The 227,084-nt window shown below is 62.7% G+C and carries 208 protein-coding genes, 1 tRNA gene, 2 pseudogenes and 2 riboswitches (1 of these 213 running past the window's edge); of the genes and pseudogenes, 105 read left to right on the top strand and 106 right to left on the bottom strand.

Going from position 1 to position 227,084, the window contains the following annotated elements:
* Positions 1–178: 178 nt before the first annotated feature.
* Genes GTW25_RS11895 through GTW25_RS11905 form a run of 3 tightly spaced genes read right to left on the bottom strand, consistent with a single transcriptional unit; the run spans position 179 to position 2,011 of the window.
* On the bottom strand, positions 179–1,363 hold the full coding sequence (locus tag GTW25_RS11895; RefSeq protein WP_308206260.1) for a recombinase family protein: 1,185 nt from the start codon (positions 1,361–1,363) through the stop codon (positions 179–181).
* A 9-nt stretch (positions 1,364–1,372) separates the two neighbouring features.
* On the bottom strand, positions 1,373–1,804 hold the full coding sequence (locus GTW25_RS11900) for a recombinase family protein (RefSeq protein ID WP_252912346.1): 432 nt from the start codon (positions 1,802–1,804) through the stop codon (positions 1,373–1,375).
* A gap of 12 nt (positions 1,805–1,816) precedes the next feature.
* On the bottom strand, positions 1,817–2,011 hold the full coding sequence (locus GTW25_RS11905; RefSeq protein WP_252912347.1) for a hypothetical protein: 195 nt from the start codon (positions 2,009–2,011) through the stop codon (positions 1,817–1,819).
* 571 nt (positions 2,012–2,582) lie between these two features.
* Here GTW25_RS11905 and GTW25_RS11910 point away from each other — a divergent pair.
* Positions 2,583–3,326 carry a DNA methyltransferase gene (locus GTW25_RS11910; protein ID WP_252912348.1) on the top strand — a complete coding sequence of 248 codons (744 nt, stop codon included), beginning with the start codon at positions 2,583–2,585 and terminating at the stop codon, positions 3,324–3,326.
* 17 nt (positions 3,327–3,343) lie between these two features.
* Here the strand turns inward: GTW25_RS11910 and GTW25_RS11915 are convergent, their stop codons facing one another.
* On the bottom strand, positions 3,344–3,886 hold the full coding sequence (locus GTW25_RS11915) for a flavin reductase family protein (protein WP_252912349.1): 543 nt from the start codon (positions 3,884–3,886) through the stop codon (positions 3,344–3,346).
* 845 nt (positions 3,887–4,731) lie between these two features.
* On the opposite strand from GTW25_RS11915, the gene GTW25_RS11920 reads away from it, so the two are divergent.
* From GTW25_RS11920 to GTW25_RS11945, 7 genes and pseudogenes are all read left to right on the top strand, one after another.
* Positions 4,732–5,136: a hypothetical protein gene (locus GTW25_RS11920; RefSeq protein ID WP_252912350.1), complete on the top strand. Its 405-nt coding sequence runs from the start codon at positions 4,732–4,734 to the stop codon at positions 5,134–5,136.
* A 180-nt stretch (positions 5,137–5,316) separates the two neighbouring features.
* Complete coding sequence (locus GTW25_RS20700; protein WP_372493149.1) at positions 5,317–5,730, top strand: TatD family hydrolase; 414 nt, start codon at positions 5,317–5,319, stop codon at positions 5,728–5,730.
* A 234-nt stretch (positions 5,731–5,964) separates the two neighbouring features.
* Positions 5,965–7,254, top strand: a complete 1,290-nt coding sequence (locus GTW25_RS11925; protein ID WP_252912351.1) for a DNA -binding domain-containing protein — start codon at positions 5,965–5,967, stop codon at positions 7,252–7,254.
* 73 nt (positions 7,255–7,327) lie between these two features.
* Positions 7,328–7,474 (top strand): hypothetical protein, encoded by a 147-nt coding sequence (locus GTW25_RS11930; protein WP_252912352.1) that lies wholly within the window; start codon positions 7,328–7,330, stop codon positions 7,472–7,474.
* Positions 7,475–7,882: 408 nt separating this feature from the next.
* Positions 7,883–8,083: pseudogene (locus GTW25_RS11935) on the top strand (transposase); the annotation flags it as partial.
* 1,006 nt (positions 8,084–9,089) lie between these two features.
* On the top strand, positions 9,090–9,356 hold the full coding sequence (locus GTW25_RS11940; protein WP_252912353.1) for a hypothetical protein: 267 nt from the start codon (positions 9,090–9,092) through the stop codon (positions 9,354–9,356).
* Positions 9,357–9,592: 236 nt separating this feature from the next.
* The gene (locus GTW25_RS11945) at positions 9,593–10,090 is read left to right on the top strand and encodes a type VI immunity family protein (protein ID WP_252912354.1); all 498 of its coding nucleotides are present in this window, start codon (positions 9,593–9,595) and stop codon (positions 10,088–10,090) included.
* 743 nt (positions 10,091–10,833) lie between these two features.
* On the opposite strand, the gene GTW25_RS11950 is transcribed toward GTW25_RS11945, so the two are convergent.
* The 5 genes from GTW25_RS11950 to GTW25_RS11970 all read right to left on the bottom strand — a co-directional run bounded on the left by GTW25_RS11950 (position 10,834) and on the right by GTW25_RS11970 (position 15,526).
* Positions 10,834–11,631: a siderophore-interacting protein gene (locus GTW25_RS11950; RefSeq protein ID WP_252912355.1), complete on the bottom strand. Its 798-nt coding sequence runs from the start codon at positions 11,629–11,631 to the stop codon at positions 10,834–10,836.
* Positions 11,624–12,445 (bottom strand): ABC transporter ATP-binding protein, encoded by an 822-nt coding sequence (locus GTW25_RS11955; protein WP_252912356.1) that lies wholly within the window; start codon positions 12,443–12,445, stop codon positions 11,624–11,626. The genes GTW25_RS11950 and GTW25_RS11955 overlap by 8 nt, the downstream gene beginning before the upstream one ends.
* Positions 12,442–13,416: a FecCD family ABC transporter permease gene (locus GTW25_RS11960; protein ID WP_372493165.1), complete on the bottom strand. Its 975-nt coding sequence runs from the start codon at positions 13,414–13,416 to the stop codon at positions 12,442–12,444. Before GTW25_RS11960 ends, GTW25_RS11955 begins: the two co-directional genes overlap by 4 nt.
* A 62-nt stretch (positions 13,417–13,478) precedes the next feature.
* Positions 13,479–14,522 carry a FecCD family ABC transporter permease gene (locus tag GTW25_RS11965; protein WP_252912358.1) on the bottom strand — a complete coding sequence of 348 codons (1,044 nt, stop codon included), beginning with the start codon at positions 14,520–14,522 and terminating at the stop codon, positions 13,479–13,481.
* Positions 14,519–15,526, bottom strand: coding sequence for an iron-siderophore ABC transporter substrate-binding protein (locus tag GTW25_RS11970; RefSeq protein WP_252912359.1), 1,008 nt, complete (start codon positions 15,524–15,526; stop codon positions 14,519–14,521). The genes GTW25_RS11965 and GTW25_RS11970 overlap by 4 nt, the downstream gene beginning before the upstream one ends.
* Positions 15,527–15,804: 278 nt before the next feature.
* Between GTW25_RS11970 and GTW25_RS11975 the strand changes: the two genes are divergently transcribed.
* Positions 15,805–17,937 (top strand): TonB-dependent siderophore receptor, encoded by a 2,133-nt coding sequence (locus GTW25_RS11975; RefSeq protein ID WP_252912360.1) that lies wholly within the window; start codon positions 15,805–15,807, stop codon positions 17,935–17,937.
* A gap of 15 nt (positions 17,938–17,952) precedes the next feature.
* On the opposite strand, the gene GTW25_RS11980 is transcribed toward GTW25_RS11975, so the two are convergent.
* The 5 genes from GTW25_RS11980 to GTW25_RS12000 all read right to left on the bottom strand — a co-directional run bounded on the left by GTW25_RS11980 (position 17,953) and on the right by GTW25_RS12000 (position 23,509).
* Positions 17,953–18,846 (bottom strand): helix-turn-helix domain-containing protein, encoded by an 894-nt coding sequence (locus GTW25_RS11980; RefSeq protein ID WP_252912361.1) that lies wholly within the window; start codon positions 18,844–18,846, stop codon positions 17,953–17,955.
* Between the two features lie 263 nt (positions 18,847–19,109).
* The gene (locus tag GTW25_RS11985; RefSeq protein WP_252912362.1) at positions 19,110–20,585 is read right to left on the bottom strand and encodes a tripartite tricarboxylate transporter permease; all 1,476 of its coding nucleotides are present in this window, start codon (positions 20,583–20,585) and stop codon (positions 19,110–19,112) included.
* A gap of 76 nt (positions 20,586–20,661) precedes the next feature.
* A complete protein-coding gene (locus GTW25_RS11990; protein ID WP_252912363.1) occupies positions 20,662–21,159 on the bottom strand; it encodes a tripartite tricarboxylate transporter TctB family protein in 498 nt (165 codons plus the stop codon).
* A gap of 61 nt (positions 21,160–21,220) precedes the next feature.
* Positions 21,221–22,264: a Bug family tripartite tricarboxylate transporter substrate binding protein gene (locus GTW25_RS11995; RefSeq protein WP_252912364.1), complete on the bottom strand. Its 1,044-nt coding sequence runs from the start codon at positions 22,262–22,264 to the stop codon at positions 21,221–21,223.
* Between the two features lie 57 nt (positions 22,265–22,321).
* Entirely contained in the window at positions 22,322–23,509 is a 1,188-nt protein-coding gene (locus GTW25_RS12000) for a pyridoxal-phosphate-dependent aminotransferase family protein (RefSeq protein ID WP_252912365.1), read from the bottom strand.
* 120 nt (positions 23,510–23,629) lie between these two features.
* Between GTW25_RS12000 and GTW25_RS12005 the strand changes: the two genes are divergently transcribed.
* The 3 genes from GTW25_RS12005 to GTW25_RS12015 all read left to right on the top strand — a co-directional run bounded on the left by GTW25_RS12005 (position 23,630) and on the right by GTW25_RS12015 (position 28,104).
* The gene (locus GTW25_RS12005; protein ID WP_252912366.1) at positions 23,630–26,560 is read left to right on the top strand and encodes an FAD-binding and (Fe-S)-binding domain-containing protein; all 2,931 of its coding nucleotides are present in this window, start codon (positions 23,630–23,632) and stop codon (positions 26,558–26,560) included.
* Between the two features lie 2 nt (positions 26,561–26,562).
* Positions 26,563–27,249, top strand: coding sequence for a GntR family transcriptional regulator (locus GTW25_RS12010; RefSeq protein WP_252912367.1), 687 nt, complete (start codon positions 26,563–26,565; stop codon positions 27,247–27,249).
* A 111-nt stretch (positions 27,250–27,360) separates the two neighbouring features.
* Positions 27,361–28,104 carry a hypothetical protein gene (locus GTW25_RS12015; RefSeq protein WP_252912368.1) on the top strand — a complete coding sequence of 248 codons (744 nt, stop codon included), beginning with the start codon at positions 27,361–27,363 and terminating at the stop codon, positions 28,102–28,104.
* Positions 28,105–28,138: 34 nt separating this feature from the next.
* Here GTW25_RS12015 and bhcR read toward each other — a convergent pair whose 3' ends face one another.
* Positions 28,139–28,948, bottom strand: a complete 810-nt coding sequence (bhcR, locus tag GTW25_RS12020; protein WP_252912369.1) for an HTH-type transcriptional regulator BhcR — start codon at positions 28,946–28,948, stop codon at positions 28,139–28,141.
* 190 nt (positions 28,949–29,138) lie between these two features.
* Here bhcR and bhcA point away from each other — a divergent pair, with 190 nt between their 5' ends.
* The 4 genes from bhcA to bhcD are packed head-to-tail and all read left to right on the top strand — an operon-like array spanning position 29,139 to position 33,488.
* Positions 29,139–30,329 carry an L-aspartate--glyoxylate aminotransferase BhcA gene (gene bhcA, locus GTW25_RS12025; protein WP_252912370.1) on the top strand — a complete coding sequence of 397 codons (1,191 nt, stop codon included), beginning with the start codon at positions 29,139–29,141 and terminating at the stop codon, positions 30,327–30,329.
* A gap of 14 nt (positions 30,330–30,343) precedes the next feature.
* A complete protein-coding gene (bhcB, locus tag GTW25_RS12030; protein ID WP_252912371.1) occupies positions 30,344–31,291 on the top strand; it encodes a beta-hydroxyaspartate dehydratase BhcB in 948 nt (315 codons plus the stop codon).
* A gap of 10 nt (positions 31,292–31,301) precedes the next feature.
* A complete protein-coding gene (gene bhcC / locus GTW25_RS12035) occupies positions 31,302–32,465 on the top strand; it encodes a 3-hydroxy-D-aspartate aldolase BhcC (RefSeq protein WP_252912372.1) in 1,164 nt (387 codons plus the stop codon).
* Between the two features lie 57 nt (positions 32,466–32,522).
* On the top strand, positions 32,523–33,488 hold the full coding sequence (gene bhcD / locus GTW25_RS12040; RefSeq protein ID WP_252912373.1) for an iminosuccinate reductase BhcD: 966 nt from the start codon (positions 32,523–32,525) through the stop codon (positions 33,486–33,488).
* Position 33,489: 1 nt separating this feature from the next.
* Here bhcD and GTW25_RS12045 read toward each other — a convergent pair whose 3' ends face one another.
* The 3 genes from GTW25_RS12045 to GTW25_RS12055 all read right to left on the bottom strand — a co-directional run bounded on the left by GTW25_RS12045 (position 33,490) and on the right by GTW25_RS12055 (position 36,898).
* The gene (locus tag GTW25_RS12045; protein ID WP_252912374.1) at positions 33,490–34,587 is read right to left on the bottom strand and encodes a M24 family metallopeptidase; all 1,098 of its coding nucleotides are present in this window, start codon (positions 34,585–34,587) and stop codon (positions 33,490–33,492) included.
* Between the two features lie 68 nt (positions 34,588–34,655).
* Entirely contained in the window at positions 34,656–36,245 is a 1,590-nt protein-coding gene (locus GTW25_RS12050; RefSeq protein ID WP_252912375.1) for an ABC transporter substrate-binding protein, read from the bottom strand.
* Entirely contained in the window at positions 36,242–36,898 is a 657-nt protein-coding gene (locus tag GTW25_RS12055; protein ID WP_252912376.1) for a helix-turn-helix domain-containing protein, read from the bottom strand. Before GTW25_RS12055 ends, GTW25_RS12050 begins: the two co-directional genes overlap by 4 nt.
* 216 nt (positions 36,899–37,114) lie before the next feature.
* On the opposite strand from GTW25_RS12055, the gene GTW25_RS12060 reads away from it, so the two are divergent.
* From GTW25_RS12060 to GTW25_RS12080, 5 genes are read left to right on the top strand one after another with little or no spacing between them, the layout of a single operon-like run.
* Positions 37,115–38,119: an ABC transporter permease gene (locus GTW25_RS12060; RefSeq protein WP_308206257.1), complete on the top strand. Its 1,005-nt coding sequence runs from the start codon at positions 37,115–37,117 to the stop codon at positions 38,117–38,119.
* Positions 38,119–39,024, top strand: coding sequence for an ABC transporter permease (locus GTW25_RS12065; RefSeq protein WP_252912377.1), 906 nt, complete (start codon positions 38,119–38,121; stop codon positions 39,022–39,024). The genes GTW25_RS12060 and GTW25_RS12065 overlap by 1 nt, the downstream gene beginning before the upstream one ends.
* Positions 39,021–39,857 (top strand): ABC transporter ATP-binding protein, encoded by an 837-nt coding sequence (locus GTW25_RS12070; protein WP_252912378.1) that lies wholly within the window; start codon positions 39,021–39,023, stop codon positions 39,855–39,857. The genes GTW25_RS12065 and GTW25_RS12070 overlap by 4 nt, the downstream gene beginning before the upstream one ends.
* Complete coding sequence (locus GTW25_RS12075) at positions 39,854–40,603, top strand: ABC transporter ATP-binding protein (RefSeq protein WP_252912379.1); 750 nt, start codon at positions 39,854–39,856, stop codon at positions 40,601–40,603. The genes GTW25_RS12070 and GTW25_RS12075 overlap by 4 nt, the downstream gene beginning before the upstream one ends.
* Positions 40,604–40,616: 13 nt before the next feature.
* Positions 40,617–41,117, top strand: coding sequence for a GAF domain-containing protein (locus GTW25_RS12080; RefSeq protein WP_252912380.1), 501 nt, complete (start codon positions 40,617–40,619; stop codon positions 41,115–41,117).
* Between the two features lie 30 nt (positions 41,118–41,147).
* On the opposite strand, the gene GTW25_RS12085 is transcribed toward GTW25_RS12080, so the two are convergent.
* The 7 genes from GTW25_RS12085 to GTW25_RS12115 all read right to left on the bottom strand — a co-directional run bounded on the left by GTW25_RS12085 (position 41,148) and on the right by GTW25_RS12115 (position 48,299).
* Positions 41,148–42,527 (bottom strand): FGGY-family carbohydrate kinase, encoded by a 1,380-nt coding sequence (locus GTW25_RS12085; RefSeq protein WP_252912381.1) that lies wholly within the window; start codon positions 42,525–42,527, stop codon positions 41,148–41,150.
* Positions 42,524–42,844 carry an L-rhamnose mutarotase gene (locus GTW25_RS12090; RefSeq protein WP_252912382.1) on the bottom strand — a complete coding sequence of 107 codons (321 nt, stop codon included), beginning with the start codon at positions 42,842–42,844 and terminating at the stop codon, positions 42,524–42,526. The genes GTW25_RS12085 and GTW25_RS12090 overlap by 4 nt, the downstream gene beginning before the upstream one ends.
* Positions 42,841–43,863: an ABC transporter permease gene (locus GTW25_RS12095; RefSeq protein WP_252912383.1), complete on the bottom strand. Its 1,023-nt coding sequence runs from the start codon at positions 43,861–43,863 to the stop codon at positions 42,841–42,843. The genes GTW25_RS12090 and GTW25_RS12095 overlap by 4 nt, the downstream gene beginning before the upstream one ends.
* On the bottom strand, positions 43,860–44,840 hold the full coding sequence (locus GTW25_RS12100; protein WP_290128009.1) for an ABC transporter permease: 981 nt from the start codon (positions 44,838–44,840) through the stop codon (positions 43,860–43,862). The genes GTW25_RS12095 and GTW25_RS12100 overlap by 4 nt, the downstream gene beginning before the upstream one ends.
* On the bottom strand, positions 44,837–46,384 hold the full coding sequence (locus tag GTW25_RS12105; protein ID WP_252912384.1) for a sugar ABC transporter ATP-binding protein: 1,548 nt from the start codon (positions 46,382–46,384) through the stop codon (positions 44,837–44,839). Before GTW25_RS12105 ends, GTW25_RS12100 begins: the two co-directional genes overlap by 4 nt.
* Positions 46,385–46,449: 65 nt before the next feature.
* Positions 46,450–47,442, bottom strand: a complete 993-nt coding sequence (gene rhaS / locus GTW25_RS12110; RefSeq protein ID WP_252912385.1) for a rhamnose ABC transporter substrate-binding protein — start codon at positions 47,440–47,442, stop codon at positions 46,450–46,452.
* A 47-nt stretch (positions 47,443–47,489) separates the two neighbouring features.
* Positions 47,490–48,299, bottom strand: a complete 810-nt coding sequence (locus tag GTW25_RS12115) for a DeoR/GlpR family DNA-binding transcription regulator (RefSeq protein ID WP_252912386.1) — start codon at positions 48,297–48,299, stop codon at positions 47,490–47,492.
* A gap of 187 nt (positions 48,300–48,486) precedes the next feature.
* Between GTW25_RS12115 and GTW25_RS12120 the strand changes: the two genes are divergently transcribed.
* Entirely contained in the window at positions 48,487–50,589 is a 2,103-nt protein-coding gene (locus GTW25_RS12120; protein ID WP_252912388.1) for a bifunctional rhamnulose-1-phosphate aldolase/short-chain dehydrogenase, read from the top strand.
* Between the two features lie 17 nt (positions 50,590–50,606).
* Positions 50,607–51,914 carry an L-rhamnose catabolism isomerase gene (gene rhaI / locus GTW25_RS12125; RefSeq protein ID WP_252912389.1) on the top strand — a complete coding sequence of 436 codons (1,308 nt, stop codon included), beginning with the start codon at positions 50,607–50,609 and terminating at the stop codon, positions 51,912–51,914.
* Between the two features lie 52 nt (positions 51,915–51,966).
* On the opposite strand, the gene GTW25_RS12130 is transcribed toward rhaI, so the two are convergent.
* The 7 genes from GTW25_RS12130 to GTW25_RS12160 all read right to left on the bottom strand — a co-directional run bounded on the left by GTW25_RS12130 (position 51,967) and on the right by GTW25_RS12160 (position 57,546).
* Positions 51,967–52,725 carry an amino acid ABC transporter ATP-binding protein gene (locus GTW25_RS12130; RefSeq protein WP_290128010.1) on the bottom strand — a complete coding sequence of 253 codons (759 nt, stop codon included), beginning with the start codon at positions 52,723–52,725 and terminating at the stop codon, positions 51,967–51,969.
* On the bottom strand, positions 52,722–53,411 hold the full coding sequence (locus tag GTW25_RS12135; protein ID WP_252912390.1) for an amino acid ABC transporter permease: 690 nt from the start codon (positions 53,409–53,411) through the stop codon (positions 52,722–52,724). The genes GTW25_RS12130 and GTW25_RS12135 overlap by 4 nt, the downstream gene beginning before the upstream one ends.
* Complete coding sequence (locus tag GTW25_RS12140) at positions 53,408–54,097, bottom strand: amino acid ABC transporter permease (protein WP_290128011.1); 690 nt, start codon at positions 54,095–54,097, stop codon at positions 53,408–53,410. Before GTW25_RS12140 ends, GTW25_RS12135 begins: the two co-directional genes overlap by 4 nt.
* 59 nt (positions 54,098–54,156) lie before the next feature.
* On the bottom strand, positions 54,157–54,987 hold the full coding sequence (locus GTW25_RS12145; protein ID WP_252912392.1) for an ABC transporter substrate-binding protein: 831 nt from the start codon (positions 54,985–54,987) through the stop codon (positions 54,157–54,159).
* 63 nt (positions 54,988–55,050) lie between these two features.
* A complete protein-coding gene (locus GTW25_RS12150; protein WP_372493151.1) occupies positions 55,051–56,301 on the bottom strand; it encodes a pyridoxal phosphate-dependent aminotransferase in 1,251 nt (416 codons plus the stop codon).
* 43 nt (positions 56,302–56,344) lie between these two features.
* The gene (locus tag GTW25_RS12155) at positions 56,345–57,010 is read right to left on the bottom strand and encodes an RraA family protein (protein ID WP_252912395.1); all 666 of its coding nucleotides are present in this window, start codon (positions 57,008–57,010) and stop codon (positions 56,345–56,347) included.
* 11 nt (positions 57,011–57,021) lie between these two features.
* Positions 57,022–57,546, bottom strand: coding sequence for a TetR/AcrR family transcriptional regulator (locus GTW25_RS12160; protein ID WP_372493153.1), 525 nt, complete (start codon positions 57,544–57,546; stop codon positions 57,022–57,024).
* Between the two features lie 860 nt (positions 57,547–58,406).
* On the opposite strand from GTW25_RS12160, the gene GTW25_RS12165 reads away from it, so the two are divergent.
* Positions 58,407–59,567, top strand: a complete 1,161-nt coding sequence (locus GTW25_RS12165) for a winged helix-turn-helix domain-containing protein (protein ID WP_252912397.1) — start codon at positions 58,407–58,409, stop codon at positions 59,565–59,567.
* Between the two features lie 105 nt (positions 59,568–59,672).
* On the opposite strand, the gene GTW25_RS12170 is transcribed toward GTW25_RS12165, so the two are convergent.
* The 10 genes from GTW25_RS12170 to GTW25_RS12215 all read right to left on the bottom strand — a co-directional run bounded on the left by GTW25_RS12170 (position 59,673) and on the right by GTW25_RS12215 (position 72,347).
* Positions 59,673–61,037, bottom strand: a complete 1,365-nt coding sequence (locus GTW25_RS12170) for a M20/M25/M40 family metallo-hydrolase (RefSeq protein ID WP_252912398.1) — start codon at positions 61,035–61,037, stop codon at positions 59,673–59,675.
* A complete protein-coding gene (locus GTW25_RS12175; RefSeq protein ID WP_252912399.1) occupies positions 61,034–63,076 on the bottom strand; it encodes a hydantoinase/oxoprolinase family protein in 2,043 nt (680 codons plus the stop codon). Before GTW25_RS12175 ends, GTW25_RS12170 begins: the two co-directional genes overlap by 4 nt.
* Positions 63,063–64,898 carry a hydantoinase B/oxoprolinase family protein gene (locus GTW25_RS12180; RefSeq protein WP_252912400.1) on the bottom strand — a complete coding sequence of 612 codons (1,836 nt, stop codon included), beginning with the start codon at positions 64,896–64,898 and terminating at the stop codon, positions 63,063–63,065. The genes GTW25_RS12175 and GTW25_RS12180 overlap by 14 nt, the downstream gene beginning before the upstream one ends.
* Before the next feature lie 26 nt (positions 64,899–64,924).
* On the bottom strand, positions 64,925–65,923 hold the full coding sequence (locus tag GTW25_RS12185) for an NADPH:quinone reductase (RefSeq protein WP_252912401.1): 999 nt from the start codon (positions 65,921–65,923) through the stop codon (positions 64,925–64,927).
* Positions 65,923–66,915 carry an ABC transporter ATP-binding protein gene (locus tag GTW25_RS12190; RefSeq protein WP_252912402.1) on the bottom strand — a complete coding sequence of 331 codons (993 nt, stop codon included), beginning with the start codon at positions 66,913–66,915 and terminating at the stop codon, positions 65,923–65,925. The genes GTW25_RS12185 and GTW25_RS12190 overlap by 1 nt, the downstream gene beginning before the upstream one ends.
* Entirely contained in the window at positions 66,912–67,937 is a 1,026-nt protein-coding gene (locus GTW25_RS12195; RefSeq protein WP_252912403.1) for an ABC transporter ATP-binding protein, read from the bottom strand. The genes GTW25_RS12190 and GTW25_RS12195 overlap by 4 nt, the downstream gene beginning before the upstream one ends.
* Complete coding sequence (locus GTW25_RS12200; RefSeq protein ID WP_252912404.1) at positions 67,934–68,833, bottom strand: ABC transporter permease; 900 nt, start codon at positions 68,831–68,833, stop codon at positions 67,934–67,936. Before GTW25_RS12200 ends, GTW25_RS12195 begins: the two co-directional genes overlap by 4 nt.
* On the bottom strand, positions 68,826–69,803 hold the full coding sequence (locus tag GTW25_RS12205) for an ABC transporter permease (RefSeq protein WP_252912405.1): 978 nt from the start codon (positions 69,801–69,803) through the stop codon (positions 68,826–68,828). The genes GTW25_RS12200 and GTW25_RS12205 overlap by 8 nt, the downstream gene beginning before the upstream one ends.
* A gap of 90 nt (positions 69,804–69,893) precedes the next feature.
* Positions 69,894–71,549 (bottom strand): ABC transporter substrate-binding protein, encoded by a 1,656-nt coding sequence (locus GTW25_RS12210; protein ID WP_252912406.1) that lies wholly within the window; start codon positions 71,547–71,549, stop codon positions 69,894–69,896.
* A gap of 42 nt (positions 71,550–71,591) precedes the next feature.
* Complete coding sequence (locus tag GTW25_RS12215) at positions 71,592–72,347, bottom strand: aspartate/glutamate racemase family protein (protein WP_252912407.1); 756 nt, start codon at positions 72,345–72,347, stop codon at positions 71,592–71,594.
* A gap of 121 nt (positions 72,348–72,468) precedes the next feature.
* Between GTW25_RS12215 and GTW25_RS12220 the strand changes: the two genes are divergently transcribed.
* Positions 72,469–73,257, top strand: a complete 789-nt coding sequence (locus GTW25_RS12220; RefSeq protein ID WP_252912408.1) for an IclR family transcriptional regulator — start codon at positions 72,469–72,471, stop codon at positions 73,255–73,257.
* A gap of 132 nt (positions 73,258–73,389) precedes the next feature.
* Complete coding sequence (locus tag GTW25_RS12225) at positions 73,390–75,117, top strand: M28 family peptidase (RefSeq protein WP_252912409.1); 1,728 nt, start codon at positions 73,390–73,392, stop codon at positions 75,115–75,117.
* A 55-nt stretch (positions 75,118–75,172) separates the two neighbouring features.
* On the opposite strand, the gene GTW25_RS12230 is transcribed toward GTW25_RS12225, so the two are convergent.
* Complete coding sequence (locus GTW25_RS12230; protein ID WP_252912411.1) at positions 75,173–76,057, bottom strand: NmrA family NAD(P)-binding protein; 885 nt, start codon at positions 76,055–76,057, stop codon at positions 75,173–75,175.
* Positions 76,058–76,143: 86 nt separating this feature from the next.
* Here GTW25_RS12230 and GTW25_RS12235 point away from each other — a divergent pair, with 86 nt between their 5' ends.
* Complete coding sequence (locus tag GTW25_RS12235; RefSeq protein WP_252912412.1) at positions 76,144–77,100, top strand: LysR family transcriptional regulator; 957 nt, start codon at positions 76,144–76,146, stop codon at positions 77,098–77,100.
* 4 nt (positions 77,101–77,104) lie between these two features.
* Here GTW25_RS12235 and GTW25_RS12240 read toward each other — a convergent pair whose 3' ends face one another.
* Positions 77,105–78,004, bottom strand: coding sequence for a helix-turn-helix transcriptional regulator (locus tag GTW25_RS12240; RefSeq protein ID WP_252912558.1), 900 nt, complete (start codon positions 78,002–78,004; stop codon positions 77,105–77,107).
* 110 nt (positions 78,005–78,114) lie between these two features.
* Between GTW25_RS12240 and GTW25_RS12245 the strand changes: the two are divergent.
* A pseudogene (locus tag GTW25_RS12245) lies at positions 78,115–78,869 on the top strand (SDR family NAD(P)-dependent oxidoreductase).
* A 14-nt stretch (positions 78,870–78,883) separates the two neighbouring features.
* Positions 78,884–79,825, top strand: coding sequence for an alpha/beta hydrolase family protein (locus GTW25_RS12250; RefSeq protein WP_252912413.1), 942 nt, complete (start codon positions 78,884–78,886; stop codon positions 79,823–79,825).
* Between the two features lie 11 nt (positions 79,826–79,836).
* On the opposite strand, the gene GTW25_RS12255 is transcribed toward GTW25_RS12250, so the two are convergent.
* From GTW25_RS12255 to GTW25_RS12265, 3 genes are all read right to left on the bottom strand, one after another.
* Positions 79,837–80,148 (bottom strand): Atu4866 domain-containing protein, encoded by a 312-nt coding sequence (locus tag GTW25_RS12255; protein ID WP_252912414.1) that lies wholly within the window; start codon positions 80,146–80,148, stop codon positions 79,837–79,839.
* Positions 80,149–80,232: 84 nt separating this feature from the next.
* Positions 80,233–80,763, bottom strand: coding sequence for a nuclear transport factor 2 family protein (locus tag GTW25_RS12260; protein ID WP_252912415.1), 531 nt, complete (start codon positions 80,761–80,763; stop codon positions 80,233–80,235).
* A 74-nt stretch (positions 80,764–80,837) separates the two neighbouring features.
* On the bottom strand, positions 80,838–81,560 hold the full coding sequence (locus GTW25_RS12265) for an SDR family oxidoreductase (protein WP_252912416.1): 723 nt from the start codon (positions 81,558–81,560) through the stop codon (positions 80,838–80,840).
* 99 nt (positions 81,561–81,659) lie between these two features.
* On the opposite strand from GTW25_RS12265, the gene GTW25_RS12270 reads away from it, so the two are divergent.
* A complete protein-coding gene (locus GTW25_RS12270; RefSeq protein WP_252912559.1) occupies positions 81,660–82,553 on the top strand; it encodes a LysR family transcriptional regulator in 894 nt (297 codons plus the stop codon).
* A gap of 325 nt (positions 82,554–82,878) precedes the next feature.
* Here GTW25_RS12270 and GTW25_RS12275 read toward each other — a convergent pair whose 3' ends face one another.
* The 6 genes from GTW25_RS12275 to GTW25_RS12300 form a co-directional block, all read right to left on the bottom strand.
* Positions 82,879–83,844 carry an ABC transporter permease gene (locus GTW25_RS12275; RefSeq protein ID WP_372493154.1) on the bottom strand — a complete coding sequence of 322 codons (966 nt, stop codon included), beginning with the start codon at positions 83,842–83,844 and terminating at the stop codon, positions 82,879–82,881.
* Complete coding sequence (locus tag GTW25_RS12280; RefSeq protein WP_252912419.1) at positions 83,831–86,248, bottom strand: ATP-binding cassette domain-containing protein; 2,418 nt, start codon at positions 86,246–86,248, stop codon at positions 83,831–83,833. Before GTW25_RS12280 ends, GTW25_RS12275 begins: the two co-directional genes overlap by 14 nt.
* Before the next feature lie 117 nt (positions 86,249–86,365).
* Entirely contained in the window at positions 86,366–87,403 is a 1,038-nt protein-coding gene (locus GTW25_RS12285) for a substrate-binding domain-containing protein (protein ID WP_252912420.1), read from the bottom strand.
* A gap of 105 nt (positions 87,404–87,508) precedes the next feature.
* Positions 87,509–88,822 carry a four-carbon acid sugar kinase family protein gene (locus tag GTW25_RS12290; RefSeq protein WP_252912421.1) on the bottom strand — a complete coding sequence of 438 codons (1,314 nt, stop codon included), beginning with the start codon at positions 88,820–88,822 and terminating at the stop codon, positions 87,509–87,511.
* Entirely contained in the window at positions 88,819–90,720 is a 1,902-nt protein-coding gene (locus tag GTW25_RS12295) for a D-apionate lactonase family protein (protein ID WP_252912422.1), read from the bottom strand. Before GTW25_RS12295 ends, GTW25_RS12290 begins: the two co-directional genes overlap by 4 nt.
* Before the next feature lie 28 nt (positions 90,721–90,748).
* Complete coding sequence (locus tag GTW25_RS12300) at positions 90,749–91,576, bottom strand: phosphogluconate dehydrogenase C-terminal domain-containing protein (RefSeq protein ID WP_252912423.1); 828 nt, start codon at positions 91,574–91,576, stop codon at positions 90,749–90,751.
* 253 nt (positions 91,577–91,829) lie between these two features.
* Between GTW25_RS12300 and nanR the strand changes: the two genes are divergently transcribed.
* Both nanR and GTW25_RS12310 read left to right on the top strand, forming a co-directional pair.
* Complete coding sequence (gene nanR / locus GTW25_RS12305) at positions 91,830–92,594, top strand: transcriptional regulator NanR (RefSeq protein ID WP_252912425.1); 765 nt, start codon at positions 91,830–91,832, stop codon at positions 92,592–92,594.
* A gap of 60 nt (positions 92,595–92,654) precedes the next feature.
* On the top strand, positions 92,655–93,926 hold the full coding sequence (locus GTW25_RS12310; protein ID WP_252912426.1) for a ribulose-bisphosphate carboxylase large subunit family protein: 1,272 nt from the start codon (positions 92,655–92,657) through the stop codon (positions 93,924–93,926).
* Positions 93,927–93,965: 39 nt separating this feature from the next.
* Here GTW25_RS12310 and GTW25_RS12315 read toward each other — a convergent pair whose 3' ends face one another.
* From GTW25_RS12315 to GTW25_RS12325, 3 genes are read right to left on the bottom strand one after another with little or no spacing between them, the layout of a single operon-like run.
* A complete protein-coding gene (locus GTW25_RS12315; RefSeq protein WP_252912427.1) occupies positions 93,966–95,234 on the bottom strand; it encodes a TRAP transporter large permease in 1,269 nt (422 codons plus the stop codon).
* Between the two features lie 4 nt (positions 95,235–95,238).
* A complete protein-coding gene (locus GTW25_RS12320; RefSeq protein WP_252912428.1) occupies positions 95,239–95,760 on the bottom strand; it encodes a TRAP transporter small permease in 522 nt (173 codons plus the stop codon).
* 28 nt (positions 95,761–95,788) lie between these two features.
* The gene (locus tag GTW25_RS12325; protein ID WP_252912429.1) at positions 95,789–96,754 is read right to left on the bottom strand and encodes a TRAP transporter substrate-binding protein; all 966 of its coding nucleotides are present in this window, start codon (positions 96,752–96,754) and stop codon (positions 95,789–95,791) included.
* A gap of 222 nt (positions 96,755–96,976) precedes the next feature.
* Here GTW25_RS12325 and GTW25_RS12330 point away from each other — a divergent pair, with 222 nt between their 5' ends.
* The 3 genes from GTW25_RS12330 (at position 96,977) to thiD (ending at position 99,702) form a co-directional block, all read left to right on the top strand.
* On the top strand, positions 96,977–97,822 hold the full coding sequence (locus tag GTW25_RS12330; protein WP_252912430.1) for a phosphogluconate dehydrogenase C-terminal domain-containing protein: 846 nt from the start codon (positions 96,977–96,979) through the stop codon (positions 97,820–97,822).
* A 4-nt stretch (positions 97,823–97,826) separates the two neighbouring features.
* On the top strand, positions 97,827–98,681 hold the full coding sequence (locus tag GTW25_RS12335; RefSeq protein WP_252912431.1) for a sugar phosphate isomerase/epimerase family protein: 855 nt from the start codon (positions 97,827–97,829) through the stop codon (positions 98,679–98,681).
* Between the two features lie 69 nt (positions 98,682–98,750).
* A riboswitch (TPP riboswitch) is annotated at positions 98,751–98,867 on the top strand.
* A gap of 31 nt (positions 98,868–98,898) precedes the next feature.
* The gene (gene thiD / locus GTW25_RS12340; protein ID WP_252912432.1) at positions 98,899–99,702 is read left to right on the top strand and encodes a bifunctional hydroxymethylpyrimidine kinase/phosphomethylpyrimidine kinase; all 804 of its coding nucleotides are present in this window, start codon (positions 98,899–98,901) and stop codon (positions 99,700–99,702) included.
* Here thiD and GTW25_RS12345 read toward each other — a convergent pair.
* The 12 genes from GTW25_RS12345 to GTW25_RS12400 all read right to left on the bottom strand — a co-directional run bounded on the left by GTW25_RS12345 (position 99,693) and on the right by GTW25_RS12400 (position 112,333).
* Complete coding sequence (locus tag GTW25_RS12345) at positions 99,693–100,304, bottom strand: thiamine phosphate synthase (RefSeq protein ID WP_252912433.1); 612 nt, start codon at positions 100,302–100,304, stop codon at positions 99,693–99,695. The genes thiD and GTW25_RS12345 overlap by 10 nt on opposite strands.
* Complete coding sequence (locus GTW25_RS12350) at positions 100,301–101,074, bottom strand: thiazole synthase (RefSeq protein WP_252912434.1); 774 nt, start codon at positions 101,072–101,074, stop codon at positions 100,301–100,303. The genes GTW25_RS12345 and GTW25_RS12350 overlap by 4 nt, the downstream gene beginning before the upstream one ends.
* Positions 101,075–101,076: 2 nt before the next feature.
* The gene (gene thiS, locus GTW25_RS12355; RefSeq protein ID WP_252912435.1) at positions 101,077–101,277 is read right to left on the bottom strand and encodes a sulfur carrier protein ThiS; all 201 of its coding nucleotides are present in this window, start codon (positions 101,275–101,277) and stop codon (positions 101,077–101,079) included.
* A complete protein-coding gene (thiO, locus tag GTW25_RS12360) occupies positions 101,274–102,230 on the bottom strand; it encodes a glycine oxidase ThiO (RefSeq protein ID WP_252912436.1) in 957 nt (318 codons plus the stop codon). The genes thiS and thiO overlap by 4 nt, the downstream gene beginning before the upstream one ends.
* A gap of 2 nt (positions 102,231–102,232) precedes the next feature.
* The gene (gene thiC / locus GTW25_RS12365; RefSeq protein WP_252912437.1) at positions 102,233–104,047 is read right to left on the bottom strand and encodes a phosphomethylpyrimidine synthase ThiC; all 1,815 of its coding nucleotides are present in this window, start codon (positions 104,045–104,047) and stop codon (positions 102,233–102,235) included.
* 84 nt (positions 104,048–104,131) lie between these two features.
* Positions 104,132–104,250, bottom strand: a riboswitch (TPP riboswitch).
* A gap of 53 nt (positions 104,251–104,303) precedes the next feature.
* Positions 104,304–106,115, bottom strand: a complete 1,812-nt coding sequence (locus GTW25_RS12370) for an AMP-dependent synthetase/ligase (RefSeq protein ID WP_252912438.1) — start codon at positions 106,113–106,115, stop codon at positions 104,304–104,306.
* Positions 106,116–106,123: 8 nt separating this feature from the next.
* On the bottom strand, positions 106,124–106,933 hold the full coding sequence (locus GTW25_RS12375; RefSeq protein WP_252912439.1) for an ABC transporter ATP-binding protein: 810 nt from the start codon (positions 106,931–106,933) through the stop codon (positions 106,124–106,126).
* Between the two features lie 5 nt (positions 106,934–106,938).
* The gene (locus GTW25_RS12380) at positions 106,939–108,117 is read right to left on the bottom strand and encodes an ABC transporter substrate-binding protein (protein ID WP_252912440.1); all 1,179 of its coding nucleotides are present in this window, start codon (positions 108,115–108,117) and stop codon (positions 106,939–106,941) included.
* A 22-nt stretch (positions 108,118–108,139) separates the two neighbouring features.
* Positions 108,140–109,183 carry a branched-chain amino acid ABC transporter permease gene (locus GTW25_RS12385; RefSeq protein WP_252912441.1) on the bottom strand — a complete coding sequence of 348 codons (1,044 nt, stop codon included), beginning with the start codon at positions 109,181–109,183 and terminating at the stop codon, positions 108,140–108,142.
* A 1-nt stretch (position 109,184) separates the two neighbouring features.
* Complete coding sequence (locus GTW25_RS12390; RefSeq protein ID WP_252912442.1) at positions 109,185–110,066, bottom strand: branched-chain amino acid ABC transporter permease; 882 nt, start codon at positions 110,064–110,066, stop codon at positions 109,185–109,187.
* Positions 110,063–110,893, bottom strand: coding sequence for an ABC transporter ATP-binding protein (locus GTW25_RS12395; protein ID WP_252912560.1), 831 nt, complete (start codon positions 110,891–110,893; stop codon positions 110,063–110,065). Before GTW25_RS12395 ends, GTW25_RS12390 begins: the two co-directional genes overlap by 4 nt.
* Before the next feature lie 441 nt (positions 110,894–111,334).
* Positions 111,335–112,333 carry an NAD(P)H-binding protein gene (locus GTW25_RS12400; RefSeq protein ID WP_252912443.1) on the bottom strand — a complete coding sequence of 333 codons (999 nt, stop codon included), beginning with the start codon at positions 112,331–112,333 and terminating at the stop codon, positions 111,335–111,337.
* Positions 112,334–112,423: 90 nt separating this feature from the next.
* On the opposite strand from GTW25_RS12400, the gene GTW25_RS12405 reads away from it, so the two are divergent.
* Complete coding sequence (locus GTW25_RS12405) at positions 112,424–113,317, top strand: LysR family transcriptional regulator (protein ID WP_252912444.1); 894 nt, start codon at positions 112,424–112,426, stop codon at positions 113,315–113,317.
* 141 nt (positions 113,318–113,458) lie between these two features.
* Positions 113,459–113,692, top strand: coding sequence for a hypothetical protein (locus GTW25_RS12410; RefSeq protein ID WP_252912445.1), 234 nt, complete (start codon positions 113,459–113,461; stop codon positions 113,690–113,692).
* Between the two features lie 36 nt (positions 113,693–113,728).
* Here GTW25_RS12410 and GTW25_RS12415 read toward each other — a convergent pair whose 3' ends face one another.
* Complete coding sequence (locus GTW25_RS12415; RefSeq protein ID WP_252912446.1) at positions 113,729–114,376, bottom strand: hypothetical protein; 648 nt, start codon at positions 114,374–114,376, stop codon at positions 113,729–113,731.
* A gap of 234 nt (positions 114,377–114,610) precedes the next feature.
* On the opposite strand from GTW25_RS12415, the gene GTW25_RS12420 reads away from it, so the two are divergent.
* Both GTW25_RS12420 and GTW25_RS12425 read left to right on the top strand, forming a co-directional pair.
* A complete protein-coding gene (locus tag GTW25_RS12420) occupies positions 114,611–115,357 on the top strand; it encodes a HEAT repeat domain-containing protein (protein ID WP_252912447.1) in 747 nt (248 codons plus the stop codon).
* A gap of 27 nt (positions 115,358–115,384) precedes the next feature.
* The gene (locus GTW25_RS12425) at positions 115,385–115,804 is read left to right on the top strand and encodes a hypothetical protein (RefSeq protein ID WP_252912448.1); all 420 of its coding nucleotides are present in this window, start codon (positions 115,385–115,387) and stop codon (positions 115,802–115,804) included.
* Positions 115,805–115,855: 51 nt separating this feature from the next.
* Here GTW25_RS12425 and GTW25_RS12430 read toward each other — a convergent pair whose 3' ends face one another.
* Positions 115,856–116,719 carry a LysR family transcriptional regulator gene (locus tag GTW25_RS12430; protein WP_252912449.1) on the bottom strand — a complete coding sequence of 288 codons (864 nt, stop codon included), beginning with the start codon at positions 116,717–116,719 and terminating at the stop codon, positions 115,856–115,858.
* Positions 116,720–116,806: 87 nt separating this feature from the next.
* On the opposite strand from GTW25_RS12430, the gene GTW25_RS12435 reads away from it, so the two are divergent.
* Together GTW25_RS12435 and GTW25_RS12440 are read left to right on the top strand one after the other, a co-directional pair.
* Positions 116,807–117,592 carry an SDR family oxidoreductase gene (locus tag GTW25_RS12435; RefSeq protein WP_252912450.1) on the top strand — a complete coding sequence of 262 codons (786 nt, stop codon included), beginning with the start codon at positions 116,807–116,809 and terminating at the stop codon, positions 117,590–117,592.
* A 72-nt stretch (positions 117,593–117,664) separates the two neighbouring features.
* The gene (locus GTW25_RS12440) at positions 117,665–118,591 is read left to right on the top strand and encodes a dihydrodipicolinate synthase family protein (protein WP_252912451.1); all 927 of its coding nucleotides are present in this window, start codon (positions 117,665–117,667) and stop codon (positions 118,589–118,591) included.
* A 44-nt stretch (positions 118,592–118,635) separates the two neighbouring features.
* Here GTW25_RS12440 and GTW25_RS12445 read toward each other — a convergent pair whose 3' ends face one another.
* Together GTW25_RS12445 and GTW25_RS12450 are read right to left on the bottom strand one after the other, a co-directional pair.
* Positions 118,636–119,463 (bottom strand): amidohydrolase family protein, encoded by an 828-nt coding sequence (locus GTW25_RS12445; RefSeq protein WP_252912452.1) that lies wholly within the window; start codon positions 119,461–119,463, stop codon positions 118,636–118,638.
* Positions 119,464–119,516: 53 nt separating this feature from the next.
* The gene (locus GTW25_RS12450) at positions 119,517–121,229 is read right to left on the bottom strand and encodes an IlvD/Edd family dehydratase (protein ID WP_252912453.1); all 1,713 of its coding nucleotides are present in this window, start codon (positions 121,227–121,229) and stop codon (positions 119,517–119,519) included.
* A 189-nt stretch (positions 121,230–121,418) separates the two neighbouring features.
* Here GTW25_RS12450 and GTW25_RS12455 point away from each other — a divergent pair, with 189 nt between their 5' ends.
* Genes GTW25_RS12455 through GTW25_RS12480 form a run of 6 tightly spaced genes read left to right on the top strand, consistent with a single transcriptional unit; the run spans position 121,419 to position 127,342 of the window.
* Positions 121,419–122,696 (top strand): ABC transporter substrate-binding protein, encoded by a 1,278-nt coding sequence (locus GTW25_RS12455; RefSeq protein ID WP_252912454.1) that lies wholly within the window; start codon positions 121,419–121,421, stop codon positions 122,694–122,696.
* 29 nt (positions 122,697–122,725) lie between these two features.
* Positions 122,726–123,646 carry a carbohydrate ABC transporter permease gene (locus tag GTW25_RS12460; RefSeq protein ID WP_252912455.1) on the top strand — a complete coding sequence of 307 codons (921 nt, stop codon included), beginning with the start codon at positions 122,726–122,728 and terminating at the stop codon, positions 123,644–123,646.
* Between the two features lies 1 nt (position 123,647).
* On the top strand, positions 123,648–124,508 hold the full coding sequence (locus GTW25_RS12465; protein WP_252912456.1) for a carbohydrate ABC transporter permease: 861 nt from the start codon (positions 123,648–123,650) through the stop codon (positions 124,506–124,508).
* Between the two features lie 7 nt (positions 124,509–124,515).
* Positions 124,516–125,673, top strand: a complete 1,158-nt coding sequence (locus GTW25_RS12470; RefSeq protein ID WP_252912457.1) for an ABC transporter ATP-binding protein — start codon at positions 124,516–124,518, stop codon at positions 125,671–125,673.
* Positions 125,670–126,683, top strand: coding sequence for a Gfo/Idh/MocA family protein (locus tag GTW25_RS12475; RefSeq protein WP_308206258.1), 1,014 nt, complete (start codon positions 125,670–125,672; stop codon positions 126,681–126,683). Before GTW25_RS12470 ends, GTW25_RS12475 begins: the two co-directional genes overlap by 4 nt.
* A complete protein-coding gene (locus GTW25_RS12480) occupies positions 126,680–127,342 on the top strand; it encodes a GntR family transcriptional regulator (RefSeq protein WP_252912458.1) in 663 nt (220 codons plus the stop codon). The genes GTW25_RS12475 and GTW25_RS12480 overlap by 4 nt, the downstream gene beginning before the upstream one ends.
* On the opposite strand, the gene GTW25_RS12485 is transcribed toward GTW25_RS12480, so the two are convergent.
* Complete coding sequence (locus GTW25_RS12485) at positions 127,339–127,974, bottom strand: COG3650 family protein (protein ID WP_252912459.1); 636 nt, start codon at positions 127,972–127,974, stop codon at positions 127,339–127,341. The genes GTW25_RS12480 and GTW25_RS12485 overlap by 4 nt on opposite strands.
* Positions 127,975–128,011: 37 nt before the next feature.
* The gene (locus GTW25_RS12490; protein ID WP_252912460.1) at positions 128,012–128,311 is read right to left on the bottom strand and encodes a DUF6074 family protein; all 300 of its coding nucleotides are present in this window, start codon (positions 128,309–128,311) and stop codon (positions 128,012–128,014) included.
* 234 nt (positions 128,312–128,545) lie between these two features.
* Here GTW25_RS12490 and xylB point away from each other — a divergent pair, with 234 nt between their 5' ends.
* From xylB to GTW25_RS12505, 3 genes are all read left to right on the top strand, one after another.
* Positions 128,546–129,994 carry a xylulokinase gene (gene xylB / locus GTW25_RS12495; protein ID WP_252912461.1) on the top strand — a complete coding sequence of 483 codons (1,449 nt, stop codon included), beginning with the start codon at positions 128,546–128,548 and terminating at the stop codon, positions 129,992–129,994.
* A 3-nt stretch (positions 129,995–129,997) separates the two neighbouring features.
* Positions 129,998–131,308, top strand: a complete 1,311-nt coding sequence (gene xylA, locus GTW25_RS12500; RefSeq protein WP_252912462.1) for a xylose isomerase — start codon at positions 129,998–130,000, stop codon at positions 131,306–131,308.
* 144 nt (positions 131,309–131,452) lie between these two features.
* A complete protein-coding gene (locus GTW25_RS12505; protein WP_252912463.1) occupies positions 131,453–131,668 on the top strand; it encodes a hypothetical protein in 216 nt (71 codons plus the stop codon).
* A gap of 150 nt (positions 131,669–131,818) precedes the next feature.
* On the opposite strand, the gene GTW25_RS12510 is transcribed toward GTW25_RS12505, so the two are convergent.
* A complete protein-coding gene (locus tag GTW25_RS12510) occupies positions 131,819–132,610 on the bottom strand; it encodes an IclR family transcriptional regulator domain-containing protein (protein WP_252912464.1) in 792 nt (263 codons plus the stop codon).
* Positions 132,611–132,687: 77 nt separating this feature from the next.
* Here GTW25_RS12510 and GTW25_RS12515 point away from each other — a divergent pair, with 77 nt between their 5' ends.
* The 3 genes from GTW25_RS12515 to pcaF are packed head-to-tail and all read left to right on the top strand — an operon-like array spanning position 132,688 to position 135,282.
* The gene (locus GTW25_RS12515; RefSeq protein WP_252912465.1) at positions 132,688–133,407 is read left to right on the top strand and encodes a 3-oxoacid CoA-transferase subunit A; all 720 of its coding nucleotides are present in this window, start codon (positions 132,688–132,690) and stop codon (positions 133,405–133,407) included.
* Positions 133,404–134,072, top strand: a complete 669-nt coding sequence (locus GTW25_RS12520) for a 3-oxoacid CoA-transferase subunit B (protein WP_252912466.1) — start codon at positions 133,404–133,406, stop codon at positions 134,070–134,072. The genes GTW25_RS12515 and GTW25_RS12520 overlap by 4 nt, the downstream gene beginning before the upstream one ends.
* Position 134,073: 1 nt before the next feature.
* A complete protein-coding gene (gene pcaF, locus GTW25_RS12525; RefSeq protein WP_252912467.1) occupies positions 134,074–135,282 on the top strand; it encodes a 3-oxoadipyl-CoA thiolase in 1,209 nt (402 codons plus the stop codon).
* Between the two features lie 22 nt (positions 135,283–135,304).
* Here pcaF and GTW25_RS12530 read toward each other — a convergent pair whose 3' ends face one another.
* The 4 genes from GTW25_RS12530 to GTW25_RS12545 are packed head-to-tail and all read right to left on the bottom strand — an operon-like array spanning position 135,305 to position 140,363.
* Positions 135,305–136,966 carry an ABC transporter ATP-binding protein gene (locus GTW25_RS12530; protein ID WP_252912468.1) on the bottom strand — a complete coding sequence of 554 codons (1,662 nt, stop codon included), beginning with the start codon at positions 136,964–136,966 and terminating at the stop codon, positions 135,305–135,307.
* The gene (locus GTW25_RS12535) at positions 136,959–137,789 is read right to left on the bottom strand and encodes an ABC transporter permease (RefSeq protein WP_252912469.1); all 831 of its coding nucleotides are present in this window, start codon (positions 137,787–137,789) and stop codon (positions 136,959–136,961) included. Before GTW25_RS12535 ends, GTW25_RS12530 begins: the two co-directional genes overlap by 8 nt.
* A 4-nt stretch (positions 137,790–137,793) precedes the next feature.
* A complete protein-coding gene (locus tag GTW25_RS12540) occupies positions 137,794–138,756 on the bottom strand; it encodes an ABC transporter permease (RefSeq protein ID WP_252912470.1) in 963 nt (320 codons plus the stop codon).
* Between the two features lie 14 nt (positions 138,757–138,770).
* Positions 138,771–140,363: an ABC transporter substrate-binding protein gene (locus tag GTW25_RS12545; RefSeq protein WP_252912471.1), complete on the bottom strand. Its 1,593-nt coding sequence runs from the start codon at positions 140,361–140,363 to the stop codon at positions 138,771–138,773.
* A 202-nt stretch (positions 140,364–140,565) separates the two neighbouring features.
* On the opposite strand from GTW25_RS12545, the gene GTW25_RS12550 reads away from it, so the two are divergent.
* Complete coding sequence (locus tag GTW25_RS12550) at positions 140,566–140,757, top strand: hypothetical protein (RefSeq protein ID WP_252912472.1); 192 nt, start codon at positions 140,566–140,568, stop codon at positions 140,755–140,757.
* Here the strand turns inward: GTW25_RS12550 and GTW25_RS12555 are convergent.
* From GTW25_RS12555 to puuE, 3 genes are read right to left on the bottom strand one after another with little or no spacing between them, the layout of a single operon-like run.
* Positions 140,752–141,261, bottom strand: a complete 510-nt coding sequence (locus GTW25_RS12555; RefSeq protein ID WP_252912473.1) for an ureidoglycolate lyase — start codon at positions 141,259–141,261, stop codon at positions 140,752–140,754. The genes GTW25_RS12550 and GTW25_RS12555 overlap by 6 nt on opposite strands.
* The gene (locus GTW25_RS12560; protein WP_252912474.1) at positions 141,258–142,085 is read right to left on the bottom strand and encodes a bifunctional allantoicase/(S)-ureidoglycine aminohydrolase; all 828 of its coding nucleotides are present in this window, start codon (positions 142,083–142,085) and stop codon (positions 141,258–141,260) included. Before GTW25_RS12560 ends, GTW25_RS12555 begins: the two co-directional genes overlap by 4 nt.
* Positions 142,082–143,527, bottom strand: a complete 1,446-nt coding sequence (puuE, locus tag GTW25_RS12565) for an allantoinase PuuE (protein ID WP_252912475.1) — start codon at positions 143,525–143,527, stop codon at positions 142,082–142,084. Before puuE ends, GTW25_RS12560 begins: the two co-directional genes overlap by 4 nt.
* Before the next feature lie 153 nt (positions 143,528–143,680).
* Here puuE and uraH point away from each other — a divergent pair, with 153 nt between their 5' ends.
* The 4 genes from uraH to xdhC all read left to right on the top strand — a co-directional run bounded on the left by uraH (position 143,681) and on the right by xdhC (position 149,368).
* On the top strand, positions 143,681–144,043 hold the full coding sequence (uraH, locus tag GTW25_RS12570) for a hydroxyisourate hydrolase (RefSeq protein WP_252912476.1): 363 nt from the start codon (positions 143,681–143,683) through the stop codon (positions 144,041–144,043).
* A 182-nt stretch (positions 144,044–144,225) separates the two neighbouring features.
* Positions 144,226–145,689: a xanthine dehydrogenase small subunit gene (xdhA, locus tag GTW25_RS12575; protein WP_252912477.1), complete on the top strand. Its 1,464-nt coding sequence runs from the start codon at positions 144,226–144,228 to the stop codon at positions 145,687–145,689.
* Between the two features lie 208 nt (positions 145,690–145,897).
* Entirely contained in the window at positions 145,898–148,264 is a 2,367-nt protein-coding gene (xdhB, locus tag GTW25_RS12580; protein WP_252912478.1) for a xanthine dehydrogenase molybdopterin binding subunit, read from the top strand.
* A gap of 246 nt (positions 148,265–148,510) precedes the next feature.
* Positions 148,511–149,368 carry a xanthine dehydrogenase accessory protein XdhC gene (gene xdhC, locus GTW25_RS12585; RefSeq protein ID WP_252912479.1) on the top strand — a complete coding sequence of 286 codons (858 nt, stop codon included), beginning with the start codon at positions 148,511–148,513 and terminating at the stop codon, positions 149,366–149,368.
* Here the strand turns inward: xdhC and GTW25_RS12590 are convergent.
* Together GTW25_RS12590 and GTW25_RS12595 are read right to left on the bottom strand one after the other, a co-directional pair.
* Positions 149,361–150,002: a hypothetical protein gene (locus GTW25_RS12590; RefSeq protein WP_252912480.1), complete on the bottom strand. Its 642-nt coding sequence runs from the start codon at positions 150,000–150,002 to the stop codon at positions 149,361–149,363. The genes xdhC and GTW25_RS12590 overlap by 8 nt on opposite strands.
* Before the next feature lie 165 nt (positions 150,003–150,167).
* Positions 150,168–151,088 carry a LysR family transcriptional regulator gene (locus GTW25_RS12595; protein ID WP_252912481.1) on the bottom strand — a complete coding sequence of 307 codons (921 nt, stop codon included), beginning with the start codon at positions 151,086–151,088 and terminating at the stop codon, positions 150,168–150,170.
* Positions 151,089–151,225: 137 nt separating this feature from the next.
* On the opposite strand from GTW25_RS12595, the gene GTW25_RS12600 reads away from it, so the two are divergent.
* From GTW25_RS12600 to GTW25_RS12610, 3 genes are all read left to right on the top strand, one after another.
* Positions 151,226–152,437 carry a urate hydroxylase PuuD gene (locus GTW25_RS12600; protein WP_252912482.1) on the top strand — a complete coding sequence of 404 codons (1,212 nt, stop codon included), beginning with the start codon at positions 151,226–151,228 and terminating at the stop codon, positions 152,435–152,437.
* The gene (guaD, locus tag GTW25_RS12605) at positions 152,437–153,750 is read left to right on the top strand and encodes a guanine deaminase (RefSeq protein WP_252912483.1); all 1,314 of its coding nucleotides are present in this window, start codon (positions 152,437–152,439) and stop codon (positions 153,748–153,750) included. Before GTW25_RS12600 ends, guaD begins: the two co-directional genes overlap by 1 nt.
* Before the next feature lie 180 nt (positions 153,751–153,930).
* Positions 153,931–155,193: a glycerate kinase type-2 family protein gene (locus tag GTW25_RS12610; protein WP_252912484.1), complete on the top strand. Its 1,263-nt coding sequence runs from the start codon at positions 153,931–153,933 to the stop codon at positions 155,191–155,193.
* A gap of 179 nt (positions 155,194–155,372) precedes the next feature.
* On the opposite strand, the gene GTW25_RS12615 is transcribed toward GTW25_RS12610, so the two are convergent.
* Entirely contained in the window at positions 155,373–156,848 is a 1,476-nt protein-coding gene (locus tag GTW25_RS12615; protein WP_252912485.1) for a UdgX family uracil-DNA binding protein, read from the bottom strand.
* The gene (locus tag GTW25_RS12620) at positions 156,848–158,083 is read right to left on the bottom strand and encodes a putative DNA modification/repair radical SAM protein (RefSeq protein ID WP_252912486.1); all 1,236 of its coding nucleotides are present in this window, start codon (positions 158,081–158,083) and stop codon (positions 156,848–156,850) included. Before GTW25_RS12620 ends, GTW25_RS12615 begins: the two co-directional genes overlap by 1 nt.
* Before the next feature lie 100 nt (positions 158,084–158,183).
* Between GTW25_RS12620 and GTW25_RS12625 the strand changes: the two genes are divergently transcribed.
* Complete coding sequence (locus GTW25_RS12625) at positions 158,184–158,657, top strand: GNAT family N-acetyltransferase (RefSeq protein WP_252912487.1); 474 nt, start codon at positions 158,184–158,186, stop codon at positions 158,655–158,657.
* Positions 158,658–158,706: 49 nt separating this feature from the next.
* Here the strand turns inward: GTW25_RS12625 and GTW25_RS12630 are convergent, their stop codons facing one another.
* From GTW25_RS12630 to GTW25_RS12640, 3 genes are all read right to left on the bottom strand, one after another.
* Positions 158,707–159,681, bottom strand: coding sequence for a WD40 repeat domain-containing protein (locus GTW25_RS12630; RefSeq protein WP_252912488.1), 975 nt, complete (start codon positions 159,679–159,681; stop codon positions 158,707–158,709).
* Positions 159,682–159,865: 184 nt separating this feature from the next.
* Positions 159,866–160,903, bottom strand: a complete 1,038-nt coding sequence (locus GTW25_RS12635; RefSeq protein ID WP_252912489.1) for a CobW family GTP-binding protein — start codon at positions 160,901–160,903, stop codon at positions 159,866–159,868.
* A 73-nt stretch (positions 160,904–160,976) separates the two neighbouring features.
* Positions 160,977–161,732, bottom strand: coding sequence for a creatininase family protein (locus GTW25_RS12640; RefSeq protein WP_252912490.1), 756 nt, complete (start codon positions 161,730–161,732; stop codon positions 160,977–160,979).
* Positions 161,733–161,834: 102 nt separating this feature from the next.
* Between GTW25_RS12640 and GTW25_RS12645 the strand changes: the two genes are divergently transcribed.
* From GTW25_RS12645 to GTW25_RS12665, 5 genes are all read left to right on the top strand, one after another.
* A complete protein-coding gene (locus GTW25_RS12645) occupies positions 161,835–162,317 on the top strand; it encodes a MarR family winged helix-turn-helix transcriptional regulator (RefSeq protein WP_252912491.1) in 483 nt (160 codons plus the stop codon).
* Between the two features lie 181 nt (positions 162,318–162,498).
* Complete coding sequence (locus tag GTW25_RS12650) at positions 162,499–163,440, top strand: DMT family transporter (protein ID WP_372493159.1); 942 nt, start codon at positions 162,499–162,501, stop codon at positions 163,438–163,440.
* Positions 163,441–163,505: 65 nt separating this feature from the next.
* Positions 163,506–164,525: a LacI family DNA-binding transcriptional regulator gene (locus tag GTW25_RS12655; RefSeq protein ID WP_252912562.1), complete on the top strand. Its 1,020-nt coding sequence runs from the start codon at positions 163,506–163,508 to the stop codon at positions 164,523–164,525.
* A 38-nt stretch (positions 164,526–164,563) separates the two neighbouring features.
* Positions 164,564–165,538 (top strand): 2-hydroxyacid dehydrogenase, encoded by a 975-nt coding sequence (locus tag GTW25_RS12660; RefSeq protein WP_252912493.1) that lies wholly within the window; start codon positions 164,564–164,566, stop codon positions 165,536–165,538.
* Positions 165,539–165,629: 91 nt separating this feature from the next.
* A complete protein-coding gene (locus GTW25_RS12665) occupies positions 165,630–166,007 on the top strand; it encodes a hypothetical protein (protein WP_252912494.1) in 378 nt (125 codons plus the stop codon).
* 6 nt (positions 166,008–166,013) lie between these two features.
* On the opposite strand, the gene GTW25_RS12670 is transcribed toward GTW25_RS12665, so the two are convergent.
* Positions 166,014–166,784 (bottom strand): gamma-glutamyl-gamma-aminobutyrate hydrolase family protein, encoded by a 771-nt coding sequence (locus GTW25_RS12670; protein ID WP_252912495.1) that lies wholly within the window; start codon positions 166,782–166,784, stop codon positions 166,014–166,016.
* Positions 166,785–167,069: 285 nt separating this feature from the next.
* On the opposite strand from GTW25_RS12670, the gene GTW25_RS12675 reads away from it, so the two are divergent.
* On the top strand, positions 167,070–168,170 hold the full coding sequence (locus GTW25_RS12675) for a TRAP transporter substrate-binding protein (protein ID WP_252912496.1): 1,101 nt from the start codon (positions 167,070–167,072) through the stop codon (positions 168,168–168,170).
* A 63-nt stretch (positions 168,171–168,233) separates the two neighbouring features.
* Here the strand turns inward: GTW25_RS12675 and GTW25_RS12680 are convergent, their stop codons facing one another.
* The gene (locus GTW25_RS12680) at positions 168,234–169,277 is read right to left on the bottom strand and encodes a threonine aldolase family protein (RefSeq protein ID WP_252912497.1); all 1,044 of its coding nucleotides are present in this window, start codon (positions 169,275–169,277) and stop codon (positions 168,234–168,236) included.
* A gap of 452 nt (positions 169,278–169,729) precedes the next feature.
* Here GTW25_RS12680 and gltB point away from each other — a divergent pair, with 452 nt between their 5' ends.
* Entirely contained in the window at positions 169,730–174,439 is a 4,710-nt protein-coding gene (gene gltB, locus GTW25_RS12685) for a glutamate synthase large subunit (protein ID WP_308206259.1), read from the top strand.
* Between the two features lie 66 nt (positions 174,440–174,505).
* Complete coding sequence (locus tag GTW25_RS12690) at positions 174,506–175,963, top strand: glutamate synthase subunit beta (RefSeq protein WP_252912498.1); 1,458 nt, start codon at positions 174,506–174,508, stop codon at positions 175,961–175,963.
* On the opposite strand, the gene hisN is transcribed toward GTW25_RS12690, so the two are convergent.
* Positions 175,964–176,737, bottom strand: a complete 774-nt coding sequence (gene hisN, locus GTW25_RS12695; RefSeq protein WP_252912499.1) for a histidinol-phosphatase — start codon at positions 176,735–176,737, stop codon at positions 175,964–175,966.
* A 156-nt stretch (positions 176,738–176,893) separates the two neighbouring features.
* Positions 176,894–177,781 (bottom strand): N-formylglutamate amidohydrolase, encoded by an 888-nt coding sequence (locus GTW25_RS12700; RefSeq protein WP_252912500.1) that lies wholly within the window; start codon positions 177,779–177,781, stop codon positions 176,894–176,896.
* 196 nt (positions 177,782–177,977) lie between these two features.
* Here GTW25_RS12700 and cpdR point away from each other — a divergent pair, with 196 nt between their 5' ends.
* Positions 177,978–178,340 carry a cell cycle two-component system response regulator CpdR gene (gene cpdR, locus GTW25_RS12705; protein WP_252912501.1) on the top strand — a complete coding sequence of 121 codons (363 nt, stop codon included), beginning with the start codon at positions 177,978–177,980 and terminating at the stop codon, positions 178,338–178,340.
* 93 nt (positions 178,341–178,433) lie between these two features.
* Positions 178,434–178,508 (top strand) — tRNA-Val (locus tag GTW25_RS12710).
* A 293-nt stretch (positions 178,509–178,801) separates the two neighbouring features.
* Here GTW25_RS12710 and catB read toward each other — a convergent pair.
* Together catB and GTW25_RS12720 are read right to left on the bottom strand one after the other, a co-directional pair.
* The gene (gene catB, locus GTW25_RS12715; protein WP_252912502.1) at positions 178,802–179,437 is read right to left on the bottom strand and encodes a type B chloramphenicol O-acetyltransferase; all 636 of its coding nucleotides are present in this window, start codon (positions 179,435–179,437) and stop codon (positions 178,802–178,804) included.
* Between the two features lie 261 nt (positions 179,438–179,698).
* Entirely contained in the window at positions 179,699–181,009 is a 1,311-nt protein-coding gene (locus GTW25_RS12720; protein WP_252912503.1) for an MFS transporter, read from the bottom strand.
* Positions 181,010–181,202: 193 nt separating this feature from the next.
* Between GTW25_RS12720 and GTW25_RS12725 the strand changes: the two genes are divergently transcribed.
* The 6 genes from GTW25_RS12725 to GTW25_RS12750 all read left to right on the top strand — a co-directional run bounded on the left by GTW25_RS12725 (position 181,203) and on the right by GTW25_RS12750 (position 185,687).
* Positions 181,203–181,346 (top strand): DUF3096 domain-containing protein, encoded by a 144-nt coding sequence (locus tag GTW25_RS12725; RefSeq protein WP_252912504.1) that lies wholly within the window; start codon positions 181,203–181,205, stop codon positions 181,344–181,346.
* An 83-nt stretch (positions 181,347–181,429) separates the two neighbouring features.
* Entirely contained in the window at positions 181,430–181,657 is a 228-nt protein-coding gene (locus GTW25_RS12730) for an aa3-type cytochrome c oxidase subunit IV (RefSeq protein WP_252912505.1), read from the top strand.
* Positions 181,658–181,718: 61 nt separating this feature from the next.
* Positions 181,719–182,957 (top strand): Re/Si-specific NAD(P)(+) transhydrogenase subunit alpha, encoded by a 1,239-nt coding sequence (locus tag GTW25_RS12735; RefSeq protein ID WP_252912506.1) that lies wholly within the window; start codon positions 181,719–181,721, stop codon positions 182,955–182,957.
* On the top strand, positions 182,957–183,373 hold the full coding sequence (locus GTW25_RS12740; RefSeq protein WP_252912507.1) for a proton-translocating transhydrogenase family protein: 417 nt from the start codon (positions 182,957–182,959) through the stop codon (positions 183,371–183,373). Before GTW25_RS12735 ends, GTW25_RS12740 begins: the two co-directional genes overlap by 1 nt.
* Before the next feature lie 11 nt (positions 183,374–183,384).
* Positions 183,385–184,785, top strand: coding sequence for an NAD(P)(+) transhydrogenase (Re/Si-specific) subunit beta (locus GTW25_RS12745; RefSeq protein WP_252912508.1), 1,401 nt, complete (start codon positions 183,385–183,387; stop codon positions 184,783–184,785).
* Positions 184,785–185,687 carry a phosphotransferase family protein gene (locus GTW25_RS12750; protein ID WP_252912509.1) on the top strand — a complete coding sequence of 301 codons (903 nt, stop codon included), beginning with the start codon at positions 184,785–184,787 and terminating at the stop codon, positions 185,685–185,687. Before GTW25_RS12745 ends, GTW25_RS12750 begins: the two co-directional genes overlap by 1 nt.
* 33 nt (positions 185,688–185,720) lie before the next feature.
* Here GTW25_RS12750 and GTW25_RS12755 read toward each other — a convergent pair whose 3' ends face one another.
* The 3 genes from GTW25_RS12755 to rpsU form a co-directional block, all read right to left on the bottom strand.
* Positions 185,721–186,197, bottom strand: coding sequence for a DUF992 domain-containing protein (locus GTW25_RS12755; protein WP_252912510.1), 477 nt, complete (start codon positions 186,195–186,197; stop codon positions 185,721–185,723).
* A gap of 60 nt (positions 186,198–186,257) precedes the next feature.
* The gene (locus GTW25_RS12760) at positions 186,258–187,100 is read right to left on the bottom strand and encodes a tetratricopeptide repeat protein (RefSeq protein ID WP_252912511.1); all 843 of its coding nucleotides are present in this window, start codon (positions 187,098–187,100) and stop codon (positions 186,258–186,260) included.
* Between the two features lie 126 nt (positions 187,101–187,226).
* Positions 187,227–187,466 carry a 30S ribosomal protein S21 gene (rpsU, locus tag GTW25_RS12765; RefSeq protein WP_024587796.1) on the bottom strand — a complete coding sequence of 80 codons (240 nt, stop codon included), beginning with the start codon at positions 187,464–187,466 and terminating at the stop codon, positions 187,227–187,229.
* Positions 187,467–187,772: 306 nt separating this feature from the next.
* On the opposite strand from rpsU, the gene GTW25_RS12770 reads away from it, so the two are divergent.
* From GTW25_RS12770 to GTW25_RS12785, 4 genes are all read left to right on the top strand, one after another.
* Positions 187,773–189,026: a sarcosine oxidase subunit beta gene (locus GTW25_RS12770; RefSeq protein WP_252912512.1), complete on the top strand. Its 1,254-nt coding sequence runs from the start codon at positions 187,773–187,775 to the stop codon at positions 189,024–189,026.
* Positions 189,027–189,035: 9 nt separating this feature from the next.
* Positions 189,036–189,404, top strand: coding sequence for a sarcosine oxidase subunit delta (locus GTW25_RS12775; RefSeq protein WP_252912513.1), 369 nt, complete (start codon positions 189,036–189,038; stop codon positions 189,402–189,404).
* A gap of 199 nt (positions 189,405–189,603) precedes the next feature.
* Positions 189,604–192,579 carry a sarcosine oxidase subunit alpha gene (locus GTW25_RS12780; protein ID WP_252912514.1) on the top strand — a complete coding sequence of 992 codons (2,976 nt, stop codon included), beginning with the start codon at positions 189,604–189,606 and terminating at the stop codon, positions 192,577–192,579.
* A gap of 222 nt (positions 192,580–192,801) precedes the next feature.
* Entirely contained in the window at positions 192,802–193,359 is a 558-nt protein-coding gene (locus GTW25_RS12785; protein ID WP_252912515.1) for a sarcosine oxidase subunit gamma, read from the top strand.
* Here the strand turns inward: GTW25_RS12785 and GTW25_RS12790 are convergent, their stop codons facing one another.
* From GTW25_RS12790 to GTW25_RS12810, 5 genes are all read right to left on the bottom strand, one after another.
* Positions 193,360–196,002 (bottom strand): bifunctional diguanylate cyclase/phosphodiesterase, encoded by a 2,643-nt coding sequence (locus tag GTW25_RS12790; RefSeq protein ID WP_252912516.1) that lies wholly within the window; start codon positions 196,000–196,002, stop codon positions 193,360–193,362.
* A 147-nt stretch (positions 196,003–196,149) separates the two neighbouring features.
* Positions 196,150–196,926 (bottom strand): SDR family NAD(P)-dependent oxidoreductase, encoded by a 777-nt coding sequence (locus GTW25_RS12795; RefSeq protein WP_252912517.1) that lies wholly within the window; start codon positions 196,924–196,926, stop codon positions 196,150–196,152.
* A 27-nt stretch (positions 196,927–196,953) separates the two neighbouring features.
* A complete protein-coding gene (locus GTW25_RS12800; RefSeq protein ID WP_252912518.1) occupies positions 196,954–197,988 on the bottom strand; it encodes a phosphotransferase family protein in 1,035 nt (344 codons plus the stop codon).
* Positions 197,985–198,476, bottom strand: coding sequence for a MaoC family dehydratase (locus GTW25_RS12805; protein WP_290128020.1), 492 nt, complete (start codon positions 198,474–198,476; stop codon positions 197,985–197,987). Before GTW25_RS12805 ends, GTW25_RS12800 begins: the two co-directional genes overlap by 4 nt.
* A 10-nt stretch (positions 198,477–198,486) precedes the next feature.
* Positions 198,487–199,302: an SDR family oxidoreductase gene (locus GTW25_RS12810; protein ID WP_252912519.1), complete on the bottom strand. Its 816-nt coding sequence runs from the start codon at positions 199,300–199,302 to the stop codon at positions 198,487–198,489.
* Positions 199,303–199,451: 149 nt separating this feature from the next.
* Here GTW25_RS12810 and GTW25_RS12815 point away from each other — a divergent pair, with 149 nt between their 5' ends.
* The 11 genes from GTW25_RS12815 (at position 199,452) to GTW25_RS12865 (ending at position 210,918) form a co-directional block, all read left to right on the top strand.
* Positions 199,452–200,102 carry a TetR/AcrR family transcriptional regulator gene (locus GTW25_RS12815; protein ID WP_252912520.1) on the top strand — a complete coding sequence of 217 codons (651 nt, stop codon included), beginning with the start codon at positions 199,452–199,454 and terminating at the stop codon, positions 200,100–200,102.
* Positions 200,092–201,342: an acyl-CoA dehydrogenase family protein gene (locus tag GTW25_RS12820; protein WP_372493161.1), complete on the top strand. Its 1,251-nt coding sequence runs from the start codon at positions 200,092–200,094 to the stop codon at positions 201,340–201,342. Before GTW25_RS12815 ends, GTW25_RS12820 begins: the two co-directional genes overlap by 11 nt.
* 2 nt (positions 201,343–201,344) lie before the next feature.
* Positions 201,345–202,313 (top strand): NADPH:quinone oxidoreductase family protein, encoded by a 969-nt coding sequence (locus tag GTW25_RS12825; RefSeq protein WP_252912521.1) that lies wholly within the window; start codon positions 201,345–201,347, stop codon positions 202,311–202,313.
* An 11-nt stretch (positions 202,314–202,324) separates the two neighbouring features.
* Complete coding sequence (locus tag GTW25_RS12830) at positions 202,325–203,359, top strand: zinc-binding dehydrogenase (RefSeq protein WP_252912522.1); 1,035 nt, start codon at positions 202,325–202,327, stop codon at positions 203,357–203,359.
* 102 nt (positions 203,360–203,461) lie between these two features.
* Complete coding sequence (locus GTW25_RS12835) at positions 203,462–204,337, top strand: branched-chain amino acid ABC transporter permease (RefSeq protein ID WP_252912523.1); 876 nt, start codon at positions 203,462–203,464, stop codon at positions 204,335–204,337.
* Between the two features lie 6 nt (positions 204,338–204,343).
* Positions 204,344–205,444, top strand: coding sequence for a branched-chain amino acid ABC transporter permease (locus GTW25_RS12840; protein ID WP_252912524.1), 1,101 nt, complete (start codon positions 204,344–204,346; stop codon positions 205,442–205,444).
* Entirely contained in the window at positions 205,441–206,226 is a 786-nt protein-coding gene (locus tag GTW25_RS12845) for an ABC transporter ATP-binding protein (RefSeq protein ID WP_252912525.1), read from the top strand. The genes GTW25_RS12840 and GTW25_RS12845 overlap by 4 nt, the downstream gene beginning before the upstream one ends.
* Positions 206,223–207,035 (top strand): ABC transporter ATP-binding protein, encoded by an 813-nt coding sequence (locus GTW25_RS12850; protein ID WP_252912526.1) that lies wholly within the window; start codon positions 206,223–206,225, stop codon positions 207,033–207,035. Before GTW25_RS12845 ends, GTW25_RS12850 begins: the two co-directional genes overlap by 4 nt.
* Before the next feature lie 22 nt (positions 207,036–207,057).
* On the top strand, positions 207,058–208,947 hold the full coding sequence (locus tag GTW25_RS12855) for an AMP-dependent synthetase/ligase (protein ID WP_252912527.1): 1,890 nt from the start codon (positions 207,058–207,060) through the stop codon (positions 208,945–208,947).
* Positions 208,948–209,097: 150 nt separating this feature from the next.
* Complete coding sequence (locus tag GTW25_RS12860) at positions 209,098–210,324, top strand: ABC transporter substrate-binding protein (RefSeq protein WP_252912528.1); 1,227 nt, start codon at positions 209,098–209,100, stop codon at positions 210,322–210,324.
* A 321-nt stretch (positions 210,325–210,645) separates the two neighbouring features.
* Entirely contained in the window at positions 210,646–210,918 is a 273-nt protein-coding gene (locus GTW25_RS12865) for a hypothetical protein (RefSeq protein WP_252912529.1), read from the top strand.
* Between the two features lie 88 nt (positions 210,919–211,006).
* Here GTW25_RS12865 and GTW25_RS12870 read toward each other — a convergent pair whose 3' ends face one another.
* Together GTW25_RS12870 and GTW25_RS12875 are read right to left on the bottom strand one after the other, a co-directional pair.
* A complete protein-coding gene (locus GTW25_RS12870; protein WP_252912530.1) occupies positions 211,007–214,150 on the bottom strand; it encodes an efflux RND transporter permease subunit in 3,144 nt (1,047 codons plus the stop codon).
* 13 nt (positions 214,151–214,163) lie between these two features.
* The gene (locus GTW25_RS12875; RefSeq protein ID WP_252912531.1) at positions 214,164–215,309 is read right to left on the bottom strand and encodes an efflux RND transporter periplasmic adaptor subunit; all 1,146 of its coding nucleotides are present in this window, start codon (positions 215,307–215,309) and stop codon (positions 214,164–214,166) included.
* A 268-nt stretch (positions 215,310–215,577) separates the two neighbouring features.
* On the opposite strand from GTW25_RS12875, the gene GTW25_RS12880 reads away from it, so the two are divergent.
* The 7 genes from GTW25_RS12880 to lpdA all read left to right on the top strand — a co-directional run bounded on the left by GTW25_RS12880 (position 215,578) and on the right by lpdA (position 223,579).
* Entirely contained in the window at positions 215,578–216,948 is a 1,371-nt protein-coding gene (locus GTW25_RS12880) for a glutamine synthetase family protein (protein ID WP_252912532.1), read from the top strand.
* 57 nt (positions 216,949–217,005) lie between these two features.
* The gene (locus GTW25_RS12885; protein WP_252912533.1) at positions 217,006–218,163 is read left to right on the top strand and encodes an iron-containing alcohol dehydrogenase; all 1,158 of its coding nucleotides are present in this window, start codon (positions 217,006–217,008) and stop codon (positions 218,161–218,163) included.
* 72 nt (positions 218,164–218,235) lie between these two features.
* Entirely contained in the window at positions 218,236–219,468 is a 1,233-nt protein-coding gene (locus GTW25_RS12890) for a thiamine pyrophosphate-dependent enzyme (protein ID WP_252912534.1), read from the top strand.
* A 3-nt stretch (positions 219,469–219,471) separates the two neighbouring features.
* Entirely contained in the window at positions 219,472–220,485 is a 1,014-nt protein-coding gene (locus GTW25_RS12895; RefSeq protein WP_252912535.1) for an alpha-ketoacid dehydrogenase subunit beta, read from the top strand.
* 2 nt (positions 220,486–220,487) lie between these two features.
* Complete coding sequence (locus tag GTW25_RS12900; RefSeq protein WP_252912536.1) at positions 220,488–220,712, top strand: hypothetical protein; 225 nt, start codon at positions 220,488–220,490, stop codon at positions 220,710–220,712.
* Positions 220,705–222,003, top strand: coding sequence for a dihydrolipoamide acetyltransferase family protein (locus tag GTW25_RS12905; protein ID WP_252912537.1), 1,299 nt, complete (start codon positions 220,705–220,707; stop codon positions 222,001–222,003). Before GTW25_RS12900 ends, GTW25_RS12905 begins: the two co-directional genes overlap by 8 nt.
* A gap of 181 nt (positions 222,004–222,184) precedes the next feature.
* On the top strand, positions 222,185–223,579 hold the full coding sequence (gene lpdA / locus GTW25_RS12910) for a dihydrolipoyl dehydrogenase (protein WP_252912538.1): 1,395 nt from the start codon (positions 222,185–222,187) through the stop codon (positions 223,577–223,579).
* Here the strand turns inward: lpdA and GTW25_RS12915 are convergent.
* A complete protein-coding gene (locus GTW25_RS12915; protein ID WP_252912539.1) occupies positions 223,576–223,800 on the bottom strand; it encodes a DUF982 domain-containing protein in 225 nt (74 codons plus the stop codon). The two genes, lpdA and GTW25_RS12915, sit on opposite strands and share 4 nt — an antisense overlap.
* Before the next feature lie 128 nt (positions 223,801–223,928).
* Here GTW25_RS12915 and GTW25_RS12920 point away from each other — a divergent pair, with 128 nt between their 5' ends.
* The 5 genes in view from GTW25_RS12920 to GTW25_RS12940 are tightly spaced (each overlapping or abutting the next) and all read left to right on the top strand, a layout consistent with a single transcriptional unit that may run on beyond the window.
* Entirely contained in the window at positions 223,929–224,483 is a 555-nt protein-coding gene (locus GTW25_RS12920) for a biotin transporter BioY (protein WP_252912540.1), read from the top strand.
* Positions 224,480–225,154, top strand: a complete 675-nt coding sequence (locus GTW25_RS12925; protein WP_252912541.1) for an energy-coupling factor ABC transporter ATP-binding protein — start codon at positions 224,480–224,482, stop codon at positions 225,152–225,154. Before GTW25_RS12920 ends, GTW25_RS12925 begins: the two co-directional genes overlap by 4 nt.
* The gene (locus tag GTW25_RS12930; protein WP_252912542.1) at positions 225,151–225,777 is read left to right on the top strand and encodes an energy-coupling factor transporter transmembrane component T family protein; all 627 of its coding nucleotides are present in this window, start codon (positions 225,151–225,153) and stop codon (positions 225,775–225,777) included. Before GTW25_RS12925 ends, GTW25_RS12930 begins: the two co-directional genes overlap by 4 nt.
* Positions 225,774–226,937: an aminodeoxychorismate synthase component I gene (locus GTW25_RS12935; RefSeq protein WP_252912543.1), complete on the top strand. Its 1,164-nt coding sequence runs from the start codon at positions 225,774–225,776 to the stop codon at positions 226,935–226,937. Before GTW25_RS12930 ends, GTW25_RS12935 begins: the two co-directional genes overlap by 4 nt.
* Positions 226,886–227,084: the 5' end (the start) of an aminotransferase class IV family protein gene (locus tag GTW25_RS12940; protein ID WP_252912544.1), read on the top strand. 467 nt of this gene lie beyond the right edge of the window; only the first 199 of its 666 coding nucleotides appear in the window; it begins with the start codon at positions 226,886–226,888; the stop codon falls past the right edge of the window. Before GTW25_RS12935 ends, GTW25_RS12940 begins: the two co-directional genes overlap by 52 nt.

Consider the following 227,084-nt stretch of genomic DNA (forward strand, 5'->3'; position numbering starts at 1 on the left):
GGCCACGAAGCGTAGACGTTCTTCCATCACCGAACACTCCATCCACGGCATCAACACCTCCCGGCAAAGCCGAAAAGTGTTACCCATGTGTCCGGTACAAAACGTCACCTATGTCTCGGGTCGTTCTTTGCGATACCTCCAAAGCCCCGGCTGCGGAGGTTTTTGCTTTTCTGGAGCCTCATACATCGCGGTTGTCCGCCAGCATGCCGTCGATCACCGCCATTTCCGACAGGATCGCGGGGTTCTTCCTGCCCGCCACGAAGCGCAGGATGGCCGCAAGGTCGCCGCGCAGCACGATCGCGAGCTTGTCGTCCTCGGGCACCAGCACGATCCTGTCGACCAGCGAGCGGAAGGTATCGGCGGCCCTAGCCCGGGTCTCGTCGCTCTGGAGCTGCGCATAAAGCGCCGCGATCTTGCGGTGGTAAACCTCCGCCATGTTCGGATGGAGGAGGGGAGGCGGCTCGTCCGTGTTGGCAAGAAGATCCGTCAGTTCCGCCTTACGCGTTTCCAGCTTCCCGATCTTCTCTTTGAGCCTCAGCGGCGGCACGCCGGCCAGGATGGCGTCGATCGCCTTGTCCAGGTCGCGCTCGGTCCGCTCCAGCTCCTTGCGCCAGGCCTCGATGTCCGTGCCGCGCTCGATACGCGCCCGGTTCACCTCGCGGGTGAACTCGGCGCAGAATTCCCTGAACAACTCGGGCTCCATCAGATGGGTGTTGAGCCCTGACATGACGGAACGCTCCAGCGTATCGCGCCGGATGTTGACCCGGTTGTCGCAGGTGCCCTTGTTGCGGGCGGTGGAGCACCCCAGCAGATCCTTGGAAATCATCGAATAGCCGCCGCCATAGCAGCCGCATTTGATAAGCCCGGCGAAGAGATGCTTCGGCCGTCGCCGATCATTCATGTAGTTGGTTGTCGTCTCGACGGCAGGCTCATAGGCGAGCCGCTCCTGCCGTTCCTTCACAGCATCCCAGACTTGATGCTCGACGATGCGCAACTCGGCTACGTCCTGGATGACCCACTCGCTTTCGGGGTTCGGGCGAGAGACGCGCTTCCCGGTATCAGGGCCCTTGAGATAGCGCAGCCGGTTCCAGACCAGCTTACCGATATAGAGCTCGTTGTTGAGGATGCCGGTGCCGCGCTTCGGGTTGCCGTGGATGGTGGACGGTCCCCAGTCCTTACCCTGCGGTCCGGGCACGCCTTCGCGGTTCAGGGGCATGGCGATGGCGCGGGAGGATTTGCCGGCCAGATAGACCGCGAAGATGCGGCGGACGATATCGGCCTCGGCTTCGTTGATCTTGCGCTCGCCACGGACAGCTTCGCCTGCCTCATCGAACTGCCGGATGGCATCGTAGCCGAAGCACAGCCCACCGCCCTACTTGCCGTCCTCGACACGTCCGAGCAAACCGCGCCGTGTCTTGTCGGCGAGGTCCTTGAGGTAAAGCGCTCCCATCGTGCCCTTGAGGCCGATATGGAACTCGCTGACCTCGCCTTCCGAGAGCGTGAAGATGCCGATGCCGGCAAAGCGCATGCGCTTGTAGAGACCAGCGATGTCCTCCTGGTCGCGGGAGAGCCGGTCGAGGGATTCCGTCAGGATGAGATCGAACCGGCGCCGCAAACCGTCGGCGATCAGGTCCTGGATACCGGGCCGGATGAGCGAGGCGCCGGAGATGGCGCGGTCCGAATAGCTGTCGACGATGGTCCAGCCTTCGCGCTCGGCACGCGCGCGGCAGAGCCGGAGCTGATCCTCGATCGAGGCGTCACGCTGGCTGTCGGAAGAATAGCGGGCATATAGCGCGACCTTCATGGCAGAACCTCCTCAATCGGGGAGGTGGTCGCGACGCTCGCGCTCCCATTCGGCTTCGACGAATTCCCGGGCAGCCTGACGGGCAAGCAGGCGGACCAGATCAACGATGCGCGGATCGCGCTTCGACGGATCATAGGCAGGGGAGCGGTCGGATGGTTCGAGCACCACCTGTATCCCGTCCTCTGCTGTCCGCTTCGGCCGTGCCACCTTGCCATCCTCGTCTTCGGGCGGATCGTTCCGCCGGAAGACGAGGATGGCCGGAATCGGGATGATCGGAATGCGAAATCGCGGGCATGGCGGCGGCCTTCGGGATGAAACGGCGTCCTGTGCCGCAAGGCATCGCGGCGGATCGCAAATCTCGCGGCGGCAGGAGCGTGGTGCCTCGTAAAATTACCGGAAATCGCCAAACAGCGCAGCTCTCAAAATCGCCTGTTCGCCGGAAATCGAGGGGACCTGTGGTGCCTGGATGCAGGCAATCCGCCAATTCTGACGCCAAACTTCGCTGCGCGAAACGGCGCTGATCGGAGGCGCAGAGACGGTCGGCGCGGATCCTTCCTCTCCTGCCCGATACGATCCGCGTCCATCACGTCCTCGATATGGGCTGGTCTGACCGAGAAGCGCCTACGCTGCGCTTCGTCCGGTCGGCCCCGCGACGGCTATCGCCGTCTTCCTCTTCGTTGCGGTCCCTTCGGGATGCAGAGGCCGGTCGTCCCCGGTTTATCGACCGCCATCGAGGCCGCGACAGGCGCGGCCCGGTCCAGCAAGAAGGATCACTTCGATGACGAACCTTTCCTCTTCCACTTCCGCAACACGTTCCTCCAACGCCTGGCTCGCCCGCAAGCAGGGCTTCGAGCGCACCGCCGATCTCGGCTTCACGCCCCGCAACACCATCCACCAGGGCGACTGCACAAGGCTGATGACCGGTATGGAGGCGAACTCGGTCGACCTCATCCTCACCGATCCGCCCTACATCACCCGCTACCGAGGCCGCGATGGTTGCACCGTTGCCAATGACGACAACGCCCGCTGGCTGAAGCCCGCCTTCGCCGAAATGCACCGCCTCCTCAAGCCCGGTGGTTTTGCCGTTTCCTTCTACGGCTGGAACAAGGTCGATCTCTTCGTCGAGGCCTGGAAGGCAGCGGGGTTCCGGCTCGTCGGGCATCTGGTCTTCCGCAAGCGCTATGCCTCCTCGGCCCGGTTCCTGCGCTACGAGCACGAACAGGCCTATCTCCTAGCCAAGGGCAATGTCGAGCTTCCCGCCGATCCGATCCCGGACGTGATCGACTTCCCCTATACCGGCAACAAGCTGCATCCGACGCAGAAGCCGGTGGAGGCGCTGACGCCGCTGATCCGGACCTTCTCTCAGCCCGGAGATCTCATCCTCGATCCCTTTTGCGGTTCGGGCTCGACGCTGGCAGCAGCGAAGATGCTCGGCCGCAACTATGTCGGCATCGAACTCAGCGCCAAGCACCATGAGACGGCGATGGCTCGTCTCCGGAACACGAGGAGGAGGGCGGCCTGACGGCCGCCCTTCCTGTGCTACAGCATCTCCGGCCGGAATTGCGAACGTCGGCTGATGATCTTGCCGGACACCATGAACACGCCGTCGCCGGTGTAATGCAGCGTCTCGGGATGCTTTGGCGATGGCGCGACATGCGCCTTCACCACCTCGAAGATGAAGAAGTTGTAGCGCTCGACCAGAGCATCCTCGTGCAGACGGCATTCGAAGCTGATGAGCGGCGCATCGACCTCGGAGGCTTCCTCGACCGTCAGGCCGAACTCCTCGAACTTGTCGATCTCCGCTCCGCTCGTGTTGCCGATGCCGACCACCGTGTCGGTTAGCTTGGTCGTCGGCAGGTTGATGACGCATTCCCGGCTTTCGCGGATCATGTGGTGGCTGTGGTTGCCGGTCGAGATCATCAGCCCCACGAGCGATGGAGAGAACTCCAGCACCGTATGCCAGCCCAGTGTCATGATGTTGGTCTTATCCTGCCAGCGTGATGAGACCAGCACGATCGGGCCGGGCTCCAGATAGCGGCGGACCTGGTTGACCAGAAAATCGCTCTTGTTCGTCTTCGCCATCATGGACTCCAGTGCTCATTCGTTCCGTTCCGGCTCCGTAGAACGTATCTCGCTGGCCCGTTGATCATCGTGATCATCCATTTCCGGCGTCCGAGGTTCAACTGCCGCTGCCTCGTTACCGTGTCCCCACCGGCTATGACGAGCATGGCTGCCTGCCCGGACTCTCACAGGAATCAAGGACGCCAGATCCACGGTGCCCTCCAAGGGCTATCGGTTTGACCGAAGACTGACGCTGGCGGGTCGATGGTGCAGCTGTGGTGGACGCTCGATCGTTATCGAGATGTTCAAGCAGTGGAGGCAGCCGCGCGGACCGCCGGACGCAATGGCGACGAACCGGGAGACCTCTCCATGACCCGGCATGGCCTACTCCATTCTTCAGCCGCAGGCGCCCAGCCGCCGGCAACGGATCGACGCATGTCCATGGTGATCAAAGATGTCGAAGGGGTCACGTCCGGTTCCTCAACGAGCCGACAATATCGCGTGGCAGAAAGACGAAGCAGCCCGTGCGCATCCATCGCGGTGTCTTCCTGCGGCGGTCACGCTATCGCCGACACCAGACGAAAATCGAAATTCCTGTAGCTATCGACTGTAGCCCGCGGGTTCCTGTATGAGAGGCCTTCGTACGCCTCACGGCATCCGAAGCCTTTCACCTTTCTCGCCGTTCGAAGTGCTAGGGGCTGAGCTCGAAACCGGACATTCGTTCAGGTTGCACTTGCTGATCCAACGATGGAAATGGATAGTCCTCAACCATTTGCGAAGCTGAGCTTATCCCAACAGTCCTTGCGGCTGCAGCTGCCGTGAAAATCGGATCCGGACTATGGGTGTCTCCGCAGGTCGTTGCGACCTTGCTCGCGCTTGTCGGCGTGATCGTCGGCCTGGTCGCTCCCGACATCGTTATGGCAATTTATCTGGTGCGGCAGAAGCGCGCCCACGAGCTTGCTGACAGGAAAGAATCCGAGGGCAAGCAGCATCATGACTTGGTGCGCCTCTATTCGGATCCACTCAAGGACGCGGCGACGAGCCTGAGACATCGGCTCAAGGAGATCGTCGAGCAGAAGCAAGCCCCCTATTTGCTCGCCGACGCACCCGGCATTCCCTTCCTCGACTATAAGCGGATCAGCACCCTGTACCGGATCGCTGCCGTTCTGGGCTGGATCCGGGCGATCCGGCGCGAGCGCAGCTATCTCGATCCGCAACAGGCATCACCCTCATCTGGCCGAACAGCGCCAAGGCGAGCTGCTGCTGTTTGAGGCGCTTCTATCGGAGATACGCTATGTCGGTGAAATTGGTCTCGACGCTGGACCGCGTCACTTTCGCTCCATGCCGACGCAGGAGGCCGTGTTCCGGAAAATCCTGACCATGTGCGCCGCGAGTGGCGGCAAGATTCTATCAGTTCACAGGTGAGGACCGCCGGCCGTGTTCTCGATTACATGAACGACTGCTTGCCACATGATCGCGGGAGGGTGGTCCTTCACTGGTTCAGCGGCTCAATTGCCGAAGCTCGTCGTGCGGTGCAGGCGGGCTGTTATTTTTCGGTAAACCAGGCGATGCTGGAACGAACGCGCGGGCGCGAGATTGTCGCCCAACTACCTATAGATCGTATCCTGACTGAGACAGATGGACCATTTGTCGATGTAAGAGGGCGACCGATCACCCCAGGCGAAGTTTTTAGAACGATTGAAACTCTTGCGGCCGTTCGGGAACTAACGATCAATGATATGGCGGACAGGGTCGTTCGGAACTGGATCGATCTGGTCTCATACCTGTGCACAGATGGCCTTGGCGAGTGCGCCCACTGCGGATCCGTTCGGCCGCAGCATATGCCGTATTCGGACTTCTTCTAAATTCGAACGCAAAGCGCCCGCTGCAACAAAATGTGCCTTAATAGTGGATGATCAGGTTTCGGCCCCAAAAACCGGGTGTTGGTCCCAATGAGTCCTTGGGGGATCGGAACCCCGATCTGCATACACCCGCAGCGCGGTCTTTTAGGCAGATGGCGTGCGGTCCACGGCAGATGTTGAATGCTTGGTAACGCTATGGGAGATAACGGATGGAGGAATGCATTCCCTGGATAAGTAATGACCAAGACGGATATCTCCATCCTGAAATGCTGGCGATCGGCGGTCGCCGACAGTGCCATCGGAGACGCTTGCCTGACGAGCAAGATGCTTGAGGGGTTTCACGGCCTGTCGCACGCTGAAGCGGAGACGGGCGTTCTTGGGCAAGAGGCCGTCGACTTCCTATTTGACAAGGTGCCCGAGCACGTGCGGCGCATCGCGGTCAGCTACCGCCCTCTCCATGTGCGCCGGCAGAGCCGGCATGCAAGATCGCGTGGTGATGGCCTCCCGCTCGACGTCACTCCGGTCGTGACCGAAGCGCAGGTTGCACGCGAGGGCCACATCATTCCTAGCCAGAGCGTCATTGCGCGGGATATCCTCGATCCGCTTGCGCGTGGCGCGTTTTCGGTCGGACGCGTCGCGGATCTCGACAGCTTTCTGACAGCTCATCCCTTCGCGGTCAAAGAAGAAGATCCGGATCTCTGGCAGAACTATCAGGCCCACTGGCAACGGATGATGGCTGAAGTCGGCGGCAACTGGCCAGCTTCGGATCCAGAATACCAGATCGTCGGCCATGGGCTGATACGACCTGCGACCGAGGTGGCCGCAACAGTTAAGCAGATTCTCGACTTGAGCGACACCCTGATCCAGGAAGCGCCGGAGAGCCCGCTTCTCGCGAATTTCGCACGCAGGGCGCCCTGCGCGATCGAACCCGCACGCCAAGCCCCTTTACCGCTGGCAGAACGTCTCGGCCATTCCAACGACGAATTCCCCGTCGCCGACCATCAGCGCGAAGTCCTTGCACATCTCGCGGTGGCGCGGGATGGCGACATTCTGGCCGTGAACGGCCCTCCGGGCACCGGAAAGACGACGATGCTTCTGTCGGCAATCGCGGGCGAATGGGTGCCCTCGCGCGCCGCAGTGGTCATTCCGCTCGACGAATTCTTCTTCTGGCGTATTCGGAGCACGGCGCGTCTGAGGCGCCTGATTGACGGAAAGCACTCCGGTCCCCCGCCGCCGGAGCAGCGGCTTTCTCGTTTCCAGCTTTATCGCGCGACTCTCATGCTGCGTGCCTGGGACGGCGTTGCCTCCGGCGCCTCGCGGCAGGCCATCGCCAGTATTCTCCTGAACAGGGACGTCCAGACTCTCCGAGCAATTGACTGGAAAAACGCTCCTGAAAGGCGGCGCCTCGCCCGCATTCTCGGTGATGCCCGCAAACGCATCGAAGGCGGGTTACCTGCATTTGCTGGCGCCGCCGAAATCCCGCCGACGGATAGTCGGCAGGCTCGGCTGATCCCTTCCATTCACTAACACGACCTGCCTTGTCCTCCCGCCTCACCGCGGGCTTCGACCCGCGTTCTTACTCCCGTGAGCGCCATGCCGCATGGCTGAAACGCCGGAGCATCGCGCCATGATGCGCGTGCTCGACCTCTTCAGCGCCGCCGCTGGCGGCTGGTCGCTCAGGCTGCATCGCGCCGGCTTCGTCACCGTCGCCGCCTGCGAGATCGTCGAATGGCGGCGCATCCTCTAGTCGGAGAACTTTCCCCATGTCCGCCTCTACGAGGATATCCGCGACCTCACCGCAACTCGACTTGTTTCCGACCATGGAGGACGCGACCTGCATGTTGATCCATTGGATGCCGAGTTATTGCATCGTGCAGCACCGGAGGCGTCATTGGTAACGTTTCCGAATATGAATCATATCCTCAGAAACGTGCATTCCGAAAAGATGGCGACAATATAGTGACTTACGGCGATCCCGCCCTGGCATTGACCCCCGGTCTTACCGCCATCGTCAATTATGTTCGATCTGCCGATTAACGCATGTCCTACTGCCAGCAACCGATAACGGACTTAGTTTCCAAGCCGAGGCCTGGCCTGCCCCCTGGAAAGTGGTCCTCGCTGAAGTAGGCTATTTGCCTTTGGAGAGGACGTTGGAATGCCCCGGAAGAAGCACAAGCCTGACGAGATCGTCGCGAAGCTGCGGCAGGTCGATGTTTTGTTGTCGCAAGGCCGATCGGTTGGCGAAGCGGTTCGCGCGATCGGCGTGACGCCGCTCACCTATTATCGCTGGCGCAAGGAGTTTGGTGGCCTGAAGGGCGGTCAGGTGAAGCGGCTGAAAGAGCTCGACAACGGAAACGCCGCCTTCGCCCATCTGGCGGGCGGCGTATATGACGACGATCAGGATGGCTACGGTCGGATGGCGCGCCTGGCATCGTTCACGCGCGGTGATGACGTGCTTCTCATGTTTGCGAGCTTCGATTACGTGGATTACCCCCGACACGAAGGCATGCTGGCCCGTTTCTTCGGCTCGCTTTCACTGAATGACGCCGGCACTCCGCAGGAGGCGCTGCTTGAAGTTGCGGCCAGCGGTGGCGAGACATTCCTTGCACCGTCGGATTGGTCCGTGGATGAACTGGACATGTCGGACGAACCTGCGACCGCTTCGGATTACATGCTCACGAACGGTACGGATGAATATCCGAACGTCCTCGTGATGCTGCGCCCGATCGACCTTGAAGGGGGACGGGAGCTGGGGATGCAAATGATTTCCGAGTTCACCGCACAGATCGAGCAAAGCTCGCAGGCCGCATTTGCCGGGGGCCCGAAGATGGAGACCTATAATTCCGATACCGGCACGGCGACTGCGCATTCATATGCGCGAGGCTGGGATATGGAGGCCGGAGCACATCTGGTCAGCGAATTCTATATCCGGGAGAATGCCGGTCCTGATTCCGTGTCGATAATCGGGCTGAACTCGTTCGATGTGCGTCGCAACATTGATTCGTTCGACGAGAAGGCGCGGGACGTCATCTTCAAAAGCTGGGTAACAGGTGCGTCAGCCGATGCCGCGGCGCACATTTCGCTTCGGGAAGGTAGTGCACAGTTCCTCGAAGCACTCGATGTGCGTAAGCTTGGTCGATAACACCCGCTTGCCACGTTATCGAAATCGACGAGTCAACCGGCTTGCTTGAAATCCGTAGTGGCAAGGCGCACGCCGCCGCTGATCGGACCGCCCAGCCTTTTGCAACAGTTTCAGCCGAGGCCGGCGTGCCGGGGCATTGCGTGAATAGAGTTCGAGCAAAAGCAGACCATGCGCGCCCGACCCAGCGCCATTGATCAAGTTGCAGGATGGATAGATGTCGATGAAGAAAATTCCCGATGGCCTTTCCAACCTCTCCGAACTCGACGAACTGGCCTGCTCCTACGACGGCAAACGTGCTGATCTTCTCTTCGGGCACGGCATAAGCCTGATGTTCGAACATGGCCATACGACATCCGTGCGCCAGGGCGCGCTGGATGCGATGGCTGACTACTACGCGACGTTCCGCGATCACATCAATTTCTACTTCCCCTATGGCGCGCGACGACCGCAACCGGATCGGCGACGTAGACGTCGTTGCATATCTTGAAAACCACATGCGGACGCTTCCCGCCGACGATGGGGTAAAAATGGATATGAACGTCCAGTTCGCGGCCGAGATATTCGGCTTGCAGACGAAAGGATATCGCGGCGACGCCACACACACTGGTTCTGCACCTTCACCTGTAACCCTCCACATGCGCGCTGGTCGGGATGGGAATGCTTTCTGCCCGCCTCGTGGCCCGAGGAGATCGGCTACGAGACCTACATCGCCAAGGTCGTGAAATGGTGCGACATGACGCGACCCGCACACGGTACGGCAGGCCTGTCCGTCTCGTCGATACCGACGCGCTGCTGAAGACCGACGGGAGTTTGCCGTTCGGTGCCATCAGGCGCTATGCTGGTCTCGATTACCCTCACCACAGCCGCTGGCGTGCATTCGTGCGCCGTGCCGGAGGCGATCACATCCGCACGATCAACTGGCTCACGATCCTCGATGGACGGCGCGCCGAGATTCTGGGCGGCATCGACGCCATCAGGGCGGAACTTGGAGAAAACTGTCCCATTCATGCATTCGACGGAGGTATCGTGATCCAGGCGGGTGAAAGACCGGCAATCGCGGACGTCAATCGCAATGCCGTTCCGCCCGAATACAAGGCTGTCTCGCGCCTCACACGCGAGTTGCGCTATGAAAGGTTCACCGGAAATAACGGTCTCCTCAAGGTTACCTGGCCGCTTGACAGTGTGACCGAGACCTTGAAGTGGCTGGCGCGCTTCGATTGATGGGAGGCCGACATCCGTTTTCCCAACATAGGGCGGCGACCTTATGATCGGCCTATTGGGTGGGCTATCTTGTGAACGATTGGGCGGTTCGCTCGAAATTGGAGAGTAGCGCCACCTCCTCCTCGCCAGCCTCATAGCGAAACGGGTTGCGCGAATGCGCGGCGGCCGGTGTGCACGGCGCGAGCGACAACGAGGATAGCGAGGGTGATCAAAGGGAATGGGATGCAGACTGTCTGCTTTTGGCACCACTGATCGACAGCGGACCCTGGAACGAGCCGTGACGACACGACTATTAACGAACTCGACCGGCATCTCGTCGCGATAGGGCAAAGCCTTCATCAGGCGCGGGATGGCTCTGCAAGCTTTGTCGAGGGACCGATCGCGGAACTGCGCGATGATACGATTCCCTTGGATGTAACGTCAGCGGGCTGCTTGAACGATACGATCCGATCATCGGGTGATCGATTCCGACTACTTGTTCGTCGCTATGCGTGCGGGCGATGAAATCCCGATCGTTTGCCGCGGATCGTCAAAGACTGCAGTTTTTGACCACGCGGGGACACGATTTCCGTCCGGCCCCGACGCCACCTTGTACGGCAACCCAAACCGAAGGTCACTACTTCGCCCTTTCCGTTTCGACACTGGAAAGGACGCGACTTATGGCGCTGCGCCCGGCGCTATCGTGAAGTTTATAACAAACCGACGACGGTTCGGCATCTCAATCAATTGAGCGACAAATAGTTCTATCGGCTCCAGTACCATGCGACATACATGTCTTCGGGTCGATGTTCGCGCTTCTTCAGAGTAGCGCGCAGTTCGCGCACGTCGTTCTTTTCGCACGCGACCCAGATGAATGTGGTGTTGTCGGCCGCTGCAACGAGCTTTCGAGCTGCGTTGATCAGAACCCTTTTTTCACCCGCCTGATACTTTCGGCGGTGTAGCCACTCGACATTCAAAAGCCCTCTTGTCGGCAAAGGCTGCTCCTCGGTCTCGTCGAAGACCTCGATGACACCCGACATCCGCGTTCCGGCCGGAACCTCGGCAGCAATGCGGGCGATGGCGGGCAGGGCGGTTTCGTCGCCGACGAAGAAGATCGAGCGTGATTGAGGAAGGTGCCCGCTGCCGGGGCCAAGCAGCGCGACCTGTTCGCCCACGCCCACGTCGCGCGCGAAATCGGCTCCCGGCGTTGCGACGCCGCAGGCCGTGTGCTGGAGAAAGTCGATCCACAACTCGCCGCGCGCTTCGTCCACGGCGCGGATCGTATAGGCGCGCAGAAGGATTTCGTCCTCGCCCTTCGGCCATTTGAGGCTGCCATTTTCGCCAGCCTCGGGCCAGACGGGATAGCGTCCCCGTTGAGGCAGGAGAAGGCGTACATGCATCTCGCCGCCGATGAAGGGGGCGACATTGGCGCAGGCGAATTTCACCCGCAGCATCAGCGGCGTCACCAGTTCCTTTGAAACGACCGTGACGAGATGGACATTGGCGGGCAGGATCGGCGCCTGTCGTGCCGGCTTTTCGAGGACGGAGTGGCAGCTATTCATGAAGGGTGACTCTTTCGGCAGACATGCGGTGACGCCCGATCGGGATCATCATCGGGCGGTGCGAAACCGGGTCGAGGATGACGCGGCTGTCGATGCTGAAGACATGCTGCACGTTCTCGCGCGTCAGCACCTCTTGCGGCGACCCGAACGCGTGCACCCGTCCTTCGCTCATCGCGACCAGATGATCTGCGTAACGCGCGGCAAGGTTGAGGTCGTGAAGCACCATGACGACGGTCGTTCCGCGCACATGGTTGAGATCGGTCAGAAGGTCCAGCACCTCGACCTGATGGCAGATGTCGAGAAAGGTCGTCGGCTCATCCAGCAGGAGGATTTCGGTCTGTTGTGCGAGCGCCATGGCGATCCAGACGCGCTGGCGCTGGCCGCCGGACAGTTCGTCGACCGGGCGTTCCGACAGGTCCTCGATCCGTGTCGCGGCCAGAGCCTGATCGACGGCTTCGTCGTCGGCTCGCGTCCATCGGGAAAACAGGCCCTGATGCGGGTGGCGACCCCGGCTGACGAGGTCGGCGACGGTGATGCCTTCCGGCGCGCTCGACGATTGAGGCAGAAGGCCGAGCGTGCGGGCAAGGCGCTTGGACGGCATTTGATGGATCGATTTCCCGTCAAGCAGTACGCTGCCGCCGCGCGGCGAAATCAGTCGCGACATGGCGCGCAGCAATGTCGACTTGCCACAGGCATTCGCGCCGACGATGGCCGTGATCTTGCCGGGCGGTACCTGAAGATCGAGCGCGTGCAGGATGTCGGCGCCGTCGTAGCCGACCGAAAGACCGCTGGCGCTCAGCGAATGCGATATCACAACGAACCTCCGCTTCGGTTGGCCCGAACGATGAGGAAAAGCAGATAGGGAGCGCCGAGCACGCCGGTCACCACGCCGACCGGGAAGCGGGACGGCAGGAGAAACTGGCCGGCATAGTCGCCCGCCAGAACAAGGACCGCGCCGACCAGTCCGGCGGGAAGCAGCAGCGATCCGCTGTTGCCGACGATGCGCGCGGCGATCGGCCCTGACAGGAACGCGACGAAAGCGATCGGTCCGGTCACGGCGGTCGCGCACGCGATCAGCCCGACGGCCGCGACGATGATGATCATCCGGGTCCGTCCGACGCGCACGCCGAGCCCCGCCGCCATGTCGTCGCCGAGGCGCAGCGCTTCCAGATCGCGCGCGCGGCTGAACAGCAAGCCGCCGAAGATGCACAAGGCCAGAAGAAGCGGCAGCGCCTGTCCCAATTGCGCGCCGTTGACGCTACCGGTCAGCCACCGCATCGCCTCCTGCAAGGTCCATGCGGGTGCCTGCGACAAGACATAGGCGACAATGCTCTCAAGCATGGCCGAGACGGCGATGCCGACCAGAATGAGCCGTGTGCCCGCCACGCCGCCGCGCGAGGCAAGGCCGTAGATGAGGAGAGCGACCCCCAGTCCTGCCGCAACCGCGATAAGGGAAACCGCAGGCCCGCGCAGCGACAGGATGACGATCGCGAAGACGGCGGCGGCACTTGCGCCCGAACTTATGCCGATGATGTCGGGGCTGGCGAGCGGATTGCGCAGCATGACCTGAAAGGCGACGCCGCCAAGGCCGAAGCACAGCCCGGCCAGCACGGCGACCAGCGCACGCGGCAATCGCAACTGGCCCACGGTGAACGTGGCTCCGGCAACATCTTCACCGAGCAGCACGCGCACGACGTCGCCCAGCGGCGTGTAGGATTGGCCGAGCGCCAGTGTCAGCGCGAACAAAGCAAGCACGAGCGTCGCCATGACGGCGATGATGGTCACGCGCCGGTTGGCCCGGCGGCGACGCGCCGGCGCGACGGCATGGAAAATCGGTTCAACGGTCGTCACAGTTCTCGCACCCGCTGCCGCCTGACGATCCAGATGAAGAATGGCGCGCCTACGAATGCGGTGACGATGCCGACTTCCAGTTCGCCCGGCCGGGCGATGATGCGCCCGAAGACATCCGCCAAAAGGAGAAGGCAACCGCCCGCCAGTGTCGAGAAAGGCAGGAGCCAGCGATGGTCGACGCCGACGAAAAGACGACACAGATGCGGTACGACGAGACCGACGAAACCGATCGGCCCGCATACCGCAGTGATGCCGCCGCACAGGAAGACCGCGCCGAGCGAGGCGACGGCGCGGGCCAGCGCGACGCTTTCGCCAAGTCCGGCCGCGAGCTCGTCGCCGAGCGCCAGCGAATTCAGCTTGCGGGCCGAGACGAGCGACAGCGCGGCTCCGACCGCGAGGAAGGGCAGAACCGGCCAGATCTGGTCGAAGGTTGCGCCGCCGACCCCGCCGATCTGCCAGGAGCGGATGCCACCGGCGATATCGCTGCGCGGCAGGACGACCGCGACGACCATGGATGAAAATGCGACCGAAGTCGCCGCGCCGGCCAGCGCCAGCTTGAGCGGTGTCGCGCCGCCGCGTCCCATGGAGCCGATCGTGTAGACGAAGACTGCCGCGCAACCCGCTCCGAAAATCGCGGTCCAGATATAGGCTTGCGCCGAAACGATGCCGAACCATGCCACACCGACGACGACGGCGAGCGATGCACCCATGTTCACGCCGAAAATGCCGGGATCGGCGAGCGGATTGCGCGTGACGCCCTGCATCACCGCTCCTGAAAGACCGAGCGCAGCTCCGGCAAGAAGCGCGAGAAGCGTTCGCGGAATGCGCACCGCGACTGCAGCCTGCTCGACCCCGTCGAGCCGACCGCCAAGCGCGGCGAAAATGTCGGCCCAGGCGACGGACCGCGATCCGATGGAAACCGACAGCCCGCACAGGAGAACGAGCAATAACGTTACGGCCGCCAGCCACAAGCTTCGGCTGCGGGCTGTGCGCCGCGCCGAGAACCGCCACGGCGACGGGGACGTGGCCGAAGCGATCATTCGGCGTTCTGGGCGGATTTTCCGGCTGCTTCGCCGAGCCGGTCCGCATAGTCGCGCAAGACCCATGAGATCGACAGCGGCGTCGGATTCGCAGCGGTTCCGGCGGGGCCGCGATCGAGCATGACCAGCGCGCCGTTTGCGACGGCCGGCATTCGCGAGGTGAGGGGATTGGCTGCCAACTGCTTGAGAAGCTTGTCGTCGCCATAGGTCACGACGATATCGACATCGTCGAAGGCGTCGATCCGCTCGGCGCTGACGGAGCCGGAGAAACGGCCCGGCGTCGATGCGGCCAACACGCTCGACGGCGCGCTCAGGCCCAGATCGGCGAAAAAGCGCACGCGCGTATCGCTGGTCGTGTAGAAATTGATGGTGCTCAGATCCGTCTCGTTCAGATGCGTGATGAACATGGCAGACTTGCCCTTGAGCGCCGGCCTCTCGGCCACGACCTCTGCGATATCGGCCTCGATGCCGGCAATCAGGGTCTCGCCTTCGGCAGACATTCCAAGGCCGGCGCTGTTGAGCCGGATCATCTCCCGCCAGTCGGTCGACCACGGCGCATCCGGATAGGCGATCACCGGCGCGATCTGGCTCAGCGTATCGTATTCGGCCTGGGTCAGGCCGGAATAGGCGGCCAGGATCACGTCGGGGTTCGTGGCCGCGACTGCCTCAAGATCGATGCCGTCGCCTTCGTCGAAGAGAACCGGGCGTTCGGCCCCAAGTTCCTCCAGTTTTTCGGCGACCCACGGCAACAGCCCATCGCCGTCGTCGTCGCCGAAATTGGCGCGGGCGAAGCCGACCGGAACGATTCCGAGCGCCAAAGGAACTTCATGGTTCGCCCAGGCCACGGTGGCGACGCGTTCGGGTTTGCGCTCGATGACCGTGGTGCCCAGACCATGCTCGATCGTGATCGGGTACGAGATGACGTTCTGTAGCTGATCGGCGTTGGCGACCTGTACGCCCAGACAGGACAAAATGGACAGGGCGACGAAAAACGATCGCAGCATCGGGACGAACTCCACAGGTCGGCAATAAGTGGACTGTCACTGTCAGGTTAATCGCATGGCGTCAATTCCGCCAGGCCCGCCAGCCGGCGACGGATCGCTCTTTACCGGAGGATTCTACAAACCCGCAAAAACGTACAATACTTGATTGGAATGCTCAAGTTAAGGCATGGCATCGGCCGGGACGGCTCAGGCGCATGAAGTGAATGCCTTGGCGTCCGAGCCTGGTCCTGTTTACGCCATCGGCCGCTTAGCCGCCCTGAATCTGGAATTTAAGAACAATGACTTTCGCGCGCATGAACTTTGTCAGCCGGCCCTTCCTGCGGCACCGGGCGGTGGTTTTGTTGGGATGCACGGCATTTGCCGCGCTCGTGCCGACAGCCCTTCTCGCGCAGAGTGACGGCGCTGCGGGAGGTACGACCAACCTCGACGCGCTTGTCGTCCAGGGCGGCGACTTTCTGGACATCGACTACGACTCCCAGTCGATCGTCGCGCAGCGCACGACCGGCGGCAGCCGCATGGTGACGGACATTCTCGACACGCCCGCCTCCGTATCGGTCATCACCTCGAAGGAAATCCAGGAACGCGGCGCGCAGAATGTCGAGGAAGTGCTGCAATATACGCCCGGTGTCTTCACCGGCTTCTATGGCAGCGACGACCGGTTCGACTTCTTCAAGATTCGCGGTTTCGACGCGCATGCCTATCGCGACGGGTTGCCGATCGGACGCCCGTTCGGCGGTGTCCGCGAGGAAGCCTACGCCTTCGAGCGGGTCGAGGTGCTGAAAGGCGCGAATTCCACGGTGTTCGGGGTGTCCGACCCCGGCGGCTCGGTGAACTACGTGACCAAACGTCCGCGCAGCGAGCGGTTCGGCGAGGGCTATATCACCGGCGGCTCCTACAACCGCAAGGAAGTCGGGTTCGACTTCGGCGACAACATCACCGAGGACGACACGCTGTCCTTCCGGCTCACCGGCAAGTTCAAGGATGCCGACGCCGAATATGATTATTCGCGCGACGACGAGAAATTCATCATGGGCGGCCTGACTTGGCGGCCGACCGTCGACACCAATGTCACCGTCGTTTTCGATCACCTCAATCGCGATGGCGTTCCGGGCAGCGGTGGGCACCCAAGCGGCACCGACTTTCCCCGCAGCCGGTTCTTCGGCGAGCCGGATTACAATTACCGCGGCACGGATCGAAACACGTTGACGGTGATGGTCGACCATGATTTCGGCTCTGGCCTGACTTTCGGCTCCAACGCCCGCTACAGCAAGACCAATACCGATTTCGGCTATGCCTATATCGCGTCCACGCCGACGGATGGAACGACGATTGCCGACCGCTCCTTCTTCGGCAACGACACGTCGACGGAAAACTTCGTCATGGACGCGTATCTCCAGTACGATCGCAGCTTCGGCACTGTCGACAGCCGCACGCTGGTCGGCGCGCTCTACAATGATTTCGCGTCGGACAACGATACGTTCTTCGGACCGGCTCCCGGTATCGACTGGACCAATCCGGTCTATACCGGAGCGCCCTCATCGGTTCCCCTCCTCACCAGCACGCGCACCGATCAGAAGACCAGGGCGATCTATCTCCAGCAGGAACTGACCTTCGCCGAGAGGTTCATCGCGACGGTCGGCCTGCGAAACGACTGGATCGATACAGAGCGCACCAACAAGATCACATCCGCCGTGGATACGGGGGAGATCAGCGAGTTCACGAGCCGCGCCGGCCTCACCTACAAGGTCACGGACGAAATCTCGACCTATGCGAGCTACGCGGAATCGGTCGTGCCGGCATCCGGGCTCACGGTCGAGCCGGAGCGGGGCAAGCAGTACGAACTGGGCGTCAAATACCAGCCCCTCGCATTCCCCGCGCTGTTTACGGCGTCCATCTACGATCTGACGAAGCAGAACATCACGGTCACCGACCCGGTGACACAGCTTCCCTCGACGATCGGCGAAGTGCGCGTGCGCGGCCTCGATCTGGAGGCCAAGGCCGAGATCGATGCCAATTGGAGCCTGACGGCCGGCTATTCCTATCTGGATGCCGAGATCGTGGAGAACGGGACCGGCGGCAACGAGGGCAACCGGCCGCAATTCATCCCCGAGCACATGGCATCGCTTTGGGTCAACTATCTGCTGCCGGGCAATGGCATGCGAGGGGACATGAATTTCGGCGTGGGTGCGCGCTACACCGGCTCCTACTTCTTCAACGCCGCCAACACCATGTCGACCGGGAGCAGCATCGTCGTGGATGCGGCCCTTTCTTATGCGGTCAACGAAAACACCAGTCTCGCGGTCAATGTCAGCAACCTCTTCAACGAGAAGCATATCGACTATGGCGGCTTCGGTGCGGATTTCTACAATCCGGGACGCGCCGTTTCGGCGACCCTGCGCCACACCTGGTAGGCAAGCGAGAAGCCGTCAATTCGCCTGTTGCAATCGCCGCCAGGCGGCAGGCGTGTGCCCGACGATCTGGCGAAAAACCTTCGTCAGATGCGCCTGATCGGAAAATCCCAGATGCGCGGCGACATCGGCAACGGGAAGGCTGCTTTCCAAAAGCATCTTTTGAGCCAGATCGATACGGCGGCCAAGCTGCCATTGAAGCGGCGTCTTGCCGGTCGTCTGCTTGAAAGCATTGGAAAACCAGCTTTCAGAAAGCCCCACCGTCGCCGCCATCTCGGCAACCGACAGGCGGTATCCGCCAAGCCCGTCGATACGCGCGTTCAGCTTGTTCATCTGCGCCAGCGTGAGTCCGGCGTTGTCGGGTGATACCGTTTCCTTCGGGATGTCCAGCAAACCCGCAACAATGCTGCCGACGAGGCTTTCGGCATAAAGGCCGTGCCGCGACGGATGGTCGACTTCGCCGACGAGAAGCTGCGCCAGTGTTTCGACCGCATCGGCGTCCTGCATTTCCACAGGTTGGCGCAATGCCGCAAGCGCCGCCGACGCTCCAAGCGACGGTACCAGATACCGCAGCAAGCGATCTTTATGGATATGCAGATTGAGATGCGAGAATTTGTGAGTCGATCGGCTGTTCGTCCATAAAGGAACCCCTGCCGGCACATAGACTGCGCGGGTCATCGGGCGATATGAGGTTACGAAGTTGCCGTCCAGGTTGGACATTCGGATGTAGGGCGAGACGTCACTGAAGAAAATCATGATGCGCGGATCGTCGGCCAGATAGTAGCCTTTGGCGCCCTGCGCACTTTCGGCCTGCCAGAACGCGCCCACGATGCCGTCCAGCACCCGCCATCGGACCGGTGACACCACCTGGATTCCTTCGGTGTGCCAGGTCATCGAATGCCAGAAGCTCAATCAGGTACTCCGCCTGCCTTTGCGTTGGCAATTGGCACCCGCCACCGCACTTTGTCGGTCTGCACTACCCTACTTCAAACATGATTACAATTATCATGTTTTAAATTCGTAGATGCTTTGGTTTCGGTTGGCGAATGTGCGTCTGAAGGAATGGTCCTGCTGGCACAAAGGTTTTGAGCGCGAATGGCAAAAGCCAGAGATCAACGGGAATTTGCTGCTGGTAAAAACTTCCCCGGAGGCTTTCCGCCTCCGGGGAAGTCGCATCACGCCCGGACAGGCTCGGCGTTTTCGTCAGATGGAGGATCGTTCGGTGGGGTGGAGCGAAACTGTCCCCAGAACCCGTAGAGCAACGAGGCAAAGCTGATGATCAGAAGGGTGAGGGTGATCGGCCGCGACGCGAATGCCCACAGATCGTAATCGGTCAGGATAAGTCCCTGGCGAAGGCTGACCTCGACGATCGGTCCTAGAACCAGCCCGATGATGAAGGCCGCCACAGGAAAGCCGACCCGTTTCAGGAGCAACCCTACCGCGCCGAAGGCGAGCATCACGGCGACTTCCACCATGTTGTTGTTGAGTGCGAAAACCCCGCTGACACACAGAACGACGATGGCTGCACCGACGACGGGATAGGGCACGCGCAGTATGATCGCAAAGTAGCGCGCAGCTCTGAGGCCGAAAAACAGCATCACGACATTGGCGAGCATCATGCCGATGAAGACCGAGTAGACCAGGTCTGCATTGTTCTGCACCAGCATCGGGCCGGGTATGATCCCGTGGATCGTCAGGCCGCCGATCATGACGGCCGTCGTGGCGCTTCCCGGAATTCCGAGCGCGAGCAACGGGATCATCGATCCGCCGACGGCGGCACTGTTGGCGCATTCGGGAGCGGCGATGCCGTCGGGCGTACCGGTCCCGAATTTCTTCGGATTGCGCGACCATCGCACCGCTTCGGAATAGCTGATGAATGCGGCTGTCGTTGCGCCGACACCCGGCAGAACGCCGATTACCGTTCCGATAAAGGAAGATCGCAGGAGCGTTATCCGGGTCTGGATGAACTCGCGAATGCTCGGCAGATCGGTGGAAACGTTCGTGATGACCTCTTGCTTCTTCATTCCCTGTCCATAGCGATGCGCCACTTCGGACAATGCGAAGATGCCGATAATTGCGGGGACGAAGCCGATGCCGGTCAAAAGCAGCATGTTGCCGAACGTGTAGCGGGCAACCCCGGTCAGCGGATCCATCCCGACCGTTGCGACGGCAAGTCCAAGAAGACCTGCGATCAAGCCCTTGAGCACCGAGCCGCCGCCGATCGAAGCAATCGCTGTAATCCCGAGAACCGCCAGAGCAAAATATTCCGAGGGGCCGAAAGTGAGCGCGAGCTTTGCCAGCGGCGGGGTGAGGAACATGAGGGCCAGCGTTCCCACGATCCCCCCGATGGCGGACGCCGCCAGAGCAAAGCCGAGAGCCTTGCCGGCTTGGCCCTTTTGCGCCATTGGATACCCGTCGAGCGCCGTACATGCGGCTTCGGGAGAGCCGGGCGTGTTGAAGAGGATCGCGGAAATGGCGCCCCCAAAAGTCGCGCCGACATAAACGCCGCCCAGAAGAAGCATGCCTTCGATCGGATCGAATGCGAATGTGAACGGGATGAGCAACGCGACACCGACGATGCCCGTCAACCCCGGAACCGCGCCAAAGGCGATTCCCCACAAAAGGCTGAATAAAATCAGCACAAATGTCATTGGATTTCCGAACATATAACCGAGCGCGGAAAGATACGCGTCAAGCATTTGATGGTACTCCGTCGATCGATTGGGCTCAGAACAGCATTTCGCTGAAGCTGTAGAAAATCCCCGTGCCTCTCGGTAGCGACATGCCCAGGCCCCATGAAAAGGCCATTCCAACGGTGAGCGTGAAGATCGGTGAAAAGAGGAGTTTGAGCTTAATACTGCCTTGCGGCAGGATGAACGGAACGACCCAGAGGAAAATCATCGTCGAGATCGTAAAGCCGAGAATCTGGATCGTGAAATAATAGAATAGAACCATACCGCAGGTCAGGCCGAGCCGGATTGCGTAGCCAGGATCGATTCCGTCTCTTGCTTCCTCAGTGTATGACCGGCGCAACTCCACCAGCTTGAGGATGAGATGGGCGGCCGTAAGCAAGATGAGCGCACCGAAAATTATCTTGGGCCACAGATCGCTGTCGACCATTGCGTATCGTGTGGAAGCAGGGAACCGGTCGGCGATCGTCCAAAAAACGATCGATCCTATCAGCAATCCCGCAGTGACGACGATCTCACTGACTTTGTTGAGCATTGAGCTACCTCCGAAAAAGGTACGGCCACGGTCACCGGAGTGTCGTCGTGGCCGTTAAACTTCAGTTGGCGTAGCCCATCTGGCGCATCACCGATGTGTAAGTTTCCAATTCCTGTTCGATGAAGGCTTCGAACTCGTCAGGGCCCAGGATTTCAGAACGGTATTGAAGTGCGCTTTCCTCCTCGACACGGCGGTAGTTGTCAGTTTCGCTGGCTGCTCTGAGGAGTTCGAAAAGCTGCTGCACGACGGCGTCGTCGGTATCGCGTCGAACCGCGATGCCCCGCCAGCGTCCAAGCGTGACGTCGTAGCCCAGTTCCTGTGCCGTCGGTACATCCGGCAACACCGGCAACCGCTCATTCGAGAAAACGACCAGAGGGCGCAAATCTTCGGCTTCGATCAGCCCCCGCACGATGCCATACTCCTCGAACATCATGTCGATGTGCCCGCCGAGCGTATTCGAAACCATCTCGGCCGCGGCGAATGGGATCGAAGTGAGTTCAGCGCCCGACTCGGCGTTCCACACGCCGATAACGGCATCGTCGAATCCGGCCGCTCCGGTAACGGCGACCTTGATGTCTCCGGGAGCGGCACGGGCCGCTTCGATCACGTCTTCGATGGATTGATACGGACTGTCCGCCGCAACGAGCAACAATGCCTGATCGTACTGGATGCGGGCCACCGGCCGGAAATCAGACAAATCCAGTCGGCCGAGCGCCTGGTTGATCACGTCATCGGGGCTGTAGGAATAAAGGTTATATCCCGTGGCCGGACGCTGCATGAAGTTGACCGCTGCTGGCAGGCCTCCGCCGCCCTGAATCGAGATCGGGATCATCGATCTGCCGGTCGCGGCCTGAAATGACTCGCCGATCGCGCGGATGAACCGGTCGGCCCCGCCGCCCGGACCGAACGCGTGAATAACCTCCACCGTGCGTGTGGGATAGGTCTGTGCGGTGGCCGGCATGGTTGACGCGATGGCAACCCCGATACCAAGTCCGGCTGCGGCAAGAGTGCCTTGCAGACGCGCTGTTATGGATGCAGGCATTTCGATTTCCTCCCTTGGATAAATGTCGGCTGAAGTTGAGTTGAGTTGAGGCGGGGCGGTCATCATTCCTCAAGGATGACCGTTCCGGGGGTCCGACCGCGTGCGGTCGGACCTGCTTTATTATTCGGCCGCTTCGGCGAATATTGGTGTTTCAAGCTCCTCGAGCGCTGCTTCGACGCCGCCCTTGCGATGAGGAACACCCGCCTTGCGCAGACCAAGTTCCACGCCGGTCAGCGTGCCGGCGAGCGTCAGGTCGTTGAAGTCACCGAGATGACCGATGCGGAACACGCGGTCGGCGACCTTCGAAAGGCCGTTGCCGAGCGAGATATCGTAATGCTGGAGAGCGGTGGCCCGGAACCTGTCCGCGCTGTGGCCTTCGGGCATGAGCACGGCTGTCAGTACGCCGCTTTCCTGCCCCTGCTGACGGCACAGCACTTCCAGCCCCCATTCGCGCACGGCAGCGCGCGTGGCGGCACCGTGGCGTTGATGGCGTGCAAACACGTTATCGAGTCCCTCTTCGTGCAACAGACGCAGGGCTTCTATGAGGCCGAACAACATGTTGGTTGCGGGCGTATAGGGGAAATACCCGGTTTTGTTGATCTCCGTCATCTCACGCCAGTCCCAGTATGAGCGGGGCATGCCGCCGGTTCTGGAAATCTCCAAAGCTTTCGCGCTGATCGCGTTGAACGACAGGCCGGGTGGCAGCATCAGCCCTTTCTGGGAACCGGAGATGGCGACATCCACACCCCATTCGTCGAAGCGAAAATCGATCGACGCCAATCCGGAAATCGTATCCACCATGAGAAGCGCCGGGTGACCTGCGGCGTCGATCGCCCTGCGGACTTCCGCGATGGGTGAAACCGAGCCCGTCGACGTCTCGTTGTGGACGACACACACCGCTTTGATTTCATGAGCCTTGTCAGCGCGCAGATACGATTCGATCTGTTCGGGGTCCGCGCCGCCGCGCCAGTCGCCCTTGATGAATTCCGCGCGAATGCCGAGCTTGCTCGCCATCTTTTTCCATAGAGAGGCGAAGTGACCGGTTTCGTACATCAACACCCGATCGCCGGCCTGGAGCACGTTTACGAGCGCAGCTTCCCATGCGCCCGTTCCAGACGCCGGGTAGATGACCACGTCCTGCCTGGTCTTGAAAATCGACTTCATGCCTTCCAGCGCGGCATGGCCTATCCGTTCGAATTTTGGTCCGCGGTGATCGATCGTCTGCGCGGAGATCGCCCGCAAAACGCTGTCAGGAACCGGGCTCGGGCCCGGAATTTGCAGAAAATGGCGCCCTGCGCGGTGTGACATCTCTCGCTCCCTTGTAGATGGCCGAAGAATGCAATTCAAAGATTTGCATTTTTCATTTTGCATTATGTATTCATTTCGACTAGCGATGTGTCAACACCAAATTTCGCATGAGGAGAGAGCATGCTGGACGTGACACTCGAGCAGAGGCTGCGCAGGGATTTTTCTGGCGAGGTGATGTTTGATGCCTTCAGCCGCGGCCGCTATTCAACCGACGCCTCCTTTTATCAAATCATGCCGACCGGCGTGGCCATGCCCCGCAGCAAGGATGACGTGGAGGTCGCGCTGGACGCTGCAACGCGCGCGGGCGTGACGATAACGGGACGAGGTGGCGGGACGTCCCAATGCGGGCAGACCGTCAATGCCGGGCTGATCCTCGACAATTCGCGCCATTTTAACCGCGTGCTCGAACTGGATATCGACAACCGCCGAGCGGTCGTGGAGCCCGGGATCGTGCTCGACGATCTGAACAGGCTGCTCAAACAGCACGGGCTTTGGTTCCCGGTCGACGTTTCGACCGCGTCGCGCGCCACGATCGGCGGCATGAGCGCCAACAATTCGTGCGGTGGCCGGTCACTGCGCTATGGGACGATGCGCCATAACGTGATGTCGATCGAGGCGGTCATGGCGGATGGATCGACGCGCCATTTCGGTCCCGTAGACGCCGCTCGGGCTGGAAACGCCGATCCGCTTCTCGACGAAATGCTGGCGCTCGGTGGCCAGCATGCAGGACTGATCGACCAGCGCTTTCCAAAGCTGAACCGGAGGGTAGGCGGTTACAATATCGACGCTCTCGTGCCGAATGCGGAGCCGGTGAACCTTGCCCATTTGCTGGTTGGCTCGGAGGGAACGCTCGCTTATTTCACCAAGATCGAGCTGAAACTGTGGCCGCTGGTCGGTCGGCGCGTGCTTGGAGTGTGTCATTTTCCCACATTCTATCAGGCAATGGACGCGACCCAGCATCTGGTGAAACTCGATCCGCTTTCGGTCGAACTCGTCGATGCGACCATGATCGAGCTTTCGCGCCAGATCCCCATGTATCGGACGACGATCGAGCAATTCGTCGAAGGAACCCCCGAAGCTTTGCTGCTGGTCGAATTCGACGAAGGCTCTGATGCGGCAAATGCCGAAAAACTGCGCCTGCTGGAAGAGAAGATGGGCGATCTCGGCTTCTCGATGGACGGGCAGGCCAGCAGATGGGGTGGCGTCGTCACAGTGACGGATCAACAACTCCAGACGCAGATCGCGGAGGTGCGCAAGTCGGGCCTCAACATCATGATGTCGATGAAGCAGGAGGGCAAGCCGGTCTCATTCGTCGAGGATTGCGCCGTCGAGTTGCCTGATCTGGCGGAATATACGCGTGAACTCACCGACGTTTTCGAAAAGCACGGAACCAAAGGCACATGGTACGCCCATGCGTCGGTCGGCTGCCTTCATGTGCGGCCCGTGCTCAATCTCAAGCTGGATCAGGACGTGAAGCGCATGCGGGCGATCGCCGAGGAGGCGTTCGCATTGGTGGCAAAGTACAAAGGCTCGCATTCGGGCGAACATGGCGACGGCATCGTCCGCTCCGAGTTCCATGAGCGTATGTTCGGACCTGAGGTCACTGACCTGTTCCGCAAGGTCAAGCAGCGTTTCGATCCGATGACGCGCTTCAATCCGGGCAAAATCGTCGATGCGCCGAAAATGGACGATCGGTCGCTGTTCCGCTTTCAGCCCGATTACGCGGCCAAACCGCCCAAGACGCATTTCGACTGGTCGGCCTGGTCCGGCGCCGGCGGCGGCTTTCAGGGCGCCATAGAGATGTGCAACAACAATGGCGCCTGCCGCAAACTTGCCGGCGGAACCATGTGTCCATCCTATCGCGCCACGCGCAACGAACGCGATCTGACGCGCGGGCGGGCAAATACATTGCGCCTTGCGATTTCGGGGCAGTTGGGCGAAGGGGCGTTCACGTCCGACGCCATGGCTGAGACCATGAAGCTTTGCGTTTCCTGCAAAGGATGCAAGCGCGAATGTCCCACGGGCGTCGACATGGCCAAGATGAAGATCGAAGTTCTGGCAGCGCGGGCTGCCGAAAAGGGACTGACATTTCACGACAGGCTCGTGGCGCATCTGCCCGACTACGCGCCATTCGCTTCGAAAATCCCGTGGGCGATCAATCTGCGCAATCGTCTCCCCATGCCCCTGAAACGCCTGCTTGAGCGTCCCACTGGCTTTTCCGCGAACCGTGATCTTCCGCACTGGTCTTCCAAGCCCTTCCGCAATTGCGAAGTCGATACGCGGGAAGGCGAAGCCGACGTGGTTCTGTTTCCCGATACGTTCAATCGCTATTTCGAGCCTGAAAACATCCGCGCCACGATCCGCGTATTGGAGGCCGGCGGGCGCAAGGTGACCATAGCGAGCGCACCGAAAGGCCGGCCTCTCGACAGTGGCCGGACCTATCTTTCGGTCGGGTTGATGGACAAGGCTCGCGCGGAAGCCGAACGGCTGGTGGCGGCGCTGCTTCCTCATGTTTGCGCGGGACGCAAGATCGTGGGCATCGAGCCATCATGCCTTTTGACGCTCCGCGACGAAATTCCTTCCCTCATTCCCGGCGAGCATACGAAAGCCATCGCGGCTTCCGCACGAATGCTCGAAGAATTTATTGCCGAGGAAACCGAGGCCGGCAGATTCCGTCTGAACCTGAAGCCCGCAGGGGCGAAGATTCTTCTTCATGGTCATTGCCACCAGAAGGCTTTCGACGTCGTGCCTGCCATCCGGAAAACATTGGCACTTGTTCCCAAGACGGATATTGAATTGATCGAAACGAGTTGCTGTGGAATGGCCGGCTCGTTTGGGTACGGCGTCGAGACCGAAAGCGTATCCAGGCAGATGGGCGAGTTGAGCTTGTTTCCCGCAATTCGGGCGCGAGGCGACAAGACGATCATCGTCGCTGACGGCACCTCGTGCCGGCACCAGATCGCCGATGGCACGCAACGGAACGCAATTCATGTGGCGCGGCTTCTTGAACTGTGCCTCGATGAAACTGCTGCGGAGACATCGGCAAAATGAACATGACGACACCACTGGGCCATCAGACCCTGCGCAGGCGCAGCCTGCACGATGAACTGATCGAGCATATACGCCAGCTTATTATCGAAGGCGTGTTGGAGGCGGGCAAGAAAGTTCCCGAGAAGGAACTGTGCGAATCGTATGGAGTTTCGCGCACGCCGCTGCGTGAAGCGCTCAAGGTTCTGGCAACGGACGGTCTGGTCACGCTCGAGACGAACCGGGGTGCGTGGGTACGCGCAATCACCGAGAGCGATCTCGACGAAGTCTTTCCCGTGATGGGCGCACTCGAAGCGCTGGCCGGTGAGCTGGCCTGCCGTCATGTGACCACGGAAGAGGTCGCTCATATCCGTATGTTGCATGACCGGATGCTGCTCGAATACGAGCAGCGCAATCTAGCCGAGTATTTCGCCCTCAACCAGCAAATCCACGAGGCCATCCTCAAGGCCGCGCGCAACGAGACGCTCGGCACCCAGTATCGTTCACTCGCCGCGCGGGTGAGACGAGCCCGCTATATCGCCAATCTGACCGAGGAACGATGGGCGCAGGCGATCGACGAACATGAGGCGATGATCCGCGCGCTGGAGGACCGGGACGGGACCGAACTGGCGCAGATTCTCAAAAAGCACCTCGGCAATAAGCTGGAGACCGTGCGGGCCTGGCTGCGCGCGAACCAGACCGCCAAGGGCTGAAGTACTTTCACATATCGGACGAGCTGCACACCCTTAAACAGTGGCTTGCAGACCGCCACCGAGCCAGTCGTGCTCCGAAACCTTGGAACGTTCAGTAAGGAAAAGTCGCCGATGGACACGCTCTCAACGTTTACTGAAGCCCTGATCGACGCGACGCGTTCGGAAAACGCCTTTGTTCCTAAGGGGCGGCTACCCAAATCAGTCGACGAAGCCTACGCCGTGCAGGACGATGTTGCCCAGGCACTTCAACGCCGTCCCGGAGCGTGGAAAACCTCACGCCAGCCAAATGCCGATTCGCTGTACGCACCCATCCCGCAATCGCGTTGCTTCTCCTCCGGAGGCCAGGTTTCCTGCCCCGGTCGAATAGGTGTGGAACTTGAAATCGGCTGGAAGATACTCGACACCTTGCCCGCATTGTCGACCCCTGACTATCAGGAGGCACTTAGATTGCGTGTCGCTCCCTTTCCGGTGATCGAACTGGTTCATTCGCGGATCGAAGGTGCGCTCGCGTCGGATCCCTTCGTCAAACTCGCTGACGGCATGGCCGGCCATTCACTCGTCAGCGGCGAGCCGCAGGCAGCAATAAGACAGACGACATTCGGCGAAGTGGCAGGCCAACTTCTTATAGACGACGAACCGGTTATCGTCAGCGGATTGAAAGTTCCCGGCGGTGACGCATTGGCCACGTTGGCGGAGTTCCTGGCTGTTATCGGCAACAAAGGCATCTTTCCCATTCCGGGTCAGATCGTCATTACGGGCTCTTTGCATCCAATGGTCCACGCCGCACCGGGCGCGCGCATTGCAGGGCGGCTTGATGGTCTGGGGACTGTCGAAGTGAAGCTCGCAGCGCAATGAGAGGCGGGTCGTTGCCGTCGGTTCGAAGCCCGGTTTATCGGTGGCCCAGTCGCTTCGAAACGTCGCTTGCTGCCTGAACGATCCAGCGCCCGATTTCGTGGACTTTCATATCGGGCATGCGCATGGTCGGTCCCGATACCGAGATTCCCGCAACCGCTTCACCATAGCCATCGATGATAGGGGCCGCGACGCACCGCATTCCTATCGTGCGCTCCTCGTCATCAAGCGCATATCCGCGATGCCGGATCTGCCTCACCGCCTCGCGCAATTGCTCGGCACTGGCCACTGTATTGGCGGTAAACCGGCTGAACTGTGCCGTCCTGACGAAAGCCTCAAACCGCGCTTCGTCGAAAGCACTCAGCAGCGCCTTGCCGATGCCCGACGCGTGAAGCGGCGCGTGGGTGCCGGGCGGAAAGAAAGCGCGGATCGTCTCGTGTGTTTCGATCTGGCTGACGAATAAAACATTCCCGTCTCTCTCTATGCCCAGATTCGACGTCTCGCCGGTCCGTGACATCAGTTCGCGCATGACCGGTCGACTAAGCTCGACGATATTCGTGCGTTGCAGGAATGCGGAGCCGAGGCGAAAAGCCTCGGAGCCGACGAACCATTCCTGGCGCTCGGGATCGCTCTCGACATATCGCCGGTGCTCAAGTGTGGCGAGCACGCGATGCATGGTTGCGGGCGACTGGTCCAGATAGTCCGCAAGTTCGGTCAAGGTGATGCCTTCGTGGGCCGCAAGTGCTTCGAGGACATCCAGTGCGCGATCAAGTGCCTGGATGTTCGTTGCCTGCTGGCCCGTCATCGAACTTTTTGGCCGTCCGCGTCTGCGACCGGGCTGCTGCATGACGTCCTCGCTATGGGTTAAGGTGATAAAATATTTTCATGAAAACGGATTCCGCTCAATGAAAAATCATAGTGAATTGTTTTTGCTCATTTTTTGATGAAACGCAAATCTAATGAAAAACATTTCCAAAAAAATTTACTGAGATCGGGCAACGTGTTAGATCTTAGGCAGGTACCAAGAGGAGCCGAATGTGAGCGCTCAGAACCCGATCTTCATTCCAGGTCCGACGAACATACCCGATGTGTTGCGCAAGGCCGTGGACATGCCGACCATCGATCACCGCAGTCCGCTTTTCGGCGATATTCTTCACCCCGCGCTTGATGGCGTGAAGAAGGTTCTCAAATCCGAACGGGCCGAGATTTTCGTTTTCCCCTCCACGGGCACGGGCGGCTGGGAGACGGCCATCACCAATCTGCTGTCGGCCAACGACACGGTCCTTGCGAGCCGCAATGGAATGTTCAGCCATCGCTGGATCGATATGTGCCAGCGGCATGGCCTGAACGTTCAGGTCGTGATGCAGGATTGGGGGGAGGGCATTCCTGCCGAAAGGTTCGAGGAGATTCTCACGGCCGACACGGCGCATGAGATCAAGGCCGTGCTGGCCACGCATAACGAGACGGCGACCGGTGTGCGATCCGACATCGCCGCCGTTCGTCGCGCGCTGGACAATGCGAAGCACCCGGCCCTGCTTCTCGTTGACGGCGTGAGCTCAATCGGCTGCTACGATTTCCGGATGGATGAATGGGGCATCGATGTCGCCGTCACCGGTTCGCAGAAAGGTTTCATGCTGCCGCCCGGCCTCGCCATTGTCGGCTTTTCGCCAAAGGCCCTGGCTGCCGTGGAATCGGCAAACTTGCCGCGCACGTTTTTCGACATCCGCGATATGGCCAAGGGCTATGCCGCCAATGGTTACCCCTACACCCCGCCCATCGGTTTGCTGAACGGGCTTCGGGTGGCAACCGGTATGCTGTTGGATGAGAAGCTGGAGAACGTCTTCGCCCGCCACCACCGCATCGCCGAGGGTGTCCGTAAAGCGGTTTCGGCATGGGGGATGACACTTTGCGCGGCGCGCCCTGAACTCTACTCCGACAGTGTCAGCGCGATCCGCACACCGGTCGGGTTCGATGCCAACAGGATCGTGGCACATGCCATGAATGCCTATGGCGTGGCTTTCGGCACCGGGCTGGGCGACGTTGCGGGCAAGGTCTTTCGCATCGGGCACCTCGGCAGCCTCACCGATGCCATGACGCTGTCAGGTATCGCCACGGCTGAAATGGTGATGGTCGATCTCGGGCTGCCGGTGAAGCTCGGCTCGGGCGTTGCCGCAGCCCAGGAACACTACCGGCAGGGCATGAGCGGCGCACACAAGAAGGCCGCATGATGGAGGATACGACAGTGTACGTTCCAACGCTGGAAGACATGCTCGCCGCGCGAGAGCGGATTGCGTCCTATGTGCACCGCACGCCGGTGCTGACTTCCAGAATGCTCGACGAACTCACCGGCGCCGAACTGTTCTTCAAATGCGAGAACCTGCAAAAAGCGGGCGCGTTCAAGGCACGAGGGGCAACGAACGCCGTGTTCGGGCTGTCCGATGAACAGGCGCGCAAGGGCGTCGCCACCCACTCCAGCGGCAATCATGGAACCTGCCTGAGCTATGCCGCCGGGCAGCGCGGCATTCCCTGCACCGTGGTGATGCCCCGAACCGCGCCTCAGGCCAAAAAGGATGCCGTGCTCGGCTATGGCGGGCGCGTGGTCGAATGTGAACCGTCGACCAGTTCGCGTGAGGCGGTTTTCGCCGAAGTCGTGGCCCAGAGTGGGGCCGAATTCGTCCATCCCTACAACGATCATCGCGTGATTGCCGGTCAGGGAACCTGTTCGGCCGAATTGATCGAACAGATCGACGATCTCGATGCGGTGATTGCTCCCATCGGCGGCGGCGGGATGGTCTCCGGCACATGCCTGACCCTATCGAACCTTGCACCGCATGTGAAAATATACGCGGCCGAGCCGGAGCAGGCCGACGATGCCTATCGCAGTTTCAAGGCTGGGCACATCATCGCGGACGACGCACCGGAAACGGTGGCCGACGGGCTTAAAGTTCCACTCAAGGAACTGACCTGGCATTTCGTCCAGGCGCACGTTGCCGACATCCTGACGGCTTCCGAACGAGAGATCGTCGACGCGATGAAGCTGATCTGGAAGCGACTGAAGATCGTGATGGAGCCGTCAAGCGCAGTGCCGCTGGCTACCATCTTGAAAAACCCCGAATTATTCGCCGGCAAGCGCGTTGGCGTGATCGTCACTGGTGGCAACGTCGATCTCGACAAGCTGCCCTGGAATTGAGGAGAACAACATGAACGCACACACGGATTTCACTGGCCTTGAGGTAGGGTACGACGTTCCCGCTTTGCCAGGCATGGACGAAAAGGACATCCAGACGCCGTGTCTGATTCTCGATCTCGACGCGCTTGAGCGCAATATCAGGAAGATGGGCGACTATGCAAAGGCGCATGGCATGCGTCACCGCGCCCACGGCAAGATGCACAAGTCTGTCGACGTTCTGAAGCTTCAGGAAAAACTGGGCGGCGCGATCGGCGTATGCTGCCAGAAGGTTTCGGAAGCCGAGGTCTTTGTCAGAGGCGGCATCAAGGATGTCTTGGTGTCCAATCAGGTTCGCGATCCCGCCAAGATCGACCGTCTGGCACGCCTTCCCAAACTCGGCAGCAGGATCATCGTCTGTGTGGACGACGTGACAAATGTCGCCGATCTGTCGGCGGCGGCACAAAAGCATGGCACGGTCATCGAATGCTTCGTCGAAATCGATTGTGGCGCGGGCCGCTGCGGCGTGAAGACGACGCCCGACGTGGTGGAGATCGCAAAGGCGATCGATGAAGCTGCCGGGCTGAAATTTACGGGCATCCAAGCCTATCAGGGCGCGATGCAGCATATGGACAGCTATGACGACCGCAAGGCGAAGCTCGACGCTGCGATCGCGCAGGTCAAGGACGCGGTGGCCGGATTGAAAGAAGCCGGGCTGGAGCCCGAACTGGTCTCAGGCGGCGGCACGGGCTCATATTATTTCGAGTCGAATTCGGGCGTCTATAACGAACTGCAATGCGGGTCCTATGCCTTCATGGACGCCGATTACGGGCGCATTCACGACAAGGGCGGCAAGCGGATCGACCAGGGCGAGTGGGAAAACGCGCTCTTCATCCTGACTTCGGTGATGAGCCATGCCAAGCCCGATCTGGCGGTCGTCGACGCAGGACTCAAGGCGCAATCGGTCGATAGCGGCCTGCCGTTCGTATATGGCCGCGATGACGTCAAATATATCAAATGCTCCGACGAGCACGGCGTCGTGGAAGATCCGAACGGGGTTTTGAGGATCAACGAGAAGCTGCGCCTTGTTCCCGGCCACTGCGATCCGACATGCAATGTCCACGACTGGTATGTCGGCGTGCGCAACGGAAAGGTCGAGACCATCTGGCCGGTTTCCGCACGCGGAAAGGCTTACTGAGGCGCAACGCCGAAGTTGCCGCCCTTCGACAATGCCGTATCTAAGGAAGGAAATCTGATGATCATCGTCCCCGAGCGCGAAATCGCGGGGCTCGTCTCGGCGTCGGACTGCTTCACCGCAGTGGAACAGGTCTTCGCTTCGATGGCCAGAAAATCCGCGTACAATTTTCCGGTGATCCGCGAGAGCATCGGACATGCGGACGCGCTTTACGGTTTCAAATCGGGCTTTGATCGCGAGAGCCTTGCCCTCGGTCTGAAGTCCGGGGGCTTTTGGCCCAACAATTTGGCGAAGGGGCTGACCAACCATCAGTCGACCGTTTTTCTTTTCGATGCCGATACGGGCCGGTGCCGGGCCGTCGTTGGCGGCAATCTTCTCACCGCCTTGCGCACGGCGGCTGCATCGGCTGTTTCCATCAAATATCTCGCCGGGCCCGATGCCAGGGTGCTGGGCATGATCGGTGCGGGGCATCAGTCGACATTCCAATTGCGCGCCGCTCTCGATCAGCGGTCGTTCGAGAAGGTCGTCGCTTGGAATTTGCATCCCGAGGGGCTTGACCGCCTCGCAGCAATCGCGGCCGAACGCGATCTTCCTTTCGAAGTGGTCGATCTCGATACGCTGGGCGCGGAAGCTGATGTCATCATCACCATCACGTCTTCCTTTGCGCCGATCCTGAAGAAGGCTCAAGTGCGTCCGGGAACCCATCTTGCCTGCATGGGCACGGACACCAAGGGCAAGCAGGAGGTCGAGTCCAGGCTCTTCGAAACTGCCACCATCTTTACCGACGAGATCGCGCAATCGGTCACGATCGGCGAAGCGCAGCATCCCGTTTCCGAAGGGCTGATCGAACGCGAACGCATTGTTGAAATCGGCGCCGTGATCAATGGCGATCACCCAGGACGATCTTCTGCCGAGGAGATCACGCTTTTCGATGGGACCGGCGTCGGTCTCCAGGATTTGGCCGTTGCATCAGCCGCCGTCGATCTGGCTGTTCAGCGGGGCGTTGCAATCGAGGTGGACTTCTAGATCACCTCTCGTGGCAACCGCGCGGCAGCGCCGATAGAATTTCGGGGCCGTCGGCGCGCAGGATCACGATCTCTTCGAGGCGGATGCCGAAACGGTCGGGCAGATAGATGCCGGGCTCGATGGAGAACACCATGCCTTCTTCGAGGATCGTGTCGCTGGTGCCGGTGATATAGGGCGGCTCATGCGTGTCGAGACCGAGGCCGTGGCCCGTGCGGTGGAGGAAATACTCGCCATAGCCGGCTGCCTCGATGACCGAGCGCGCTGCCGCGTCGACCGCGCTCGCCCTGACGCCCGGCCGGGCAGCGGCAAGCGCCGCCTCGACGGCACGGTTCACAACGGCATGGACATTGGTGAATTCGCCGCTCGGCGAGCCCATATGGGCAACGCGCGTCATGTCGCTGGGGTAGCCCCCGAGCTTGCCGCCGATGTCGAGGAGAACCGCGTCGGTTTCCTTCAGCGCCGTCCCGCCCGTATGGTGATGCGGGAACGCGCCGTTCGCGCCAAAGCAGACGAGGGTGAAGAGCGGCGTCGCGCCGTTTTCACGAAAGAAATCGCGGATCGCTCCGGCGACTTCAAGTTCGGTGACGCCGGGCCTGAGCGCTGCATAGCCGGCCTGCATGGCGCGGTCGTTGAGACGCGCGCTTTCCTTTAGGAGCAGGTATTCGGCTCCGTCCTTGCGAGCGCGCAGATGAGAGACCGTGTCGCCGGCGAAACGTCGGCGTGCGCCGGGCAGGGCGTCGAGCAGGAGAAGCGCGAAATCGGCGCGCATCATCTCGTCCAGAACGATCGACGCTGCGTTCCGGTCCACGCCCGTGGCGGCAAGCAATTCGCCGAGCGCCGCGTCCGGCCCGTCCGAATCCGCCCATGTCACCATCGGCAGATCGGTGGCCTGCCGCGCGGCGTCGGCATTGAGCACAGGCATCAAAAAGCCGGCATAGGATTTCGACACCATGAAGAAGACCGGCCGTTCGTCGCCATGCGGATCGACCCCCGTCAGGTACGCCATGTGGCTCGACGGGCCGACCGCAACGAGATCGGTGCCGGTTTCTTCCATGCGGCGGCGCAATTTTTCTATGCGTGCGGGGTAGGGCGCGGTCATGCGAATGTCTCCTTGGTAAAAAGCAACCGGGCCGCCGAAAAGACGGCCCGGCAACGCCGGAAGCGCGGTCAGTTCTTCGTCACGAGACGGTAGTAGACGAAGTCCGAGGTCGCGCCGTTGACGTAGCCTTCGACAGTGTCCGCCATGGCGACCTGACGCTCTGCCTGGAACATGATGACGATGGGCGAATTCGCCTGGACCTCCTCCTGAAGCTCCAGATAAAGCACCTCGCGCGCCGCCGGATCGGATTCGGCCAGCGCCGCCATGGTCTTCCGGTTCATCTCGTCCGGGACGGCCCATGCGTTCCGCCAGGTCGTCGTCGCGGTATAGTTGTCGTCCGAATTGTCGGAATTGTAGGCGAAGGCCTTGGCGTTGGAGTGCGGGTCCATGAAGTCCGGCCCCCAATAGAGAAGCATCGCTTCATGGCTGCGCTCGCGATATTTGGTGATCACCTGCGCGCCGGTGCCCGGGAGGATTTCGAAATTGATTCCGGCTTCGCCGAACGTCGCCTGAAGCGACTGCGCGATGTCCGTGAACGGCGCGGAGTTGATGACGTCGAGCGATACGGTGATCGGCAGTTCGACGCCGGCTTCCTCCAGAATTTCCATCGCGCGGTCTGGATCATAAGTGAACGGCGTGTCGTTCAGCGCGCCGGGAAAGCCTTTCGGCCAGAACGCCTGATGGACCTCCATCTGACCTGCGAGGAAGCTGTCGACCATGCCCTGATAATCGACCAGATAACGTGCGGCCTCCCAGAAAGCCTCGCTGGTCAGTGCCTCGACCTTCTGGTTGAAGGACAGGAAGTGGACCGTCGCCTGCGGGTAGTTCTCGACCTTGATCGTATCGCTGGCGATGGAGGCCATCTGGTCGGGCGTCAGGTTGCGCGCCATGTCGACGTCGCCGGTTTCAAGAAGAAGCTGCTGCGTAGCAGCTTCTGCGACATGCTGGATGATGATGCCCTCGATCGCCGGTCCGCCTTTGAAATAGTCCGGGAAGGCTTCGAGGCGCACCAGCCGGGCAGGCTCGTAAGCGGCAAGGCGGAAGGGGCCGGAGCCGGCCGAGTTCCGGTTGAGCCAGGCATTGCCGAAATCGCCGTCGACTTCATTTTCCGTCGCCGCGACTTCGTCCACGATGGACGCCGGGCGCGAGGCGAGCACGTTGAGCACGAAAGCGGTCGAGAAGTCGCCCTCGTACCGGATCGTGACCTGATTGCCCTCGACCGTCACCATCTCCTCGATGTTCTCGGGCGTCCAGCCGAGCTGTGTCAGGATGAAGGACGGGTTGTGCTGGAGCGCGACCACGCGGCGGAAGGAAAACAGCACGTCCTCCGGTCGCACCGGATTGCCCGAATGGAAGGTCGCGCCATCCTGCATGGTGAAGGTGATGGAGCGGTTCTCGTCGTCGACCTGCCATTTGCTGGCGAGCCCCGCCGCAAGGACCGTGGTGTCCTCCGCGTCGTACTGAACGAGCCGGTCGTAAAGGTTGGTCACCAGTTCGCCCGAACTGAATTCATAGGCCTGTGCGGGGTCGATCGCGACGATGTCGTCGATATTCTGCGCGACGACGAGAACGCTGTCGGGCGTCATCGCCAGCGCGGCGGAAGGCACCAGCGGCAGCGCGAGGACCGACGCCATAAGCGCCGAACGGAAAAGCTTCATGATGTTCGCTCCTTCGAGGTTTTCGATTTTGGCTTTGCGACCGGCTTCTCGGTGTCGGGCAAGACCTTCGATGCGTTTATGGACTGGAAAAGGGTTAGTGTGCCGACCCACAACAGGCGTGCGGGACGCGTCGTGCGATTGGCCCAGGCATGCGGCCGGTTGCCGCGATAATGCAGGGCATCGCCGGCGCGCATGATCATTTCCGCATCGCCCAGACGCTGGGCGATCTCGCCATCGAGGACATAGAGGATCTCTTCGCCCTCGTGACTGACCGTTTCCGACTCATAGCCGGGCGGCACGATCATGACGAAGGACGACAGCACGCTACCGGCAAATTCGGTCGACAACCGCTCATAGACGATCGAGGAGCCGTCGATGGAAAAGCGCTGACGCTGATCCGCACGGCTGAAGGCATCCTGCGCGGTGGGGGCCGCGATGAAATAGTCGATGGCGACGCCGAGAGCGCGGGAAATCTGGGCGAGCGTGCCAAGCGACGGCGTCGCCTGGTCGCGCTCGATCTGGCTGAGATAGCCGACCGAAAGCTCGGCCGCCGCGCCCAGAACCTGCAATGTCATGCGCTGCTGCAGGCGCCGCGCGCGGATCAGCGCGCCTATTCTGGGATGCCCTTGCGCAATCTGCTCCGCCCCCGCCATGCCGATGCTCCAGAATAATTTTTTTGATGTAAGCAAAATAATCTGTATCATCCAAGTGAATTTTTAGCCGGCCGGCACGGGTGAAACATTGTCGTCGGTGGGGACACTATCGCCTCAAAGGGAGAATCGGACGCCGTGTCGGCCGAAAGCGCAAGCAGCGGGCAGGCTTTGCCTCATCCACATCGTGGCGGCATCGGCCGGCGGCGGACTAAAGCCGTGGCGGCGGAGGCCGGCTGGTTCTTCGCCACCATATTCCTGACCTTTCTGGGCCTGCTCGCCATCACCTTCATGATAGGCCGCGTGGTGCCGATCGATCCGGTTCTGGCGGCCGTGGGCGACCGCGCCTCGGCTGCGACCTACGAGGCCGCACGGCAGGCCATGGGGCTCGACCTGCCTGTGTGGCGGCAATTCCTCAATTATGTATGGGGCGTATTCAACGGCGATCTGGGCACCTCCATATCTACGGGACGGCCGGTTGCCGCCGACCTGGCGCGGGTCTTTCCCGCGACGCTCGAAATGGCGACGATCGGCATCATCATCGGCGTCGTTCTCGGCGTGCCGATGGGTGTGATCGCGGCTTCGCGCCAGGGCAGTCTCGTCGATCAGGCGATCCGCGTCGTCGGGTTGCTGGGATATTCCATTCCCGCCTTCTGGCTCGGCCTTGTCGGGCTGGCGCTTTTCTACGCGCAGCTTCGATGGGTCGGCGGGCCGGGCCGGCTCGGCATCTTCTTCGAGGGAACCGTACCCCCGGTGACCGGGCTTTTGCTGATCGACAGTCTCATAGCCGGCAATTTCGGAGCCATGCGCAACGCGTTCTGGCATCTGGTCCTGCCCGCCTCGATCCTCGGCTTCTTCTCGCTCGCCTATATCGCGCGCATGACACGCTCCTTCATGCTCGATCAACTCAGCCAGGAGTTCGTGACCACCGCGCGCGTCAAGGGTGTGCCGGAACGGATGGTGATCTGGCGCCATGCCTTCCGCCCGATCCGTATCCAGCTCATCACCGTGATCGGCCTGTCCTATGCTGGCCTGCTCGAAGGTTCGGTGATGATCGAGACCGTATTCTCCTGGCCGGGTATCGGCAATTATCTGACGACAGGGCTCTTCAACGCCGACATGAACGCCGTGCTTGGGGCGACGCTCGTCATCGGTTCGGTCTTCATCTTCATCAACAAGATCTCGGACGTGCTCTACCGCGTTCTCGACCCGAGGGCCCGCTGATGGCGACGACGCGCGACTGGCTGCTCGCCGATTCCCCCACCTCGCGCACGCAGGCGGGCGCGGGAAGGCTTTATCGGCTCATATTGGGGCTGCTGTCCAACCCGCTCACAGTGCTCGGCCTCTTCATCATCGCCGTGCTCGTGACCACCGCCATCTTCGCCGATCTGATCGCGCCCTATTCGCCGATACGGCAAAACCTGTCCGTGCGCCTCCAGCCGCCGAGCTGGGAGTACCTGATGGGCACCGACGCGCTGGGCCGCGACATCTTCTCGCGCGTCGTCCACGGCTCGCGCATCACGCTGACCATCGTCCTGCTCGTCGCGGTGATCGCCGCGCCGGTCGGTCTCCTCGTCGGCGCGATTTCGGGCTATTTCGGCGGCTGGGTCGACCGCGTGCTGATGGGCGTGACCGACATCTTCCTGTCGATGCCCAAACTGATCCTGGCACTCGCTTTCGTCGCCGCGCTCGGGCCGGGCATCAACAACGCGATCATCGCCATCGCCATCACCACATGGCCGGCCTATGCGCGCATCGCGCGGGCCGAAACGCTGGTCCTGCGCAATTCGGAATTCATCGCGGCGGTGCGGCTTCAGGGCGGCTCTGCGGCACGCATCATCGCGCGCCACATATTGCCGCTTTGCACCTCCTCCATGATCATCCGCGTTACGCTCGACATGGCCGGCATCATCCTGACTGCGGCCGGTCTCGGCTTTCTCGGTCTTGGCGCGCAGCCGCCAATGCCCGAATGGGGCGCGATGATCGCGACGGGACGCGATTATATTTTGAACCAGTGGTGGGTCGCCACCATGCCCGGCATCGCGATCGTGATCGTCAGCCTCGGCTTCTGCTTCCTCGGCGACGGGCTGCGCGACGTGCTCGACCCCAAGAATGGAGAAAGCAAGTGAGCGCGCCCCTCCTCGAAGTCGACAATTTGCGCGTCTCCTTCCCGACCCATCAGGGGCGCGTGGAGGTGGTCAAAGGCATTTCCTTCACGCTTGGCCGCGAGCGGCTCGGGATCGTGGGTGAGAGCGGCTCGGGCAAGTCGATGACCGGGCGGGCCATCCTGCGCCTCATCCGCCCGCCCGGCCGCATCACCGCCGACCGGCTCGCTTTCGACGGAACGGATCTCCTGTCGCTTCCCGAAAGGAAGATGCGCGCCATTCGCGGCGCCCGCATCTCCATGGTCATGCAGGATCCGAAATTTTCGCTCAACCCGGTCATCACCGTGGGCGAGCAGATCGCCGAAGCGCTCAAGGTCCATGCCAGCCTGCCGCGTGGCGAGGTGAGGGGCCGCGTGATCTCGATGCTCGAAGCGGTTCGCATCAATGATCCCGAGCGCGTCGCACGGCTTTATCCGCACGAAGTCTCGGGCGGTATGGGCCAGCGTATCATGATAGCGATGATGCTGATCCCCGAGCCGGACCTCCTGATCGCCGACGAGCCGACATCCGCGCTCGACGTGTCGGTGCAGGCACAGGTGCTCGACATCATCGACAATCTTGTCACCGGCAAGGGCATGGGGCTGATCCTGATCAGCCACGACCTCAATCTGGTCGCACGCTATTGCGACCGCATCCTCGTCATGAATGCCGGCGAAGTGGTGGAAAGCTGCAAGGCGGGCGAGCTGGAAAATGCGAGCCATCCCTATACGCGCGGGCTGCTCGCCGCCATGCCGCGTCTCGACGAGACGCGCGAGGAGCTGCCTGTTCTCGATCGCGCAGGCTGGGGCGGCACATGACGAGCGCGATTTTTCTCGATAACGTCTCGATCTCCTATGGCGAGACGCCGATCACCCACGACATCAGCCTCGACATCGCGGAAGGGGAAAGTTTTGCCCTAGTGGGTGAATCGGGGTCCGGCAAGACAACGGTGCTGCGTGCGATCGCCGGCCTCGCGCCCGAATGGACCGGCACGATCCGACTGTTGGGCGAAAAGCGCGGCCATGGCGTCGACCGTGCTTCGGTCAAGGCGTGCCAGATGGTGTTCCAGGATCCGTACGGTTCGCTTCACCCTCGAAAGACGGTGGACACTGTGCTGTCCGAGCCACTTGCCATTCATGGCATCGGCAACCGGGGCGAGCGCGTCGAAGAGATGCTGCGGGCGGTCGGGCTCGACCGTCGCTTCCGCTTCCGCTTTCCGCACCAGATGTCGGGTGGCCAGCGCCAGCGCGTCGCCATTGCCCGTGCGCTGATGCTGGAGCCAAAGGTGCTTCTTCTCGACGAGCCGACATCGGCGCTCGACGTTTCGGTGCAGGCGGAAATCCTCAACCTGCTCAAGCGTCTGAAGCGCGAGCAAAAGCTGACCTATCTGCTCGTCACGCACAATCTGCCGGTGGTCTCCTTTCTGTGCGACCGGCTCGCCGTGATGCGCCATGGCCGGGTCGTGGAGGTCGCGAGGGTCGTGCAATTGCGCAGCGGCGACTTCTCCGATCCCTATGCCCGCGAACTCTATGCCGCCAGCGGCGGTGAATCCGTTTCCGTCTGAAAGGCCCTCTAGAATGACCACCGATATCGACGCCGCACGCGCGCGTTTCGACACCGCCATCGCCGCCGCAACGACCGGCGAGGAAGCCTTTACGGCGCTTCAGGATTTCGCGCGCGCCGTGGTCGGTGCGAAGCTATTCACCGTGATGACGGTGGATATGGAGAACCTTCTGGCGCGGCGCGCCTTCACCTCGGACCCCGAGAACTATCCCGACTCCGGCACCAAGCCGATCAATTTCAATAGCTGGTTCGAGATCGTGCACAAACAGCGTCGCACCTTCGTCGCCAACACGATCGACGAGATCGCGAACGTCTTCCCGGATTACGAGTTGATCGACAGCCTCGGCTGCCAGTCGGTCGTCAACCTTCCGGTCGTGCTCGAAGGGGAACTCGCGGCCACCGTCAACATGCTCGACACCGCGAACCACTACGACGCCGAGCGCGTGGCCCTGATCGAGCGGGAGATGTCCGGTCCTGCCAGGCAGGCTGTCGATCTAGCGCGTCGGCTCGGCTGAACTGTGTTATCTCCCGCGCGGCTGCGGCGATCACGCGACGGCAGCTCTGGCGCGCCACATGGCTGCATAGTGGCGGAAGGCTGCGGGAACAGGTAGCACATCCGGAGGGTCGGCCGATTGGACCCGGCAGGACTGGCCGGCAAGAAGCGCGGCGCCCAGGCTCGTGCCGGTGCCGGCGCGCTGGCCGGCGATCACCGCACGTTCGGTTGCTGCCGCCAGCATGGTCAGGAAATGCTCGTTCGATGCGAACGGACCCTCGACAATCACCGTCCCTTCAGCACCGACGAGGTCGAGGCAGGTCGCCGTCACCAGTGCGAGATACAGCGAAACGGCTGCATAGCGGCGACCTCCCCTGGGCTCTGGCCCGATCCAGCGAGCCGTGCCATTGGGAAAAGGGCCGGAGCCCATGACCGACGATGGCAGCAAAAGCGTCCCGCTCTCCAGAACTGCATTGAGATCGGACGTATTGGTCTGGCGTGTATGCCCGTCCATCAGCACGTCGAATTCGCGCCCGCCCATGAAGCGCGCGGACGGCACCGGGTCGCCGAAAGCGTTGACGTTGACCAGCGTGTCGCGCGCGGGATCGAGTGGCACTCTTTTTCCGCCGATCGACATCGCCACGACCCATGTGCCCGTCGAGACCACGGCGAAGGGCGGCTTGCGTGTGATCAGATGCGGCAGCAGCGATGCATTGGAATCGTGGATGCCGCACAATACCGGCGTCGCCGGATCGATCCCCGTGCGGGCGGCGACCTCGGGCAGGAGCGGACCTAGCATCTCATTTGCGCGCCTCAGCGGAGGAAACAGCGCGCGCCATGCCATGACGTCGACAAGCGTCGAGAAATCGCGCGCATGCGGGTTCCAAAGATCCGTATGGCAGCCGAGCGACGTCGCCTCGCTCGCCGCCACGCCGGTGAGCTTCCACGACCAGAACTGTGGCCAGGTCAGGATCGCATGTGCTTTTGCGAATGCGTCGGGGAAGGATTTTTCCAGCCAGAAGAGCTGCGCGCCCAGATTGAGGCCGAGCGACAGACCGGGGGAACCGGTCTGATCGAAGTTCGGGCGAACCGCGTCATAGTCGTTGCGCAATCTGTCCGGCCCGTCGAACTCGTAGTCGGGGACGGGCAGCGCGAGCGCGCCGTGCCGGTCGATGAGAGCAGCCGTCGCGCCATGGGTCGTCACCGAGATGGCGTCGACCGGATAGTCGCGCTGGAAGATCGCCAGGCCTTCGAGAATGAAGGACCAGAGCGCATCGATGTCGTGGTGGGGGTAAGGGCCGTCCGTCCTCGGGCGGTTCGGCTGCCGCAGCGCTGTCACCTCGCTTCGCATCTCCAGATCCACCAACGCCAGCTTGGCATTGGTCTTGCCGATGTCGATCACGGCGACGTGGCGCGGATGGCTGGCCGTCATTTCATGTGGAAGAGCGTTTCGAGCGGCACGGAGGCCGGCTCGTTGTCGGGATGAGTTTCCATGATGTCGGCCATATGCGCCCACCAACGCGCCATCACCGGATGCGCCGGCAGGGCATCCATGCCGTTTGGAACCGTACGCCACAAGACGGCAAAGAGCGTGTCCGTGCCGGCGTCGAGATGGATCGAGTAGTCCGAAATGCCCGCCTCGCGCAGCAGCGAGACGAGTTCCGGCCAGATCTCGTCGTGCCGGCGCTTGTATTCGTCGCGCATGCCTGGCTTGAGCTTCATCCTGAAAGCGTATTTCTCGGCCGTCATTCCGCCTGCCCCTCGCGGACACGCCGCCAGACGATGGGCAATGCGATTACCGTGATGAGCAGGAGGCCGATGAAGATCGACATGACGATGCCCGGCACGTTGAGGAGGCCGAGCCCGAAGGTGACGAGCCCCATGATGATGGCGGCCAGCACGACGCCCGTGATCGAACCCGAGCCGCCGAGAATGGCGACGCCGCCGAGCACGACCATGGTGATGACCTCCAGCTCGAAGCCCATGGCGATGGAAGGCCGCGTCGAGCCGAGCCGTGATGTCAGGAGCACCGAGGCAAGGCCCGCCATCACGCCCGTGAGGCAGAAGAGGATGAACTTCACGCGCTCGACGCGCACGCCGGAAAAGGCGGCCGCGACCGGATTGTTGCCGATGACGTAGACGGTGCGGCCGAAGCTGGTGCGATGGAGCAGGAACCAGAAGAGCGCGGCCATGACGACGAAGAGCACGAGTTCGAACGAGATCACCCACCAGACATAGCCTTGTCCGAAAAAGGCGAAGCTTTCCGGATAGCCGCGAAACGCCTGGTCGCCAAGGACGATGAAGGCGATGCCGCGGAACAGGCTCATCGTGCCGATGGTAACGACGATGGAGGGCAGACCGAGCCGCGTGACCAGCGCGCCGTTGAAGGCGCCGCATAAAAGCCCCGTGGCAAGGCCGATCAGAACGAGGCCCGGTGTTCCGACGCCCCATTGCAGCGCCAGCCCCATCATGGTCGAGGCAAGGGCGATGATCGCGGCGACCGAAAGATCGATCTCGCCGGAGATGATCAGAAGTGCCATGGCGAGCGCGATCAGGCCCTTTTCCACGAAGTTGAAGGTCAGGTCCGACAGCGCCCAGGCATTGAGGAAATACGGAGTCGCGAGTGCGTTGGCGACGAAGATCGCCACCGCCACGACGACCAGCAGCATCTCCCATGAGAAAAGCCCTGCCTTGAGCGGCGAATCGAGCCGGTCGGGAATGTGCCGGGCCTGTGGCCGCGCGGCCGCGGTCTGGTCAAGAATCGTCATGTCGCTTCCGCCTTCTTCAGGATGATGCGGCCGCCGCGCTTTTCACCGCGCGCATTGAGGATCACGGCAAGGATGATGGCGCTGCCGGAAATCGCGAGTTGCCAGAAAGGCGAGACGTTGATGACGGGAAGCGCCGCACCGATGACCCCCAGGAAGAGCGCGCCCAGCACCGCGCCCCCCACCGTGCCGATCCCGCCCGCGATCGAGACGCCGCCGATGACGCAAGCTGCGATGATCTGAAGTTCGTAGCCGTTGGCAACCTCGGTGGAGGCGATGACGTAGCGCGAGACCCACAGATAGCCGGCAAGCCCCGACACCATGCCGGAGATGCAGAAGGCGAGGAATTTGGTGCGCCCGACATCTATGCCGGCATAGACCGAAGCGGTCGGGTTCACGCCCGTCGCGTAGAGCGCGCGGCCGAAGGGCGTGCGCGTCATCATCAGGTAGAAGGCGATGATCGCCGCGATCGCGAACCACGACAGGACCGGCAGGCCGAGGAACCAGCCGCGCTGAAGCGAAATGAAGGCCGCGCTCATTCGGTCGGCATTGACCCACGCGCCTCCCGAGACGACGAAGGTCATTCCCCGGAACACCGTCAGCGTGCCAAGCGTGACGACGATGGGCGGGATGCCGAGCTTCCAGACGAGGACGCCGTTGAAGGCGCCGAGCGTCGCGCCGATCGCCATTGCCATGACGATCAGGAGCGGAATCGGAATGGTCGGAAAGGCCGCGTTCGTCATCGCCACCACCATTCCGGTGAAGGCGAGATTCGCCGCCATCGAAAGATCGATCGAGCGCGTCAGGATGACGACCATCTGCCCGAGGGCCAAAATGATGAGGATCGAATAATCGTTGAAGACCGACATGAGGTTGGCCGGCCGCGCAAAGGCCGGGAAGCGAATCGCGACGAACCCGATCAGAAGCGCGATTGCGGCCGCGAGCCAGATCTCGCGTTGTCTGGCGAGCGACCGGATCATGATCCGATCCCCGCGGCGGCCCGCACCAGCGTTTCGGCGTCGAGGCCCCTGTTGTCGTGGATCGCGACCATGCATCCTTCCCTCATGATGGCGATCCGGTCCGACATGCCGAGAATTTCCGGCAGTTCCGAAGATACCATGATGACGGAAAGCCCGTCGGCGACCAGTTCGGCCATGAATTCGTGCACCGCCGCCTTGGAGCCGATGTCGATGCCCTTCGTCGGCTCGTCCAGGATGATGACGCGCGGCTTCGTGGCGAGCCACTTGGCGATCACCACCTTCTGCTGGTTGCCGCCGGAAAGCGTCGACACATCCTGGCTGAGCGAGGCGGCGCGCAGATCGAGCCGTTCGGTATAGGTGCGCGCCAGCGCGAATTCTTCGGCAAGGCGCAGTACGCCCGATTTCGAAATCCTGCCCAGCGAGGGCAGCGACACGTTCTGGAAGATCGGCAGGCCGGCGACGACACCCTGCCGCGCGCGCTCTTCGGGCACATAGACGATGCCGGCCGCGATGGCGTCCGCCGCGCTTTGCGGCGCGATCGTCTCGCCGGCGAGCGCCATCGTCCCGCTGCTCGTCCGCGTCAGTCCGGCGACCGCCTGCATGACCTCGCTGCGTCCCGCCCCGACGAGGCCGTAGAAGCCGAGTATCTCGCCTTCGCGCAACTCGAAGGAGACGTTATCGAACTCCGTTGGATGCGACAGGCCGGAGACGGTCAGGAGAGGACCGCCGATATTCGGCGTGCGGGCTGGAAAGATCTGGTCCACCGCACGACCGACCATCATGCGCACGATGGCGTCCTGCGAGGTCTGCGCGAGCGCACCTTCCCCGACCATCTCGCCGTCCCGGAAGACGGTGTAGTTGTCTGCGATGCGGTATATCTCGTCGAACTTGTGGCTGATGAAGAGGACGGCCTTGCCCTCGCTCTTCAGGAACTCGATCAGCAGGAAGAGTTCCTCGATCTCCTTGGTCGAAAGGGCCGCCGTCGGCTCGTCCATGATGACGATGCGTGCGTCGATCGACATGGCGCGCGCGACCGCCACGAGATGCTTGCTGGCGATGCCGAGGTCGCGCAGGAAGGTGTCCGGGTCGATATGGCCGGCCCCCATCGCTTCCAAAACCTCGCGGGCCTCGCGGCGCATGCGCGACCAGTCGATGAGGCCGAGAAAACCACGCGGCGCGTGGCCGAGAAAGATGTTTTCAGCCACGGTCAGATGGTCGAACAGCACCGTTTCCTGATGAATGGCGGTGATGCCCTGCTCGAATGCCGCATGCGCGCCGGGCAATTCGACGACCGCGCCGTCGATCGCGATCTCGCCCGCATCCGGCTGGTAGATGCCGGTCATGATCTTGACGAGCGTGGACTTGCCCGCGCCGTTCTCGCCGATCAGCGCGGTCACCTTGCCGGGATAAAGCGAGAGCGACACTTCGTTGAGCGCGCGCACGCCCGGAAACGACTTCGAGATGCCCGACAGGGAAAGCAGGGGACGTGCCCTAGCCTCGCCGGAGGCAGGTCTCGCAGAACTTTCGACGGTCGCGTGCATCATTAGCGATAGCCTTGGGACATACGGGAGACGGGCGGCTCGTCGCCGCCCGTCACTGAAGCCGCGGATCAGTAGATCTGCGAGAACTCCTCGATGTTCGACGCGTCGAACTGGAAGGGCGCCGCCATCGCCGCGTTGTTGTCGTCGTCGAGCGTGATCTCGCCGACGCGGCCGATGGCGATGGTCGCGCCCGGCTCTGCGGTGGCTTCGCCGGTCGACAATTGATGCGCGATCTGGATCGCCGAGTAGCCGAGATCGATCGGGTTCCACAGCGCGACGGCCTGGCTGGCTCCGTTGTCGATGAACTGCTTGAACTCCGAAGGCAAAGCGAGGCCGGTCACGTTGATCTGTCCGATGAGGTCCATGTCGGTGACGACCTGCGCGGCTGCGACGACGCCGACCGTGGTCGGCGCGATGATCGCGTCGAGGTCCGGATAGGAGGCGATCAGCCCACGCGCTTCGTTGGTGCTCTTGACCGAGTCGTCATCGCCATAGACGACGGTGACGAGGTTGATGTCCGGAAACTTTTCCGGGATCGCCTCGCGCGCCGCTTCGATCCATGCGTTCTGGTTGGTCGCCGTCGAGGACGCGGACAGGATCGCCACGTCGCCGCCCTCGGGCAGGTAGTCGGCGGCAAGCTTGATGATGGTCTCGCCGATCAGCGCCGTGTCGGATGGGTTGAGGTTCAACTGCCGGCCCTCGGGCGCAACGCCCGAATCCCACGAGATCACGGTGATGCCGCGATCCATCGCGCGGCGCAAAGCTGGCACCAGCGCGTCAGGATCGTTGGCCGAGATGGCGATGGCATCGACCTGCTGGTTGATCAGCGAGTTGACGATCTCGATCTGGCCCTCCGCCGTGGCGGCGGTCGGGCCGGTATAGATGACCTCGACATCGCCGATTTCCTCGGCCGCCTCCTGCGCGCCGCGATGGGCGGCGTCGAAGAAGGAGTTGCCGAGCGACTTGACGACGAGTGCGATCCTCATCTCCTGCGACGCCGCCGGTGCGACCAGGATCGCCGTGACGGCAGCGGTCGCGAGAAGTTTCTTCAATAGCTGCATGTTCATTCCTCCCATGGTTCGTCTTGCATTCGCAGGCGCCGCCCGCCTCATGCCGGTAGCGAGCTTTCCTCCGCCTGTCCGCGACCCACCGGCGCGATGAGAAGCGTCACGCCAGCCGACTCCAGCATTTTCGCATCGCGATCCTCCACGCCCTCGTCGGTGATGACGGTGGCGATCCGCGACAGGGCGCACAGGATCAGGCTCGAGCGCTGGCGGAACTTCGATGAATCGACCAACACGACAAGCTCGTCGGCCTGGTCGATCAGCTTTTGCTCTGCCTGGATCAGCAGCGGATCGCCCTCCATCAGGCCGAGAGGGCCGAGACCCTGTGCCCCCATGAACATGCGCCGCGCATAGAAATTGCGCGTCACATCGTTCTCGAAGGGCGACAGGATGATGTTCTGCTCTCGGTATATCGTGCCGCCCGACAGCATCACCGTGTTGCGCGAATGCTTGAGCAGGTGCTCTGCGATCGGGAACGAGTTGGTGAAGATGGGCATCCTGCTATTCGTGAGGAAATGCACCATCTGGAACGTCGTCGTGCCGCCGTTGATGATGATCGGTTCGCCGTCCCTGCAAAGATCGACTGCGGAACGTGCGATCGCGCGCTTCTGGGCGGCGTGCATTGTCTCGTTGACGGAAAAGGTGCGGCCGGCAATGCCGACGAATTGCGGCGGGCTGATCGCCTCGGCGCCGCCGCGCAGCCGGCGAAGGCGCTTTTGAACATGCAGCGCCGCAATGTCGCGGCGGATCGTGGCCTCCGACGAGGATGTCAGCTCGACCAGTTCCGGCACCGTCACGACGGGCTTTTCCTGGATGGCGGACAGGATGATCCGGTGGCGCTCTTTCTCGTGCATTGTTCCTCCCTGCGTTCACATCTAGTCGTGAGATTTCGCACAGTGTCAATCAATTTCGATCAAGATATTTCATATTGCGCCGCACAATGATTGATCGTGATCGTTCTTGATTGACATCGGGCAGGGCGACGTAGAGATTGGGCGAAAAATCGCGCACCGCGCCCCGGTGCATCGGGAGGACGCCAACATGCTTGAAACGAGCAACGCCGCGAGGCTCGCCGATCTCTGGGACGAGGCAAGGGCGGCCTCGATGAGCGAGGCCGAACGTCTGCTTTATCGTTCAAACCTTCTCGGCTCCGACAAGCGCATCACCAATTACGGCGGCGGCAACACCTCGGCCAAGGTCGCGCAGAACGACCCGCTGACGGGCGAGGCCGTCGAGGTCTTGTGGGTCAAGGGCTCCGGCGGCGATGTCGGCACGATCAGGCTCGACGGCTTCGCCACTCTCTACATGGACAAGCTCCACGCGCTGAAGGGACTCTATCGCGGCGTCGAGCATGAAGACGAGATGGTCGGCTACCTGCCGCACTGCACGTTCGGCCTGAACCCCCGTGCGGCTTCGATCGACACGCCGCTGCACGCCTATGTGTCGCGCAGGCATGTCGACCACATGCACCCCGATGCCGTCATCGCCATCGCCGCCGCGAAGGATTCGAAGGCGCTGACGCGGGAGATATTCGGTGGCGAGATCGGATGGCTGCCATGGAAACGGCCGGGTTACGAACTGGGCTTGTGGCTGGAAGCATTCAGCCGAGAGAATCCAGATGCCGTCGGCGTCGTGCTCGAAGGCCACGGGCTGTTCACCTGGGCCGACACCGCGCGAGCCTGCTATGAAACGACGATCCGCATCATCAACCGTGCGATCGAATGGTTCGAGGGCAGGACCGCCGGCAAGGCGGCCTTCGGTGGGGAGGCATATCGCCCGCTGCCCGCTGCCGAGCGCCGCGCCGTCGCGGCGCGGTTGATGCCGGCGATCCGCGGCGCGATTTCCGCCACCGGCCACAAGGTCGGCCACTTCGACGATCAGGCGGCAGTCCTGGAGTTCGTCTGTTCGGCCCGGATGGAAGAGCTTGCCGCGCTGGGCACGAGTTGTCCCGACCATTTCCTGCGCACCAAGATCAGGCCGCTGATGGTCGATTTCGACCCGGCATCGCCGAATGCGGAGGCTACGCTTGCCGGACTGCCGGCCGCGATCGAGGCCTATCGAAACGACTATGCGGCTTACTATGAACGCTGCAAACGGCCCGACAGCCCGGCCATGCGCGACCCGAACGCCGTCGTCTATCTCGTGCCTGGCGTCGGCATGATCACCTTCGCCGCCGACAAGGCGACGGCTCGCATCTCGGCAGAGTTCTACGTCAACGCCATCAACGTCATGCGCGGCGCCTCCAGCGTCTCGGACTATGTGGGGCTCCCCGAGCAGGAAGCCTTCGACATCGAATACTGGGCGCTGGAGGAAGCCAAGCTCCAGCGCATGCCGAGGCCCAAGCCGCTCGCGGGGCGGGTGGCGCTGGTGACCGGCGGCGCGGGCGGCATCGGCAGGGCGACGGCGGCGCGGCTGCTGGCCGACGGCGCCTGTGTCGTCATCGCCGACATCGATGCCGACGCGCTCGACACGGCGGGTGACGAACTTTGCGGCTCTTTCGGCAACGATGTCGTCCGCAAAGTCAGGCTCGACGTGACCAGCGAGGACGAGATCGCCGCCGGCTTCGCCGCGGCCGCCGTCGACTATGGTGGCCTCGACATCCTCGTCTCCAATGCCGGTCTTGCCTCCTCCGCCCCCGTGGAGGAAACGACGCTGGCGTTGTGGAACCGCAACATGGACATTCTCGCGACCGGCTATTTCCTCGTCTCGCGCGAGGCGTTCCGGCTGTTTCGGCAGCAGGGCATCGGCGGCAATGTGGTGTTCGTGGCGTCGAAGAACGGGCTGGCCGCTTCGCCCAACGCCTCGGCCTATTGCACGGCCAAGGCGGCGGAGATCCATCTTGCACGTTGCCTCGCGCTCGAGGGCGCGGCCGCGCAGATCCGCGTCAACGTGGTCAATCCCGACGCCGTTCTGCGCGGCTCGAAGATATGGACCGGCGAGTGGAAGGAACAGCGCGCCGCCGCCTACAACATGTCCACCGACGACCTCGAGGAACACTACCGTTCGCGCTCGATGCTGAAGCGTTCGGTCTATCCCGAAGACATCGCCGAGGCGGTCTATTTCTTCGTCTCGGACATGTCGGCGAAATCGACCGGCAACATCATCAATGTAGACGCCGGCAACGCCCAGAGTTTCACGCGCTAGGCCGGGAGGGCAACGCCATGACGGAAACGAGGATCGACGCCGACCTTATCGAACGGCACAATGGCGCGCGCGAGGAGAACCTTCGCCGCGACTACGAAACGCTCGGCGAGAAACTCGACCGGCGCGGCGTATCGACCGATGCGATAAGAAGCAAAGCCGCAGGCTTCGGCATCGCGATCCCCTCATGGGGCGTCGGGACGGGCGGCACGCGCTTCGCACGCTTTCCCGGCCCCGGCGAGCCGCGCGACATCTTCGACAAGCTCGCCGACTGCGCCGTGATCCACGAACTCACGCGCGCGACGCCAACCGTCTCGCTGCATATCCCCTGGGACAGGGCCGATCCGGCGCATCTGCGCGAGAGTGCCGGCCGCTTCGGCCTCGGCTTCGACGCGATGAATTCCAACACCTTCTCAGATGCGCCCGACCAGAAGCTGTCCTACAAGTTCGGCTCGCTCTCGCATACCGATGCGGCGACGCGCGCGCAGGCGGTCGAGCACAATCTGGAATGTATCGAGATCGGCAAGGCGATCGGCTCGAAGGCGCTGACGGTCTGGGTCGGCGACGGCTCGAACTTTCCCGGCCAGTCGCATTTCACGCGCGCCTTCGAACGGTATCTCGACTCGATGAAGGCCGTCTATGCGGGCCTGCCCGAAGACTGGCGGCTCTTCACCGAGCACAAGATGTACGAACCGGCCTTCTATTCGACGGTCGTGCAGGACTGGGGCACCAACTATCTGATCGCGCGCGAACTGGGCGACAAAGCCTTCTGCCTCGTCGATCTCGGCCATCATGCGCCGAACGTCAATATCGAGATGATCGTCGCGCGGCTGATCCAGTTCGGCAAGCTGGGAGGCTTCCACTTCAACGATTCCAGATATGGCGACGACGACCTCGATGCCGGATCGATAGACCCGTACCGGCTGTTCCTCGTCTTCAACGAACTGGTGGACGCGGAGCGGCACGACGCAGAACGGCAAGACGCGGGGCGCTTCCACCCCGCACACATGCTCGACCAGAGCCACAACGTGACCGATCCGGTCGAAAGCCTGATGGTTTCCGCGATGGAAGTGGCGCGCGCCCATGCGCAGGCGCTCCTGGTCGACCGGACCGCGCTCGCAGGCTTTCAGGACGACAACGACGCGCTGATGGCCTCGGCGACGCTCAAGTCGGCCTTCCGCACCGACGTCGAACCGATCCTCGCAATGGCGCGTCTCGAGTCTGGAGGGGCGATCGACCCTGTCGCCGCCTATCGCGAGAGCGGCTATCGCGCCAAGGTGGCGGCGGAACGCCCTGCATCCGTCGCGGGCGGTGGCGGGATCGTTTGAGGCCGGGAAGCCACCGGCAAACAGGGACCGGTGCGGACGTCGGCAGGTCCCTTCAAGCTTCCCGGCGTATGTCGGCGAGGAAACGCTGCACGCGCGGATGGTCGGATTTGCTGAAAAACTGATCCGGCGTATCGTCGAGAATGACCTTGCCCTGATCCATGAACACGATGCGGTCGCCGACTTCGCGGGCAAAACCCATTTCGTGTGTCACGCAAACCATTGTCATGCCTTCGCTGGCCAGCGACTTCATGACCAACAGAACCTCTCCCACCATTTCCGGGTCGAGCGCGCTGGTCGGCTCATCGAACAGGATGACGGGCGGACGAAGCGCAAGGGCGCGCGCGATCGCCACGCGTTGCTGCTGTCCGCCGGACAGGAAGCCCGGGAACGTGTCCGCTTTCTCGGCGAGGCCGACACGGTCGAGAAGCTTGCGCGCAAAGTCGCGGGCTTCGTCTTTCGGCTTCTTCTGGATCTTGATCGGGGCGAAGGTGACGTTGTCCAGAACGCTCATATGAGGAAACAGATTGAAGTGCTGGAAAACGAATCCGACCTTCTGACGCAACTGATTGAGGTCGGTCTTGCGCGCATGGACGTCGGTTCCATCAAGTATGATCCGGCCTTCCTGGATCGGCTCGAGGCCGTTCACCGTGCGGATAAGCGTCGATTTTCCGGAGCCGGAGGGGCCACATACGACGACGACCTGCCCTTTTGGAATGTCGATCGAAATATTCTCAAGCGCCCGGTACTCGCCGTACCATTTGCTGACATTGTCGAAGCTGACGATGGCTGCGTCACGAACCGTAGCGTTCATGCCATTCCCCTGTTGCGCCGAATTCGGGTTTCGATGGTCGATAGCGTGCGGGTCAGCACGAAACAGACGAGGAAATAAGTCGCGGCCAAAATGGTGAAGACCTGAAGCGGCTGGGTCAGCAGCATGTTGTTCACCTGATTGGCGCTGAAAGTGAGTTCGTTCACTGCGATCACGTAGCCTAGCGACGTTTCCTTGATCGTGGAAATGAACTGGCTCGTCATGCCAGGAAGCACGTTGAACAGGGCCTGCGGGAGGATCACGCTACGCACCGTGAGCGCATAGCTGCCGCCCAGTGCCTGCGAAGCTTCCGTTTGGCCCTTGGGCAGCGCCTCGATGCCGGAGCGGATGATTTCCGAAAGATAGGCGGCTTCGTAGATAACCAGCGCGACGACCAGCGTCGTGAATCCGCTGACCGAATAGCCTGTCACGATAGGAATCACGAAGTAGCACCAGAAAATCAGCATCAGGAGCGGAATTCCGCGAACGAAATTCACCACGCCTTTGCTCAGCCAGCGCAAGGAGCGATACGGAGATATCCGTGCCAGCGCGAATATGATGGCGATCGGAAAAGATAGGACGATCCCGAGTGCGGCGACGATCAGCGTCATTGCGAGGCCGCCGAGCGGACCGTGCGGGTATTGGCCGACGAGAAAGTTCAGCCCGTAGTCCTGGAGGATTTCGATCATTTCGCGGCCGCCTTACGGTCGAGACGCGTGCGGTTTTCCAGCCAGGAACCGAAGGCCATCAGCGTGAACGTGCCAATCAGATAGAGCACGGTGGCGATGCCGAAGACCGTGAATGTTTTGAAGGTCATGTTTTCGATTTCACGCGTTCGATACGTCAGTTCGGCGACGCCAATCGCCATGGCGATGCTGGTGTTCTTGAAAAGCAGCAGGGCGCGGCTGACGAGCGGCGGCAGCGAAATCCGCAGCGCCTGCGGGACCACGATGTAGCGCATCGACTGAAGATAGCTGCAGCCCAGCGAACTGGCCGCTTCAAACTGCGTATTGGGGATCGCTCGAAGCCCGCTGCGAATGTCTTCGGCAACATATGCCGAACTGCCCAATGCCAGCGCTATCGCAGCAAACGAGAACTCGGCATTGTGATCATACAGCCAGAACCGCACATTTTCGGGCAAGAGTTCGGGCATGCCGAAATACCAGAACATGACCTGGACGAGCAACGGCACGTTGCGGTGATAGGCAACAAACCCATCCACGAACCAGCGGCACAGCCGGTATTCGGTCGCCCGTACGACAACCAGGACCAGGGCCAGCGCGAACGCCATGACCCAGGATACGGCGAACAGAATGATCGTCGTTCGCATGCCCCATAAGAGCTGCTGAAATTGGTCCGCTGTCAGTAAGTCCATGCTCGCCTCTCAAGCGGCTGCTCCGCACGCCCGGCGGCGCGCGGAGATGCACAAAGCGTCTAGTTCGATGCGCCTTCGATCGGTCCGATCGTGAACGAGCGCGTCAGATCGTAGGGCGTGTCGGCGCCGAACCACTTGTCGAAGAGCTGCTGTGCCTCGCCGGAGGTTTCGGTTTCGTCGAGCGCGGCGTTGGCGGCCTCGAGCAGGGCCGTTTCACCCTTGCGCACGCCCAGACCCCACGGCTCGTCGAACAGGGATTCCTCGATGATGCGGGTCGGCGAGCCCTCGGGGCTCTGGTTCATCAGGCGAACCAGGACGAGTTCGCTGGCGAACTGCGCGTCGACCTTGCGCTGCTGAAGCGAGAGGAACGTGGCCGGGCTGTCCGCATAGCCGATCACGCGGGCTTCAGGAAAACGCTCCTTCAAGAGCGCTTCGGAGCTCGATCCCTTCGTTGCGCCGATGCGCGACTGGGCCAGATCTTCGGCGTTCTCGAAATCGGAGTTCGCAAGCACCAGCAGCTTTTGCGGCGTCACATAATAGCGATGGCTGAAATCGATCTGCCCGGCGCGCTCCGGCGTCCAGCCCAGATTGGCAGCGACGACGTCGACGCGGCCGCTGTCCAGTTCCGGAATGCGCGCAGCGACGGCGAGAAGCTTGTATTCAACCTCGACGCCGATGGAATCGGCGACGATCTTGCAGATATCGACGTCGTAGCCGACGAGCTGGCGGCTATCGCGGTCCTGGAAGCTGAAAGGCTCGGAGGTGCCGAGCGTGCCGCAGATAAGCGTGCCGCGCGCCTTGATTTCGTCCAGACGGTCGGCCTTTGCCGCGAATGCGGAAAATGCCACCGGCAACGCGACTGCCGCGTAAAGCAAAACTTTCTTCAACATGGTTCCACTCACTTTTGGTTTTGACATCGATTATTGGTTTTGATTGCCCGTCGGGCGACTTCCTCAGGGTGCTGGCGCGGCCGTCTCGGCCTGCCGATGCGGCGCAGCCGCATCCTCCAGACCGTCGCAGAACCTCTGGATTCTGACGCAGGCCTCGCGGAGTTCGGATGGGTCGCTGGCGTAGGAGATTCGGAAATGGCCCGGCAGGCCAAAACCTTCGCCATGAACGAGAGCGACACCTTCAATTTCAAGAAGTGCGGTCGTGAAATCCTCGCTGGTGTTCAGGACGCGGCCCTGCGCATTTTTGCCGAGAACACCCTTGCAGGACGGGAACACGTAGAACGCGCCGTGCGGGACGGGGCACTCGATACCCTGGGCGTCGTTCAGCATGGACACCACGAGATCCCTTCGTTCCAGAAAGGATGCCTTGCGTTCGGCAAGGAAGGCCTGATCTCCGGTCAGCGCAGCGATCGCGGCTTTCTGAGCGGGAACGGACGCGCCCGAGGTCGTTTGTCCCTGTGCCTTTTCCATGGCGGAAATGAGCGCGGCCGGGCCGCCGGCATAGCCGATTCGCCAGCCGGTCATCGCATAGGCTTTCGAGACACCGTTGACCGTCAGCGTGCGATCCTTCAACCGCGGCTCGACCGCCGCCGGCGTCGCGAACGTTCCACCGTCATAGATCAGGTGTTCGTAGATATCGTCCGCCATGACCAGAACATGCGGGAAATCGAGCAGCACATCCGTCAACGCGCGCATCTCGGCGACCGAATAGACCGCGCCGGACGGGTTCGAAGGCGAATTGAGCATCACCCACCGCGTGCGGGCCGTGATTGCCGCGCGCAAGGCGGCGGGCGTCAGCTTGAAACCGCTTTCGAGCGACGTTTCGACGACGCGCGGGGTGCCACCGAACAGCGCGGCCATCTCCGGATACGAAACCCAGTAGGGCGCCGGGATGATGACCTCGTCGCCTTCGTCGAGCGTGGCAAGGAGGGCGTTCGAGATGACCTGCTTGCCGCCGCTCGAAACGATGATCTCGTTTAAGGCGTAAGACAGGCCGTTTTCGCGCTGGAACTTGTCCCGGACGGCCTCCCGCAATTCCGGCAGCCCCGGAACGGGCGGGTAGGTCAGTCCGCCCTGCATGATCGCCGCGCAGGCGGCTTCCTTCACATGCAGCGGCGTGTCGAAATCAGGCTCGCCCTGGCTAAGAGCGATGATCGAGCGCCCTTCGGCCCGAAGTTCTCGGGCACGGCGTGTCGCGGTGATTGTAGCCGACGGCTTGATGCGGGTCAGTGCGGCAGAAGTCTTGAACATCATGGTTCCGGTATTCGCAATTCTGTATGGGATGGCGCGTTTCGGGCTAAAGGACGCCCTGACGCCGCAGCGCTTCGTCCACCCAAGAGCGGTCGTTCGTTCCCGCCTCGATGGCTGCGAACTGGCGCGTTTCGGCTTCGTGCTTCTTCGAGGCAGCGGCGAACACCGTATCGACGTCGTCGAAGGCCACCGACAGGACGCCGTCATCGTCGCCGATGATCAAATCGCCGGGATGAACGACATTGCCGGATATGCAGATCGGAAGGTTGATTTCGCCTGGCCCGTCCTTGTAGGGGCCGCGATGGGTGACGCCTGCGGCGAAGACCGGAAAATCGCGCTCCTTGATCCAGCCCAGGTCGCGAACCGCACCGTTGAGGACCACGCCTGCCAGGCCGCGCTTGATCGCATAGGACAGCATCAGTTCGCCCATGAGCGAGTTGCTCAAATCGCCGCCGGCATCGACCACCAGCACGTCGCCGGGGCCGGCCATGTCGAGCGCCTTGTGGATCATCAGATTGTCGCCGGGACGCGACCTGACAGTGACGGCCGTCCCGGCAAGCGTGCCCGAGCGATGGTAAGGGCGGATTTCCGCGCCGAATCCGCTCATGCGCGCCATGCAGTCGCTGACGTTCGAAACCGGAAGCGTTCGAAATTTCTCGACGACAACGCTGTCGACCTTGCGTGCGACGCTTCCGATCCGGAAACCAATCATACTCGTGTTCCTTAACGCTGGTTCTGATGTGTCGAAGGGGTGGCCAGACCTAGATGCCAGCCTTGCAATGCGCCTATGAAGGCGGAAACCAGCACCTGGGCGGCGCTGTCAGGCTTCAAGCCTCGCAGGGTGATGAGGTCGATGATGTCGCGTGGATCGAACATGGTGTTGTAGAGCATCGCGGCATCGTCGAGCATCGATGCCGGCAAGCCGTGCTCGGCGAGAACGCCGACCAGCGCCCGTCGCCGCGCTTCAAAGCCAAGTTCGGTGCTGACCACACGCTGTTGCAGGCGATCGTAAAAGCCACGCCGCGAGCGTATCTGCACGAGCACGCCACCGTGCTCCTGAACGATATTGATCCAGTATCGACTAATGACGCGCAGAAGCTCCGTACCCGTCTCGCTGCGTTCGACCGAAAAATCCCGGAGCGTCGTCATCGTCCGGATGAGATAGGCCTGGGCAACTTCTTCAAGCGACTGGAAGTGACGATAGGCTGTAGCGGTCGACATCCCCGCAGCTTTTGCGAGTTCGGACATGGTCGACGGAAGCTCGCCGGCTGACAACAGCTCACCCATCGCATCGATCAGTTGAAGGCGCCGCGCCAATGTTCGCGCTTTGACGCTTTCGCCTTTTCGATCACGACTTGAACTGAGCATGCCACTCGGCCTCAAAAATGAGAATGATTTCTCATGATTTACATATTTGGCAGAGTTTGGTCAATTAATTTGAGAACGAATTCCCAAAAAATTTATATTGCGCAATAATATCATTGACTTAATTATATAAATATTGCGTACGAATTGTCATTTTTGACGGATCTGTTGCTGGAAAGGGCGCTGAAAATGTGCGTTTTCCGAACGCGTTACGCCACGGACATGTCGGATGCGATCGTTCCGTTCGCTGGGACGAGACCGAAATCCGCGGCTCGCGTCCTCAGTTTGCTATGCCGGCTCGTGCGGATTCGGCCGTGCGCGTGATCTTGTCCAGCGGCAGTCAGCCAATCGACTTCCTCGATCGTGTTGTCGTGGACCATCGAAACGCGCACCACGCCCATTCGGTCCAGGAAGTCTTCGAGGCCCGGCTTATGAGCGATGGACGGATTGCGGCCCCTACCAGTCAGGCCTTTTTTGGCCCATGACCTTGAGCAACTCACGGACGTGACTGATGATATGGAACAAGCGTGGGAGGCCAGGATCTGATCGCCAATGTCGAGGCGAATCTGACGTCCACGCCCCTGATCTCTGTCTGGGGCGCTGAGGCTTTCGGCCGGACTGGACGACCGGCAAGCGGCCGCCGAATTGTCAGGAGGTTCGTTTGCCGCACGGATCCTGCCTTGCGCGGGACGGATGCAGCGCGGATAAGAAAATTCGCTCACCTCATCGGACATGGATACGACGTGCCGCCTTCAGGAGAACAGATAAGCGTCCCCCAGGCCCGGCGCATCGCGCTGGCCGCGCAAGGGTTCGGGACAGCCAGACCCGCCGCGATCCATCACGGTCATCTGCGCCGCACGGTGGAGCGGCTTGGTCTGCACCAGATCGACAGCGTCAACGTCCTCACGCGTGCTCATTACCTGCCTGCCTTCTCGCGGCTCGGCACATACGACCCCGCGCTTCTCGATCGGGCTGCCTGGGGACGCAGGAGCGAGCGCCGTCTCTTCGAATATTGGGCTCACGAAGCGTCTTTGCTTCCGCTGGCGACCCATCCGCTTTTGCGCTGGCGAATGGCGCGCGGCGACCGGGGAGAGGCCGGATATTCCGGCATGCGAATATTCGCCGGCGAGAGGCGTGCCGAAGCGATGGCGGTTCTGGACCGGATTCGGCAAGAAGGGCCGCTGGCCGCGTCCGATTTCGAGTCGAGCCGAACCGGCTGGTGGGAGTGGAGCGATTCCAAGCGCATGCTCGAATGGCTCTTTTACGCGGGCCATATCACGACAGCCACGCGCCGCCGAAGCTTCGAGCGCGTTTACGATCTGACGGAGCGGGTGATTCCGCCGACCATCCTCGCCCTGCCGACGCCGCCGGAGGGCGAGGCCCATCGCCTCCTGATCGAGCAATCGGCGCGCGCGCTCGGGATCGCCACGGCGGGTGAGTTGCGTGATTATTTTCGGCTCGCGCCGCAGGAGGCGCAGGTCGCCATAGCGGCGCTGGTCGAAGCGGGTGTGCTGATCCCGGCAAGCGTGCAGGGCTGGCCGCAGGCATTTCTTCATCGCGAAGCCCGTCGCCCACGCCGTATCGAGGCGCAGGCACTTCTGGCTCCCTTCGATCCGTTGATCTGGGAGCGTGCGCGCACCGAACGTCTTTTCGGCTTTCGTTACCGGATCGAAATCTATGTCCCGGCGCAGAAGCGCCAGCACGGCTACTATGTATTGCCTTTCCTTTTCGGCGACCGGCTCGTCGCGCGGGTCGACCTCAAGGCAGACCGGAAAACGTCCCGCCTGCTCGTCCATGCGACACATCACGAACCTGATGCGCCAAGCGAGACCGGCGAAGCACTCCAAGCGGAATTGGCGTCCCTGGCACGCTGGCTCGGCCTGGCGGAAATCTCATCAGGATGAAGCAGCGACGATGAGGCGAAAAGCGGTTCCGGCCACTCCAAACATTCCGAACGTGCACATAAGTCCAACAGCAGCTATCTACCATCGTGATACCGGTCTGGGTATTCAGGCTGAGAGCTCCTGCAGGAGCGCCGCGCCCGTGCGGATTCCGTCGATGAAACGGACGATCTCGAGGTTCTCGTTCGGCGCGTGGTTGGCCTCGTCGGCATTCGCGTAGGGGATGACGAAGGCGGGCTTGCCGAGGATCTTGGTGAACACGTAGTCGGGAAGGCTGCCGCCGACGGTCGGATACATCAGCGGTTCGACGCCGCGCGCCGCAAGCACCGCGCGCCTTATATGCGGGACAAACGGGGAATCCATGGGCGTCTTCGACGGAAGCATGCCGTTGAGCGGCACGAACTCGACATCAGGCGCGTGCTCAGCGACATGTGCGGCCACCTTTTCGAAAACGTAGTCGGGCGTCAGAGGCTCGACAAGGCGGATGTCGCATTTGACGAACGCCTCGCATGGCAGGACCGTCTTCATGCCCGGTCCGGCATAGCCGCCGTGAAGACCGTTGATGGTCAGCGTTGGATGGAACATCAGCCGGTCGTAATAGCCGCGTTCGCGCGGCTCATCGAGTTTCGTCAGTCCGAGGTCGGCTTTCACGGCGTCGAGATCGAGCGGCAATCTCGAAACCGCCTCGCGTTCCGAATTGGTGGCGGGAATGACCGGCTCGGTCAGACCGGCGATTGTGATTTCGCCTTCCGGGCTTTTCATCGTGGCGAGCAGGTGGACGAGTGTCCAGAGCGGATTGGGCACGACGCCGCCGAAATTTCCCGAATGAACGTCGCGCGAGGCGGTGCGGGCGCGCAGCTCGAACCCGGCCACCCCGCGCACGCCGAAGGTGACCACCGGTGCGCCGCTCTCATGGAGCGGGCCGTCCGAGGTCACGACGAGGTCGGCATCGAGCCGGTCGGCGTGCTCGCGCACGAACTCGGCGATGTGGGGACTACCGATCTCCTCTTCGCCCTCCAGCAGGAAGATGACGTTGCATGGCAGCTCCCCATGGACGGCAAGATGCGATTCGATGGCCAGAAGCTGCGCGAAATGCTGCCCCTTGTTGTCTCCGATCCCTCGCGCATAGATCCTGCCGTTGCGGATCGTGGGCTCGAAGGGCGGGCTTTCCCAGAGCTCCAGCGGGTCCGGCGGCTGCACATCGTAATGGCCGTAAAGAAGCACGGTCGGCTTGTCGGGCGAGACGATGCGCTTGCCGAGCACCATCGGGTGATTGCGCGTGGCGACGGCCTCGGCCTCGAAGCCCAAGCCCTCCAGATGATTGACGAGCAGCGCCGCGACTTCGCGAATGCCGATGTCGTGGGCGCTGATCGAGGGATGGCGCACATAGTCCATCACGCGCGTGACGAAGTCGTCGCGATTGGCTTCGATATGGGCGAAGACGGCGTCGAGCCGTTCGTTCGTCTCGGTCATCGGGAGATGTTCTCCTTAAGGGAAAGAATGAGCGCGCCGGACGGATCGACAGTGCCGGACCAGCCCGGCGCAACGAATGTGGTCGTGTCAAGCTGCGTCAGGATCATCGGGCCCGTGAACGTCGCACCCGAGCCAAGTCCAGCGCGATCCACGAGAGGCACGTCCGCCTCGCCGGCGGGCAGGTGAACGCGAACCTTGTCGTAAGGCTCGACGGTTGAGTCCTCCGATACGGTACCGGTCGGAGCGCTGGCCGTCAGCCCCGCCGCTTCCACGCGCAAGGTGACGAGTTCGACCGCCGACTCCAGCGTGAAGCCGTAGAGTGCCTGATGCTCTTCGGCGAACGCCTTTTCCAGCGCGGACGAACCGTCGACCCATTCGATCGCCAGTTCGCCGCCCTGCCCATGATAGCGCAGGAGGGCGACGCGGCGCAGGCGGCGCTTTTCGCCGGGTACGCCCTCGATGTCGAACCAGTCGGACGCCTGGGCTTCCAGCTCCGCAAACACCGATCGGGCGATTTCGCCGTCGATGGCGCCGGCGCGCGGAAGGGTGCGGCTGAACTCGGCCTTGAGGTCGGCCGCAAGCAGCCCGTCCGCACACAGCACGCCGGGCGCGGGTGCGATCATCACCTGCGAGATGCCGAGCAGTTCAGCCAGCGCGCAGCCATGCAGCGGCCCGGCGCCGCCGAAGGGCATCAGCGTGAAACGGCGCGGATCGTGGCCGCGCTCCACCGAGACGACGCGCACCGCACCGACCATGTGATTGTCGACGATGGCCAGGATACCGCGCGCGGCTTCTTCGATCGACAGGCCGAGCGGCCCGGCGACCTTGTCCGCGATGATGCGGCGGGACGCGTCGACGTCGAGCGCCATGCGCCCGCCGAGAAGCTTCGACGGGAGATGGCCGAGCACGACATGCGCATCGGTAACGGTCGCTTCAGTCCCGCCGTAGCCATAGGCCGCCGGCCCCGGCCGGGCCCCCGCGCTGCGCGGGCCGACCGAAAGCGTGCCGTCCGCAACCGCCGCGATTGAGCCACCGCCCGCGCCGATCGTCACCATGTCCACCATCGGCAGGGGGAGCGGCCATTCGCCGACCTTGCCGTGCTGGGTGAGGCCGATATGGCCGCCCTTGATCAGGCAGATATCGGCGCTCGTGCCGCCGATATCGACGGTGATGATGTCCTCGATGCCGCATCTTGCGGCCACTGACTTCGCTCCGACGACGCCTGCCGCCGGGCCGGAAAGCGCCGTCAGAGCCGGAGCCTGCCGGATTGCTGCGGCTCCCGCGACGCCGCCATTCGATTGCATCAGGAGAAGCGGTGCGGAAACGGCTTCGTCCTCAAGCCGCTTTTCCAACCGACCGACATAGGTGGTCACGCCGGGCATGACCGTCGCGTTCAGGACGGTCGTCAGCGAACGCTCATATTCGCGCACCACCGGAAGGACATCCACCGACGTGGTGATCGCCAGTTCCGGGAGCTTTTCGCGCAGGATTTCAGCGACGCGTCGCTCATGGGCGGGATTTGCGAAGGCATGAAGCAGGCAGACGGCGACAGCCTCCACATCCATCTGCGCGATGGCATCGGCGGCAAGTTCCACGCTTGCCTCATCCAGTTCCCGCTCGACCGCGCCGCCCGGCGCGATACGCTCGTCGATTTCGAGAATGCGCGAAGCGGGAACGGGGCGCTGCGGTTTCACCCACGTATAGAGATTGGCTTTGCGGGGAATGTCCTGGCGGCCGATATCGAGCACATGGCGGAACCCGCGCGTGGTGACCAGCGCGGTGCGCGCGCCCTTGTCCTCGAGGATCATGTTCGTCGCAACGGTCGTGCCGTGCAGCACCTGCTGCAACGCCGAGGCAGGCGCGCCGGCATCGGCGAGCGCCAGCCTGATGCCATCCAGGAATGCCTCGGAGGGATCGGACGGAACGCTCGGCGTCTTGGCGCGCCAGACATTGCCGCTGACACGGTCAAGCAGCGAGATATCGGTGAAAGTGCCGCCGATGTCGACGGCGATGGAGAGGTTCTGATCAGTCGAGTGCATCGACATAGTCCTTGCGGTGGAAACGGCTTGTTGCGGGACGTTGGGCGCGCAGGCGCTTCGTGGCAACCTCGTCTATGCGGGAGCCGACGATCTCGGCGCCGTAGAGCGTTCGCGCCGCCTCAGGGCTCACATAGCCGCCGAGAACATCTTCCAGCACCTTGGCCAGGGGCCGGTCGAAGGGGTGGCCATGGCCGCCGCCGCCGCCTGTCTCGATGCGCAGGATATCGCCGCGCACGAGCTTGTTGCCGTCCGATAGCGGCGCAAGCATCCGCTCGCGATCCGTGCCGGGATTGACGATGGCCTTGCCGGTTCCGCCGGACATGCCGCCATCGATGCCCCAGGGCGGGTTCTTCACGCTGTCGATGCGCACGGCGAGGACGGCGTCCTCAGCGAGGATCTCGTATTCGCGCACGATGCCGCATCCGCCGCGATTTGCTCCCGCGCCGCCCGAATCCGGAACGACGCCGTAGGTGCGCAGGCGCACGGGATAACCAAGTTCGAGGAACTCGACCGGATAGTTTTCTTGCGCGACGAAATAGACGGCATCGATGCCGTCGGCATCGGGTCGCGCGCCATAGCCGACGCCGATGCCGTCGGCGAGCAGGAAGCGTTCGAGATTTCCGTTCTCGGCGCGGAAATTGCCGCGCATGATGGAGATGACATAAGCCGAATTGGCAGCGGGTGCGCCGCCGCCGGCAACGTTGAGCAGCCCGTTGATGGCCGAGATCACGCGCATCGTGGTCAGGCCGCGCATGCCGAGCGGGGCGGGAAAACGCGGCAGAAGCAGCGAGCCTTCGCGCAGGCGTACATCGTCAAGCGCGTTCGGGCCGCCGGCATTGCAGACCTGCGAGGGATCGCCGCCCAGATAGTAAAGGCCGAGCGCCATGCCCGGCACACCCCTGTTCATCAGATAGTTGACCGGGCCCGGCGCCTGATCGTCGCTCTCGCTCGCGTCGAAGAGGAAGCGATCCTCGCCGTCCGGCCCCTTCTCGCGCGTCAGCGAAAAGCGGATCTTGAACGGACCGTTGCCATGACCGTCGCCATCGATGGCGTCTGTGAAGGCGTGGGTGCCGTAGTCGAACGTGTCGGCCAGCTTGCTGCGCACGAGTTTGCGCGTACGGTCCAGCAATTGCGAGAAGGCGTCCGCGACCGTATCCGCTCCGAAACGTTCGAGGATTTCGCCGACGCGCTTCACGCCCAGATCGACGCTCGCCATCAGCGCGCGCATGTCGCCGTTGCTCTGCTCGGGAAAGCGCGAATTGCGGTGGAAGATCGACAGGGTCGCCTCGTTCACCTTGCCCTGGTCGGCCAGCTTGGTGACGGGAATGATGATCCCTTCCTGATAGATTTCGGTCGCGTCGGGGCTGATCGAGCCGGGGCGCAGGCCGCCGATGTCGGCGAAATGCGCCCAACTCATGACGAACGCGCAGCGCTTGCCGTCCTTGAAGACGGGCGCGAGCAGCACCTGGTCGTTGGAATGCGAGACCGCGCCGCGCGAGCCGTAGCAATCATTGTACCAATAGAGATCGCCCGGCTTCATCTCGTCGGGCGGAAACGTCTCGAAGACCGGGCTGGTCATATCGCCGAAGATCGGCACCATCGACCCGACCGCCATGATGCCGTCCGCATCGAAAAGCGCTGTGTAGAAATCCTTCTTCTCGCGGATGAAGGCGGATATGGCGGTGCGTTCCAGCAGCGCCTCCATTTCCGATTGCGCGGCGGCGATCGCGCCGCGAATGATTTCCAGCGAGATGGGATCGCATATGCGCGCCTCCTTGCCCGATGGATCGGCCTGCCGCAGGGCCGTTGCAGATTGGGACATCGTAGTCGCTTTCTTCTGACAAGCTTTCAGGGGATGACGACGACATTGCCGAGATTGCCACCTCGCTCGACGGCGAGATGGGCCTTTGCAATGTCATCAAGGGAAAAACTGTGAGCGATGGCTGCGAAGAGGCGTTGCCGGGACGCCAGCGCAGCGATCATCGCCCCGCCTTTCCGGCGCTCCGCGTCCGGGATGGCAAACCCCTGGACGATGCGAAGGTTTGCGCCCTTGTTGGCAAAGGCGTAGTAGGGAAATTGCGGCGTCGGCGCGCTCGTCGACGAATAGGAGGCAATGGTTCCGTTGGTCTTGAGAACCGCGATATCGAGCGCGTAATTGGCGCCGAAATCGACTTCGATCACACGGTCGACGCCCGCGCCATCCGTGATCTCGAACACACGCTCGGCGACTTTTTCGCTTTTGCGGTCGATGATCTCGACAGCCCCGGCGGCGCGCACATGCTCCGCGGCTCGTGCATTCGAAACGGTGCCGATGACGCGTGCACCGCCTGCCGCCGCGAGTTGCACCGCGAAATGGCCGACCGCGCCCGCCGCCCCATTGACGAGGACAGTCAGACCTTCGACCGGCCCGTCGGCGAAGACGGCGCGATGCGCCGTCATTGCAGGCACGCCGAGGCATGCGCCGGCCTCGAAGGAAAGTTCATCGGGAAGCGGGATCGCTTGATCCTGCGGCAGGGCGACAAGTTCCGCCGCCGTACCGAATGCGCGGCCGGCGCTGCCGTAGCCGCCTTGCGCATTGTAAAGCCAGACACGTTCACCGATGCGCGCCGCATCGACGCCGTTGCCGACCGACACGATCTCACCCGCACCGTCGCAATGGGGAATGACGAGCGGATGCTGCATGGCCATGCCGTTCCAGCCGGCGCGGCGCTTCACATCGGCCGGATTGATGCCGGACGCGCGAACGCGCACCAGGACTTCGCCGGCCTGCGGCACCGGATCGGGACGATCCACGATTTTAAGAACGTCACCCGCCGGCCCCGTTCGCTCATAGACGGCACAGCGCATCAGTTTGCCTCATCGAAGAGATGGCAGGCGACCTTGCGCGTTCCGGCCTGCTGCAATTGCGGAATTTCGACCGCGCAACGATCGAATGCGTATGGGCAGCGATCACGAAAAACGCATCCCGATGGCGGATTGCGCGGGTCGGGCGCGCCGCGCCCGATGGGCAAAGGATCGTGGCTCTGATCCGGGTGTGGCACGGGCACGGCAGCAACCAGCGCTTTGGCGTAGGGGTGTAGCGGCTCATGAACGATGTCCTCGGTCGGGCCGTCCTCCATCACCTTGCCGAGATACATCACGATGGTGCGCTCGCAGACGTAGCGAACCAGGGCGAGGTCGTGGCTGATATAGATCGCGGTCAGGCCGAGCCGGTCGCGCACGTCGCGAAAGACGTTGAGCACGCCCGCACGCACCGACACGTCCAGCATGGAAACCGGCTCGTCCGCCACGACGAATTCAGGCTGGAGGATCAGCGCGCGGGCCATCACGACGCGCTGCAACTGGCCACCGGAAAGCTGGTGCGGGTAGCGGTCGAGATATTGCAGTGGCTCGGACAGGCGCACCAGTTCGAGCGCCGCGATGATCTTGTCCTGACGCTGCGAGGGCGGGATGCCGGCGTTTTCGAGCGGCTCGCTCAATGTCTGCCGGATCGTGAAGCGTGGGTTCACCGCGTCGAACGGGTTCTGGAAAATGAACTGCGCCCGCGAGCGATAGCGCTTGAGGTCGGCCCCCTTGAGTGTGGAGAGCGATTGTCCGTCGAAAAGGATGTCGCCGCCTGTCACATCTTCCAGCTTGAGAAGGAGGCGACCCATCGACGTTTTGCCGCAGCCGGATTCGCCGAGCAGGCCGACGCTCTCCCCGCGCCGGATGACGATGGAGACGCCGTCGACCGCCTTCACGACTGGCGGGTTGCCGCGCAGCGCCGACATCGCACCGCCGACACGGTAATGGAGCTGCGCGGCGTTTATCTCGATAAGCGGAGTGAATTGATCGATCATGCGAGCACCTTTCCGGACCAGGTGTCGACACGGGCGGCCTGAGTGCGAAGCTCGACGGCTTCACCCGCGCGATGGCACGCAGCGACGTGGTTCGGGCCGACGGTTTCCAGCGGCGGGTTCACCTGCCGGCACGTCTCCAGCACGAAGGGGCAGCGCGGGGCGAAGCGGCATCCGGGCGGCGGAAAGGCGAGATTGGGCGGTGCGCCTTCGATGGGCGTCAGCGTGCCCGATGCCGCTCCCTGAAGATCGGGAAAGGCGTTGCGCAGACCCATCGTATATGGGTGCGACGGCTCCGTCAGGGTGGCCTGCATCGATCCCGCCTCGGCGACCTTGCCTGCATACATGACGACGGTGCGGTCGCAGATATAGGCGACCACCGAAATGTCGTGCGTGACGATGATGACGGAAATGCCGAGCGCGGCCTGCAATTCGCGCAACTGGTCGAGGATCTGCCGCTGTACGATCACGTCGAGCGCGGTGACGGGTTCGTCAGCGATGACCAGCTTTGGGTTGAGCGCCAGCGCGAGTGCGATCGCCACTCGCTGTCGCATGCCGCCGGAGAACTGGTGCGGATAATCCGACAGGCGGCCCTTGTCGATGCCGACGAGTTCGAACAGTTCCTCGCAGCGTTTGCGCGCCTCGCGTCGCCCCAGTCCGCCGCGTCGGCGCAGCACCTCGTTGAGCTGGCTCTCCACCGTATAGACGGGGTCGAGCGAGTTCATCGCGCTTTGTGGTATGAAGGCGATTTCGCGCCAGCGCAGGGCATTCATCTGCCGTTCGGAAAGAGACACGAGATCGCGTCCCTCGAACATCATCTGGCCGCCTGTGATGGACGCGTTGTCGGCGATGACACGCGTCAGGGCCTTGGCGATGGTGGTCTTGCCGCAGCCGGATTCACCGACCAGTCCGACGATCGTGCCGCGCGGAACGTCGAAGCTCGCGCCATCCACGGCATCGATGCGACTGGCACCGACCTTGTAACTCACGCGAAGATCACGAACGGAAAGCAGCGTTTCAGTCATCGGCCAAGCTTCGGGAAGAGGATGTTTTCGTAGCCGCGCGTGATGAAGAACCCGGCGGACACGACGAGGATGATGCAGACGCCCGGCGGCACGAACCAGTAATATGCCTGCTTCGCGAGCGCCTGACTGGCGAAGGCGTCCTGGAGCATGTAGCCCCAGCTAATGGACTGCGGATCGCCGAAACCGAGGAAGGAGATCGATGCTTCCGTCAGGATCGCCCAGCCGATAGCGATCGATCCATAAAGAAACGACATTGGAAGAATGTTCGGTGCGATGTGGCGCAGTATGATCTTCATGTCGGACGAACCGGCAACGCGAGCCGCGTCGACATAGCCGCGCGAGCGCAGCGTCAGGACCTGGCTTCGGATGACGCGCGCCGTGTCGCGCCACAGGACCAGCGCCATCGCGATGACCACGTTCCAGATCGATGGCTGGAGAAACGCGGCGAGCACGATGACGAAGGGCAGAAACGGAATGCCGAACGCGATGTCGGCAAGGCGCATCAGCACAATGTCGATCCAGCCGCGAAAATAACCCGACACCACGCCAACGATGGAGCCGATGAGCGCCACCATGAAGGCTGCGGTCAGCCCGATCAGCAGCGCCGAGCGCGAGCCATGGACGATCTGGGAAAAGATGTCGCGGCCAAGGCTCGTCGTGCCGAGGATGTGGCCGTCCTCGCCCGGCCGCAGATCGGCGGCGAGCATGTAGTCGGGTGTGTAGAGGATTTCGGTCGGGTCGTAGGGCGCGATCTGGTCGGCGAAAATGGCCGTCAGGACGAAGAGGCCATAGATCGACAGTCCGAAGACGGCGAACGGATCATTCAGCGGCAATCGAAGGCTCTGGAAGACGCGTCGCACGAAGCCCGGCCGTTTGCCAATCGTCGCATCAAGCATGGCTGATCCTCGGATCGAGAAGGGCATAGAGAAGGTCGGCGATGAGGTTCATGAGGATGACCACGACGGCGATCATCAGGAACGCGCCCTGCGCCAGCGGGTAGTCAGAAGCCGAGACCGCGTTGACCAGTTCGCGGCCAAGACCCGGCCAGGAAAACACCGATTCCACAACGACGTTGCCCTGAAGCTGGTAGCCGACTGCGATGGCGAAGGAGGTCATCACGGGCAGGAGCGCGTTTCGCGCGGCGTGGCGCACGACGACCGTCCAGTTCGACAATCCCTTGATCCGCGCCATGGTGACGAAGTCCTCCTTCATCACATCGAGCATATTGGAGCGCATCAGGAGAAGCGGCAGTCCCTGGCTATAGATGGCCAGCGTGAGTGCCGGCAGCGCCAGATAGGACAGGAACTCACGCGAGGTATAGAGCGCCCACAAGCTGTCGTAGCTCGCGCCGGCCGGACGCGTGCCGCCTGCCGGAAACCAGCCGAGATTGAACGAGAAAATGGCGAGCAACACCATGCCGAGCCAGAATTCGGGCATCGCGCGTGTCGTCAGCACCAGAGGAATAGCCGCGTTTTCCACGACGCCGCCACGCTTCCAGGCCAGATAGGCCCCGGCGAGAATGCCGAACGTATAAGCGAGGATCAGCGAGGAGAAGGTGAGGATCAGCGTGTTCGGCAAAAGCGCCCAGATGCGGGTGGCGACCGGTTCGCGATACCGGAAGCTCTGGCCGAGCTCGCCCTGCAGGAGGTTGCCGATATAGATGAAGTATTGCTCCCACAGCGGCTTGTCGAGGCCGAACTGCGCCATCAGCGCCTGCTGTTGCTCAAGCGTGAATGTCGGATCGATATAGGCAGCCATCGGGTTGCCGGGCATCAGCCGGAACATCAGGAACAGGATCGTCACGACTGCCCACAGAACGAGAGCAAGCTGAAGCGTTCGGCTGATCGCCGCCTTCAGGTGGGGCATCTGATGGCTCCCTGCTTGGCCGGTCCGGCCGGCAGTATTTCGAATGAAGGAATAAAGAGCGCGCCGGATGCCGGCGCGCTCGGCTTCACGTCAGTTGGCGTGTTCTTCGCTCACGCCCTCGGGGTAGTGGAGACGTCCGCCCTCGAGCGTATAGCCGGCTTCTTCGAGCTGGCGCGCGGCGACATCGCTGCCCATTTCGAAGCCGTCGAAGACGGCAGGGTCGTACCAGAACTCAAGCGCCGGCGAGATGACCGAGTTGGACGGCTCGGCAAAGCCCCGGAAGGCAGCTCCCACGATCAGGCGGCGGTCTACGGCCGACGACAGCGCCTTGCGGAAGGCCGGGTCGTCGAACGGTGCGCGGCGGTTGTTGAACGCCACATAGCGGAAGCCCATCTCGACGGTCGAGACGACTTCGAGATCGCCGTCCTGTTCGGCAGCCTGAATAAGCACCTGCGGATCGCCGGTGAACTCGGCGAGGAAATTGATCTCGCCCGAACGCAACATGCCGAGCGCGGCCTCGACATTGGGCACGATACGCAGGATCCAGCGTTCGGCCTTCGGTGCATTGAAGTGGTCCGCGTTGGCTGAAAGGACGATCTCCTCATTGGTCAGCCAGCGCTCGAACTTGAACGGTCCCGAGCCGATCGGACGTTCTTCCTGATAGCTCTCGGCGTTTTCTTCCTTCGTCTTCAGATCCTCGATGATCGGCTCCCACACATGCTGCGGGATGAGATTGATCTTGGCAAGGCTGGAGGTGATGAAGGATGCCGCCGGCTGCTTGAGCGTGAAGACGAGGTTGTGGTCATCTACGACCTCGATCGTCTCGATATTGGAGGCGAAGGGCGCGTACATCGGTGCTTCGCCCGAGACGGCGGCTTCGAACGAGAATTTCACGTCCTCGGCCGTCAGCGGCTCGCCGTCATGCCACGCCATGCCCTCGCGCAGCTTGACCTCGATGGTGCGGTCGTCGCGCCATTCATAGCTTTCCGCCGCCCAGGGCTGCGGCAGGCCGTCCGGTCCGACGCGCGCGAGGCGGTCGTAGACGAGTTCGAACACCCAACTGTCAACGCCGCCCGAAATATAGAGCGGATTGATCGCCTGAACGTTGTCGCCCGAATTCAGGATGATGTCCTTGCGCTCGCCCAGCGGCTCCAGCGCCATGAAGGTCCATGTGTTGCGGATGCCGATGCCGCTCTGCTCGACGACCGATTCAGGGTTCCAGACGGTGTTGTCGAAGGCGAAGGTCTGGCGCGGGTTTACCAGCATCATGTTGGGCTGATCTGCCGCAAGGATTTCCTGGGCTTCGCGGACAAGACCTTGCCGTGCTGTTTCATCGATCTCGACGCGCTGCGCCTCGGCGACCTGATCATATTCCGGGCTTACGTAGCCGATGAAATTGTAGCCGTTCTCCGCGGTCGAGGAATGGAACAGATTGTAGATGATCTCGTCCGGGTCCGAGCGTTCGGGGCGGCCGACCATCTGCCAGGCCGTCGCATCCCATGCGTCACGCTGGTACCAAACGATGTCCGACATCTGCTCCCAGGGCATGACACGGACGTTCACGTCCAGCCCCAGCTTGCGCCATTCCTGTGCAATGAGCTGAACGGATTGGAACTCCTGAGGCTGCGAGGCCTGAGGGCGGGTCAGGAGATCGATCGTTCGGATCTGATCCGCGGCCAGAGCCGGCATCGCGGCAAGCAGTGCAAGAATGGCGGACGCACCGGCCGCCCTGAAGCTGGACTTCATGCTCAAACTCCTCTGGATTTGACGACTGTCGTTTGCGCGTCGTCAGGCGACGCGCAAGGTTTCGACCGACTGTCCGGCCTTCATCTTCGCCGGGGTCGGAAATGCAGTTTTGGAATGGGCGAGCCCCATGGAGACGAGCATCTCGGCATGCTTCAGCGCGGCCTTGCCAGCGTTGACCGCAGGGGCGCCGACTGCGGCAGAAATCTCGTCGGCCATGTCGAGAAACGACATGGTCATGCAGCCGAACAGGAACGCGTCGGCGCGATCGGTTTCCACGCAAGCCCGCGCAACCTCGATTAGCTTCGCCTTCGTCGCCTCGGGATCCTTCATCAGATCGAGAACGGGGATGCCCGTCGCCCGTACCGAAGCAAGCTTCTGCTTGACCCCGGCCCGGTAGGCCAAAAGTTCCTGCCCAGCGATCAGGCTGTCGAAAATCGTCAGGATCGAGAATTTGTGGCCGAGGCCGGCAGCCAGAAGGAGCGAGCTTTCGCAAGGCCCGACAACCGGCATTGTCACCATTTCGCGCGCAGCCTCGAGGCCCGGATCGCCGAAACAGCCGATGATCGCGGCATCGAATCCGTCGCGCTCGCATTTCATGATGAGGTCGATCGTGGCGGGCACGCACATCGCTTCTTCATATGCGGATTCGATCGAGGCTGGGCCGTTGGGTACGTCGACGACGCGGACCTCCGTTCCGGCGAACGCCCATTCGTTCAGGAGCTCTTCGCGCCGCTGCATCTCGGCAGCACCCATCGACGTCTTCGACATCGGACCGGGCACGACATATGCAATCCTCATTGACTTACCCCTCGTGTTTCATTAGCTGAAACGTTGTTTTGTATTTTCAGAGTAAAACACAATTATCTGACTTTGCAACCGACTTTCCGTTGGGGACGGTGCAAAAGGGAGGAATGCTCAAATGGTAGGCAAAGAAGACCGCGATTATCGCATTGCGGCCGTCGACCGCGCCCTGCTCGTAATGGAGGCTTTGGGAGAGCGGCCCGGTCAAGGCGTCACGGCATTGTCGAAATCACTCGGGCTGACAAAGTCGATCGTCTTTCGCCTGCTCCAGACATTGGAGGATCGCGGCTTCGTCGTGCGCGACCCGGATTCGTCGGTCTATTCGCTGGGCTATCGCATCGGCGTCCTGGGAGAGCGGGTCGGTCGCGACGGCAGCCTGCTGTTCGCGGCCCGTCCTGTCATGGACGCCCTGCGCGACCGCACATCCGAAAACGTCAATCTCGTTATCCGCGAAGGTACGCGCTCGCTCGTTCTTGCCACACGCGCGGGCCATCATTCGATCCGGCTCTTCGCCCAGGCGGGCCGCAGCGGCCCCCTGCATGCCGGCGGAGGCTCCTTGTGCATCCTTGCCTATGCGGAGCAAAGCGTCGTCGATGCCGTCCTCGCCAAGCCGCTCGAAGCGTTCACTCCCTATACGATCACCGATCCTGAGAAGCTTCGCCAGCTTTTGACGCGTATTCGCGCGAACGGCATCAATGTCGCTCTGAACGATCTCGACGAGGGCGCATTCTCCGTCGCCGCCCCGATCCTCGGTCCGCATGACGATGTGATCGCCGCGATCTCGGTGGCCGGCGCAATGGTGCGCTTCGATGAGGAGCGGCGTGAGCGCTACATCGAGGCGGCCCGCGATGCAGCGAAGGAAATTTCGTCCAAGCTGTCCTTGCATCCGGCCACACTTAACCTTTGAGCGCCGGCGGAATACCCGCCGTGGAAATCCGCTACATGACACCAGTACTTTACGCTGGAGCACCCCTCTGCTAGCGTAACATTCTTTTTGAAACATTGTTTCATTGAATAAAACACGAGGGGAGTATCGCTGATGAATCAGTTCGAGAACGAAATTCTTTCCGCCGTTTTGCTGGACGAGCCGTGGTCACTCGTCGAAAGCTTTTCGACCTTCAAGCGCGAGCATCCCACCGATGTGAACCGGGGAATGGACGAGGTCGTCGAGCGGCTGAGGAAGCACGGCGTCGAGGTGAAGGTGCATGAGCCGAGCCTGTATCTCAGCCTGCCGGGCCTTGCCCGCGTCGAAGCGGAAGGCAAAACGTTCCGGGCAAAACCCCCGGCCTACAGCGCCGATGCGCGGGGCGGCCTCAGCGGTGAAATCGTCTATGTAGGCGCGCGGCACAACGCCATGATCACCGACATGTTCGAGCAGAAGATCGACACGACAGCCGAGCTTGCCGCGCGCGTTCGCGGGAAGATCGTTCTTTCGGAAGGTTTCGCAAGCCCGGGCCTGATTTCGCAGTTCGAGGAGATCGGCGCGATCGGCGTCATCGGCATCAATCCCGGTGTGGACATTCACTGGGGCATCTGCACAACCATCTGGGGCACGCCGGATCTGGACGATCTGCCGCGCAAGCCGAAGATTGCGGCCGTCGCCGTCAACAAGGCCGACGGCGAGGCGCTGATCGAAATCGCCGACAAGGGCGGCAGCGTCACGCTGTTCACCGAGATGGAGGAGGGCTGGTTCACCTCGAAGCTTCCGGAGGTCTTCATCCCTGGCACCGAGGAGCCGGAGAAATATGTTTTCCTCCATGGGCATCTGGACAGTTGGGATGTCGGCGTCGGCGACAACGCGACCGGCGATGCGACAATGCTGGAAATCGCACGCGTGCTCTGGGCCAATCGCGACAAGCTGAAACGGTCGGTCCGTATCTGCTGGTGGCCGGGCCATTCGACCGGCCGTTACGCCGGGTCGACCTGGTTCTCGGACGCGTTCGCGCTCGACCTCGAGGAAAACGCCGTCTCCCAGGTCAATTGTGACAGTCCCGGCTGCCGGTGGGCCAGCGAATTCATCAATCTGTGCCGGATGAGCGAAACGGAGGAGTTTCTCGCGGATGTCATTGAGGACGTCGCCGGCAAGGCCATGGAGGGCGAGCGCCCGCACCGGGCCGGTGACTACTCGTTCAACAATATCGGCATATCGAGCTATCTGATGCTGTCCTCGACGATGCCGGACGTCCTGCGCGAGGAGAAGGGTTATTACACGGTCGGCGGATGCGGCGGAAACATCGCCTGGCACACGGAAAACGACCTGCTTGAAATCGCCGACAAGGACATCCTCCTGCGCGACATCAAGGTCTACCTCCTCGCCGTGCTGCGAAATGCCAACGCGACGATCCTGCCATTCGACTGGCGTGCCACCGCCCGCGAGTTCACGGAAACGATCGATGACTATCAGGCGAAGGCCGGCGACCGGTTTGACCTTTCCGCATCAAGAAAAGCGGTCGCCGAATTGTCGGACGCGCTCGATACATTCTACGAGAAGACCAAGGCTGGCGCGATCACACCCGGCGCGGCGAACCAGATCATTCAGGATCTGGCCCGCATTCTGGTTCCGATCAATTTCACCCGGGTGAACCGGTTCCGGCACGATCCGGCCCTGACGATCCCGCCGCTTCCATCCATTGCCGCAGCGACCGACCTCGACCGTCATGGCGAAACGCTGGGCTTTGCTCAGACCCAGTTGGTTCGTGGGCAAAACCGCCTGGTTTCAGCTTTGCGTCAGGCGAAGCGACATATCCAGCTCGTCGCCGGATCGTAGCGCGCATAACACCAGCGGCCACGACCTTTCAGATAAGGTCGTGGTCGCCTGTCGATCATTGGCGATCCGGGTTTGCCCGGACGCCTTCAACGATGCGTGCGACCGCCGTTTTCAGCGAGGTCGTGCCGCGCCTGTCCTCTGTGCCGCCCTCGCGCGCGATGCGACCGCTGGCAAGGCCGTCATACATGCCCAAAAGCGCATCGGCGACCTGTTCGGGAACGCCGGCCTCGGCATAGACGCCCGCACGCTCGGGGCCGGGAATGAAGGCCGGCGTGACGGGGCGTCCGAGCACCGTGGCGAACGCGTCTGCAACTTCGCGCGCGCTCCAGTCGTCCGGTCCTCCCAGTTCGATTACCCGTTTGCCCGTCCACTCCTCGCCCAGAAGCGTTGCCGCCGTACGGCCGACATCGATGGTGCTGACCATCGGAATCTTGAGGTCGGGGTCGAGGAAGGTGGGAAGAACGCCTTCACCCAACACCGCATCGGCCACCTCGCTCCAGGTCTCGACATAATAGCCGGGACGCAGAAAGGCGATGGAAGGGGCCGCATCGGCAAGCAAGGTCTCCATCCGGTGCAGCGTGGAAATCACGCCCGTTCCCGATGCGTGTTGCGCGCCGACGGAGGAAAGCACGACGGCCTTGCGCAGATTCGCGCGCTTCGCGCCCTGCGCCAGCGCGGTGCCGATCAATTCGGTGCTGCGATAAGGATCGCCCGAGACCGGCGGCGGATTGATGAGGAACGCGCCCGATGCGCCTTGCAGCGCTGCCGCGACGGCGTTTGTGTCCTCCATGTCGGCGATGGCGACATCGGCTCCGCGTGCTCGCCACGCCTCGGCCTGTTCGGCGCGGCGCAGCACGACGCGCACCGACCGTCCATTTGCCAGCAACGCCTTCGCGGTTTCGCCGCCGGCACGTCCATTTGCTCCGAATATGACATCCATGATCCGATCTCCTCTCGTTTAGCGATCATGACCGCAGGATATGAGAGGCGATTACATGCGTGAAATGCATGTGATATATATTCGATATGCGCCAGGTGAATTTACGTTCCGTCGATCTCAATCTTCTCACCGTGCTCGATGCGCTTCTCGAAGAGCGCAGCGTCACACGAGCGGCATCCCGCCTCGGCATGAGCCAGCCGGCCGTCAGCCGTGCGCTCGCGCGTCTGCGATCGCTGTTCGGCGACGCGCTGCTTGTCGACGGGCCGGGCGGCTATTTGCTGAGCGAACGCGCCAACGAAATCTTGCCGGTCCTACGCCGGACACTGGCGGGTATCGGCGACATGCTGGATGCACCGGCATTCGATCCGGCGACCGCGACCGGACGCCTGCGCCTGTCGACGCCGGACCTTTATGCCGCCGTCATCGGTCCTCCTTTGCTTGCCCATATCGGCCGCGAGGCGCCCGGGCTGAATCTCGACATCGTCGCGCCCGAACCGGCGATCATCGGCAGTCTGGAGGAAGGCACGCTCGACGCGGTGATCGGTGTGATCGACGACGCACCTTCGGGCATCAAGCGGCGCGGATTGTTCGACGACGGATATGTCACCCTTCTGCGCGCAGGGCATCCGGCGAGCAACCACGCATTGACCTTGGAGCGCTTCCTCGAACTCGACCATATCGCGATCAGCGTCACCGGCGTCGGATCGTCCCCGGTGGACGATTTGCTGGCCGCTTCAGGTCGAAACAGGCGCGTGAAGGTCAGGGTCCCGAACTTCCTTGCCGCGGTCGAGATCGCGGCGCGATCCGACCTCGTGATGACCTTGCCGGAGAGCCTGGCGCGCATGGCTGCCGGCATGAACCGTTTCGTCATGCGAACACCGCCGGCCGATCCAGGTCGCTTTACGCTCAGCATGCTCTGGCATGCCCGTCATCAAGCCTCGCCGCGTCATGTCTGGCTGCGCAACGCGATCGTCGATGCTGCGGCTCAAGTGGACCGAAAGGCTCGAAGTGGCGACCCGCGTGCAACGGGCGCACGGACATAGGATTTCAGGCAGTATGCTTGGCCGCGAAGGCGCCGGGCGATATTCCTTCGTGTCGCGCGAAAGCCATCCCGAATGCGCTGGCCGAGCCATAGCCGATCCGCAGTGCGATCTCGGTATTGTTCGTTCCGCCGCGCAGCAGAAGATCGCGCGCCACCGCCATCCGCCATGCGGTGATGTATTCCATCGGCGTGCTGCCGACCTCTTTGCGGAACCGCTCGAAAAAACCCGATCTCGACATGCCAGCGCCGCGCGCCAGTTCCGCTACCGACGGCGTTCGCCTCGTGTCGGCGTGGATGCGGCGCAGGGTACCGGCCAAGTGCGGATCGGACATGCCGCGCATCAATCCGGGCGGCAGCGTCTGAGCTGGACTGGAGCGCAGCGCCTCGATCAGCAGGATCTCGAGCAGGCGCTCCAGGATCATGCTCCTTGCGAGGCGGTCTGATCGCGTTTCGTCGTGAATGACCGGAACCAGCGCCATCAACCGTTCATGGCCGGATATATGGATCATCTCCGGCAGAAGCGACAGCAGGAGTGCCTTTTCGGGCGCATTGAACCGGCAATGGCCGACGAGCGCCCGCATCTCGACCGGCTCCGCCATCGGGCCGATGCGGAACGTTCCCGGCCCGGTCTCGAGTGGGACACGGGCGGTATGCGGCGCCGGAGGAACCTCGCTGGACATGGTGAAGTCGTGAAGGTCCGGGACCAGCACGAAATCCCCCGCTACAAGCAAAACCGGATCGCGGCCCCGAATCGTCAAACGAGAACGCCCCTCCACGATCGCGCAATAGAAGGGGCTGGCCATGTCACGCCGCTCGACCTGCCAGCGCCCGCCGGCCTCCACCATCTTCGAAATCGACGGCGAAGGTTTCAGAAGCGCAACGACGCTGGAGAGAGGGTCTTCAATGCTGCCAGACATTTTTCGTGGACTTTCGATGAAACATAATGGACTTTTGTTGATAGATTGTCTGGTCGCTCACGTCTATCTCCCTGTCAGACACAAGAGGAGATACCGACATGCCCCGCATTCTCATTACCGGCAGTTCCTCCGGTTTCGGTCAGGCTATCGCGACGCACTTTCTCAACGAGGGATGGGAGGTGGTCGCCACGATGCGCAAACCTTCCGCCGAGGGGTTGCCTGCGTCCGACCGGTTGCAAATCCTTCCCCTCGACGTGACCGACGCCGAGAGCATCTCCGCGGTCTTGCCAAAGGCCGGCGGCTCGATGCGCTGGTCAACAATGCCGGCGTCGGCATGCTCAACGTGCTGGAAGGGGCCGAGATCGCCAGTGCAAGGGAGCTCTTCGAAACCAATGTGCTGGGCGCGATGGCGATGACGCGTGCCGTCATGCCGGACATGCGGCAGCGGCGATCGGGCGTGATCGTCAATATCAGCTCCAGCGTCACGTTACGCGCCTTGCCGGCGCTTTCGATCTACAGCGCCAGCAAGGCCGCGTTGAACGCCTTCACGACAAGCTTCGCGCTGGAAGCGGAGCAGTTCGGCGTCCACGCCCGGCTTGTCCTGCCCGGCAGTGCGCCGGAAACCTCCTTCGGGCGCAATGCCGTGGCGCGTATGGGCATGGACGTACCCAAGCCCTACGGCGCTTTCGTGCAATCCTATTTCCGAACGCTTCAGGCGGCTTCCGAGAAAACCACGGCCGGGGACGTGGCAAACGCGGTCTGGCGCGCCGTGACCGACAAGGATGCACCGATGATGCTGCCCGCCGGCGCGGATGCCGAAAGCTGGTTCCGGGAAGAAGGAAAGGCGACCTGAAGGAGGACGCCCAAATGAACAGACTGATCGATCTTGCCCGCAATCTGCCCGCGCCGGAGGCTGCGCTATCCGTCGCGTACACGCCGATCCGGCTTCCCATACCCGACCGGCCACCGCTTGAACTACGCCTGACGGCCCCTGCTTTCGGCGGCGAATTGCCTGTCGTCCTGTTTTCGCACGGCTTCGGACCGTCGAACTATCTTCCTTCGAAGGATGGCTACGCTCCCCTTGCCCAGTTCTGGGCCGAGCGGGGGGTGGCCGTGATCCAGCCGACACATGCGAGTTCGCGGGTTGCCGGGCTCGATCCCGATCTGCCCGGCGGGCCGTTCTTCTGGCGCGAGAGGGTGGACGAGATGCGCGCGGTACTCGACAGGCTGGAGGAGGTCGAGCGGCAGGCTCCGGCCGTGGCCGGGCGTCTGGACCATGGAAGAATTGCCGTAGCCGGACATTCCTTCGGTGGTCTCACCTGCAGCCTGCTACTGGGAGCGCGCCTGAACGGAGAGGACTTTTCGGATTCGCGCATCAGCGCCGGAATCCTGCTGGCGACTCCGGGCCGGGGCGGGACTGACCTGACGCGCGAAAGCGCGGCGCGGTTTCCCTTTTTCGACGTCGATTTCAGCCATCTCGACATCCCGACCCTGGTGGTCTGCGGAGCCGAGGACGATCCCCATTTCACGCCACGCGGACCTGAATGGCATGCCGATGCCTTCCACGACGGCCCCGGCGCCGAGGCATTGCTGACGATCGCCGGGGTGGGGCATGGTCTGGGTGGCATTGCCGGGCTGGACGCGAAGGAGACCGAAGCCGAGAACCCCGATGCGCTCGAAGCGACGCGACGCCTGACGCTTGCCTGGCTGCGCACGAAATTCGGCATGGGGCCGGAGGACTGGACGAAGAGCCGATCCGCCCTTCGAAATACGGCATCGACCCTGGCACGGGTGATGGCGAAGGCGTGAAGCCGAAGCCGTCACCGCCGATATAGAATCATCCCTGCGTGATGCAGGACATCGTCGATGAAGTCGCCGTCTGCGGTGAAGCCTGTGTCGTCCCAATATTCGATATGGGTGCCGGTGACCTCGTAGCGTCCCTCATAGGCCCGCTCGCGCGTCCCGCGTGCTTCGACATAGCGGCCGTTGGACAAAAGCTCGTGGCGGATGTGGCCGTCCTCCGTAACCCAGAGACCGACATAGGGATGGTTTGCCTGCATTTCCGTTTCCTCGGCTTGTACGGGTTGGGCCAGAAGCGCGGCCGTGATCAGGGTGGCGAAGGCACGTTTCATGATCGGCTCCTCGTTTCATGTGAGTGGTGCGTTCAGTCGGGCCGGACGGGGTCGAGCTCGCCCGGCGAGATTCGTTCGGATTGCCTATTGTTCGGCCGGCTCGTTGTTGTCGACGACCTCCCGATAGGCGACGAGATCGAGGAAGGCTTCGGCCTCGACGACCGAACCGTCTTCGATCCGCCAGATCCAGACGAACTGGTTGCGGTAGGGCGCGCCCGAAATCGTGGTGGCCGAGGCATCGAAGCGGATGATGACCCTGTCCCCGGCAGCCCAGATGTGATGGACCTGCGGCGTCAACGGGGTCGTGAGGCGGCTGACGAGCGGCACCGATGCGCGCTGCACGAAGTCCTCGACGCCGTAATAAGTGTCGGCTACCGGGCCGGACCCGTGGATCGTCCAGCGCACCTCGGGCGAGAGGAGACCGAAGACATTGCCGGCACCGGTCGCCCATTCCTCGAAAGCCGCGCGAACGATGCTTTCGTTTCGCATTTCGATTTCCGCTCCCGACTCCATGGCAGTGCTTGCCTGTGCCGGAGCGACGGTCAGGACGAAGGCAAGCGCGATCAGCCGGCTGCGGGCGGTCGCAATATTCCTGCTCAGGGATGCAAAGATCATGGGGTCACTCCATTGTGGAAGATTGCCGGCATCGCCTCGGGCCATTGTCGCGGTCCCGAGCGAAGCGGGCGGCATCAATTTGCCGAAGCGGTGGGGCGGATGGTGATCTCAGTGGTGTCGACGCCCGCGGGCGCCTCGATCACCTGCCGCACGGCGCGCGCGATGTCGGCCGGCTGAAGCGCCACCGCGCGATAGGCATCCATCGCCGCCATGGTCTCTTCATGAGTGATGGTCGAGGCGAGTTCGCTTTCCACCACGCCAGGATTGACGCAGGTGACACGTATATTCTTGCTCTCCTGTCGCAGACCGTCCGAGATCGCCCGCACCGCGAACTTGGTCGCGCAATAGACGGCAGCGGTGGGCACAACCGACAGCGCGCCGATGGAGCCGATATTGATGATCTGGCCGCTTTCCTGCGCTTCCATGACCGGCAGCACGGCGCCGATGCCCCACAGCACGCCCTTGATGTTGACGTCGACCATGCGCTCCCATTCGTCCTGCTTTCCGGAGGACATCGGCGAGAGCGGCATCACGCCGGCATTGTTGATGAGGACGTCGATGCGAGCCCATTTTTCCGTCGCCGCCTTGGCGAAAGCAGCCATCGACGCGCGGTCGGTAACGTCCAGTGTCCGGGCTTCGGCGATCCCGCCCGCTTCACGAATCTCCTTCGCAACGGCCTCGACCCGCTCGATCCGGCGTGCGCCCAGCAGCACTTTGGCGCCGGCGGCGCCCAGTTCCCTGGCAATGCCTTCGCCGATCCCGCTGGAGGCTCCGGTAATGAGGATGACCTTGTCCATGTCGTTTCTCCTTTGGTTCCGTCGAAGCTGAAGATGGACGGCTTCGGCTCGTGCTGGTATCTGTCGATTGCTTCACTGGTTGGTTAGTTGCGCTGGACAATGAATATCGACCTGAACCTCCTTCCCCTTTTCCTCGCGGTCGCGGAGGAGCACAATTTCCGCGCTGCCGCCGATCGCCTGGGCGTCACGCGCTCGGCCGTCAGTCAGGGCATGCGGCGGTTGGAGGATAATTTCGGAACGACGCTGGTGATGCGCACGACGCGCTCCGTTCGCCTGACGGAAGCCGGCGAGCGTCTGCGCGACGCGCTGTCGCGCCCGCTCGGCGAGATCGGCACTGCGCTCGAGAGCGTCGCGGCGGAGAACGCACCGCGCGGGCTCCTGCGTATCGCCGCCACCTCGATTGCCGAGCGGTTCCTTTCAGGTCATCTGATAGCGTCGTTCGCGGCCGCCCATCCCGGTGTGACCATCGATGTCACGGTGACCGACGAGGAATTCGACATCGTCGCCGCCGGGTATGATGGCGGCGTCAGGCTCGGCGAGGTGATCGAGCAGGACATGATCGCCGTTCCGATAACCGGGGACCAGCGCGAGATGGTCGTTGCAAGCCCGGACTACCTCGCCGCCCACCCCGCACCGGCCCATCCGCGCGAACTCGTCCACCATCGCTGCATCGGCTGGCGGCCGGCGCCGAACGTCGCGCCGTATCGCTGGGAGTTCGAGGAAAATGGCATTCCCTTCGACGTGGCGGTCGAGCCCCAGGTCACAACCAACGATCTGCGCCTGATGCTGCGCACCGCGCTTGCCGGGGGTGGCCTTACTTTCGCGCCGGAAGAGGTCTTCCGTCCTTATGTCGAGAAAGGCGAACTCGTGCCCCTGCTCGGCGACTTCCTGCCGCCCTTTCCAGGCTTCTTCCTCTACTTCCCCCAGCGCCGAAATATGGCGCCCAAGATGCGCGCGCTGGTCGAGCATGTCAGGCAACCGAGATCGCGTTGAGCAACGGAAGGCCCTCATGAGCATCGACGGCAGTTCAGTTTTGGCAATGTGAATGCACCGTGGCGCGAGAGCGGTTCAAGTGAACGGAAGTCGCCGATCCGTGCGATGTACCGAGCGGATCGGCGGTTCGTGGTTGCGCTTAGAGCGTTTCGCGCTCAATCCATGCGCCATCCGGGCTTATCCTGACCAGTCGCCGCTCCATAGGATCGAATAATTGTCTTCGACAGATAAGTCTTGGCGTCTGAATGGTCGGCAAGACGTGAGCGTAAGCAGGAAGTAGGGGAGCCGCAAGCGTCAGGCATCGGCGATCAGTCGGCAGCCGCCCTTACGTCGCGCGGTGGCGAATGCGGCCGCCGGCGACGGACAGGACGCAGATGATGATGAGCCCCTGCAGGATATCCTGCGTGCCGGCAGGCATTCCCGCGATCTGCATCGTCGTCACGACGAGGACGAGCAGGAAGGCTCCGAAGAACGTGCCGAGCACGCTGGCGCTGCCGCCGGCGATCAGGGTGCCGCCCAGAACGACCGCGCCGACGGACTGGAGCAGATAGGGCGTGCCCATTTCCAGAAACGCGCCGCCGGCATAGCCGGCAAGCAGCATGCCGGTGAAACCCGCGAGCAGCGAGCTTGTGGTGAAGGCGATCGCGATAGATCGTGCAACCGGTACACCCGCATAACGGGCTGCCACGATGTTCTGGCCGATCGCCGACAAGTGCTTGCCATAGGCTGCCCGCGAGACGAGCCAGCCGACGAGGATGGCGACCAGAAATGCGATCAGGAGCATGACCGGCAGGTCGCCGACGCGTCCTGTCGCGAGATAGGTCAGCAGGGGCGGTCGCTGGAATATGCCGACGCGCGCATTGACGAGAAGCGTCGCGGTGGCCAGCACATAGCCGGTCGCGAGCGTGGCGATCATCGCGGGAATCCGCAGGACGAGCAGCAGGAAGGCGTTGAAAAGCCCAACACCCACTGAAGCCAGCGCGACCAGGCCCAGCGGCAGCCACAGACCGTGCGGTCCGCTGCCAGCCGTCACGACCGTCACATAGGCGCTGAAGGTAACGACGCTGGGGATCGACAGATCGATATTGCCGCGCCCGGTGGTGATCACCAGCATCTGGCCGAGCGCCGGCATCAAAAGGAACGACGCCGAGACCGCGACGCCACTGAGACTGTGAAGGCTGAAGCGCGCGGTCAGCGCCGTCAGGGCGATCCAGAGCATCAGAACGCCAAGCGCTGCCCAAATCCATCGCTGTTGCTGCATGGCGGTCCAGAGGCGTTCAGCCACGAGCATTCCTCCAGCCCGCAAGCGCTTGCAGCGCCAGGATGAAGATCAGGAGCGCGCCTTGCACGGCGGCATTGTAGTCCGTGCTGACGCCGATCGAGGCCAGCAAGGCGCCGATCAGGGCCAGCGTGATCGCGCCTGCGACTACGCCGAGCGGTGCGATGACACCGCCGAGGAGCTGGCAGCCGCCGATGACGACCGCGGCGATGGCCAGGAGTGTGTAGGAAGATCCCGCATTGATGTCGCTGGCCCCGTTCGAGGCCGTCACGTAGAGGCCGGCCGTCATCGCGAAGCCGCAGGCGATTGTGTAACGGAGCATCGCGTAGCGGTTCTGCGACCAGCCAGCACGGCGCAGGGCGAGCGCGTTTGAGCCGAACGCCCGCAGGATGGTTCCGGTCGGCGAGCGGTCGATCGCAAACGCCGCCATTCCCGCCAGCGCGACGATCAGAAGCGGCGTCGGGATGCCCGGCACCTTTATCGAGAAGATCGCACGAAGCCAGTCGGGGCTCGATCCGCCGGGCGACGGCTGGATGGTCTGGCCGAGCCCGGCCCAGATGAAGGAGGCTCCCAGCGTCACCACGATGGCCGGAATGGCGCGTGCCTGGATGACCAGCCCCATCAGCGCGTAGGCGGCGACGAGAGCCGCCAGTACGCCGAGTCCAAGCCCCGGCGAGGTGACGAGCACCGTCGCGCTGACCACGTTGACGAGCCCGCAGAAGAAGCCGACGCCGAGATCGATCTCGCTGCCGCCGACGATGAACATCTGCGCCAGCGCCACCAGAACCAGCGTGACCGCCGGCGTCAGCAACAATTGCAGGCCGAAGCTCGAAGCCACGAGCGGGTTCTGGTAACTCATCGCGCCGAACACCAGCACAAGGCTTATGAACGGTATCGCTTTCAATAATGCCGACAGCACCCGCGATCGGTCGCGCGCAGTGCCTGTTCCGCTTGCCGCCTCCTGCCCGGCAAAGGAAGTGGTGACGATGGCTTCTTCCGAAATCGCCTCGCCCGACAGTTGGGCTGCGATCCTTCCGTCCGAAAGGACGAGAACGCGGTCGCATTCGAGAAATTCGAGGTCCTCGGTCGACAGCCAGATGACCAGCCTCCCGCCTTCCGCCATCTCGCGCACAACGCGATAGAAGTCGCGCTTGGCGGCGATGTCGACGCCGCGCGTCGGGTCGTCCAGCAGGATGATGCCGGCATCGTCGAGGAGGGCGCGCGCGACGATGGCCTTTTGCTGGTTGCCGCCCGAAAGGTCCAGAATGTTCGAATGCAGCCGTTCATGATCGAGCGCGAGACGGCCGGCCGCTTCCTCGATGTCGGACATATGAGCGGCCGTCCTGACGCTGCGCCAGCCGGCCCAGCCCGCAACGCGGCCGATCAGAACATTGTCCTGCACTGCCCAGAGCGGAAAGACGCCTTCGACCTGACGGTCGCCGGAAACATAACGGACGGTCTCCTGCCGCTCGAGGCCGTCCGAGCGCCGCGTTCCGAACAGGGCTTGCAAAAGCTCTTTTTGGCCGCTGCCCTCCAGTCCTGCCAGCCCGACGATCTCGCCCGCGCGCAATTCGACTGGATCCGCGCAGCCGCCGGAAAGCCACGACCCGCTTATCGTCACGCGCACCGGGCCTTGCGCGGCCGCTCCCACCGCTTCGTGCGAAGGTATCCGCCCGTGCCCCGCGCCAGCGCCTCCCATGGCGTTGACGAGATCGTCGACGCAGGCATCTGCGGCGCTCTTTTCCCAGGCGATGGCACCATTGCGCATCGCGATGACGCGGTCGGAAACCGAGAGCACTTCCGAGAGCTTGTGACTGATATAGATCACCGAGATGCCGGCGGCCGCTATGTCGCGGACAAAGCTTCGCAATTGCTGGCTGCGTTCCGCGCCGAGCGAGGATGTGGGCTCGTCGAGGATCAAAAGCTTCAACGCCGGATCGCACGCCGCCCGCGCGATCTCGACCATCTGCCTCTGGACGATCGTCATGTCGGCCAGCAACCGGTCGGTGGGAATATGCGCGCCGGGGAAGATGCGGTCGATCGCCTCGGACGCCAGCCGCCGGTAATTTGCGAGCCAGAAAGGCGTGGTCCGGGCGAATTGCGGTTGCTCGACATAGAAGTTTTCGGCAACGGTCAGGTTCGGCGACAGCGACAATTCCTGCCAGACGATGCGAATGCCGCGCTCGCGCGCGGATTGGGGCGAGAATCCAGAGAAATCGATCGCGGCATCGTCGAATGTCATCGCGCCCGCATCGGGTTCCGTGACGCCGCACAGCACACGCATCAACGTGCTCTTGCCCGCGCCGTTGGCACCGACGAGGCCGACGATTTCTCCCCTGTCGATGGCGAGGTCGACATCCTTGTTGGCGCGCGTGTCGCCATAGGATTTGGCGATGCCCTGAAGCGTGGCAAGCACCGTTCTTGTGCCGCAACTGGTTTGGGGATGAATCAATGCAACTGGCCGAAACTGTGCTCACGCGTCCGCGTGGGATGCTGACGGGGCAGCCGCCGGCAAGGCGGCTGCCGATGGCGGCTACTGTGCAGGCGCGCCTTCGACGAGATTGGCGCGCACCCACTCCTGATCGTAGCTCGGGCTGATGATCATGCCGGGCTCGAGCCCTGCGGCCATCTGAGCCAGATTGTCCGGCTCGACCACGGCCACGGGCATGGTCATCTCCATGGCGGGTTCGGCGCCCTGCGTGATCTCGTAGGCAAGCCAGAACGCGGCTCCACCGATGCCGGGCGTCGTGTTCATCGAGGTCGTCCTGTAGCCGTTGGCGGCCTGCTCGTTCCACCAGATCACGAAATCGCTGCTGCCGCCGCCTTCGATGACGGGCAGCTTTTCGGCATAGGGTCCGCCGGCCTGAACGAATGCCTGAGCGATGCCGTAATCGTCGCTTCCGCCCTGTCCGAGAACCGCATCGATTTGAGGCAGGCTCGGCAGGACATTGGCGATGGCCGACTGCGCCGTCGAGGCCGTCGCCTGCCCGTAGACCTCTGCGACGATCGTGACGTCGGGATGCGCGTCGAGCACCGCCTTCTGCGCGGAATACATAAGATTGTCCGGGCCGGATCCGCGGACACCGCGAACGACGATCACGTTGCCGCGGTTGCCGATAAGGTCGAGCGTCGCCTCGGCCTGCTCCGTCTTGTATCCGGTGAAGTCGAAGGAAAGCTTGTAGGCGCAGTCCGCCGTCAAGAGGGAATCGAAGGCGATGATGGCGATGCCGGCGGCGCAGGCCTGCTCTGCAAGCCCGTTGAGCGCCGTCTCGGAAGCCGCGTTGATGGCGATGGCGTCGACGCCGCGCAAGACCAGTTCGGCCATCTGGCTGTTCTGCTGAGCGACGCTGCCATCGCCGTTGAGGACGACGAAGTCCGCTATCTTGCCGTCGGCCTTCGCCTGCTCGGCCTCGGCGGTGAACGCATCCACCATCTGCCGGCGCCATGTATTGCCGTAAAAGGAATTGGACAGTGCGATGACCGGCAGGTCGCCATCCTGCGCGGATGCCGGGACGGACAGGCTCGTCAATGCGGTGGAAACGGCAATAGCCGCCATCAATATTTTGATCATCCGAAAATCCTCCCGATATGCCCGCCGAGACCATCTCCCCGGTCTTCGAAAGGCTTTCAATCTGGCATACTCATTATACCATATGTAACGTTGCGGCAAGTGGCCTCACAGGTCGCGAAGGCGAACGAAGTAGTCGTCGCCGCCGACCTGACCGCCCTTGAAGGCGATCTGGAACGCGTCGATTCCGGGGCGGCTGGAATGCGCGGTGCAAAGCGGGGAGCCGGGCGCGTTGGGGATCGGCATCCGACACTCCAGCGCCGCGATGCCGAGCGCTGAGATGGCGTGGCTCGATGTGTCGCCTCCCGCGACGATCGCACGGCCGAGCCCCTCTCTTTCGACGATGGCGGCAAGAATGTCGCCGAGCGACCGCCCGAGGACATGGCCTCCGCCGCCGGCCGCATCCATCGCCGTTTCGCCCTCCAGCGCGGAGTAGACCAGCGCGCTCCTTCCGCCGGCAATCGCCGCCCGGCTTGCATATACGGCGCGCGCGATCTCCGCGTCGCGCGCCTCGCCTTTGCCGGAAAGACGGGCGGCATCGACGGGCACCCCTGTAAAGCCGTTGGCGAGTGCATGGCGGATTTGCCGGCTCGTGGTCGGGGAGCAACTTCCCGAAACGGCCGCGATCGGCCCGCGTCCGCCGGGGGGCTCGAACCGCCCGTCATACCCGGCCAGCGGCGTCCCGGCTTGCGTGCATGTCAGCGCATATTCGACGCCGGAAGAGCCCACGACGAAACGTGCTTCATGGCGTTTGCGCCACAATTGGTGACCGGCGGCTGCCTGTGTCGCCATGTCGAGGACGTCGATGAGGACGGCTCCATGCCGGCGAAGGGCTGCATCGACCTCGCCGTCGGCCTCGGGCCGAACTGCCGTCACGCAGTCGATGAGGCCAATGGTCCTTTCCGTCTGTCGCCCGAGATGGATGCGCAAATCCGCCTCGTTCATGGGTGTCACCGGATGTCGGCTCATCACCGGATGCCGGTCGATGCGGTGGCGCTCGCCGCGAAAGTCGGCATAGAGGTTGCCGAAGGCCGTCCAGCGCTTGAGCTGCGGGGCGCCGACCACGATGGGAACGCTTTGCTGGTCGAAGGCGGCGGCACCCAGATCCAGCGCCCGGCCTATGCTGCCGATCTCCGGTGCGGAATCGAAGGTCGAACAGACCTTGTAACGGCAGATTTCAGCTTTCGTTTCGTCCAGCCATCGGAATATGGCGGGCAGGTGCGCGTTCATCCATTCGGGCGTTTCGCTGCGGCTTGTTCCCGCGATGCCGTAGGCTTTGAAGCCGGCAAAACGCGCCATCAGCGTCTCGTCGGGTATGTGGGTGAAAAGCACGGTCCGCAGCCCGCTCAGTTCCAGCGCTTCCATGACATCCGTCGAACCCGTCAGGTCGTCTCCGTAAAAAGCGAGCAATGGCGGGTTCATGGTGTTTTTTCCCGGTGCAGAACAGCAATGCCATAGGCCCCGACCGTCAGTTCCGGCGGGACGCCGTCGAAGGTGTCGACCAGGTCGGGGTTCGTCGTCATGTCTCGCGAGTGCTCGTCCAGCCTCGCATATCGCGCGAAATCATCGGTAGCCATGGTTTGTGGCCTGTCCGTCAGGTTCGCGACGACCAGGCGTTCGCTATTGCCGATCGCAAGCATCCGCGAAGGCGCTGAGGATGCGACGTGATGCACGGTTTTGCCGTTCAATGCTACGAGCGCTCGCAATGCATGGAAAGCCGGGCGAAGCCTGGTGTCGCCGACGACGCCGAAGCGTCCCGTAAGCGCGCCCGGACTGAACATTTCGACGTGCGCTTTGGCGATACTCGATGCGTAGCCGACCATGAAAGCGGCCGCGAACAGTCCCTCCTGTCGTGGCTCCTCGGCCGTCATTGTCATGCGTTTGCGGCTCGGATTGTCGTTCAGCCGAGCACCGTAGGGGTTGAGCCGCATGCCGATGGTCGACGATCCGATGCGATAGGGCAAATCACCGTAGATGCGGCGCACCGAACCCGTGATGAACGGCAACGCCTCAAGCGATTCCATGACGCTTCGGTCATCGGCCGCGTGAACGATCGGCGCGGTGGCATGGGTGATGAAGTCGATGAGATCGGCGGGTGGCCGCTTTCGATTGAGCTCGGTGAAGTAGCTGAACATGCCGCCGCCGATCCGCATGCCTGGCAACGCCGCGCGGATGGCCCCGTATATCTCCTCGAAGGACGGGCATCGCGGCCAGGCGCTGCCGGGCGGCGTCGATTTCAGGTCGGGCAGGGGGCTGATCGCCACTGACTGCACCGAAAGCCTGCTGTCGCGGATCAGCCGTGCCAGACTGGCGCATTCGTCGCGTGGCGGACCTTCGCATGACAGCACGAATTCCAGCGTCGCGGGCAGGTGGGCGGCTCGCTGGAGTTCAGTATAGGCCTCGAGTTCATCGAGCCCGTGACCTTCGGCAGGGTTGAAATGAAAAATCAGGTGTTTCGTGCCGCACGCGCGTAGCAGGTGCAGTTCCCGCAACGTCGCCGCGCAGTCCTGTGGGTGGACGGTGACCGCCAGCACGGGCATCGGACCGATCGGCTCTTGGATGCGGAAACGAACGATTCCTTCTTCGGCATGGGATGAAACCGGCAGTGCCGGCTTTCCCGACAGCGTCAGCGTTATCCGCTGCTCGTTCGGGCGTCCCGCTTGCAGCGTATAAGGCCACGGAAGCGCCAGCGGCCGGACATAGGTCTTGTAGGAAGCATCCGACCAGTTGCGCTGGTCTTCCATCTCGAACGTGTCGCCCTCCATCAGGCATCGCACTTCGATCCCCTCGACCGGCCAATGCGTCAGCGCACGAATGTCGGAAAAGGGCTGGATCGGATCGATGACTTCCGGAAAGCGCAGATCGCCGGTCGAGCCGTCGACATGCTCAAGCCGAACCGGCGCGCCGGCCACATCGACGATCGGATGCAGGACGCAAAATCCGCATCGGTTGGTCTGGAAAGGCTTGTCCGCAACGACCAGCGTATCGAAGACGAGTTCACCCGACGAGGTTCCCTTGATGAATGCGCGATAGGCGAGCCGTGCTCCAGCGCTCTCGCAACGCGCTTCGACATGGAGGGAAAATGCGTCCTCCGCCTCGGCAACGTCCAGGCGGTCGACCTGGAAATCGAGTGTTCCCCAATTCTCGTCCCGCACGAGATACTGGATTGCGCGGATGGCTTCGACGCCGTGCCAGCGGATCGCCCGCAGATTGATGCCGTCGAGTTCGGCCGTCAGGGCGCCGGCACGCAGGATGCGCACGGGCGCGACCGGCTCCGTCGTTCCGAACAGCGTCTTCGCCTTGTCCTTTGTGCCGGTCATATGTTCGGTCTGCTTGCGGGCCGTGCGATCAGGTGATGCGCCGGATGCTTTCGGCCAGTTCGTCCGGTTCGAAGATGCGCTTCCAGTCGTCTCGCATCAAGATCGGCTTGCCGAACTCGATCGCCTTGTTGCAGGCATCGGAAAAGACCCCCGGCGTTTCCTCGAAAATGACCGCGCCAAGCACGTTCATGTGGCCGAGCAGGAAATCGCGCGCGGCTTCTTTCGGCACGCCGCGCGCGACCACCTCGTCCATTGCCTCACGCATGACGTCGAGAAGGCTGGCGCACAATGTTTCCGAAAGGCCCGGTTCGAGGATTGCAAGCTGCTCGACGGTGATGCGATGCGAGCGCATGACCGGTGCCCAGATGATCTTGGCGACCTCCTCACCAAGCGCATAGGCTTCCTCCGGTCCCTGCATCAGGGCGCTGACGATATGCTGCTTGGCCGCGACGCCGCCGAAGAAGTCGCGCTTGGCTTCCACGCTGGTTTCGTCGTTGAAGATCGGCGGATGACAGGGATGGGTGACGAAATAGGTGATGTCGTCACGCTTGGGCAGATGGCCGGCGAAAGGAGCGGCGGCATCGAGTATGACCAGCATCGTGCCGGGCGACACGTCGTCCAGAATAGCGTTCGCGACCTTTCCGATGGCGGTGTCCGGGACGGCGAGAACGACGATCCCGGCGCCGGGAACGGCTTCGCCGGCCGACATGCTGTCCAGTCCGAGACCTGATTTCAGGCGTTCCTTGCCCGCTTCGCTGACCTCGACGCAGCGCAGCGTAAAGCGCGACTCCTTGAGCTTGCCCGCAAGACGATACCCCATCTTGCCGCCGGCACCGATGAGCGCGATTGCTGTCATGTCAATGTCTCTTTCATTGTCGAGCGTCTGTAGGATTGGTGCGCTGCCAGCGGCGACCTCGTCCCGTAAACGCAACCTCCCGATATCACCGCTGATCCTGCGCTCCAGGAAAACGCATGACTCAAAGGCATAATCGACGTTATGTCATCATATAAGTTGTGTCAATCAAGTCACACGGAGGTCGACTGGCATTACGATTGCGATCATGCCGTGCCTTCATTAGAAGGAAGAAAGCAGCAAAGGGAGAACCGCCATGGAGCCGGTGCAGAAGCGCAAGCTTTACGAGGATGTTCTCGATCGCCTCATCACCGCCATATCGACGGCCGAATTCCCGCCAGGCTCGCAACTGCCCTCGGAGCGGGAGCTGATGAACATGATCGGCGTCGGTCGCCCGTCGATCCGCGAAGCCATGCTGTCATTGCAGCAGATGGGCCTGATCAAAATCTCGCATGGCGAGCGCGCGCGGGTGATCAATCCGACGCCCGACGTCATCGTCGGCCAGATATCGGCGGCGATGATCATGCTGCTGGCGACCAGCCCGCGCGGCCTCGAAGAACTCAAGGAGGCGAGGCTCTGGCTCGAGACCGGACTGGTGCGCATGGCGACGCGCAACGCCACCGCGAAGGATCTGGAGAAGCTGGGTGAATCGCTGAGGGAATTGCAGGAAGCGCGCGGCGATCATCAGCGCTTCGTCACTGCGGACATGGCCTTCCACGGGCTGATCGCGGATATGAGCGGCAATTCGCTCGTCGCGGCCGTGACCAAGGGCATGCTGCATTGGTTATCGCGCTTCAAGCGCGAGCTCGTGTCGGTCCGAGGCGCCGAAAGGCTGACGATTTCCGAGCACGAGAAGATATACAAGGCGATCGTCGGCGGGGACGGCGAGGCGGCCAGTTCCATCATGGGCGAGCACATCACGCGCGGCAACCGGCTCTACTGGCAGCTTGCGGGAAGCAATGACGGCACCGCCGATATTCCGCTGGCGTCTGGCCGCGGCGTGGACGCGGATGCAAACTGATATGATGACATGAAAACTCCTATGTGGTAGCGCCATTGCACATGCAGGGAGGATCGCCACATGTCGGATCGTATCAGCGCAACTTACGTCATCGAGACGGCCTATCCGCTGGGCGCTGCAGCCGCCGCGATGGCGGGCGAGCAGTCCAGCGGGACCTTTCGCGCCGTACCGGGTGAAACGCCTGAACTCCTCGCCCGATATGGCGCCAGGGTCGAGTCCATCGAGGATTTCGGCGAGGTGGCTGCCGGGCCGTCCCTGCCAAATTCCCGGCCTCCCAAAGGCTCTGGCGACAGCGCTCGCACCCGAAAGGCGCGGGTGACGCTTTCGTGGAATCTCGAAAACACGGGAACGATCCTGTCGAGCGTCTGGTCGACCGTGCTGGGCAATCTTTTCGAGCTGCATCACTTTTCGGCATTGAAGCTCGTCGACCTGATCCTTCCAGACGCGTTCGCCAATGCCTATCCCGGTCCCGCTTTTGCGGTAGACGGTACACGCCGCCTTGCCGGCGTCCATGGCCGGCCGATCGTCGGCACCATCATCAAACCCAGTGTCGGCCTGACGCCAACTGCCACCGCCGAGATGGCCGACCGGATGATCTCGGCCGGGCTGGACTTCCTGAAGGATGACGAACTCATGGGGGATCCGCCCCATTCTCCATTCGACGAGCGGTTCGAAGCGGTGATGCGTGTCATCGACCGGCATGCCGAACGCACCGGCCGAAAGGCCATGTATGCGGTCAACATCTCGGGCGATTACGATGCCATGCGGCGCCAACTCGACACGGTCGAGCGGCGAGGCGGCACCTGCGCCATGCTCGTGCTGAATTCCGTGGGGCTGGCCGGCGTTGCTGCCGTGCGCCGCCATTCCTCGGTCGCACTGCATGGACATCGGGCCGGATGGGGCATGTTCGACCGCTCGCCCCATCTGGGAATGAGCTATATCGCCTATCAGAAATTCTGGCGGCTGGCGGGTGTCGATCATCTGCACGTCAACGGCCTCGCCAACAAGTTCTGCGAACCCGACGACAGCGTCGTCGCCTCCGCACGCGCCTGCCTGACGCCGATGTTCGAGCGCTCCGATCGTCCCGATATCGTCATGCCGGTGTTCTCCTCCGGACAGTCGGCCGTGCAGGCTGGCGACACCTATCGCCAACTTGGTAGCGACGATCTGATCTTCTGCGCGGGAGGCGGCATCGTCGCCCATCCCGACGGCATGGAAGCGGGCGTTCGCTCGATACACGAGGCGTTCGAGGCGGCGAGGGCGGGCGTGCCCGCTTGCGAGCATGCCCGCAACCATCCCGCATTGGCGCGGGCGCTGGAAGCGTTCGGCTGAAATTTCGCCCGGCCGGAAGACCGGCCGGGCTTGTTCAAGCTACATGCGCGACGGCAGCCAGGTTGCGATCCCCGGAAAGAAGACGATCGCCAGAAGCAGGGCCAGAAGGCCGCCTATGAAGGGCAGTACGGCGCGTGATCCTAGCAGGATCTGGCACCTCGCGATGCCGCAGGCCACGAACAGGCTGGCGCCGACAGGCGGCGTGATGAGCCCGATTCCAAGGCCGAGCACCGTAACGATGCCGAACTGCATCGGATCGATGCCGACCTGCTGCGTGATCGGCCACAGGATCGGCACGAAGATGATGATGGCCGCGCCGAGATCGAGAACCATTCCTCCGATCAGGTAGATCGCGACGATGAGGAGAAGCAGCATCTGCGGATCGCTTGTGATCGTCAGCATGAAGGCGGCCGCCTGCTGCGGCAGTTGCTCGCGCGTGATGATCAATCCGTAGAGCGTCGCGCCGGCGATCAGCATCATGACGATGCCCGTGGTGATGGCTGCGTCGGAGATGATGGAGGGCAGGTCGCGCAACCTGATCGAGCGGTAGACGACCAGTCCGACGAACAGCGCATAGAGCACTGCCAGAACGGACGCTTCCGTCGGTGTCGCGATGCCGTAGCGGATGGAGCCGATGATGACGACGGGCAGGAACAGACCCCACAAGCTTGCGCGCAACGCCTTCAATATTGTCTTTCGCGACGGCGTATCTCCGCGCGGATAATTGTTGCGTATGGCCATCAGCCACACCACGACGAGCAGCACGACGGCCACCAGAAGTCCGGGTATGAGGCCGGCGACGAACAACCGGCTGACCGAAACGCCGGTGACCACGCCGAAGATGATCAGCGGCACCGAGGGCGGAATCAGGATCGAGATCAGCGAGCCGGACGCCACGACGGCGGCCGCGAATGCGGGGGAATAGCCCTTGCGCACCATTTCCGGGATGACTGCGCCGCCGATCGAGGACGCTTCGGCGACGGCCGATCCGGTCATGCCGCCCATCAGCGTGCCGGCGCCGATGCTGGCATGCGCAAGTCCGCCGCGCAGCCAGCCGAGGACGGCGTTCGCAAGGTTCATGATGTCGCGGGCGATGCCGCTGCGCGCCATCAGATGGCCTGCCAGCAGAAAGAAGGGAACCGCCAGCAGGATGAAGCTGTCGATCGCCGCCGTCATCCGTTGACCGACAAGCATCGGCGGGATGTCGCCGTAAAGGATCGCCGCCAGCGAGGCGATCATCAGTGCGAAGGAAATCGGAACGTTCAGGATGAGAAGCAGCAGAAAGCCGCAGATAAGAACCACAGCCATGGCTTCAGGCTCCTGACAGATTGTGGGATTGGTCGGGATCGACGGCGTCGGGTTTTCTGCCGGTGCACCAGGTGACGAGAATGTCGAGCACGATCAGAAAGGCCATGGCGCTATAGGCCATGTAGACAAGTCCCATCGGAATGTTGAGGACCGGCGACGGCTGGTTCCACGCAAGTCGGATCAGGCCGGCATTGGTGTAAAACGTATAGGCGCAGAACGTGAGGACGATCGCCTCGACGATCGATCGCGAGATGCGGGTGATGCGGCCCCCTTCCGGATCGATATGGAAGACCGCATCGAGCGCGATATGCGCCCGATGCTTCCAGGCGAGCCATCCAGCCAGGAATGCCACCCATACGAAGAGCGTGCGGGCGAGTTCCTCAGACCAGCTTAGCGGCTGGTTCAGAGCGTAGCGCGCGAACACCTGGGTCAGGCAGGCCATCGTCATTCCCAAGACGCCGAGAATGAGGAGCGCCAACGCCACTCTTTCCACGGCGCCGAAGCCGATGCGTACGAAGCGGGCCATCAGATGGTCTCTCCGGCCGGACCGGCGATCACTCGGTTGCCTGCGCGGCGATATTGTCTAGCATCTCCGCAGAGATGTTCTGCTGGCCCGCCGCGAAGTCGCGCAGTGCATCGCGGAAGGGCGACGTATCGACCTCGACGATTGTCATGCCGTTTTCCTCAAGCTTGGCGAGGTTCTCGCTTTCGAGCTCGGCCGAACGCTCTCTTTGATAGGTCGTCGCCTCGACGGCTGCTTCGCTCAAAACGGCCTGCTGCTCGGGCGACAGCCCGTCCCAGCTCATCTTGCTGAACAGCGCGACATGCGGGCCGTAGACATGCCCTGTCAGCATGAGGTGGCTTTGCACTTCCCACAGCGAGTTGGTGTAGATGATCGTGATGGGATTTTCCTGGGCGTCGATGACGCCTTGGCCGAGGCTTGTGAAGACCTCCCCCCACACCATCGGAATCGGTGCGGCGCCGAGTTCGGTGAAGGCGGCGATATGAACCGGATTCTGCATGGTGCGCAGCTTCATCCCGTTGAGCTCATCGGGCTGTGACACGCTCTTCTTGGCGGTGAGGTGACGCCAGCCATTCTCCCACCATGCAAGGCCATGGATGCCGCGCGACTCGAAGGATGACAGAAGATCCTGTCCGATTTCGCCGTCCAGAACGCGGTACACATGCTCGGAATTTTCGAACAGGAACGGAAGATCGACGACAGCCAGTTCAGGCGCGAAGGCAAGCAATGGGCCGGTCGAGACGACCGTCATGTCGAGAGAGCCGAACTGAAGCCCCTCAACCATCTCGCGTTCCTCGCCAAGCTGCCGGTCGGGATAGATTTCGACCTTTATCTCGCCGCCGGTCTTCTCGTCGACCAGCTCGGCGAACCGGACAAGGGCGAGGTGGGTCGGATGGCCCGTCTGTGTGCCGTGACCGGCCTTGAGCACGGTCTGCGATAGCGCTGGCTGGATCAGCGCGGCCGAAACGATGGCTGCGGCAAAAAGCGATTTCAACATGTTCGAGGAACCTCCCGGTTGTGCGTGCGACCGTTCCGGCCCCAAGCTGGTCTCGGCCTCCCTGCCGATGCCGCATCGTTATCACTTCATTATACCACTGTAAACGTACTGCGTAGCGGCAATCGCCGTTACAAAAGGCATTGCCTGCTTGCGAGCGGAGCGTTTCGCGCCTATAGGCAATCATCTGGTATGATGACTATGGGCTAATCTGGGAGGAATGACATGGCTTTGTCCGTTGCCGTTTTGGGCTCCGGGGGCAAGATGGGCTTTCGCGTGACACGCAAGCTCGTTGATGCCGGTTACGATGTTCGCGCGGTGGAAATCGGTGAGGCCGGCCGACAGCGCCTCGCGGAAGCGGGCCTGAGCGCCATTGGCGCCGAAGAGGGCGTGAAGGACGCGCGGGTGGTGGTCATGGCCTTGCCCGACAATGTCATCGGCAAGGTTGCCTCTGAAATCTCCGCGCATCTTGCGCCGGGCACCATGCTTCTGATCCTGGATGCCGCCGCCCCCTACGCCGACGACCTTCCCAAGGACCGGCCGGATCTGACCTATTTCGTGGGACACCCATGCCATCCGCCGCTCTTCAACGATGAAACGGAGTGGGATGCGCGTCGTGATTATCATGGCGGCATCGCGCGGCAATCGATCGTCTGTGCGCTGATGCAGGGACCGGAGGAGCATTACGCGATCGGCGAGGAAATTTGCCGCGCCATGTGGAGCCCCATCATCAATGCCTACCGCATCTCCGTCGAGCAGCTTGCAATCCTGGAACCCGGCCTGTCGGAAATGATCGCCATGCCGTTCGTGGACACGATGGTCGAGGCCGTCGACGAATGCGAGAAGAAATACGGCATTCCGCGGGAAGCGGCGCTCGACTTCCTGATCGGCCATCTCAATGTCGAGATCGCCATGTGGTTTGGTTATTCGCCCAAGGTTCCGTCCGATGCCGCGCTGCGGCTGATGCGGTTCGCGAAAAGCGTCGTCGTCCAGCCCGAATGGCGCGAGGCGCTCTCCCCGGCAAAGGTCAAGGAAGCATCCGAACTGATCGTCTACGGCAAGGGCGCATGATCCGATGACGCGTGTCGTCTCGCTGTCGACCGTCCTCTTTGACGGTTATCCGATGGAGCAGGCGGTGGAGGAGACCGCGCGGGCGGGATATTCATATATCGAGCCAGCCTATATCCAGGGCTATCTCGATTTCGACGAAACGGCTTTTTCTCCTGAAGAGGCTCGTGTTCTGCGCCGGCAGGCGGAGGGCTCGAGACTTCGGGTCCATTCGGTATCGGCGCATATGGACCTGTCATTGCCAAGCGCCGAAGCGATGTTGCGCCGGCGGGTAAACTTCGCTGCCGAGCTGGGCGCAAGCTGCCTTACCACCAATGCCGGTCCGGCAGCACGCGGCGACACGGTCATCCGCACGCTGAATGCCGTTGCGAAGGATTGCGAGAGTTCGCAGATCGTCATCGGGCTGGAAAATCCCGGTCACGGCAGCGGGGATCTGCTTGGCGACGGCGCAGCAGGCGCTGATTTCATGCGGCGGCTGGATCGTGCGCATGTTCGGCTGAACTACGATGCGGCAAACGTATTCACCTATAGCCAGGAAACCAGACGGCCTGAAAACGACGTCGAATTCGCCCTGCCGTGGCTGGTCGGAGTCCACCTCAAGGATGTTGCAAGTGTCGGCGTGAACTGGTGTTTCAAGGCTCTCGGCGAAGGGCAAATAGCGAATGGAGCAATCATCGCCCGACTGCCGCTGGAAATTCCCTTGACGATCGAACTGCCTCTGCGGCTTGCGCGTCTACGAAGAAGCAATCCTTCCCGGCAGGCTCAGCCCCTGGCCATCCCGGAGCTTCGTGCCGCATCGGTGCAGTCTCTGGCATTCGTGAAAGCTGCGCTCGGCAAAGAGGCCAGCGCGCCACGATCCTGACAGGCGGTCGAATGCCAATGATTGAGGTACGTCAAAGCGCTCGCCACTGAATTTTTCGCATGCTACGGTTTGTGAACCGAGGGGTGTCCCGCAAGGGGCTGAGATATTGCTGGCCGATCGGCAGCGCAGTGACCCTTTGAACCTGATCCGGATCATGCCGGCGAAGGGACGGGTAGCTGCCTCGATCCTTTTGCCGGCCTCGCGAAAGAGGCCGAAAATGCAAAAATCCCCGCCCAATGTGCTCACCATCGCCGGCACGGATCCGACAGGCGGCGCGGGCATTCAGGCCGATATCAAGACCTTCAGCGCCATGGGCGCCTATGCGATGTCCGTGGTGACGGCCGTCGTCGCGCAGAACACGCAAGGAGTGCGCGCATTCGTGGCACTCGAACCAGAATTCGTCGCCGCGCAGATCGATGCCGTCTTCGAGGATGTGCGCGTCGATGCGGTGAAGATCGGGATGGTCGCCAATGCGGCGATCGCTCGCGCCATCGCCGAGCGTCTGCGCCACCATGGGGCGCGCAATATCGTGCTCGACCCGGTCATGGTCGCCAAGAGCGGCGATCATCTGCTCGCGCCCGAAGCGGTGTCGGCCGTGCGGGACGTGCTGGTGCCCTTGTCAGATGTCATCACGCCCAATCTGCCGGAAGCCGGTGTGCTGCTCGGCATCGAACCGGACTGGTCGCTCCATGAGATGCGACGGCAGGTCGGCAATCTGCATGCGCTCGGGCCTCGCTTCGTGCTACTCAAGGGCGGCCATGCCGGCGGCGAGACTAGCGTCGATCTCCTGTATTCGGGCGAAGCGAGCGTGGAACTTTCCGCACCGCGGATCGCGACGAATAACGATCACGGCACCGGCTGCACCTTATCGGCGGCGATCGCTGCGCTTCTGCCATCATGCGAAGTCGAGCAGGCGGTACGGCAGGCGAAGGACTATCTGCAAGGCGCGCTTGCCGCTGCCGACCGTCTCGATGTCGGCCACGGACACGGACCGCTTCACCATTTTCATCGTCAGTGGTGACGCCATTTCTCCGTCGCCGCGATCCATTCGCGCGTGCGCGCCTCGGGATCGGCGTTAAGCGTGATGTCGGTGACGACGGCGGCGCTATCCGCGCCGTTTTCGAACACACCCGGAAGGCGCTCGGGATTGAGGCCGCCGATGGCGACGAGGGGGAGGTCGCCGATCCGATCGCGCCATGATGCCAGGCGCGCCGGTCCCTGCGGTTTCCATTTCATCTTCTTCAAAATGGTCGGGTAGATGGGGCCGAGCGCGACATAGTCTGGTTCTGCGGCAAGCGCAGCGTCGAGTTCCGCGCTGTCATGGGAAGACACGCCGAGTCTGATGCCGGTGCTGGCGATTGCCGCGCGGTCGGCATGGCCAAGATCTTCCTGACCCAGATGGACGAAGTCGCATCCTTCCTCGATGGCCAGTTTCCAATAGTCGTTGACGACAAGGGTGCAGCCGTGGCGTTCGCAGACCGCTTTCGCCGACCGGATTTCGCGGCGGAGCGTCGCCTCGTCGGCGTCCTTGATACGAAGCTGGACAAGCTTCACGCCAAGCGGGACGAGCCGCGCGATCCAGTCGGCACTGTCGACGATGAGATAGAACGGGTCGAGCTTCACGAGAACACCGCCTTTCCGATCACGGGCGTCGAGGGAACCGCCATGTCGCGCGGCTCCAGAAGGCCGGCGGAGAAACCTGCCCGGCCGGCCTCCACGGCATCGGCGAAGGCGCCGGCCATGGCAATTGGATCGCCGGCATTGGCGACCGCCGTGTTGAGAAGGACCGCGTCGTAGCCGAGTTCCATGACCGCGGCCGCGTGCGATGGGCGGCCGAGCCCCGCATCGACGATCAGCGGCGTGTCGGGAAAGTGCGCGCGCATGGCGCGCAAGGCGGCCAGGTTGACCGGTCCCATGGCCGAGCCGATCGGCGCGCACCATGGCATCAACACCTTGCACCCGGCCTCGACCAGACGCTCGGCGACGACGAGGTCGTCGGTCGTGTAGGGAAAGACCTCGAAGCCCTCATCGCTCAGGATGCGTGCGGCGTTCACCAGTTCGAAAACGTCCGGCTGGAGCGTGTCGTGGTGACCGATCACCTCCAGTTTTATCCAGTCGGTCCCGAAGATTTCGCGCGCCATCTGCGCGGTCGTGACGGCCTCCTTGGCGCTGTGGCAGCCGGCCGTATTGGGCAGGATTCGTACGTTGAGCGCGGAAATCAGTTCGAGAAACGAACCACCCGCCTTGCCGCCCGCGCTTTCGCGGCGCAGCGAGACGGTCACGATATCCGTACGCGACGCGCGCACCGCCTCGCCGAGCACTTTTGGCGAAGGATAGCGCGCAGTGCCCAGAAGCAGGCGCGATGTGATTTCGACGCCGTAGAGATCGAGCATGGTCAGCCTCCCTGCATGGGCGAAAGGATTTCCACGCGGTCGCCATCGGCAAGCGCACAGGCGTCCCGATCCGGCCGGCGCACGATCTCGCCGTTGACGGCGGTTGCGATCCAGCTTCCTTCATAGTCGAGAAGGCCCAGAAGCGCGTCGAGTGTCGCAGCTTCCACCGCCTTTTCCTCGCCGTTGACGATGATTTTTCTCATGCGGGAACCCTTTCCAGAAGCGACACGGCCTCCTGCGCCATTGCGGGCGCGAGCAGGAAGCCGTGGCGGTAAAAGCCGTTGACGTGGATCGCATCGCCGATGCGGACGACGCGCGGAAGATTGTCGTCGAAGGCCGGGCGCACGCCTGCACCGGTCTCGATCACGCGCGCCTCGCCGAACGAGGGGTGCAGCGCGTAGGCAGCGTTGAGCAGTTCCATCAGCGAGCGTGCCGAGATGGCGCCGCCCTCATTCGCCTCGATCATGGTGGCGCCGACCATGAAACGATGATCGGCACGCGGCACGACATAGATCGGATGGCGTGGATGCAGGAGCCGGACGGGCCGCGAAAGGCCGATCTCGCTCGTTTGCAGATAGAGCATCTCGCCGCGCACGCCGCGCAGGCCCCGCACCGTTCCGATGGCGGCCGGACCCGTGCAGTCGAACATGGCGTCGAAGTCTTTGCCGGAAGATGTGCCTAAGCGAAAATGCACGCCGTCTTTCACCAACTGCGCGTGAAGCGCAACGAGGGCCTTGCGCGGGTCGAGATGCGCTTCCTCGCGGAAGAACAGCGCCTTGCGGAACCGTCCAGCCAGTGCGGGCTCGAGCGCGGCGATACCTTCTTCGTCCAGCCACTCATGACCCGCCGTGCGGGCGGCGAAGCGCGTCAATTCGCCCGTATCGCGCGGCGGCGCGACGACGAGCGTTCCGTCGCGGTTGACCTGGCCGGGAAGTGCAGCCTCCCACCACTCGGCCGCCGCGCGGCCGAGCCGCGTCACGGCTTCGGGCGCGCTTTCGCCTTCGCAGAAGGGCGCGAGCATGCCGCCGGCAAGACCCGATGCACCGGCACCAGCTCTCGCGGTGCGATCGACGATCTCGACCGCATGGCCGTGCCGTCGCAATTCGAATGCAACGGTGAGCCCGGCGACGCCGGCGCCCCTGACAAGCGCGCGCATGGTCACTCTCCGGCCAGACGCGTCTCGAACGGCATGTAGAGATCGCCGCCTTCGCGATATTTCTGCGCCATATCCGCCATGCCCGCCTCGGCGCGTGCGGCATCGCGGATGTCGTGACTGATCTTCATGGAGCAGAATTTCGGCCCGCACATGGAGCAGAAATGCGCGACCTTGTGCGCTTCCTTCGGCAAGGTTTCGTCGTGGAAGGAGCGCGCCGTATCGGGGTCGAGCGAGAGGTTGAACTGGTCCTCCCAGCGGAATTCGAAGCGCGCGCGGGACAGCGCATCGTCCCGCAGTTTCGCCGCCGGGTGGCCCTTGGCGAGGTCGGCGGCGTGGGCGGCGATCTTGTAGGTGATGACGCCGGTCTTCACGTCGTCGCGGTCGGGCAGGCCCAGATGCTCCTTGGGCGTGACGTAGCAGAGCATGGCCGTGCCGAACCAGCCGATCATGGCCGCGCCGATGCCGCTCGTGATGTGGTCGTAGCCCGGCGCGATGTCGGTCGTCAGCGGCCCGAGCGTATAGAAGGGCGCTTCGCCGCAGACTTCGAGCTGCTTGTCCATGTTCTCCTTGATCTTGTGCATCGGCACATGGCCGGGTCCTTCGATCATCACCTGGCAATCATGCTTCCAGGCGATTTGCGTCAGCTCGCCCAGCGTCTCCAATTCGGCGAACTGGGCGGCGTCGTTGGCGTCGGCGATGGAGCCGGGGCGCAAGCCGTCGCCGAGCGAGAAGGATACGTCATAGGCGCGTGCGATTTCGCAGATCTCCTCGAAATGCTCGTAGAGGAAGCTTTCGCGATGATGGTGCAGGCACCACTTCGCCATGATCGAGCCGCCCCGCGACACGATCCCGGTGACGCGGTCGACGGTGAGCGGGATATGGGCGAGGCGCACGCCCGCATGAATGGTGAAATAGTCGACGCCCTGCTCGGCCTGCTCGATCAGCGTGTCGCGAAACACGTCCCAGGTCAGGTCTTCTGCGACGCCGCCGACCTTTTCCAGCGCCTGATAGATCGGCACCGTGCCGATCGGGACGGGCGCGTTGCGGATGATCCAGTCGCGGATATTGTGGATGTTGCGCCCGGTCGACAGGTCCATCACCGTATCCGCGCCCCAGCGGATCGCCCAGACCATCTTCTCCACCTCCTCGGCCATGGACGAGGTGACGGCGGAATTGCCGATATTGGCGTTGATCTTGACCAGGAAATTGCGGCCGATCGCCATCGGCTCCAACTCGGGATGGTTGATGTTGGCCGGGATGATCGCGCGGCCGCGAGCCACTTCTTCGCGTACGAATTCGGGCGTGACGAAATCGGGAATGGCGGCGCCGAAGCTCTCGCCGTCCCGCGTCAGCTTCTCGCGCATCGCCTTGCGGCCGAGATTTTCGCGAATGGCGACGAATTCCATTTCGGGCGTGACGATGCCCGCGCGGGCATAGGCGATCTGGCTGACCGCCTTGCCGGCCTTCGCGCGCACCGGGCGATGGCGCAGCGGGAACTCCGGCGTCAGCCGCTCCTTCGAGACGAAACCGTTGTCTGCGGGCTGGACGTGACGGCCCTCATAGGCCTCGACGTCGCCGCGTGCGGCGATCCAGCCTTCGCGCAATCGGGGGAGTCCGCGCTCGATGGCGATGTCGTCCGCGGCCGTGTAGGGACCGGAGGAATCATAGACCGTCACCGGCGGCTCGCCCGCGCTCGGATGCACCGCGATCTGGCGCATCGGCACGCGAATATCGGGATGAAGCGCGCCCGGCTTGAAGATTTTGGTCGAGGCCGGCAACGGGCCGGTCGTGACTTTCGGGGCAGAAACAGATGTCATGTCAGGCTCCTCGCTTGGCAGCAACGGAGACCCAGCTCTGACGGGATGGAGGAAGAGTGCCTGAACGAAACGAGGTCGCAACGACCGAAGGCATCCGCACCTTCCCTACGCCAGTGTGAACTGGATCAGGTTCAACGGGTCACTGCGCTGCCTTCAGGCCAGCAGTATCTCAGCCCCTTGTCGGGACCCCCCTGGTGAAACCTGAGGATGCCGACAGATGCGGACGGAGTCAAATAAGAGATTGCGAAATCTTCTCTCAAGCCGCCGAGTAGAGCCGATCAATGTCCGCGGCGTATTTAGCCTGCACGTTCGCGCGCCGCACTTTCATCGTGGCGGTCACCTCGTCGTCGTCGTGGTCCAGCTCTTTTGTGAGCAGGTGGAAGCGGCGGATATGGGAGACCTGCGCGAGTTGCGCATTCGACGCGGAGATTTCACCGTCGATCAGGTCGCGCACTGCCGCGTTTTCCGCCAGATTGCGGAAGTTGGTGTAGACGATCCGGTGTTCTTCCGCCCATTTTCCGACCGTTTCATAGTCGATCTGGATGAGTGCGGACACGTATTTGCGCGCTTCGCCGATGACGATGCATTCTTTGATATAAGGGCTGCCCTTGACCGTGTTTTCGATTTCGGACGGGCTGAGATTTTTTCCGCCGGCCGTGATCATGATGTCCTTGAGGCGGTCGACGATTTTGAACTGGTCCCGTTCCATGGACACGACGTCGCCGGTGTGCAGCCAGCCGTCGCGAAGCGCGGTTCGCGTCGCCTCCTCGTTCTTGTAGTAGCCGGAAAAGACGGTATCGCCGCGCAGGATGAGTTCGCCCATTTCACCGATCCGGGCGTCGATGTTGAAAACCGCCGGTCCGACATAGCCCGGCACCAGTTCGCCCGGCCTCTGGCCGAGCGCCACGCCGCTTGTTTCCGTCATGCCGTAGACTTCGACGAGCGGGATGCCGATCGTGCGGAAGAAGCGGACGATGCGTGGAGAGATCGGGGCCGCGCCGGTCATCGCGACTTTGGCGCGGCGCAGCCCGATGTAATTTTGCAGCGCCCGGAATACGAGAAGATAGCACAGCGCGAAGCGCAGCTTTTGCGCAGGCGTGCGTTCGACATTCGGGGTTTCGGCGAAGGGTTCGCAGCCTTCATAGGCCCAGTCGAAAAGGCGGCGGCGCAGTCCGCCCGCCTCCAGCATGCGCACATAGATCGACGAGTGGAGCTTTTCCCAGATGCGCGGCACACCAAGGAACATGGTCGGCGCGACCTCGCGCAGGTCTTCCTGAACGGTGCGGATGGATTCGCCGAAATTGATCTGCGATCCAAGATAGATCGGCGCCATTACCGTGGTCATCTGCTCGGCCACATGACAAAGCGGCAGATAGGACAAATGCGTCACGTCAGGCGTCAGGCCAAGCCGTTCGCGCACGGCCACCGCCTGCGCGCGAAGATTGCCGTAGGTCAGCATCGCTCCCTTCGGCTTGCCCGTCGAACCGGACGTGTAGATCATCAGCGCGACATCCGGGAGGGTTTGCTGCGCCAGAACCTCATCGATCAGCGAGGGATGTTCCCTTGCATGCGCGGCGCCTTCGCGTTCCAGATGCGCGAAAGCGACCACAAGGTCTTTGGGATAATTGCGCATACCCTTCGTCTCGACGACGACGATGCGCCGCAGCCGCGGAAGCTGCGCCTTTACTTCGATGACCTTGTCGACCTGCTCCTGGTCTTCACACACGATGATCTCGGCATCGGAATGCTCCAGAACGTAGGCGACCTCGTTGGCGGGGCTCGTCGGATAGACGCCGATCGTCACCGCGCCGAAGAGGCCGGCGCCGAGCTGCGACAGAACCCATTCGATCCGGTTTTCCGAAAGGATCGCGACGTGTCCGCCCTGCGAAAGCCCGAGCGTGCGAAATCCGTGGCCGACATTGGCGGATCGCTCGTAATAGCCAGCCCAGTCGACCGCGTTCCAGATGCCGAAATCCTTCTGGCGCGCGGCGATGCGCGACGGCGTTCTGACGGCGTGGTCGCGCAACATCTGCGGGAGGGTCAATTCGGGAAAGTCGGGCTGCGCCATCACATTCCTCACGAAAGCCAGCGCTTGCGGCGCTTGTAGTGCTTTACATCGCGATAGCTGCGGCTCGTCTCGCCGCCAGCCATGCCGAGATAGAATTCGCGAACGTCCTGATCCTTGACGAGGCGATCGGTCGGGCCGTCGAGGACGATCTTGCCCGTCTCCATGATGTATCCGTAGTGAGCCACGGCAAAGGCGACCGCCGCGTTCTGCTCGACGAGAAGCATGGAAACACCCGTTTCCCGATTGATGCGGGCAATGATGCCGAAAATCTCCTCGACGAGGATCGGGGAAAGCCCGAGCGAAGGTTCGTCGAGCAGGATCAGCTTGGGCTGCGCGATCAGTGCTCGGCCAATCGCCAGCATCTGCTGTTCGCCGCCCGACAGATAGCCGGCACGCCCCGTCCGCCTTTCGTAAAGGCGCGGAAAGTAGCCATAGACGAGATCGAACGAAGTCGGCTTCACGCCCCGGCCCGACAGGGCGAAGGTTGCCGCCGTCAGGTTTTCCTCGACGGTCAGATCCTCGAAGATTCGCCGTCCTTCCATGACGTGAAAAAGCCCACGCCGCACGAGGCCGTGCGGCGTGTCGTCGGCCACCTTGCGACCGTCGAAGCCGATGGAGCCGGCGGTGACGGCACCGTTTTCCAACTCAAGGAGCCCGGAGATCGCCTTGAGCGTCGTCGATTTTCCGGCGCCGTTGGAACCAAGCAGGGTAACGACCTTGCCGCGTTCGACCGACAGCGAAAGGCCGCGAAGCACCTGGATCGTCTTGTTATAGACGACCTCGATGTTTTCGACGGAGAGAATGGTGTCCGCGGCCACGCGACCTACTCCTGAACGTTGATCCAGTCCGAAACCGCTTCCATGCGTTGTTCTGCGGCGTCGTACTGGTAGATGCGGCCGACGGGCACCGTGTTGCCCGGCACCGAAATGGGAACGCCGACGATGCCGCCGGTGTCGAAATCCTCGATCGAGTTCAGCGCCTTCTTCATGTTGTCGGCCGTCAGTTCCTCGCCCGCTTCGAGCGTGCGCTTGACCGATTCCGTCATCAGCATCGCCGTCAGGAAACCCTGCATATAGCCGGTTGCCTGATAGTCCGGGCGCATCTGGCGAATGCGCTCAAGCATCGGCGCTTCCTCTTCGTCGTAGTAGTAGCGGTAGGGCATCACGCCCATGAAACCGTCCGCCGCATCGCCCACATCGGCCCAAAGGCTGGAATCCATCGACCAGAACGTGCCCATGAATTTCGTTTCGAGACCGAGTTGCTTGGCCTGCGTCATGAACTCGGGCAGCGGCGCCAGCACGTAGCCGTGGAAGATGGTGTAGTCGGGCTGGGCACGGCGCAGCTTGAGCACCTCCGTGGAAACGTCAACGGCCCCCGGCGGCGTGATAATCTGCTCGACGACTTCCAGACCGAGCTCCTGCGCGCGCGCGGTCGAGGACTCGATCGGATCGCGGCCGAACTCGGTATCGGAATTGACGAAGACGAGCTTTGCGCCCGGCGTCTCCTGCGCGATGTATTCGAGCAGGATCGAATACATCTCGGTGTAATCGGGTCCGGCGATGAACTGGTTGGAAAAGTTCTCCGGATCGTTGATCTCGGTCGCGAAGGACGCTCCCGCCATCATGATGTCGCCGCGCCGCTCGAGTTCCGGATTGATGGTGCGCGAGAAGCCGGTGGAATCGCCGTAATAGAGACGGATGTTCGGGTTCTGGCTGGTCAGCTTGTTGAACACGGCGACCGACTGATCGACCTGATAGCCGGTATCCTCATAGGCAAGGCGGACCTGACGACCGTCGATGCCGCCTTCCTCGTTGACGATTTTCAGATAGTCCTGAATGCCGGCCTCGATGGCGACGCCGGCAAAGGCGAAGACACCCGTCAGCGGGATCGATCCGCCGATGACGATCTCGTCGTCACCTTGCGCGAATGCAGGCTGCGCGGCGAACAGGGCGGATGACGCGGCCAGCGCCATGAAAATCCTCTTGGTGATTCCCGACTTCATATTCTCCTCCACGAGTTCGGGTTTAAGTCTTGAATGGCCAGAGATGGAAGAAACGCCGGACCCTCTGGATGATCTCGGCGATACCTTGCGGTTCGAAGACGAGGAAAAGCATGATGAGCGCTCCGAATGCGATGGTGCGGATCGGCGACAAAAGGGCGCCCGCATTCGACACATAGGGTGAGGCAAGTTCGACGCCGAAGCGAAGGATTTCGGGCACCAGCGTCATGAAAGTCGCTCCCACGATCCCGCCGAGGATCGAACCCATACCGCCGACGATGATGGCAGCAAGGAAGAAGATCGATTCGACGATCGTGAAGCTCTCCGGGCCGACGGCGCGGAAAAAATACGCCCACATGCCGCCTGCGACGCCGGCGTAGAAGGACGAGACGGCAAAGCTCATCAGCTTGTAGCGCAGGAGCGGTATTCCGAGCACTTCGGCCGAAATGTCGCGATCGCGGATGGCGATGAAAGCCCGGCCGATCCTCGTGCGAAACAGGTTCGCGGCACCCACCACCATCAGGACGGTGATCGGCACGAACGCCCAATAGAGCTGGAAATAGGTCGTCAGCGACGTTCCGAAAAAGTTTGCCGGCCGCACCGCCAACCCGCGCGCTCCTCCGGTCACCGAACTCCAGTTCAGGAAAACGAATTGCAGGATGATCGATGCACCGATGGTCGCAATGGCAAGGTACAGGCCCTTCACCCGCAGGGACGGTATGCCGACCAGGATGCCGACGAAGGCGGCGACGAGACCGCCGGCCAGAATGTTGACGAGAAAGGGCATGCCGGTTTTCTGCGACAGCCATGCGACGGTATATGCGCCGACCGCCATGAAAGCGCCCTGTCCGAGGCTGACGAGACCCGTGTAGCCGGTCAGAATGTTGAGCCCGGTCGCGCTCGCCACGTTGATCGCGACGAGGCAGGCGAGATAGAGCCAGTAATTGTTCAGGACGAACGGTGCGGCGACGAGCACCAGTGCGAAAAGGCCGAGCCAGGCCCATTGCGTGCGGGTGCGCAGCAGCGCCTCATCGGCCAGATAGGTTTCGTTTGCGGTGGCGATGCGCATGTCAGAGCCGCTCGATCTCGGTTGTACCGAACAGGCCGTAAGGCCGCACCATCAGCATGACGATCAGAATGATGAAGGTGGAGACGAGCTTGTATTCGCCGCCGAGATAGGTGCCGGCCCAGGCCTCCACGAGGCCGATGAGAAGGCCGGCGACAAGCGCGCCCATGACCGAATCCAGGCCGCCGACGATGACGACGACAAGCGCCGACAGTCCGAAAGCACCCATCACCGGAGAGATGCCGCCGATCGCGCCGAGCAGGATGCCTGCACCGGCGGCCGTCGCGCAACCGATGATCCAGGCCGCGGAGAAAACGCCGGGAACGTTGATGCCGCAGGAATAGGCGGCCGCCTGGTCGGTGGCGGTCGCGCGCAACGCTACGCCGCCGCGCCAGTAGCGGAACAACAGAAGGAAGATGGCGATGACGAGCGACGCGACGACGAACGCAATCGCGATCTTGCGGGATATGTAAAGCTGGCCGATGAAAACCGGAGCGGTTCCGGTAAAATCGGGCAGGGTGCGCGGATTGGTGCCCCACACGAATTCGACGAGGCCGACCAGAACCGATCCGAGCCCCACCGTCACCATGAACACCGATATCGCGCTTTCGCCGAGCATGCGCCGGATAACGCCGCGCTCGACGATCGCACCGATCAGGCCGCCGCCCGCAATCGCCAGCGGCAGCGCGACCCAGGGCGACAGACTCATGCCCGCCGCCAGTGCGAAAAAGAAATAGCCGCCCATCATCAGGATTTCGCTGACAGCCAGGTTGATGACGCGGGTCGCCTTGTAGATCAGAACGAAGGCAAGCGCGGTCAGCGAAAGCAGTGCGCCAGACCCGAGGCCGGCGAGGGACACTTCCAGAAAGAAGAGGAAGTCGCTCATGCCGCCTCCGCTCCGCCCGATGTCCCGGCTGCAAGTCGCTTCATCAAGGCCGCAGGGTCGCCCGATCCGAGATAGGCCGCGACGACGTTCGGATCCTGCTGGACTTCGCCGGGCAGGCCCCGCGCGATCACCTGTCCGAAGTTCAGAACGACGACATGGTCCGAAATGTCCATCACCATGCCCATGTCATGCTCGACCATCAGGATCGTCGTGCCCCATTCCTCTTTCACATCGAGAATGAAGCGCGCCATGTCCTCGGTTTCCTCCCGGTTCATGCCGGCGACCGGTTCGTCGAGAAGCAGGATGCGCGGGCGCATGGCCAGGGCCCGGGCAAGCTCGACCCGTTTTTGCAATCCGTAAGACAATGCGGCGACCGGCATGTGCCGGATGTGGTTGATCTCGAGGAAGTCGATGATGTCGCGTTCCACCTCCGCCCGCAGGTCCATCTCTTCACGCGCGGCCGTGCCGAAATAGGCGAGAGCCTGAAAGATGTTCGTCTTCATGTGCGCGTGACGGCCGAGCTTGATATTGTCGAGCACGGTCATGCCGCGAAAGAGCGCGATGTTCTGGAAGGTGCGCGCGAAACCCATCTTCGCGCGCAGCGGCGGATGGGTCCGGGTGACGTCTTCGCCGTCGAAGCGGATCGCGCCGTGCTGCGGCTTGTAGAACCCGGAGATGCAGTTGAACATCGACGTCTTGCCGGCGCCGTTGGGGCCGATCAGCGCCGTGATCGTGCCCGGCTTCACGTCGAACGAGACGTCGTTGATTGCCTTCAACCCGCCGAAGGACAGCGATAACCCGTCAATTTCGAGGCGTGCCGGCGTCATCGGCGCGCGCACGCCGTCCTCCCATAATTCCGTCTGCACCGATTTGTCATTCGGGCTCCTCCCCTTTTATTCACGGCATCCGGCGTGTCTTCCTCCCGCGCCGTTGCCGCCTCGACCTTGGCGGCAGGCGAACTCACCTCCCTCGAAGCGTCTCCCACCGTCTCATTGATGGCACAGGATCGGGCGATAGGAATCTTCGTCCGTCGCGTCCTCCACGGCGGTCCGACACCACTGGTCCGATCCAAGTAATGCTTTGTCCGACAAAGTGAATTTGTCCAACATTATTGTCAATGGCGCCGAGTTGCAGTCATCGCGGGATTTTAACCAGGCGCGATGGTCAAAGACGGCAGAAACATCACCAGAGCGAAGGGCAGGTGGCGAGCTTCCGATCTGGAGACACGCGCCGCCTGTCGATCGTCGAATGCGGGTGAGCGGCGGGTTTCAGGCCGGTTGCGCGGCCTGCGGCAGGAGCGGCGTTTCGATGCAGCCGAGGCCGGCGAGCGTGCTGGCGACGGCGCCGTCGAGCGGCGTGCGCGGCTCCGCGCCGATGAGCGCCACGAGGCGGGCATTGTCAAGTCGAAGGGGGTGGCGCCAGAACGGCTCGATCTCGACCACTTCGCGGGGAAAGCCGCCGAAGGGTGCGGCGAGCCGCATCAGCCACCAGGGGAAGGCGCGCACCGGAACGTTCTTGCCGACGACGTGCCGCAAGGCGTCGATCAGGCCGGTGCCGGTTACATCGTGATAACCCTCGAACTGGACACGCTCGAATGGCGCCAGACGGTCGCTTGCCTCCAGAAGCCGCACCATCGCCTCGGCGAGGTCGGGCAGATAGGCCCAGCTATGGCCCGCTCCCTTCGCGGGGTTCAGCAGCCGGCGTATCGGCTTGCCGGGCGTGACCAGGCATTGCGTGAACCAGCTTGCGCCGGTTTCCGGCCCGAAGAAGTCGCCGGCACGCACGATCAGGCTGGGAACGTCGGGCGCGGCATCCTCCAGCATCTTTTCGAGCTGGACGCGGACCGCGCCTTTGCTGTTCCTGGGTGTTTGAGGGCTCGCGGCGTCGATGACGGGGGTCCGCTTAGGGTCGAAATTATAGATGGTGCCGGGCAGGAGGATGCGCGCGCCGCCTGCCGCGCGGGCGGCAGCGATCGTGTTCGCCATCATCGGCAACACCACTTTGTCCCAGTTGCGATAGCCCGGCGGATTGACGGCATGAACGATGATTTCAACGCCGCTGGCAGCCTTCACGACGTCCGCTTCCTTCAGCGCGTCTCCGGCGATCCACTCGGGGCAAATCGTTCGGTGTTTCCAGGCTGATGCGGCCTTTGCCGGATCGCGCGCCAGCGCGCGGACCGTCCATCCATATCTTAAGAGTGTTGTCGCGACCGTGCCGCCGACCCCGCCCGTCGCGCCCAGAACGAGCGCCGTCTTGCTCTTGCTCATCACATTTCTCCTTTGACGATGAGCAAAGATTGCCGTCGCTGAAGCTCTAATGAAATTGACGAAATTCCTTCACCTGCTAGAAGAAAATTTATGAGAGAGCGTGTGGCATGGGATGATCAGCGTGCCTTTCTGGCCGTCTTCGAGGAGGGCAGCCTGTCGGCCGCCGCGCGGCGTCTGGGCGTGGCGCAGCCGACGGTCCGCGCACGAATCGAGGCGCTGGAGGATGCGCTGGGGACCGTACTTTTTACCCGGTCGGTGAACGGGCTCGCACCGACCGAGCAGGCGCGGGCGCTGGCCGATCAGGCGCGCGCCATGGCCAGGGCCTCGGATGCGTTCGTGCGCGCGGCGTCCTCGCCGCCTGGCGAGATCGCGGGAGCGGTGCGGCTCAGCGTGTCGGACTTCGTCGGCGTCGAGGTGCTGCCTGCGATGCTCGCCAGCCTGCGCCAGACCCATCCGCGTATCGTCGCCGAAATCTCGCTCAGCAACGCTTCCGCCGATCTTCTGGAGCAGGAGGTCGATATCGCCGTGCGCATGCATCCACCCCGGCACGGCGCGCTGGTGGCGAAGAAGGTCGGGGCCATCCCGCTCGGCCTCTTCGCGCATCGGGACTATCTGGCCCGGCGCGGCAGCCCCGCAACGCTCGACGATCTCGCCGATCACGACATCATCGGTCCCGATCATGCGCGGGCCGACTTGCAGATGGCGGCTTCGTTTCATCCGTCGCTGACGCGGGAACGTCTGACAGTGCGCACCGACAGCCACCCCGCCCAACTCGCACTTTTACGGGCCGGCCTCGGCATCGGCGTGGTTCACCGTCCGATCGGACTTGCCGACCCGATGCTTCGGCCGGTGCTTGTGGAAATGACCGTGGCCTCGCTCGACACCTGGATCGTGATGCATGAGGATTTGCGCGGCGTTCCCAGGGTTCGCGGCGTATTCGACCATCTGGTCGCCGAGTTCGTCCGCTACGTGCGACAGTTCTGACTAGCGTGCCGAAGCGTCGGGCGGGACACCGATTTACGCGCACGCCCTCTGGAACCTGCAAGATTGGATGCCCATCTGTCGTTCGACATCATTCGGCCAAAACCGCAAATCATAAAGCGCTGGATCGCGATGGAGGATGCCATGCCGACACATATCGAGCCGACCCTGGACGACTTGCTGAACGAGCCGATCATCCGCCAGCTCATGGCCAGTGACGGTCATACGGCCGAGGAAATCCGCACTCTGTTCCGGACTGTTCGCCAGCGCGCATCGTCGCCTGTCGCCAGCGATGACGATGACGGGGAAATGACGACGCCTCCAGCCCATATGTGCCAGGCCGCGATGCGCGCCGCGAAGACCTGCTGCCTGGGTTAGCGTGTTTCGAGCAAGGTGCGCCTCATCGATCGATGACTAACGCGCTGCGGTGTGCAGATCGCTCAGCCAGGCGCCGGCAGCAGCTTGCCGGTCGGGTGTGCGGGGCGAACAGCTCAATGGGGGAGTGTCCATTGTCCGCGGCCATTCGACCGCGGATTTGTCGCCATTCGAGAAGTCGCACAATACCGGACTGGTCCGCAGATATTCGTCTGGAAAACTCCCGAACAGGCTACGCGCGCACTCCGTCCGGGCTGCGCCTGTTCCCGGACAAAGCAGCCAGCCGAAAGCAGCCAGCGTCATGTCGTTGAGGTAGCGGAACGAGCCGTCCTGATCCATCGCCCGCTCCGAACTCTCCTGTCCCATCGCTTTCGAGATGTAGAAATAGAGGAAGGCACGGCGCTGGGCTTCGGCCGCATCCTCGTTCGGGGACGAAAAGACATTGTAGATCGCCCGCACGGTTGAACTCGGGCAGTCGAGTTCCGGAGCGGCGGCTCGGGCTTCCCGCATCCCGCTGAGATATTCGAGCCACGGCAACACTTCCCCGATCGATTCCAGCGCAAAGGTCTGTCTGTCGCAAAAGGCTTCCATCGGATCGAAGCTCTGCTTGTCCATGGATAGCGCAGACGTTGCCGTCAGCACGGTCGATAGAATCGCAAGATTGGCGATGCTTCGAAATCCAGACATGTCCGCTGGTTCCTTCGAAAGGGTTTTCAGCACAATCATAGAGTGCTCTTTCGTCGGGTCTCAAGATGATCCGAGCCCATCTTCATAAAAGTTTACGATGCCGGTTCACCAGCCCAAAAGCTGACCTATCTTAAATCTCCATGAAGACTTGTGATGGCGGAGGAAATATTGTGTCCTCAAGTCCCTTTCTCTGCGGTGCGATGCATATGTTTCCTCGCCAGTAAGGATTTGCCGATGCTCACGACAAGCCTGTCCCGAATCTGGATCGCCGCTTTGGTTCTTTCCCTCTCGATGGGAGGGGCGCAGGCACAGGAACAGGAACAGGATGCCGCAAGCGAGGCATGGGCGGACTATCTCCAGTCGGAGACCGAGGAGGAAATGTTCACGGCGATACGCACGCTCGTCGGCGAAGGGGATGACGCGCTCGATTTCCTGAACGACGAGTTCGACGGGGCTTCCGGCGACGAGCAGCTCGACATCACCTATTTCACCGCGACGATCATTTCGCAGGGCGGTCTTCCGATAGAACGCCCTGTACCGCTTCCCGAAGCGCTCGCCGAGAAGCTTGCCGGCCTGCTCGACACGTCCGATGATGCGGCAGTGCATGGCAACATCGCCAATATCGCGGCCGCTGCCGGGCCGTCCATGTCGGCGGCAGCCCCCGGTCTCCTCGAACTCCTGCGCCGCACCGAGGACCCCGGCATGCGCGCCACCGTCTCCGTCGCGCTGGGCGTGATGGGCGAAGAGGTGCTGCCGCTGCTCCACGACGAATTGCGGAACGGCGAGGACGACCGCGTGCGCGGCGACATCGCCTGGATCATGGCCGGAACCGACATGCCGGACGATGTGCTCGCCGCAATCGAGGAGCTTTTGGATTCGGACAATCCGGAAACCCGAGAGAAGGCCGTCCGCACGCTTCGCGACTCGGGCCTGACGACGGACAACGATGCGGTCGTCACGGCCGCCATCGCCAATCTCTAAGATGCCAGCACCGACCACGACCGGATGATGACGGCATCGGCGCTTTCGGAAATGGCCAAGGGCGACCCCCGCGCCTTGCCGGCCCTGGCCGACGCGCTCGACCGGATGACGGTCGGCGATCACAATCGGTCCATGGTCGCCCGCCTCCTTGCTCTTCACGGCGACGATGGCGCGCTCGCGCTGGCATCCGCGACCCGCGAGGCCGAGGCCATTGCGGATCTTGTCGGCACGTTTTTCGTTTATGCAACCGACGACCCGCAGGTCATCGACACGTTTCTCGACGTCGTCATGCGTGCCGAGACCGAGGACGACAAGGGGGCGGCGATGAGGGGGCTGATCAAGATCGGTGAATCCGCGATCGCGCCCATCGAAGCCGCCATCGCCGAAACGGACGACGAAGACCACCGCCAAGCGCTGCGCCAGGCTCTCTACGTCATCCAGAATTGACCGGCACGAGATGCCGGCATGTTCGCGACGCCACGCTTCGAACCTTGCGCGTCATTCATGGGGGGCAATCGTGTGAAGCAGAGCTTCGATGAGGCGGGCGACGGGGGAACCTCGGTGACACAGCGCGCCGATCTCTCGCGGGCGTGAGCCTGGAAGCGGCAGAAGTCGCACCTTCGGGTTCTCCGGCCAGAGGCGTGTCCAGTCGGGAAGTATCGAGACTCCCAGACCTTTGCCGACCATGATGGCGATTGCGTCGAGCGAATCCAGTTCCAGCCAGTCCCGTGGGGCGAGTCCGTTCCCGTTCAGCCAGTCATCGACCTGCTTGCCGCCCCAATTGCTCCGGTCGTAACGAATGAACGGCGCCTCCCGAAGTATGCGCAGAACGTCGTCGCCTTTCGTATCGTGCGGGCAGAAAAGGCAGAGCGGTTCGAGCCTCAGGCGTCGCCATTCGAGGGTTTTGGCAATCTCGAATGGCGGGCGGACGATGATCGCGGCATCGAGTTTTCCTTCGACCACGTTGCGATGCAACTCACGGGATGTGCCGGGCATCAAAAAGACCTCGAGCCGGGGCACCTCGCTTTGAAGCCTCGCCAAGGCGTCGGGCACCAGCCCCGTCATCGCGGTGGCGATCGCGCCGAGCGTCAGTTCGCCCGCCAATTCGTCGCTGCGCGCCAAGCTGCGCAAACGCCTGACTTCCGCAAGCACTTTCTGGCTGCTTTCAACGATCGCGCGTCCGGCCTGATTGGGAACGACCCGGCGGCCCGCCCGCATCAGAAGAGGAGCGCCGACATCCTTTTCGAGGACGTCGATACGCTGCGCGATCGCCGCCGGCGTGAGACCCAGATGGCGCGCGGCGGCGGCGAGGGACCCCTGTTCGAGCACGACGAGGAAGGTTTCCAGAAGGTGGCTGTCCATTAAGAATTTCTATCTTTTGAATGAACGAAAGGCCAGTTTTTCTTTCTTATTGAGGTCGAGTATCAAGGGACGACAAGGAGAAAGCCGATGGACTTGGGACTGGAAGGCAAGGTCGCGCTGGTATTCGGTGCGGGTGGCGGTTTGGGCGGTGCTATCGCCCGCAGCCTTGCGCGCGAAGGCGCGAAGGTTGCGCTGGCGGACATCGACGGGAATGCGGCGCGGGAAGCGGCGGCGAAGCTTTCCGGGGAGGGCAATGATGCGATGGCGGTGGAATGGGACATCGCCGACCTGAGCGCAATCCCATCCCGGTTGTCGGAGGTCGAGGCGAAGTTCGGGTCCGTCTCGGTTCTCGTAAACATCACCGGCGGCCCACCGCCCACACCTGCGTCGGGTCAGGCGCCCGAACTGTGGTCCAAACATTTCGATAGCATGGTCCGCTCGGTGATTGCGGTGACCGATGCGGTGCTGCCGGGCATGCGCGAACAGGGGTGGGGCCGGATCATCACCTCGACCTCCTCAGGGGTCGTGTCTCCCATACCCAATCTCGGCATATCGAACGCGTTGAGACTTGCCCTTGTCGGCTGGTCCAAGACGATGGCGAGGGAGATCGGCCGTGATGGCGTGACGGCCAATATCATCCTGCCCGGTCGCATCGCGACGCAACGGATCACCTATCTGGACGAGCAAAAGGCGAAGCGGGAAGGTCGGGACGTCGAGGCGGTCAGCAAGGAAAGTACGGATGCGATCCCGCTCGGCCGCTACGGCGACCCGCAGGAATATGGCGATGCCGTCGCTTTCCTGGCCTCCAAACAGGCATCCTACATCACGGGGAGCGTCATTCGTGTCGACGGCGGTCTGATAGCCAGCATCTGACGCGGATCATTTTCAATTTCAGTTCAACGAGCGCTGAATACCGGATTTTCCGGTTCGAGCAGGAGCGACGACATGACATTCAATACGGAAACGACGGGCGTCTATCCGATAGCGCCGACGCCCTTTCTGCCCGACGGCGGCGTGGATTATGATTCACTCGACAGGCTGATCGATTTTTATCGCGAATGCGGTTCTTCGGGGGTGACGATCCTCGGGATCATGGGCGAGGCGGCCAAGCTGGAACCCGAGGAATCGCGCGAGATCGCACGTCGTGTCATATCCCGGGCGGGAATGCCGGTCGTCGTCGGCGTCTCGGCGCCCGGCTTCGCCGCCATGCGCGCCCTGGCCAGGGATGCGATGGATTTCGGCGCGGCCGGGGTCATGGTCGCTCCGGCTCCCCATTTGCGCACGGATGAGCAGATACTGGGCTATTTCGAACAGGCGGTGGAAACCATCGGCGCCGACACGCCGTGGGCGCTTCAGGATTATCCGCTGACGCTGACGGTTCAGATGTCCGTGCCTGTCATCGCGCAGATCATGCGCGCGCATCCGTCCTGCGTGATGTTGAAGGAGGAGGACTGGCCCGGTCTCGAAAAGATCGGCGCGCTGCGTCGAATGATCAAGGAAGACAAGCTGAGACGCTTCTCGATCCTGACCGCCAACGGGGGCCTGTTCCTCGATTTCGAACCGGGGCGCGGCAGTGACGGAGCGATGACCGGCTATGCGTTTCCCGACATGCTGGTGGATTTGCACAATCTGAATGTAGCGAGAGACAGGGAGGCCGCGCACGATCTGTTCGACGCGCATCTGCCCCTTATCCGCTACGAGCAGCAGCCCGGCGTCGGTTTGGCTGTCCGCAAGCATGTCCTCATGCGTCGCGGCCTGATCGCGCATGACGGGTTGCGCAAGCCCGGCCCGAAACTCAGCGCGGCGGGGCAGGCGGAAGTGGCCTATTTGTTGCAACGGCTGGCGCGCAAGGACGAGCGGGCGGCCGTATAGCTGATCTCCTGCCGAAAAGCGGCGCGCCGCCGAGCGCGCCGCTTTCAGGAAAAACCGTAGAGCCTCGCAGGGTTGCGAACGAAGATTTGATGCTGGATTTCCTCATCGGTCTCGCTCAGCGTCAGAAGCAATGCGGGGTCGGTATCCCCCGGCATGTGGTCGTATAATTCGGTGTGGGGCCAGTCGGTCGCCCACAGCAGGCGGTCGGGTCTGCATCGGAGAAGCTTTTCGATGTGGCCATGAAGGTCGCTATACGCATCCGCGCCGCTCGTTATGCGGCTCAGATGATAGGGCGCGGAGAGCTTGATCCACAAGTTGCCGGCTTCCAGAAGGCGCAGCATGCCGGCAAATGGCTCGCCCTCGGGCTGAACATCCGGGCTCAGGAACCCGATGTGATCCAGCACGACCGGTATTGGCGAGCGCGCGACGAGCGAGGCCAGTTGCGCATCCTCCAGAAAAATCGCCTGAAGCTGGATGTGCCAGCCGAAAGGCGCGATCCGACCGGCCAGTTCCGCCATGTCCTGCAAGGTCAGTCCGCCGGGATTGCGGCGATTGATCCTGACACCGCGAATACCGGCCCGATCGAGCGCTGCGATCTCGCCATCGGCGATCGATGGCTCGACGACGACGACGCCGCGCAGTCTGTCGGGCGCCAGCGCCAGTGTTTCCAAAAGCAGGCGGTTGTCGGTTCCGTAAACGCTCGGCTGAACGAGAACCGCCCGGTCGATGCCGAGCGCATTCATGACAGCGCGGTACTGTGTCCAGCCGACCGGATTCGGCGTGTAGTTCCTGAGCGGGGATAGAGGGTACGCCTCTTCCGGGCCGAACACATGCATATGCGTGTCGCAACTGCCGGCGGGCAAAATCCGCACCGAAGCGACATCGCTGGTCGGTCTTGGTGGAAGACACAGTCGCGGCGACGCGGTCAAGGCTTCGATCCCGGCTTGCGCCGCAGGAAGTCGAAATCGCAACCCTCATCCGCCTGAAGCACGTTCTCGACGAACAGCCGGGCATAGCCCCGCTCGGGAATGACGGCGTTTGCCTGTTCGCCCAGCCCCGCGCGGCGCCTCGAAAGTTCCTCTTCCTCAACCAGGAGATCCAGTCTCCGGGCCTCGGCGTCGAGGCGGATGAGATCGCCCGTTTGTGCGAGGGCGAGCGGGCCGCCGGCTGCCGATTCCGGAGTGATGTGCAGAACGATGGTGCCGAAGGCGGTTCCGCTCATGCGTGCGTCGGAGATGCGTACCATGTCCTTGACGCCCTGGCGGGCGAGCTTCTTCGGGATCGGGAGATAGCCGGCTTCCGGCATGCCGGGCGCGCCTTTCGGTCCCGCGTTTCGCAGGACCAGCACGTCATCGGCGGCGACATCGAGGGCCGGATCGTCGATGCGCTCGGCCATGTCGGCGACCGAATCGAACACGACCGCCCGGCCGGTATGGCTCAGGAGGTGCGGGCTCGCCGCCGCCTGCTTCAAAATGGCCCCGCCGGGGGCGAGGTTGCCCCGCAGCACGACCATGGAACCCAGCGCCTTGATCGGGGCGGCAGGAGAACGGATGACCGTCTGGCCGGGAACATCCTCGGCAGTCGCCACGACATCGCGCAGCGCGCCGCCGGATATGGTCGGCGTGTCGAGATCGATAAGGTCGCCAAGTTGCCGGAGCAATTTGGGGACGCCGCCGGCATGATGAAAATGCTCCATATAGTGCTGCCCCGACGGCTTGAGATCCACGAGCACGGGAACGAGGCGGCCGATTTCGTCGAGTTCGTCCAGGGACAGGGCATGGTCGGTGCGCCCCGCAATGGCGGACAGGTGGATGATGCCGTTCGTCGAGCCGCCGATCGCCTGCATGACGACCATGGCATTGCGGAAGGATCGCGGGGTGAGCAACTCGCTTGGGCGGGGACCACCCGTAACGGCCATTTTGGCCGCCACCTTTCCGCTCTCTTCGGCCAGGCGCACGCGTTCGGCATGGGGCGCGGGTATGGTCGCGCTCATCGGCAATGACAGCCCGAGCGTTTCGGTGATGCACGCCATGGTGCTTGCGGTGCCCATCACCATGCAGGTTCCGACCGATGGGGCGAGCCGTCCGTTGACGGTCTCGATTTCCTGTTCGTCCATTTCGCCGGCGCGATGCGCGCCCCAAAGCCGCCGGCAATCGGTGCATGCGCCGAGCACTTCGCCTCGATGGTGCCCCACGACCATCGGGCCGACCGGAACCACGACAGTCGGCAGATCGGCGCTGGCAGCGGCCATGATCTGGGCGGGCAACGTCTTGTCGCATCCGCCGATGACCACGACGGCATCCATCGGCTGGGCACGTATCATCTCCTCGGTTTCCATCGCCATCAGGTTGCGCAGAAACATCGACGTGGGATGGGCAAAGCTTTCGTGGATCGAGATGGTGGGAAACTCCATCGGCAATGCGCCCGCCAGCATCACCCCTCGCTTCACCGCGTCGAGCAGGATCTTCGTGTTGCCGTGACAGGGGTTGTAGTCGCTATAGGTGTTGGTGATGCCGACGATGGGGCGATCGAGCGCATCGTTCGAATATCCGGCCGCCTTGATGAAAGCCTTCCTTAAAAACAGGGCGAAGCCCTCATCGCCGTAGGTGGTCAGGCCCTTCCGCAGTCCGCGTGTCATCCCCGGCTCACTCCTTTATTGATCTTTCGTGTGTCGACAATCACCCCGGAAATTCATAATTGTCAATAATTATGCTCTGAAAATGCCATTCATCAGGAGTATTTTAGAAATTTCAGTATATAATATTGACAATATTTTATCTGTGGGTTCATTCTGCGGCGCAACCAAATGCCAAGGGAGGAGTTTGGAATGAGGATTATATGCAATGTGGGGCTTGGCTTAGCTTCCGCGCTGGTCATGTGCGGCGCAGCTTCGGCGCAGGTTTCCGAAATCACGATGTGGAGCAACTGGCCTGACGAACCGGCCAAGAAGGGATGGATCGAATCCCGTGTCCAGGAGTTCGAGGCCGCCAACCAACAATGCCGGGTTAGGCTCAGCTTCATTCCCAAAGCGGATTTGTACACGCAGGCGAATTCGGCGGTTCGCACGGGACAGGCTCCCGACATCTTCTATCTCGAGCCGGATCAGCCGGAATTTCTCGCCAGCGGCTTTCTCGAGCCCCTGAACGATCATGTCGATCCCGCCGCGATCGAAGACTGGGCGATGTCGGCCTGGGAGAGCGACGGGCAATTCTACGCCGTCCCGATCGAGGCTTACACGCTGGAGCTCTACTACAACCGTGAACTGGTGGAGCAGGTGGGCGTGAACGTTCCCGACAGCTACCGGCTGAGTGCGAGCGAGTTCACCGATCTCGTACGCAAGGGCGTCGAAGCCAACATCACCCCGATCTCGCAGGGTGTCGGCGACCGTCCGTTCCCCGGTGGGCAATTGCTGTTCGAGTCACTGCTGCGCACGCTGGGAGCCGAGGATTACGGCAGGCTTCTTGCCGGAGAGCTTTCCTTTACCGATCCGCGCGTCGAATCCGTGATGACATGGGTCAAGGAACTGGTCGACGAAGGCGCCTATCCCAGAAGTTTTTCAACGATGCGGCTGGGCGAGTCCCATTTCTATTTCTACAACACGCCGGGCGCGCTGACATTCCCCAATCCGAGCTGGTTTTCCGGCCGGGCATTCGCATCCGCCGACCAGGGCGGTATGCGGGAAGGCTTTCCGCTCGGCATCATGAACTTTCCGGTCATGGACGATGCGGCCTGCCCGGAATGCAAAACGCTCGCCGTTGCTGGCAGCTTCGTCATGTATTCGCGCAGCCAGAACAAGGATTGCGCAGGCGCGCTGCTGAACTCCATGGCGACGGTGGAGAATGGTACCCAGTGGGTCGGAGAAGTCGCGCTTCAAAGCGGCTTGCGCCACGATCCGGAAGCCATCGACAGCCCGCACCGGGCCTATCTCGATGAACTGAATGCGCGCAACGCCGATGTCAGCTACTTCTTCGGCACGCCGCTGATGCATTACCGCGGCCGATGCGCGGAAACCTATACCCAGATCATGAACAACGCATTTCCTGCCGGGCTGGTCAGCGTCGAGGACGCCGCCGCCAGAATGGATGCCGCCTGCTTCACCCAGTGAACGAGATGGCGGCAGCGATTCCCTCTTCGATGGAGAAGGCCCGCGGGGCCTCCTCCAGCCTCGCCGATCCGAGGCGAGCTTCCTGGCCCGTTCTCATGGTTTTCCTTCTGCCGGGGCTCATAGTGTATGTCGGACTGACGGCATATCCGGCTTTTCGCACCATCTATGACAGCTTCTTCCTCATCGAGGGAATGAACGTCACATTCGTGGGGCTGCAGAACTACACCCAGTTGATGGCGGATGAAACTTTCTGGATCTCGGTACGCAATACGTTGATCTGGGCCTTCATAGCGCCGTTTCTCGATGTCGCGACGGGACTGCTGCTCGCCCTTGCGCTTTATGCCGGCGTGCCCTTTGCGCGGTTTTTCCGCGTTGCATGGTTTACGCCGGTCCTGCTTTCCTATGTCGTCGTCGCGATCCTGTGGATGTGGATCTACAATTACGACTGGGGCGTCCTCAACGTCGTGCTGCGGGCCATAGGGCTCGGCAATCTGGCGTCTTCATGGCTTGGCGACCCCGACCTGGCGCTGGCTTCCGTGATTGTCACGCATGCGTGGAAATGGGCCGGCTTCAATATGGTGGTTTGCCTTGCAGCCATCCATTCGCTTCCCCGCGAGGTGCTCGAAGCGTCGGAACTCGACAATTGCGGGTGGGGCGCGAAGCTTCGCTACATCATCATCCCGATGCTCAAGCCCACATTGATCAGCCTCTACATTCTCGCGTTCATCGGCAAGATGAAGGTTTTCGATCTGGTCTGGATCATGACGCAGGGCGGTCCCTTGTGGGCGACGGAGACGGTTTCGACCTATGTCTACAAGCGCGCCTTCAACTGGAATACTTTCGATCTGGGCTATCCGTCCGCGATCGCGACGGTCTGGTTCCTCGTCGTGTGCATCTCCGTCCTTGTCCTGAACCGTATGCTCGCGTCCAAGGAAAGGCTGGAATACTGACATGACTTCGAACGCAGCGATCGTCGGGGGGCAGCGGCCGCTCCCCCGCTTTTTCGGACGCGGAAGCCTTGCCCTCGTTCTGGGGCTCTACACCGTCTACACGCTGGGCCCCTTCCTCTGGCTCGCCACCATGTCGGTGCGAAGCACGGCCGAAATCAGCGCCGATCCGTATGGTTGGCCGGAAACCTTCCGCTGGGGCCAGTTCTATTCGGCCTGGGTCGACGCCAATTTCGCATCCTATTTCCTGAATTCCACGATCGTCGTGGTCGGTGCGGTCGTGATCGTGACGCTCATCGGCGCCGCCGCCGCCCATGCCCTTGCCCGTTACAGGTTTCGGGGAAACAGGCTCATCTATGCGATCTTGTTTTCGTCGATCATCTTTCCCCCGCAGATCACCCTGATCTCGCTCTATCAGATACTGGTCGACTACAACCTCTACAACAGCCTGCTCGGACTGACCCTCGTCTACATCTCGTTGCAACTTCCGTTGACGGTCTATCTGCTCGAAGGGTTCTTCGCGCGCATTCCCCAGGATCTGTTCGATGCCGCGAAGATGGACGGCTATGGCGATCTGGAGATCTTTTGGCGCATCGTCCTGCCCGTCGGCATGCCGGCGATAGCCACGACGCTGATCCTCAACTTCATTCAATTGTGGAACGAGTTCCTGTTCGCCGTTGTGCTCGTGACCGACCCCGACAAGCGCACGCTGCCGATCGGCCTGCGTGCGTTCATGGGCGATAATTTCCAGGACATCGGCATGATCGCGGCGGGTGTGATGGTGTCCGTCATCCCGGTGATCGTCGCCTACATGTTCTTCTCCGAAAAGCTCATCCGCGGCATGACAGCCGGCGCCATTAAATGAGGCAGACATGGCCATCGTAGAACTCGACAAGATCGTCAAGCAGTACGGCATTGGCGGGCCGATCGCCGTGGACAAGGTGGACGTCACGATCGGCGACGGGGAGTTCATGGTGCTTCTCGGACCCTCCGGCTGCGGAAAATCGACAACGCTGCGCATGATCGCAGGGCTGGAGACCATATCCTCGGGAACGCTCTCCATCGATGGGAGGCTGGTCAACGATGTTCCCGCGAAGGATCGCGACATCGCGATGGTGTTCCAGTCCTATGCGCTCTATCCGCATATGAGTGTCGCGGAAAACCTTGCCTTCGGCCTGCGACGGCGAAAATTCAGTTCGGCCGAAATCGACAGCCGCGTCACTGCGGTGGCCGACATACTCGGCCTCAGCCATCTGCTCGCCCGCCGGCCGGCTGCATTGTCGGGCGGCCAGCGCCAGCGTGTCGCGCTCGGTCGCGCCATGGTGCGGGAGCCCAGGGTCTTTCTGTTCGACGAACCGTTGTCGAATCTGGATGCGGCCTTGCGTGTCAATACGCGCAGCGAGATCATCAAGCAGCACAACAGGCTTGGTTCCACAATGATCTACGTGACCCACGATCAGGTCGAGGCGATGACGATGGGAACCCGGATATGCGTGATGAATGCCGGCCGCGTGGCGCAGATCGGTGCGCCGCTGGAGGTCTACTGGAAGCCGGCCAACATTTTCGTGGCCCGGTTTCTCGGCTCACCACCTATGAACCTCGTGACAGCGACGCTTTCGACGGATGCCCGGCGGGCTCAAAATGCCGAACTCGATGCGCCGCTCGAACGCTGGAGCAACGCGGCCCTGTCTTCTTATGCCGGCCGAAAGATCACTGTCGGGGTCCGTGCGGAAGATTTGAGCCTGCACCGTCCCGAGCAGGGAGCCGATGCAGGCGTCATGCGTGGGCGTGTTGTTGCCGTGGAGCCGCTTGGTGCGGAAACCCTGCTGCTGGTCACGCTCCAAAGCGGGGCCGAAGTGACGGCCCGGTTGCCGCGCCAGGTCGCGGCGGTGATCGACGCGGACGTCGAACTGTTCTTCCCGAAGGACGCCGTCTATCTTTTCGACGCAGAAAGCGGTGATGCCCTGCCGACTGTCGAAGAGACGAACAGGATCGTCGGCGCTGCCCTCCAGAGGAGGGCTCACGGGTGACGCTTCGCATCGGGCTCGTCGGAGCCGGCTGGGTGACCCGGCATCATCTCGACGCATGGAAACGCCACGACGCGGAGGCGAGTGTCGTCGCCATCGCAGATCCGGTTCTGGAACGCGCGCAGGCACGGGCACAAGAGTTCGGCATAGGTGCCGTGTTCGACTGCGCGGCCGCGATGCTGGACGAGCAGGCGCTCGACGCCGTCGACATTGCCGCGCCGCGTGCGTTCCATGCCGATTTGGTGCGGCTTGCCGCCGATCGCGGCGTGCCGGTACTGTGCCAAAAACCACTGGCCCCGACATTGGCCGAGGCACAGAAACTGGTGCGTGAGGTCGGCGCACGGACCCGCTTGATGGTTCATGAGAACTGGCGTTTCCGTCCCTACTACCGTCAGGCGGCCGACTGGCTGCGCCAGGGGCGCCTCGGCAAGATAAAGGGAGCGGCCCTTACGCTTTTGACATCGGGTACCGTGCGGGATGCCGAGGGCCGCTACCCGGCGCTCGAAAGACAGCCTTTCATAGCCGACGAAACGCGGATGCTGGTCGGCGAGGTCCTCATCCATCACCTCGATACGCTGCGTTTCCTGCTTGGGGCGCTCGAAGTGAAAGCAGCCTGCCTGTCGCGGAGCTGTCCGGTCATTCGCGGCGAGGACAGCGCAACGATCCACCTTTCGACCGCCGGCGATGCAGGCGTAAGCCTCTTCGGTTCGTTTGCCGCTCACGGCGCGGCGATCCAGCAGCGCGATGAACTGATCATACTCGGCGAGAAAGCCACGCTGCGTCTCGACGGCTCCGTTCTTTCGATCCACGATGACGGCACGGAAGAGATCGTCTATGACGCCGATGAAGTGTATGCGGCATCGTATACGAGCACGATCGCCCATTTTATCGATTGCCTTCGCACGGGTGCGGCATTCGAAACCTCACCTGAGGACAATCTGATGACCCTCAAGCTCGTCGAAGACTGCTATCGACTGTCGAATTGGGAAAGGAAAGCTGGAGCAGCGGCATGAGCGAGCCATTACCGATTCCGACACGCATCGACGAACAGGCGGAAATCAAGCGCCGGATCGAAGAGGACATCATCTTCGGCCGTCTGGCACCGGGTACGCGTTTGATCGAGGACATGCTGATGGCGCGGTATCACGCGTCACGCCATTACGTCCGTCAGGCGTTGGTCGATCTAGAGCGAAGCGGCATCGTCAGGCGCGAGCGGAATGTCGGCGCGACGGTCAGGACGTATTCGCCCGACGAAGTTCGGCAGATCTATGAAGTTCGCGAAATGCTGTCCCGGCAGGCGGCGCTGAACATTCCGCTGCCCGCGCCGCAGGCGCTGATCGATCGCCTCGAAGCTATCCAGGCCGACTATGCGAAACACGCGCTTGCCGGCGACCTTCGGGGCGTTCACGAAACGAACGACGCCTTTCATCTCGCCCTGTTTTCAGGATGCGGCAATCCATATCTGGTCCAGACGTTGCAGGAATATATGAGCCTGACCTTGCCGATACGCGCCAAGAATCTGGCCGACCGGGAGGGGCTGACGCTGTCGATCAAACAGCACGCGGTGATGATCGATCTCATGCGCGGGACCGATAGCTGGGCGCTGTCGCAATTGTGCGTGGATCACATGCAGTACAGCAAGCTGGATTATCTCAGGCGCGCGGCGGCCTAGCGACCGCTTCTCAGGCAGCAGCCGCCATAGACGGTCCCGTCGGGCGCGATCACCATGGCTTCGTAGGGAAAGCCGACATCGCTCATGCCGTCCGAGCAGAAACGATGGTTTCGCCATGCCGCGACATGGCCGGTTCCGTCCTCGCTTTCGAGCCGCACGGCGTAGCGGCCGAGAAGTCCGACGGCGCGTGTCATCGGGCCTGCCTTCCATGTCACGTCATCGTCCACCGGTGTCTGGAAGACCGCTTCCTCGCCGCCGATCGACAACGTCCAGAACGGCTCGGTGCCGTTGCAGCGCAATGGAAAGATCGCGTCGTCTGCCGGTTGCGCCTCGCCCGGCGCAAGGTAGCGCGCATTGACCCAGCCAAGTCCGTCATCGCCGACGACTTGCCACCACACGGAGCCGTTCAGTTCCATGCGTGTGCCGGCGACCGCCAAATCGTCGGCGTCCGGCGACAGGGTGCCGACGATTTGCGAGGACGCGTCGGGCTGTGCGCGAATGTTCAGGACGTCGCTCTCGCGCACGTCGACCACCCGATAGGTCAGGGTCGGTTCGGGGGCCTGCTCCTCGGTTGCGAATGCCGGATCGGCCAGGAAAATGAGCGAAAGCGCGGCGATCTTGAACTGGTTCACGATGAGCGTCCCTTACCCGTCAAACGGTGGCGGGATCTTACCGAAGCGAGATGATTTCCGCCATCCACGGTTCGGCCTCGCGCCGGCTCGCAAGCGTTTGCTCGACCTCGTTGAAGAACGAACCGACGGCCTCGTCCTGGGCAAGTTCGGGAAGGCCGAGCAGTTCGAGTTCTGCAAACATGGAATCGGCGACGATTCCGGCATAGCGGTCCGCGACGCGATCCGAACTCGCCCTTTGGAGGGCATCCACGACGGCCTCAACGCGCCCCTGGCGTCGCTCCATCGGAAACAGTGTGACAGTCGTGGCTTTCGCCAAAGTTTCTTCGTTCAAACGCACGCTACCCATCCCCCGGTCACGCATTTCAAGCCTGCCGATGCGAATCGCCCGGCGTTGTCCGCATAATTGTCCGAGCGTGGTTGACGAGATGTTACCGGTGGGCCGTGCGCGTGATCCGCCTGCCTTGGTCCAGAGTCCAAATATGTCGATGACGAATTATTGCGAGTTCCGAAAAAATTCGACTCGGCCTTCGCGCGCAATCTGCTAAGAGTGCGCTTGGGAGGATTGCCAGCCATGTTTCTTGGGCTCGATCTCGGCACGTCCGGGGTGAAAGCGGTTTTGATCGACGCGGATCAGCGCGTCGTCGCATCTTCGACGGCGGAACTTTCCGTTTCGCGGCCGCATCCGGGGTGGTCGGAACAGAATCCCGACGACTGGCTCACTGCTGCCGAGCAGGCGATTGGCGAATTGTCACGGTCCCATCGCGGCGAACTCGGTGCAGTGCGCGGCATCGGCCTGTCCGGCCAGATGCACGGTGCCACGCTGGTCGATGCGTCGAACAGAGCGCTTCGTCCGTGCATCCTTTGGAACGACACGCGCAGCCATGCGGAAGCCAAGGCGCTCGACGCCGACCCGCGCTTTCGAAAGATCACCGGCAATATCGTCTTTCCAGGCTTTACCGCGCCCAAGCTCGCCTGGGTGAAAGCGAACGAGCCGGATGTGTTTTCGAAGGTCGCCAAAGTGCTGCTGCCGAAGGACTATCTGCGTCTTTGGCTGACCGGCGAGACGATGTCCGACATGTCGGATTCGTCCGGAACGTCATGGCTCGATGTCGGCAGGCGCGAATGGTCGTCCGAGCTTCTGGCCGTCACGGACCTTGGCGAACAGCATATGCCTTCGCTCGTGGAGGGCACGCAGCCGGCGGGCGATCTGCGCGGCGAACTGGCATCCAAATGGGGCATGACCGGCCGAATCGTCGTTGCCGGCGGGGCAGGGGACAATGCGGCTTCCGCCTGCGGGCTGGGCGTGGCGCATGCGGGCCGGGCCTTCGTGTCGCTCGGCACATCCGGCGTGCTCTTTGCGGCCAACGACCGCTATCTGCCGAACCCGGAAAGCGCCGTCCATGCCTTTTGCCATGCATTGCCGAACACATGGCATCAGATGGGCGTCATCCTGTCGGCGACCGATTGCCTCAACTGGCTGGCGGGCGTCACCGGCGAGAAGCCGGCCGAATTGACGCGCGATCTCGGCGAGAGCCTGCGTACGCCGGGTGGCGTGACCTTCCTGCCTTACCTTTCGGGCGAGCGCACGCCGCACAACGACGCGGCGATCCGGGGCGCATTCATCGGTCTTGCGCATCAATCCGACCGGGCGGCGCTCACGCAGGCGGTCCTGGAAGGCGTCGCCTTTGCGTTGCGCGACAATCTGGAAGCGCTGAAGGCAGCGGGGACGGAGCTTCACGCCGTCATGGCGGTCGGCGGCGGTTCGCGCTCGCGGCTCTGGCTAAAGGCCATCGCGACCGCGCTCGACCTGCCTGTCCAGATTCCGGCGGACGGGGAGTTCGGCGCGGCATTCGGCGCGGCAAGGCTGGGGCTCGTCGTCGCTACGGGTGCGCAGCCTTCCGACGTAATGACGCCTCCAACCATCGCCGAAACGATCGAACCCGAACGCGCGCTTTCCTCGGCCTATGAGGATGCCTATCGCCGCTACCTCGCGCTTTATCCCGCACTTCAAGGAGTTTGAGCCATGAGCACTGGATTTTTCGGCGACATCAAGCCGATCCGCTACGAAGGCCCGGAGGCCGTTTCGGAACTCGCTTATCGCCACTATAATCCCGACGAAATCGTCCTCGGCAAGCGCATGGAAGACCATCTGCGCTTTGCCGTCGCCTATTGGCACTCCTTCGCCTGGCCGGGCGGCGATCCGTTCGGCGGGCAGACCTTCGAGCGGCCATGGTTCGGCGACACGATGGATCTGGCGAAGCGAAAGGCGGACACCGCCTTCGAGATGTTCCAGCTTCTCGGCGTCCCGTTCTACTGCTTTCATGACGCCGACGTGCGGCCGGAAGGCGCGACGCTGAAGGAAAGCATTTCACGCCTCGACGAGATCGGCGATGTGTTCGCCAAGAAGCAGGAAGAGACCGGCGTCAAGCTGCTCTGGGGCACAGCCAACCTCTTCTCGCACCGCCGCTACATGGCGGGCGCGGCGACCAATCCGGACCCGGATGTGTTTGCCTATGCGGCCGCGACGGTGAAGTCCTGCGTGGACGTGACGAAGCGGCTCGGCGGCGCCAACTACGTCCTTTGGGGCGGTCGCGAGGGCTATGAGACGCTTCTCAACACCGACATGAAGCGCGAGCGCCAGCAGGCGGGCCGGTTCCTGTCGATGGTCGTCGACTACGCGAAGAAGATCGGCTTCGACGGCACCATCCTGATTGAGCCCAAGCCGCAGGAGCCAACCAAGCACCAATACGATTACGACGTCGCGACGGTCTATGGCTTCCTGAAGGATTTCGGGCTGGAGAACGAGGTCAAGGTCAATGTCGAGCAGGGCCATGCGATCCTGGCGGGGCACTCGTTCGAGCACGAATTGGCGCTGGCCGGCGCGCTCGGCATCTTCGGTTCGATCGACATGAACCGCAACGATTATCAGTCGGGCTGGGACACAGACCAGTTCCCCAACAATGTGCCCGAAATGGCGCTCGCCTATTACGAGGTTCTTCGTGCGGGCGGCTTCACCACGGGCGGCACGAATTTCGACGCCAAGCTGCGCCGCCAGTCGCTCGATCCGGTCGATCTGCTGGCAGCTCATGTCGGCGGCATGGATTGCTGTGCGCGCGGGCTGAAAGCCGCGGCGCGGATCATCGAGGACAAGGCGCTCTCCGCTCCGCTTGAAGAGCGTTATGCGGGCTGGAGCCTTGCCGACGCCGAGGCGATGCTGTCGAGCGATGCGACGCTGGAGATGATCTCGGAGCGGGCTCTTTCCAAGGGCATCGATCCGCAGCCGAAATCCGGCCGTCAGGAACGACTGGAAAACATCGTCAACCGGTACGTGTAGACGTTCGCCGAAACGAACCGTTTACGAGTGGGGCGGATGCGGGAACAAAAGTCTCGCATCCGCCGCATTTCGGACGCGGCCTTGTCTTCGCCCTGTCATCGATCCCGATTATCTTCCGCCTGTCCCCAAGAGAGGAGGGAATCGATGGTCGAACAACCTTTTTCCAATCGCACCGATGCGGATGCGACGGCATGCGCCATTCCGTCCGATCTGGATTCCGTCGTCGACCGTCTGATGTCGTTGGTGGGGCCTGAAGCCGGCGACGAGATCGACCGCGCGGTGAACCGTCGGGCGCAGATGACGCTGGTGCGCACGATCCGCAGCGTCATCGAGAACGACGAAGCCGACAAAGCGGCCTGACGGCACGTTCCGACGCCGTCATCGTCGGGCTTGTCCCGATGATCTGCCGATGTCGCCGATTCCCGGCGTTTGCAGAGGCTTGGCACAAGGCCGAGCATGATGGATGAGCATCGGCGATGCCCCGTCTTACTTCCAGCCGTTTGAAACGCCTCACTGGACGACGAAATAGTTTTCGATCGAAGCTGCCGCCTGTTTGAGTCGCGGCAGGAATTCGCGCTTCATCTGCGTGAGCGAGGTGCGGGCCGACTGCGTGGATATGTTGATCGCGGCGACGATGCGGCCGTTTCGATCGCGAATCGGCACCGCGATCGACCGAAGGCCGATTTCCAGTTCCTGATCGACGATGGCATAGCCGTCCGTTCGTGCGGTCGTGATGTGCCGGGCGAGGGCGTCGCGTTCGATCACGCTGTGTTCGGTGTTCGCGTCCATGGTGGCGCGGGCAAGGAAGAGGTCGAGATCGGCCGGTGTCAGGTCGGACAGCAGCACGCGACCCATCGAGGTCCACAGCGCAGGCAGGCGTGTGCCGACATGCAGCCCGACGGAAACGATGCGCGCTCCTGCGATGCGCGCGACATAGACGACGTCTTCATCCGCCAGAACCGCAGCCGAACAGCTTTCGTTGAGCACTGTCGAAACCTCGCGCATGAACGGTTCGGCATAGGCCCATAAGGAGGAGCCGGACAGCCATGTACGCGCCAAGGTGATCAGGCGAGGCGAGAGCCGGAAGACGCGCCCGTCCTGAAGCGCGTATCCCGATGCAACCAGCGTCAGAAGGAAGCGACGCGCACCTGCGCGCGTCAATCCCGCTTTCTCGGCCGTTTCCGTCAGGGTCAGTCCAGCCGGGTGAAGGGCGAGAATTTCCATCACGGACAGGCCACGCGCGAGCGAGCCCACATGGTCGCGGGCAAGAGGTTCGGCGATTGACTCGTCATGCGGTGTCATCTAGCTATGTATCGCATAGAGAACATTTGTTCGCAATGCGAACTTTTAAAGATCGTACTTGAACGTCCGGGAGCGAGATGAACAAGATCCAGACAGATATCGATGAGGCCGTCGCGGGCATCGAGGACGGCATGTCCGTCATGATCGGCGGTTTTGGTGGTTCGGGCGCGCCGATCGAACTGATCGACGCGTTGATCGACCGCTACAAGCGCACCGGCTCGCCCGGAAATCTTGCGATCATCAACAACAATGCGGGCAACGGCGCGGTCGGCATCGCGGCGATGATCTATGCCGGCATGGTTGCCAAAGTGGTCTGTTCCTTCCCGCGCTCGACGGATTCGCGCGCTTTCACCGAGCGCTATCTGGCCGGCGAGATCGAGCTCGAACTCGTGCCGCAAGGCACGCTCGCAGAACGAATTCGCGCGGGCGGGTCCGGCATTCCGGCCTTTTACACGCCGACGAGCTACGGTACGCAGCTTGCCGAAGGCAAACCCGTCGCCGAGTTCGATGGCAGGCACTATGTACAGGAGCGCTGGCTGAAAGCCGACGTCGCGATCATCAAGGCGGAAATCGCCGACGCGAAGGGCAACCTGACCTACAATAAGGCCGCGCGCAACTTCGCACCACTGATGGCGATGGCGGCCGAGACCACTATCGTTCAGGCCAGTCGGATCGTCGATCCGGGCGGCATTGATCCCGAACATGTCGTCACGCCCGGCATCTTCGTCGATGCCATCGTCGAGGTGGCCGAACCTGCCCAGGAAGAGGCATTGTTGCGCGCGGGAGCCCAATCATGACCGCAAAACTTTCCAACGCGCAGATCGCCTGGCGCGCCGCGCAGGACATCCCGGACGGTGCCTATGTCAATCTGGGCATAGGCTTTCCCGAGATGGTCGCCAAGTTCAAGCCGGACGGCCGCGAGGTGATCTACCACACCGAAAACGGCGTGCTCGATTTCGGCGAGGCACCGCCCGCCGGTGAAGAGGATTGGGACCTGATCAATGCCGGCAAGAAGGCGGTGACGCTCAATCCGGGCGCGTCGTTCTTTCACCACGCGGACAGTTTCGCGATGGTGCGCGGCGGTCATCTCGACGTCGCCATCCTCGGCGCCTACGAAGTCGCGCAGACCGGTGATCTCGCCAATTGGTCGACCGGGCCGAAATCGGTGCCGGCCGTCGGCGGCGCGATGGATCTGGTTCATGGCGCCAAACGCGTGTGCGTCATCACCGACCACGTCACCAAGGACGGAAGGCCGAAGCTCGTCGACAAATGCGCGCTGCCGCTGACCGGCGTCGGCTGCGTGACGACGGTCTATACGAGCCTTGCCGTGGTCGATATCGTCAATGCGCGGTTCGTTTTGCGCGAAAAATTGCCAAGCATCAGCCTCGAGGACTTGCAGGCCGTGACCGGTGCCGAACTGGTCGCGGACAAGGTTGGGGATCTGATCGTACCGGAGGTTTGACATGGCTGACGCCTATATCTGCGACTATATCCGCACGCCCATCGGCCGTTTCGGCGGCTCGCTTTCGTCCGTGCGCGCCGATGATCTCGGCGCGGTGCCGCTGAGGGCTCTGATGGAACGCAATGCGAAGGTTGATTGGGAAGCGATCGACGACGTGATCTATGGCTGCGCCAATCAGGCCGGCGAGGACAATCGCAACGTCGCTCGCATGGCGCTGCTTCTGGCGGGCTTGCCGGAAGCCGTTCCGGGCGCGACGGTCAATCGCCTTTGCGGCTCCGGCATGAATGCCGTCATCGATGCGGCGCGCGCGATCAAGGCGGGCGAGGCCGAGATCATGATTGCCGGCGGCGTCGAATCCATGAGCCGCGCGCCCTTCGTCATGCCGAAGGCCGACACGGCATTTTCGCGCAATGCCGAAATCTACGACACCACGATCGGCTGGCGCTTCGTCAATCCCCTGATGAAGAAGCAGTACGGCGTCGATTCCATGCCGGAGACGGCGGAGAATGTCGCCGAGGACTTCCAGATCAATCGTGCCGATCAGGACGCGTTCGCCGCGCGCAGCCAGGACAAGGCCGTCGCCGCACAGGAGAGCGGACGCCTGGCCAAGGAAATCGTGGCCGTCACGATCCCGCAGCGCAAGGGCGATGCGATCGTCGTGGACAGGGACGAGCATCCCCGCGCGGGCACGACCGCCGAGAAGCTCGGCAAATTGCCGACGCCTTTCAAAAAGGAAGGCGGCACGGTCACGGCCGGCAACGCGTCCGGCGTCAATGACGGCGCGGCGGCGCTCATCATCGCGTCGGAAGAAGCGGCGAAGAAATACGGGCTGACGCCGATCGCGCGCGTTCTCGGCGGGGCGACTGCCGGGCTAGCGCCGCGTATCATGGGTTTCGGCCCCGCGCTGTCGACGAAGAAGCTCGTCGAGCGGCTCAGCATGAAGGTCACCGATTTCGACGTGATCGAACTCAACGAAGCCTTCGCGTCTCAGGGCCTCGCGACCTTGCGCGATCTGGGTATCGCCGACGATGCGGCGCATGTGAACCCGAACGGCGGCGCGATCGCGCTCGGCCATCCACTGGGCATGTCCGGTGCGCGCATCACCGGCACGGCCGCGCTGGAACTTCGCGAGCGCGGCGGGCGATATGGCCTTGCCACGATGTGCATCGGCGTCGGGCAGGGCATCTCGATCGCCATCGAGCGCGTGTGATCCTGAAATCTTTGCGGTCGGGTCAGTTCCCGGCCGCCGCCATCTTCCGTCCGGCAATCGCCTTTTCCAGCCAGCCGATCTCCATCTCGGGGACGGACGACAGGAGAAGCTGGGTGTAGTTGTCGTAAGGTGGCGACAGCACCTGCGATTTCGGCCCATAGCGCACGACTTCGCCGCGATACATGACGGCGATGGAGTCGGCGATGGCGCGCACGGTCGCGATGTCGTGCGTGATGAAGAGGTAGGAGACGCCTTCCTCTTTCTGCAATTCCAGAAGCAGTTTCAGGATGCCGTTCGCGACCAGCGGATCGAGCGCGCTCGTCACCTCGTCGCAGATGATGAGCTTCGGCTTGGCCGCCAGCGCGCGTGCGATGCACACGCGCTGTTTCTGGCCGCCCGACAATTCGGCGGGATAGCGGTCGATGAAACCGCTTCCCATCTCGATCTTGTCCAAGAGCTCGGCGACGCGGCGGTCGCGCTCCTTCCCGCGCATGTCGAAGTAGAATTCGAGCGGGCGACCGATGATCGTCGCAACCGTCTGGCGCGGGTTCATCGCCACGTCCGCCATCTGGTAGATCATCTGCAATTCGCGCAGATCTTCCTTGCTGCGCTGGGCGAGGCGGGAAGAAAGCTCGCGGCCGTCGAAATTGATCGAGCCCTCCTTCGGCGGCAAAAGACCGGTGATGGCGCGGGCCAGCGTCGACTTTCCCGAACCGGATTCGCCGACGACGGCGAGCGTCTGGCCCGGTTGGATATCGACGGACACGTTTTTCAGGACGTTCACCGACCCGCCGCCATAAGCGGCTGTCACGTTCTTGACCGACAGAAGCGGCGTGCCGTCGGGCGACTGCTCGCCATGTTCGACATGGCGGGCGGCAACGAGTTGTTGCGTGTAGGTTTCCTGCGGGTCGTCTACGATCTGCCGCGTCTTGCCCCATTCGACCGTCTTGCCGTGGCGCAGCACCATGATCTCGTCGGAGACCTGGGCGACGACGGCAAGATCGTGGGTGATATAGAGCGCGGCGACGCCAGTATCGCGGATTGCCTCCTTGATTGCGGCGAGCACGTCGATCTGGGTCGTCACGTCGAGCGCGGTCGTCGGCTCGTCGAAAATGATCAGGTCCGGCTGCGAACACAGCGCCATCGCTGTCATGACGCGCTGGAGTTGGCCGCCTGAAACCTGGTGCGGATAGCGCTTGCCGATGTTTTCCGGGTCGGGCAGGGACAGCTTCCGGAACAGCTCGACCGCGCGCTTTTCGGCCTCCCGGCGTGACGAAACGCCGTGTTTCAGCGTCGCTTCCACGACCTGATCCATCAGACGGTGCGCCGGGTTGAACGCGGCTGCCGCAGATTGCGCGACGTAGCAGACCTCGCGCCCGCGCAGTTTGCGCTTCTTGCGCGCATTGTCTTTCAAAATGTCGCGGCCGTTGAGCCACACTTCGCCGCCGGTGATCCTGACGCCGCCGCGCCCATAGGCCATGGGCGACAGGCCGATGGTCGATTTGCCGGCACCGGATTCGCCGATCAATCCCAGCACCTTGCCTTTTTCCAGCGCAAGCGAGACGTCATCGACGATGACGATATCGCGCGGCGCGTCGTCCGGAGGGTAGACCGTGACCTCGATCCGGAGGTTGCGGATGTCGAGGAACGGCTTGTCGGTAACTGGCATCGGTTCCTTAGGCATTGCCGCGTCCCCCCTTCAGATCGCTGGTGCGATTGAGGAGCCAGTCGGCGACGAGGTTGACGGAGATGGCGAGCGCGGCGATCGCGCCGGCGGGGATCAGCGCGGCCGGAATGCCGAAGACGATGCCTTCGCGGTTCTCGCGCACCATGCCGCCCCAATCGGCGTTCGGCGGCTGGACGCCTAGGCCGAGGAAGGACAAAGCGGAGAGGAACAACACCGCATAGATGAAACGCAGGCCGAGTTCCGACACCAGCGGCGACAGTGCATTCGGCAGGATCTCGCGGAAGATGATCCAGCGCGTTCCTTCGCCGCGCAGCTTGGCCGCCTCGACGAAGTCCATCACGTTGATGTCCACCGCGACAGCGCGCGAAAGGCGATAGACGCGCGTGGAATCGAGCAGCCCCATGACGATGATCAGTGTCGGAATGGTCGAGGGCAGAACCGACAGCACGACGAGGCCGAAGATCAGCGTCGGGATCGACATCATGAGATCGACGAAGCGCGACATCAACGTGTCGAACCAGCCGCCCAGCACGGCGGCCATGAAGCCGAGTATTGCGCCGAGCGTAAAGGCAAGGGCCGTGGCGGACACCGCGATGAAGACGGTTATGCGCGCGCCGTAGATCATGCGGGACAGAAGATCGCGTCCCAGATTGTCCGTGCCGAGCCAGTATTGCGCCGAGGCCGGCTCCCACACGCCGCCGAGAACGCGCGAGCCTGGATAGGGCGCGATCCAGGGTGCGAAGATCGCGACGAAGAGAAGAACGACGGTGACGATAAGGCCGATGGCCGCCCCGATGGGCATGCGTTTGAACATGGTCATCGCCTCACCTCCTGTGCCGCAGACGCGGATTGGCGAGGATCGCTACGATGTCCGCGACGAGGTTCAGGCCGATATAGACGGCGGCGAAGATCAGGCCGACGGCCTGCACGACGGGAACGTCGCGGCGCGTGACGTGATCGACGAGATATTGACCCATGCCCGGATAGACGAAGATGACCTCGATGACGACGACGCCGACGACGAGATAGGCCAGGTTGAGCATGACCACGTTGACGATCGGCGCAATGGCGTTGGGGAAGGCGTGCTTGCGGATGATCTCGAACAACGTCAGCCCTTTGAGTTCGGCCGTCTCGATATAGGCCGACTGCATCACGTTGAGGATCGCGGCGCGTGTCATGCGCATCATATGCGCGAGCACGACCAGCGTCAGGGCGGTCGCCGGCAGGGCGATGGCGCGCATCCGGTCGAGGAAGGGCATCGTGTCGTAGACGGTCGATACGCTCGGGAACCAGCCGAGGCGCACGGCGAAGAAGTACATCAGCACATAGCCGATGAAGAATTCGGGCAGCGAGGTCGCCGACAGCGAAAGGCCGGAGATCGTCTTGTCGACGAAGCCGTTGCGATAGCGCACGGCGATCAGCCCCAGAAGGATGGCGAGCGGCACGGAAACGGCAGCGGCCCAGAAGGCCAGGAACATCGTGTTCTTCAGGCGCGGCCATATCGAGGTCGCGATGTCCATGCGGTTCGACAGAGCCGTTCCGAGATCGCCTGTCAAAACGCCGCCGAGCCAGCGGAAGTAGCGGATATAGGCAGGATCGTTGAGGCCGAGCTGCGCGCGCAAATTTTCGAGCGCCTGCGGGGTCGCAGCCTGTCCGAGGATCGACGCGGCGACGTCGCCCGGCAGGATTTCGGTGCCGACGAAGATCAGGACCGAAACAGCCAGCAGGAGAAGGACGCCCAGCGCGATGCGCTGGGCGATGAGTGTCAGTATCGGATGTGCCCCCAAGGCGTCAGGCCCCCTCAGGCCTGATCGAGCCAGACGCGGGTCGCGGCCCGCAGGTTGGAGGTCTCGTGGTTGGGATCTTGCACCCAGCCCTGAACTTCCTCACGGCGCGCGTCGAGGAAGTCGTTGAACATCGGCAGGATCAGGCCGCCGTCGTCGCGCACCTTAGTGGCGGCTTCGCGGTACATTTCAGCGCGCTTGGTGTCGTCCAGTTCGCCGCGCGCCTCGCGTATGAGGGTGTCGAAGCCCTCGTCGAAGAAGCGCGTGTCGTTCCAGTCGGCGCCCGTGACGTAGGCGGTCGAATACATGGAATCCTGCGTCGGGCGTCCGCCCCAGTAGGAGGCGCAGAAGGGCTGCTTGTTCCAGACCTCGGTCCAGTAGCCGTCGCCCGGCTCGCGCTGAACCTGGATCTCGATGCCGGCAGCCTGTGCCTGCTGCTGGAAAAGCTGTGCCGCATCGACCGCGCCGGGGAAGGCGACTTCGGAGGTGCGCAGCAGGATCGGGCCGGAATGCCCGGATCTCTCGAAATAGTGCCGTGCCTCGTCCGGGTCGTAGGCGCGCTGCTCGACACCTTCGGGGAAGAGCGCATAGGACTGGTTGATCGGAAAATCATTGCCGACCGAGGCGTGGCCGGCCAGGATCTGTTCGATCATCTGCTCGCGGTCGACGGCCAGCTTCAACGCCATGCGCAGATCGGCATTGTCGAACGGGGCCGTGTTGCAATGCATCGCGAAAATGTAGTGCCCCTTGGACGGAACGCTCTCGATATGCACGCCGGGCATGCGCGCCAGAAGTTCGACCGTGCGCGGCTCCACGCGGTTGATGATATGGACCTGACCCGACTGGAGCGCCGAGGTGCGCGCGGTCGGATCGTTCATGACGATAACCTCGACGGAGGCGACATGGCCGATATCGTCGTTCCAGTAACCGTCATACTTGGTCGAGACGTGGCGGATGCCCGGCTCGTTGACCTCGACCTGATAGGGGCCCGTGCCGATGCCGGCCGCCGGATCGTCATAGCCGCCATTGGGCTGGATCACGAGGTGGTAGTCGGTCAAAAGCAGCGGCAGATCGGCGTTGCCGCTGTCGAGCTTGAACACGACATTGTCGCCGTCGACCGAAATGTCGGTGATGCCCCGCAGCACGCCGAGCGCGGCCGATTCCGTCGCTTCGTCGGAATGGCGACGGATCGTCTGGGCAACGTCTTCGGGTGTCAGGTCCTGGCCGTTGTGGAAGGTTACGCCCTTGCGGATTTTGAAGCGCCATTCGGCGGCGTCGTCGGACGCTTCCCAGGACTCGGCCAGAACCGGCTGCGGCGAGCCGTCCTGCGGCGACTGGAGAACGAGAAGCTCGCCCCAGGTCGAACCGAAATTCTGCGAAACCTGCGTCAGCCAGAGCGCCGGATCGAGCGAATTGGTGGATTCGCCGCCCTGAAGCCCCAAGCGCAGATCGCCGCCCTTCTGGGCGCCTTGCGCGCGTGCCGCGCCGATCAGAAGCGAATTTGCGAAAACGGCGGACGCGCCGAGAGCGGATGCGCGGCCGAGAAAGTCACGACGGTTCAGCTTGCGTGCAGCGACCATCCTGCTCAGAAATTCGAGTTCCTTAGACATTGCCTGTTCCTCATTCGATCAGTGGTTCGAACCCATTGAAGCGGGCCCGTTCGTGCAGGCCTCGTTGTGCTGGATATTGACGCCAAAAAGCGACACCCAGCAAGGCCAATTCCGACATCACTTGACGTAAATGGATGTCCCCTCGCGTGGCGGCGAATATAGCCGTCAGTTGGAGAGGATCAACCGTGTTTGGAAAATTCTCGTGGAATTCCGTATGTTTGGCGAATTCGAGGCTGTCGGCAAACTATTTGCCGACTGCCTTTTCGGTGAGATCGGGCCACCGCATTTCGATATCGGCCACGCGCGAACGGATAATCCTGGCGCGGGCTGCGAACATCTTTCGCAGACCGGGATTCAACTGTCATCGCGCATCGCAGCGATTGCGGGCTTATGAGACGATGCTGTCGGGAAGTCGGATTTCCCAAGGCGTTTCGAAATTGAACTCCTCGAGATTGTTCTCCTCTCCGCCACGGTCGACCACGACGAAATCCTGCGCCTGCCCCATCGGTGTCAACACGCCGTGCCAGACGTTGCGACGATAATTGACGCCCTGTCCGGGGCTCGTGAGGAAGGCTTGCGGCCTACCGGGCATGCCGTTTTCATCAGGACACACCACGACGAGGAAGGGCCGGTCGTCGAGCGGCATGAAGGCCTGGCTGCCGAAGGGGTGCCGCTCGACGAGATCGAGCTTGAGCGGAAACGGATAGGGCGTTCCCCTGAAGATCGAGATCAGCACACGCGCATTCGTTCCCGCCGCTTCGACCGTCGCCAGATCGTGATAGCGCTCGCATTTCCCGCGATTGATCGGGAAATGGGTGGGGCAATCGGTGTCCAGCACATCGCCGAAGGGGGCGAATGCCTTGCGTGTCAGCGGGACGGCGGTGAGGATGCGGTTCATCGGAATGCCAGCTTCGCGTGACGATTGACGTCCTTGTACAGCAGGTAACGGAACCGCCCCGGCCCGCCCGCATAGCATGCCTGCGGGCAAAAGGCGCGCAGCCACATGAAGTCGCCGGCCTCGACTTCCACCCAGTCTTTGTTGAGCTTGTAGACGGCCTTGCCTTCCAGCACGTAGAGGCCGTGTTCCATCACATGCGTTTCCTCGAACGGGATCAGCCCGCCCGGCTCGAACGTGACAATTGTGACGTGCATATCGTGGCGCAGATCTGCGGGATCGACGAAGCGCGTCGTTGCCCATGCGTCGTTGGTGTCGGGCATCGGCGTCGGCGCGATGTCGTTCTCGTTAAGGAAAAGGGCGTCGGGTGCGTCGAGGCCTTCGACGAATTCGTACGCCTTGCGGACCCAGTGAAAGCGCGTCGCCGCGCCGCTTTCGTTCTTCAGCGTCCAGCCGCTGGCCGGCGGCAGATAGGCGTAGCCGCCGGGCGTCAGCACATGGCGCTCGCCGTCGAGCGTAACAGTGACCTCTCCCTCGACCACGAAAAGCACACCTTCGGCATCGGCTTCGGGTTCAGGTTGATCCGAGCCGCCACCGGGCAGCACTTCCATGATGTATTGCGAGAAGGTTTCGGCGAAGCCGGACAGCGGCCGTGCGAGAATCCATGCGCGCGTTTTTTCCCAGAAGGGCAGGAAGCTCGTCACGATGTCGCTCATGACGCCTTTTGGGATCACCGCATAGGCGTCGGTGAAGACAGCACGGCCGGTGTGGATCGCAGTCTGGGGCGGCAGGCCGCCGGTCGGGGCGTAGTAGGAACGGTCGGTCATGCGGGCAAAATGTCCTTGAGCCTCAGATAGGCGATGCGCTCGACCTGTTTGCAGGCCGTTTCGAACTCGGTGTCCCGGTCGCTGGCGACGCGGCGGCGAAAGGCGTCGAGAATCGACGCCTTGGTGTTGTCTTTCACGGCAATGATGAAGGGGAAACCGAATTTCGAAATGTAGGAATCATTGAGTTCGGTGAATGCTGCGCGTTCCTCGTCGGTCAGGGCGTCGAGCCCTGCGGATGCCTGTTCGCTGGTCGATTCCGCCGTCAGGCGCTTTGCCTGTGCGAGCTTTCCGGCAAGGTCGGGGTGAGCCTGAAGCACGACGAGCCGCTCATCCACGCTGGCTGAGCGGAACATGCGCGCCAGCGCATTGTGCAACCCGCCGGCGCTGTCATGGGCGGGGCCGAGTTCCAGTTCGAAGGCGCGTTCGGCGATCCACGGCGAGTGCTCGAAGATGGAGCCGAAGCGCGAGACGAACGCGTCCCGTTGCATGCGGGAGGGGCGCAAAGCATGTGGCTGGTAAGGATAGGTCTCGATCCAGTGCTCGGCGATGTCGATACGCCGCGCGATCCAGACCTTGTCGTGGCTTTGGACGTAATCCAGAAAACGTTTCAGCGCGGCAAAGCGGCCGGGCCGCCCGATCAGGCGGCAATGAAGACCGATGCTCATCATGGCCGGTCGTCCAGCCTCGCCTTCGGTATAGAGCGTGTCGAAAGCGTCCTTCAGATAGGCGAAGAACTGGTCGCCCGAATTGAAGCCTTGCGCGGTGGCGAACCGCATGTCGTTGGCGTCGAGCGTATAAGGGATGACGAGTTGCGGCGGGATCGGGTTTCCGTGGCCGTCATGATCGAGCCAATAGGGCAAATCGTCGTCATAGGTGTCCGAAATCCAGGTGAAGCCGCCTTCCTCGGCGGCGATCTTCACCGAGTTGACCGACGTGCGGCCGAGGTAAAGACCGGTGGGACGCGTGCCGACGACTTCCTCGTGAAGCCGGATCGCTTCGTCGAGGTCGGCGCGTTCGTCCGCTTCGTCGTGGTCGCGGTAGTCGATCCATTTCAGGCCGTGCGAAGCGATTTCCCAATCCGCATCCTGCATCGCGCGGACCTGATCGGGCGAACGTGCCAGTGCGCTCGCCACGCCGTAGACGGTGACCGGTGCCCCGGCGTCCGAGAACAGTCGGTAAAGCCGCCAGAACCCGGCGCGCGCGCCATATTCGTAGATCGATTCCATGTTCCAGTGACGCTTGGCCGGCCAAGGCGCCGCGCCAACGATCTCCGAGAGGAACGCCTCGGACGCCGCGTCGCCATGCAGAACGCAATTCTCGCCGCCTTCCTCGTAATTGACCACGAAGGAAACCGCGACATTTGCACCGCCCGGCCATTGCGGGTTCGGCGGGTTTGCCCCGTAGCCGCGCATGTCGCGCATATAGCGTTTCGGATCGTTCATACGGCCCTCCGGTTCGGGGTCAGGATAGATCGGACGTGGCCGCTTCATTCCCGGTCAAAAATTTGAAAGTCTTTTTGTGGCCCGCTGTCTGAAGAGGGCTTATGACTTGCCGTAGGATCGCCGACAATGACGAACAAGAACAAGAGGGTGATAATGGCCGCAAGCGGAGGACGTCTGACGACGCATGTGCTCGATACTGCCACCGGCAAGCCGGCGGCGGGTCTGAAGATCGCGCTCTATCGCGTTTCGGGCAATTCGCATCGGAAGGTCAAGGACGTCGTCACCAACGCGGACGGACGATGCGATGCGCCGCTTCTGGAGGGCAAGGATTTCGCGACCGGGCAGTACGAGCTGATCTTTTTCGCGGGCGACTATCTGCGGGCGAGCGGCCAGCAACTGCCCGAACCGGCATTTCTCGATCAGGTGCCGATCCGTTTCGGTATGGCCGAGGACACGCATTACCATGTACCGCTGCTGATCTCGCCCTATGGCTATTCGACCTACAGGGGGAGTTGAAAACTCATGCTGACGTGTTTCCTCTACGTTGCCCCCCTCTGTCCTGCCGGCCATCTCCCCGGCGAGAGGGGAGATTATGCGCGTCGCCAATGCAGGCCAATCTCCCCCCTCGCGGGGGAGATGTCCGGCAGGACAGAGGGGGGCGTGAAGGATCGCATTCCTAAACTGAATGGAGTCGCGAATTGACCCGTTCACACCTCCACTTCCTACTGAACGGCGAAAACGTCACCCTTTCCGATGTGCGCCCGGACGAAACGCTCCTCGACTTCCTGCGGCTTCGCCGGTCGCTGAAAGGCACCAAGGAAGGCTGCGCGGAAGGCGATTGCGGGGCCTGCACGGTTCTGGTCGGGCGGCTTTCGGGCGGCAATCTTGTCTATGAAGGCGTCAATTCCTGCATCCGATTCACCGGGTCGCTCGATGGCTGCCATGTCGTCACGATCGAGCATCTGCGCGGAACGGATGGCGGGTTGCATCCGGTGCAGCAGGCGATGGTGGATTTCCATGGCTCGCAATGCGGCTTTTGCACGCCCGGCTTCGTCATGTCACTTTACGGACTGTGGATGCGCGAGCCGAACCCGGCCGATGCAACCATCGAAAAGGCGCTTCAAGGCAATCTGTGCCGCTGTACGGGCTACGAGGCGATCATGCGCGCGGCCCGGGCCGTCTCGCATTATGGCGAGGCCGGACGCGATCCGCTTGTGTCCGAGCGAGCCGAAATCATCGCAAGGCTGAAGGCGATGCGCGACGGCAAACGCGTCGAAATCGGTGCCGGCAAGGAACGTTTTGTCGTGCCGGCGTCACTCGATGATCTTGCGGCGGTCGTCGAAACCGAGCCGAATGCGCGTGTCGTCTCCGGTTCCACCGATGTGGGGCTGTGGGTCACCAAGCACTTTCGCGATATCTCGCCGGTCGTCTTCATCGGCGGACTGGACGAGCTCAGGCAAGTGAGTGAGGCGGATGATGTGATCACCATCGGCGCGGGGGTCAGCTATACCGATGCCTATGCCGCGCTGGCCGGTCGTATCCCGGCGCTGCGGCCGCTGCTCGACCGGATCGGCGGCGATCAGGTGCGCAATATGGGCACGATCGGCGGCAACATCGCCAACGGTTCGCCCATCGGCGATACGCCGCCGCCGTTGATCGCGCTGGGCGCGGAACTCACATTGCGCAAGGGCGATGCGCGCCGGACGATCAAGCTGGAAGACTTTTTCATCGATTACGGCAAGCAGGATCGTGCGGCGGGCGAGTTCGTCGAGGCGCTCCATGTGCCGGTGCCGGAAGATGGCATGCTGTTCGCGGTCCACAAGATCACGAAGCGGCGTGACGAGGACATCACTGCCGTGCTCGGTGCGTTTCATCTGCGGATCGAGGGCGGCAGCGTCGTCTCGGCCCGTATCGCCTATGGCGGGATGGCGGCGATTCCGAAGCGTGCACTTGCGGTCGAAGCCAAGCTGGTCGGCCAGCCATGGACCGTCGAAACGGTGGAAGCTGCGATGATGGCGTTCGAGAGCGACTACCAGCCAATCTCCGATATGCGTGCCAGCGGTGACTATCGCATGATCGTGGCGAGGAACCTCCTGATGCGAGTGTTCCTCGAAAGCGAGGGCGAGACCGCGCACGTCGCCCGATACGAGGTGGCGCGATGATGGTGTTTGGTATGCGTTCGCTCTACGTTGCCCTCCTCTGGCCTGCCGGCTTTTGCCCTTCGCTTTCGCTCCGGGCGTTCGTCACTCGAAAAGCCAAATCGTTGGCTTTTTGCCCGCTACGCGGGCCGCTTCTCACCCCCCTCAAGGGGGAGATGGCCGGCAGGCCAGAGGGGGGCGCGAAGGAACTCAACCTTTCAAGGCGCGCGCCATGAACAAACACGCCCAGCCCGACCTTCAGGCCGCCGGGATCAAGGGCGGCGTCGCGAGCGACCAGCGTCACGATTCCGCGCACAAGCATGTCACCGGCTCGGCGGTCTACATCGATGACTTCCCCGAACCGGCGGGCCTGCTTCATGGCTGTCTCGGGCTCTCCGCCATCGCCAATGGCCGTATCGTGTCGATGGATTTGTCGGCGGTCCAAGTCGCGTCGGGCGTCGTCGCCGTTCTGACGGCAAGCGACGTTCCGGGCGTCAACGACATTTCGCCGACCGGCCGTCACGACGAGCCGATCCTTGCCGAAGGCGAGGTGTTGTTTCATGGCCAGCCCGTTTTCGCGGTCATCGCGCAAACGCGCGAGGCGGCGCGGCGCGCGTGCAAGCTGGCGAAGATCGAATATGAAGAACGACCGTTCGTCACCGATATCGGCGACCTCGACGCGGAAGCTGACAAGCTCGTCACACCGCCATTGACGCTGAAGCGCGGCGACGCCCACGAGGCCATCGCTGCCGCGCCGCGTCGTCTCAAGGGGCACATGCGTGTCGGCGGGCAGGATCATTTCTATCTCGAAGGCCACATCGCGCTTGCCATTCCCGGTGAGGATGACGACGTGACCGTTCATTCCTCGACGCAGCACCCGAGCGAAGTGCAGCACATGGTCGCCCATGCGCTGGGTGTCGCGTCTCATGCGGTGACCGTGGAGATTCGCCGCCTGGGCGGCGGCTTCGGCGGCAAGGAAACGCAGTCGAACCAGTTCGCAGCCATCGCCGCCATCGCGGCGAAGAAGCTGAAGCGCGCGGTGAAAATCCGGCCCGACCGCGACGACGATATGATCGCCACCGGCAAGCGGCATGATTTCATCATCGATTACGAGGTCGGGTTCGACGATGACGGGCGGATCGCGGGCGTCGATTTTCTCTATGGCGCGCGCTGCGGCTTTTCATCCGACCTGTCAGGCCCGGTGACGGATCGTGCGCTTTTCCACTGCGACAATTCCTATTTCTACCCGGCGGTGAAGGCACGCTCGGCGCCGTTCTTCACCAACACCGTGTCGAACACCGCCTTTCGCGGTTTCGGCGGGCCGCAGGGCATGATGGGAGCCGAGCGCATCATCGACGAGATCGCTTTTGTGCTCGGCAAGGATCCGCTCGAGGTGCGCAAGGCGAATTTCTACGGGACGGGCGATCGGAACGTCACGCCCTATCACCAGACGGTCGAGGACAACATCGTTCACCGGATCGTCTCCGAACTGGAAGCGAGTGCCGACTATGCCAAACGCCGCGCCGAGATCGACGCCTTCAACGGCGAAAGCCGGATCGTCAAACGCGGGCTGGCGCTGACGCCGGTCAAGTTCGGCATCTCGTTTACCGCCACCCATTTCAATCAGGCCGGCGCGCTGGTCCATGTCTATACGGACGGCTCGGTTCATCTGAACCATGGCGGCACCGAGATGGGGCAGGGGCTCTACGTCAAGGTCGCGCAGGTCGTGGCCGAGGAGTTCCAGATCGACATCGACCAAGTGAAGATCACGGCGACGACGACGGACAAGGTGCCGAACACCTCGGCGACGGCCGCCTCGTCGGGCTCGGACCTGAACGGCATGGCGGCGCAGAACGCCGCGCGCCAGATCAAGGACCGGCTCTGCGATTTCGCCGCCAAGAAATATGGGCTGGAGAAGGATCAGATCATCTTCCTGCCCAATCGCGTGCGGCTTGGCAATCAGGAAATCCCCTTCGCCGACCTCGTCAAACAGGCCTATATGGCGCGTGTGCAGCTGTCGGCGGCCGGATTCTACAAGACGCCGAAAATCCACTGGGACCGCGACAAGGGCGAGGGGCATCCGTTCTATTACTTCGCCTATGGCGCTTCCTGCGCGGAAGTTTCCATCGATACGCTGACGGGTGAATATCTGGTCGAGCGGGTCGATATCCTGCACGAGACCGGCCGCTCGCTGAACCGGGCCATCGATCTCGGCCAGATCGAGGGGGGCTTCATTCAGGGTATGGGTTGGCTGACCACCGAGGAACTGGTGTGGGACGACAAGGGCCGGCTCCGGACCCATGCGCCGTCGACCTACAAGATTCCGCTCGCCTCCGACCGGCCGAAGATCTTCAACGTGGCGCTTGCCGACTGGGCGGAAGCGGGCGAGCCGACCATCCATCGCTCCAAGGCAGTGGGCGAGCCGCCATTCATGCTGGCAATGTCGGTCTTCCATGCGCTGTCCGACGCGGTGGCGAGCGTCAGCGACCATAAGGTGTTCCCGGCACTCGACGCGCCGGCGACGCCGGAGCGCGTGTTGATGGCGGTGGAAAGGGTCAGGAGCACCTTGCCCCAGCGGGCTTCAATCGGCGGATCATAGGGTTCCCATGCCTGCGTTTCTTCGCGCCCCCCTCTGGCCTGCCGGCCATCTCCCCCGCGAGGGGGGAGATCAGGCTCGTTGTCGGCTTTGCTGCTACGACAGCCGTTTGGTTGGAGCGATAGAGAGATTGATTTCCCCCCTCGCGGGGGAGATGGCCGGCAGACCAGAAGGGGGCGCGGCAGGGCGCGGACCTCGGAGACAAGCCGGCAGATCATACGGCAATGCGAAAAATCGTGGGCCGCGACGATGAGCCGGCGCGCTGCTTCCCTTCAAGCTTTCCTCGCCGCTTCGCCGAAGGCCGCTGTAGTTGAAATCTGTGCCGCGCGTGGTTCGACACCGCGCGATGTCGCGACATGGATGCTGGTCTCGCCCGACGCGATTTTCGGCACGATCGGTGGCGGCCAGCTCGAATTCATGGCGATCGACCGCGCGCGTGCCCTGATTGCGGAGGGCAGGGCAACGGATCGCATGGATGTGCCGCTCGGCCCCGAAATCGGCCAGTGCTGCGGCGGGCGGGTCGGTATCGACATCGCTTTTCTCGACGCGGAACTGCGCCGAGCTATGCCCAAGCGCATCGAAGCGGAAGAGCATATGGAGCCGACGGTGCTCGTCTTCGGCGGTGGCCATGTCGGCCTCGCGTTGGCGCATTCGCTTAATCTCCTGCCACTGCGCACGGTGATCATCGAAACCCGCGCCGATGCGCTGGACGGAATGCCGACCGACGTCGAAACGCGCCTGACGTCCGTACCCGAGGAAGAGGTGCGCAACGCCCCGCCCGGTTCCGGCTTCGTGGTCCTGACGCATGATCACGCACTCGATTTCCTGATCGTCGCGGAAGCCCTCGCTCGAACCGATGCCCGCTATGTCGGTATGATCGGCTCGAAAACGAAACGCGTGACCTTCAAGAACTGGTATCTGAAAGAGGCTAGCGGCGCCGAAGCCGATCTCGAACGGCTCGTCTGCCCGATCGGCGGCAGCGCGCTGAAGGACAAGCGGCCCGAAGTGATCGCAGCGCTTGCGGCGGCGGAGGTGATACGAGCGGTACTCCCCGCAGCACCGGTCAAGCCAGCGGGTAGGGTGGTTGGATCGACAGCGCTTACTTGAGATATGCCCACATTGCTTCTTCAAACCGGTCGGGCCAATTTATGCCCCACAAGGCGGCCAGTCTGCGGGCGCGCGGCAGGTAGGCAGCCGCATAGGCGACATGCGCAGCGATCAATGCCTCCCTTGTCGGTACCGGCGGCGGCAGCGAGAACAGAATTTCCTTCTGTTCATCCGTGATCAGCCTGTCCAGATGCAGCGCACCGCCCCTGTGCGGCGCTCCCGTTTCCTCGATGAAGAGGTGGACGAGAAGATTGCGCAGATGGAAAATCCCCGTGACGCCGTTGAGATATTCTTCCCTGCCCATGGCAAGTGGCAGAAGTGCGAGAATTCGAATGAACTCTTCGAACTGATACTTGACGCTTCGTGGGTCCGGGCCGGTCGGATTCGTGGACGCGGGCAGTGAATCGAAAATCCGGTCGTGATCGAACAGGACCTTCAATCCGTCCCGCGTCTGCCTGCCCATCTGGTCGGGCTTTACGATGAAAACGTCCGTTCGCAAACAGTCCTGCGTGATCGCATTTATCAATCCCGGTCGGACCTGCCGATCGCGCCACATTACGATCGTGCCTGTTCGGTCGACCGCTCTGCGCCAGATTTCAGCAAGTTCGTCGGTAGGACCGTCCGAAGCCACCATCAGGAAATCGATGTCGCTATAAATGTCTTCGAGACCCGTGCCGTAGCTGCCGCTCAGGAATAACGCTCGTATGCTGGCTCAGTCTTGAGTTCGTCGGTGACGGCATCAATTGCGGCGGCGGGTTCCATTTCTCCGAATTCCTCCAACGGAAGGGATTGCCTGGATTCAGCCCGGCTTCATGATGTCGCGAATAAGCTTCTGGCAGCGTTCAGCCATGAAATCGAGCAACAAGCGCACTTTCGGATCCTGAAGTTTCTTGTGCGGATAGACGGCTGCAAGCTGCACCGGTGTCGGTGGGGTTTGCGGCAGGATGATTTTCAGTCGCCAGTCGCGAATGAAGGGTTCGACCTCGAAGCGCGGCTTCATGATGATGCCATGTCCGGCCAGCGCCCAACTCGTCAACACGTCGCCGTCATCGGAATCGAAAGGGCCGCGCACGTCGAGCTTTTGCAGACCATCCGGAGTTTGCAGCGTCCAGGTGAATTCGCGCGATCCTGGAAAGCGTAGGAGCAGGCAATCATGCCGCTCGTCGATGAGGTCCTGGGGCGTCTGCGGCTCGCCGCGTGCCTCCAGATATTGCTGCGAGGCGACCAGCACGCGCTCGCACTCCATCAGGCCTCGCATGCGCAGGCTGGAATCCTCCAGGACCCCGAGCCGGAAAGCGACGTCGATGCCTTCCTTCATCATGTCGACATTGTGGTCGGAAAGACGCAGCCGCACTTCGATGTCCGGGTAGCGGTCGTGGAATTCGGGAATACCCGATGCAATGAAGCGACGACCGAGGCCGAGCGGAGCGGTGACGCGGATCGTGCCGCGCGGCTGGCCGGAGAGCGAAGTGACGGCGGCTTCTGCTTCCGAAACCGCCTCGAGCACTTTCTTCGCCCCGTCGTAGAAAACGCGGCCATGCTCCGTCGGCATCAATTGACGCGTGGTGCGGTTGAAGAGCCGGACGCCGAGATGCTTTTCCAGTTCCTTGATGCGGTTCGAGGCGACGGCCGGCGAAATGCGCATGTCGCGCCCGGCCGCCGAGAGATTGCCGAGTTCGACCACGCGAACGAAAACAGAAACATTGTCCAGATATGCCATGCGCCCGCCACTGGTTTGCGTATGCAATGGGCTAGCATTTTCATTCATTTTTTGAAAGTCATCGTGCCGCTCGCCCCTTCCGCATGAATGCGATGTGCGTAAAGTCGGGTCGGGTTGAATCTGAGGGGAAATAGTCGGTGTACGATTTCGCGATCTTCTGGGACTGGTTGTCCTTCGCCGCGCGCTGGCTGCACGTCATCACCGCGATCGCGTGGATCGGCTCGTCCTTCTATTTCATCGCGCTCGACCTCGGCCTGCGTCGCGGCGGCCAGCTTCCGCCGGGCGTCAATGGCGAGGAATGGCAGGTCCACGGGGGCGGGTTCTACCACATCCAGAAATACATGGTTGCGCCGCCCAACATGCCGGAGCACCTGATCTGGTTCAAATGGGAGAGCTACGCGACATGGCTGTCCGGCTTCGCGCTGCTCGCCATCGTCTATTACGCCGGTGCCGACCTGTACCTCATCGATCGCAACGTCCTCGACGTTTCGGCGCCGGTCGCTATCGCGATTTCGGTCGCGTCGCTAGGGGTCGGCTGGCTGATCTACGATCAGCTTTGCAAGTCTCCGCTCGGCAATAACGACACCGCGCTGATGCTGATCCTCTATGGCGTGCTCGTCGCAATGGCATGGGGCTATACTCAGCTTTTCACCGGCCGCGCAGCCTTCCTGCATCTGGGCGCGTTCACCGCCACGATCATGTCGGCGAACGTCTTCCTGATCATCATTCCGAACCAGAAGATCGTGGTCGCGGATCTGAAGGCCGGTCGCGCGCCAGATCCGAAATACGGCAAGATCGCCAAGCAGCGTTCGACGCACAACAATTATCTGACGCTGCCCGTCATCTTCCTGATGCTGTCGAACCACTATCCGCTGGCCTACGCCACGCAGTTCAACTGGGTAATCGCGTCGCTGGTGTTCATCATCGGCGTCCTGATCCGGCATTATTTCAACACGATGCATGCGACCGGCGGCAAGCCGCACTGGACATGGGGCGCGTCGGCGGTGCTCTTCATCGTCATCATGTGGCTCTCGGCCGTACCCGCCGCGCTGACCGGCGAGCCTCGGGCTTCGCTTCGCGCAGAAACCTTGATGGCGTCCACGCATTTTCCGGCCGTGCGCGACACGGTGATGGGGCGCTGCGCCATGTGCCATTCAGCGCAGCCGGGTTATGACGGTATCCATTTCGCTCCCAAGGGCGTCCATCTCGACACCGATGTCGACATCGCCGAGCACGGCCGCGAAATCTATCTGCAATCGGGCCGCAGCCACGCCATGCCTCCCGGCAATTTGTCCGGCATGACGGATGACGAACGCCGGCTGCTGGTCGCCTGGTTCGAGGGGCGGTGATGGAAACCCTTCTTCTGCGTGGGCGTCTTTTGACGTTCCTGTCCGAGCCGCAAAGCGTCGATGACCATGCGTCCTATGCTTATGAGGATGATGGAGGGCTTTTGATCCGCGATGGCAGAATCGTGGCCATCGGCGCTTTCGCGGCGGTGTCGAAAAAGGCGGGACCGGACGCGAAACTGGTCGACCATCGCCCGCATCTGATCTTGCCGGGCTTTATCGACACCCACGCGCATTATCCGCAGATGCAGGTGATCGCGAGCTTCGGGACCGAGCTTCTGGAGTGGCTGAACCGCTACACGTTCCCGGAAGAGATGCGCTTTGCCGATCTTCAGCATGGGCGACGCATCGCGCGGCTGTTCTTCGACGAGCTGATCCGTCACGGCACGACGAGCGTGGCCGCCTATTGCTCGGTCCACAAGGAGAGCGCGGACGCATTCTTCGCCGAAGCGGAAAGCCGCCATATGCTGGTCGTCGGCGGCAAGGTGATGATGGACCGCAACGCGCCGGATGCACTGACGGACACGCCGCAATCCTCCTATGATGACACGAAAGCGCTGATCGAGCGGTGGCACGGCCACGCGCGCGGTCATTATGCGATCACGCCGCGCTTCGCGATCACCTCGTCGCCCGAGCAGATGGAGATGGCGGGCCAGCTTGCGCGCGAGCATCCCGACCTGCACATCCAGACGCATCTGTCGGAAAACCATGCCGAGATTGCCTATACGGCCGAGCTCTATCCGTGGGCGAAGGATTATACCGACATCTACGAGCATTACGGACTGGCCGGGCCGAAGACGTTGTTCGGTCATTCGATCCATCTGTCCGAGCGCGAGGCCGATGCGCTGTCCGATGCCGGCTCAATCGCCGTCTTCTGCCCCACCTCGAACCTCTTTCTCGGCTCCGGGCTTTTCGACTATCTGCGCTATCGCAGGCGCGCGAAGCCGCTGCGCATCTCCACCGCCACCGATGTCGGCGGTGGCACGAACTATTCGATGCTGCGAACGATGGACGAAGGCTACAAGGTCATCGCGCTCAACGGCGAAAAGCTCAACCCGTTCGCCTCGTTCTGGCAGATCACGCGCGGCAATGCCGAGGCGCTGTCGATGGCGGAGAAAATTGGTACGCTCGAGGTCGGGACGGATGCCGATCTCGTCGTGCTGGATTCAGCGGCGACGCCCGGCATGCGGCTTCGCATGGAGCGGGCCGAAACTTTGGCGGAGGAGCTGTTTCTTCTTCAGACGCTCGGCGACGACCGTGCGGTTCGGGAGGTTTACGTGGCAGGGAAGCCTGCCAAGAGTGATTTGGCGGGGTGATGCTTCGGTGATAACTGCACTCTACGTTGCCCCCCTCTGTCCTGCCGGACATCTCCCCCGCATGGGGGGAGATCACGCACGGCAAGTTCGGCGACTAGCCAATCTCCCGCCTTGCGGGGGAGATGTCCGGCAGGACAGAGGGGGGCGCGAAGAAATGCAGACGCCCCTGGGTTTCTCGCGATGATCAACCCCCGCGCTCTCTTCACCGACATCTTCGCTGCCGCCGTTTCCGCCGCCGATCCCGAGCGGACCATCCGCGATCATCTGCCTGCCCGCCCGAAAGGCCGCACCATCGTCATCGGCGCCGGAAAGGGCTCGGCGCAGATGGCGCGGGCACTGGAAAAAGTTTGGGACGAGGCGCTCGAAGGGGTCGTCGTCACACGCTACGGATATGGCTGCGCTTGCGAGCGCATCGAGATCATCGAGGCGGCGCATCCCGTGCCGGATGAAGCCGGACTTGCGGCTGGCCGAAGGCTGCTCGATGCAGTCGCCGGTCTGACGAAGGATGATCTCGTCATCGCTCTGATCTCCGGAGGCGGGTCGGCGCTGTTGCCCGCGCCGCCGGCCGGGCTGACGCTTGGCGACGAGATCGCCGTCAACGAAGCGCTGCTCGCCTCCGGCGCGCCGATCTCGGCGATGAACACCATCCGCAAACATGTCTCGACCATCAAGGGAGGACGGCTGGCGGCGGCAGCGCATCCGGCAAAAGTCGTCTCGCTCATCGTCTCGGACATTCCCGGCGATAATCCGGCTCATGTCGCTTCCGGCCCGACCGTGCCCGATCGCGCGACGCGCGAGGAGGCGCTCGGTCTGGTCGACACGTACCGGCTGAAACTGCCGGATGCGGTGATGACACATTTGCGATCTTCGGCGGCCGATGCACCGCTCCCCGACGAAGCACGCTTCGCCGGAAACAAGGTGCGCGTCATTGCATCTGCGAGCCTGTCACTGGAAGCTGCCGTAGTCGAGGCGAAACGGCAGGGCATCGAGGCGGTCATCCTGTCCGACGCGATCGAGGGTGAGGCGCGCGAAGTCGGCAAGGTTCATGCCGCGCTGGCGCGCGAGATCGCCTTGCGGGACCGACCGTTTCGGAAGCCTGTGCTGCTTTTGTCTGGCGGTGAGACGACGGTGACGATCCGCGAGAAGGGCGGCCAGGGCGGGCGCAATACCGAATTCCTGCTGTCGCTGGCGCTGGGCATCGAGGGGCTTGACGGCGTCCACGCTTTCGCGGCGGACACGGACGGAATCGACGGCTCCGAGGCAAATGCCGGGGCATTCGCCGACGGTTCCACCGCAACGCACCTGCGGCATGCTGGGCACGATCCCCGCGCGCTCCTCGCCCGCCACGATGCCTGGACGGCGTTCGATGCGTTGGGCGATCTGTTCGAGCCGGGACCGACCGGAACGAATGTCAATGATCTGCGGGCTGTGCTTGTCCGTTGAGACGATGGCGCGGGTGAGAGGTCGAGGCATGGATTCCTGTGACGAGCACAGGAATGACGGTGGAGAGGTTTGACGCCAATCTCCAGCGTTGACGATTAGCTTATCCCCTGATGCCGTCATTCCTGTGCTTGTCACAGGAATCCATGCCTCGCCGGTTCCACCAACACGACGTCGATATTTCACGCCGCCATCAACTCCTTCACCTTCCGCATGTCCGCGACAAAGCGTTCGCGCTCCGCCTCGGCATCCGCGCGTTCCCGGATGCGTAGGATGAAGGACGGGTGGATGGTGATGAAGACGCGCAGCCCGTCCTCGCGCGTCATCACTTCGCCGCGCATCTTCGTCACCGGGATCGCCTTGCCGATGAGCGATTGCGCGGCGGTCGCGCCGAGGGCGACCGCGAGGTCCGGCTTGATGAAACCCAGTTCCTGCTCCACCCACCAGCGGCAGGCTTGAAACTCTCCCGCATTCGGCTTGGAATGGATGCGGCGCTTGCCGCGCGGTTCGAACTTGAAGTGCTTGACCGCATTGGTGACGTAAGTGATGCGCCGGTCGACGCCCGCTTCCGCCAAAACGCCGTCGAAGACCTTGCCGGCCGGACCGACGAAAGGATGGCCGGCGATATCCTCCTGATCGCCGGGCTGCTCGCCGACGAAGACGATGCGGGCATCTTCGGGCCCTTCACCGAAAACGGTCTGCGTCGCATCGCGCCAGAGCGGGCAGCGGCGGCAGCCTTTCGCCTGTTCGCGCGCCTCGGCCAACGAAGCGGCTGGCACCTCCGTCGCAGTCGGCTCATCCTTGCCCGTCCAATAGCGCGCCTGAATCTTCTTGTGATGCGGAGCCGGCATGGTCGGCATCCTTTCGATCATCTCCTTCGCCGCACGGTCGGCGCCCTTGATCATGTCGGGAATGAGCGCGGCTTCCGGTAGGTTCTTCCAGTATTTTTTCGGCATCTCGGCCTGCATCGCCTTCACCTTCAGCCGTGCCGGATTGAAGATGTTGGTGAAATAGGTGCGCCACAATTCCTCCGTCGCGTCGGCGGCGGGCGCGTCCGCTTTCGAGGCCGGCGGGCCGATGGTCAGCGCTTCGCCATCCCAGTCCGCCGTGCCTTTCGGGGTCAGGATCGTCCAGCGCATGCCGGTGAAGCGGCGCACGAAAAATGCCGCGTTGCGTTCGAGGATGAAATGGTCGGGTTCGAACCACGCGACATAACGCTTATCGTCGTCTTCGCCGATTTCCACGAACCGCACGAAGGCGCGCATCTTGTGCGTGTCGCGCCGCACGGCCTTTTCCATTTCGTGAAGGCGGATGATGTCGGGATCGGACGCGATCTTGATGAGTTCCGGTTCGCGGGCGAGCCGGAACAGGACGCGATAGAGAAAGGCGAAGCGCGATGGGTCGGTATGGCAGGCGACTGCCTCGGCGCGATCGATGAATTCGCGCGGCACGTTGAGTGTCCGGCCTGATGGAATGTCCGGAAGGGGCGCGCTATCGGCGAAAAGATCGTCTTCGGCGCCCGTTTGCCAAACGATATCGTGCGGCGGAACATCGTTCAGAACCAGCCGGCGCGCTGCATCCCGCCATCCGGCGAAATCAACCTCGCTTTCGAGACGAACGGAAAAAGCAGTGTTCGGCTGGCGCTCGGGCTGGCTCATCAGAACAGGCTCAGTTGCTTCGGCTTTCCAACCAGTTCGGCACGCAGATGTTCCGCATCGGTCATACCGCCGGGCGACCAGCCATCGGCGACGATGAAGGGGCGCACCTTGGTCACCGACTGGCAAAGCCGGCCGACATCCTCCAGCCGCAGGCGGCGATAGCGGCGCACGTCCAGCATCTTCTTCACAGCCTTGGTGCCGAAACCCGGCACGCGAAGCAGCATCTCGCGCGGTGCGCGGTTGACGTCGACGGGGAAGGACGCGCGGTTGGACAGCGCCCAGGCGAGCTTGGGATCGACGGCGAGGTCGAGCATTCCATCCTGCCGGCCGGCGGTGATTTCGCGCCGGTCGAAGCCGTAAAAGCGCATCAGCCAGTCAGCCTGGTACAGCCGGTGCTCGCGCATCAGCGGCGGCTTTGCGGAGGGCAGGGCGGAGGAGGAATCCGGGATGGGGCTGAAGGCGGAATAATAGACGCGGCGCAATTGATAGCTGCCATAGAGCCGGGCGCTGGTGCCCAGGATGTCGGCGTCGCTGGTGGCATCCGCGCCGACGATCATCTGCGTCGATTGTCCGCCGGGCGCAAAGCGCTGGCGCTTCTTCGTTCTCATGGTCGGTTCCGTCTTCTCCTCGATCTTGGAGCGCAGTTTCGCCATCGAGACGCGGATCGTTTCAGGCCGCTTTTCCGGGGCGAGACGCTTCACGCCCTCGTCGGTCGGCAGTTCGACATTGATCGACAGGCGGTCGGCATGAATGCCTGCCTGCTCCAGAAGCTCGGGCGCGCATTCGGGAATGGTCTTCAGATGGATATAGCCGCCGAATTTGTGCTCGACGCGGAGCCGGCGCGCGACCTCGACCATTTCGCTCATCGTCTCGTCCGGCGAGCGGATGACGCCGGAGGACAGGAACAGGCCCTCGATATAGTTGCGCTTGTAGAATTCCAGTGTCAGCGACACGACCTCGTCGATCGCAAAACGCGCCCGCTTCACGTTGGAGGAGGAGCGGTTGATGCAATAGCTGCAATCGTAGATGCAGAAATTCGTCAGAAGGATCTTGAGCAAAGAAATGCAGCGGCCGTCCGGCGCGTAGGAATGGCAGATGCCCATGCCCTCAGTCGAGCCGATCCCGCCCGATTTCAGCGAATTGCGCTTCGCCGCGCCGGAGGACGCGCAGGAGGCATCGTATTTTGCGGCATCCGACAGGATAGCCAGCTTTTGGCGAGTAGACAGAATGCTCATTCGTTCATGATATGTTCCTTTTCGTGAGAGTGCTATTAAAAATGCTAATGGCATGTTCCGCTCGATTGACCTCGACCGGAGAAGCAGTCAAAGCAGCGCCATGACCCAAATCCAACCGATCACGCCCGCAGATTTCAGCGCCGTCCTCGATCTCAATACGCGCCATGAAAACGAGTTGTCGCCGCTCGATGCGGTGCGCTTCGCCGGACTTGTCGAAGCTGCCTATCTCGCCGGCGTCGTCGGTGAGGCGGACGCGTTCCTGATCGCGTTCGACGAGACGAGCGACTATGACAGCCCCAATTTCATCTGGTTTCGCGAGCGCTATCCCCGCTTTGCCTATGTGGACCGGATCGCGGTCGCGCAACACGCGCGGGGGCGTGGGCTGGCAAGGTTGTTCTACGAAGCACTTTTCGAAAAGGCGAAGGCGGACGGGCACGAGATGATCGCCTGCGAGGTCAATCTCGATCCGCCCAACCCCGCGTCAGATGCCTTCCACGCAGCGCTCGGTTTTCGCGAGGTCGGGACCGCCGGCTACGGCAAGAAGACCGTGCGCTATTTCGTGAAAGAGCTTTAAGCGCCGCTTTTGTGCGACGTCGAGCCGTTCCGGCCGGCTGCAAAATGCTTCAGCCCGAAATATCGATCACGCCGCAATCGCCTGTTTCCGAGCCAAAGGCGATGCGGCGGCCGTCGCGGTCCCAGTCCATCGAGGTGATCGCGGACTGGCCCGGACGGCGCAGCAGGATTTCCTTCGCGTCGGCAACGCGGACCGCCATCACCATGCCGTCGCCATAGCCGATGGCGAGGATTTCCTCGGTCGGGTGGAAGGCGACGGCGGTCGCCATCGTGTCGCCGCGCGTGCCGAGTTCGAGCGGGGGTTTGCCCATCGGCCCGTCCTTCGTCTGGAACGGCCACACGATCGCTGCCGGCGCACCGGAGCTTGCGAGCCACTTGCCTTTCGGCCCCCAGGACAGGCTCTTCACCTTGGCCGGATAGCCCGTCATACGCATGTGCTTGCCGTCGGAAAGCCGCCAGCCGTGAAGCGCGTTTTCCTGCATGGCGGTGACGAGGAAGTTGCCATCGGGCGAGAAGGTGACGCCGATATGGGCGCCCGCCCATTCGAGTTCGACCGGCTTGCCGGCGGTGGCCGGAAAATGCAGCGTCGCGCCATTGTAGCGGGCCGCCGCGATGCGCAAGCCTTTGGGGGCGAAGGCGACCGCCTCGACCGTGCGCGGATGATCGAACGACTTTACCGCGCCATCCGGCAGGCGCACATGCGCGGTCTTGCCTGTGGCGAAAGCCACCGCGCCGCGCGGGCCGGCGGCGATTGCCGAGACCCATTTGCGGCCAGCTTCGGCAAGCGTCTCGGCATTGCCATCGGCGCAAAGCGACAACGCCTTGCCGTCCTCGCCGCCGGTCAGGAGCCGGTCGCGCGCGTCGTTGGCGACGGCGCACAAAAGCCCGTCATGCGCTTCGACGGTTTTGTGACCTTGGTCGAGACGGTGGACCGTCCCGTCCGCCAGCGCGAAATGCGGGATGTCGGAAATGAAGGCGGCCGTGATGCAATGGCCGTCGAGATCGAGCGGAGCGACTGTCGGCATCGGTTAGGAAGCCCTGGCCGATAGAGGGTTCCGCTTGGTCGCGCCCCCCTCTGGCCTGCCGGCCATCTCCCCCGCAGGGGGGGAGATTATGCTGTGTCGAGGACGAGATTGATCTCCCCCCTTGAGGGGGAGATGGCCGGCAGGCCAGAAGGGGGCAAGGTAAAATGCGATCATAAAACCAGTCTTACGCTTGGCAGGCTTCAAAGGTGCGGCGCAGGCGGTCCTCGTCGAGGTCGCGGCCGATGAAGACGAGGCGGCTTTCGCGCTTCTCGCCGTCTTTCCACGCGCGCTGGTGATCGCCTTCGATGATCATGTGCACGCCCTGCACGACATAACGCTCGGGATCATCCTTGATGGCGATGATGCCTTTCAGGCGCAGGATGCTCGGGCCGTCCATCTGCGTGGTCTTTTCCAGCCACGGGAAGAACTTTTTCGGGTCCATGTCGCCGCCGCGCAGTGAAATGGATTTCACCGTCGCGTCGTGGATCGGCGAGGCATGGTCGTGGTGGTGATCATGGCCGCAATCGGGACCGTGGACATGGTCGTGCTCGTGGCTGTGCTCGTGGTCCTGATCAAGGAAATGCGGGTCGTTGTCGAGCGCACGGGACAGGTCGAACGCGCCGCGGTCGAGCACTGCGGCGAGGTCCACGGCCGAGCGTTGCGTGCGGTGAATGCGGGCCGACGGGTTGATCGAGCGGATCGTCGCCTCGACGGCGCGCAATTCATCATCGGTGACGAGATCGGTCTTGTTGAGGAGCACGACGTCGGCAAAGGCGATCTGGTCTTCCGCTTCCTTGGAATCCTTGAGCCGCAGCGGCAGGTGCTTGGCATCGACCAGTGCGACGACGGCGTCGAGCTTGGTCTTGGCGCGCACGTCGTCGTCCATGAAGAAGGTCTGCGCGACGGGGGCGGGGTCGGCGAGGCCGGTCGTCTCGACGAGAATGGCGTCAAAACGGCCCGGACGGCGCATCAAAGCCTCGACGGTGCGGATCAAATCGCCGCGCACCGTGCAGCAGATGCAGCCATTGTTCATCTCGTAGATTTCCTCATCGGATTCCACGATCAGATCGTTGTCGATGCCGATTTCGCCGAACTCGTTGACGATGACGGCGTAGCGCTTGCCGTGGTCTTCGGTGAGGATGCGGTTCAAAAGCGTCGTCTTGCCGGAACCGAGATAGCCGGTGAGGACGGTGACGGGAATCTGGGTTTGCGGATCGGCCATGGCCGCGTCTCCTTAAATGGAGGAAAGTGAAGTCGGCCCGATATAGGACGTCACGATTCGATTTGCACGGGGGTCAGCGCAAAGTCGACAGATCGAATTTCGCCACGTCGCGCAGAAGGTCGGCGAGGCCGGAAACGGCGTGGTCGAGGATGCGTTCGCCCTTTTCCGCCGTTGCGCCGAAAGCGTTTCCGGTTACGCCATCCGGCGAAAGGTCCGACATCTTCCAGCCGAATGCGTGCGCGCCATAGGCGCGCAGATGTGTGAATTCCTTTTCGAAATGCGATTGGGCGGAGGGAAAGTCACGCGCTTTTTCCATATCGACAAGGTCGGGACGGATCGCCAGCATCACGCTCGTCTCGACCAATCCACCGTGAATGCCGATCGCTTTTTCCTGCGCGCTGACGATATCGGACGGATAGCCGAAGCGGGTCCAGCTCGTCGCCACGGCGAGCATGTCATGGCGCACGCGCAGTTCCGTCGCCACGATCGTCATCAGCGGCGAGTTGCCGCCATGAGCGTTGAGCATGACGAATCTGCGTGCACCGCGTTCGGAAAGCCTCGTACCGATGCCGATCCAGCGGTTTACGGCCTCGTCGAAGCTCAGCGTTTTGGTGCCTTCGACATCGATATGTTCGATGGAATAACCGACGGGCTCGACCGGCAGGATTTGCAACGATATTTCGCCGGCAAGCCGTGCCTTCAGCCGGCTCGCGACCGCTTCGGCAATCAGCGTGTCGGTCTCGAAGGGCAGATGCGGCCCGTGCTGCTCGGTCGCACCGAGCGGCAGTACGGAAATCGCAGGCAGTGGGGTTATTTCGCTGGCTGTCATGTTTCTGATATGTAGCTATGGCATATCGGTGCTGAACTCATGCGGTCCAAGCTAGTGCATCGGGCTGCAAAGTGAAATGCGTCGAGGATGGTGGAGGCCGATATGGCGAAGGTTGAAAAACGAGCTGTCATGAGGCTGCAATCGGCGGCGCGGCTGACGCGCACCGCGCTTGCAGCGCGGCTTCTCGCCCACGGCCTTTATGCCGGGCAGGAGCAGATCATCATGGCGCTTGCCGACAAGGACGGCCAGACGCCCGGCCAGCTCGCGTCACGGCTCGGCGTTCGCCCGCCGACCATCACCAAGACGATCAACCGGTTGCAGGTCCAGGGCTTCGTCGCCAAGCAGGCATCCGAGACGGATGCACGGCAGGCACACGTCTTTCTGGCCGATGCAGGCCGCGACGCCATCCGCTCGATCGAAAAGAGCCTCAAGAAAACGGAAAAGCAGGCCCTGAAGGGCCTCGACAAGAAAGACCAAAAGACCCTCTCCAAGCTTCTCGGGCAGATCGAAGCCAATCTTTCGGCGATCGTCGAGGATGAGGAAGAGGATGACGCCGTCGAGGAACAGATCGACACCGCTGCCTGAGCGCAACCTGCGGTTTTCGCTTGCGCCTGGACTGTGAAGCTTCCACACACGGCATACGCCTAAAGCGTGTCGCGATCTTTCAGATTCGTCCCATGCGCTTCAGGTTCCTGTTTTTACGCATGTCTTTATCCCGCTACCGTTTCGCTTTCGGGGGACATGCATTCGTCGGATGCCGAATCGCTTGTCCCAGCCTGCCACCTCCACCGATACCGCGACGCCATTTTCGGCGATCCTGCTCGTTCTTCTGGCGGGCCTGACCTTCTCGATCCTCGACACGAGCGCGAAATATCTCGTCCAGTCCGGCATGGAAGCGCCGTTCGTCGCCTGGATGCGCTTTGCGGTGCATGTCGTGCTTGTTCTGATCCTGTTTCGGGCATGGTCGAACCGGGCGATGTTCAAGGTCGTCAGCCTGCCGAAGCAGGTCGTGCGCGGCGTGTTTCTGTTCGGCTCGACGATCTTCAACTTCATGGCGTTGCAAACGCTTCAGCTTGCCGAGACGGTGTCGATCTTCTTCTTCGCGCCGATGGTGATCACCGCGCTTGCAGGTCCGTTGCTGGGCGAATGGGCCGGTTGGCGTCGCTGGCTGGCCATCGTCGTCGGCTTCGTTGGCGTGCTGGTCATCACGCGGCCCGGCTACGGTACGTTCGGCCTGGGTCATGTCTATGCGCTCGGCGCGATGGCGTCCTATTGCCTTTACGTCATCATGACGCGGCAGATGGGCGCGAAGGAAACGGCCGAGAGCCTCATCTTCTATTCCGCGCTTGCGCCCGTCATCTTGATGGCGCCGACGGTCCCGTTCTACGGTTCGTTGCCGGACACCGGTTTCCAGTGGGCGGTGCTCCTGTCGCTCGGCCTTTACGGCGCCGTGGGGCACTGGTTCCTGATCCACGCCTACAAGCAGGCGTCGACCTCGGCGCTGGCGCCTTATCCCTATCTCCAGATGGTCTGGATGATCGCGCTCGGCTATCTCGTCTTCGCCGATCTTCCCGATATGTGGACGCTCGTCGGATCGGCGATCATCGTGGCGAGCGGGCTCTATATCGTGCATCGCGAAACGCGGCTGCGGCTGCAAAGCCGCTCGCTTCCGAACTCCGAAGCGCGCGATCTGGCAAAAAAGCTTTGAATCACGCGGCTGTGATGGCATAGGTTTAAACGGTTTAATCCTGCGGACCGATCCGGGAGGGGGTTCTGGGCCAGAAGATCAAGCTGTCCACCATTGCCGACGCGCTTGGCGTTTCCACCGCGACGGTTTCGCTCGCGCTGCGGGACAGCCCGCTCGTGGCAGATGCAACGCGTGATCGCATCAAGGCGCATGCGCGCGAGATCGGCTATATCTACAATCGCCGCGCCGCATCCTTGCGAACGTCGCGCTCGGGCATCGTCGGCGTCGTCGTGCACGACATCATGAACCCGTTCTTTGCGGAAATCCTGAAATCGATCGAGCACGAACTTGATCGCTCGCGCCAGACGTTCATCCTGTCCAACCATTATGACGATCTGGAAAAGCAGCGAAACTTCATCGATACGCTGCTGCAACTGGGCGCGGACGGCGTGATCATGTCGCCTGCCATCGGAACGCCGGCGGCCGACATCATGATGGCGGAGGAAAACGGACTGCCTGCGGTGCTCATCGCGCGTTCGGTCGAGGGTGCCGACGTGCCGGTCTTTCGCGGCGACGACGCATTCGGCGTGGGGCTTGCGACAGACCATTTGATCGGCCTTGGCCATACGCGTATCGCCATGATCGGCGGCACCGACCAGACCTCGACGGGCCGTGAGCGCTATCGCGGCTATGTGGCAGCGATGGAGCGTGCGGGCCTCGAGCCGCGTCCCGAATGGCGCATTGCAGGCCCGCGCACCAAGCAGGGCGGGTTCGATGCGGTCGGCGAGTTTCTCAATCTTGCCGACGGCCCGACGGCCGCCGTTTGCTGGAACGATCTCGTCGCGATCGGCCTGATGAACGGTCTGGCACGCGCCGGGCTTCGGCCGGGGGTCGACATTTCGGTCACCGGCTATGATGATCTCGAAGAGGCGGCCATCGCGACGCCTGCCCTGACGACCGTGTGGAACGGCCAGCGTGAAGTCGGTCGTCAGGCGGCAAAGGCGCTGGTCGACCGCCTGTCGGGCGTCGAGGTTCACGGCGATCAGGACCTGATCACCCCGGAACTTCATATTCGTCAGTCGACATCGAGCGTAGGCAAAAACTGAAGCCGGCCGACCTGGCCGATCCAGATCAAGGAAATTTCATGCCGGAGAACGACCTGAAATCCGTAACGCTGCTCATTCGGGGCAAGCTGCATCCTCACGCCGCCGCGAGGCTGGAGGAAACCTTCACGATCGTGCGGGGAGGTGAGGGCGACGCGCTTGCGGGCGAACATGCAAGAAAGATCAAGGCGGTCGCTGCGGCGGCAACGGTCGATCCCGCTTTGATCGATACGCTGCCGCAACTGGAAATCGTGTCGAGCTTCGGGGTCGGCTACGACCATGTGGATGCCGCCTATGCCGCGACCCGCAATGTCGTCGTCACCAACACGCCGGACGTGCTGACGGACGAAGTTGCCGATACGGCCATCGGGCTGCTGATCAATGCCGTGCGCGAACTGCCCAAGGCCGAGCAATGGCTGCGCGACGGGCTCTGGGTGAGTGAGGGTGCGTATCGTTTGACCAACGGCACGCTGCGCGGCCGCCGGGTCGGCATTTTCGGCATGGGCCGCATCGGACTTGCGATCGCCAAGCGGATCGAGGCGTTCGGCCTGCCGGTGAGCTATCACAACCGGCGGCCGGTCGAGGGCGTTTCCTACGCCTATTTCGACAGCCTCGTCGAACTCGCGGCCAATGTGGACACGCTGATCTCCGTCGCGCCGTCGACGCCGCAGACGCAAAAGATCGTCGATGCCGAAATTCTCAAGGCGCTGGGTCCGACGGGTGTGTTCGTTAATATCGGGCGCGGCAATACCGTCGATGAAGACGCCCTTGCCGCCGCGCTCCATGACGGCACGATCCAGGCGGCGGGTCTCGACGTGTTCTATGACGAACCGAACGTTCCGCAGGCGCTCATCGATGCGCCGAATGCGAGCCTGCTTCCCCATGTCGGCTCGGCCACGATCCACACACGCGAGGCGATGGCCGATCTGGTCGTCGACAATCTGATCGCTTGGTTCTCACGCGGCGAGGCCTTGACGCCGGTCGCCGAAACGATCGCGCTGGCGAAACGGAAGTGACGCGATGCCTTTATCGTGCCGCAAGTGGAGCTTAACGCGTCGTTAACCATGGCAGTCCAGTCTCGGGCGGGGAGGCGAATGGAGTGACGACATGAAGACTACCCTTGCCGCTCTCGCCGCGACCGTCGCGCTCATCGCTTTGGGCCAAGGCATGCAGGAAAACGCAGGTTCGGCCCGCGCGGACATGAACTATCCGAACGACTATCTGCTCATTTCAGGCGATGTGGAATGTCGCATCACCCAGGGTGCCGTTCGCGAGAAGGTCGCGCGTCTCGATATCGAACCGGGCTGCACGGCGGCTCTCGATCCCATCGCGCCTGCCGCCATGATCGAAGAGAACGACGACGGCACGATCGACTTTCTCGGCGCAGACGGAAAAGCGGTCATTCGTTTCGCTGCCGCCGAGGGCGACACCCATGTTTCCTACGAGCCGCAAGCGCCTCTCGTCCGTCTCGTCGCGCTGGACTGATCCGCTTTACTCTGCTGCTGCGAGCCGCGTGCGGGCGGCTTCATGGGCGCGCGCGGCCTCGCCAAAAGCCTCGAAGATGCGCGCCGACGCGCTATCACTCGCCGCCCAGTATTCGGGATGCCACTGCACGCCCACCGCAAAGGCTTTCGAGCCGATGACCGATACGGCCTCGATGGTGCCGTCCTTTGCAACCGCTTCCACCTGCAATCTCGGCGCGATCTCGCCGATCGCCTGACGGTGCACGGAGTTGACCTGGATTTCCTGCGAGCCGAACACGCCCGCAAGGCAGGTGCCTTCCTTTATACGTACGGACTGGCGGATGGCGAAGCGCTCGTCCTGGTCCGGACTTTCGGGTGCGCGATGGTCGAGCATGCCTTCGCCATCCTGAATTTCGGTCGCCAGCGAGCCACCGAGCGCGACGTTCAGTTCCTGAATGCCCCGGCAGATCGCCAAGAGCGGCACGCCGCGCTCGATCGCCTTGCGGATCAGCGGCATAGTCGTCGCGTCGCGCGCCGGATCGTACGGGCCGTTCGCCTCGCTTGCATCGCCATCATAGAGCGACGGGTGGACGTTCGATTTCGAACCGGTGAGCAGCACGCCATCGACCCGCGACAAAAGCGCGTCGAAATCGATACGGTCACCGAACGAGGGCACCAGAAGCGGGAGAACGCCGGCTTTAGACAGCGCCGCATCCAGATATTGGTGCGGGGCGGCGTGCCAGGTGTAGTTCTCGAACTGGCGAATGTCGGTCGAGACGGCGACAAGCGGCTGGGTCACTGCATTTTTCCTGAAATGATCGTCATCGACATATCTAGCGTGAAATGATGACGTCTCCAAGCCGGCAGGGTGTAAGCAGCATGAAATCCCTGCACATGAAAGAGGCAGTTTTGTCGAGGCGGTGCAAGACGTTAGGCAAGTTCAGTCGTGGCGCGTCTTGGCGCTGGACTTGATGTCCTTGCCGTGTATGTATACGGCCCGGCCTCGGGGGGAGGACGCGCTGACGTGCCATGCCAGATTCCCGAAAACCGACAGATATTTGAGGTCCATTACGGGAGGTTTCTTATGGATCGTCGTTCGTTTCTGACAAAGGCCGGTTTTGCCGGCGCCGGCGCCGTTGCCGCATCGACCACGCTTGCAGCGCCCGCCATCGCGCAGGGCAACCAGACGTGGCGCATGGTCACGACCTGGCCACGCAATTTTCCGGGCATGGGCGTGGGCGCTCAGCGCCTCGGTGATCGCATCACCGCCGCATCGGGCGGCCGCCTGACGGTTCAGGTCTATTCGGCAGGCGAACTCGTGCCGCCGCTCCAGGCCCTCGACGCCGTCATCGACGGCAATGCCGAGATGAGCCACGGTGCCGCCTATTACTGGCAGAACAAAAGCCAGGGCCTCAACTTCTTCACCGGCGTTCCCTTCGGCATGACCTCTCGCGAACTGACCGGCTGGGTCCGCTATCTCGGCGGTCAGGAAGTCTGGGACGAGATCTACGACCAGTTCGGCGTTCAGGGCTTCCTGTCGGGCGACACCGGCACACAGGCCGGCGGCTGGTTCCGCAACGAACTGACCGGCGTTTCCGATATTCAGGGCCTGCGCTTCCGCACGCCCGGCCTCGGCGGTCAGGTCTGGCAGAGGCTCGGCGCATCCGTCACCAACATGGCGGCAGGCGAAATCTTCCAGGCGCTCCAGTCGGGCACGCTCGACGCCGCCGAATTCGTCGGCCCGTACAACGATCTCGCGCTCGGCTTCTACCAGATCGCCAAGAACTACTATTTCCCCAGCTTCATCGAGCCGGGACTGGCGACCGAACTTGTCGTCGACAAGGCCAAGTTCCAGGCTTTGCCGGACGACCTTCAGGCGATCGTCCGCGACGTGTGCCAGGCGGAATACGATGCCGTGGCAGCCGACTTCGCTGCCAACGATCCGCGCGCATTGCAGACGCTGGTGGACAATCACGGCGTTCAGGTCCGCCAGTTTCCTGAGGAAATCATGGAAGCGGGTGCCGTCGCCGCCAAGGACATCCTCGAGGAACTGCGCTCTTCGGGCGACGAACTGACGAAGAAGGTCGCAGAGAGCTTCGTATCGGCGCTGAACATCGTTCGCCGCAAGACCGAAGGCACGGACTCGCTCTTCATCCAGGCGCGCGAGCGGTACTTCCAGATCTGATCCGGATCGTCTCACGACAAAAGACCCGGGAGCAATCCCGGGTCTTTTTCGTTTCATCGGTCGTCAGCCAATCAGCCGCGCGACCTCGTCGACTTCGGCTTCGGTCGTGGCGAAGCTGGTCACGAACCGGCACAAAGTCTCGTCCGGGCCGACATCGAGGCCCGCCGGTGTCGGCCACGCGTAGAACACCGCGCCCTTTTCCTTGAGTTCGTCGACAAGGCCGTTCGACAAGATCGGGAACACTTCGTTGGCTTCGGGTCTCCAGCCGAGGCGCGCGTTGGGCGATGCGGTGAAGTGGCCCGCAAGGCGCGCGGCCATGGCGTTGGAATGGCGTGCGGTCTTCAGCCAGAGGTCGTCGGCGAAATAGGCTTCGAACTGGGCCGCGATGAAGCGCGACTTGGAGAAAAGCTGCGCGGCCCGCTTGCGCACGAATGGAAAATCCTTCGCCTTGCCGGGATCGAAGAAGACGACCGCTTCGGCGCACCAGCAGCCATTTTTCGTGCCGCCGAAGGACAGGACGTCGACGCCGCGCTTCCATGTCATTTCGGCGGGGGAGATATCGAGCGAAACGAGGGCATTGGCAAAACGCGCGCCGTCCATGTGCAGCGGAATATCGTGCTCCCGGCACAGCGCGGCGATCGTGTCGATCGCGTCAGGCGTATAGACCGTGCCGACTTCGCTTGCCTGCGTGATCGTAACGGCGGCTGGACGGCCACCATGGACGAATTCCGGCGGGAATCGTTCGATCGCCGCTTTGAGTCTGGCAGGATCGATTCGGCCCAGAGAACCGTCGACGGCATGGAGGCGCGAGCCGCCCATGAAATATTCCGGTGCGCCGCATTCGTCTGCGGCCACATGGGCCTCACGATGACAGAAAGACACGCCGCCGGCGCGATCGAAAGCGGTGAGCGCGAGCGAATTCGCCGCCGTGCCGGTGCCGACGAAGAACACCGCGACCTCGCGTTCGAAGATTTCGCTGAAACTGGCTTCGACCCTGCGGTCGACCTCGCTTGCGCCATAGGCAGGGACGAAGCCCGCCGAGTGCGTGACCAGATTGCGCGCGATGTCGGGATGGGCGCCGGCCCAATTGTCGGAGGCGAAATGCATGCGAAGTGACCTCTTGATTGTCTGCGTTTCTCAAACCAGCTTGGCCGTTCGGTGGCAAGGTCCACAGCTAACCGACAATGGTGCTTGGCAAAGATTCCGACGCGTCGCCAATTCGCGAAACAATATGTCGTCAATCGCCTGTTTTTTTTGCACTTGCATCTTGTGCGGGCTTTTGATTTCTGTCATATCGAATTTAGGACAGCATTGCTGTCTTATTTGCGGTTTGCCGACAGAGCGCCGGGCAGGGTAAGATCGCCCCAAAGCCGTTCGTGTTTGTGCCGCCGCTTGGCACGATGTATCGGTCATGTGCCGACAGGTCGGCTGATCGCCGAACCACAGGTCGGCGAAAGACCTTTTGACATATATGCCGCGACTGCAAAATTGGGTGCGCGTGAATGTGCGCCCGGAGGACGAGACGACCGCCCGCAAACCGGGCCCGACGGAGAGATGCCATGAGCGAGAAGACGCAAGCTGTGATGCCCGCATCGATGCCGGCCGTGCAGACGAAAGCGACTGCCCGCAAAAACGGCCTTCCGTCGGCGCAAGGTCTCTATGATCCCCGCAACGAGCATGATGCATGCGGCGTCGGCTTCATCGCCAACATGAAGGGCGCGAAGTCGCACCAGATCGTCAAGGACGGGCTGTTCATGCTCGAGAATTTGACGCATCGCGGCGCGGTGGGCGCGGACCCGCTGATGGGCGACGGCGCGGGCGTGCTGGTGCAAATTCCCGACCGCTTCTTTCGCGAGGAGATGGCGGCGCAGGGCATCGAACTGCCGCCGGCTGGGGCCTATGGCGTTGGTCACGTCTTCCTGCCGCAGGACGATGCGATGGTGTCTCACGTCGAGACCGTCATCGCCGAGGTGGCGCAGTCCGAAGGTATCGCGCTGATTGGCTTCCGCAACGTGCCGGTCGACAATTCCTCTTTGTCCAAGGCGCCGGACATCGCCGCTTCCGAGCCGGTTCACCGGCAGGTCTTCCTCGCCCGGCCCGACGGTATGGACGAGGACACGTTCGAACGTCGTCTCTATGTCCTGCGCAAGGTCGTTTCGGCGCGCATGTACGAACATTCAGGCGGGCGCGACGACGGCTTCTATATCGTTTCGATCTCGTGCCGGACGATCGTCTACAAGGGCATGTTCCTGGCCTATCAGGTCGGCGCCTATTATACCGACCTTTCCGATCCGCGTTTCGAAAGCGCTCTGATCCTCGTCCACCAGCGCTTTTCGACCAACACGTTCCCGTCGTGGAAGCTGGCGCATCCCTATCGCATGGTCGCGCATAATGGCGAGATCAACACGCTGCGCGGCAACGTCAACTGGATGGCGGCGCGGCAGGCGTCGGTCGATTCCGAGCTTTTCGGCAACGACATTTCGAAGCTGTGGCCGATCTCCTATGAGGGCCAGTCGGACACTGCCTGTTTCGACAATGCGCTCGAATTTCTCTATCAGGGTGGCTATTCGCTGACCCATGCGGCGATGATGCTGATCCCGGAAGCCTGGGCCGGCAACAAGCTGATGAGCGAAGAGCGCCGCGCGTTCTATGAATATCACGCCGCGCTGATGGAGCCTTGGGACGGGCCGGCCGCCGTGGTCTTCACCGATGGACGCCAGATCGGCGCGACGCTCGACCGCAACGGCCTCAGGCCCGCGCGTTACATCGTCACCGACGACGACCGCGTCATCATGGCGTCGGAGGCGGGCGTATTGCCGGTTCCGGAAGAGAAGGTCGTGACCAAGTGGCGGCTCCAGCCGGGCCGCATGCTCCTGATCGATATCGATCAGGGCCGTATCATCTCGGACGACGAGATCAAGACCGAGATCGCCTCGCAGCATCCCTACCGGCAGTGGCTGAAGAACACGCAGCTCATTTTGGAAGAGTTGAAGCCCGTCCAGCCGCGCGCGCCGCGCAACGACGTGTCGCTGATCGATCGCCAGCAGGTGTTCGGCTACACGCAGGAAGACACCAAGATCCTGATGTCGCCGATGGCGACGACGGGCATGGAAGCCATCGGCTCGATGGGCACCGACACGCCCATCTCCGCGATGTCTGACAAGTCGAAGCTGCTCTATACGTATTTCAAGCAGAACTTCGCGCAGGTGACGAACCCGCCGATCGATCCGATCCGCGAGGAACTCGTCATGAGCCTCGTCTCGTTCATCGGGCCGCGTCCGAACATCTTCGACCTCGTCGGCTCGTCGCGGCGCAAGCGGCTGGAAGTGCGTCAGCCGATCCTGACGAACGGCGATCTGGAGAAGATTCGCTCGATCGGCCACACCGAAGACCGTTTCGACACCAAGACGATCGACGTGACCTATTCGTCCGTCGAGGGTGCCGCCGGGATGCAGGGCGCGCTCGACCGTCTGTGCGAGCGCGCGGAAGCGGCCGTCGTCGGCGGCTACAACATCATCATCCTGTCGGATCGCCAGGTCGGGCCGGATCGCATCGCGATCCCGGCGCTGCTCGCGACTGCCGCCGTGCACCATCACCTGATCCGCAAGGGCATGCGCACGGCGGTCGGCCTCGTCGTGGAATCGGGCGAGCCGCGCGAAGTGCATCACTTCGCCTGTCTGGCAGGTTTTGGCGCGGAGGCGATCAACCCGTATCTCGCCTTCGATACGCTGACCGAGATGCACCGGCGCGGGGACTTCCCGCCGGAGGTCGATGCGAGCGAAGTCGTCTATCGCTTCATCAAGTCGATCGGCAAGGGCATCCTGAAGGTCATGTCCAAGATGGGCATTTCGACCTATCAATCCTATTGCGGCGCGCAGATTTTCGACGCAATCGGTCTCAATTCGGAGTTCGTTGAGCGCTTCTTCTTCGGTACGGCGACGACCATCGAGGGCGTCGGGCTGGACGAGATTGCAGCCGAGACCGTTCTGCGCCACCAGTCGGCGTTCAGCGACGATCCGGTGCTGAAGAACGCACTCGAGGTCGGCGGCGAATATATGTATCGAATTCGCGGCGAGGCTCATATGTGGTCGCCCGATGCTGTGGCGACGCTCCAGCACGCTGTCCGGCTGAACTCTGCCGAAACCTACAAGCAGTATTCCGCGCAGATCGACGGCAGCGCCGCCGATGCGAAGTCCATTCGCGGCCTCTTCAGGATCAAGCTTGCGACCGAAACCGGCCGCGCGCCTGTGGCGCTCGATGAGGTGGAATCGGCGGTCGAACTGGTCAAGCGCTTTTCGACGGGCGCGATGTCGTTCGGCTCGATCAGCCGCGAGGCGCATTCGACGCTGGCCGTCGCGATGAACCGGATCGGCGGCAAGTCGAACACAGGCGAGGGCGGCGAAGAGCCGGATCGGTATTTCCCGTTGCGAGACGGCTCGCCCAACCCGGAGCGTTCCGCGATCAAGCAGGTCGCGTCCGGTCGTTTCGGCGTGACGGCGGAATATCTCGTCAATTCCGACATGATGCAGATCAAGGTCGCGCAGGGCGCAAAGCCCGGCGAGGGCGGTCAGCTTCCCGGCCACAAGGTCGACGCGACCATCGCCAAGGTGCGCCACTCCACGCCGGGCGTCGGCCTCATCTCGCCGCCGCCGCACCACGACATCTATTCCATCGAGGATCTGGCGCAACTCATCTACGACCTGAAGAACGTCAATCCGGCCGCTGACGTGTCCGTCAAGCTGGTCTCGGAAGTGGGTGTCGGCACGGTCGCGGCGGGCGTCGCCAAGGCGCGCGCCGACCACATCACCGTATCGGGCTATGACGGTGGTACGGGCGCTTCGCCACTGACCTCGATCAAGCATGCCGGGTCCCCGTGGGAAATGGGCCTTGCCGAGACGCATCAGACGCTCGTTCTCAACGGTCTGCGCTCACGCGTTGCGCTTCAGGTCGATGGCGGGCTGCGCACCGGCCGCGACGTGATCGTGGGCGCGCTTCTGGGGGCCGACGAGTTCGGCTTCTCGACCGCGCCGCTTATCGCTGCCGGCTGCATCATGATGCGCAAGTGTCACCTCAACACCTGTCCGGTGGGTGTCGCCACGCAGGACCCGGTGCTGCGCAAGCGCTTCAAGGGCACGCCCGAGCACGTCATCAACTTCTTCTTCTTCGTCGCCGAGGAAGTACGCGAGTTGCTGGCCTCGATGGGCTATCGCAAGCTCGACGAGATCATCGGCCAGTCCGAACTTTTGGCGAAGGACGAGGCGTTCTCGCACTGGAAATCGAAGGGCCTCGATTTCTCCAAGATGTTCTTCAAGCCCGATGCGCCGAAGGAAGAGACGTACTGGACGCAGCGTCAGCAGCATCCGATCGACGACGTGCTCGACCGCAGGCTGATCGCCGAGGCTGCGCCGGCGCTCGACGCGCGCCAGCCGGTCGAGATCGCAGCCGACATCCGCAACGTGGATCGCTCGACCGGCGCGATGCTGTCGGGCGAGGTCGCCAAGCGGTTCGGCCATAAGGGCCTGCGTGACGGCACGATCAGCGTGACGCTGACCGGCACGGCCGGGCAGTCCTTCGCGGCGTTCCTCGCCAAGGGCGTCACGTTCAATTTGATCGGCGATGGCAATGATTATGTGGGCAAGGGGCTGTCGGGCGGCCGCATCGTCATCCGTCCGCCGGAAAACACCCGTATCGTCGCCGAGGATTCGATCATCGTCGGCAATACGGTGCTTTATGGTGCGACTGAGGGCGAATGCTACTTCCGCGGATTTGCCGGCGAGCGTTTCGCGGTACGCAACTCCGGTGCCATTGCGGTGGTCGAGGGCGTCGGTGATCATGGCTGCGAATACATGACGGGCGGTATCGTCGTGGTCCTTGGCAAGACGGGCCGCAACTTCGCGGCCGGCATGTCGGGCGGCATCGCCTATGTGCTGGACGAGGCAGGCGACTTCGCCGAGCGCTGCAACATGGCGATGGTCGAACTCGAACCGGTGCCGGAGGAGGACGAACTTCTCGAACGCCTCCACCATCATGGTGGCGACATCGACCATAAGGGCCGCGTCGACGTTCAGGCCGATATGACGAGCCATGACGAAGAGCGCCTCTACCAGCTCATTCGCAGCCATGTGGAGCACACCGGCTCAACGCGGGGGCAGACCATCTTGGACAATTGGGCCGACTACCGCCCGAAATTCCGGAAGGTCATGCCGGTCGAGTACAAACGCGCGCTGATCGAGATGGAACGCATGCGCATGGGCGTGGCGGCCGAGTAGGCCGCCTCCCATTCACCCTTGATCGCATTTCAAGGCCGCAAGGCTTGCAGACGATTGGACTGAACTATGGGCAAGGTAACAGGCTTTCTCGAGATCGACCGGCAGGTGCACAAGTACCAGCCGGCTTCCGACCGCATCCGTCATTTCAGGGAGTTCACGCTTCCGATGTCCGAGCCGGAGGTCGAGAAACAGGCCGCGCGCTGCATGGATTGCGGCATTCCCTTCTGCCATGGGCCGACGGGCTGTCCTGTCCACAACCAGATTCCGGACTGGAACGACCTCGTCTATGCCAAGGACTGGGAAGGAGCGATCCGCAACCTCCATTCGACGAACAACTTTCCCGAATGGACCGGCCGCATCTGTCCCGCGCCGTGCGAAGAAGCGTGCACGCTCAACCTTGAGGACATTCCGGTCGCCATCAAGACGATCGAGCAGGCAATCGCCGACAAGGCTTATGAGAAGGGCCTTATCCGCCCGCAGCCTGCGCCTGCCAAAACCGGCAAGCGCGTCGCCATCATCGGCTCCGGCCCGACCGGCATGGCGGCTGCACAGCAGCTTGGACGCGTCGGCCACGACGTTCACGTCTTCGAACGGGAATCGAAGCCCGGCGGCCTGATGCGCTATGGCATTCCCGACTTCAAGATCGAGAAGCGCTATATCGACGTACGCGTCGAACAGATGCAGGGCGAGGGCGTCACCTTCCATTGCGGCGTCGACATCGGCACCGACAAGACGCTTGATGAGCTGACGACCGAGTTCGATGCCGTCCTTTACTGCGGCGGTTCGGAGAACCCGCGCCCGGCCGGCATTCCGGGGCGCGAGCTCAAGGGCGTGCATGACGCGATGCCCTATCTCGTCCAGCAGAACCGGCGCGTCGGCGGCGAGGACATCCAGTCGCGCGCCTGGGCGTCCGATCCGATCCTGGCCGGGGGCAAGCATGTGGTGGTCGTGGGCGGCGGCGATACGGCGTCCGACTGCGTGGGCACCTCGTTCCGTCAGGGCGCCGTGCGCGTCACCCAACTCGACATCCGCCCGCAGCCGCCGGTGCGCGAGGACAAACTCTCCGTGTGGCCCTATTGGGCGACGAAGATGCGCACCTCGTCCAGCCAGGCCGAAGGCGCCGACCGCGAATTTCAGGTCGCTACGCTCGAATTCGTCGGTGACGAAGACGGTCTGCTGACAGGCGTCAAGTGCTGCGAGGTTGACGAAAAGCGCAAGCCGGTCGAAGGGACGGAATTCGTCATCAAGGCCGATCTCGCCTTCATCGCCATCGGCTTCGCCGGCCCGCTCGTCGGCGGTCTGGTCGACCAACTCGGCGAGAACCTTGCCACGGTAACCGACAAGCGCGGTTCGCGAAACGTCACGGGCAACGACCAGGACTATAAGACGAATGTCGACAAGCTGTTCGTCGCCGGGGACATCCGCCGCGGTCAGTCGCTGGTCGTCTGGGCGATCCGCGAGGGGCGGCAGGCCGCCCACGCGATCGACAAGGAACTGATGGGCTCGACGGTCCTGCCGCGTTGATCAGTCGTTCAGCATCTCGATGGCGGTCGCATGCAGCTTTGCGGTCGCGGCGGCCACAATGAAGCCACCGTCTTCGGCCGCACCGCCGTCAAGCGTGGTGATCACGCCGCCCGCCGCCTCGATGATCGGGATAAGGGCGACGATATCGTAGGGCTGAAGGCCGGTTTCGACGACGAGATCGACCTGTCCGGCAGCCAGCATGGAATAGGCGTAGCAATCGGTGCCGTAGCGGGCAAGGCGCACCGCGGCCTCGACCCGGTCGTAGCGCATACGTGCATCGTCGAGAAACAGCGACGGCGTCGTGGTGCAGAGAGTCGCGTCGGCAAGCTCGGTGGTGTCACGCGTCTTCAGAACGCGCGGCCCGCCTGGGCCTTCATAATGCGCCGATCCGCTCGTTGCATAGAAAAGCTCGCCCGTGAATGGCTGGCTCATCATGCCGGCGACCGCATCGCCATCCTCCAGCAATCCGACCAGCGTGCCCCAGAGCGGCAGGCCGGAGATGAAGGCACGGGTGCCGTCGATGGGGTCGATCACCCAGCAATGCCTGTTCGGCAGATTGTGCGATCCGAACTCCTCCCCCAAGATACCGTGATCCGGAAATTCGCCGTCGATGAGCGCGCGGATCGCGCGTTCGGCCTCGCGGTCGCCCTCGGTGACCGGATCGAACCCGCCCGCAAGCTTGTTGATGATGTCATGCGGCTGCCTGAAACGCGGCAGCGTTTCGCCGGCCGCAGCTTTTGCCAGACGGCGAAGGAATTCGGGTGTGACGGTCATGCTCGGCTCCGAAACGTTCGGGCCAGCAATAGTCGCGCAACACGCCGCTTGACAATTGTGCAGTGCAGCATAAATTCATGGCGACGGCTTTTTTCCGTCACGCCCTTCTGGGGCGTTTCCTCCCTAGCTTCGGCCGCTGTCACGGGCGGCCTTTTTTTATTCTGCTGCGATCGGCAATTCGGCGGGCGGGGCAAACAACGCGATCAGCGCGGCGGCGAGGTCGCCAAGGTCCCGGCGCAACTGGTCATAGCCATCATGCGGCAGCAGGCTTTCCTCATCCATGTAGAGACTGCGATTGATCTCGATCTGGATGGCGTGAATCCCGCGCGCGGGGCGTCCGTAATGCTCGGTGATGAAACCGCCGGCATAGGGCTTGTTGTGAGCGACCGTGTAGCCGCATGTCGCCAGATGCGCGATCGCCGTTTCCGCCAGATCCGACATGCAGGACATGCCGTACCGATCGCCGATGATGAAATCGGGACGGATGCGGCTTTCTGCAAGGCGGATGGAGGCCGGCATGGAGTGGCAATCGACCAGAACCGCGATGCCGAACACCTTGTGCGTCGCGCCGATCAGCGCGCGCAACTGGTCATGATACGGTTTGTAGATGCGCTCGATGCGTCCCACCGCCTCCTCGAGCGGCAATTTTTCCGCATAGATATCGAGGCCCTCGCCGACCAGCCTCGGCACGGTGCCGAGACCGCCGGCCACGCGCGCGGAGCGCGTATTGGCGAAGGGGGGCAGGGCGGCGGTGAACATGCGCGGGTCGAGTTCCCACGGCTCGCGGTTCACATCGAGGTAAGCGCGCGGAAAATGCGCTCTCAACAAAGGCGCGCCCTGCTCGACCACCCCGGCGAAAAGATCGTCGACGAAACAATCTTCCGAACGGCGGATCGCATGAGCGTCGAGCCGTGCCATGTCGAGGAAGCGCCGTGGATATACGGAGCCGCTATGCGGCGAGTTGAAGATGAAGGGCACGGACTGGCGCGCTGGCGAGCGGACTTCAAACGCCGCATGGCTCGCGAAATCGGGGTGTTTCGTCATCTGGCGCGTCGAACCAACTCTCAAGTTTCACCGGACCTGTGTGCCACCGGCGGGCAGGACTGTCCAGCAGCGGCGTGACTTGCGTCAAACCCGTATCACCTGCTTCACTTGATGTTTACCATGTCGAACGCATATAGGCTTGGGGCGCGCCGAATCGGGTCTGGTCCCGTTCGGAAAGAGGGTTGCAAACGGCAAGATGGCAAGAATTCTTCTCGCGGAAGACGATGAGGACATGCGTCGGTTTCTCGTCAAGGCGCTGGAGCGCGCCGGCTACGATGTGATCGACTACGACAACGGCGCCAGCGCATATGAGCGGTTGCGCGAGGAGCCGTTCTCGCTGCTCCTGACCGATATCGTGATGCCGGAAATGGACGGGATCGAACTGGCGCGCCGCGCCACGGAGATCGATCCGGATTTGAAGGTGATGTTCATCACCGGCTTTGCCGCGGTCGCGCTCAATCCCGATTCCAAGGCTCCGAAGGACGCGAAGATCCTCTCCAAGCCCTTTCATCTGCGCGATCTCGTCAACGAGGTCGAAAAGATGCTGCAAGCCGCCTGACGAGCTTGCCCTGCGTCAGCCTCGCCGAATGAATTAGGCGGCGCAAACCTATTGACGATGCCGTTTTTCCATGGTGTATGCGGCCCGTCGGATGGGCGTGTAGCTCAGCGGGAGAGCACTACGTTGACATCGTAGGGGTCACAGGTTCAATCCCTGTCACGCCCACCATCCAACCCCTTAAATTTGTTTGGTTTTGCGGTAGTTGGCGCCGCCGCTACGAGTTGCCTAGCAACCATTTGCAACCATCAGCGGACTGCAACACGGTGGCCTTCACGTTTGCGGCGCGCCTGCGCCCGTCGATCTGTCGTTGACGTTGTGCTTGAGTGGATCGCTGCACCGAGCTTGTTGAGTTCTCCAACTGATCACCCAAAAGTGGACTCAAGGCAAGGCTAGCTGCGGGTTCGTGTCGGCGGTCTGTTCGGGGTGCCCGCCTCACTCGTTTGAGCAGGCGGGCTTCCATATCAGGTGTCGCGGATTGTCTGTGACCAGTAGCGATGCAGGCCCGTAACGTCCTCGCTGGTCATGATCGGCATGGCCTTTTTTAGGTGGTCGTCGGGCCAGTCCCACCAACGCATTTGGAGAAGCAAGCCGATCTCGTGGCCGCCGAAGCGCTTGCGGATCGTCTTTGCCGGGTTGCCGCCGACGATGGCGTATGGCTCGACGTCCCGCGTGACCAGCGCACGAGTTCCGATGATCGCACCATCGCCGATCCTGATACCGGGCATGATGATGGCTTCCGACCCGATCCAGACATCATTGCCGATCACCGTATCGCCCGCTGGCTTATAGCCGTTCCGGGCACCGGCGAAGGCTGGGACCTCGGGCATGAAGAAGAATGGAAAGGTGCTGATCCACTCGTTCCGGTGACCCTGGTTTCCGGCCATGATGAAGGCGGCACCGGAGCCGATCGAACAGAAGCTGCCAACGATCAGGCGATCTGCCCCTTCATCTGGCAGCAGGAACCGTGCGCAGTCGTTGAAGCTGTGGCCGTGATAGTAGCCGGAGTAATAGCTGTACCGGCCGACGATAATGCTCTGATGCGTGACCTGTTCGACCAGCGTCTTGCCCTTGAAGGGGCTCTCGAAGAAACTGTCCATTGGAATACTCACTGCATGAGCGACGCGGCCTGGAGGCACGCGCCAAATCCGCAAGCGCGCAGTGTCGCTCGCATTTTTTCATGCTCCTCACGCCGTCAGCGTGGGAGCGCCATGCAGGGAGTACTGGGTGCCGATTTCATGCCGATGGCATTATCGGATGGACGGTCGGTAGGCAAGGACAGCCCGTTGGCTGATTGCCACCAGTGAATGGGGCGCCTGGATGCCGGTACGTATCGACCCCAGTCAGCATAAGCCGGGACGTCAGTCGAGCGCGCTTTTGCGGGTTTCGACATCGATCGACATCGCAGCGAATGCTGCCACGACCAAGAGGCCGGCAAAAAGGCCGATCGCGGCCGTCGTGCTCTGGACGAAGAGATAGACCAGAACCGAAGGCGCAAGCAGGCCGCCGAGCCGGGCCATCGCGCCGGCCGCTCCCATCCCGGTCGCGCGTGAGGCGGTGGGATAAAGTTCGGGCGTGAAGGCATACAGTGCGCCCCAGGTGCCCAGGAGCGCGAAGCTCATCACCAGAAGCGCGGTGGCGATCAGGGCCGGCGTGGTCGCCACGACGAACAGCGCGCAGGCGGCGGCGCTCAGGAACAGGAAGCGCGTCAGCGTCGCGCGGCGCCCCCATTTTTCAACGCCATAGGCCGCGAGCGCATAGCCGGGGATCTGGGCGAGCGCCACCAGGACGAGGAAACCGTATCCACGCACGAAGCCGAAACCTTCCGTCGCCAGCCGGGCCGGCATCCAGGTGAAGATGCCGTAATAGGACATCGACACGAGAAACCACACGCTGAGCATCAGAAGCGTCCGGCGGCGCAGTTCGGGTGACAGGAGCTTTTCGCTGCGCGCCGGCGGCATGGCGTCCAGCGGGGTTTCACCCATCGGCTCCTTTCCGTTGACGAGAAGCATCTTGTCCATCACCGCGCGGGCTTCCGGTTCGCGCCCCTGGCGCATCAAATGAAGCGGCGATTCGGGTATCCAGAAGCGCAGGAAAAGGCCGACGATGGCCGGCAGGGCGGTGACGAAGAAGATCACGCGCCACGCATCGGCCACGCCTGCAACGGAGGCTGCCCACGCCGTCAATGCGACGATGACCGTGCCGACCGCCCAAAACCCTTCCAGCATGACCAGCCAGCGGCCACGCCGCGAGGGCGGCAGGAACTCGGCCATCATCGCATAGTCGACCGGCAGCGTGCCGCCGACGGCAAGGCCGGTCAGGAAGCGCAGCAGCAGCAGGGTCTGGAAGTCGGGGGCGAAGACCGAGGCAAGGCCGAAGACGGCATCCATCGCGACAGTGCCGATCAGGATGTTCCGGCGTCCGAAACGATCCGCGAGCCGGCCGAAGACCGCCGCCCCGATCAACATGCCGAGGAAGAAGAGCGTGCCGGTCTGCAATGCCTGCGGAACGGTAAGGCCGAATGTCGCAGCGATCGAGGCGGCGGTGAAGCCGACGGCCAGAACCTGCATAGCGTCGGCTGTCCAGACAAGCCCGAAAACACCGAGCAGGCGGCGTTGAAACCGCCCCGTGCCCGCTCGTTCGAGAACGGCATCGATCGTGGTGCCCGTCATGACTAGTCCCCCGGATCGCGGTCCCCCGACCGCGGTGCAGCATCGTGATGCGCAGATGGCCGAATGTTGCCCTGAAGTAAACCGAATTATTTGCCGTACGAGCAGATCGACATTCGATTCGCCCGACGCTTGCCTTGCGCGATGCGCAACCTAGCTATGTGAGCGCATAGCCAACTGCCCAAGGATCGCTCCCATGCCCGATCTCGCTTTGACCCCATTGATCTCGCTTATCGCCGGCGTCGTCATCCTGATCATGCCGCGCCTGCTCAACTATATCGTCGCCTTCTACCTGATCGTCATCGGCCTGATCGGGCTCTTTCCCGAACTTGCGGGATAGGAAACGCGGCGCGACAATCCTTGCCATTGCCCTCAATCGCGCTTTTCGCTATCAGCGGTGAACGAATTCGCGAGGAGCCGATCATGGCAGAAGAACATCATTCCGGCGCGCTCGAAATGGGCGCCGAAATGGATTACGCCGAACACGAGAAGACCTACAATTTCTTTCTCGATTTCACGAAATACGTGTCGATCATGGTCGTGGCGCTACTGATCGCAATGGCGTTCGGTTTCTTCACGACCGCCGGCTTCATCTCGTCCTTCATCCTCTTTCTGCTGATCTGCGGTCTTGGAGCATTCTTCCTGCGCTGACGATCGCTTTCCCCCGCGGGCTTTCCCGCGGGGCATGAAGATCGGCTGATGGGAGGGGTTCATGGCGCAGATCGTATTCGTACCGAAGGAAATCGAGGCCGGCGAGCCGCGTGTGGCCGCCTCGCCCGAAACCGTCAAGCGGCTGAAGGCCCTCGGGCTCGACGTGGTCGTGGAAACCGGCGCGGGAGACAAATCCCGCATACCGGATGGCGAGTTCGAAAAGAACGGCGCCAGGATCGGAAGCGCGGCGGATGCGGGCGCTGCCGATATCATCCTCAAAGTCCGCCGCCCCACCGACGCGGAACTCAAATCCTACCGATCGGGCGCGGCGGTGATCGCCGCTATGGACCCATACGGCAACGACGCGGCTGTCGAAGCGATGGCCAAGGCCGGCATTTCCGCTTTCGCCATGGAATTCATGCCGCGCATCACGCGCGCGCAGTCGATGGACATCCTCTCCTCGCAGGCCAATCTCGCCGGTTATCAGGCCGTGATCGATGCTGCCGGTGAATATGACCGCGCGCTGCCGATGATGATGACGGCGGCCGGAACGGTGCCGGCCGCCAAGGTCTTCGTCATGGGGGTCGGCGTTGCGGGCTTGCAGGCCATCGCCACGGCACGCCGCATGGGCGCGGTCGTCACCGCCACCGACGTTCGCCCCGCCGCGAAGGAACAGGTCGCCTCGCTTGGCGCGAAATTCCTCGCCGTCGAGGACGAGGAATTCAAGGCGGCCGAGACGGCCGGCGGCTACGCCAAGGAAATGTCGAAGGAATATCAGGCGAAGCAGGCCGCGCTGACGGCCGAGCACATCGCCAAGCAGGACATCGTCATCACCACCGCGCTCATTCCCGGTCGTCCTGCGCCCAAGCTGGTGTCCGCCGAGATGGTCGCCTCGATGAAGTCGGGATCGGTCATCGTCGATCTTGCGGTCGAGCGTGGCGGCAATGTCGAAGGCGCGAAAGCGGGCGAAGTCGTCACGAGCGCGAACGGCGTCAAGATCGTCGGCCACCTCAACGTGGCCGGCCGCGTGGCGGCATCCGCCTCGCTTCTTTACGCCAAGAACCTCTATGCCTTTCTCGAGACGCTGATCGACAAGGAAACCAAGACCCTTGTCATCACGCCGGAAGACGAACTCGTCAAGGCGACGCTGCTGACGCATCAAGGCCGCGTCGTCCATGCCAATTTCGCAAAGGCCGAGCCTGCGCCCGCAGTGGCGCCCGAGAGCACCGAGACTGGTCTCGATGCTGCGCCCAAGGCGACGGCAAAGCCGAAATCCACTTCGAAGAAGGGGGATGCGTGATGGAAATGACCGCGATGGAACGCGCGATCCAGCAGCTCGAGCAGTCGGCGGCGGCGCTGCGCCTTGCCTTTTCGGATTTGCAGACCGCCGAGGCGGCCGGCCATGCGGCTGCGGCGGCGACGGGCGGCGCGATCGACCCCTTCGTCTTCCGCTTCGCCATTTTCGTGCTGGCGATCTTCGTCGGCTACTATGTCGTCTGGTCGGTGACGCCCGCGCTGCACACGCCCCTGATGTCGGTGACGAACGCGATCTCGTCCGTCATCGTGGTCGGCGCGCTGCTTGCCGTCGGCATCTCCTCGTCGGGGATCGCCACCGGCTTCGGCTTCATCGCCTTGATCCTTGCTTCGGTGAACATCGTCGGTGGCTTCCTCGTCACGCAGCGCATGCTCGCGATGTACAAGAAAAAAGAAAAGTGAGGCGCTGATCCATGAGCGAGAATTTCGCCTCCTTCCTTTATCTTGTCTCCGGCGTCCTGTTCATCATGGCGTTGCGCGGGCTTTCGCATCCCACGACCAGCCGTCAGGGCAACATGTACGGCATGATCGGCATGGGCATCGCCGTCGTCACGACGCTGCTTCTGGCGCGCCCGACCTTCGGCGGCTTCGTTCTGATCGTGCTCGGCATCGCCATCGGCGGCGGCATCGGCGCGGTCGTCGCGCGGCGCATTCCCATGACGTCGATGCCGCAGCTCGTCGCGGCTTTCCATTCACTCGTCGGTCTGGCGGCGGTGCTGGTTGCGGCGGCCGCGATGTATTCGCCCGAGAGCTTCGGCGTCGGCACGGTCGGCCATATCCATTGGCAGGCACTGATCGAGATGTCGCTCGGCGTTGCCATCGGCGCGATCACCTTCACGGGTTCGATCATCGCGTTCCTGAAACTCGACGGGCGCATGTCGGGCAAGCCGATCCTGCTGCCGTCCCGCCACTTCATCAATGCCGGCATCGCGATTGCGCTGATCGTGCTGGTCATCGTGCTCGTCGCGACGCAATCGACGCTCGCCTTCTGGCTGATCGTGATCCTGGCGCTGGCGCTGGGCGTGCTGATCATCGTGCCGATCGGCGGCGCCGACATGCCGGTCGTCGTCTCGATGCTCAATTCCTATTCGGGCTGGGCCGCGGCGGGCATCGGCTTCACCCTCGGCAATCTCGCGCTCATCATCACGGGCGCGCTGGTCGGCTCGTCCGGCGCGATCCTCAGCTACATCATGTGCAAGGGCATGAACCGCTCGTTCATTTCCGTCATTCTCGGCGGCTTCGGCGGCGAAACGGCCGCCGCCGGCGGCGACGACGGCATCGAGCGGACGGTCAAGCAGGGTTCGGCCGACGACGCGGCCTATCTGATGATGAACGCGCAAAAAGTCATCATCGTGCCGGGCTACGGCATGGCGGTGGCGCAGGCGCAGCATGCGCTGCGCGAGATGGCTGACAAGCTCAAGGCCAACGGCGTCGAGGTCAAATACGCGATCCATCCGGTTGCCGGCCGCATGCCGGGACACATGAACGTGCTTCTGGCCGAAGCCAACGTGCCTTACGATGAGGTGTTCGAACTTGAGGACATCAACTCCGAATTCGCGCAGGCCGACGTCGCCTATGTCATAGGCGCCAACGACGTGACCAACCCGTCCGCGCGCGACGACAAATCCTCGCCCATCTACGGCATGCCGATCCTCGACGTGGACAAGGCGCGCACGTGCCTCTTCGTCAAGCGCTCGCTCGGCTCGGGCTATGCCGGTATCGACAACACGCTGTTCTACAAGGACGGCACGATGATGCTGCTCGGCGATGCCAAGAAGATGACCGAGGAAATCGTCAAGGCAATGGATCACTGATGCTGCCTGAAGCGCCGGCGGAGGTTCCGCCGGAACTTCGAGCTGCGATCACGGATGCGTTTCCCGAACTGACGGAATCGCGGTTCTCGGTGGCCGGTCGCGGCTGGCACAGTCTTGCGATCGACATCGACGGGCGGTTCATCGCCAAGTTTCCGCAGGGAGCCGACGCCGAAAAGGCCTTGCTGCGCGAGGCTCGGCTGCTTGCAGCGGTGCGGCCGCATGTGTCGCTGCCGGTTCCCGACATGCAACTGGTGGAGCATCCGGTCGTCTTTTCCATGCACCGGAAACTTGCCGGGTCTACGCTGCTGCGCGCCGACTACGAATGTCTCTCGGAAGTCGCGAAAACGGCACTGGCCGACAAGCTGGCGCAATTCTTCGCCGAGCTTCACGTTATCGATCCGGCGCATATGCGCGCGACCGGTGCAGGACCGGTGGAGTGGTGGGATGTCCGTGCAGAGACGCTCGCGCCTGTCTGGGCGCAGCTTCCCGCCCCGGTCGCCGAACTGGCCGAGGCGGTGTGGCGCGACTACGTTGCGCGCATCTGGCCGGATGAAGTCTACGGCTTCTTCGATGCGCATGGCTGGAACATGGCCTTCGATCATAAGGCCCAGCGCCTCAACGGCATCTTCGACTTCGCCGATTCGGGGTTCGGGCCGGTAGCGCGCGAGTTCGTGCCTGTTTCGCTCATCTCACTCGATCTGGCGCGCCGGGCCATGGCAGCTTACGAGATGCGGACGGGGCGTCATGTCCGCACGTCGGACGTCTATCTTTTGACTGCGGCCGCGCGTCTTTCCGAATTTGCGGGAGCGATCGAGACGGGCGAGCACGTCGATACGATGCGCGACCTCGTCATCGACTGGTTCGCGCCAACGGCATGGCATCGCCCTGCCGCCGGCCCGTGATCGTTCACCGCCGGCGAGCAGGCTCACCCTGTCCTATTCGACGGCGCGCAGACGGAATTCGGTGACGCCGAGTGCAAGGTTCAGGCCGGTTTGCGCCTGAACGCTGATCGGCTGGAGCATGACCGATTCCTGCGATCCACCGACGAGAATGTTGGCGCCGCCACCGATCGCAACCGTTGCTTCCGCGCTCGCGCCGAAATAGTCGCCACTGAGCGCTTCGCCGGCCGTGAGCGTGATGGTTGCGGGCATCAGGACGGCCCATTGCATGATGGCTTCGCTGGTGACGCCGATGTCGAGGCCGTAGCGGTTGACGACGCCGACGAAAGCGGTCTGCGGTGTGCCGTCCGATGGGCTGAACAGGCATTCCATGTCACGCGACGAGCCGAGGATCGCACCGACATCACCCGCGATGACGCATTCGAGCATGCCGGCCTCGGTGCGCGTGTCCTGCGCGTGAGCCGGGATAATTGCGGCTGCGCCGAGAAGCGCGGCGGCTAGAAAGCGGACCATTGAAGTTCTCCTGTCTGGTTGTTCGGCACTACAACCGGACAGGGAGAACTTCGTTCCTGATCAGCCGGTGCCGCGCGTCCGGCTCAGCCCGTCGCGGGCGACCTGAAGATTGGGGTCGAGCCGTGCTGCTTCGGCGAAAGAGCGCGTCGCGCGCTGGGTGTCGCCTCGACGCTCGAGAATGAGGCCCTGATATGCCCACGCCTCGGCATTGGTCTTGTCGCGAACGAGCGCCGTGTTGAAATCGGAGAGCGCATTGTCCTCGTTGTCGATGGCGAGGTAGGAGAGGCCACGCGCCGTATAGGGCTCGGCGGCGCCAGGGGCGAGCGAGATCGCCTGTCCGAAATCACCGATCGCGAAGTCGTGCTGATTGCGCAACTGATACATCAGGCCGCGATTGTAATAGGCGCGCGGGTTGGTCGTATCGAGCTGGATCGCGCGTTCGAAATCCTGAAATGCTTCGTTGGTGCGGCCGGAGGCGCGATTGAGATTGCCGCGCCCGATATAGGCAGCATCGTAGCTCGCATTGAGCTGGATCGCCTGATTGTAGTCTGCTAGCGCCGCCTGGCTGTTGCCCATGTTGCGGTGGATCAAAGCGCGGTTGTTGTATGCCTGATAAAGGCCGGGATTGAGCTGGATCGCGCGGTCGAAGTCGGCCAGCGCCTCGCGGTTTCGCCCGCCGCGTCCATAGGCCGAGCCGCGCACATTGTAGGCTTCGGCGTCGTTGGGCGAGCGCTCGATGACGGCGGTCAGCGACGAAATGTTTTCGCTCGATGCCTGAGCTGCGTCCATCGGTGAAACCGTCGACATAGTTTCCGGTGCCGTCTGGCAGGCTGCGAGCCCCAAAGCGGACAGCAATGCCATTGCGGTGGCAATGCGTTTGGTGTGGCTCGCGGTCGAAATCATCGGCTCATTCCCCGTTTGGCGCTGCTTGGCGTGTTGTTCGACATTTAACGCAGACAACGAAAAAAGGTGGCAGCGATTGCTCGCGCCACCTTTTATAGATCGGCAAAGAAGACCAAAAAACGGCGATCAGCGCGCCGCAACCGCAGGAGCGCGGCCGCCGCCGACCAATCCTTCGCGCTGGGCGCGCTTGCGGGCCAGCTTGCGGGCGCGGCGAACGGCTTCGGCCTTTTCGCGGGCGCGCTTCTCGGACGGCTTCTCGTAATGGCCGCGCATCTTCATCTCGCGGAAGATACCTTCGCGCTGCATCTTCTTCTTGAGCGCGCGGAGCGCCTGATCAACGTTGTTGTCGCGGACGAGTACCTGCACGAGCGTTCCTGTCGTTACCGTTGGCGCCGGGGCCGTTTCGATCGAGTTTCAAATTCAAAAAGTCAGAGCGCAACAGATTGCGCCCCGTGGCGCGCGCACCACGGATCGGTGCGGCTCATATCACCGGTCGATATGCTTGTCGAGAAGAATCCGACAGCGGCTTGTCAGTGAAGCAACCGGCCAATTCGTCGCAGCGAAATGAGCACGGCGCAAACGGGCAATCGAAGTCGCAATCAGCGCAAGGGAAAAGTCCGGTTTTCGCTAGTCATGAATTCGTCCTGCCACACGCATCGAGGCCAAGGGTTCATGCGCAAATATTCCGTCTTCGCCATCGCCCGTGAGGCGCTTCGGGCCCATAAGGGCTGGGACGAGCAGTGGTCGTCGCCGGAACCGCGCAAGGAATATGACGTCATCATCGTCGGTGCCGGCGGGCACGGGCTGGCGACGGCATATTATCTCGCCAAGGAGCATGGCATCACCAATATCGCGGTGCTCGAGAAGGGTTGGCTCGGCGGTGGAAATACGGGCCGCAACACCACGATCATCCGCTCCAACTATCTCTATGACGAATCGGCCGGCATCTACGACCATGCCGTGAAGCTGTGGGACGGGCTTTCCCAGGATCTCAACTACAACGTCATGTATTCGGCACGCGGCGTGATGATGCTGGCGCACAATGTCCATGACGTGCAGGTCTTCAAACGTCACATCCATGCAAACCGGCTCAACGGCGTCGACAATGAATGGCTAACGCCGCAGGAGGCGAGGGCGTTCTGCCCGCCGCTCAACATTTCGCAATCGGCACGATACCCGGTGATGGGCGCGGCGTTGCAGCGTCGAGGCGGAACGGCGCGGCACGACGCGGTCGCCTGGGGCTATGCGCGCGCGGCCGCCGACCGCGGCGTCCACATCATCCAGAACTGTGAGGTGACCGGCGTGCGCCGCTCGGCGAACGGCCATGTGACGGGCGTCGAGACGTCGCGCGGTTTCATCGGCGCGAAAAAGGTCGGCGTCGTTGCGGCGGGGCATTCCTCGGTCATCATGCAGATGGCGGATGTGCGCATGCCGCTGGAATCCTATCCGCTGCAGGCTCTGGTCTCCGAGCCGGTCAAGCCGGTGTTTCCCTGCGTCGTGATGTCGAACACGGTGCACGCCTACATTTCGCAGTCCGACAAGGGCGAACTCGTCATCGGCGCGGGAACGGACCAGTACACATCCTATTCGCAGACCGGCGGCTTCCACATCCTGAATCACACGCTCGACGCGATCTGCGAGATGTTCCCGATGTTCACCCGCATGAAGATGCTGCGCTCATGGGGCGGCATCGTTGACGTGACGCCGGATCGCTCGCCGATCCTCGCCAAGACGCCGGTGCCGGGGCTCTACGTCAATTGCGGCTGGGGGACGGGCGGGTTCAAGGCGACGCCGGGGTCGGGCCACGTTTTCGCGCACACGATCGCCAACGACAATCCGCACCCGATCAACGCGCCTTTCAATCTGGAACGGTTCCGCACCGGCCGTCTGATCGACGAAGCGGCTGCCGCCGCTGTCGCGCACTAGGATCCTGTCATGCTTTTGATCCGCTGCCCCTATTGCGAAGAAGAGCGTCCCGAACTTGAGTTTCGTCATGCCGGCGAGGCGCATATCGCGCGTTCGTCTGAAATGACCGAACTGTCGGATGACGAGTTCGAAAAGTTCTTCTTCGTCCGGCAGAACCCGAAGGGGCTGATCTTCGAGCGCTGGCGGCACATCCACGGTTGTGGGCGCTTCTTCAACGCCGCGCGCGACACGGTCACCGACAAGTTCCACCTGACCTACAAGGCCGGGGAACCGAAGCCGGAGATTACGTTGATGGCGCCCGCCGAGCCAGCGGCCTGGGCCAATCGTGAGCCGTCGGAGCTTAACGTGGATATGCCTTCGAAGGAGGGTGGCCGATGACCGTTTTCGCTTCGTCGCGCCCCCCTCTGTCCTGCCGGACATCTCCCCCGCGAGGGGGAAGATTAGCCTGCATCGATGGCGTGCATGATCTCCCCCGATGCGGGGGAGATGTCCGGCAGGACAGAGGGGCGCAACGTCGAGCATCAACGGTTGAGACAATGGGGCAACGTAGAGCGCCAACGATTGCGGAGTTCGCACGATGACCGAAACCTTCCGCATGGCGGGCGCAGGACGTCTGACGCCGGCAAAAGCCGTTCGCTTTTCCTTCGACGGTACGTCGTATCAGGGCGTTGCGGGCGACACGCTGGCCTCGGCGCTTCTGGCGAACGGCGTCCATCTCGTCGGCCGTTCGTTCAAGTACCATCGCCCGCGCGGCTTTCTGTCGGCCGGTGCCGAGGAGCCGAACGCATTGGTCGGCGTCCACCGCGACGCGGCTCGCAGGACGCCGAATGTGCGCGCGACCGTGCAGGAGATCTATGACGGCTTGAGCGCCGTTTCGCAGAATCGCTGGCCCTCGCTCGCCTACGATATCGGCGAAGCGAACGATCTCGGCTCGCCGTTCTTCTCGGCAGGCTTCTACTACAAGACCTTCATGTGGCCGAAGGCGGCGTGGGACAAGGTCTACGAGCCGTTCATCCGCCGCGCGGCAGGTCTCGGCGTTGCGCCGGACGAGCCGGACCCGGATCACTATTCCTCGCTCTACGCGCATTGCGACGTGCTGGTGCTCGGCGGCGGCGCGGCGGGCATCGCGACGGCGACGGCGGCTGCGGCATCGGGCGCGCGCGTCATTCTTTGCGACGAGCAGGCCGAATTCGGCGGCGCGCTTCGCTTCGAGACGGGCGCGCGGATCGACGGCAAGCCCGGCTGGGACTGGGCGCAGGCGAGCGTGGCGAACCTGAAGGGCAGGGAGAATGTGCGTGTTCTGACCCGCACGACCGCATTCGGCTATTACGCGCAGAATTTGGTCGGGCTCGTCGAGCGCGTCAGCGATCATCTGGCGACGCCCGGTGACCAGCCGCGTGAGCGGCTTTGGCAGGTGCGCGCGGGCAAGGTCGTGATCGCGACCGGTGCGATCGAGCGGCACATGGTGTTTGCCGACAACGACCGTCCCGGTGTGATGCTGGCCTCGGCCGCGCGCACCTATCTCAACCATTACGGCGTCGCCGTCGGCCGAAATGTCGGCATTTTCACCGCCAACGATTCCGCTTATGCCGCGGCCTTCGACCTGAAAAAGGCAGGCGTGCAGATCGCCGCGATCGTCGATTTGCGGGACGATCCGCGGGGGGCGGTTATCGAGGAAGCGAGGGGGCTCGGCATCGAGGTTCTGACCGGCCATACGGTGACGAAGACGGGCGGGCGGCTGCGCGTTTCGTCCATCGCCGTTGCGCCGAACGCCGGCGGTGCGGCGCGGGTGATCCCGGTCGATGCATTGCTGATGTCGTCAGGTTGGACGCCGTCGGTTCATCTCTTCTCGCAGTCGCGCGGCAAGGTTGCGTTCGACGACGCGACGCAGCGTTTTCTGCCGGGGCAATATGCGCAGGACTGCGTTTCGATCGGCGCGTGCAACGGCACGGACACGCTCGACGCGGTGATCGAGGAAGCCTATGCGGCCGGTGAAAATGCCGTGAGCGGTACGAAGGTTTTGCGGCCCGCCGCGACGACGAGCGAAAACTGGACGGGCGGAATGCTCGGGGCTGCGCCGGGTGCAGGGCCGGACGATACCGTCAAGGCTTTTGTCGATTTCCAGAACGACGTGACCGCCAAGGATTTGCGGCAGGCCGTGCGTGAGGGCATGCGCTCCATCGAGCACGTCAAGCGGTTCACAACCAACGGCATGGCGACCGATCAGGGCAAGACGTCGAACATGCACGGTCTGGCCATCGCAGCGGAGACGCTCGGCAAGCCGATCCCCGAAGTCGGCCTCACCACCTTCCGCGCCCCGTATACGCCCGTGACGTTTGGGGCGATCGTCGGTCATTCGCGCGGCAGCCTGTTCGATCCGACGCGCCGAACCGCCATGCATGGCTTTGCCGAAAAGAATGGCGCGGTGTTCGAGGATGTCGGGCAGTGGAAGCGCGCATGGTATTTTCCGCAGGCCGGCGAAGACATGCATCAGGCCGTCGCGCGCGAGACGAAGAATGTGCGCCGGTCGGCCGGCATCTTCGACGCCTCGACGCTCGGCAAGATCGAAATCGTCGGGCCGGACGCGGCGCAGTTCATGGAACTTCTCTACACCAATCCGTGGGCGAAGCTCGAGCCCGGCCGTTGCCGCTATGGCATCATGCTGCGTGAGGACGGCTTCATCTATGATGACGGCGTCGTGGGGCGTCTTGCGGACGACCGTTTCCATGTCACGACGACGACCGGCGGTGCGGCGCGCGTCATGAATCATATGGAGGATTACCTCCAGACCGAGTTTACGCATCTCAAGGTTTATCTGACCTCGATCTCGGAGCAGTGGGCGGTGATCGCCGTGCAGGGACCGAAGAGTCGCGAGATCATCGCGCCGCTGGTCGAGGGTATCGATGTGTCCGATGCCGCCCTGCCGCATATGTCGGTTCGCGAGGGGAAAATCTGCGGCGTGCCGACCCGGCTCTTCCGCATGTCGTTTACCGGCGAGCGCGGCTTCGAAATCAACGTTCCGGCCGACTACGGCGAGGCCGTCATGGAGGCCGTCTGGGCCGAGGCGCGAAAGCACGATGCGTGCCTCTACGGCACGGAAGCGATGCACGTCCTGCGTGCCGAAAAGGGCTACATCATCGTCGGCCAGGAAACGGACGGCACGGTGACGCCGAACGATGCCGGTCTCGACTGGGCGATCGGCAAGAAGAAGACGGATTTCGTCGGCATTCGCGGCCTGAGGCGACCTGATCTGGTATCCGGTGGGCGCAAGCAACTCGTCGGGCTGAAGACCGTCGATCCGAACGTCGTGCTGGAAGAAGGCGCGCAGATCGTCGCGACGCCCGGCCAGCCCATGCCGATGAAGATGATCGGCCACGTCACGTCGAGCTACTGGTCGCCCAATTGCGGCCGCTCGATTGCACTGGCTTTGGTCGTTGATGGTCGCGACAAGATCGGCGAGCGGCTCTTCGTGCCGATGCCGGACAGGGTAATCGAGGTCGAGGTGACCGGCACGGTCTTCTTCGAGGAAAGCGGGGAGCGGTTGAATGGTTAGGGTGGAAATGTCGCGCTCCGTCGCGCCCCCCTCCGGGCTGCCGCCCATCTCCCCCGCATGGGGGGAGATCAATCTCTTCACTGCGCCGCTCAGTCCGTCGATGATGTCGCGCTGCGATAGGGTGCTTGATCTCCTCCCTTGCGGGGGAGATGTCCGGCAGGACAGAGGGGGGCAACGTAGAGCCCTTCCTTCCCATGATTTCGCCGCGGCACGATTCAGGGCATGACCATGACAGTTTCACAGGCCACCCGCCGCCCCATCCTCGCCGGTCGCCAGACCACCACCCCAAACGCCACGGTTACCGTCGCGCCGCCCGCATCGCGCCTGTCGTTGCGCGTGCCGGCCGGGACCGTCGCGGCGGTCTCGAAAGCGCTTGGGATCGAGCTGCCGACCCGGCCAAAAGCCTCCGCGTCGGCGAACGGTCGGCACGCGCTCTGGCTTGGGCCCGACGAATGGCTCGTCATCGACGAAAGCGGCGCGGACCTTGCCGGGCTGCTTGGCTCAGTCGCGGATTTTCACTCGGCCGTCGATGTCTCACATCGCAATGTCGGCTTTATCGTTTCCGGCACGGGCGCGGCAATGACGATCAACGCCGGCTGCCCGCAGGATCTGTCTCTTGCCGCCTTTCCGGTCGGTGCGGTGTCGCGCACGATCCTTCACAAGATCGAGATCGTGCTTTATCGGACGGGCGAGGCCGAGTTCCGCGTTGAGTGCTGGCGCTCTTTCGCGGATTACGCCTTCACGTTCCTGTCGGCGGCGGCGCGGGACGGATCGTCCTGATCAGGAGGCGCGGCGCAGCCGTCGCTCGCTGGCAAAACCGATGAGTTCGCAGGGCGGCATGGGTTTGGCGAAGGCATAGCCCTGGAGCGCGTCGCAGCCTATCTCCTTGAGAATCCGCGCGTGTTCCAGCGTTTCGACGCCTTCGGCCAGCACTTCGATCCCGAGCGAATGCCCCATCTCGATGATGGAGCCGAGGAGTTGGTGTTGTGCGGGCGAACCGACCAATGGCTGGACGAGTTGCCGATCGATCTTGAGCCGTGCCGGCTTCAGGCGCAGCAGCGAGACGATAGAGGCATAGCCGGTACCAAAATCGTCGATCTCGATATCGATGCCGATTTCCTTCAGTTCCTGAACATTGGCGGCCAGACGGTCGTCATGTTCATCGAGAAAAATGGATTCCACGAGTTCGAAGACGATCCGTCCCGGTTCGATCTGCATGGTGCGCAGGCTCGCCAGCAGGCCATCGCCATGGAGGCGCTTGGCCGAGACGTTGACGGATGCCTTGGGAACCCTGAGCCCCTGCATTTCCCATAGGCCAAGCTGTGCGATGGTCTGTTCGAGCATGCGCCGGTCGATCTCGTCGACGACGTTGATGTCTTCCGCCACCTTGAGGAAATGCTGGGGGCCGAGCAGCCCTCTTTCGGGATGCTCCCAGCGCGCCAGCGCCTCTACGCCTACCAGTTCCAGAGTTCCCGCATGCAGTTGCGGCTGGTAATGCGGCACGAACTCGCCGCGCTCCAGCCCGATCAGGATTTCGTCGGCGAGCCGCTTCCTGGTGATGATCTCCGCCTGCAGTTCCTCCGAGAAGAATTGGAAGCAATTGCGGCCGTTTCGCTTCGCACGGTAAAGCGCGATGTCGGCATTGACGAGAAGACGTGCGGGATCGGAGATGGTGTCGGTGTCGAGCGCAATGCCGACCGACCCGCCGATGCGGCATTCGTGTTCGTTGAAATTCTTCGGTTCCTGCAGCTTGACGATCAGGTTCGCGGCAAGGTCGGCAAGGCTTTCCATGGTCAGCGACCTCGCGTCGCTCGCCCGCCTGACGATGACGAACTCGTCGCCGCCGATCCGCGCGACGAAATCCTGCGGCAGTACGGACGCCCGCAGTACGTTCGCGGCATGGACCAGCATCGCGTCGCCGGCCGCATGCCCCAGCGTGTCGTTGATCTCCTTGAACCGGTCGAGATCGAGTTGGAGAATGGCGGCGACTTCGGCGCCGTTGCCGAACGCCCTTGCGTGATCGGCCAGGACTTCATCGAGATATCGCCTGTTGGGTAGCCCGGTCAGCGAATCGTGCATGGCGTTGAATTCGATGCGCTCGCGGATCGTCTCAAGCTCCGCGTTGCGCGCCTCGGAAAGAAGCACCGCCAGGTTCAGTTGCTCCGTTCGCTCGACGTCCGCCGTCACATCCCAGTTGACGCCGATGATGCGCGGCGGGCTGTCGCCGTCCTGATATACCCGGCCGATAGCGCGGATGTGGCGCATGTCGCCGTTTTCCAGCCTGAGGCGATATTCGGAATGATACTTTCCCGTTTGATGCATGGCGATCGAGAAGTCGGATTCGGCGCGCTGCTTGTCGTCCGGGTGAAGCCGCTTCGACCAGAATGTGTAGTTGCGCCCGCGCCCGTCGGCCGGAAAATCGTAGAGCTCGTTCATCCGGTCGTCCCAGAACAGCTCGCCGTTCTTGATGTCCATTTCCCAGATGCCGATGCGCGATGCCTGCAATGCCAGCCGCAGGCGCCGGGAGAGTTGCTCGAGCTCGAACTCGCGCTCGCGCATGAAGACGATGTGGCGCTGGCGCTCGTCCATCAGCCGTCCCATGACGAGGCTGGGTCCGAGGATCAGGAAGGCGCCGGCGACGATCCAGGCGAAAAGCTGCCCGCGACCAGGCACCGGCTGATCCCAACCCCCTTTAGGGGTCGCGGCGATCTGCCAGCGCCCGGAGGGAAGAACGACATCGAGCAGGACCGGATCGTTCCCGATGATCGAGGCCGGGCCGAAGAACCTTCCGCCGGAGCCTCCAGCGGCGTCGCGCCCGGTGATGGTAATGTCGATCGGCAGTTCGGCGTTGAGCAGTCCGCTTTCCGCATAGAGCTCCTGAACGTCGACGACGGCCGAAACGATCCCCCAGAACGAACGACCGCCGATCGAACTGCGGGCATATACCGGAAACCGGCCGATGAAGCCCTGTCCGCCCTGGACCAGGTCGAGCGGTCCGGCAAGAACGAGCTTGCCCGTTTCGCGTGCCTTGATGACCGCGGCGCGCTGCGTTTCGTTCGTATTGTAATCGAGGCCGATCGCGCCTTCGTTGCCGATGAGCGGGTGAATGAGCCTGACGACCATATCGGGCGCCGCGGCGATGTGACGGATTTGGAGATCCTGCGTCAGCAGGCTGCCGACCAGGTCGGAAAATTCGGGCTGGGTGATATCGGGATTGGTCTCGATCGACGCCACCAGTCCCCGCACGAGCTGGATGTTGGCGTTGATGTTGCCTTCGAGCTTGGAGCGGATCAGGCTTGCCTGGGACAGAACGTCCGAGCGCAGCTTCTGTTCGAAGATGCGCTGGTTCTGATGAATGGCGAAGATGGTGGCGCAGAGGACGACGATGGCGGCGAGCAGAAGCTGAATATTGCTCCCCCGCATAAGCGGAAGCCGAATTCGATCGCCGGATCTGCCCCAAAGCCTGAACATCGATGCCCACGCCCCCAGCGCATTTCCGCATCACGATCGGGAAAGCATAGAGGCGACAGCTTAAATTAGGCTTTAAGTTCGGATTCGGGTGCCCGAAGGTTAAACAGCCGTTATTCCGCCATCGACAGCGAGTGCCTGCCCGGTCATAAACGAGTTGGCTGGCGAGCCGGCGAACATCATGACCTCGACCACTTCGTCCACCTCGGCAAGACGCCGCATCGGCACGCCGCGCGTCAGTTCCTTTTCGGCGGAGGCCACGTCGTCGGCGATGAGGCCGAGCGCGTCGGTCGCCATCGGGGTGCGGGCATAGGAGGGGCAGACCGCATTGATGCGAATGCCCTTCGAGGCATATTCGGCCGCTGCCGAGCGGGTCAAACCGATGACGCCATGCTTGGCGGCGGCGTAGATACCGAGCCGCGGCGCGCCCGCAATGCCCGCCACCGATGCGATATTGACGATCGCGCCGCCCCGCCCGTCACGTCGATACTGCCGCTCCAGCACCGGCAACTGGTGCTTCATCGCGTAGAACACGCCCATCAGGTCGACGTCGATCACCCGGCGCGCCTCCTGCGAATCCAGCAGCGCGAGCTTCGAAAAGCCGTGCACGATGCCAGCATTGTTGAACGCCACGTCGAGCCGTCCGAACCGTTCGAGCGCGAGAGCGACGAGATCGCGCGAATGGTCCTCCTGCGATACGTCGCCGGCGCACAGGGCGACGTCGTCGCCAAGCGAGGCGGCGACCCCATCGAGCCCCTCTGCCCTGACATCCGAGAGGACAAGCTTTGCGCCTTCGGCATGCAGGCGTTCTGCGAGTGCCTTGCCGAAGCCGCCGGCCGCGCCCGTCACGATGGCAATCAGGTCTTCGAAGCGTTTCATTGGAATTCCCCCCGATTGCAGGACGATCTATTCGTCGGCTCTGATCGCCTCGACCGCGAGACCTGCCAGCAGCGCGACCGCGTCGCCATAGGTCCTTGCCTTTTGCGGGTTGGACGCATTGCCGTCGAGCGCGCGCTTGTAGACGCCCTGGCAGATCGCAGCCAGCCGGAAGAAGGAGAAGGCGAGATAATAGGTCCAGTTGTCGATGCCGGCGAGGCCGCGCCGCATGCAGTAAGCCTGCACATATTCGCCCTCGCTCGGCAGGCCGAGCGCCTTGCGGTCGACGCCGCCGAGCCCGCGAAAGCCGGAAGCGTGCGGCAGGCGCCATTGCATACACTGATAGGCGAGATCGGCATAGGGATGTCCGAGCGTGGACAGTTCCCAGTCGAGCACCGCAACGACCTTGGGCTCGTCGGGCGCGAAGATCATGTTGTCGAGCCGGTAATCGCCATGAACGAGCGAGACGCGCCCGTCGTCCGGCAGGGCGTTTGCCTCCAGCCAGCCGATCAGCTCTTCCATCGCCTCCACGCGCCCGGTTTCGGATGCCCGGTACTGTGCCGACCAGCGCGAGAACTGGCGCTCGAAATAGTTTCCGGGCTTGCCGAAATCGGACAGTCCCACCTTGTCGATATCGACGGAATGAAGTGCCGCGAGCACCTTGTTCATGCCGCCATAGACGGCGGCGCGCTCGCCGTTGTCGGCGGCATCCGGCAGTGCCGGATCCCAGAAGATACGGCCCTCGACGAACTCCATGACGTAGAACATGCGTCCGATGGGCGACGCCTCGGCCGAAAGGTGCAGCATGCGCGGCACCGGCACGTCGGTGCCTTTCAGCGCCTCCATGACGCGGAATTCGCGATCGACCTGATGGGCGGATTTCAAGAGTTCGCCAAGCGGCTTGGCGCGCAGCACGTAGCGGCCGCTCGAAGCGGTCAGAAGATAGGTAGGATTCGACTGGCCGGCATCGAATTTGCGGACTGCGCGCAGACCCTGAAAGCCTGGAACCTCGGCGGCAAGATAGTCGGCAAGGGCGGCTTCGTCGAGCGCGTTCGGATCGCTCATGCCGTCTCGTCTTCCCGCTTCAGCACGGCAAGCGTCAGCCAGCGGGCGGTCAGCGCCGGTTTCACCGACCCCTCGATCTCGACGGTCACGTCGGTGGCGATCTGGACCCATCCCGAAGGCCGCACATTGACGTCGGCCAGAACGAAGCGTCCACGCACGCGCGCTCCGGTCTTGACCGGCGTGACGAAGCGGACCCGTTCGAAGCCGTAATTGACGCCCATCTCCACATCGGCGAGCGGAGGCATTGCCTCGTAGGAAAACGCGGACAAAAGCGAGAGCGTCAGGAAACCATGCGCGATGGTGCCGCCAAACGGTGTCGTCGCCGCACGCTCGGGATCGACATGGATGAACTGATGATCGTCGATCGAATCGGCGAACATGTCGATCATTTGCTGGGTGACGATACGCCAGGGCGAAATGCCGACCTCGTTGCCGACATTGGCGACCAACTGGTCGATTGCGACCGGCTGCAAACGCGGACCTTCCATGGATGAAACCTTATTCCTTGAACAGCGACATGCCGTGCTGGACGGACTGGCCTCCGTCGATCGGAACGATCGCGCCCGTCACATAGCTCCCGGCCTTCGAGCACAGATACAGGGTCGCACCCGCGATGTCACTCGGCGCACCGATCCGGCCGAGCGGCACGCGCGATCCGACATGGGCCGCCTGTTCGTCGCTCGCCGTGGCGAAAGCCGTCATGCGGCTTTGGAAGGGGCCCGGAGCAAAGGCGTTGACCGTGATGCGGCGGCCCGCAAACTCGATGGCAAGCGTGCGGGTCAGATGATGAACCGCCGCCTTCGACGCGGTGTAGGAATAGGCGCCGTCGGCCATCGGCTGCGTGCCCATGACGGAGCCGAGATTGACGATCCGCGCAGGGTCGTCGTCGCTGGCTGCGCGTTCGAGTTCGGGCAGCAATTCGCGGGTCAGGTGAAAGAGGCCGGTCACGTTCACGTTGAGCACCTTGGCCCAGCCCGAATAGGGAAATTCCGACAGTTCGGCACCCCAGGACACGCCCGCATTGTTGAAAAGAATATCGAGCTTGTCGGTGCGCTTGCGCACCTCTGCGACGAGCGCGGCGATGCCCTCTTCCGTTGAGACGTCGCCGCCGAAGCCGTCCGCCCGCCCTTTCGTACCGAGAGCGTTCAGTTCTTCCGCAGCCTGTGCGCAATCATGTCCCTTGCGCGAGGCGATCAGGACGGTCGCGCCGCCCTGCATAAGCGCGGTGGCGGCCATGCGGCCGATGCCCGTCGCGGCCCCGGTGACGAGCGCGGTCTTGCCGGACACGGAAAACAGGTCTTCCAGATAGCTCATCGATCCTCCCCAGGACGGTTCGCAACCCTCGACGGAGCCGCGTTGACAACATACCCGATAGTATGTTCATCATTTGTCGCTCGTAAAGAGGCTTTGAAAACCCGGCGCGACGACCGGGGCAGACCAGGCGAGGAGGAAGCCGGTTCGATATGAGTCCTGATGTCAGGGAGCGCACGGTCGACAGTTCGCGCAGCGCCATATTGGAGGCGGCGGCGCGCTGCTTTCACGAGCGGGGCTATGCGGCGACATCCATCGACGACGTTGCCCGGGCGCTCAATTCGACCAAAGGCCGCATCTATCACCATTTCGAATCGAAGGCCGATCTCTTCGCAGACGTGTTCCGCACCGGCATGGAGATGAACTATGCGGCGCTGGAGCCGTTGCGCAAGCTGGATGGGCCTGCCGACCGGCGCTGGGTGCTTTTCGCGCGCGTCCACGTCAACCAGATGATCGCGACGCGCGCCTTCCAGCGCGTGGTCTGGATGGGGGTCGAGATGCACCAGACGGGTGCGCCGACGCGAGAGCAGACGAGCCGCTACGAGGATTTGATCGAGACGCGGTCGCGCTACGGCGATATCTTTCGCGAGCTCATATCCAAGGCGCGCGACGAGGGGCGCTTTCACTTTCCAAATCTCTCCATCGCGAACCAGCTCATGTTCATGACGCTGAACTCGCCGATTTTCTGGTACTCGCCGCGCACGGGCGAAACCCGCGCCGATATCGAGGACCTCATCGCTCAAGTCGTCACCTGCGCCTGGCGCGGTCTGGGCGCCACGGAAGGACTGAAGAATGACGCTTAACCCCGAAATGAACCTTGGCATGAGCGAGCGGTTGAAACCGCTGCACGAAAAGGTCGCGCAGATGGTGCGTGACGAGATCATGCCGCTCGACCATGAATTCCTTTCCGAGGTCGGAAAGAATGGCGACCGCTGGGCCTATACCGCGCGGCAGACGGAAATTCTCGAAGGGCTGAAGGCGAAGGCCAGGGAACGCGGGCTCTGGAATTTCTGGCTGACGGATTCGGACAGAGGCTACGGGCTGACCACCGTCGAATACGCCTATCTCGCCGAGGAAATGGGCAAGGCGCATCTGGGCGCCGAAACCTTCAACTGTTCCGCGCCCGACACCGGCAACATGGAAGTTTTCGAGCGCTATTGCGCGCCCGAGCATAAGCAGAAATGGCTAAAGCCGTTGCTGGCGGGCGAAATTCGTTCGGCCTATCTGATGACCGAGCCGGATGTGGCGTCATCCGATGCCACCAACATCTCCATGCGCTGCGAGCGCGACGGCGACGATTATGTCCTCGACGGTGAGAAGTGGTGGGCGTCCGGCACTGGCGATCCTCGTTGCAGGATCTATATCGTCATGGTGCATACGCCCGATGCGGCCCGCGGCAAGCATCAGCAGCATTCGATGATCCTCGTGCCGGCCGACACGCCCGGCATCACCAAGCTGCGGGCCATGACCATCTACGGCGAGGATGACGCGCCGCACGGGCATTTGCATTTGAAATTCGAGAATGTGCGCGTGCCCGCTTCGCACCTGATCCTCGGTGAAGGCAAAGGTTTCGAGATTGCGCAGGGCCGTCTCGGACCGGGCCGTATCCATCACTGCATGCGCGCGATCGGCCATGCGGAAATGGCACTCGAGATGATGTGCAAGCGCGCATTGCGCCGCGAAGCTTTCGGCAAGAAGCTGTCGGACCTCGGGGCCAATTACGACATCATCGCCGAATGTCGCATGGAGATCGAACAGGCGCGCCTGCTCTGCTTGAAGGCAGCCTGGATGATGGACCAGGGTGACAAAAAAGCGGCTGCGCCATGGATCAGCCAGATCAAGGTCGTCGCGCCGCGCATGGCGCTAAAGGTCACGGACGAGGCGGCGCAGATGTTCGGCGCTCAGGGGATCAGCCAGGATACCTCGCTTGCCCGCTCGTGGACGCATCTGCGCACGCTGCGCTTCGCCGATGGGCCTGATGCGGTTCACCGCCGACAGGTCGCGCGCGAGGAACTGAAGAAGTATACGCAGGAGAAGGTCTGACCATGAAGGCCATCGTCGCACGCGGTTTCGGCCCGATCGCCGATCTCGACTATGCCGAGATGCCCGATCCCGTGCCGGGCAAAGGCGAGGTGCTGATCGAGGCCGAGGCGATCGGCGTCAACTTTCCCGATGGTTTGCTGGTGCAGGGCCTTTACCAGATGAAGCCCGAGCCGCCGTTCATTCCGGGCATGGAGACGGCAGGCCGCGTCCGGGCGGTGGGCGAGGGTGTTTCCGGCTTCGAGCCGGGCGACCGGGTCGCCACCGTCGGCTCGCTCGGCGGTTATGCCGAACTCAACGCCGCGCACCACAGCGCGGTGATGAAGCTGCCCGATGCCGTCTCGGTCGAAGATTCCTGCGCGCTTTTATGCGGCTACGGAACGTCCCATTATGCGCTCAAACAGCGTGGGCAACTTCAGCCCGGCGAGACCTTGTGCGTGCTCGGCGCGTCGGGCGCGACGGGCCTTGCCGCAATCCAGATCGGCAAGGCGATGGGCGCGACCGTGATCGCGGTCGCCTCGACGCCGCAGAAACAGGATATCGCCAAGGGAGCGGGCGCGGACATCGTGCTCGGCTACGACGACCTCAAGGACAGGCTGAAAGAGGCGACCGGCGGCAAGGGCGTCGATGTCGCCTTCGATCCGGTCGGCGGCGAGGGGTTCGACGTGCTGTCCCGTTCGATGGGCTGGGGCGGGCGCCTGCTCGTCATCGGCTTTGCGTCCGGCACCATCCCGAAGCTCCCCGTCAATCTGACGCTCGTCAAAGGCTACAGCGTCGTCGGTGTGTTCTGGGGCGCTTTCACGACCAAGGAGCCGGGCGTTTATGCCGACAACATGCAGGAACTCGTCGGCTGGTATCTGGAAGGCAAGGTGAAACCGGTCATCGAGGGCGTCTATCCGCTCGCCGATGCGCCTTCCGTGCTTGAACGCGTTCTCGCCCGAGGCGCGGCCGGCAAGATCATTCTCAAACCCTGAAGGGATCGAAAATGGCGCTTCCCAGCACCATGAAGGCACTGCTTCTCAAGAATGACGGCTATTCGCGCGATCCTTCGGGAACGGCGCTCGAAGCCATGGAGCCCTATGTCGAACAGGGCACGATCGAGGTTCCGGAACCGGGGCCGAGCCAGGTTCTGGTCAAGGTCGGGCTCGCCTCGATCAACCCGTCCGACGTGATGTTTTTGAAAGGGCTTTACGGTCAGCCGCGCAGGCAGGGTCAGCCGGCGGGCTTCGAAGGGGTGGGCGAAGTCGTGGCTGCCGGAGCCGAGGCGCAGGGGCTGATCGGCAAGCGCGTCGCTTTCGCGACCGGGCTGTCGAACTGGGGAAGCTGGGCCGATTACGCGGTCGCCGAGGCCGGCGCATCCATACCGATCATGGACGGCGTGCGCGATGAAGATGCGGCCGCCATGATCGTCAATCCGCTGACAGCGCTCGCCATGCTCGGCATCGTCAAGGACGAGGGGGAGAAGGCGTTCGTCGTCACGGCCGGCGCGAGCCAGCTTTGCAAGCTGATCATTTCGGTTGCCAAGGATGAAGGCTACCGCCCCATCGCCATCGTGCGCCGCGACGACCAGATCGACCTGTTGAAAAGCATCGGTGCGGCGCATGTGCTGAATGCCGAGGCTGCCGATTTCGACGCGAAGCTCGCCGAGGTAATGGGGCAGGAAAAGCCGCGCATCTTCCTCGACGCGGTCACCGGCCCGCTCGCCGCCAAGATATTCAACGCCATGGGCAAGCGCGCGCGCTGGATCGTCTATGGACGGCTTGACCCGGAGGTGACGCCCATCATCGAGCCGGGGCAGATGATCTTCATGCATAAGAAGATCGAAGGTTTCTGGCTGACCGAATGGATGCGCTCGGCCGGCAATGACAAACGCATGGCGGCCGTCATCGAGGCGCAGAAGCGCTTTTCGGACGGGCGCTGGAAGACGGACGTCACCGCGATCGTACCGCTTGAGGAAGCGGTTTCGCGCGTGGCCGGCGAACTAGCCAAGCCGAACGGGAAGGTTTTCATCAGGCCATGACGAAAAGGTGCGCGGGAGGAGCTTGCGCACCCGTTCTGGCAGCTTAAGGTTGAAGGACATCGCGGCGACAGATCGCGTGTCATAAGTGGAGGAGGAGCGCCTGTGGGCGTATTGCAGCTCATCGTCAGCGGCCTTGCAAACGGCTGCGTGTACGGTCTCATCGCCATGGGATTCGTGCTGATCTACAAGGCGACCGAAGCGGTGAACTTCGCCCAGGGCGATTTCATGATGCTCGGTGCCTTCATCTGCCTCGGGCTGACCAATCCGCAATTCATGGACCTGCCCTTCTGGGTCTCGGTGCCGATCGCCATCGCCATCATGGGCGCGTTCGGCTATGCGCTCGACCTCGTGGTGCTGCGGCGCATGTTCGGCCAGTCGCAGATCGCCATCGTCATCCTGACGATCGCGCTCGGCTTCGTGCTGCGCTTCTTCGCCGGCGTCATGTGGGGGCATGAGCCGATCTCGCTCGCCTCGCCGATCGCCGGCCGCGACGTCCGGTTCGGCGGCGTGGTGCTGGGACTCGACGAGGTGATGGTGATCGCCGTCACCATCGTCCTCACGCTGCTGCTCTGGCTCTATTTTAACCGCACCAAGCTGGGCGTCGCCATGCAGGCGTCGTCGCAGAACCAGCTTGCGGCCTATTATATGGGTATCCCGGTCAAACGCGTTCACTCGCTGATCTGGGCGCTGTCGGGCATGGTCGCGGCGGTTGCCGGCATCCTGTTCGCCTCCAAAGGCTCGATCGATCCGTCGATCGGACTGCTCGGCATCAAGGCGTTCGCGGCGGCCGTCATCGGCGGGTTCGGCTCGCTGCCGGGCGCGCTTTTGGGCGGCATCATCGTCGGGCTGATCGAGCCGTTCTCGGGACGCTACATGCCGTCCGGCTATTCGCAGATCATGCCGTATCTCCTGCTGTTCCTGATCCTCATCTTCCGACCGCACGGCATTCTTGCCCAGGTCCATGCAAAGAAGGTGTGAGGCGACATGAGAACCGTTTTCAAGACGAGCTACGACGCTGACATCAACCTCTTCCGCCATCCCCAGCAGATGGGGTGGTATCTGGCGCTGATCATGCTGGCGCTGGCGCTGCCGTTCCTTCTCTCCGTCTTCGCGCTCGGCGAGGCGACGAACGTTCTGATCTGGGCCATCGCCTGCATGGGCCTGATGATCCTCGTCGGCCAGACGGGACAGGCGAGCCTCGGCCACGCCGCGTTCCTGGCCATCGGCTGCTACGCCAACGTGCTTCTGCAACAGCGGCTCGGCCTGCCGTTCCTGCTCTCATTCCCGCTCGCCGGGCTGATCGCGGGCGTGGCGGGCGCGTTGATCGCCATGCCGATGACCAAGCTGCATGGCATTTACCTTGCCATCGGCACTATCGCGATCACCATCTTGACCGAGGATTTCATCGTCATCGCGACGCCGCTGACGAACGGCGTGATCGGGCTGATGGCGCCGCCGATCGATATTTTCGGGTTTGAGATCGACCGTTACCGCACGCCCTGGCTGCTTTATTATCTCATTTTGGCCGTCACGCTGCTGGTCGTGCTCGCCTATCGCAATCTGCAACGCTCGCCGCTCGGACGCTCGTTCGCCGCGATCCGCGACTCGGAGATTTCGGCGCAGGCGATGGGCGTCAACGTGGCGCGCACAAAGGCTGTTGCCTTCGGCATCTCCACCGGCATCACCGGCCTCGCCGGCGCGCTGATGGGCCATTATGCCGGCATCTTCAACAATGAGACCTTCAATCTTATCATCTCGATCCAGCTTCTTCTCGCCATCGTCATCGGCGGTCTTGGATCGATCCACGGCGCGTTCTTCGGCGCGGCGGTGGTCGCCATGCTGCCGCAGGCGATCGCCATCGGACGCGACGTGCTTGGCCGCTTCATCGGTGGAGGATCGATCGCGATTCCGGGCATGGAGACGGCCATCTTCGGCCTTCTCCTGATCCTCTTCATCCTGTTCGAGCCGATGGGCATTTATGGCCGCTGGGTGAAGATACGCACCTATTTCGAGCTCTTCCCCTTCTACCGAAAGGACATGTTCCGCCGCCAGAAAGCCTATCTCAAGACGGAGCGCATGCGATGAGCCTGCTCGAAATCGACAATGTCACGCTGCGCTTCGGCGGCGTCACCGCTGTCAGCCAGGTTTCCTTCAATGTCGAGGAAGGCGAGGTCTTCGCGCTGGTCGGGCCGAACGGCGCGGGTAAGTCCACGCTCTTCAACCTGATCAGCCGCATCTACGATCCGGCCGAAGGCGACATCCGCTTCGACGGGCGCACGATTCTCGACAGGAAGCCGCACGAGATGGCGCGGCTCGGCATCGCGCGCACCTTCCAGAACATCGAGCTTTTCGACCACGCGACGGTGGCGCAAAACCTGCTCGTCGGCCGCCATCGCCATCGGAAAAGCCGGATGTGGACCGAGCTTCTGTTCACGCCCTTCGTGCGGGCGCAGGAGCGGCATCACCGCGAAGCTATCGAGAAAGTCATCGATTTCCTCGACCTTCAGGCGTACCGCGACAAGTACATTGCCGGTCTGCCCTATGGCGTGCGCAAGGTCGTGGAGATGGGGCGCGCGCTGGCCATCGAACCGCGCCTTTTGCTGCTCGACGAGCCGGCTTCCGGTCTTTCCGTCGAGGAAACGCAGGATGTCGCGTTCTGGGTCGAGGACATCAAGAAGCAGATGGGCATCACGGTGCTCATGGTCGAGCACGACATGCATCTCGTCGCCTCCGTGTCCGACCGTGTGTTGGCACTCGCCGACGGCAAGATGCTCGCCATGGGCACGCCGCATGAGGTGCAGAACCATCCCAAGGTGATCGAGGCCTATATCGGCGTCGCGGACGAACACGAAAAGGTGCTGGCATGACCATGACCGCGCATGCTCCGACCGCGAAGCCCGACGCGAAAGTCGTTCTGTCGATACGCAATCTGGAAAGCTATTACGGGCCGATCATGGCGATCCGCGGCGCGAGCCTCGACGTGCGCGAAGGCCAGATCGTGACCGTGCTCGGCGCGAACGGAGCCGGCAAGACGACACTGCTCAAGACGATCTCGGGCGTCATGGACCCTGAAAAGGGCCAGATATTCTACGAAGGTCAGAACATCGCCGGGGCCAATCCCGACAGGATCGTGCGGCTGGGCATGGTCCATGTTCCCGAAGGGCGCGAGGTCTTCCCGCTGCTGACGGTGGAAGAGAACCTTCGCATGGGCGCTTTCACGCGTTCGGACACGGCCGAGATTGCTGCCGACGAGAAGATGGTCTTTTCCTATTTTCCGATCCTGAAGGAGCGGCGGGCACAGGCGGCGGGAACGCTTTCGGGCGGGCAGCAGCAGATGCTCGCCATCGGGCGCGGGCTGATGGCGCGGCCGAAGGTGATGCTGCTCGACGAGCCCTCGCTTGGCCTTTCGCCGCTTCTGGTCAAGGAAATCTTCCAGATCGTGCGCCGGCTCAACAAGGAACGGGGCGTCACGATCATGCTGGTCGAGCAGAACGCCAAGGTGGCGCTCGAAGTTGCCGACTATGGCTACGTGATGGAACTCGGCCGCATCGTCATGGCCGACGAGGCCGACCGGCTCCTGCAATCCAAGGACGTGCAGGAATTTTATCTCGGCATCCAGACCGAGGACGCACAGCGTGGCCAGAAGCGCTGGAAGCAGAAGAAGACATGGAGATGACCGCAGTCGGGAGGAAACTGACATGACCATCGCGGAAAAACTGCCGCCCATGCAGACCGTGCGCGGCCATTCCTTCAACGAGAATTTGCGCCAGGCGCCGTTCTATTTCGACGGTTGCGACACGCTGGTGAAGCTCTTTCGCCAGCGCTGTCTCGAACTTGGACCCCGGATCGCGCATCGCGAGAAGGATTTCGGCATCTGGCTTTCCTATAGCTGGACCGATTTTTACGAGCATGCCCGACTGATCGGCCTCGGTCTCGTCGCGCTTGGGTTGAAGCGCGGCGAGGTGGTTTCGATTCTGTCGGAAGACAACAAGGAGTGGATCTACGCCGATCTCGGCATCCAGTCGGTCGGTGGCATTTCGTCGGGCGTCTACACGACGGATTCGGCCAAACAGCTTGCTTATCTCGTCAACGATTCCGACAGCCGCTTCCTGTTCGTGGAAAATGACGAGCAACTGGACAAGTTCCTGTCGGTGCGCGGTCAGATGCCGGCGCTCTCGAAGGTCGTCGTGCTCGACCGCGACGGCCTGCACGACTTTGCCGACGATCAGGTCATCTTTCTCGACGATCTCTATCGGATCGGTCGCGATTTTCTGAAGGAGAACCCGAACAGGTTCGATGAGGAAATCGCCAAATCGAAGCCCGACGACGTCGCCATCCTCGTCTACACCTCAGGGACCACCGGCCCGCCCAAGGGCGCGATGATTACCCATTCCAACATCATCGCCTCGATCATGGGGTCGGCATTGACCCTGCCGGTCGGACAGGGGGACGAGCAGGTCTGCTTCCTGCCGCTCTGCCACATCCTCGAACGGCTGATCACGGTGTTCACGCCGATCGGGCTCAAGTCCACCGTGAACTTCGCCGAGAGCCCGGAAACTGTTTTCGACAATGTGCGCGAGGTTTCGCCGCATGTCTTCACCGGCGTTCCGCGCGTGTGGGAAAAGATCTACAGCCGCATTACGATCATGGCGAATGATGCCTCGCCGCTCGGCCGCTGGGCCTATCGGCAGGCGGTCAGAACGGGCATGAAGCGCGCCGAGGCGCTGGAAGCGGGCAGGTCGGTTCCGGCGGTAACAAGCCTTGCCTATGCGTTCTGGGATTTCATGGTGCTGCGCAATCTGCGGCGCATGCTCGGCTTCGACCGTCTGCGGCGCGGCACGACCGGCGCGGCGCCGATCTCGCCCGATCTTCTCAAATGGTATCGTGCGGTCGGCATAGAGGTGCTCGAAGGCTACGGCATGACCGAAAGCTCGGGCGTCATTTCGGTGAATCTTCTCGGCGAAAGCCGAACGGGAAGCGTAGGTAAGGCGGTTCCGGGCGCTGAAATCCGCATCTCGGAAGAAGGCGAAATCCAGTATCGCGCGCCGAACGTGTTCAAGGGCTACTGGATGAAACCCGACAAGACGGCCGAGACGATCGCCGATGGCGACTGGCTCCGGACCGGAGATGTCGGGCGGGTTGACGAGGACGGCTATTTGTTCGTCACCGGGCGCATGAAGGACATCATCATCACCGCCGGCGGCAAGAACGTGACCCCGGCGGAGATCGAGAACCGGCTGAAATTCAGCCCTTACGTTTCCGACGCCGTGATCATCGGCGACCAGCGCAAGTTCCTGTCGTGCCTGATCATGATCGATCAGGAGAATGTCGAGAAGTTCGCGCAGGACCGGAAGGTGCCCTTCAACAATTTCAAGTCGCTGTGCGCGGCGCAGGAGGTGCGCGAACTGATAGGTTCCGTCGTGGAGGAAGCGAACCGGGAATTCGCGCGCGTGGAGCAGATCAAGGATTTCAGGCTCATCGACGTTCTGTTGACGGCCGAGGACGAGGAACTTACGGCCACGATGAAGCTGAAGAGAGGTTTCGTCGAGAAGAAGCACAAGCCTCTGATCGACGAGATGTACGGCTGAGCATCGGACCGAAAAGTGGACACCGCTTTTCGGAACAATCCGATGCTCGATTAAGGTTTAGAGCGTCCTTTGTGCGTCCGAACGGACGCACGGCGCTCTAGGGAGAGCCGTGCACAGGCAATGCGGAACAACCTTAAGGAGGAGTTCGAAATGAAAGTGTTGTTCGGAAAATCGATACTGGCGCTGGGGCTTGCCGTCGGCATGTCGTCCTCCGCCTTCGCCACGCAGGGCGTCACCGATACGGAAGTGCGCATCGGTTCGAACGGCGACCTGTCCGGCATCTTCGCCGCGTTCAATGTCGGGGCGATCAAGGCCGCGCAATTGATCTTCGACGAGGTGAACGCCAATGGCGGCGTCCATGGCCGGCAGATCCGTTTCATCGCGGAAGATCACGGCTATCAGGTGCCGCGCGCGGTGCAGAACTTCAACAAGCTGATCAATTCCGATCAGGTCTTCGCGATGATCCTGAATTTGGGCACGCCGCACAACATCGCCGGCTTCCCGCTGATGGAAGCGCGGCAGGTGGCGAACGTGTCGCCGCTGACCTCGGCGCGTCAGATGCTGGAAGGCGACATCACCTATAAATATGCCGGTACGTCGTCCTATTACGACGGTACGCGCGCGGGCATCGGGCATCTGGCCGAGGAGGACGGCGCGGAGAACATCTGCTCGATGTATATTCCGTCCGACTTCGGGCTGGAGGTCCATGAAGCGGCAGTCGACGAAGCCGAGGCGCGGGGCCTGAACTTCGCCGGCGAAACGACCCACCGCCCGGACGAGCAGGATTTCGTCGGCGCGGTGACCCGCCTTCGCGAACTGGGCTGCGAGATCATCGCGACCGGCGTCGGCGTGCGCCAGACCATCGTCGCGATCGGCACCGCCAAGCGTCTCGGCTGGGCGGAGGCCAAGTTCGTCGGCTCGTCGGCCGCCATGAACACGGCCATCGCCAAGGTTCCGGAAGGCGTCACCGAGGGTTACTACGCCACGTCCGGCTGGGTCGATTTCGAGGAAAGGCTCGACGTTCCGGAAGTGAAGGAATGGGCCGAGAACTATCAGGCCAAGACCGGTGAGGCCCCCGGCACTGCAGCGCAGCTCGGCCACAGCGCCGCGCTGACGCTGGTCAACGCGCTCGAAGCCGCCGGCCCGGACCTGACGGCCGAAAGCTTCCGCGAAGGCATGGAAAGCCTCGACTTCACCGACGAGGTGGGCGGCGGGCTCCACATCAGCTACGGTCCCGACGATCATCAGGGTGCGACGACGATCGTCCTTTCCAAGATCGAGGGCGGGATGTGGCGCGAGGTGATCCGCATCGATCCGGACGAGGACGGCGCTGCGGCGGACGAAGGCGGTGAGGAAGAGACAGAAGCCGCGAACTGATCTATACGGGAAAAGTAAAAAACGCCGCCCGCTGGTTCGGTGCGGCGTTTTTTATTGGCTGGACTTCGCGCTTCCCGGATGTTCCGTTGCCGTGCCACTCCTGCCGGTTGAGAGATGTCGAGAACAGAAGCCGAGTCCAAACCCGTTGCAGGTCTAGGAGATAAGCTGTGCCGTCTGGGCATATTCGCCGTTTTCACTGCCGTTGCGTTTCTTCCGTTTCTGAATCTGGGCACACCCGCCGAAAGAGCATGGACCTTCAAGCCTGACACGTTGCGCCTTACGTATCTGCTGGTACCGTTACTGGCATTGGCGGCGTTTTTGATGTCGTTCTGGAAGAAGACGCTTACCCACGCGATTATGGTCGCCGGTTTTGCGGCGTGTGCAGGTGCCGTCCTTATCGCGCTCGCGCTTCTGGTGACGGCGGCGAAGATATTCGGCTTTATGATGATGGTTCCGTTTCTTTGGCCCCTCTACGGGGCGGGGCTCGACCCGTTGGGTCCCATCTCCGTCCTGCCGGCGCAGGGCGGTTGGCTTCTCCTCGTCGGAACGGTTGCAGCGATTTTGCAGGCAGGGCGCTGGAAGCGTCCCGGTTAATCGTGAACCTCAAGGTCCTGAACTTGCCGTCGCAGGTTAGGGCCTTTTTATTCTCACCCGGCAGAACGCTTCCGTCGAATGGAAGTTTCTACTCGGCCGGGGTGAGCCTGCCGTCTTCCCTGGCCGACGCCTCGCCCAACTCGCGGTCGAGGCGGGCTTCTTCTTCCACCTTCGGCGTCACCCAGCGGCCGATCAGGAGATAGGCGACCGGCGTCAAATAGAGCGTCGAGACCGTCGCTAGACCGAGCCCGCCGACGATAACCCAGCCAAGCGCGATGCGTGCTTCCGCGCCCGCGCCCGATGCCATCACCAAGGGCAAGCCGCCGACGATCGTGCACAGCATCGTCATCACGACCGGGCGCAGACGAATGTTCGATGCCTCTTCGATCGCGTCGCGCACATTGCGCCCCCGGTCGCGCAACTGATTGGCGAACTCGACGATCAGAATGCCGTTCTTGGCCATGATCCCGACGAGGAGTACGAGCCCGATCTGCGAATAGACGTTGAGACTGGTGCCCGTCAGAAGCATGGCAATGACTGCACAGGCAAGGCCGAGCGGAACCGTCGCCATGATGATCAGCGCGCTGACGAAACTTTCGAACTGGGCCGCGAGGACCAGAAGAACGATGACGAGCGCGAAACCCATCACGGTGGCCATCGCGTTGCCGGTCTCGCCCAGCGTCGCCGCTTCGGCAAGCGGCAGCACGCGCGCGCCGGCCGGCATGTGCCTTTCGGCGATCCGCGTCGCCTCCGCCAGTGCGTCTCCGAGCGAGACGCCGTCGGCAAGCGCCGACGTGATCGAGACGGCGCGCATCTGGTCCTCGCGCGAGAGCGACGGCGGAACGGCGACTTCCCGGATCGACGCGATCGTCGACACGGGCACGAAGCGCCCGTCACCGGTTCTCAGATAGATGCTTTCCAGATCGGTCGGATCGTTGACGGGGTTTGTCGTGGAGACGAGCTTCACTTCAAAGGCGCGGTCGTCGATGAAGACCTCGCCGATCTCGCGTCCGTCGAGCAGAGATTGCAGCGCCTGCGCCAGTCCGGAAATCTCGATGCCGAGATCGGAGGCGCGTTCCCGGTCGATCGATACGGCGAGCTGCGGCTGCGTCGATTCGGTCGAAAGGCGCGCCTGCTGAAAGCGCGGATCGTCCTGCATTTCGGCGACGATCGCTTGCGCCGCCGCGTCCAGCGTTTGATAATTGTTGCCGAGGATGGCGAATTGCAGGCCCGATCCGGCCCCGCGGATGCCGAGGCTGTTCGGCTGGAAGGCGAAGACGCGCACGCCCGGCACCTGCTGCACCAGTTCGTTCACCTCATCGAGAATTTGCTGCTGCGTGCGCTCGCGCTCGTGCCATGGCGCGAGCGTCAGGGAAATGAAGCCGCTGTTGGTCGAGCCGCCCTGACCGGCCAGCGAGAAGGAGGCGACGACCTCGCCCGAATCGCGCAGCGGCTGGATCAGCGCCTCCACTTCGGCCATCTGCTGGGCAAGATAATCGATCGACACGCCCTGAGGCGCCGAGACGCGCATGAAGGCGGCGGACCGGTCTTCGGGCGGGGTCAGTTCGGATTGCAGATTTCCGAAAGCGATGCCCGCGCCGCCTGCGAAGACGAGCGCCACCGCGACGACCACGATCGGCGCATTGAGGCAGGCGGCCAGCGACCGGCGGTAGAAGCCGGCCAGCCCCGTCGCGATCCGGTTGGCCCAGGTGTCGCGCACCTCACCCTCATCGCTCTGCTTCAGGATGCGCGAGGCGATCATCGGGCACAGCGACAGCGATACGATCGATGAAATGAAGACCGCGATCGCCATCACGAAACCGAATTCGCGGAAAAGCCCGCCGGCCTGTCCCGGCAGGAACGAGAGCGGCACGAAAACGGCGACGAGGGTGGCAGTCGTCGCGAGAATGGCGAAGAAGACCTCCTTCGTTCCCAGCACGGCGGCCGCACGCGGACCCATGCCCTGGTTGCGTCGCCGCACGATGTTTTCCAACACCACGATGGCGTCGTCGACGACGAGCCCGGCCGCGAGCACCAATGCGAGGAGCGTCAGGATGTTGAGCGAGAAACCCATCAGATAGATGGCGGCGACCGTCCCGATCAGCGAAATCGGCATTGCAAGAGCGGGAATCACCGTCGCGCGCCAGTCGCGCAGGAACAGGAAGATGATCAGCAGAACGACGGTGACGGCGATCGCCAGCGCGATCTCGACCTCATGGATCGCGCCCTCAATGAAGGTCGCATCGTCGCTGGTGACGTAGATGTCCATGCCGTCCGGCAGGGTCGGACGAATGCGGTCGACGGCTTCGCGCACGCCCGCCGAAATGTCGAGCGTGTTCGACTGCGCCTGTCGGATGATGCCGAGCCCGATGCCGGGAAGCCCATCTGAGCGCATCACGGATTCACCGATGTCAGGCCCGAGGGTCACATTGGCGACGTCGCGCAATCGCGCATTCGGGCTGATGGCGATGTTCTCGAAATCCGCCGGCGTCGTGACGGGCGCCTGCGTGCGCACGACGAGCGCCTGCGTGGACGACGACAGGCTGCCGGCCGGCGTGTCGAAGGACATGGTGTTGAGCGCAGTCTGGATATCCGCCACCGTCAGGCCGAGGCTCGCGAGCCTGTTCTGGTCGATGTCGATGCGGAAGATCTTCTCGCGCCCGCCATAGATCTGTACGTCAGCCACGCCCGGAACGGAGGCGAACTGGTCGACGATCTGGTCTTCGACCAGAACCGTCATGTCCTCGATATTCATCGCCGACGACGTCACCGAAAGGCGCATGATCGCCTGCGCGTTATCGTCCGCCTTGACGATCAGCGGCGCGTCGGCGTTTTCGGGCAACCGGTTCTGTACGCGGCTGACGGCATCGCGCATATCGGAGGCGGCCGTGTCGAGATCGACGCCATCATTGAACTCGACCGTCACGCGCGAGGAGCCGAACGAGGAGGACGACGACATGTTGTTGACGCCCGGAACGCGCGCAACCGCGCCTTCCAGGATCGATGTCAGTTCACGGTCGATCGTTTCAGCGGCAGCGCCCGTATAGGTCGTGCGGATCGTGATGACCGGACGGTCCACATCGGGAAGTTCGCGCACCTCGACGCCGAAGAAGGCCGCAAGGCCGGCCACGGCGATCAGCACATTGACCACGAAGGCGAGCACGGCACGGCGCACGAAGAGCGCAGTCATGCCGTTGGCATCGTCCCTGGTATTGGTGGAGGCAGTGGACATGGTGTCGTCCTCCTCAGGAACCGCGCGCTTCGACAGCCGGAATGGTTTCGCCGCGCCGTTGCGCGATCCTGACGTCGCCGCCCTCGCGTACGAGGTGGATGCCTTCGGACACGACCTGAACGCCGGGATCGATCTCGGCCGCGATCAGGATGGAATCCGTGTTGCGCTGGATGACGCGAACGGGCACGCGGCTGGCGACGCCATCATTGACAGCCCAGACGAAAGCGCCGTCGGTGCCCCATTGCACCGCAAGCGGATCGACGGCCGGATAGGTTTCGCCGGGAAAGGTCATGACGACTTGAAACGACATGCCGGCGCGCAGCGTGTCGGACGGATTGTCGATCGTCGCCTCGACGCGCAGCGTGCGGCTTTGCGCATCGACACGGTTGTCGATGGCGCTGACCTCGCCGCGAAAGACCTGGTTTGGCTGTGCGATCAGCGACGCTTCCAGCGTCGCGCCAACTTCGATCGCGCCCGCATAACGCTCCGGCGCCCAGAAATCGACGAGGATGGCGGACCGGTCGTCGATCGACGCGATCTCGGTCGAATTCGTTACATAATTTCCAACCGAGACCGGCAGGATGCCCACGACACCTGAAATCGGGGCCTCGATGTCGCGTCGTTCGAGCGAGAGTTCGGCATCGCGAACGGCCAGTCGCGCATTTTCGACGCCGAGCTGCGCTTCGGTGACCTGCACCTGCGTGGCCGTATTGGATGCGCGAAGCTGGTTGATGCGCTCGAGCCGGGATTCGGCGTCTTCCAGCGCAAAGCGGGCGCGATCGACGGCGATGACTTCCGCCTGCGAATCCAGCCGGGCGATGATTTCGCCGGCCTCGACGGTCGAGCCCGAACGGACCAGGATTTCCGTCAGTCGGCCGGAGGCGAACGGCGTGACCGCAACGGTCTCGGCCGCGCGTCCGGTGCCGATCGCCTGAAGGCGATCGTTGATCGTCGCCGTCGTCACCGGCACCGTAAAGACGCCGCCGCCTGGACGGCCCGCCCCTCTGCCGGATGCGCCACCCCGTCCGGTGTCCTGCGATATCGCAGGACCGTCGCCGGGTCCTGCCGTCCCGCCCGTGCCCGAACCGAAGGCCACCCAGGCGACCGCACCTGCAACCAGCAGGACGGCACAGATGGCAAGCTGTTTCCAAATGGGCATGAAGCACTCCGGCTCTGGACTAGTCGACGTCAGTCCTCGCAACGTCCCTTCGATGCGCAAGCAAATGCGTGCCCTGATCGCGCGGCGGCGAGGCACGCACTGAATCTTATGCCAGTACATGCAAGGCCATGCACCAGTTTTGTTGTTAAATATCGGTAAGGATACGCAAACGTTCCGCAGCGGTTGGGCTGTTTGCACATGCACGAATGCGTGATCTAAAGGTCGGACGACGCTTCGTTGCAACACAGATCAGGGAGATGCCCGCCTCATGACCGGTTCGCTTTCGTTCGATGCGCTCAAGAAGATGGTCGCCAACGGGGCGATCGACACCGTTCTCGTGTCCGCCGTCGACATGCAGGGCCGCCTGATCGGGAAGCGCTTCACGGGGCGCCATTTCATCGCCTCCGCGCATGACGAGACGCATGGCTGCGACTATCTGCTCGCCAACGACATCGATATGGAGCCGGTGCCGGGCTACAAGGCGGCGAGCTGGCAGAAGGGCTATGGCGATTTCGTCATCAAGCCGGACCTGTCCACGATCCGCCTGACGCCGTGGCTTGACAAGACGGCGCTGGTGCTGTCCGACCTGCTCGATCATCATCACCACAAGGATCTGCCGCATTCGCCGCGCGCGATCCTGAAAGCCCAGGTCGCGCGGCTGAAAGAGCGCGGATATCTCGCCAATTTCGCGTCCGAACTCGAATTCTACCTGTTCGAGGAAACCTACGAGACGGCACGCAGCCAGGGCTGGAAGGATTTGCGCACCGCTTCGCCTCATATCGGCGATTACCTCATCCAGATCACCTCCAAGGAAGAGGATTACATGCGCGCCCTGCGCAACGGTCTGGAAGAGGCGGGCATTCCGGTCGAGAACTCCAAGGGCGAATGGGGGCCGGGGCAGGAGGAGATCAACGTCTATTATTCCGACGCGCTCGAAATGGCGGACAGGCACGTTTTCCTGAAGAACGCCGCCAAGGAGATCGCGCATCTTCAGGGCAAGGCCGTCACCTTCATGGCGAAATACGACTATGCGCTTGCCGGCAATTCGAGCCACATCCACAATTCGATCTGGTCGGCCAACGGGAAGACGCCGCTGTTCTTCGACTCCAAGGCCGAGAACACGATGTCGCCGCTGATGCGTTCATGGATGGCGGGACAACTGAAATATGCGGCCGACTACACCTGGTTCCTCGCGCCCTACGTCAATTCCTACAAGCGCTTTCAGGCCGGGACATTCGCGCCGACAAAGATGATCTGGAGCCGCGACAACCGAACGGCCGGCTTCCGGCTGTGCGGGGAGGGGACCAAGGGCATCCGCACCGAATGCCGGATCGGCGGCGCGGACTTGAACCCCTACCTCGCCTTCGCTGCGCTGATCGCGGCCGGCCTTGCCGGAATCGACGAGAAGCTGGAGCTTGGCCGGCCTTTCGAGGGCGACGCCTATCAGGGCGAAGACCTGCCCGAAATTCCGAAGACTTTGCGCGCGGCGCTCTCCACGCTCGAACGCTCTGACATGTTGCGCACGGCTTTCGGGCACGACGTGGTCGAGCATTATCTTCACACCGCCCGCTGGGAACAGTCGGAATATGATCGCCGCGTCACCGACTGGGAACTGCATCGCGGCTTCGAGCGCTACTGACGCCCGGCGCCGTCAGTGCGCCGCAACCTTTACATTCAATCTCCAACCGGTGCCGTAATGACGATCAGCTCGAAATGGAATTTCCCGACCACAGTGCTTTTCGGCGAAGGCCGTATCGCGGAGCTGCCTGCCGTCCTGAAAGCGGCGGGTATTTCGCGGCCACTCTTCGTCACCGATCCGGGGCTGGCAAAATTGCCGGTTGTTGCCGGGACGCTGAAGCTGCTCGAAGATGCGGGTGTCGCCTATGGCGTCTTCTTCGACGTCAAGCCCAATCCGGTGGAATCGAATCTTGCTGCCGGCATCGCGATTTTCGAGGCCGGCTCCCATGACGGCGTGATCGCCTTCGGCGGCGGTTCCGCGCTCGATCTCGGCAAGCTCGTCGCCTTCCAGGCCGGACAGACGCGGCCGATCTGGGATTTCGAGGATGTCGGCGACTGGTGGACGCGCGCCGACAGCGATGCCATCGCGCCGGTCATTGCCGTTCCGACGACGGCGGGAACCGGCTCGGAAGTCGGGCGTGCGGGCGTTCTGACCAATGAGGCGACGCATACGAAGAAGGTGATCTTCCATCCGAAGATGCTGCCGGTCACCGTCATCGCGGACCCCGCTCTGACGGTCGGCATGCCGAAGATGATCACCGCCGGAACCGGTATGGATGCGCTGGCCCATTGCCTCGAAGCCTATTGCGCGCCGGGTTTTCACCCGATGGCGGACGGCATCGGTGCGGAGGGCGTGCGGCTGGTGCTCGAATATCTGCCGAGGGCCTATGCTGACGGCTTCGACATCGAGGCGCGGGCCAACATGATGGCGGCAGCGGCCATGGGCGCGACCGCGTTTCAGAAGGGGCTCGGCGCGATTCATTCGCTGTCACATCCCATCGGCGCGCTCTACGACACGCATCACGGCATGACGAATGCGCTGTTCATGCCCTATGTGCTGGATTTCAATCGCGCGGCGATCGAAGAGCGTATCGAACGGCTCGCCGCCTATTGCGGCATTGACGGCGGGTTCGATGGATTTCGTCAGCGCGTCATGGAATTGCGCGCCGAACTCGGCGTGCCGGAGAGGTTGCGTGATTTGATCTCCGGTCTTGAAATGGACGACGTGCGCAAAAACCTCATCGCGGACATGGCGATCGTCGACCCGACGGCGGGCGGCAACCCTGTCGAACTTACCAGGGACGCTGTACTGTCGCTTCTCGAAAAGTCGATGTGAGGGAATTCGCGTGCGGTGAGGGGTAGCTAGGTCAGCATTCCTGTCCTAAATTGCTTGCAAAGGGAGGAAGCGATGGTCGAGACACGTAAAGGTGGTTTGTTCGTTCCTGAGCCCGAAGTGCGGCCGGGAGGCCAGCCGGATTTCTCCAACGTCAAGATTCCGCGGGCCGGTACGGTCGAACGTCCGCCGGTCGATGTCGATCCGCGCGACATCCGCGACATGGCCTATTCGATCATCCGTGTCCTCAACCGCGACGGCGAGGCGGTCGGCCCGTGGGCTGGCACTTTGAGCGACGATGAACTGCTCGAGGGCCTCAAGCACATGATGACCCTGCGCGCCTTCGACGCGCGTATGCAGACGGCCCAGCGGCAGGGCAAGACGTCGTTCTACATGCAGCATATGGGCGAGGAGGCCGTCTCCTGCGCTTTCCGCCGGGCGATGGAGCCCGGCGACATGAATTTCCCGACCTATCGGCAGGCCGGCCTGCTCATCGCCGGCGGCTATCCGATGGTCGACATGATGAACCAGATCTATTCCAACGAGGCCGACCCGCTGAAAGGCCGCCAGTTGCCGATCATGTACTCGTCGAAGGAGCACGGCTTCTTCTCGATCTCCGGCAATCTGGGCACGCAGTTCGTGCAGGCCGTCGGCTGGGCGATGGCGTCCGCAATCAAGAGCGACGATCGCATCGCGGCTGGCTGGATCGGCGACGGCTCGACGGCCGAGAGCGATTTTCACGCTGCGCTCGTCTTCGCCTCGACCTATCGCGCGCCCGTCGTTCTCAACATCGTCAACAACCAGTGGGCAATTTCGACCTTCCAAGGCATCGCGCGGGGTGGGTCGGGCACATTCGCGGCGCGCGGTCTCGGCTTCGGCCTGCCGTCGCTTCGCGTTGACGGCAACGACTATCTCGCCGTCCACGCGGTCGGCAAATGGGCGGTCGAGCGTGCGCGCATGGGGCTCGGCGCGACGCTGGTCGAATATGTCACCTACCGCGTCGGCGCGCATTCGACCTCGGACGATCCGTCCGCCTACCGCCCGAAGACCGAATCCGACAATTGGCCTCTCGGCGATCCGGTGATCCGGTTGAAGAACCATCTGATCACGCGCGGTGCGTGGAGCGAGGAGCGCCACAAGCAGTCCGAAGCCGAGGTGATGGACAGCGTGATCGTGGCGCAGAAGGAAGCCGAGAAGCACGGCACGCTTCATGCCGGCGGGCGGCCCTCGGCGCGCGACATGTTCGAAGGCGTCTATGCGGAAATGCCGCCGCATCTGCGGCGCCAGCGTCAGCAGGCGGGAGTATAGCCCATGCCGCGCATGACCATGATCGAGGCCATCCGCGACGCGATGGACGTGTCGATGGGCCGGGACGACAATGTCGTCGTCTTCGGCGAGGATGTCGGCTATTTCGGCGGCGTCTTTCGCTGCACGGCGGGCCTCCAGCAGAAATACGGCACGTCGCGCTGCTTCGACGCGCCGATCTCCGAGCTTGGCATCGTCGGAACCGCCATCGGCATGGCCGCTTACGGGCTGCGTCCCTGCGTCGAAGTGCAGTTCGCCGACTATGTCTATCCGGCCTACGACCAGATCGTGTCGGAAGCCGCGCGCATCCGCTACCGCTCGGCCGGGCAGTTCACCTGCCCGATCGTCATCCGCATGCCGACCGGCGGCGGCATCTTTGGCGGGCAGACACACAGCCAGAGCCCGGAGGCGTTGTTCACCCACGTTTCCGGCCTGAAAGTCGTCGTGCCGTCCAACCCACAGGACGCCAAGGGTCTTCTCATCTCCGCGATCGAAGACCCCGATCCGGTGATCTTCCTCGAACCGAAGCGGCTTTATAACGGCCCGTTCGACGGCCATCACGACCGGCCCGTCACGCCGTGGTCGAAGCATGAACTCGGCGATGTCGCGGCCGATCACGTCACAGTCCCGCTCGGTAAGGCGGTCACGCGCCGCGAAGGTTCGGCGGTCACGATCCTTGCCTACGGCACGATGGTGCATGTCGCACTGGCCGCCGCCGAGGACACAGGCATCGACGCCGAAGTGATCGATCTGCGCACGCTTGTACCACTCGATCTCGACGCTATCGTCGCGTCGGTGAAAAAGACGGGGCGCTGCGTCGTCGTGCATGAGGCGACGATGACGAGCGGCTTCGGGGCCGAACTCGTTTCGCTTGTCCAAGAGCATTGTTTCTACCATCTCGAGGCGCCGGTCGCGCGTGTGGCGGGCTGGGACACGCCATACCCGCACGCGCAGGAATGGGATTATTTCCCCGGTCCGGCGCGTGTCGGTGAAGCGCTTCGCGTGGTCATGGAGGCGTGAGGATGAGCATGATTCTTTATGCCGAATCGACGCGGCAAGGTCGAGGCATGGACCCCTGTGACGAGCACAGGGGTGACGGCATCGATTGCCATGCCAACCTAGCCTTTCCCGAGCCCGGCACCTCCTTCTCCGCCGTCACCCCTGTGCTCGTCACAGGGGTCCATGCCGCGATGTCTCCTGAATCCATGGCGGCCCAAAAGATTGCACGAGGCTCTGACCATGGCTGAGCACACGATCAAGATGCCCGATGTGGGCGAAGGCGTCGCCGAGGCCGAACTTGTCGAATGGCACGTCAAGATCGGCGATCCGGTGCGCGAGGACACGGTGCTCGCGGCCGTGATGACGGACAAGGCGACGGTCGAGATTCCCTCGCCGGTCGAGGGCGAGATCGCGTGGCTCGGCGCCGAGATCGGCGACGTGGTCGCGGTCGGCTCGCCGCTGATCCGCATCAAGACGGCTGGCGGGGCTTCCGACGCTCCGATGGACGACGAGGCGGGCGAAGCCCCGGTTGCCGACGGCATGGCGCAAGAGGGGGAAGGCGTTCCGCCGCCACCCGCGAAGGAGACGCCGAAGGTTGCGGCGAAAGCAGAGGTGAAGCCCCCGGAAAAGTCGAAGCCCATTTTTTCCTCAGGCGCGCCGCGTGCCGAGGGCGAGAAGCCGCTCGCCTCACCCGCCGTGCGGCTTCGCGCGAAGGAGGCGGGGATCGATCTGCGGCAGGTCGCGGGCTCAGGTCCAGCCGGCCGCATCACACATGAGGATGTCGACGGGTTCCTGTCGGCAGGGCGTCAAGGCAGCGTCAAAGGTCTTTCGCGCCGCACCGACGTGGAAGACATCAAGATCGTCGGGCTGCGCCGCAAGATCGCGGAAAAGATGGCGCTGTCGAAGCGTTCCATTCCGCACATCACCTATGTCGAGGAGATCGACGTCACCGCGCTGGAAGAAACGCGTGCGGCGATGAATGCGTCGAAAAAACCGGACCAGCCCAAGCTGACCTTGCTGCCGTTTTTGATGCGCGCGATGGCGAGGGCCATTGCCGATCAGCCCGAGCTGAACGCCGTCTTCGACGATGAAGCGGGCATCGTCCATCGCCATGGCGGCATCCATATCGGCATCGCGGCACAGACGGCGAATGGCCTCGTCGTGCCGGTCGTGCGGCATGTCGAGGCACGCGACATCTGGGATTGCGGCGCGGAGGTCGCGCGTCTCGCCGACGCCGCCAAAGCGGGAACGGCAGGCCGTGACGAGCTTTCCGGCTCCACGATCACCATCACGTCGCTGGGCGCGATGGGCGGCGTGGTGACGACGCCGGTTATCAACCATCCGGAAGTCGCGATCGTCGGCGTCAACAAAATGATGATACGCCCCGTCTGGGACGGATCGCAGTTCATCCCGCGCAAGATGATGAACCTCTCCTCGTCTTTCGACCATCGTGTGATCGACGGCTGGGACGCCGCCCGCTTCATACAGCGCATCAAGGTGCTGATGGAGACGCCGGCGCTGATCTTCGTGGAGGGTTGAATATGAGTGATCGAGGCTGTGATCCTTCGCGCCCCCCTCTGTCCTGCCGGACATCTCCCTCGCGAGGGGGGAGATCACGCGGTGTCGATGACGAGACTAATCTCCCCCCATGCGGGGGAGATGTCCGGCAGGACAGAGGGGGGCGACATAGGGTTGAAACCCCGCAAGCAGGAGCCAGTTCATGAAAGACATTTCCTGCAAGCTCCTCGTCATCGGCGCCGGGCCGGGCGGCTATGTCTGCGCGATCCGCGCGGGCCAGCTCGGCATCGACACGGTCATCGTGGAGGCATCGAAGCCGGGCGGAACGTGCCTCAATGTCGGCTGCATCCCGTCGAAGGCGATGATCCATGCCGCCGATGAATTCCATGGCGCGGTCGCGGCTTCGAAGGGATCATCACCGGTCGGCATCTCACTGTCCGAACCGAAGATCGACCTGAAGAAGACCGTCGCCTGGAAGGATAATATCGTCGGGCGTCTGACGAGCGGCGTCTCCGGTCTGTTGAAGAAGGCCAAGGTCAAGATCGTCACCGGGCGGGCGAAATTTCGCGACGGCAAGACCGTCGAGGTCGAGACCGAAACCGGCAGCCAGATCATCCGCGCCGAAAACATCGTCATCGCAACCGGCTCGCAGCCGGTCGAACTGCCGAACCTGCCGTTCGGGGCGAAGGTGCTGTCGTCCACGGAAGCGTTGGCGCTGAAGGCGCTGCCGGAAAAGATCACGGTCATCGGCGCAGGCTATATCGGCCTCGAACTCGGCACGGCCTTTGCCAAGCTCGGCGCTGACGTGACGATCATCGAGGCGCAGGATCGCGTCTTGCCGCTTTACGATCGCGAACTCGTGCGGCCTGTCGAAAAACGGCTTGGCGAACTCGGCATCGAGATCGTGCTGTCGGCCAAGGCGAAGGGGCTGTCCGGGACGGGTGCCTTGCTCATCGAGACCGCCGATGGCGGCGAGCGGAAGATCGAGGCCGACGCGATCCTCGTGACGGTCGGGCGCAAGCCGGCGACCGAAGGCTGGGGCCGCGAGGAACTGGTGCTCGATATGGACGGCCGCTTCATCCGCATCGACGAAGAATGCCGCACGTCAATGCGCGGCATCTTCGCCATCGGCGACGTGACGGGCGAGCCGATGCTGGCGCATCGTGCCATGGCGCAGGGCGAAATGGTGGCCGAGATCGTTGCAAGCCATAAAAGAAGCTGGGACAAGGTTGCGATCCCGGCCGTCTGCTTCACCGATCCCGAGATCGTCTCCGTCGGACTTTCGCCGGACGAAGCGAAACAGGCCGGCCGCGAGATCAAGGCGGCGCAATTCCCGTTTTCAGCCAATGGCCGCGCCATGTCGATGGCGGACGAGACCGGCTTCGTGCGCGTCGTCGCGCGTGCGGACAATAATCTTGTACTCGGCATCCAGGCGGTCGGACGCGGTGTGTCGGAACTGTCTGCATCGTTCGGGCTTGCGCTCGAAATGGGCGCTTGCCTTGAGGATATCGCCGGCACTATCCACGCACATCCGACGCAGGGCGAGGCTTTGCAGGAGGCCGCATTGCGCACGCTCGGCCATGCGCTGCATATCTAGCCGAGGATATTCGCTTCCTGGGCCGCAAGGATCAGTGCCGGGCGAACTTCCGAAACCGAGCGGTGTCCGTCGCGCACCTTGAGGCAGATATCGAGCGCCTCGTCGCGGCGCGGCCCGCGCTCCGGCCAGCCGGTGTCCGACAGTGCCGCGATGGTTTCATCGACGCCCGAAAGCGAGCGGCCGTCGGCAAGCTTGACGGGTGGGTCGAAATGCTTCGTCATTCGAAACTCCTGTGCTGGTGATATTCAATGCGCGGGGCGGTGAACAAGTTGCCGCCCGCGTTGATCATCGCCCGACAAGGCGCTACGAAATCGCGAACTTTCCCCGCTGCAACGGAGTGCCAACGCAGATGACTACACGGGACATCGTCTACATCGCCCTGTTCGCGGCCTTCACGGCCGCGCTCGCCGTCTTTCCGCCGCTGGTTCTGCCAGTTATCGGCGTTCCGATCACGGCGCAGTCCATGGGCGCGATGATTGCCGGCTCGGTCCTGGGCGCGAAGCGCGGCGGCGCGGCGCTGGCGCTGTTCGTCGCGCTGGTCGCGGCCGGCCTGCCGCTTCTGCCGGGCGGACGCGGGGGCATGGCGGTCATCGCCGGTCCGGGCGGCGGCTTCATTCTGTCGTGGATTCTCGCAGCCTATGTCACGGGCCTCATCTGTGAGCGCTTGTGGTCGAACCTCAATTGGCTGAAGGCATTCGCCGCCAGCGTAACAGGCGGCATCGTCGTGCTTTATGTGTTCGGCGTCGCCTGGATTTCGATGGTTACCGGGCTGTCCTATTTCGAGGCGGCCGCGAGCTCACTCGGCTTCATTCCGGGCGACCTCATCAAGGCGGGCATCGCCGCGACCGTCGCCGTCACCGTGCGCAAATCCTATCCGCTGATCGAGGCGCCGCGCCGCGCATGATCCGCTTTTCCGGCGTCAGCCACCGTTTCGGCGAGCGCGAGGTGCTGACGCCTTTCAGCCTCGAACTTGCCGAGCGGCGCATCGCCGTGATCGGTGCGAACGGTTCGGGCAAGAGCACCTTCGCCCGGCTGATCAACGGGCTGTTGATGCCGAGCGCCGGGCAGGTTTGGGTCGACGATCTGGACACGAAATCCAACGGCAAGGCGGTGCGCGGCCTCGTCGGCTTCGTCTTCCAGAACCCCGACAACCAGATCGTCTATCCGGTGGTCGAGGAGGATATCGCGTTCGGGCTGAAGAACCTGAAGGTCGAGAAAGGGGAGATCGCGGGGCGCGTTGCGGCTTCGCTTGCCCGCTTCGGCCTGTCGCACCTTGCCAAGGAACAGGCGCACCGCCTGTCGGGCGGTGAAAAGCAGATGCTGGCGATCGCCGGCGTCACGATCACGCAGCCGCGCTACATCGTTTTCGATGAGCCGACGACGCTGCTCGATCTGCGCAACAAGCGGCTCGTGGCGAGAACCATCGATCGGCTGGACGAGACCGCGATCGTCATTACGCACGACCTCGACCTTATCGCCGATTTCGACCGGGTGCTGGTCTTCGAGGAAGGGCGGATCGATTTTGACGGCGCACCGAGGGATGCGATCGCGCGCTATCTGGAGCTTATGGCATGATCGCCGCCTACAGGCCCGGAACGAGCATCGTGCACCGCCTGCCGGCGGGCGCGAAGATCGTCGGGCTTGCGATGGCGGGCACCTTTCTTTTCTTCGTCGCGAACGTTGCCTCGCTGGTCGTCTGCCTGTTGGCGGTTCTCGCGCTCTATCCCCTTGCAGGACTTTCGCTGCGCGATGCGCTCGCAACCTTGCGTCCGCTGTTCGTCATTCTCGTCATCCTCGTCCTCGCCCATGCCTGGCTCAATGGCTGGGAGGTCGCGTCCGGCTCCGGCCTGCGGCTGGCGGCGCTGGTGCTTTTCGCCGGCATCGTGACGCTCACGTCCTCCGCCTCCGCCATGATGGGCGCGATCGAGACGGGATTGTCGCCGCTTGGCCGGCTCGGCGTCGATGTGGAAAAGATCAGCCTTGCGCTCTCGCTCGCGCTGCGTTTCATTCCCATGATCGCAGCGGTCGGCGCGGAGGTGCGCGAGGCACAGCGGGCAAGAGGGCTCGACACGAGCCTGGTCGCGCTCGCCGTGCCGCTCATCGTGCGCACGCTCAAGATGGGCGAGGAAATCGCTGATGCGATCGACGCGCGCGGCTTCGGCACGACGCGCAAGGATGGGCCGGACAGATCGACATGACATCGCTTCCCATGCGTGGTTTCGCGCTGTTTCGTGACGATCTGGCGGATCGCGAACTGTTGTTCGCAGAACCCGAGCGGTTGATCGTTGCCTCGGATGCGCTGGATTTCAGGCCGGCGCTCGATGAACTGCAAGCCGCAAGGTCGGCGGGTAAATGGCTCGCCGGGTATCTTTCCTACGAAGCGGGCTATCTGCTCGAGCCGAAGCTTACGCCTCTGTTGCCGCAGAACAGGCGCGCGCCGCTCGTCTGCTTCGGCGTGTTCGAGGCTCCCTGCGAGGTGGAAGCTGCGCGCTTGTTCAGGCTTCGCTCGAATGTCGAGCCCGCAATTTCCAACGCGCGCGCGACATGGTCGATGGCGGCATATGCGCAACGCTTCCAGCGGTTGCACAACCATCTGCGCGCCGGCGACTGCTATCAGGGCAATTTGACCTTCCCAGTCCATGCGAAATGGGAGGGCGATCCGCTGACGCTGTTCGATGCGCTTGCCGTGCGCCAGCCGGTGCGCCATTCGGCGCTTGTCGAACTCGACGGGCCGGTCGTCCTGTCGCGCTCGCCCGAACTCTTCTTCGACGTGTCGCGCGACGGGTGGATCGAGAGTCTGCCGATGAAGGGCACCGCGCCGCGCGGGCGAACGCCCGAAGAGGACGAGGCGCAGCGCGCTTTTCTCGCGTCCGACCCGAAGAACCAGGCCGAGAACCGGATGATCGTCGATCTCCTGCGCAACGATATCTCGCGCATCACCGAGGTTGGAACGCTCGACGTGCCGGACCTCTTCAAGGTCGAGACCTACGCCACCGTGCACCAGATGGTGAGCCGCGTGCGCGCGAAGCTTTTGCCGGGCGTGAATGTCGCCGACATCATGGCTGCGCTTTTCCCTTGCGGGTCGATCACCGGGGCGCCGAAAATCCGGGCCATGGAAATCCTGCACGCGTTGGAAGGTGTGCCGCGTGACGTCTATTGCGGGGCGATCGGCTGGATCGCGCCGGGCAACCGGATGCGCTTCAACGTTGCGATCCGCACATTGTCGCTCTACGCGCAAGGCGAGGCCGTCTACAATGTCGGCGGCGGCGTGGTGTTCGATTCCACGGCGGAGGGAGAATATGACGAGTGCCTGTTGAAAGCCCGCTTCGCGACCGGCGCGGTTCCGGCTACGCCCTGATCGAGACGTTCCGCCGCGAGGCGGACGGCAGCTTCATCCGTCTCGACCGGCATCTGGCGAGACTTGAGAACTCAGCGCGCGAACTTGGTTTCAGATACAGTCGCGCAGAGGTCGAACAGCAGCTTGAAAGACTGAATGCGGACGGCG

It is taken from the genome of Aliihoeflea aestuarii, from assembly GCF_024105665.1.
GTDB classification, from domain to species: domain Bacteria; phylum Pseudomonadota; class Alphaproteobacteria; order Rhizobiales; family Rhizobiaceae; genus Aliihoeflea; species Aliihoeflea aestuarii.

What these genes read in the sequence shown, in the direction of transcription:
- GTW25_RS11900 (WP_252912346.1), bottom strand. Translation starts at nt 1,804, where the DNA reads ATGAAGGTCGCGCTATATGCCCGCTATTCTTCCGACAGCCAGCGTGAC.
- GTW25_RS11910 (WP_252912348.1), top strand. Translation starts at nt 2,583, where the DNA reads ATGACGAACCTTTCCTCTTCCACTTCCGCAACACGTTCCTCCAACGCC.
- GTW25_RS11915 (WP_252912349.1), bottom strand. Translation starts at nt 3,886, where the DNA reads ATGGCGAAGACGAACAAGAGCGATTTTCTGGTCAACCAGGTCCGCCGC.
- GTW25_RS20700 (WP_372493149.1), top strand. Translation starts at nt 5,317, where the DNA reads ATGAACGACTGCTTGCCACATGATCGCGGGAGGGTGGTCCTTCACTGG.
- GTW25_RS11925 (WP_252912351.1), top strand. Translation starts at nt 5,965, where the DNA reads ATGACCAAGACGGATATCTCCATCCTGAAATGCTGGCGATCGGCGGTC.
- GTW25_RS11930 (WP_252912352.1), top strand. Translation starts at nt 7,328, where the DNA reads ATGGCTGAAACGCCGGAGCATCGCGCCATGATGCGCGTGCTCGACCTC.
- GTW25_RS11940 (WP_252912353.1), top strand. Translation starts at nt 9,090, where the DNA reads ATGAAGAAAATTCCCGATGGCCTTTCCAACCTCTCCGAACTCGACGAA.
- GTW25_RS11945 (WP_252912354.1), top strand. Translation starts at nt 9,593, where the DNA reads ATGGTGCGACATGACGCGACCCGCACACGGTACGGCAGGCCTGTCCGT.
- GTW25_RS11950 (WP_252912355.1), bottom strand. Translation starts at nt 11,631, where the DNA reads ATGAATAGCTGCCACTCCGTCCTCGAAAAGCCGGCACGACAGGCGCCG.
- GTW25_RS11965 (WP_252912358.1), bottom strand. Translation starts at nt 14,522, where the DNA reads ATGATCGCTTCGGCCACGTCCCCGTCGCCGTGGCGGTTCTCGGCGCGG.
- GTW25_RS11970 (WP_252912359.1), bottom strand. Translation starts at nt 15,526, where the DNA reads ATGCTGCGATCGTTTTTCGTCGCCCTGTCCATTTTGTCCTGTCTGGGC.
- GTW25_RS11975 (WP_252912360.1), top strand. Translation starts at nt 15,805, where the DNA reads ATGACTTTCGCGCGCATGAACTTTGTCAGCCGGCCCTTCCTGCGGCAC.
- GTW25_RS11985 (WP_252912362.1), bottom strand. Translation starts at nt 20,585, where the DNA reads ATGACATTTGTGCTGATTTTATTCAGCCTTTTGTGGGGAATCGCCTTT.
- GTW25_RS11990 (WP_252912363.1), bottom strand. Translation starts at nt 21,159, where the DNA reads ATGCTCAACAAAGTCAGTGAGATCGTCGTCACTGCGGGATTGCTGATA.
- GTW25_RS11995 (WP_252912364.1), bottom strand. Translation starts at nt 22,264, where the DNA reads ATGACCGCCCCGCCTCAACTCAACTCAACTTCAGCCGACATTTATCCA.
- GTW25_RS12000 (WP_252912365.1), bottom strand. Translation starts at nt 23,509, where the DNA reads ATGTCACACCGCGCAGGGCGCCATTTTCTGCAAATTCCGGGCCCGAGC.
- GTW25_RS12005 (WP_252912366.1), top strand. Translation starts at nt 23,630, where the DNA reads ATGCTGGACGTGACACTCGAGCAGAGGCTGCGCAGGGATTTTTCTGGC.
- GTW25_RS12010 (WP_252912367.1), top strand. Translation starts at nt 26,563, where the DNA reads ATGACGACACCACTGGGCCATCAGACCCTGCGCAGGCGCAGCCTGCAC.
- GTW25_RS12015 (WP_252912368.1), top strand. Translation starts at nt 27,361, where the DNA reads ATGGACACGCTCTCAACGTTTACTGAAGCCCTGATCGACGCGACGCGT.
- bhcR (WP_252912369.1), bottom strand. Translation starts at nt 28,948, where the DNA reads ATGCAGCAGCCCGGTCGCAGACGCGGACGGCCAAAAAGTTCGATGACG.
- bhcC (WP_252912372.1), top strand. Translation starts at nt 31,302, where the DNA reads ATGAACGCACACACGGATTTCACTGGCCTTGAGGTAGGGTACGACGTT.
- bhcD (WP_252912373.1), top strand. Translation starts at nt 32,523, where the DNA reads ATGATCATCGTCCCCGAGCGCGAAATCGCGGGGCTCGTCTCGGCGTCG.
- GTW25_RS12045 (WP_252912374.1), bottom strand. Translation starts at nt 34,587, where the DNA reads ATGACCGCGCCCTACCCCGCACGCATAGAAAAATTGCGCCGCCGCATG.
- GTW25_RS12050 (WP_252912375.1), bottom strand. Translation starts at nt 36,245, where the DNA reads ATGAAGCTTTTCCGTTCGGCGCTTATGGCGTCGGTCCTCGCGCTGCCG.
- GTW25_RS12055 (WP_252912376.1), bottom strand. Translation starts at nt 36,898, where the DNA reads ATGGCGGGGGCGGAGCAGATTGCGCAAGGGCATCCCAGAATAGGCGCG.
- GTW25_RS12065 (WP_252912377.1), top strand. Translation starts at nt 38,119, where the DNA reads ATGGCGACGACGCGCGACTGGCTGCTCGCCGATTCCCCCACCTCGCGC.
- GTW25_RS12075 (WP_252912379.1), top strand. Translation starts at nt 39,854, where the DNA reads ATGACGAGCGCGATTTTTCTCGATAACGTCTCGATCTCCTATGGCGAG.
- GTW25_RS12080 (WP_252912380.1), top strand. Translation starts at nt 40,617, where the DNA reads ATGACCACCGATATCGACGCCGCACGCGCGCGTTTCGACACCGCCATC.
- GTW25_RS12085 (WP_252912381.1), bottom strand. Translation starts at nt 42,527, where the DNA reads ATGACGGCCAGCCATCCGCGCCACGTCGCCGTGATCGACATCGGCAAG.
- GTW25_RS12090 (WP_252912382.1), bottom strand. Translation starts at nt 42,844, where the DNA reads ATGACGGCCGAGAAATACGCTTTCAGGATGAAGCTCAAGCCAGGCATG.
- GTW25_RS12095 (WP_252912383.1), bottom strand. Translation starts at nt 43,863, where the DNA reads ATGACGATTCTTGACCAGACCGCGGCCGCGCGGCCACAGGCCCGGCAC.
- GTW25_RS12100 (WP_290128009.1), bottom strand. Translation starts at nt 44,840, where the DNA reads ATGATCCGGTCGCTCGCCAGACAACGCGAGATCTGGCTCGCGGCCGCA.
- GTW25_RS12105 (WP_252912384.1), bottom strand. Translation starts at nt 46,384, where the DNA reads ATGATGCACGCGACCGTCGAAAGTTCTGCGAGACCTGCCTCCGGCGAG.
- rhaS (WP_252912385.1), bottom strand. Translation starts at nt 47,442, where the DNA reads ATGCAGCTATTGAAGAAACTTCTCGCGACCGCTGCCGTCACGGCGATC.
- GTW25_RS12115 (WP_252912386.1), bottom strand. Translation starts at nt 48,299, where the DNA reads ATGCACGAGAAAGAGCGCCACCGGATCATCCTGTCCGCCATCCAGGAA.
- GTW25_RS12120 (WP_252912388.1), top strand. Translation starts at nt 48,487, where the DNA reads ATGCTTGAAACGAGCAACGCCGCGAGGCTCGCCGATCTCTGGGACGAG.
- rhaI (WP_252912389.1), top strand. Translation starts at nt 50,607, where the DNA reads ATGACGGAAACGAGGATCGACGCCGACCTTATCGAACGGCACAATGGC.
- GTW25_RS12130 (WP_290128010.1), bottom strand. Translation starts at nt 52,725, where the DNA reads ATGAACGCTACGGTTCGTGACGCAGCCATCGTCAGCTTCGACAATGTC.
- GTW25_RS12135 (WP_252912390.1), bottom strand. Translation starts at nt 53,411, where the DNA reads ATGATCGAAATCCTCCAGGACTACGGGCTGAACTTTCTCGTCGGCCAA.
- GTW25_RS12140 (WP_290128011.1), bottom strand. Translation starts at nt 54,097, where the DNA reads ATGGACTTACTGACAGCGGACCAATTTCAGCAGCTCTTATGGGGCATG.
- GTW25_RS12145 (WP_252912392.1), bottom strand. Translation starts at nt 54,987, where the DNA reads ATGTTGAAGAAAGTTTTGCTTTACGCGGCAGTCGCGTTGCCGGTGGCA.
- GTW25_RS12150 (WP_372493151.1), bottom strand. Translation starts at nt 56,301, where the DNA reads ATGATGTTCAAGACTTCTGCCGCACTGACCCGCATCAAGCCGTCGGCT.
- GTW25_RS12155 (WP_252912395.1), bottom strand. Translation starts at nt 57,010, where the DNA reads ATGATTGGTTTCCGGATCGGAAGCGTCGCACGCAAGGTCGACAGCGTT.
- GTW25_RS12160 (WP_372493153.1), bottom strand. Translation starts at nt 57,546, where the DNA reads ATGTCCGAACTCGCAAAAGCTGCGGGGATGTCGACCGCTACAGCCTAT.
- GTW25_RS12170 (WP_252912398.1), bottom strand. Translation starts at nt 61,037, where the DNA reads ATGACCGAGACGAACGAACGGCTCGACGCCGTCTTCGCCCATATCGAA.
- GTW25_RS12175 (WP_252912399.1), bottom strand. Translation starts at nt 63,076, where the DNA reads ATGCACTCGACTGATCAGAACCTCTCCATCGCCGTCGACATCGGCGGC.
- GTW25_RS12180 (WP_252912400.1), bottom strand. Translation starts at nt 64,898, where the DNA reads ATGTCCCAATCTGCAACGGCCCTGCGGCAGGCCGATCCATCGGGCAAG.
- GTW25_RS12185 (WP_252912401.1), bottom strand. Translation starts at nt 65,923, where the DNA reads ATGCGCTGTGCCGTCTATGAGCGAACGGGGCCGGCGGGTGACGTTCTT.
- GTW25_RS12190 (WP_252912402.1), bottom strand. Translation starts at nt 66,915, where the DNA reads ATGATCGATCAATTCACTCCGCTTATCGAGATAAACGCCGCGCAGCTC.
- GTW25_RS12195 (WP_252912403.1), bottom strand. Translation starts at nt 67,937, where the DNA reads ATGACTGAAACGCTGCTTTCCGTTCGTGATCTTCGCGTGAGTTACAAG.
- GTW25_RS12200 (WP_252912404.1), bottom strand. Translation starts at nt 68,833, where the DNA reads ATGCTTGATGCGACGATTGGCAAACGGCCGGGCTTCGTGCGACGCGTC.
- GTW25_RS12205 (WP_252912405.1), bottom strand. Translation starts at nt 69,803, where the DNA reads ATGCCCCACCTGAAGGCGGCGATCAGCCGAACGCTTCAGCTTGCTCTC.
- GTW25_RS12210 (WP_252912406.1), bottom strand. Translation starts at nt 71,549, where the DNA reads ATGAAGTCCAGCTTCAGGGCGGCCGGTGCGTCCGCCATTCTTGCACTG.
- GTW25_RS12215 (WP_252912407.1), bottom strand. Translation starts at nt 72,347, where the DNA reads ATGAGGATTGCATATGTCGTGCCCGGTCCGATGTCGAAGACGTCGATG.
- GTW25_RS12220 (WP_252912408.1), top strand. Translation starts at nt 72,469, where the DNA reads ATGGTAGGCAAAGAAGACCGCGATTATCGCATTGCGGCCGTCGACCGC.
- GTW25_RS12225 (WP_252912409.1), top strand. Translation starts at nt 73,390, where the DNA reads ATGAATCAGTTCGAGAACGAAATTCTTTCCGCCGTTTTGCTGGACGAG.
- GTW25_RS12230 (WP_252912411.1), bottom strand. Translation starts at nt 76,057, where the DNA reads ATGGATGTCATATTCGGAGCAAATGGACGTGCCGGCGGCGAAACCGCG.
- GTW25_RS12235 (WP_252912412.1), top strand. Translation starts at nt 76,144, where the DNA reads ATGCGCCAGGTGAATTTACGTTCCGTCGATCTCAATCTTCTCACCGTG.
- GTW25_RS12250 (WP_252912413.1), top strand. Translation starts at nt 78,884, where the DNA reads ATGAACAGACTGATCGATCTTGCCCGCAATCTGCCCGCGCCGGAGGCT.
- GTW25_RS12255 (WP_252912414.1), bottom strand. Translation starts at nt 80,148, where the DNA reads ATGAAACGTGCCTTCGCCACCCTGATCACGGCCGCGCTTCTGGCCCAA.
- GTW25_RS12260 (WP_252912415.1), bottom strand. Translation starts at nt 80,763, where the DNA reads ATGATCTTTGCATCCCTGAGCAGGAATATTGCGACCGCCCGCAGCCGG.
- GTW25_RS12265 (WP_252912416.1), bottom strand. Translation starts at nt 81,560, where the DNA reads ATGGACAAGGTCATCCTCATTACCGGAGCCTCCAGCGGGATCGGCGAA.
- GTW25_RS12270 (WP_252912559.1), top strand. Translation starts at nt 81,660, where the DNA reads ATGAATATCGACCTGAACCTCCTTCCCCTTTTCCTCGCGGTCGCGGAG.
- GTW25_RS12275 (WP_372493154.1), bottom strand. Translation starts at nt 83,844, where the DNA reads ATGCTCGTGGCTGAACGCCTCTGGACCGCCATGCAGCAACAGCGATGG.
- GTW25_RS12285 (WP_252912420.1), bottom strand. Translation starts at nt 87,403, where the DNA reads ATGATCAAAATATTGATGGCGGCTATTGCCGTTTCCACCGCATTGACG.
- GTW25_RS12290 (WP_252912421.1), bottom strand. Translation starts at nt 88,822, where the DNA reads ATGAACCCGCCATTGCTCGCTTTTTACGGAGACGACCTGACGGGTTCG.
- GTW25_RS12295 (WP_252912422.1), bottom strand. Translation starts at nt 90,720, where the DNA reads ATGACCGGCACAAAGGACAAGGCGAAGACGCTGTTCGGAACGACGGAG.
- GTW25_RS12300 (WP_252912423.1), bottom strand. Translation starts at nt 91,576, where the DNA reads ATGACAGCAATCGCGCTCATCGGTGCCGGCGGCAAGATGGGGTATCGT.
- nanR (WP_252912425.1), top strand. Translation starts at nt 91,830, where the DNA reads ATGGAGCCGGTGCAGAAGCGCAAGCTTTACGAGGATGTTCTCGATCGC.
- GTW25_RS12310 (WP_252912426.1), top strand. Translation starts at nt 92,655, where the DNA reads ATGTCGGATCGTATCAGCGCAACTTACGTCATCGAGACGGCCTATCCG.
- GTW25_RS12315 (WP_252912427.1), bottom strand. Translation starts at nt 95,234, where the DNA reads ATGGCTGTGGTTCTTATCTGCGGCTTTCTGCTGCTTCTCATCCTGAAC.
- GTW25_RS12320 (WP_252912428.1), bottom strand. Translation starts at nt 95,760, where the DNA reads ATGGCCCGCTTCGTACGCATCGGCTTCGGCGCCGTGGAAAGAGTGGCG.
- GTW25_RS12325 (WP_252912429.1), bottom strand. Translation starts at nt 96,754, where the DNA reads ATGTTGAAATCGCTTTTTGCCGCAGCCATCGTTTCGGCCGCGCTGATC.
- GTW25_RS12330 (WP_252912430.1), top strand. Translation starts at nt 96,977, where the DNA reads ATGGCTTTGTCCGTTGCCGTTTTGGGCTCCGGGGGCAAGATGGGCTTT.
- GTW25_RS12335 (WP_252912431.1), top strand. Translation starts at nt 97,827, where the DNA reads ATGACGCGTGTCGTCTCGCTGTCGACCGTCCTCTTTGACGGTTATCCG.
- thiD (WP_252912432.1), top strand. Translation starts at nt 98,899, where the DNA reads ATGCAAAAATCCCCGCCCAATGTGCTCACCATCGCCGGCACGGATCCG.
- GTW25_RS12350 (WP_252912434.1), bottom strand. Translation starts at nt 101,074, where the DNA reads ATGCTCGATCTCTACGGCGTCGAAATCACATCGCGCCTGCTTCTGGGC.
- thiS (WP_252912435.1), bottom strand. Translation starts at nt 101,277, where the DNA reads ATGAGAAAAATCATCGTCAACGGCGAGGAAAAGGCGGTGGAAGCTGCG.
- thiO (WP_252912436.1), bottom strand. Translation starts at nt 102,230, where the DNA reads ATGCGCGCGCTTGTCAGGGGCGCCGGCGTCGCCGGGCTCACCGTTGCA.
- thiC (WP_252912437.1), bottom strand. Translation starts at nt 104,047, where the DNA reads ATGACATCTGTTTCTGCCCCGAAAGTCACGACCGGCCCGTTGCCGGCC.
- GTW25_RS12370 (WP_252912438.1), bottom strand. Translation starts at nt 106,115, where the DNA reads ATGGCGCAGCCCGACTTTCCCGAATTGACCCTCCCGCAGATGTTGCGC.
- GTW25_RS12380 (WP_252912440.1), bottom strand. Translation starts at nt 108,117, where the DNA reads ATGAAGTCGGGAATCACCAAGAGGATTTTCATGGCGCTGGCCGCGTCA.
- GTW25_RS12385 (WP_252912441.1), bottom strand. Translation starts at nt 109,183, where the DNA reads ATGCGCATCGCCACCGCAAACGAAACCTATCTGGCCGATGAGGCGCTG.
- GTW25_RS12390 (WP_252912442.1), bottom strand. Translation starts at nt 110,066, where the DNA reads ATGAGCGACTTCCTCTTCTTTCTGGAAGTGTCCCTCGCCGGCCTCGGG.
- GTW25_RS12395 (WP_252912560.1), bottom strand. Translation starts at nt 110,893, where the DNA reads ATGACGCCGGCACGCCTCGAAATTGACGGGTTATCGCTGTCCTTCGGC.
- GTW25_RS12400 (WP_252912443.1), bottom strand. Translation starts at nt 112,333, where the DNA reads ATGAGCAAGAGCAAGACGGCGCTCGTTCTGGGCGCGACGGGCGGGGTC.
- GTW25_RS12405 (WP_252912444.1), top strand. Translation starts at nt 112,424, where the DNA reads ATGAGAGAGCGTGTGGCATGGGATGATCAGCGTGCCTTTCTGGCCGTC.
- GTW25_RS12410 (WP_252912445.1), top strand. Translation starts at nt 113,459, where the DNA reads ATGCCGACACATATCGAGCCGACCCTGGACGACTTGCTGAACGAGCCG.
- GTW25_RS12415 (WP_252912446.1), bottom strand. Translation starts at nt 114,376, where the DNA reads ATGTCTGGATTTCGAAGCATCGCCAATCTTGCGATTCTATCGACCGTG.
- GTW25_RS12420 (WP_252912447.1), top strand. Translation starts at nt 114,611, where the DNA reads ATGCTCACGACAAGCCTGTCCCGAATCTGGATCGCCGCTTTGGTTCTT.
- GTW25_RS12425 (WP_252912448.1), top strand. Translation starts at nt 115,385, where the DNA reads ATGACGGCATCGGCGCTTTCGGAAATGGCCAAGGGCGACCCCCGCGCC.
- GTW25_RS12430 (WP_252912449.1), bottom strand. Translation starts at nt 116,719, where the DNA reads ATGGACAGCCACCTTCTGGAAACCTTCCTCGTCGTGCTCGAACAGGGG.
- GTW25_RS12435 (WP_252912450.1), top strand. Translation starts at nt 116,807, where the DNA reads ATGGACTTGGGACTGGAAGGCAAGGTCGCGCTGGTATTCGGTGCGGGT.
- GTW25_RS12440 (WP_252912451.1), top strand. Translation starts at nt 117,665, where the DNA reads ATGACATTCAATACGGAAACGACGGGCGTCTATCCGATAGCGCCGACG.
- GTW25_RS12450 (WP_252912453.1), bottom strand. Translation starts at nt 121,229, where the DNA reads ATGACACGCGGACTGCGGAAGGGCCTGACCACCTACGGCGATGAGGGC.
- GTW25_RS12455 (WP_252912454.1), top strand. Translation starts at nt 121,419, where the DNA reads ATGAGGATTATATGCAATGTGGGGCTTGGCTTAGCTTCCGCGCTGGTC.
- GTW25_RS12460 (WP_252912455.1), top strand. Translation starts at nt 122,726, where the DNA reads ATGGAGAAGGCCCGCGGGGCCTCCTCCAGCCTCGCCGATCCGAGGCGA.
- GTW25_RS12465 (WP_252912456.1), top strand. Translation starts at nt 123,648, where the DNA reads ATGACTTCGAACGCAGCGATCGTCGGGGGGCAGCGGCCGCTCCCCCGC.
- GTW25_RS12470 (WP_252912457.1), top strand. Translation starts at nt 124,516, where the DNA reads ATGGCCATCGTAGAACTCGACAAGATCGTCAAGCAGTACGGCATTGGC.
- GTW25_RS12480 (WP_252912458.1), top strand. Translation starts at nt 126,680, where the DNA reads ATGAGCGAGCCATTACCGATTCCGACACGCATCGACGAACAGGCGGAA.
- xylB (WP_252912461.1), top strand. Translation starts at nt 128,546, where the DNA reads ATGTTTCTTGGGCTCGATCTCGGCACGTCCGGGGTGAAAGCGGTTTTG.
- xylA (WP_252912462.1), top strand. Translation starts at nt 129,998, where the DNA reads ATGAGCACTGGATTTTTCGGCGACATCAAGCCGATCCGCTACGAAGGC.
- GTW25_RS12505 (WP_252912463.1), top strand. Translation starts at nt 131,453, where the DNA reads ATGGTCGAACAACCTTTTTCCAATCGCACCGATGCGGATGCGACGGCA.
- GTW25_RS12510 (WP_252912464.1), bottom strand. Translation starts at nt 132,610, where the DNA reads ATGACACCGCATGACGAGTCAATCGCCGAACCTCTTGCCCGCGACCAT.
- GTW25_RS12515 (WP_252912465.1), top strand. Translation starts at nt 132,688, where the DNA reads ATGAACAAGATCCAGACAGATATCGATGAGGCCGTCGCGGGCATCGAG.
- GTW25_RS12520 (WP_252912466.1), top strand. Translation starts at nt 133,404, where the DNA reads ATGACCGCAAAACTTTCCAACGCGCAGATCGCCTGGCGCGCCGCGCAG.
- pcaF (WP_252912467.1), top strand. Translation starts at nt 134,074, where the DNA reads ATGGCTGACGCCTATATCTGCGACTATATCCGCACGCCCATCGGCCGT.
- GTW25_RS12530 (WP_252912468.1), bottom strand. Translation starts at nt 136,966, where the DNA reads ATGCCTAAGGAACCGATGCCAGTTACCGACAAGCCGTTCCTCGACATC.
- GTW25_RS12535 (WP_252912469.1), bottom strand. Translation starts at nt 137,789, where the DNA reads ATGACCATGTTCAAACGCATGCCCATCGGGGCGGCCATCGGCCTTATC.
- GTW25_RS12545 (WP_252912471.1), bottom strand. Translation starts at nt 140,363, where the DNA reads ATGTCTAAGGAACTCGAATTTCTGAGCAGGATGGTCGCTGCACGCAAG.
- GTW25_RS12555 (WP_252912473.1), bottom strand. Translation starts at nt 141,261, where the DNA reads ATGAACCGCATCCTCACCGCCGTCCCGCTGACACGCAAGGCATTCGCC.
- GTW25_RS12560 (WP_252912474.1), bottom strand. Translation starts at nt 142,085, where the DNA reads ATGACCGACCGTTCCTACTACGCCCCGACCGGCGGCCTGCCGCCCCAG.
- puuE (WP_252912475.1), bottom strand. Translation starts at nt 143,527, where the DNA reads ATGAACGATCCGAAACGCTATATGCGCGACATGCGCGGCTACGGGGCA.
- uraH (WP_252912476.1), top strand. Translation starts at nt 143,681, where the DNA reads ATGGCCGCAAGCGGAGGACGTCTGACGACGCATGTGCTCGATACTGCC.
- xdhB (WP_252912478.1), top strand. Translation starts at nt 145,898, where the DNA reads ATGAACAAACACGCCCAGCCCGACCTTCAGGCCGCCGGGATCAAGGGC.
- xdhC (WP_252912479.1), top strand. Translation starts at nt 148,511, where the DNA reads ATGAGCCGGCGCGCTGCTTCCCTTCAAGCTTTCCTCGCCGCTTCGCCG.
- GTW25_RS12590 (WP_252912480.1), bottom strand. Translation starts at nt 150,002, where the DNA reads ATGGTGGCTTCGGACGGTCCTACCGACGAACTTGCTGAAATCTGGCGC.
- GTW25_RS12595 (WP_252912481.1), bottom strand. Translation starts at nt 151,088, where the DNA reads ATGGCATATCTGGACAATGTTTCTGTTTTCGTTCGCGTGGTCGAACTC.
- guaD (WP_252912483.1), top strand. Translation starts at nt 152,437, where the DNA reads ATGGAAACCCTTCTTCTGCGTGGGCGTCTTTTGACGTTCCTGTCCGAG.
- GTW25_RS12610 (WP_252912484.1), top strand. Translation starts at nt 153,931, where the DNA reads ATGATCAACCCCCGCGCTCTCTTCACCGACATCTTCGCTGCCGCCGTT.
- GTW25_RS12615 (WP_252912485.1), bottom strand. Translation starts at nt 156,848, where the DNA reads ATGAGCCAGCCCGAGCGCCAGCCGAACACTGCTTTTTCCGTTCGTCTC.
- GTW25_RS12620 (WP_252912486.1), bottom strand. Translation starts at nt 158,083, where the DNA reads ATGAGCATTCTGTCTACTCGCCAAAAGCTGGCTATCCTGTCGGATGCC.
- GTW25_RS12625 (WP_252912487.1), top strand. Translation starts at nt 158,184, where the DNA reads ATGACCCAAATCCAACCGATCACGCCCGCAGATTTCAGCGCCGTCCTC.
- GTW25_RS12630 (WP_252912488.1), bottom strand. Translation starts at nt 159,681, where the DNA reads ATGCCGACAGTCGCTCCGCTCGATCTCGACGGCCATTGCATCACGGCC.
- GTW25_RS12635 (WP_252912489.1), bottom strand. Translation starts at nt 160,903, where the DNA reads ATGGCCGATCCGCAAACCCAGATTCCCGTCACCGTCCTCACCGGCTAT.
- GTW25_RS12640 (WP_252912490.1), bottom strand. Translation starts at nt 161,732, where the DNA reads ATGACAGCCAGCGAAATAACCCCACTGCCTGCGATTTCCGTACTGCCG.
- GTW25_RS12645 (WP_252912491.1), top strand. Translation starts at nt 161,835, where the DNA reads ATGGCGAAGGTTGAAAAACGAGCTGTCATGAGGCTGCAATCGGCGGCG.
- GTW25_RS12660 (WP_252912493.1), top strand. Translation starts at nt 164,564, where the DNA reads ATGCCGGAGAACGACCTGAAATCCGTAACGCTGCTCATTCGGGGCAAG.
- GTW25_RS12665 (WP_252912494.1), top strand. Translation starts at nt 165,630, where the DNA reads ATGAAGACTACCCTTGCCGCTCTCGCCGCGACCGTCGCGCTCATCGCT.
- GTW25_RS12675 (WP_252912496.1), top strand. Translation starts at nt 167,070, where the DNA reads ATGGATCGTCGTTCGTTTCTGACAAAGGCCGGTTTTGCCGGCGCCGGC.
- GTW25_RS12680 (WP_252912497.1), bottom strand. Translation starts at nt 169,277, where the DNA reads ATGCATTTCGCCTCCGACAATTGGGCCGGCGCCCATCCCGACATCGCG.
- gltB (WP_308206259.1), top strand. Translation starts at nt 169,730, where the DNA reads ATGAGCGAGAAGACGCAAGCTGTGATGCCCGCATCGATGCCGGCCGTG.
- GTW25_RS12690 (WP_252912498.1), top strand. Translation starts at nt 174,506, where the DNA reads ATGGGCAAGGTAACAGGCTTTCTCGAGATCGACCGGCAGGTGCACAAG.
- hisN (WP_252912499.1), bottom strand. Translation starts at nt 176,737, where the DNA reads ATGACCGTCACACCCGAATTCCTTCGCCGTCTGGCAAAAGCTGCGGCC.
- GTW25_RS12700 (WP_252912500.1), bottom strand. Translation starts at nt 177,781, where the DNA reads ATGACGAAACACCCCGATTTCGCGAGCCATGCGGCGTTTGAAGTCCGC.
- cpdR (WP_252912501.1), top strand. Translation starts at nt 177,978, where the DNA reads ATGGCAAGAATTCTTCTCGCGGAAGACGATGAGGACATGCGTCGGTTT.
- catB (WP_252912502.1), bottom strand. Translation starts at nt 179,437, where the DNA reads ATGGACAGTTTCTTCGAGAGCCCCTTCAAGGGCAAGACGCTGGTCGAA.
- GTW25_RS12720 (WP_252912503.1), bottom strand. Translation starts at nt 181,009, where the DNA reads ATGACGGGCACCACGATCGATGCCGTTCTCGAACGAGCGGGCACGGGG.
- GTW25_RS12725 (WP_252912504.1), top strand. Translation starts at nt 181,203, where the DNA reads ATGCCCGATCTCGCTTTGACCCCATTGATCTCGCTTATCGCCGGCGTC.
- GTW25_RS12730 (WP_252912505.1), top strand. Translation starts at nt 181,430, where the DNA reads ATGGCAGAAGAACATCATTCCGGCGCGCTCGAAATGGGCGCCGAAATG.
- GTW25_RS12735 (WP_252912506.1), top strand. Translation starts at nt 181,719, where the DNA reads ATGGCGCAGATCGTATTCGTACCGAAGGAAATCGAGGCCGGCGAGCCG.
- GTW25_RS12740 (WP_252912507.1), top strand. Translation starts at nt 182,957, where the DNA reads ATGGAAATGACCGCGATGGAACGCGCGATCCAGCAGCTCGAGCAGTCG.
- GTW25_RS12745 (WP_252912508.1), top strand. Translation starts at nt 183,385, where the DNA reads ATGAGCGAGAATTTCGCCTCCTTCCTTTATCTTGTCTCCGGCGTCCTG.
- GTW25_RS12750 (WP_252912509.1), top strand. Translation starts at nt 184,785, where the DNA reads ATGCTGCCTGAAGCGCCGGCGGAGGTTCCGCCGGAACTTCGAGCTGCG.
- GTW25_RS12755 (WP_252912510.1), bottom strand. Translation starts at nt 186,197, where the DNA reads ATGGTCCGCTTTCTAGCCGCCGCGCTTCTCGGCGCAGCCGCAATTATC.
- GTW25_RS12760 (WP_252912511.1), bottom strand. Translation starts at nt 187,100, where the DNA reads ATGATTTCGACCGCGAGCCACACCAAACGCATTGCCACCGCAATGGCA.
- GTW25_RS12770 (WP_252912512.1), top strand. Translation starts at nt 187,773, where the DNA reads ATGCGCAAATATTCCGTCTTCGCCATCGCCCGTGAGGCGCTTCGGGCC.
- GTW25_RS12775 (WP_252912513.1), top strand. Translation starts at nt 189,036, where the DNA reads ATGCTTTTGATCCGCTGCCCCTATTGCGAAGAAGAGCGTCCCGAACTT.
- GTW25_RS12780 (WP_252912514.1), top strand. Translation starts at nt 189,604, where the DNA reads ATGACCGAAACCTTCCGCATGGCGGGCGCAGGACGTCTGACGCCGGCA.
- GTW25_RS12785 (WP_252912515.1), top strand. Translation starts at nt 192,802, where the DNA reads ATGACCATGACAGTTTCACAGGCCACCCGCCGCCCCATCCTCGCCGGT.
- GTW25_RS12790 (WP_252912516.1), bottom strand. Translation starts at nt 196,002, where the DNA reads ATGCGGGGGAGCAATATTCAGCTTCTGCTCGCCGCCATCGTCGTCCTC.
- GTW25_RS12795 (WP_252912517.1), bottom strand. Translation starts at nt 196,926, where the DNA reads ATGAAACGCTTCGAAGACCTGATTGCCATCGTGACGGGCGCGGCCGGC.
- GTW25_RS12800 (WP_252912518.1), bottom strand. Translation starts at nt 197,988, where the DNA reads ATGAGCGATCCGAACGCGCTCGACGAAGCCGCCCTTGCCGACTATCTT.
- GTW25_RS12805 (WP_290128020.1), bottom strand. Translation starts at nt 198,476, where the DNA reads ATGGAAGGTCCGCGTTTGCAGCCGGTCGCAATCGACCAGTTGGTCGCC.
- GTW25_RS12810 (WP_252912519.1), bottom strand. Translation starts at nt 199,302, where the DNA reads ATGAGCTATCTGGAAGACCTGTTTTCCGTGTCCGGCAAGACCGCGCTC.
- GTW25_RS12815 (WP_252912520.1), top strand. Translation starts at nt 199,452, where the DNA reads ATGAGTCCTGATGTCAGGGAGCGCACGGTCGACAGTTCGCGCAGCGCC.
- GTW25_RS12820 (WP_372493161.1), top strand. Translation starts at nt 200,092, where the DNA reads ATGACGCTTAACCCCGAAATGAACCTTGGCATGAGCGAGCGGTTGAAA.
- GTW25_RS12825 (WP_252912521.1), top strand. Translation starts at nt 201,345, where the DNA reads ATGAAGGCCATCGTCGCACGCGGTTTCGGCCCGATCGCCGATCTCGAC.
- GTW25_RS12830 (WP_252912522.1), top strand. Translation starts at nt 202,325, where the DNA reads ATGGCGCTTCCCAGCACCATGAAGGCACTGCTTCTCAAGAATGACGGC.
- GTW25_RS12840 (WP_252912524.1), top strand. Translation starts at nt 204,344, where the DNA reads ATGAGAACCGTTTTCAAGACGAGCTACGACGCTGACATCAACCTCTTC.
- GTW25_RS12845 (WP_252912525.1), top strand. Translation starts at nt 205,441, where the DNA reads ATGAGCCTGCTCGAAATCGACAATGTCACGCTGCGCTTCGGCGGCGTC.
- GTW25_RS12850 (WP_252912526.1), top strand. Translation starts at nt 206,223, where the DNA reads ATGACCATGACCGCGCATGCTCCGACCGCGAAGCCCGACGCGAAAGTC.
- GTW25_RS12855 (WP_252912527.1), top strand. Translation starts at nt 207,058, where the DNA reads ATGACCATCGCGGAAAAACTGCCGCCCATGCAGACCGTGCGCGGCCAT.
- GTW25_RS12860 (WP_252912528.1), top strand. Translation starts at nt 209,098, where the DNA reads ATGAAAGTGTTGTTCGGAAAATCGATACTGGCGCTGGGGCTTGCCGTC.
- GTW25_RS12865 (WP_252912529.1), top strand. Translation starts at nt 210,646, where the DNA reads ATGTCGTTCTGGAAGAAGACGCTTACCCACGCGATTATGGTCGCCGGT.
- GTW25_RS12870 (WP_252912530.1), bottom strand. Translation starts at nt 214,150, where the DNA reads ATGTCCACTGCCTCCACCAATACCAGGGACGATGCCAACGGCATGACT.
- GTW25_RS12875 (WP_252912531.1), bottom strand. Translation starts at nt 215,309, where the DNA reads ATGCCCATTTGGAAACAGCTTGCCATCTGTGCCGTCCTGCTGGTTGCA.
- GTW25_RS12880 (WP_252912532.1), top strand. Translation starts at nt 215,578, where the DNA reads ATGACCGGTTCGCTTTCGTTCGATGCGCTCAAGAAGATGGTCGCCAAC.
- GTW25_RS12885 (WP_252912533.1), top strand. Translation starts at nt 217,006, where the DNA reads ATGACGATCAGCTCGAAATGGAATTTCCCGACCACAGTGCTTTTCGGC.
- GTW25_RS12890 (WP_252912534.1), top strand. Translation starts at nt 218,236, where the DNA reads ATGGTCGAGACACGTAAAGGTGGTTTGTTCGTTCCTGAGCCCGAAGTG.
- GTW25_RS12895 (WP_252912535.1), top strand. Translation starts at nt 219,472, where the DNA reads ATGCCGCGCATGACCATGATCGAGGCCATCCGCGACGCGATGGACGTG.
- GTW25_RS12900 (WP_252912536.1), top strand. Translation starts at nt 220,488, where the DNA reads ATGAGCATGATTCTTTATGCCGAATCGACGCGGCAAGGTCGAGGCATG.
- GTW25_RS12905 (WP_252912537.1), top strand. Translation starts at nt 220,705, where the DNA reads ATGGCTGAGCACACGATCAAGATGCCCGATGTGGGCGAAGGCGTCGCC.
- lpdA (WP_252912538.1), top strand. Translation starts at nt 222,185, where the DNA reads ATGAAAGACATTTCCTGCAAGCTCCTCGTCATCGGCGCCGGGCCGGGC.
- GTW25_RS12915 (WP_252912539.1), bottom strand. Translation starts at nt 223,800, where the DNA reads ATGACGAAGCATTTCGACCCACCCGTCAAGCTTGCCGACGGCCGCTCG.
- GTW25_RS12920 (WP_252912540.1), top strand. Translation starts at nt 223,929, where the DNA reads ATGACTACACGGGACATCGTCTACATCGCCCTGTTCGCGGCCTTCACG.
- GTW25_RS12925 (WP_252912541.1), top strand. Translation starts at nt 224,480, where the DNA reads ATGATCCGCTTTTCCGGCGTCAGCCACCGTTTCGGCGAGCGCGAGGTG.
- GTW25_RS12930 (WP_252912542.1), top strand. Translation starts at nt 225,151, where the DNA reads ATGATCGCCGCCTACAGGCCCGGAACGAGCATCGTGCACCGCCTGCCG.
- GTW25_RS12935 (WP_252912543.1), top strand. Translation starts at nt 225,774, where the DNA reads ATGACATCGCTTCCCATGCGTGGTTTCGCGCTGTTTCGTGACGATCTG.